This window comes from Mesorhizobium sp. USDA 4132, from assembly GCF_056279545.1.
On record NZ_JBWCCP010000001.1, the window covers coordinates 2,267,091 to 2,489,421 of the forward strand.

Annotated in this window: 215 protein-coding genes, 1 tRNA gene, 1 other RNA gene, 8 pseudogenes and 2 riboswitches (2 of these 227 only partly in view); of the genes and pseudogenes, 105 read left to right on the forward strand and 120 right to left on the reverse strand. The window is 61.4% G+C overall.

Annotated elements, in window-relative coordinates; all coding sequences use genetic code 11:
• From ACZ9IU_RS11700 to ACZ9IU_RS11750, 11 genes are all read left to right on the forward strand, one after another.
• Positions 1 to 623, forward strand: the 3' portion of a protein-coding gene (locus ACZ9IU_RS11700) for a DMT family transporter (RefSeq protein ID WP_038543117.1). 298 nt of this gene lie to the left of the window's left edge; only the last 623 of its 921 coding nucleotides appear in the window; its start codon lies off the left edge, out of view; it ends in the stop codon at positions 621 to 623.
• Positions 624 to 780: 157 nt separating this feature from the next.
• Positions 781 to 1,434, forward strand: a complete 654-nt coding sequence (locus ACZ9IU_RS11705) for a hypothetical protein (RefSeq protein ID WP_157885131.1) — start codon at positions 781 to 783, stop codon at positions 1,432 to 1,434.
• A gap of 678 nt (positions 1,435 to 2,112) precedes the next feature.
• Complete coding sequence (locus ACZ9IU_RS11710) at positions 2,113 to 2,841, forward strand: zinc metalloprotease (RefSeq protein ID WP_498957211.1); 729 nt, start codon at positions 2,113 to 2,115, stop codon at positions 2,839 to 2,841.
• Positions 2,842 to 2,918: 77 nt separating this feature from the next.
• Positions 2,919 to 3,533: a GNAT family N-acetyltransferase gene (locus ACZ9IU_RS11715; RefSeq protein ID WP_038543121.1), complete on the forward strand. Its 615-nt coding sequence runs from the start codon at positions 2,919 to 2,921 to the stop codon at positions 3,531 to 3,533.
• 105 nt (positions 3,534 to 3,638) lie between these two features.
• A complete protein-coding gene (locus tag ACZ9IU_RS11720; protein ID WP_038543123.1) occupies positions 3,639 to 4,766 on the forward strand; it encodes an S-(hydroxymethyl)glutathione dehydrogenase/class III alcohol dehydrogenase in 1,128 nt (375 codons plus the stop codon).
• 86 nt (positions 4,767 to 4,852) lie between these two features.
• Positions 4,853 to 5,041, forward strand: a complete 189-nt coding sequence (locus ACZ9IU_RS11725; RefSeq protein WP_038549224.1) for a YegP family protein — start codon at positions 4,853 to 4,855, stop codon at positions 5,039 to 5,041.
• Between the two features lie 90 nt (positions 5,042 to 5,131).
• On the forward strand, positions 5,132 to 5,578 hold the full coding sequence (locus ACZ9IU_RS11730; protein WP_038543124.1) for a YaiI/YqxD family protein: 447 nt from the start codon (positions 5,132 to 5,134) through the stop codon (positions 5,576 to 5,578).
• Between the two features lie 17 nt (positions 5,579 to 5,595).
• Positions 5,596 to 6,258 carry a DUF1345 domain-containing protein gene (locus ACZ9IU_RS11735; RefSeq protein WP_038543127.1) on the forward strand — a complete coding sequence of 221 codons (663 nt, stop codon included), beginning with the start codon at positions 5,596 to 5,598 and terminating at the stop codon, positions 6,256 to 6,258.
• 17 nt (positions 6,259 to 6,275) lie between these two features.
• Positions 6,276 to 7,109, forward strand: coding sequence for an S-formylglutathione hydrolase (gene fghA / locus ACZ9IU_RS11740; protein WP_038543130.1), 834 nt, complete (start codon positions 6,276 to 6,278; stop codon positions 7,107 to 7,109).
• 41 nt (positions 7,110 to 7,150) lie between these two features.
• A complete protein-coding gene (locus ACZ9IU_RS11745; RefSeq protein WP_038543131.1) occupies positions 7,151 to 7,432 on the forward strand; it encodes a hypothetical protein in 282 nt (93 codons plus the stop codon).
• Positions 7,407 to 7,673, forward strand: coding sequence for a CopG family antitoxin (locus ACZ9IU_RS11750; protein ID WP_038543133.1), 267 nt, complete (start codon positions 7,407 to 7,409; stop codon positions 7,671 to 7,673). The genes ACZ9IU_RS11745 and ACZ9IU_RS11750 overlap by 26 nt, the downstream gene beginning before the upstream one ends.
• Positions 7,674 to 7,676: 3 nt before the next feature.
• Here the strand turns inward: ACZ9IU_RS11750 and ACZ9IU_RS11755 are convergent, their stop codons facing one another.
• The 5 genes from ACZ9IU_RS11755 to crcB form a co-directional block, all read right to left on the reverse strand.
• Positions 7,677 to 8,111 carry a hypothetical protein gene (locus ACZ9IU_RS11755; RefSeq protein ID WP_051899719.1) on the reverse strand — a complete coding sequence of 145 codons (435 nt, stop codon included), beginning with the start codon at positions 8,109 to 8,111 and terminating at the stop codon, positions 7,677 to 7,679.
• A 111-nt stretch (positions 8,112 to 8,222) separates the two neighbouring features.
• Positions 8,223 to 9,014 carry an ATP12 family chaperone protein gene (locus ACZ9IU_RS11760; RefSeq protein ID WP_038543137.1) on the reverse strand — a complete coding sequence of 264 codons (792 nt, stop codon included), beginning with the start codon at positions 9,012 to 9,014 and terminating at the stop codon, positions 8,223 to 8,225.
• A 12-nt stretch (positions 9,015 to 9,026) separates the two neighbouring features.
• Positions 9,027 to 9,680: an HAD family hydrolase gene (locus ACZ9IU_RS11765; protein WP_038543139.1), complete on the reverse strand. Its 654-nt coding sequence runs from the start codon at positions 9,678 to 9,680 to the stop codon at positions 9,027 to 9,029.
• Positions 9,677 to 10,669, reverse strand: coding sequence for an RluA family pseudouridine synthase (locus ACZ9IU_RS11770; RefSeq protein WP_038543142.1), 993 nt, complete (start codon positions 10,667 to 10,669; stop codon positions 9,677 to 9,679). Before ACZ9IU_RS11770 ends, ACZ9IU_RS11765 begins: the two co-directional genes overlap by 4 nt.
• 48 nt (positions 10,670 to 10,717) lie before the next feature.
• On the reverse strand, positions 10,718 to 11,095 hold the full coding sequence (gene crcB, locus ACZ9IU_RS11775; RefSeq protein ID WP_038543145.1) for a fluoride efflux transporter CrcB: 378 nt from the start codon (positions 11,093 to 11,095) through the stop codon (positions 10,718 to 10,720).
• Between the two features lie 124 nt (positions 11,096 to 11,219).
• Here crcB and ACZ9IU_RS11780 point away from each other — a divergent pair, with 124 nt between their 5' ends.
• Complete coding sequence (locus ACZ9IU_RS11780) at positions 11,220 to 11,498, forward strand: hypothetical protein (protein ID WP_038543147.1); 279 nt, start codon at positions 11,220 to 11,222, stop codon at positions 11,496 to 11,498.
• Between the two features lie 31 nt (positions 11,499 to 11,529).
• Here the strand turns inward: ACZ9IU_RS11780 and ACZ9IU_RS11785 are convergent, their stop codons facing one another.
• Positions 11,530 to 13,125, reverse strand: coding sequence for an EAL domain-containing protein (locus ACZ9IU_RS11785; RefSeq protein ID WP_038543149.1), 1,596 nt, complete (start codon positions 13,123 to 13,125; stop codon positions 11,530 to 11,532).
• A gap of 133 nt (positions 13,126 to 13,258) precedes the next feature.
• The gene (locus ACZ9IU_RS11790; RefSeq protein WP_051899720.1) at positions 13,259 to 13,786 is read right to left on the reverse strand and encodes an Lrp/AsnC family transcriptional regulator; all 528 of its coding nucleotides are present in this window, start codon (positions 13,784 to 13,786) and stop codon (positions 13,259 to 13,261) included.
• A gap of 137 nt (positions 13,787 to 13,923) precedes the next feature.
• On the opposite strand from ACZ9IU_RS11790, the gene ACZ9IU_RS11795 reads away from it, so the two are divergent.
• Complete coding sequence (locus ACZ9IU_RS11795) at positions 13,924 to 14,340, forward strand: DUF2000 domain-containing protein (protein ID WP_038543151.1); 417 nt, start codon at positions 13,924 to 13,926, stop codon at positions 14,338 to 14,340.
• 39 nt (positions 14,341 to 14,379) lie between these two features.
• Here ACZ9IU_RS11795 and ACZ9IU_RS11800 read toward each other — a convergent pair whose 3' ends face one another.
• The gene (locus ACZ9IU_RS11800) at positions 14,380 to 14,868 is read right to left on the reverse strand and encodes a copper chaperone PCu(A)C (protein ID WP_038543153.1); all 489 of its coding nucleotides are present in this window, start codon (positions 14,866 to 14,868) and stop codon (positions 14,380 to 14,382) included.
• A gap of 67 nt (positions 14,869 to 14,935) precedes the next feature.
• Entirely contained in the window at positions 14,936 to 15,313 is a 378-nt protein-coding gene (locus ACZ9IU_RS11805; protein ID WP_051899721.1) for a hypothetical protein, read from the reverse strand.
• A 194-nt stretch (positions 15,314 to 15,507) separates the two neighbouring features.
• Positions 15,508 to 15,595: riboswitch (glycine riboswitch) on the forward strand.
• A riboswitch (glycine riboswitch) is annotated at positions 15,596 to 15,675 on the forward strand. It abuts the riboswitch before it with no gap.
• 67 nt (positions 15,676 to 15,742) lie between these two features.
• Here ACZ9IU_RS11805 and gcvT point away from each other — a divergent pair.
• The 3 genes from gcvT to gcvP are packed head-to-tail and all read left to right on the forward strand — an operon-like array spanning position 15,743 to position 20,122.
• Positions 15,743 to 16,879: a glycine cleavage system aminomethyltransferase GcvT gene (gene gcvT / locus ACZ9IU_RS11810; RefSeq protein WP_038543156.1), complete on the forward strand. Its 1,137-nt coding sequence runs from the start codon at positions 15,743 to 15,745 to the stop codon at positions 16,877 to 16,879.
• Positions 16,880 to 16,895: 16 nt separating this feature from the next.
• Positions 16,896 to 17,258, forward strand: coding sequence for a glycine cleavage system protein GcvH (gene gcvH / locus ACZ9IU_RS11815; protein ID WP_038543159.1), 363 nt, complete (start codon positions 16,896 to 16,898; stop codon positions 17,256 to 17,258).
• Complete coding sequence (gene gcvP, locus ACZ9IU_RS11820; RefSeq protein ID WP_038543161.1) at positions 17,255 to 20,122, forward strand: aminomethyl-transferring glycine dehydrogenase; 2,868 nt, start codon at positions 17,255 to 17,257, stop codon at positions 20,120 to 20,122. The genes gcvH and gcvP overlap by 4 nt, the downstream gene beginning before the upstream one ends.
• 223 nt (positions 20,123 to 20,345) lie before the next feature.
• On the opposite strand, the gene ACZ9IU_RS11825 is transcribed toward gcvP, so the two are convergent.
• Positions 20,346 to 20,690 (reverse strand): hypothetical protein, encoded by a 345-nt coding sequence (locus tag ACZ9IU_RS11825; RefSeq protein ID WP_038543164.1) that lies wholly within the window; start codon positions 20,688 to 20,690, stop codon positions 20,346 to 20,348.
• Between the two features lie 231 nt (positions 20,691 to 20,921).
• Between ACZ9IU_RS11825 and ACZ9IU_RS11830 the strand changes: the two genes are divergently transcribed.
• Positions 20,922 to 21,242, forward strand: a complete 321-nt coding sequence (locus ACZ9IU_RS11830; protein ID WP_038543166.1) for a flagellar basal body protein — start codon at positions 20,922 to 20,924, stop codon at positions 21,240 to 21,242.
• Positions 21,243 to 21,316: 74 nt separating this feature from the next.
• Here ACZ9IU_RS11830 and ACZ9IU_RS11835 read toward each other — a convergent pair whose 3' ends face one another.
• The 4 genes from ACZ9IU_RS11835 to ACZ9IU_RS11850 form a co-directional block, all read right to left on the reverse strand.
• On the reverse strand, positions 21,317 to 21,901 hold the full coding sequence (locus tag ACZ9IU_RS11835) for a DUF6680 family protein (RefSeq protein WP_051899722.1): 585 nt from the start codon (positions 21,899 to 21,901) through the stop codon (positions 21,317 to 21,319).
• Positions 21,901 to 22,257 carry a hypothetical protein gene (locus ACZ9IU_RS11840; RefSeq protein ID WP_157885132.1) on the reverse strand — a complete coding sequence of 119 codons (357 nt, stop codon included), beginning with the start codon at positions 22,255 to 22,257 and terminating at the stop codon, positions 21,901 to 21,903. Before ACZ9IU_RS11840 ends, ACZ9IU_RS11835 begins: the two co-directional genes overlap by 1 nt.
• Before the next feature lie 1,084 nt (positions 22,258 to 23,341).
• On the reverse strand, positions 23,342 to 24,406 hold the full coding sequence (gene dusA, locus ACZ9IU_RS11845) for a tRNA dihydrouridine(20/20a) synthase DusA (RefSeq protein WP_498957216.1): 1,065 nt from the start codon (positions 24,404 to 24,406) through the stop codon (positions 23,342 to 23,344).
• A 566-nt stretch (positions 24,407 to 24,972) separates the two neighbouring features.
• A complete protein-coding gene (locus ACZ9IU_RS11850; RefSeq protein WP_038543170.1) occupies positions 24,973 to 25,857 on the reverse strand; it encodes a LysR substrate-binding domain-containing protein in 885 nt (294 codons plus the stop codon).
• Between the two features lie 126 nt (positions 25,858 to 25,983).
• Between ACZ9IU_RS11850 and ACZ9IU_RS11855 the strand changes: the two genes are divergently transcribed.
• From ACZ9IU_RS11855 to ACZ9IU_RS11880, 6 genes are all read left to right on the forward strand, one after another.
• Entirely contained in the window at positions 25,984 to 27,591 is a 1,608-nt protein-coding gene (locus ACZ9IU_RS11855; RefSeq protein ID WP_051899723.1) for an ABC transporter substrate-binding protein, read from the forward strand.
• Between the two features lie 66 nt (positions 27,592 to 27,657).
• The gene (locus ACZ9IU_RS11860; protein WP_157885133.1) at positions 27,658 to 29,061 is read left to right on the forward strand and encodes a class-II fumarase/aspartase family protein; all 1,404 of its coding nucleotides are present in this window, start codon (positions 27,658 to 27,660) and stop codon (positions 29,059 to 29,061) included.
• The gene (locus ACZ9IU_RS11865) at positions 29,061 to 30,044 is read left to right on the forward strand and encodes an ABC transporter permease (protein WP_038543172.1); all 984 of its coding nucleotides are present in this window, start codon (positions 29,061 to 29,063) and stop codon (positions 30,042 to 30,044) included. Before ACZ9IU_RS11860 ends, ACZ9IU_RS11865 begins: the two co-directional genes overlap by 1 nt.
• Positions 30,041 to 31,252, forward strand: coding sequence for an ABC transporter permease (locus ACZ9IU_RS11870; RefSeq protein WP_080719163.1), 1,212 nt, complete (start codon positions 30,041 to 30,043; stop codon positions 31,250 to 31,252). The genes ACZ9IU_RS11865 and ACZ9IU_RS11870 overlap by 4 nt, the downstream gene beginning before the upstream one ends.
• An 11-nt stretch (positions 31,253 to 31,263) precedes the next feature.
• Positions 31,264 to 32,232 (forward strand): ABC transporter ATP-binding protein, encoded by a 969-nt coding sequence (locus ACZ9IU_RS11875; RefSeq protein WP_038543174.1) that lies wholly within the window; start codon positions 31,264 to 31,266, stop codon positions 32,230 to 32,232.
• Positions 32,233 to 32,235: 3 nt separating this feature from the next.
• Positions 32,236 to 33,228: an ABC transporter ATP-binding protein gene (locus tag ACZ9IU_RS11880; protein WP_038543176.1), complete on the forward strand. Its 993-nt coding sequence runs from the start codon at positions 32,236 to 32,238 to the stop codon at positions 33,226 to 33,228.
• A 175-nt stretch (positions 33,229 to 33,403) separates the two neighbouring features.
• Here the strand turns inward: ACZ9IU_RS11880 and ACZ9IU_RS11885 are convergent.
• Together ACZ9IU_RS11885 and ACZ9IU_RS11890 are read right to left on the reverse strand one after the other, a co-directional pair.
• Positions 33,404 to 33,621: pseudogene (locus ACZ9IU_RS11885) on the reverse strand (N-alpha-acetyl diaminobutyric acid deacetylase DoeB); the annotation flags it as partial.
• An 84-nt stretch (positions 33,622 to 33,705) separates the two neighbouring features.
• Positions 33,706 to 34,260, reverse strand: a pseudogene (locus ACZ9IU_RS11890) (c-type cytochrome); the annotation flags it as partial.
• A 157-nt stretch (positions 34,261 to 34,417) separates the two neighbouring features.
• Between ACZ9IU_RS11890 and ACZ9IU_RS11895 the strand changes: the two are divergent.
• Together ACZ9IU_RS11895 and ACZ9IU_RS11900 are read left to right on the forward strand one after the other, a co-directional pair.
• Positions 34,418 to 35,175 (forward strand): annotated as a pseudogene (locus ACZ9IU_RS11895) (IS5 family transposase).
• Between the two features lie 23 nt (positions 35,176 to 35,198).
• Positions 35,199 to 35,588: pseudogene (locus ACZ9IU_RS11900) on the forward strand (HoxN/HupN/NixA family nickel/cobalt transporter); the annotation flags it as partial.
• A 479-nt stretch (positions 35,589 to 36,067) separates the two neighbouring features.
• Here the strand turns inward: ACZ9IU_RS11900 and ACZ9IU_RS11905 are convergent.
• Complete coding sequence (locus ACZ9IU_RS11905; protein ID WP_038543182.1) at positions 36,068 to 36,928, reverse strand: SDR family oxidoreductase; 861 nt, start codon at positions 36,926 to 36,928, stop codon at positions 36,068 to 36,070.
• Between the two features lie 107 nt (positions 36,929 to 37,035).
• Between ACZ9IU_RS11905 and ACZ9IU_RS11910 the strand changes: the two genes are divergently transcribed.
• Positions 37,036 to 37,926 (forward strand): LysR family transcriptional regulator, encoded by an 891-nt coding sequence (locus tag ACZ9IU_RS11910; protein WP_038543184.1) that lies wholly within the window; start codon positions 37,036 to 37,038, stop codon positions 37,924 to 37,926.
• A 97-nt stretch (positions 37,927 to 38,023) separates the two neighbouring features.
• Here ACZ9IU_RS11910 and ACZ9IU_RS11915 read toward each other — a convergent pair whose 3' ends face one another.
• From ACZ9IU_RS11915 to ACZ9IU_RS11935, 5 genes are all read right to left on the reverse strand, one after another.
• Positions 38,024 to 38,449: a CBS domain-containing protein gene (locus tag ACZ9IU_RS11915; protein WP_038543186.1), complete on the reverse strand. Its 426-nt coding sequence runs from the start codon at positions 38,447 to 38,449 to the stop codon at positions 38,024 to 38,026.
• 17 nt (positions 38,450 to 38,466) lie between these two features.
• Positions 38,467 to 38,931, reverse strand: coding sequence for a YbhB/YbcL family Raf kinase inhibitor-like protein (locus tag ACZ9IU_RS11920; protein ID WP_038543188.1), 465 nt, complete (start codon positions 38,929 to 38,931; stop codon positions 38,467 to 38,469).
• Between the two features lie 25 nt (positions 38,932 to 38,956).
• Entirely contained in the window at positions 38,957 to 39,397 is a 441-nt protein-coding gene (locus tag ACZ9IU_RS11925) for a DUF2267 domain-containing protein (RefSeq protein ID WP_038543191.1), read from the reverse strand.
• A gap of 102 nt (positions 39,398 to 39,499) precedes the next feature.
• Positions 39,500 to 40,549 carry an AI-2E family transporter gene (locus tag ACZ9IU_RS11930; protein ID WP_038543193.1) on the reverse strand — a complete coding sequence of 350 codons (1,050 nt, stop codon included), beginning with the start codon at positions 40,547 to 40,549 and terminating at the stop codon, positions 39,500 to 39,502.
• 151 nt (positions 40,550 to 40,700) lie between these two features.
• Entirely contained in the window at positions 40,701 to 41,228 is a 528-nt protein-coding gene (locus tag ACZ9IU_RS11935) for a DUF4142 domain-containing protein (RefSeq protein ID WP_038543195.1), read from the reverse strand.
• Between the two features lie 217 nt (positions 41,229 to 41,445).
• Here ACZ9IU_RS11935 and ACZ9IU_RS11940 point away from each other — a divergent pair, with 217 nt between their 5' ends.
• Together ACZ9IU_RS11940 and ACZ9IU_RS11945 are read left to right on the forward strand one after the other, a co-directional pair.
• A complete protein-coding gene (locus ACZ9IU_RS11940; RefSeq protein WP_498957221.1) occupies positions 41,446 to 41,619 on the forward strand; it encodes a hypothetical protein in 174 nt (57 codons plus the stop codon).
• Between the two features lie 59 nt (positions 41,620 to 41,678).
• Positions 41,679 to 42,611, forward strand: a complete 933-nt coding sequence (locus tag ACZ9IU_RS11945) for a cytochrome c (RefSeq protein ID WP_038543200.1) — start codon at positions 41,679 to 41,681, stop codon at positions 42,609 to 42,611.
• A gap of 3 nt (positions 42,612 to 42,614) precedes the next feature.
• Here ACZ9IU_RS11945 and ACZ9IU_RS11950 read toward each other — a convergent pair whose 3' ends face one another.
• The 11 genes from ACZ9IU_RS11950 to ACZ9IU_RS12000 form a co-directional block, all read right to left on the reverse strand.
• On the reverse strand, positions 42,615 to 42,977 hold the full coding sequence (locus ACZ9IU_RS11950; RefSeq protein ID WP_051900110.1) for a c-type cytochrome: 363 nt from the start codon (positions 42,975 to 42,977) through the stop codon (positions 42,615 to 42,617).
• A 25-nt stretch (positions 42,978 to 43,002) separates the two neighbouring features.
• Entirely contained in the window at positions 43,003 to 43,908 is a 906-nt protein-coding gene (locus ACZ9IU_RS11955) for a cytochrome c oxidase assembly protein (protein ID WP_051899725.1), read from the reverse strand.
• On the reverse strand, positions 43,905 to 44,507 hold the full coding sequence (locus ACZ9IU_RS11960; protein WP_038543204.1) for a cytochrome c oxidase subunit 3: 603 nt from the start codon (positions 44,505 to 44,507) through the stop codon (positions 43,905 to 43,907). The genes ACZ9IU_RS11955 and ACZ9IU_RS11960 overlap by 4 nt, the downstream gene beginning before the upstream one ends.
• Positions 44,504 to 46,393: a cytochrome c oxidase subunit I gene (gene ctaD / locus ACZ9IU_RS11965; protein WP_244447515.1), complete on the reverse strand. Its 1,890-nt coding sequence runs from the start codon at positions 46,391 to 46,393 to the stop codon at positions 44,504 to 44,506. Before ctaD ends, ACZ9IU_RS11960 begins: the two co-directional genes overlap by 4 nt.
• Positions 46,394 to 46,413: 20 nt before the next feature.
• Positions 46,414 to 47,403 carry a cytochrome c oxidase subunit II gene (coxB, locus tag ACZ9IU_RS11970; protein ID WP_038543209.1) on the reverse strand — a complete coding sequence of 330 codons (990 nt, stop codon included), beginning with the start codon at positions 47,401 to 47,403 and terminating at the stop codon, positions 46,414 to 46,416.
• Positions 47,400 to 48,005, reverse strand: a complete 606-nt coding sequence (locus ACZ9IU_RS11975; RefSeq protein ID WP_051899726.1) for a c-type cytochrome — start codon at positions 48,003 to 48,005, stop codon at positions 47,400 to 47,402. The genes coxB and ACZ9IU_RS11975 overlap by 4 nt, the downstream gene beginning before the upstream one ends.
• Positions 48,006 to 48,029: 24 nt before the next feature.
• Positions 48,030 to 50,432, reverse strand: coding sequence for an FdhF/YdeP family oxidoreductase (locus ACZ9IU_RS11980; protein WP_038543211.1), 2,403 nt, complete (start codon positions 50,430 to 50,432; stop codon positions 48,030 to 48,032).
• 166 nt (positions 50,433 to 50,598) lie between these two features.
• Positions 50,599 to 50,931 (reverse strand): hypothetical protein, encoded by a 333-nt coding sequence (locus ACZ9IU_RS11985; RefSeq protein WP_038543213.1) that lies wholly within the window; start codon positions 50,929 to 50,931, stop codon positions 50,599 to 50,601.
• A gap of 173 nt (positions 50,932 to 51,104) precedes the next feature.
• Positions 51,105 to 51,407: a hypothetical protein gene (locus ACZ9IU_RS11990; RefSeq protein WP_038543215.1), complete on the reverse strand. Its 303-nt coding sequence runs from the start codon at positions 51,405 to 51,407 to the stop codon at positions 51,105 to 51,107.
• Positions 51,408 to 51,579: 172 nt separating this feature from the next.
• Positions 51,580 to 52,023 carry an SRPBCC family protein gene (locus ACZ9IU_RS11995; RefSeq protein ID WP_038543217.1) on the reverse strand — a complete coding sequence of 148 codons (444 nt, stop codon included), beginning with the start codon at positions 52,021 to 52,023 and terminating at the stop codon, positions 51,580 to 51,582.
• 167 nt (positions 52,024 to 52,190) lie between these two features.
• Entirely contained in the window at positions 52,191 to 53,081 is an 891-nt protein-coding gene (locus ACZ9IU_RS12000; protein ID WP_038543219.1) for a LysR family transcriptional regulator, read from the reverse strand.
• A gap of 191 nt (positions 53,082 to 53,272) precedes the next feature.
• Between ACZ9IU_RS12000 and ACZ9IU_RS12005 the strand changes: the two genes are divergently transcribed.
• Positions 53,273 to 54,574: an MFS transporter gene (locus ACZ9IU_RS12005; RefSeq protein ID WP_038543221.1), complete on the forward strand. Its 1,302-nt coding sequence runs from the start codon at positions 53,273 to 53,275 to the stop codon at positions 54,572 to 54,574.
• A 256-nt stretch (positions 54,575 to 54,830) separates the two neighbouring features.
• A complete protein-coding gene (locus ACZ9IU_RS12010) occupies positions 54,831 to 56,510 on the forward strand; it encodes a Na/Pi cotransporter family protein (RefSeq protein WP_038543223.1) in 1,680 nt (559 codons plus the stop codon).
• Here the strand turns inward: ACZ9IU_RS12010 and ACZ9IU_RS12015 are convergent.
• On the reverse strand, positions 56,507 to 57,040 hold the full coding sequence (locus tag ACZ9IU_RS12015; RefSeq protein ID WP_038549243.1) for an NUDIX hydrolase: 534 nt from the start codon (positions 57,038 to 57,040) through the stop codon (positions 56,507 to 56,509). The genes ACZ9IU_RS12010 and ACZ9IU_RS12015 overlap by 4 nt on opposite strands.
• A 91-nt stretch (positions 57,041 to 57,131) precedes the next feature.
• On the opposite strand from ACZ9IU_RS12015, the gene ACZ9IU_RS12020 reads away from it, so the two are divergent.
• Positions 57,132 to 57,776, forward strand: a complete 645-nt coding sequence (locus tag ACZ9IU_RS12020; protein ID WP_038543225.1) for a DUF47 domain-containing protein — start codon at positions 57,132 to 57,134, stop codon at positions 57,774 to 57,776.
• On the forward strand, positions 57,776 to 58,780 hold the full coding sequence (locus tag ACZ9IU_RS12025) for an inorganic phosphate transporter (protein ID WP_038543227.1): 1,005 nt from the start codon (positions 57,776 to 57,778) through the stop codon (positions 58,778 to 58,780). Before ACZ9IU_RS12020 ends, ACZ9IU_RS12025 begins: the two co-directional genes overlap by 1 nt.
• 16 nt (positions 58,781 to 58,796) lie before the next feature.
• Here ACZ9IU_RS12025 and ACZ9IU_RS12030 read toward each other — a convergent pair whose 3' ends face one another.
• Positions 58,797 to 62,630 carry an ATP-binding protein gene (locus ACZ9IU_RS12030; protein WP_051899727.1) on the reverse strand — a complete coding sequence of 1,278 codons (3,834 nt, stop codon included), beginning with the start codon at positions 62,628 to 62,630 and terminating at the stop codon, positions 58,797 to 58,799.
• 357 nt (positions 62,631 to 62,987) lie between these two features.
• On the opposite strand from ACZ9IU_RS12030, the gene ACZ9IU_RS12035 reads away from it, so the two are divergent.
• A complete protein-coding gene (locus ACZ9IU_RS12035) occupies positions 62,988 to 63,674 on the forward strand; it encodes a fumarylacetoacetate hydrolase family protein (protein WP_038543229.1) in 687 nt (228 codons plus the stop codon).
• Positions 63,675 to 63,699: 25 nt separating this feature from the next.
• On the forward strand, positions 63,700 to 64,227 hold the full coding sequence (locus ACZ9IU_RS12040) for a gamma carbonic anhydrase family protein (RefSeq protein ID WP_038543231.1): 528 nt from the start codon (positions 63,700 to 63,702) through the stop codon (positions 64,225 to 64,227).
• Here the strand turns inward: ACZ9IU_RS12040 and ACZ9IU_RS12045 are convergent.
• The 3 genes from ACZ9IU_RS12045 to ACZ9IU_RS12055 are packed head-to-tail and all read right to left on the reverse strand — an operon-like array spanning position 64,224 to position 66,389.
• Positions 64,224 to 64,664: a Fur family transcriptional regulator gene (locus ACZ9IU_RS12045; protein WP_038549247.1), complete on the reverse strand. Its 441-nt coding sequence runs from the start codon at positions 64,662 to 64,664 to the stop codon at positions 64,224 to 64,226. The two genes, ACZ9IU_RS12040 and ACZ9IU_RS12045, sit on opposite strands and share 4 nt — an antisense overlap.
• On the reverse strand, positions 64,664 to 65,488 hold the full coding sequence (znuB, locus tag ACZ9IU_RS12050) for a zinc ABC transporter permease subunit ZnuB (protein WP_038549249.1): 825 nt from the start codon (positions 65,486 to 65,488) through the stop codon (positions 64,664 to 64,666). Before znuB ends, ACZ9IU_RS12045 begins: the two co-directional genes overlap by 1 nt.
• Positions 65,481 to 66,389 (reverse strand): ATP-binding cassette domain-containing protein, encoded by a 909-nt coding sequence (locus tag ACZ9IU_RS12055; RefSeq protein ID WP_038543233.1) that lies wholly within the window; start codon positions 66,387 to 66,389, stop codon positions 65,481 to 65,483. The genes znuB and ACZ9IU_RS12055 overlap by 8 nt, the downstream gene beginning before the upstream one ends.
• A gap of 95 nt (positions 66,390 to 66,484) precedes the next feature.
• Between ACZ9IU_RS12055 and ACZ9IU_RS12060 the strand changes: the two genes are divergently transcribed.
• Positions 66,485 to 67,486 carry a zinc ABC transporter substrate-binding protein gene (locus ACZ9IU_RS12060; protein WP_038543235.1) on the forward strand — a complete coding sequence of 334 codons (1,002 nt, stop codon included), beginning with the start codon at positions 66,485 to 66,487 and terminating at the stop codon, positions 67,484 to 67,486.
• A gap of 96 nt (positions 67,487 to 67,582) precedes the next feature.
• On the opposite strand, the gene ACZ9IU_RS12065 is transcribed toward ACZ9IU_RS12060, so the two are convergent.
• The 10 genes from ACZ9IU_RS12065 to ACZ9IU_RS12110 all read right to left on the reverse strand — a co-directional run bounded on the left by ACZ9IU_RS12065 (position 67,583) and on the right by ACZ9IU_RS12110 (position 79,878).
• On the reverse strand, positions 67,583 to 67,915 hold the full coding sequence (locus ACZ9IU_RS12065) for an RcnB family protein (RefSeq protein ID WP_038543237.1): 333 nt from the start codon (positions 67,913 to 67,915) through the stop codon (positions 67,583 to 67,585).
• Positions 67,916 to 68,040: 125 nt separating this feature from the next.
• A complete protein-coding gene (locus tag ACZ9IU_RS12070; RefSeq protein ID WP_038543239.1) occupies positions 68,041 to 69,654 on the reverse strand; it encodes a glycoside hydrolase family 43 protein in 1,614 nt (537 codons plus the stop codon).
• A 181-nt stretch (positions 69,655 to 69,835) separates the two neighbouring features.
• The gene (mgrA, locus tag ACZ9IU_RS12075) at positions 69,836 to 70,879 is read right to left on the reverse strand and encodes an L-glyceraldehyde 3-phosphate reductase (protein WP_038543241.1); all 1,044 of its coding nucleotides are present in this window, start codon (positions 70,877 to 70,879) and stop codon (positions 69,836 to 69,838) included.
• A 68-nt stretch (positions 70,880 to 70,947) separates the two neighbouring features.
• Complete coding sequence (locus ACZ9IU_RS12080) at positions 70,948 to 72,081, reverse strand: Gfo/Idh/MocA family protein (RefSeq protein WP_038549251.1); 1,134 nt, start codon at positions 72,079 to 72,081, stop codon at positions 70,948 to 70,950.
• 23 nt (positions 72,082 to 72,104) lie between these two features.
• Positions 72,105 to 72,866, reverse strand: coding sequence for a sugar phosphate isomerase/epimerase family protein (locus tag ACZ9IU_RS12085; protein WP_038543243.1), 762 nt, complete (start codon positions 72,864 to 72,866; stop codon positions 72,105 to 72,107).
• A gap of 24 nt (positions 72,867 to 72,890) precedes the next feature.
• Entirely contained in the window at positions 72,891 to 75,323 is a 2,433-nt protein-coding gene (locus tag ACZ9IU_RS12090) for a beta-mannosidase (RefSeq protein ID WP_038543245.1), read from the reverse strand.
• A gap of 259 nt (positions 75,324 to 75,582) precedes the next feature.
• A complete protein-coding gene (locus ACZ9IU_RS12095) occupies positions 75,583 to 76,695 on the reverse strand; it encodes an ABC transporter ATP-binding protein (protein WP_038543247.1) in 1,113 nt (370 codons plus the stop codon).
• 5 nt (positions 76,696 to 76,700) lie between these two features.
• Positions 76,701 to 77,630 carry a carbohydrate ABC transporter permease gene (locus ACZ9IU_RS12100; RefSeq protein ID WP_038549253.1) on the reverse strand — a complete coding sequence of 310 codons (930 nt, stop codon included), beginning with the start codon at positions 77,628 to 77,630 and terminating at the stop codon, positions 76,701 to 76,703.
• 10 nt (positions 77,631 to 77,640) lie between these two features.
• Entirely contained in the window at positions 77,641 to 78,543 is a 903-nt protein-coding gene (locus tag ACZ9IU_RS12105; RefSeq protein ID WP_038543249.1) for a carbohydrate ABC transporter permease, read from the reverse strand.
• A gap of 99 nt (positions 78,544 to 78,642) precedes the next feature.
• Positions 78,643 to 79,878 (reverse strand): ABC transporter substrate-binding protein, encoded by a 1,236-nt coding sequence (locus tag ACZ9IU_RS12110; RefSeq protein ID WP_038543251.1) that lies wholly within the window; start codon positions 79,876 to 79,878, stop codon positions 78,643 to 78,645.
• 414 nt (positions 79,879 to 80,292) lie between these two features.
• On the opposite strand from ACZ9IU_RS12110, the gene ACZ9IU_RS12115 reads away from it, so the two are divergent.
• Entirely contained in the window at positions 80,293 to 81,345 is a 1,053-nt protein-coding gene (locus ACZ9IU_RS12115; RefSeq protein WP_038543253.1) for a LacI family transcriptional regulator, read from the forward strand.
• A gap of 52 nt (positions 81,346 to 81,397) precedes the next feature.
• Here the strand turns inward: ACZ9IU_RS12115 and gnd are convergent, their stop codons facing one another.
• Complete coding sequence (gene gnd / locus ACZ9IU_RS12120; protein WP_038543255.1) at positions 81,398 to 82,831, reverse strand: NADP-dependent phosphogluconate dehydrogenase; 1,434 nt, start codon at positions 82,829 to 82,831, stop codon at positions 81,398 to 81,400.
• A gap of 185 nt (positions 82,832 to 83,016) precedes the next feature.
• Between gnd and ACZ9IU_RS12125 the strand changes: the two genes are divergently transcribed.
• From ACZ9IU_RS12125 to ACZ9IU_RS12135, 3 genes are all read left to right on the forward strand, one after another.
• Positions 83,017 to 83,790 (forward strand): helix-turn-helix domain-containing protein, encoded by a 774-nt coding sequence (locus tag ACZ9IU_RS12125; RefSeq protein ID WP_038543257.1) that lies wholly within the window; start codon positions 83,017 to 83,019, stop codon positions 83,788 to 83,790.
• Between the two features lie 67 nt (positions 83,791 to 83,857).
• The gene (locus tag ACZ9IU_RS12130) at positions 83,858 to 84,265 is read left to right on the forward strand and encodes an SRPBCC family protein (protein ID WP_038543259.1); all 408 of its coding nucleotides are present in this window, start codon (positions 83,858 to 83,860) and stop codon (positions 84,263 to 84,265) included.
• Between the two features lie 9 nt (positions 84,266 to 84,274).
• Positions 84,275 to 84,631, forward strand: a complete 357-nt coding sequence (locus tag ACZ9IU_RS12135) for a VOC family protein (protein WP_038543260.1) — start codon at positions 84,275 to 84,277, stop codon at positions 84,629 to 84,631.
• A gap of 3 nt (positions 84,632 to 84,634) precedes the next feature.
• Here ACZ9IU_RS12135 and ACZ9IU_RS12140 read toward each other — a convergent pair whose 3' ends face one another.
• The 8 genes from ACZ9IU_RS12140 to ACZ9IU_RS12175 all read right to left on the reverse strand — a co-directional run bounded on the left by ACZ9IU_RS12140 (position 84,635) and on the right by ACZ9IU_RS12175 (position 91,961).
• Positions 84,635 to 85,348: a PAS domain-containing protein gene (locus ACZ9IU_RS12140; protein WP_038543262.1), complete on the reverse strand. Its 714-nt coding sequence runs from the start codon at positions 85,346 to 85,348 to the stop codon at positions 84,635 to 84,637.
• Positions 85,349 to 85,517: 169 nt separating this feature from the next.
• Entirely contained in the window at positions 85,518 to 86,447 is a 930-nt protein-coding gene (locus ACZ9IU_RS12145) for a lipid A biosynthesis lauroyl acyltransferase (protein ID WP_038543264.1), read from the reverse strand.
• Positions 86,448 to 86,457: 10 nt separating this feature from the next.
• On the reverse strand, positions 86,458 to 87,486 hold the full coding sequence (locus tag ACZ9IU_RS12150; RefSeq protein WP_038543266.1) for a zinc-binding dehydrogenase: 1,029 nt from the start codon (positions 87,484 to 87,486) through the stop codon (positions 86,458 to 86,460).
• A 59-nt stretch (positions 87,487 to 87,545) separates the two neighbouring features.
• Entirely contained in the window at positions 87,546 to 88,832 is a 1,287-nt protein-coding gene (locus ACZ9IU_RS12155; protein ID WP_038543268.1) for a beta-ketoacyl-ACP synthase, read from the reverse strand.
• Between the two features lie 11 nt (positions 88,833 to 88,843).
• Positions 88,844 to 90,043: a beta-ketoacyl-ACP synthase gene (locus tag ACZ9IU_RS12160; RefSeq protein WP_038543270.1), complete on the reverse strand. Its 1,200-nt coding sequence runs from the start codon at positions 90,041 to 90,043 to the stop codon at positions 88,844 to 88,846.
• Positions 90,044 to 90,082: 39 nt separating this feature from the next.
• Positions 90,083 to 90,556 carry a 3-hydroxyacyl-ACP dehydratase FabZ family protein gene (locus ACZ9IU_RS12165; protein ID WP_037082199.1) on the reverse strand — a complete coding sequence of 158 codons (474 nt, stop codon included), beginning with the start codon at positions 90,554 to 90,556 and terminating at the stop codon, positions 90,083 to 90,085.
• Between the two features lie 31 nt (positions 90,557 to 90,587).
• Complete coding sequence (locus ACZ9IU_RS12170) at positions 90,588 to 90,872, reverse strand: acyl carrier protein (protein ID WP_092662234.1); 285 nt, start codon at positions 90,870 to 90,872, stop codon at positions 90,588 to 90,590.
• Between the two features lie 117 nt (positions 90,873 to 90,989).
• On the reverse strand, positions 90,990 to 91,961 hold the full coding sequence (locus tag ACZ9IU_RS12175; protein ID WP_038543272.1) for a nucleoside hydrolase: 972 nt from the start codon (positions 91,959 to 91,961) through the stop codon (positions 90,990 to 90,992).
• 177 nt (positions 91,962 to 92,138) lie between these two features.
• Between ACZ9IU_RS12175 and ACZ9IU_RS12180 the strand changes: the two genes are divergently transcribed.
• Positions 92,139 to 92,924: a TSUP family transporter gene (locus tag ACZ9IU_RS12180; RefSeq protein ID WP_038543274.1), complete on the forward strand. Its 786-nt coding sequence runs from the start codon at positions 92,139 to 92,141 to the stop codon at positions 92,922 to 92,924.
• On the opposite strand, the gene cobU is transcribed toward ACZ9IU_RS12180, so the two are convergent.
• Positions 92,921 to 93,442, reverse strand: a complete 522-nt coding sequence (gene cobU / locus ACZ9IU_RS12185) for a bifunctional adenosylcobinamide kinase/adenosylcobinamide-phosphate guanylyltransferase (protein WP_038543276.1) — start codon at positions 93,440 to 93,442, stop codon at positions 92,921 to 92,923. The genes ACZ9IU_RS12180 and cobU overlap by 4 nt on opposite strands.
• Before the next feature lie 691 nt (positions 93,443 to 94,133).
• Between cobU and ACZ9IU_RS12190 the strand changes: the two genes are divergently transcribed.
• The 3 genes from ACZ9IU_RS12190 to ACZ9IU_RS12200 all read left to right on the forward strand — a co-directional run bounded on the left by ACZ9IU_RS12190 (position 94,134) and on the right by ACZ9IU_RS12200 (position 96,631).
• Complete coding sequence (locus ACZ9IU_RS12190; RefSeq protein WP_038543277.1) at positions 94,134 to 95,129, forward strand: ABC transporter substrate-binding protein; 996 nt, start codon at positions 94,134 to 94,136, stop codon at positions 95,127 to 95,129.
• Between the two features lie 118 nt (positions 95,130 to 95,247).
• Entirely contained in the window at positions 95,248 to 96,261 is a 1,014-nt protein-coding gene (gene bmt, locus ACZ9IU_RS12195) for a betaine--homocysteine S-methyltransferase (RefSeq protein WP_038543279.1), read from the forward strand.
• Between the two features lie 25 nt (positions 96,262 to 96,286).
• On the forward strand, positions 96,287 to 96,631 hold the full coding sequence (locus ACZ9IU_RS12200) for a hypothetical protein (protein ID WP_038543281.1): 345 nt from the start codon (positions 96,287 to 96,289) through the stop codon (positions 96,629 to 96,631).
• Between the two features lie 10 nt (positions 96,632 to 96,641).
• Here ACZ9IU_RS12200 and ACZ9IU_RS12205 read toward each other — a convergent pair whose 3' ends face one another.
• The 4 genes from ACZ9IU_RS12205 to ACZ9IU_RS12220 form a co-directional block, all read right to left on the reverse strand.
• On the reverse strand, positions 96,642 to 98,717 hold the full coding sequence (locus tag ACZ9IU_RS12205; RefSeq protein WP_038543284.1) for a vWA domain-containing protein: 2,076 nt from the start codon (positions 98,715 to 98,717) through the stop codon (positions 96,642 to 96,644).
• The gene (locus ACZ9IU_RS12210) at positions 98,714 to 99,241 is read right to left on the reverse strand and encodes an RNA polymerase sigma factor (RefSeq protein ID WP_038543286.1); all 528 of its coding nucleotides are present in this window, start codon (positions 99,239 to 99,241) and stop codon (positions 98,714 to 98,716) included. Before ACZ9IU_RS12210 ends, ACZ9IU_RS12205 begins: the two co-directional genes overlap by 4 nt.
• An 86-nt stretch (positions 99,242 to 99,327) precedes the next feature.
• Positions 99,328 to 100,005, reverse strand: coding sequence for a 4Fe-4S dicluster domain-containing protein (locus ACZ9IU_RS12215; RefSeq protein ID WP_038543289.1), 678 nt, complete (start codon positions 100,003 to 100,005; stop codon positions 99,328 to 99,330).
• Positions 100,006 to 100,106: 101 nt separating this feature from the next.
• Entirely contained in the window at positions 100,107 to 101,681 is a 1,575-nt protein-coding gene (locus ACZ9IU_RS12220; RefSeq protein WP_038543291.1) for a trimethylamine methyltransferase family protein, read from the reverse strand.
• Positions 101,682 to 101,945: 264 nt separating this feature from the next.
• Between ACZ9IU_RS12220 and ACZ9IU_RS12225 the strand changes: the two genes are divergently transcribed.
• On the forward strand, positions 101,946 to 102,647 hold the full coding sequence (locus ACZ9IU_RS12225; RefSeq protein WP_038543293.1) for a corrinoid protein: 702 nt from the start codon (positions 101,946 to 101,948) through the stop codon (positions 102,645 to 102,647).
• Positions 102,648 to 102,677: 30 nt separating this feature from the next.
• Here the strand turns inward: ACZ9IU_RS12225 and ACZ9IU_RS12230 are convergent, their stop codons facing one another.
• Positions 102,678 to 102,836, reverse strand: a complete 159-nt coding sequence (locus tag ACZ9IU_RS12230) for an entericidin domain-containing protein (protein WP_038543295.1) — start codon at positions 102,834 to 102,836, stop codon at positions 102,678 to 102,680.
• 14 nt (positions 102,837 to 102,850) lie between these two features.
• Here ACZ9IU_RS12230 and ACZ9IU_RS12235 point away from each other — a divergent pair, with 14 nt between their 5' ends.
• From ACZ9IU_RS12235 to ACZ9IU_RS12255, 5 genes are all read left to right on the forward strand, one after another.
• On the forward strand, positions 102,851 to 103,492 hold the full coding sequence (locus ACZ9IU_RS12235; protein ID WP_244447501.1) for a DUF1638 domain-containing protein: 642 nt from the start codon (positions 102,851 to 102,853) through the stop codon (positions 103,490 to 103,492).
• A 58-nt stretch (positions 103,493 to 103,550) separates the two neighbouring features.
• Positions 103,551 to 104,324, forward strand: a complete 774-nt coding sequence (locus tag ACZ9IU_RS12240) for a formyl transferase (protein ID WP_038543298.1) — start codon at positions 103,551 to 103,553, stop codon at positions 104,322 to 104,324.
• Positions 104,325 to 104,453: 129 nt separating this feature from the next.
• Positions 104,454 to 104,756: a virulence factor gene (locus tag ACZ9IU_RS12245; RefSeq protein ID WP_038543300.1), complete on the forward strand. Its 303-nt coding sequence runs from the start codon at positions 104,454 to 104,456 to the stop codon at positions 104,754 to 104,756.
• Between the two features lie 51 nt (positions 104,757 to 104,807).
• Entirely contained in the window at positions 104,808 to 105,770 is a 963-nt protein-coding gene (locus tag ACZ9IU_RS12250) for a methyltetrahydrofolate cobalamin methyltransferase (protein WP_038543303.1), read from the forward strand.
• 11 nt (positions 105,771 to 105,781) lie between these two features.
• Entirely contained in the window at positions 105,782 to 107,818 is a 2,037-nt protein-coding gene (locus ACZ9IU_RS12255; RefSeq protein WP_038543306.1) for an ASKHA domain-containing protein, read from the forward strand.
• A gap of 2 nt (positions 107,819 to 107,820) precedes the next feature.
• On the opposite strand, the gene ACZ9IU_RS12260 is transcribed toward ACZ9IU_RS12255, so the two are convergent.
• Positions 107,821 to 108,759, reverse strand: a complete 939-nt coding sequence (locus ACZ9IU_RS12260; RefSeq protein WP_173426747.1) for a LysR family transcriptional regulator — start codon at positions 108,757 to 108,759, stop codon at positions 107,821 to 107,823.
• 171 nt (positions 108,760 to 108,930) lie between these two features.
• Between ACZ9IU_RS12260 and ACZ9IU_RS12265 the strand changes: the two genes are divergently transcribed.
• Positions 108,931 to 109,137, forward strand: coding sequence for a hypothetical protein (locus ACZ9IU_RS12265; protein ID WP_038543309.1), 207 nt, complete (start codon positions 108,931 to 108,933; stop codon positions 109,135 to 109,137).
• 234 nt (positions 109,138 to 109,371) lie between these two features.
• Entirely contained in the window at positions 109,372 to 110,391 is a 1,020-nt protein-coding gene (locus ACZ9IU_RS12270) for a GlxA family transcriptional regulator (protein WP_038549255.1), read from the forward strand.
• An 18-nt stretch (positions 110,392 to 110,409) separates the two neighbouring features.
• Here ACZ9IU_RS12270 and ACZ9IU_RS12275 read toward each other — a convergent pair whose 3' ends face one another.
• From ACZ9IU_RS12275 to ACZ9IU_RS12290, 4 genes are all read right to left on the reverse strand, one after another.
• A complete protein-coding gene (locus tag ACZ9IU_RS12275; RefSeq protein WP_051899728.1) occupies positions 110,410 to 111,018 on the reverse strand; it encodes a GGDEF domain-containing protein in 609 nt (202 codons plus the stop codon).
• An 18-nt stretch (positions 111,019 to 111,036) separates the two neighbouring features.
• Positions 111,037 to 111,885, reverse strand: a complete 849-nt coding sequence (locus tag ACZ9IU_RS12280; protein ID WP_038543311.1) for a response regulator — start codon at positions 111,883 to 111,885, stop codon at positions 111,037 to 111,039.
• Between the two features lie 157 nt (positions 111,886 to 112,042).
• Entirely contained in the window at positions 112,043 to 114,556 is a 2,514-nt protein-coding gene (locus ACZ9IU_RS12285; protein WP_038543314.1) for a GcvT family protein, read from the reverse strand.
• Between the two features lie 154 nt (positions 114,557 to 114,710).
• A complete protein-coding gene (locus ACZ9IU_RS12290) occupies positions 114,711 to 117,119 on the reverse strand; it encodes a mechanosensitive ion channel family protein (RefSeq protein WP_051899729.1) in 2,409 nt (802 codons plus the stop codon).
• Positions 117,120 to 117,351: 232 nt separating this feature from the next.
• On the opposite strand from ACZ9IU_RS12290, the gene ACZ9IU_RS12295 reads away from it, so the two are divergent.
• Positions 117,352 to 117,606 (forward strand): GlsB/YeaQ/YmgE family stress response membrane protein, encoded by a 255-nt coding sequence (locus tag ACZ9IU_RS12295; RefSeq protein ID WP_038543316.1) that lies wholly within the window; start codon positions 117,352 to 117,354, stop codon positions 117,604 to 117,606.
• Between the two features lie 11 nt (positions 117,607 to 117,617).
• On the opposite strand, the gene ACZ9IU_RS12300 is transcribed toward ACZ9IU_RS12295, so the two are convergent.
• The 6 genes from ACZ9IU_RS12300 to ACZ9IU_RS12325 form a co-directional block, all read right to left on the reverse strand.
• Complete coding sequence (locus ACZ9IU_RS12300; RefSeq protein WP_038543318.1) at positions 117,618 to 118,175, reverse strand: DUF924 family protein; 558 nt, start codon at positions 118,173 to 118,175, stop codon at positions 117,618 to 117,620.
• 11 nt (positions 118,176 to 118,186) lie between these two features.
• Positions 118,187 to 118,678, reverse strand: a complete 492-nt coding sequence (locus ACZ9IU_RS12305; RefSeq protein ID WP_038543321.1) for a heme-degrading domain-containing protein — start codon at positions 118,676 to 118,678, stop codon at positions 118,187 to 118,189.
• 61 nt (positions 118,679 to 118,739) lie between these two features.
• Positions 118,740 to 119,291: an FMN reductase gene (gene msuE, locus ACZ9IU_RS12310; RefSeq protein WP_038543322.1), complete on the reverse strand. Its 552-nt coding sequence runs from the start codon at positions 119,289 to 119,291 to the stop codon at positions 118,740 to 118,742.
• A 117-nt stretch (positions 119,292 to 119,408) separates the two neighbouring features.
• Positions 119,409 to 120,794, reverse strand: coding sequence for an FAD/NAD(P)-binding protein (locus tag ACZ9IU_RS12315; RefSeq protein ID WP_038543324.1), 1,386 nt, complete (start codon positions 120,792 to 120,794; stop codon positions 119,409 to 119,411).
• Between the two features lie 150 nt (positions 120,795 to 120,944).
• Positions 120,945 to 121,244, reverse strand: a complete 300-nt coding sequence (locus tag ACZ9IU_RS12320) for a hypothetical protein (RefSeq protein WP_038543325.1) — start codon at positions 121,242 to 121,244, stop codon at positions 120,945 to 120,947.
• A gap of 87 nt (positions 121,245 to 121,331) precedes the next feature.
• Positions 121,332 to 121,697: a response regulator gene (locus ACZ9IU_RS12325; RefSeq protein WP_038543328.1), complete on the reverse strand. Its 366-nt coding sequence runs from the start codon at positions 121,695 to 121,697 to the stop codon at positions 121,332 to 121,334.
• Positions 121,698 to 122,041: 344 nt separating this feature from the next.
• Between ACZ9IU_RS12325 and ACZ9IU_RS12330 the strand changes: the two genes are divergently transcribed.
• From ACZ9IU_RS12330 to ACZ9IU_RS12350, 5 genes and pseudogenes are all read left to right on the forward strand, one after another.
• On the forward strand, positions 122,042 to 122,662 hold the full coding sequence (locus ACZ9IU_RS12330) for a TerC family protein (protein ID WP_038549261.1): 621 nt from the start codon (positions 122,042 to 122,044) through the stop codon (positions 122,660 to 122,662).
• A 293-nt stretch (positions 122,663 to 122,955) separates the two neighbouring features.
• Positions 122,956 to 123,465 carry a cupin domain-containing protein gene (locus ACZ9IU_RS12335; protein WP_038543330.1) on the forward strand — a complete coding sequence of 170 codons (510 nt, stop codon included), beginning with the start codon at positions 122,956 to 122,958 and terminating at the stop codon, positions 123,463 to 123,465.
• A gap of 199 nt (positions 123,466 to 123,664) precedes the next feature.
• Positions 123,665 to 124,045: a hypothetical protein gene (locus tag ACZ9IU_RS12340; protein ID WP_157885137.1), complete on the forward strand. Its 381-nt coding sequence runs from the start codon at positions 123,665 to 123,667 to the stop codon at positions 124,043 to 124,045.
• Between the two features lie 87 nt (positions 124,046 to 124,132).
• A pseudogene (gene secD, locus ACZ9IU_RS12345) lies at positions 124,133 to 126,653 on the forward strand (protein translocase subunit SecD).
• Positions 126,654 to 126,726: 73 nt separating this feature from the next.
• Entirely contained in the window at positions 126,727 to 127,164 is a 438-nt protein-coding gene (locus tag ACZ9IU_RS12350; protein ID WP_038543336.1) for a YqaA family protein, read from the forward strand.
• Here ACZ9IU_RS12350 and ACZ9IU_RS12355 read toward each other — a convergent pair whose 3' ends face one another.
• Positions 127,165 to 127,791, reverse strand: coding sequence for a TetR family transcriptional regulator (locus tag ACZ9IU_RS12355; protein ID WP_038543338.1), 627 nt, complete (start codon positions 127,789 to 127,791; stop codon positions 127,165 to 127,167).
• A 15-nt stretch (positions 127,792 to 127,806) separates the two neighbouring features.
• Complete coding sequence (locus tag ACZ9IU_RS12360) at positions 127,807 to 128,469, reverse strand: class I SAM-dependent methyltransferase (protein WP_038543340.1); 663 nt, start codon at positions 128,467 to 128,469, stop codon at positions 127,807 to 127,809.
• Positions 128,470 to 128,780: 311 nt separating this feature from the next.
• Between ACZ9IU_RS12360 and ACZ9IU_RS12365 the strand changes: the two genes are divergently transcribed.
• Entirely contained in the window at positions 128,781 to 130,142 is a 1,362-nt protein-coding gene (locus ACZ9IU_RS12365; RefSeq protein ID WP_038543342.1) for an APC family permease, read from the forward strand.
• Between the two features lie 3 nt (positions 130,143 to 130,145).
• Here the strand turns inward: ACZ9IU_RS12365 and ACZ9IU_RS12370 are convergent, their stop codons facing one another.
• Positions 130,146 to 130,826, reverse strand: a complete 681-nt coding sequence (locus ACZ9IU_RS12370; RefSeq protein ID WP_038543345.1) for an HAD family hydrolase — start codon at positions 130,824 to 130,826, stop codon at positions 130,146 to 130,148.
• A 119-nt stretch (positions 130,827 to 130,945) separates the two neighbouring features.
• Positions 130,946 to 131,092 carry a glycine zipper domain-containing protein gene (locus ACZ9IU_RS12375; protein WP_173426748.1) on the reverse strand — a complete coding sequence of 49 codons (147 nt, stop codon included), beginning with the start codon at positions 131,090 to 131,092 and terminating at the stop codon, positions 130,946 to 130,948.
• Positions 131,093 to 131,196: 104 nt separating this feature from the next.
• Between ACZ9IU_RS12375 and ACZ9IU_RS12380 the strand changes: the two genes are divergently transcribed.
• On the forward strand, positions 131,197 to 131,967 hold the full coding sequence (locus tag ACZ9IU_RS12380) for an SDR family NAD(P)-dependent oxidoreductase (RefSeq protein WP_038549263.1): 771 nt from the start codon (positions 131,197 to 131,199) through the stop codon (positions 131,965 to 131,967).
• A 150-nt stretch (positions 131,968 to 132,117) separates the two neighbouring features.
• On the opposite strand, the gene ACZ9IU_RS12385 is transcribed toward ACZ9IU_RS12380, so the two are convergent.
• The 3 genes from ACZ9IU_RS12385 to ACZ9IU_RS12395 form a co-directional block, all read right to left on the reverse strand.
• On the reverse strand, positions 132,118 to 135,297 hold the full coding sequence (locus ACZ9IU_RS12385) for an efflux RND transporter permease subunit (protein ID WP_038543347.1): 3,180 nt from the start codon (positions 135,295 to 135,297) through the stop codon (positions 132,118 to 132,120).
• Between the two features lie 130 nt (positions 135,298 to 135,427).
• Entirely contained in the window at positions 135,428 to 136,609 is a 1,182-nt protein-coding gene (locus ACZ9IU_RS12390) for an efflux RND transporter periplasmic adaptor subunit (RefSeq protein ID WP_038543349.1), read from the reverse strand.
• A gap of 61 nt (positions 136,610 to 136,670) precedes the next feature.
• Positions 136,671 to 137,465 carry an alpha/beta hydrolase fold domain-containing protein gene (locus tag ACZ9IU_RS12395; RefSeq protein WP_038543351.1) on the reverse strand — a complete coding sequence of 265 codons (795 nt, stop codon included), beginning with the start codon at positions 137,463 to 137,465 and terminating at the stop codon, positions 136,671 to 136,673.
• A 157-nt stretch (positions 137,466 to 137,622) separates the two neighbouring features.
• Here ACZ9IU_RS12395 and ACZ9IU_RS12400 point away from each other — a divergent pair.
• The 3 genes and pseudogenes from ACZ9IU_RS12400 (at position 137,623) to ACZ9IU_RS12410 (ending at position 141,057) form a co-directional block, all read left to right on the forward strand.
• Positions 137,623 to 138,559, forward strand: a pseudogene (locus ACZ9IU_RS12400) (LysR family transcriptional regulator).
• A 232-nt stretch (positions 138,560 to 138,791) separates the two neighbouring features.
• The gene (locus ACZ9IU_RS12405; protein WP_051899730.1) at positions 138,792 to 139,997 is read left to right on the forward strand and encodes an MFS transporter; all 1,206 of its coding nucleotides are present in this window, start codon (positions 138,792 to 138,794) and stop codon (positions 139,995 to 139,997) included.
• A gap of 118 nt (positions 139,998 to 140,115) precedes the next feature.
• Complete coding sequence (locus ACZ9IU_RS12410; protein WP_038543356.1) at positions 140,116 to 141,057, forward strand: acetamidase/formamidase family protein; 942 nt, start codon at positions 140,116 to 140,118, stop codon at positions 141,055 to 141,057.
• An 8-nt stretch (positions 141,058 to 141,065) separates the two neighbouring features.
• On the opposite strand, the gene ACZ9IU_RS12415 is transcribed toward ACZ9IU_RS12410, so the two are convergent.
• On the reverse strand, positions 141,066 to 141,839 hold the full coding sequence (locus tag ACZ9IU_RS12415) for a BA14K family protein (protein ID WP_051899731.1): 774 nt from the start codon (positions 141,837 to 141,839) through the stop codon (positions 141,066 to 141,068).
• Positions 141,840 to 142,126: 287 nt separating this feature from the next.
• Here ACZ9IU_RS12415 and ACZ9IU_RS12420 point away from each other — a divergent pair, with 287 nt between their 5' ends.
• Both ACZ9IU_RS12420 and ACZ9IU_RS12425 read left to right on the forward strand, forming a co-directional pair.
• A complete protein-coding gene (locus ACZ9IU_RS12420; RefSeq protein WP_157885138.1) occupies positions 142,127 to 142,978 on the forward strand; it encodes a hypothetical protein in 852 nt (283 codons plus the stop codon).
• 55 nt (positions 142,979 to 143,033) lie between these two features.
• Complete coding sequence (locus ACZ9IU_RS12425) at positions 143,034 to 143,612, forward strand: hypothetical protein (protein ID WP_038543358.1); 579 nt, start codon at positions 143,034 to 143,036, stop codon at positions 143,610 to 143,612.
• A 430-nt stretch (positions 143,613 to 144,042) separates the two neighbouring features.
• Here the strand turns inward: ACZ9IU_RS12425 and ACZ9IU_RS12430 are convergent.
• The 4 genes from ACZ9IU_RS12430 to ACZ9IU_RS12445 form a co-directional block, all read right to left on the reverse strand.
• Positions 144,043 to 144,118, reverse strand: a tRNA-Lys gene (locus tag ACZ9IU_RS12430).
• A gap of 231 nt (positions 144,119 to 144,349) precedes the next feature.
• The gene (locus ACZ9IU_RS12435; RefSeq protein WP_038543361.1) at positions 144,350 to 145,270 is read right to left on the reverse strand and encodes a PhzF family phenazine biosynthesis protein; all 921 of its coding nucleotides are present in this window, start codon (positions 145,268 to 145,270) and stop codon (positions 144,350 to 144,352) included.
• A gap of 64 nt (positions 145,271 to 145,334) precedes the next feature.
• On the reverse strand, positions 145,335 to 146,069 hold the full coding sequence (locus ACZ9IU_RS12440) for an NUDIX hydrolase (protein ID WP_038543364.1): 735 nt from the start codon (positions 146,067 to 146,069) through the stop codon (positions 145,335 to 145,337).
• Positions 146,066 to 147,175 (reverse strand): endonuclease/exonuclease/phosphatase family protein, encoded by a 1,110-nt coding sequence (locus ACZ9IU_RS12445; protein ID WP_038549271.1) that lies wholly within the window; start codon positions 147,173 to 147,175, stop codon positions 146,066 to 146,068. The genes ACZ9IU_RS12440 and ACZ9IU_RS12445 overlap by 4 nt, the downstream gene beginning before the upstream one ends.
• A 189-nt stretch (positions 147,176 to 147,364) precedes the next feature.
• Between ACZ9IU_RS12445 and ACZ9IU_RS12450 the strand changes: the two genes are divergently transcribed.
• Positions 147,365 to 147,727: a DUF4189 domain-containing protein gene (locus ACZ9IU_RS12450; RefSeq protein ID WP_038543367.1), complete on the forward strand. Its 363-nt coding sequence runs from the start codon at positions 147,365 to 147,367 to the stop codon at positions 147,725 to 147,727.
• Between the two features lie 10 nt (positions 147,728 to 147,737).
• Here ACZ9IU_RS12450 and ACZ9IU_RS12455 read toward each other — a convergent pair whose 3' ends face one another.
• From ACZ9IU_RS12455 to ACZ9IU_RS12470, 4 genes are all read right to left on the reverse strand, one after another.
• The gene (locus ACZ9IU_RS12455; RefSeq protein ID WP_038543370.1) at positions 147,738 to 148,766 is read right to left on the reverse strand and encodes an ABC transporter ATP-binding protein; all 1,029 of its coding nucleotides are present in this window, start codon (positions 148,764 to 148,766) and stop codon (positions 147,738 to 147,740) included.
• A complete protein-coding gene (locus ACZ9IU_RS12460) occupies positions 148,754 to 150,613 on the reverse strand; it encodes an ABC transporter permease (RefSeq protein ID WP_437179048.1) in 1,860 nt (619 codons plus the stop codon). The genes ACZ9IU_RS12455 and ACZ9IU_RS12460 overlap by 13 nt, the downstream gene beginning before the upstream one ends.
• Positions 150,532 to 151,902, reverse strand: a complete 1,371-nt coding sequence (locus ACZ9IU_RS12465; RefSeq protein WP_038543373.1) for an IS1182 family transposase — start codon at positions 151,900 to 151,902, stop codon at positions 150,532 to 150,534. The genes ACZ9IU_RS12460 and ACZ9IU_RS12465 overlap by 82 nt, the downstream gene beginning before the upstream one ends.
• A 117-nt stretch (positions 151,903 to 152,019) precedes the next feature.
• A complete protein-coding gene (locus ACZ9IU_RS12470; RefSeq protein ID WP_038549275.1) occupies positions 152,020 to 153,003 on the reverse strand; it encodes an ABC transporter substrate-binding protein in 984 nt (327 codons plus the stop codon).
• Between the two features lie 242 nt (positions 153,004 to 153,245).
• Between ACZ9IU_RS12470 and ACZ9IU_RS12475 the strand changes: the two genes are divergently transcribed.
• Entirely contained in the window at positions 153,246 to 155,147 is a 1,902-nt protein-coding gene (locus tag ACZ9IU_RS12475; RefSeq protein WP_038543375.1) for a CASTOR/POLLUX-related putative ion channel, read from the forward strand.
• An 84-nt stretch (positions 155,148 to 155,231) separates the two neighbouring features.
• Here ACZ9IU_RS12475 and ACZ9IU_RS12480 read toward each other — a convergent pair whose 3' ends face one another.
• The gene (locus ACZ9IU_RS12480; RefSeq protein ID WP_038543376.1) at positions 155,232 to 156,458 is read right to left on the reverse strand and encodes an aminotransferase-like domain-containing protein; all 1,227 of its coding nucleotides are present in this window, start codon (positions 156,456 to 156,458) and stop codon (positions 155,232 to 155,234) included.
• A gap of 164 nt (positions 156,459 to 156,622) precedes the next feature.
• Between ACZ9IU_RS12480 and ACZ9IU_RS12485 the strand changes: the two genes are divergently transcribed.
• Complete coding sequence (locus ACZ9IU_RS12485; protein ID WP_038543378.1) at positions 156,623 to 156,832, forward strand: AbrB/MazE/SpoVT family DNA-binding domain-containing protein; 210 nt, start codon at positions 156,623 to 156,625, stop codon at positions 156,830 to 156,832.
• Positions 156,832 to 157,218 carry a type II toxin-antitoxin system VapC family toxin gene (locus ACZ9IU_RS12490; RefSeq protein WP_038543381.1) on the forward strand — a complete coding sequence of 129 codons (387 nt, stop codon included), beginning with the start codon at positions 156,832 to 156,834 and terminating at the stop codon, positions 157,216 to 157,218. The genes ACZ9IU_RS12485 and ACZ9IU_RS12490 overlap by 1 nt, the downstream gene beginning before the upstream one ends.
• 21 nt (positions 157,219 to 157,239) lie before the next feature.
• Here ACZ9IU_RS12490 and ilvC read toward each other — a convergent pair whose 3' ends face one another.
• The 3 genes from ilvC to ACZ9IU_RS12505 all read right to left on the reverse strand — a co-directional run bounded on the left by ilvC (position 157,240) and on the right by ACZ9IU_RS12505 (position 160,003).
• Positions 157,240 to 158,259, reverse strand: coding sequence for a ketol-acid reductoisomerase (ilvC, locus tag ACZ9IU_RS12495; protein WP_037082110.1), 1,020 nt, complete (start codon positions 158,257 to 158,259; stop codon positions 157,240 to 157,242).
• 40 nt (positions 158,260 to 158,299) lie between these two features.
• Positions 158,300 to 158,938, reverse strand: coding sequence for a TetR/AcrR family transcriptional regulator (locus ACZ9IU_RS12500; RefSeq protein WP_038543383.1), 639 nt, complete (start codon positions 158,936 to 158,938; stop codon positions 158,300 to 158,302).
• 162 nt (positions 158,939 to 159,100) lie between these two features.
• Positions 159,101 to 160,003 (reverse strand): AraC family transcriptional regulator, encoded by a 903-nt coding sequence (locus ACZ9IU_RS12505; RefSeq protein WP_038543385.1) that lies wholly within the window; start codon positions 160,001 to 160,003, stop codon positions 159,101 to 159,103.
• A 186-nt stretch (positions 160,004 to 160,189) separates the two neighbouring features.
• Between ACZ9IU_RS12505 and ACZ9IU_RS12510 the strand changes: the two genes are divergently transcribed.
• Positions 160,190 to 161,236: an NAD(P)-dependent alcohol dehydrogenase gene (locus ACZ9IU_RS12510; RefSeq protein ID WP_038543386.1), complete on the forward strand. Its 1,047-nt coding sequence runs from the start codon at positions 160,190 to 160,192 to the stop codon at positions 161,234 to 161,236.
• A 75-nt stretch (positions 161,237 to 161,311) separates the two neighbouring features.
• Here the strand turns inward: ACZ9IU_RS12510 and ACZ9IU_RS12515 are convergent, their stop codons facing one another.
• Positions 161,312 to 161,917: a hypothetical protein gene (locus tag ACZ9IU_RS12515; RefSeq protein WP_038543389.1), complete on the reverse strand. Its 606-nt coding sequence runs from the start codon at positions 161,915 to 161,917 to the stop codon at positions 161,312 to 161,314.
• Positions 161,918 to 161,928: 11 nt separating this feature from the next.
• Positions 161,929 to 162,312: a winged helix-turn-helix transcriptional regulator gene (locus tag ACZ9IU_RS12520; RefSeq protein ID WP_405029331.1), complete on the reverse strand. Its 384-nt coding sequence runs from the start codon at positions 162,310 to 162,312 to the stop codon at positions 161,929 to 161,931.
• A gap of 173 nt (positions 162,313 to 162,485) precedes the next feature.
• Here ACZ9IU_RS12520 and ACZ9IU_RS12525 point away from each other — a divergent pair, with 173 nt between their 5' ends.
• The 3 genes from ACZ9IU_RS12525 to ACZ9IU_RS12535 all read left to right on the forward strand — a co-directional run bounded on the left by ACZ9IU_RS12525 (position 162,486) and on the right by ACZ9IU_RS12535 (position 165,173).
• Positions 162,486 to 163,370 carry an SDR family oxidoreductase gene (locus ACZ9IU_RS12525; RefSeq protein ID WP_038543394.1) on the forward strand — a complete coding sequence of 295 codons (885 nt, stop codon included), beginning with the start codon at positions 162,486 to 162,488 and terminating at the stop codon, positions 163,368 to 163,370.
• 79 nt (positions 163,371 to 163,449) lie between these two features.
• On the forward strand, positions 163,450 to 164,166 hold the full coding sequence (locus tag ACZ9IU_RS12530) for an aspartate/glutamate racemase family protein (protein ID WP_038543396.1): 717 nt from the start codon (positions 163,450 to 163,452) through the stop codon (positions 164,164 to 164,166).
• A gap of 59 nt (positions 164,167 to 164,225) precedes the next feature.
• Positions 164,226 to 165,173, forward strand: a complete 948-nt coding sequence (locus ACZ9IU_RS12535) for a bifunctional helix-turn-helix transcriptional regulator/GNAT family N-acetyltransferase (RefSeq protein WP_038543399.1) — start codon at positions 164,226 to 164,228, stop codon at positions 165,171 to 165,173.
• On the opposite strand, the gene ACZ9IU_RS12540 is transcribed toward ACZ9IU_RS12535, so the two are convergent.
• Entirely contained in the window at positions 165,170 to 165,922 is a 753-nt protein-coding gene (locus ACZ9IU_RS12540; protein ID WP_038543402.1) for a pyridoxine 5'-phosphate synthase, read from the reverse strand. The genes ACZ9IU_RS12535 and ACZ9IU_RS12540 overlap by 4 nt on opposite strands.
• 340 nt (positions 165,923 to 166,262) lie before the next feature.
• Between ACZ9IU_RS12540 and ACZ9IU_RS12545 the strand changes: the two genes are divergently transcribed.
• On the forward strand, positions 166,263 to 166,952 hold the full coding sequence (locus ACZ9IU_RS12545) for a MerR family transcriptional regulator (RefSeq protein WP_051899733.1): 690 nt from the start codon (positions 166,263 to 166,265) through the stop codon (positions 166,950 to 166,952).
• 13 nt (positions 166,953 to 166,965) lie between these two features.
• On the opposite strand, the gene ACZ9IU_RS12550 is transcribed toward ACZ9IU_RS12545, so the two are convergent.
• Entirely contained in the window at positions 166,966 to 168,090 is a 1,125-nt protein-coding gene (locus ACZ9IU_RS12550) for an ATP-dependent DNA helicase (protein ID WP_038543408.1), read from the reverse strand.
• Positions 168,091 to 168,280: 190 nt separating this feature from the next.
• On the opposite strand from ACZ9IU_RS12550, the gene ACZ9IU_RS12555 reads away from it, so the two are divergent.
• The 3 genes from ACZ9IU_RS12555 to ACZ9IU_RS12565 are packed head-to-tail and all read left to right on the forward strand — an operon-like array spanning position 168,281 to position 169,999.
• Positions 168,281 to 168,667: a COG4315 family predicted lipoprotein gene (locus ACZ9IU_RS12555; protein ID WP_038543410.1), complete on the forward strand. Its 387-nt coding sequence runs from the start codon at positions 168,281 to 168,283 to the stop codon at positions 168,665 to 168,667.
• Positions 168,651 to 169,211, forward strand: coding sequence for an RNA polymerase sigma factor (locus tag ACZ9IU_RS12560; protein ID WP_038543412.1), 561 nt, complete (start codon positions 168,651 to 168,653; stop codon positions 169,209 to 169,211). Before ACZ9IU_RS12555 ends, ACZ9IU_RS12560 begins: the two co-directional genes overlap by 17 nt.
• A complete protein-coding gene (locus ACZ9IU_RS12565; RefSeq protein WP_038543414.1) occupies positions 169,208 to 169,999 on the forward strand; it encodes an anti-sigma factor family protein in 792 nt (263 codons plus the stop codon). The genes ACZ9IU_RS12560 and ACZ9IU_RS12565 overlap by 4 nt, the downstream gene beginning before the upstream one ends.
• A gap of 3 nt (positions 170,000 to 170,002) precedes the next feature.
• On the opposite strand, the gene ACZ9IU_RS12570 is transcribed toward ACZ9IU_RS12565, so the two are convergent.
• The 4 genes from ACZ9IU_RS12570 to ACZ9IU_RS12585 are packed head-to-tail and all read right to left on the reverse strand — an operon-like array spanning position 170,003 to position 172,271.
• The gene (locus tag ACZ9IU_RS12570) at positions 170,003 to 170,374 is read right to left on the reverse strand and encodes a nitrile hydratase accessory protein (protein WP_038543417.1); all 372 of its coding nucleotides are present in this window, start codon (positions 170,372 to 170,374) and stop codon (positions 170,003 to 170,005) included.
• On the reverse strand, positions 170,361 to 171,020 hold the full coding sequence (gene nthB, locus ACZ9IU_RS12575; protein ID WP_038543419.1) for a nitrile hydratase subunit beta: 660 nt from the start codon (positions 171,018 to 171,020) through the stop codon (positions 170,361 to 170,363). Before nthB ends, ACZ9IU_RS12570 begins: the two co-directional genes overlap by 14 nt.
• Positions 171,017 to 171,667: a nitrile hydratase subunit alpha gene (gene nthA / locus ACZ9IU_RS12580; protein ID WP_038543421.1), complete on the reverse strand. Its 651-nt coding sequence runs from the start codon at positions 171,665 to 171,667 to the stop codon at positions 171,017 to 171,019. Before nthA ends, nthB begins: the two co-directional genes overlap by 4 nt.
• Positions 171,668 to 171,677: 10 nt before the next feature.
• Positions 171,678 to 172,271, reverse strand: a complete 594-nt coding sequence (locus tag ACZ9IU_RS12585; RefSeq protein ID WP_038543424.1) for a LysE family translocator — start codon at positions 172,269 to 172,271, stop codon at positions 171,678 to 171,680.
• 174 nt (positions 172,272 to 172,445) lie between these two features.
• Between ACZ9IU_RS12585 and ACZ9IU_RS12590 the strand changes: the two genes are divergently transcribed.
• Positions 172,446 to 173,288 carry an aldo/keto reductase gene (locus ACZ9IU_RS12590; RefSeq protein WP_038543426.1) on the forward strand — a complete coding sequence of 281 codons (843 nt, stop codon included), beginning with the start codon at positions 172,446 to 172,448 and terminating at the stop codon, positions 173,286 to 173,288.
• Positions 173,289 to 173,361: 73 nt separating this feature from the next.
• Here ACZ9IU_RS12590 and ilvN read toward each other — a convergent pair whose 3' ends face one another.
• Both ilvN and ACZ9IU_RS12600 read right to left on the reverse strand, forming a co-directional pair.
• The gene (ilvN, locus tag ACZ9IU_RS12595) at positions 173,362 to 173,934 is read right to left on the reverse strand and encodes an acetolactate synthase small subunit (RefSeq protein WP_038543428.1); all 573 of its coding nucleotides are present in this window, start codon (positions 173,932 to 173,934) and stop codon (positions 173,362 to 173,364) included.
• A 50-nt stretch (positions 173,935 to 173,984) separates the two neighbouring features.
• Positions 173,985 to 175,778 (reverse strand): acetolactate synthase 3 large subunit, encoded by a 1,794-nt coding sequence (locus ACZ9IU_RS12600; protein WP_038549277.1) that lies wholly within the window; start codon positions 175,776 to 175,778, stop codon positions 173,985 to 173,987.
• Positions 175,779 to 176,177: 399 nt separating this feature from the next.
• On the opposite strand from ACZ9IU_RS12600, the gene ACZ9IU_RS12605 reads away from it, so the two are divergent.
• The gene (locus ACZ9IU_RS12605; RefSeq protein WP_038543430.1) at positions 176,178 to 178,295 is read left to right on the forward strand and encodes an ATP-binding protein; all 2,118 of its coding nucleotides are present in this window, start codon (positions 176,178 to 176,180) and stop codon (positions 178,293 to 178,295) included.
• A gap of 7 nt (positions 178,296 to 178,302) precedes the next feature.
• Here the strand turns inward: ACZ9IU_RS12605 and miaA are convergent, their stop codons facing one another.
• Positions 178,303 to 179,193, reverse strand: a complete 891-nt coding sequence (gene miaA / locus ACZ9IU_RS12610) for a tRNA (adenosine(37)-N6)-dimethylallyltransferase MiaA (protein WP_038543432.1) — start codon at positions 179,191 to 179,193, stop codon at positions 178,303 to 178,305.
• Between miaA and serB the strand changes: the two genes are divergently transcribed.
• The 4 genes from serB to ACZ9IU_RS12630 are packed head-to-tail and all read left to right on the forward strand — an operon-like array spanning position 179,194 to position 181,401.
• Positions 179,194 to 180,084 carry a phosphoserine phosphatase SerB gene (gene serB / locus ACZ9IU_RS12615; protein ID WP_038543434.1) on the forward strand — a complete coding sequence of 297 codons (891 nt, stop codon included), beginning with the start codon at positions 179,194 to 179,196 and terminating at the stop codon, positions 180,082 to 180,084. It begins immediately after the preceding gene.
• A 49-nt stretch (positions 180,085 to 180,133) separates the two neighbouring features.
• Positions 180,134 to 180,487 carry a type II toxin-antitoxin system RelE/ParE family toxin gene (locus ACZ9IU_RS12620; RefSeq protein WP_498957254.1) on the forward strand — a complete coding sequence of 118 codons (354 nt, stop codon included), beginning with the start codon at positions 180,134 to 180,136 and terminating at the stop codon, positions 180,485 to 180,487.
• Positions 180,484 to 180,795, forward strand: a complete 312-nt coding sequence (locus ACZ9IU_RS12625) for a helix-turn-helix domain-containing protein (RefSeq protein ID WP_051899734.1) — start codon at positions 180,484 to 180,486, stop codon at positions 180,793 to 180,795. Before ACZ9IU_RS12620 ends, ACZ9IU_RS12625 begins: the two co-directional genes overlap by 4 nt.
• Positions 180,796 to 180,819: 24 nt before the next feature.
• Positions 180,820 to 181,401 (forward strand): GNAT family N-acetyltransferase, encoded by a 582-nt coding sequence (locus tag ACZ9IU_RS12630; protein ID WP_038543436.1) that lies wholly within the window; start codon positions 180,820 to 180,822, stop codon positions 181,399 to 181,401.
• A 17-nt stretch (positions 181,402 to 181,418) separates the two neighbouring features.
• Here ACZ9IU_RS12630 and ACZ9IU_RS12635 read toward each other — a convergent pair whose 3' ends face one another.
• The 6 genes from ACZ9IU_RS12635 to ACZ9IU_RS12660 form a co-directional block, all read right to left on the reverse strand.
• On the reverse strand, positions 181,419 to 183,065 hold the full coding sequence (locus tag ACZ9IU_RS12635; RefSeq protein ID WP_038543438.1) for a Do family serine endopeptidase: 1,647 nt from the start codon (positions 183,063 to 183,065) through the stop codon (positions 181,419 to 181,421).
• A gap of 222 nt (positions 183,066 to 183,287) precedes the next feature.
• Positions 183,288 to 184,238, reverse strand: a complete 951-nt coding sequence (gene hflC / locus ACZ9IU_RS12640) for a protease modulator HflC (protein ID WP_038543440.1) — start codon at positions 184,236 to 184,238, stop codon at positions 183,288 to 183,290.
• Complete coding sequence (hflK, locus tag ACZ9IU_RS12645) at positions 184,235 to 185,332, reverse strand: FtsH protease activity modulator HflK (protein ID WP_038543442.1); 1,098 nt, start codon at positions 185,330 to 185,332, stop codon at positions 184,235 to 184,237. Before hflK ends, hflC begins: the two co-directional genes overlap by 4 nt.
• A 140-nt stretch (positions 185,333 to 185,472) precedes the next feature.
• Positions 185,473 to 186,003 carry a dihydrofolate reductase gene (locus ACZ9IU_RS12650; protein WP_038543444.1) on the reverse strand — a complete coding sequence of 177 codons (531 nt, stop codon included), beginning with the start codon at positions 186,001 to 186,003 and terminating at the stop codon, positions 185,473 to 185,475.
• Complete coding sequence (locus ACZ9IU_RS12655) at positions 186,000 to 186,794, reverse strand: thymidylate synthase (RefSeq protein WP_038543446.1); 795 nt, start codon at positions 186,792 to 186,794, stop codon at positions 186,000 to 186,002. Before ACZ9IU_RS12655 ends, ACZ9IU_RS12650 begins: the two co-directional genes overlap by 4 nt.
• Before the next feature lie 100 nt (positions 186,795 to 186,894).
• Entirely contained in the window at positions 186,895 to 187,788 is an 894-nt protein-coding gene (locus ACZ9IU_RS12660) for an NAD-dependent epimerase/dehydratase family protein (RefSeq protein WP_038543447.1), read from the reverse strand.
• 252 nt (positions 187,789 to 188,040) lie between these two features.
• On the opposite strand from ACZ9IU_RS12660, the pseudogene ACZ9IU_RS12665 reads away from it, so the two are divergent.
• A pseudogene (locus ACZ9IU_RS12665) lies at positions 188,041 to 189,943 on the forward strand (multicopper oxidase domain-containing protein).
• A 55-nt stretch (positions 189,944 to 189,998) separates the two neighbouring features.
• Here the strand turns inward: ACZ9IU_RS12665 and ACZ9IU_RS12670 are convergent.
• Both ACZ9IU_RS12670 and ACZ9IU_RS12675 read right to left on the reverse strand, forming a co-directional pair.
• Entirely contained in the window at positions 189,999 to 191,348 is a 1,350-nt protein-coding gene (locus ACZ9IU_RS12670; protein ID WP_038543451.1) for a sensor histidine kinase, read from the reverse strand.
• Positions 191,335 to 192,012, reverse strand: a complete 678-nt coding sequence (locus tag ACZ9IU_RS12675; protein ID WP_038543453.1) for a winged helix-turn-helix domain-containing protein — start codon at positions 192,010 to 192,012, stop codon at positions 191,335 to 191,337. Before ACZ9IU_RS12675 ends, ACZ9IU_RS12670 begins: the two co-directional genes overlap by 14 nt.
• A 224-nt stretch (positions 192,013 to 192,236) precedes the next feature.
• Here ACZ9IU_RS12675 and ACZ9IU_RS12680 point away from each other — a divergent pair, with 224 nt between their 5' ends.
• From ACZ9IU_RS12680 to ACZ9IU_RS12735, 12 genes and pseudogenes are all read left to right on the forward strand, one after another.
• Positions 192,237 to 192,509, forward strand: coding sequence for a hypothetical protein (locus tag ACZ9IU_RS12680; RefSeq protein ID WP_080719164.1), 273 nt, complete (start codon positions 192,237 to 192,239; stop codon positions 192,507 to 192,509).
• A 141-nt stretch (positions 192,510 to 192,650) separates the two neighbouring features.
• Positions 192,651 to 192,899 carry a hypothetical protein gene (locus ACZ9IU_RS12685; protein ID WP_038543455.1) on the forward strand — a complete coding sequence of 83 codons (249 nt, stop codon included), beginning with the start codon at positions 192,651 to 192,653 and terminating at the stop codon, positions 192,897 to 192,899.
• 117 nt (positions 192,900 to 193,016) lie between these two features.
• On the forward strand, positions 193,017 to 193,448 hold the full coding sequence (locus ACZ9IU_RS12690) for a hypothetical protein (protein WP_498957259.1): 432 nt from the start codon (positions 193,017 to 193,019) through the stop codon (positions 193,446 to 193,448).
• An 88-nt stretch (positions 193,449 to 193,536) separates the two neighbouring features.
• Positions 193,537 to 193,755, forward strand: a complete 219-nt coding sequence (locus tag ACZ9IU_RS12695) for a hypothetical protein (RefSeq protein WP_080719165.1) — start codon at positions 193,537 to 193,539, stop codon at positions 193,753 to 193,755.
• 5 nt (positions 193,756 to 193,760) lie between these two features.
• Positions 193,761 to 195,221, forward strand: a complete 1,461-nt coding sequence (locus ACZ9IU_RS12700; protein WP_038549283.1) for a TolC family protein — start codon at positions 193,761 to 193,763, stop codon at positions 195,219 to 195,221.
• 14 nt (positions 195,222 to 195,235) lie between these two features.
• Positions 195,236 to 196,595, forward strand: a pseudogene (locus tag ACZ9IU_RS12705) (multicopper oxidase family protein).
• A gap of 31 nt (positions 196,596 to 196,626) precedes the next feature.
• Positions 196,627 to 197,103 (forward strand): cupredoxin domain-containing protein, encoded by a 477-nt coding sequence (locus ACZ9IU_RS12710; RefSeq protein ID WP_038549284.1) that lies wholly within the window; start codon positions 196,627 to 196,629, stop codon positions 197,101 to 197,103.
• Between the two features lie 21 nt (positions 197,104 to 197,124).
• The gene (locus ACZ9IU_RS12715) at positions 197,125 to 197,409 is read left to right on the forward strand and encodes a copper-binding protein (RefSeq protein WP_038543460.1); all 285 of its coding nucleotides are present in this window, start codon (positions 197,125 to 197,127) and stop codon (positions 197,407 to 197,409) included.
• Positions 197,410 to 197,609: 200 nt separating this feature from the next.
• Positions 197,610 to 197,990, forward strand: a transfer-messenger RNA (tmRNA) gene (ssrA, locus tag ACZ9IU_RS12720).
• A gap of 120 nt (positions 197,991 to 198,110) precedes the next feature.
• Positions 198,111 to 198,617 (forward strand): SspB family protein, encoded by a 507-nt coding sequence (locus ACZ9IU_RS12725; RefSeq protein WP_038543462.1) that lies wholly within the window; start codon positions 198,111 to 198,113, stop codon positions 198,615 to 198,617.
• A 21-nt stretch (positions 198,618 to 198,638) separates the two neighbouring features.
• On the forward strand, positions 198,639 to 198,833 hold the full coding sequence (locus ACZ9IU_RS12730) for a DUF4169 family protein (RefSeq protein WP_038543464.1): 195 nt from the start codon (positions 198,639 to 198,641) through the stop codon (positions 198,831 to 198,833).
• A gap of 114 nt (positions 198,834 to 198,947) precedes the next feature.
• Complete coding sequence (locus ACZ9IU_RS12735) at positions 198,948 to 199,157, forward strand: ribbon-helix-helix domain-containing protein (protein ID WP_038543466.1); 210 nt, start codon at positions 198,948 to 198,950, stop codon at positions 199,155 to 199,157.
• A gap of 24 nt (positions 199,158 to 199,181) precedes the next feature.
• Here the strand turns inward: ACZ9IU_RS12735 and ACZ9IU_RS12740 are convergent, their stop codons facing one another.
• The 3 genes from ACZ9IU_RS12740 to ACZ9IU_RS12750 form a co-directional block, all read right to left on the reverse strand.
• Positions 199,182 to 202,889 (reverse strand): AsmA family protein, encoded by a 3,708-nt coding sequence (locus ACZ9IU_RS12740; RefSeq protein ID WP_065814774.1) that lies wholly within the window; start codon positions 202,887 to 202,889, stop codon positions 199,182 to 199,184.
• Positions 202,890 to 202,964: 75 nt separating this feature from the next.
• Positions 202,965 to 204,380 carry an FAD-binding oxidoreductase gene (locus ACZ9IU_RS12745; protein WP_038543468.1) on the reverse strand — a complete coding sequence of 472 codons (1,416 nt, stop codon included), beginning with the start codon at positions 204,378 to 204,380 and terminating at the stop codon, positions 202,965 to 202,967.
• A 752-nt stretch (positions 204,381 to 205,132) separates the two neighbouring features.
• Positions 205,133 to 205,336, reverse strand: a complete 204-nt coding sequence (locus ACZ9IU_RS12750) for a hypothetical protein (protein ID WP_038543470.1) — start codon at positions 205,334 to 205,336, stop codon at positions 205,133 to 205,135.
• Positions 205,337 to 205,659: 323 nt separating this feature from the next.
• On the opposite strand from ACZ9IU_RS12750, the gene ACZ9IU_RS12755 reads away from it, so the two are divergent.
• The gene (locus ACZ9IU_RS12755; RefSeq protein WP_038543472.1) at positions 205,660 to 206,496 is read left to right on the forward strand and encodes an NAD(P)-dependent oxidoreductase; all 837 of its coding nucleotides are present in this window, start codon (positions 205,660 to 205,662) and stop codon (positions 206,494 to 206,496) included.
• A gap of 109 nt (positions 206,497 to 206,605) precedes the next feature.
• Here the strand turns inward: ACZ9IU_RS12755 and ACZ9IU_RS12760 are convergent, their stop codons facing one another.
• Both ACZ9IU_RS12760 and ACZ9IU_RS12765 read right to left on the reverse strand, forming a co-directional pair.
• Positions 206,606 to 209,806 carry an efflux RND transporter permease subunit gene (locus ACZ9IU_RS12760; protein ID WP_051900117.1) on the reverse strand — a complete coding sequence of 1,067 codons (3,201 nt, stop codon included), beginning with the start codon at positions 209,804 to 209,806 and terminating at the stop codon, positions 206,606 to 206,608.
• A gap of 2 nt (positions 209,807 to 209,808) precedes the next feature.
• Complete coding sequence (locus ACZ9IU_RS12765) at positions 209,809 to 211,098, reverse strand: efflux RND transporter periplasmic adaptor subunit (protein WP_038543476.1); 1,290 nt, start codon at positions 211,096 to 211,098, stop codon at positions 209,809 to 209,811.
• A gap of 277 nt (positions 211,099 to 211,375) precedes the next feature.
• Between ACZ9IU_RS12765 and ACZ9IU_RS12770 the strand changes: the two genes are divergently transcribed.
• The 5 genes from ACZ9IU_RS12770 to ACZ9IU_RS12790 all read left to right on the forward strand — a co-directional run bounded on the left by ACZ9IU_RS12770 (position 211,376) and on the right by ACZ9IU_RS12790 (position 217,457).
• The gene (locus ACZ9IU_RS12770; RefSeq protein WP_038543478.1) at positions 211,376 to 213,862 is read left to right on the forward strand and encodes an ATP-dependent helicase; all 2,487 of its coding nucleotides are present in this window, start codon (positions 211,376 to 211,378) and stop codon (positions 213,860 to 213,862) included.
• Positions 213,863 to 213,877: 15 nt separating this feature from the next.
• Positions 213,878 to 214,366: a Panacea domain-containing protein gene (locus tag ACZ9IU_RS12775; RefSeq protein ID WP_038543480.1), complete on the forward strand. Its 489-nt coding sequence runs from the start codon at positions 213,878 to 213,880 to the stop codon at positions 214,364 to 214,366.
• 5 nt (positions 214,367 to 214,371) lie between these two features.
• Entirely contained in the window at positions 214,372 to 215,121 is a 750-nt protein-coding gene (locus tag ACZ9IU_RS12780; protein WP_051899737.1) for a hypothetical protein, read from the forward strand.
• A 112-nt stretch (positions 215,122 to 215,233) separates the two neighbouring features.
• On the forward strand, positions 215,234 to 216,235 hold the full coding sequence (locus ACZ9IU_RS12785; RefSeq protein ID WP_038543482.1) for a zinc-dependent alcohol dehydrogenase family protein: 1,002 nt from the start codon (positions 215,234 to 215,236) through the stop codon (positions 216,233 to 216,235).
• A 76-nt stretch (positions 216,236 to 216,311) separates the two neighbouring features.
• Positions 216,312 to 217,457, forward strand: coding sequence for an amidohydrolase (locus ACZ9IU_RS12790; RefSeq protein ID WP_038543484.1), 1,146 nt, complete (start codon positions 216,312 to 216,314; stop codon positions 217,455 to 217,457).
• 27 nt (positions 217,458 to 217,484) lie between these two features.
• Here the strand turns inward: ACZ9IU_RS12790 and ACZ9IU_RS12795 are convergent, their stop codons facing one another.
• Both ACZ9IU_RS12795 and ACZ9IU_RS12800 read right to left on the reverse strand, forming a co-directional pair.
• Entirely contained in the window at positions 217,485 to 218,867 is a 1,383-nt protein-coding gene (locus ACZ9IU_RS12795; RefSeq protein ID WP_051899738.1) for a DUF2778 domain-containing protein, read from the reverse strand.
• Positions 218,868 to 219,189: 322 nt separating this feature from the next.
• A complete protein-coding gene (locus ACZ9IU_RS12800) occupies positions 219,190 to 220,110 on the reverse strand; it encodes a LysR family transcriptional regulator (RefSeq protein WP_051899739.1) in 921 nt (306 codons plus the stop codon).
• Positions 220,111 to 220,298: 188 nt separating this feature from the next.
• On the opposite strand from ACZ9IU_RS12800, the gene ACZ9IU_RS12805 reads away from it, so the two are divergent.
• The 4 genes from ACZ9IU_RS12805 to ACZ9IU_RS12820 all read left to right on the forward strand — a co-directional run.
• Positions 220,299 to 220,502, forward strand: a complete 204-nt coding sequence (locus ACZ9IU_RS12805; protein WP_038543486.1) for a hypothetical protein — start codon at positions 220,299 to 220,301, stop codon at positions 220,500 to 220,502.
• A complete protein-coding gene (locus tag ACZ9IU_RS12810) occupies positions 220,454 to 220,915 on the forward strand; it encodes a cupin domain-containing protein (RefSeq protein ID WP_244447516.1) in 462 nt (153 codons plus the stop codon). The genes ACZ9IU_RS12805 and ACZ9IU_RS12810 overlap by 49 nt, the downstream gene beginning before the upstream one ends.
• An 84-nt stretch (positions 220,916 to 220,999) precedes the next feature.
• Positions 221,000 to 221,626: a bifunctional nicotinamidase/pyrazinamidase gene (gene pncA / locus ACZ9IU_RS12815; protein WP_038543490.1), complete on the forward strand. Its 627-nt coding sequence runs from the start codon at positions 221,000 to 221,002 to the stop codon at positions 221,624 to 221,626.
• 116 nt (positions 221,627 to 221,742) lie between these two features.
• Positions 221,743 to 222,331, forward strand: the 5' portion of a protein-coding gene (locus ACZ9IU_RS12820) for an AzlC family ABC transporter permease (RefSeq protein WP_038543493.1). 131 nt of this gene lie beyond the right edge of the window; 589 of the gene's 720 nt are visible here — the first part of the coding sequence; the start codon lies at positions 221,743 to 221,745; its stop codon lies off the right edge, out of view.

Here is a 222,331-nt window from a genome sequence, read left to right on the forward strand (position 1 = left end):
CCGATGTCTTCGCCATCTATTTCGTCGAACCCTTCATGCTCACCATGATGTCGGCGATCTTCTTGCGGGAAAAGGTCGGCCGGCGGCGGTGGCTGGCGATCGTCGTCGGTTTCAGTGGCGCCATGATCGTCATCCAGCCGAGCTATGCGATCTTCGGCGGGACGGCGCTGCTGCCGGTCGCCTGCGCCTTCCTCTACACGCTCTACCTGTTCCTCAACCGCGCGATCGGCGAGGCCGACTCGCCGCTGGTCATGCAGACCATGGCAGGCGTCGGCGGCACGCTGTTCATGGCGGCGGCGCTAGTGGCCGGAGATAACGCTGGGGCCGCGGATTTCGCGCCGTCGCTCCCCGCCTCTTGGCTCGGTCTCATCCTGCTGATGCTGCTCGGTTCCATTTCAGGCTACATGCATCTGCTCGTGGTGCGGGCCTTCCGGCTGGCGCCGCTTTCACTGCTGGCACCCTTCCAGTATTTCGAGATCATCTCGGCGACCGTGCTCGGTTACGCCCTGTTCGGCGACTTCCCGACCACCTCCAAATGGCTCGGCATCGCCGTCATCGTCGCCTCCGGCCTGTTCATCATCTGGCGGGAACGTTCCAAATCGAAGCAGCTCGAAACTGTTTGACGGCCTTGTTTCCCGCCGGTTAACCGCGCTTCTTTTCTGCCTCTCAACTTCTCTCATTTATCCCCCACATTCAGTTTCATGATGAAACGGAGAAATGAAGATGAGCGGGTTCCGCTTTTCTTTTCCGGCATGTGTCATCGCCGGGAAGGGTCGGATTGTGGCCGACGATATTTTGATGCTGCGCAAATATGCGTTCCCGGACGGCATTTGCTCCTCCGAAGATGCGCTTGTCCTTTTTGCGCTGAATGATTCCTGTCCCGAACAAAGCCCCGAATGGTCGACCTACTTCGTCGAAAGCCTGGCGGCATATCTCGTGTGTGACACCGATCCGATGAGGCGCATTGACGACGCAAAGGCTGGCTGGTTAATGCGCACGATCGCCGTCGACGGAGCCGTTCGTTCCGCGCTGGAGCTCGAATTGCTTCTGCATGCTATGGAAGTGGCGTCCGAGGTACCGGAGAGCCTGTCGGCCTTTGCGCTCGACCAGGTTCGCCTGGCCCTCGATCCTGGGGCACGCGGTGCCTATCATGCCGCCCGCCCCGCCTCTGCCGGCATCACAGCCTTTGATCTCACCTATATCTGGCGGGTGCTGCGCGGCGCGATGGAGCGAGGCCGGCTGCTGCTCTCGCCGGTCGAAGCGCTGGTCCTGCGCGAGATCGATGAACTGACCGATGCTAGAGCCCATCATCCCGCCTGGCGGGAGATGATCGCGGCGGTGGCGACCTATGAAAGGCCGAAGGAAGTGCTGCGCTCCGGTCCCTGGCTGGTGACCGATGCCGGGCATCGGCTGACGCGAGAGGTGGCGGCCTGACAAACAGCCGGTCGCGACGCGTTGCACGGCTGCTCGTTCGCATTTTATCGGTTGGCTAAACCGCCTGGAAAATCAATCGGCCTAATGGTGTCTGTGATGATCGGCCAATCGCGAGCCGACAGGCTCCCGAGGTCGATATGACGCCTATTGTCTCCGCCGTCCTGTTGCTGACGATCAATCTCGGCCTGCTCTGGCTGCTGATGGCAGCACCCGTCGGCCGCCGCACCATCACGCTGCATCGGACGCTCGAAATCGCTCCGGAACGTCTCTGGCGCGCCTTTCACCCCGGCGGCGAAGAGGCGAGCTGGAACCCTTCGATCCTCTCCTCCTGGATGGAAGGGAACCGCGGCGGGATAGAGATCGCTTACAGCCATCCCGACCGGCACGGTGCGCCGATCCGGCGGGTCTTCAAGGTGGACGAAACTGTCGATAGTGCCCAGCTCAGCTTCGAGAGCCGTGCACGCGTGGTGGACGACACCGCGCTCGACATTTCTTTCTGGCGCAACTTCGAGGAATACCGCGCCGTGTCGGCCGCGCCTGGGCGGTTCCACGATCACCCTTGCCCAGACGGACAACTATCGCGGCCTCGGCGTTTACCTGTTTCGTTATTTCATGATCCGCCGCGAGCTCTCGTCGCTGACTGCATGGCTGAAAAACGGCCGGCCGAAAACAGGCGGCATGATCGAACATCCGCTCACCCAGATAGTCCTGGCACTCCTCTCGACGCTGCTGCTCTGGCCCTTTTTCGGGCTGACTGCGGCAGGTCTGACGATCTCCACGATTCTGACGGTGGTCATCGTGCTGCATGAACTGGGGCACATGGCCGCCTATCGCGCCTTCGGGCATGAGAGGGTCAGGATGATCTTCGTTCCGCTTCTTGGAGGCATCGCCATCGGCGGTCGGCCCTACAACAGCCGCTTCGAAGTCGCCACCTGCGCGCTCATGGGCGCAGGTATGTCCGCCTTTCTCGTGCCGGTGGTGATTTCCGTCCACGATCTCTCAGCCACCCACCTGTTTTCTTCGTCGCTGCGGCAACCCGCGCTGGTCTTCCTGCTAATATTAGGTGCCTTCAACCTCCTCAATCTTCTGCCCATGTACCGCTTCGACGGCGGCAGGGTACTGAGGCAGATCTTTCCGACCCGCAGCCTGCTCGTCGCCGGCAGCTTCGGAATTACGCTCTTGATGTTGTGGGTCGGCTACCGGATCGGGCTGTCCTCCACCGCCCTGATCGCGGCACTTGCCGTGTTCACGCTGATGAGCCTGATCGGCTTTTCGTCCGTCAAGCCGCGCGAAACCCTTGAGCAAATGCATCCCGGCGAGCGGTTGATGGCAGGCCTCGGCCTCTATGCCGCGGTCGCCATCCATTCCTACGGTCTTGTCTACGCCTGCGACCGCCTGTTCGGCTGATCACCCGCGCTCCATATCACTCGATATCGCCGTCTCCGCCCATTGACATCAACCCGCCAAGCGGCTCCAAAGGTTACATGAAAAGCGAAAACCCCGCACTATCATCCGGCTATTCCGCCGTACCTCCGGGCAAGATTGCCACCGTCGTGACCTGCCTCGAAATGTTCGAGAAGCCGCGCAGGAAAACCGCGACGGCGCCGGACACGCTTACCCTGGAACGCTGGCAGTCTCCTGCTCCCGACGAATATCGCGCGCTGTTCCGGGCGGTCGGCGAGAACTGGATGTGGGTCTCGCGGCTGGTCATGAGCGACGACGAACTTGCCTCGGTCCTCAACGATCCGCGGGTCGAGATTTACGTGCTTCTCGACGGCGGCCGCCGGATCGGCCTCCTAGAGCTCGATTTCCGTCAACAGGGCGAATGCGAGCTCGTCTATTTCGGCCTCGTCGCCGGTGCGATCGGCAAGGGCGCCGGCCGTTTCATGATGAACTGGGCGATCGAGAGGGCCTGGGCGCATCCGATCCGTCGTTTCTGGGTGCATACCTGTCACTTCGACCACCCGGCCGCAATGCAGTTCTATCAACGGTCCGGCTTCACGCCCTACGCGCTGATGGTCGAAGTGCTGGACGATCCGCGCCTGACCGGTCTGACGCCGCGCACGACGTCTCCGCACGTGCCGCTTATCGGTCCTTGATCCGCTCACCGAAATGCGACCGCGAACGGCTCGTTCCGGCTTGAGCCGGCCCCCTCGCCTGTGCCAAGGTCGCGCCGAATCTATAAAGCCTCAAGGGAGAACATCATGGATGTCCGCGCCGCCGTCGCCGTTCAGGCTGGCAAACCGCTCGAAGTCATGACCGTACAGCTCGAAGGCCCCCGCGCCGGCGAAGTACTGATCGAGGTGAAGGCGACCGGCATCTGCCATACCGACGATTTCACCCTGTCCGGCGCCGATCCGGAAGGCCTCTTCCCGGCGATCCTCGGCCACGAGGGCGCCGGCATCGTCGTCGACGTCGGCCCCGGCGTCACCTCTGTCAAGAAGGGCAATCACGTCATTCCGCTCTATACGCCGGAATGCCGCGAATGCCCCTCCTGCCTGTCGCGCAAGACCAATCTCTGCACCGCCATCCGCTCCACCCAGGGCCAGGGGCTGATGCCAGACGGCACCTCGCGCTTCTCGATCGGCAAGGACAAGATCCATCACTATATGGGCTGCTCGACCTTTGCGAACTATACGGTTCTTCCGGAGATCGCGGTCGCCAGGATCAACCCGGACGCCCCCTTCGACAAGGTCTGCTACATCGGCTGCGGCGTCACCACGGGCATTGGTGCGGTCATCAACACCGCCAAGGTGGAGATCGGTGCGACAGCCATCGTCTTCGGGCTCGGCGGCATCGGTTTGAACGTCATCCAGGGCCTGCGGCTTGCCGGCGCCGACATGATCATCGGCGTCGACCTCAACAACGACAAGAAGGCCTGGGGCGAACGCTTCGGCATGACCCATTTCGTCAACCCGAAGGAAGTCGACGGCGATATCGTTCCCTATCTCGTCAACCTGACGAAGCGCGGCGCCGACCAGATCGGCGGAGCCGACTATACGTTCGACTGCACCGGCAATACCAAGGTCATGCGCCAGGCGCTCGAAGCCTCGCATCGCGGCTGGGGCAAGTCGGTGGTAATAGGCGTTGCCGGCTCCGGTCAGGAAATTTCCACCCGTCCCTTCCAGCTCGTCACCGGCCGCACCTGGATGGGCACGGCCTTTGGCGGCGCTCGCGGCCGCACCGACGTGCCGAAGATCGTCGACTGGTACATGGAGGGCAAGATCGAGATCGACCCCATGATCACCCACACGATGCCGCTCGAGGACATCAACAAGGGTTTCGAGCTGATGCATGGCGGCGAATCGATTCGCAGCGTAGTGATTTACTGAGCGCGGTATCGGGTGCTTTCCGGAACGCGCCTCATTGTTACGAATAAGTCCACGATTTCAACTCCGATGAATGGGAGATGCAGAAGATGTACAAATTCGAGATTTATAAGGACAAGGCCGGGGAATACCGTTTCCGCTTCAAGGCTCCGAACGGTCAGACCATGTTCTCCTCTGAAGGTTATTCGGCCAAGGCTTCTGCCGTGTCGGCCATAGAATCCATCAAGAAGAACGTACCCGGCGCAACGGTCGACGACCAGACGACCGCCGTAGCCTGATACCGCTTCCCGCGCGCGGCCCGCCGGGGCGGGCTGCGTTGCCTCCCCCCATTCGGGGAGCCGACCGGGTTGAGGCCGGAGTATCCATCCATGATCTACGTCGATGCCGATGCCTGTCCGGTCAAGCCGGAGATCCTGAAAGTCGCGGAACGCCATAACTTCGAAGTGACGTTCGTCGCCAATTCCGGCCTTCGCCCGTCCCGCGACCCGATGGTCCATAATGTCATCGTCTCCGCCGGTTTCGACGCCGCCGACAACTGGATCGCCGAACGCGCCGGCCCCGCCGATATCGTCGTCACCGCCGACGTGCCGCTGGCGGTACGCTGCGTTGCCTCAGGCGCGCTGGTGACCGGCCCGACCGGCAGGGTCTTCGATGAAACCAATATCGGCATGGCGAGCGCCATGCGCGATCTCGGAGCACATCTGCGCGAAACAGGCGAAAGCAAGGGCTATAACGCCGCCTTTTCGCCGCGCGACCGCTCGAAATTCCTGGAAACGCTGGACAGGCTCTGCCGCCGCGCCAAATCAGCCACGTGAGCGATCGGAAAACCCGGATGCCGAGCCCCTGGCGCAAACTGACCTATCACCGGCATGGCCCGTTCTTCGCCGGCACCATCGCTTCGCTGGTCTGTCTGCCGTTCCTGTTCCTTTCCGTGCCGCAACTTGCGCCCGGCATCGCGGTCATCGTCTTCTTCCTGATCTATCTCGTCATGATGGCCGCCCGCATCCCGAAGCTCGATGGCGCCACGTTCAGAAAGAAAGGCCAAAACGACGACGAGCCTGCGCCGGTCATCTTAGGGGTAACGTTGCTCGCCGTTGCCGCCGCCGTGGTTTCGCTGTTCGAAGCGCTGAACCGTTCGCAGCCTGCGGGCCTTGCCTCCGTCTCGCTAGCCTTCGCATCCGTCGTGCTCGGCTGGCTGACGATCCATACGATGTTCGCCATGCATTACGCCCATCGCTTCTGGCGGCCGGACGAGCAGGCCGAAGAGAATGAGGCGAAGCGAGGCGGCCTCGATTTTCCCGAAACCGACGAGCCCGGCGCCTACGATTTTCTCTACTTCTCGTTCGTCATCGGAATGACCGCCCAGACATCGGACGTCCAGATCACCACGACCGACATGCGCCGCATCAATCTCGTGCATGCGGTCGTGTCATTCTTTTTCAACACCGTCCTTGTCGCCGCGGCCGTCAACGCCGTCGTGTCGATGGGCAATTGATATTTTCGAGGAGCACGATGAAGGTCCTTTCCCAGAACACCGCCTTCGGCGGCATGCAGGGCGTGTTCATGCACGAATCCGAAGCCTGCAAATGCGAGATGACCTTCGCCGTCTTCGTGCCGCCTCAGGCAATCAGGGAGCCTTGCCCCGTCGTCTGGTATCTATCGGGCCTTACCTGCACCCATGCCAACGTCATGGAAAAGGGCGAATACAGGCGGATGGCCGCGGAACTCGGCCTGATCGTCATCTGCCCGGATACCAGCCCGCGCGGCAATGACGTACCCGACGAACTCACCAACTGGCAGATGGGCAAGGGCGCCGGCTTCTATCTCGATGCAACGGAAAAGCCGTGGGCCGAGCACTACCAGATGTACACCTACATCACCGAGGAACTGCCGAATTTCGTCAGCCAGCATTTTCGCATGGACATGGACCGCCAGAGCATTTTCGGCCATTCCATGGGCGGCCATGGCGCCATGACGATCGCGCTCCGGAACCCCGACCGCTTCAAGAGCTGCTCTGCCTTCGCGCCGATCGTCGAGCCCTCGACCGCCGACTGGTCGGCGCCCGCCTTCGAGAAATATCTGGGCGCCGACCGCTCAGCCTGGCGGCAATACGATGCCTGCGCACTGGTCGAGGACGGTGCGCGTTTTCCGGAATTCCTGATCGACCAGGGCAAGGCCGACGGCTTTCTCGAAAACGGCCTGCGCCCTTGGCTGTTCGAGGAAGCGGCCAAGGGAACGGATATCAGCGTGACGCTGCGGATGCACGAGCGCTACGATCACTCCTATTATTTCATCTCGACCTTCATGGACGACCATCTGCGCTGGCACGCGGAACGGCTGGGCTAGGCGCTTGATCAACAGTAGTCTCGGATATATATTCCATATGCATGGAGATTCACTGGTCGGACGAAAAGAATGATCTTCTCAAACAGAAGTTCGGTTTCGGCTTCGAGAGAATCGTGATCGCCTTGAGTGAGGGCATGCTCCTTGATGACCGCCGCCACGTGAATATCGAGCGGTATGCGCATCAGCGTCAATTAGTCGTGGAAATCGAAGGCTATGCCTTCATAGTGCCATATGTCGAAACGGAGCGAGGGGTTTTTCTGAAAACCTTTTTCCCCAGTCGCAAGGCGGTAAGAAGCCGTGAGCAAGAGCAAACTTGGCAGTGAACTGAGTGAGCAGGAAATCATCGCGCTCTCGGAGACCGATGAATGGGTGCCTGTTGGTGAAATCGAAGAACGCAAACGTCTCTGGCAGGATGCCGCGCGTAACGCGATCGACGGCAAGCGGCAGAGGATTTCCATTTCCATTCCGGAAAGAGATCTCGCGCGCCTGAAAGCCAAGGCGCTGGAACAGGGCATGCCCTATCAGACGCTGATCAATTCGATCCTGCACAAATACGTTTCCTAAGGCTCACGGAAACAAAGCCGTCGCCATTGTCGGGCGGCGCTGGCCGTCGAGGCGGAATTCGCCGGCGATGCGGTCGGCGATCTTTTCGGCGAGGTCACGATCCGCGGTATCCCCGTCCAGCAGGTAGATCGACGTCTTGAATGTTCCCCTGGCGATCGGTTCGCCGGTGTTCACCGATATCGCCTGTACCGTCACCTTCGCCTCATGCCGGCTGCCGATCAGCATCGGCATGTGCGACATCTCGTCTATTCGCACCGAGATGATCGTCCGCGGCAGGGCGATCGACCTGGTGGTGGCGCGGATCGCCTCGTCGACCAGCATGTCGGTGGCGATCACCAATCCCTTCGGCACATCCGGCCGCGCGGTCACGAAGGCGCCGCGCACGTCGTAGAGAAGTTTTTCCTGCGCCGTGTTTGCCTGTTCCAGGCGGAACGACATCAACGGCAAGACCGTCAAAGCAACAAGACAGAAACGAGAGAGACGACGGAGCATGAAGGAACCTGCAAAACGGCACCTTCAGATGTTCCAACGAACACGGTTAGAGAACGATTAAGCAGAGGGCCTCAACGCAAGAAAAGTTTCGGTCGCCGCCCGCATTTCCTCGAGCCGCTTGGCGCGTCGATGCTCGGCTTCCGCATCCGCGCCCCAATGTTCGATCGTCCAGTCCTCGTCGAGATGGGCGAGCGTCCAGGCCTCGTCGGCGGTGAGCCGGCCTTCCGCAAACGCAAGTGCCAGGATCGCCGAACCGGTCAGCGTCGTCACCGTGTGCAGCACGGCGAGTTCGATCGGCGTATCGTATTTCTTCAGCGTCACCGCAAAGGCGGCGGTCGCCTCCTTCGGCTGCTCCTGCGGCATCACGCCCTCGACCAGGATGAAGCGGGCGCCGAGTTCGTTGGCGGCCCAGTCAACGATCGGATCCCATTGTTCGCTCTGGCGAGCGACCAGGTTTTCCGGTGTCTCGGCGCGGTAGCAGAGCAGGTCGCTCGAAGAGAACCTCAGGATATCCTCGAACACCGCTTGGGGGTCGGTGGCGATGCCGTCGATCGCGGTATTGACGAGCCGCGTCACCGGCATGGTGCTCGGGTCGATCACGTCCACCTGATTGGCCCACTCGTCGCGGATCAGTTCGGCAAGCCGGGCCGTCGGAGCCACGAGTGCTTTCTTCGCAGGCGTCCTGACCGGCCGGCCGTCGAGATGGATGGCATGGCCACCCTCGCCCTCGGCGACCGAGACTTGGCTGTAGAAGCGCTTCGGCAGCGGCTTGTGCATCTGGATCTGCGCCCGCCGCGTCGGGTCCGGATGGCTCAGCGCTTCGGATGGATCGGGAAACATGTCACGCATGGCAATAAAACCTCAGCCGATATGGCTCAGCAACTCGCTCGGATGATGGATGATCGCGTCGGCTCCGGCCTTGTTCAGCTCGTCCACCGAGGCATAACCCCAGGCAACGCCGATCGCCGTGGCGCCGGCTGCTTTCGCCATCTGCATATCGTAAATCGCATCGCCTATGACAAGAGTGTCGGAAGGTTTCATACCGGTCTCGTCGCAGCATTCGGTCACCATCGCCGGATGCGGCTTCGATGGGCAGTCGTCGGCGGTGCGCGACACGACGAAATATTTGTCGAAGCCGTGCGTCTCCATCACCAGCTTCAGGCCGCGCCGGGATTTGCCGGTGACCGCGCCGATCAGCAGGTCCTCGCGCGGTCCGATCGCGTCGATCAGCTCGCGAATCCCTTCGAACAACGGTTCCTTGAAATCCAGGTCCTGGCGGACGACGGCAAACAGCGTCTTGTAATAGGCCATCATCTCGACGGCCTCGTCATCCGCGTGCGGCTTGCCCTGCATGCGGGCAATCGCGATATCGAGCGTCAGCCCGATGATCGCCTTGGTGTCTTCCACCTTCGGCTCAGGCTTGCCGAAATGGGCAAAGCTGCGGCGCATGGTTTCATGGATCAGGTTGGCGCTGTCGACCAGCGTGCCGTCGCAATCGAAAAGGACCAGTTTCATTCGTCGTCGTCCCTGCGGCCGTTTTCCATGTCGAAGCCGAGAAGGTTCCAGCTCTGCACCATATGCGGCGGCAAAGGTGCAGTGACCTTCAGCCGTCCGCCGTTCGGGTGCGGAATGTCGATATGGCGCGCGTGCAGATGCAGCTTCTTCTGGATGCCGCCCGGAAAATCCCAGTTGTGATCGTCGTCGAAATATTTCGGGTCGCCGATGATCGGATGGCCAATATGCAGCGCATGGACGCGCAGCTGATGGGTACGGCCGGTATAGGGCTCCATCTCCAGCCAGCAGAGCGTCTGCGCCGCCATTTCCAGCACCCGGTAATAGGACACCGCGTGATCGGCGCCGTCCTCGCCGTGCCTGGCGATCCGCATCCGGTCGCCATCCGGCGTCTGTTCCTTGACCAGCCAGGTGGAGATCTTGTCCTCGTGCTTGCGCGGCACGCCCTTGACCAGTGCCCAGTAGGTCTTCTTGGTATCGCGCTCGCGGAAGGCGGCGGTCAGCTTCTGCGCAGCACCCCGGGTGCGGGCGATCACCAGCACGCCTGACGTGTCGCGGTCGAGCCGGTGGACCAGCCGCGGTTTTTCACCCTTGGGGCTGATCCAGCTGTCGAGCATCTGGTCGATATGGCGTGCGACGCCCGATCCGCCCTGCACGGCAAGGCCAGCCGGCTTGTTGAGCACGATCACCTTCTCGTCCTCGTGCAGCACCATGCGCGACAAGAGTTCGAAATCGCTGGAATGCTTGAGATCCTTGCCGGCGATCGGCCCGGTCTTCTTGGCGTCGACCTCCATCGGCGGAATGCGCACCGTCTGTCCCGGTTGTACGCGGGCGTCGGATTTTACCCGTCCGCCGTCGACGCGCACCTGTCCGGAACGCAGCAGTTTCTGCAGCGGCCCGAAGCCGAGGCCCGGGTAATGGATCTTGAACCAGCGGTCGAGACGCATTCCCGCTTCGTCCGCTTCGACGCGGATATGCTCGATGCCTGCCATCAAAGCTCTTTCATATCTGGATGTGGGCCAACGGCCTTTGCCCGGTCTTTAGAGCATTGCCCGCCCGAGCGCCAGTCCGGCGAAGACGGCACCGAGCGCGATCACCACGCTCGCGACGATATAGGTGACGCCGACCATGGTCGCACCCCGCTCCAGCAGCGACACGACATCCAGCGAAAAGGCTGAGAACGTCGTGAAGCCGCCGAGAAAGCCGGTGATGATCAGCAGCCGCATCTCGGGCGATGCATCGTACCGTCGGACGATGAGTTCGGCGAGAAAGCCGATCGCGAACGAGCCGGCGATGTTGACGGCAAGCGTTCCCCAGGGAAAGGCAGCCCCCCACAGGCGCAGCGCCCAGAACCCGACGATATAGCGGCAGACAGAGCCGATGGCTCCGCCGATGGCGACGAGAAGCATATTGTTCATGGGGGTTTTCTGTAGGCCAAAACCGGAAATCGTCAAATCGATAAAATGCCTGCATTTTATTTAAACGGGAACAAATCAGGGTCGGCGTAATTATCATATTCTGAGAAAAGACGCGACAGGCGCCATGACGCAACTGGTCACCATATCGGCGAACACCGCCGCACTTGCCATCGAGGCGCTGAAGCCCGGACGACGCCTCTCCGTCAAGGATCAGGTCAAGGACATCAAGGCCGACTCCGAGCGCAATGCCCGTCGCGCCGAAAATGCCGGCGACCCCGGCGATATCGAATTTATGATCCCAGCCACGACGGTCTCGATCGATGTGCTGACGACCGACCAGCATCATCATCCGCAGGCGACTTTCTCCCAGGCACAGTCAGCCTATCGCGACCTCGAAGACTGATCTTCTTCCCGCAGTTTTCACGCCGCCACATTCACGCCGCCACCGACCGGATATTCTCCCGCCCGCTCCCCGAGCGGGCTTTTGCGTTTCGGTGGTAGTCGATGAAATCCACGGCCGGAAGCGGTTTCGAAAACAGCCAGCCTTGGCCAAACTGCACATCGTGAGCCTTCAGATAATCCGCCTGCTCCTGCGTCTCCACGCCTTCGGCGACGATCTGCAGATCGAGCGTCTTCGCCATTTCGATGATATGGCCGGTGACCGAACTGGTGGCGCTGTTGCGGCCGATCGTGTCCACAAAGGACTTGTCGATCTTCAATGCATCCATCGGCAATCCCTGCAGATATTGCAGGCTTGAATATCCGGTGCCGAAATCGTCGATCGCCACCAGATGGCCGCGTTCCCGGGCGCGGGCCAGCGTCGCCCGCGCCGCCTCTATATCGATGAAGCCGCGTTCGGTCGCCTCCAGCCAGATCTGCCCCGCCGCGATCTCCGTCTTGGGAAGCTTGTCGCCGAGAACATCGAGAATACGGCCGGACGTGACGTCGTCGGCGCAGAGGTTGATGGCGATATGCAGCGATCGGTCGGCCGCGAGCAGCGCCCCGAGATCGGCGATGACAGCCTCGACGACCTGGTCGGTAATCGGCAGGATGAGTCCGCTCTCCTCGGCAAGCGGGATGAACAGATCCGGGCGCACCAGCGATCCATCCGGCCTGCGCCAGCGCACCAGGGCTTCCGCGCCGACGCAGATGCCAGTCTTCAGTTCGATGATCGGCTGATAGTGGACGATGAATTCGCGCTTGCGCACCGCGATCACCAGTTCACCGAGCGGTGACAGCCGCTTCCTGGAGAGCCAGATCACGACGCCGACGATGAAGATGGCGATGAAGGCGCCGACCGGCAGCAGCAGGAACTGTTCCGCCTGGAGCCTGCCGGCAAGGTTGGAGCGTGGCTCCATGGCGATCGCGATCAATCCCTTGTCGCGCGCGATCGCGTAAAGCACCGAGGACGTCATGCCGTTCTTCGGCTCGTCGATCAGCGCATTGACGAGGGCCGTTTCCGGGGAATTGAGTTCGTTGATCAGCATGCCCTGCCGGTTGGCGAGCGCCAGCGAGATGTCGGCATCTGCCAGGATGTCGACGAAACGGGCAGGATCGACCAGCACGTTATAGGGGCCGTAGTGCAGCGCCATCATCGGATTGCCCATGCTGACCGCCGGCTGCACGCGGGTGGCGACTTCCACGCCGTCAGGCGTCATGTAGTCGATCCACGGCCGGTCGACCTTGCGCTCCTCGATCCCCCAGGAGGTGCATTTCAGCAGGCCGTTTTCGAAATAACCGACTTCCTTGACCGAGGGCGTGTTGAAGGCGATCACCCGCATGCGGGCGATATGCTGGTCCGAACAGGGTACCAGGCGCGGATAGGCGAGCGAATCGAGCGCTGCCCGCGCATCCTCGAACGTCCTGCTCGCACGCGTGATCGTCTGCTGCGCGATCCGCTCGAGATTGTCCTGCTGTTTCTCGACCGTGATGAGCCATGAAATATAGACCATCGCGGCAATCGGAATGATTGCCCCGAGCAGGCCGAGGAAAACGGCCGCCGCAATCACCCGAGAACGTCGCAGTTCCATTGCCGAAACCTTTTATGAGAGGTCTTGGGCGTTATTCATCGCGGACTTCTGTTAAGATTCATTGATGCAACTCGATCAGGTTGTATCGAAGCAATTTCTAAAGCCCTTCCGGTTGTCGTCCGCGCGGCGCCAGTCACTCTGAATGCGCTACCCGGCCGGCAAATCCGTTGGTTTCCTGGGTCCGCTTGTCCGCGAAACGCAATGGAAGGCCATCGAAAGCCTTGATCTCCTTGAGGACGAAGGTCGTCTGCATTTCCTTGATGCGCGGCAATCGCCGCAGCGTCGACATGGCGAAATCCGCATAGGCGTCGAGATCGGGTGAGACGACCTGCAACAGGAAATCCGCGTCTCCCGCGATGCTGTAGCAGGCGACCACCTCGTCGAGGCCGATCACCTCGGCTGCGAAAGCTTCCGCCTCTTCCTCGCTGTGGCTGTCGATCTTGACGCGGATGAAGGCGAGCACGCCGAGGCCAATCGCCTTTCGGTTCAGCACTGCCTTATAGCCGTGGATGACGCCCGTCTCTTCGAGATGCCGCACGCGTCGCCAACTCGGCGAGGTCGAAAGCCCGACCTTGTCGGCCAGCGCCTGATTGGTCAGCCGGCCGTCTTCCTGCAACGCTTCCAGAATTCGTATGTCCGCCGGCTCAATGTCGTTCGCCATAAAATCTACCCATATCTCCAGTCATTCAGGTAGATCCTACCTATAAACGCCGAAAACGGGAAGAGAAAGGCAGGATCGACCGGCCGATCCGGAGTAGGCTGCCGGTCCTCTTCCACTGATGGATACCCTGCCCGCCCATGACCGACGACATCCGCCTCGCAATCATCGTCAACCCCGCCCTGCCGCTCGGCCTCGTCGCCAACACGGTCGGCGCCATCTCGGTCGGCCTCGGTGCGCGCATGCCGGCACTTGCCGCCCGCCGGCTGACCGATCGCGAAAACCGGACGATCGATATCAGTTCCGCCCTGCCGGTGCCGATCCTGCAGGCGCAGGCAGAGACGATCCGCTCTTTGATGCTGAAGGCGCTGTTGCCGCTGCAGGACCACGCGATCGTCCCCTTTCCGGCTTTCGCCAGATCGCTGCACGACTACCGCGACTACGAGGCGGCCTTCCCCGATCGCGATCTTGCGGAGGAAGAGATCGACGGCCTTGGCCTCGCCGGACCTTCGAAATGGATAAAGTCGTTGACCGGTAGCCTCAAACTGCTTCGCTAGGAACGAAGAGCCCGCTCCCAAGAGCGGGCTCCATCGAATTCACTTGTGCTCGTGGCCGGCCGGTCCCGCCGCCTCGACCGGCAGCGTGATATCCACCTTGCCGGTCTTCTCGAAGGTCAGTGTTACCGGCACCTTGCCGCCCTGCTTGAAGGGTTCCTTGACCTTGATGAACATCAGGTGCAGTCCGCCGGGCGTCAGCTCGACGGTCTTGCCCGCGGGGATGGCTATGCCGGTATCGAGCTTGCGCATTTTCATTACCTCGCCCTGCATCGCCATCTCGTGCATCTCCACGGTGCCCGCGACCGGCGACGAGACCGACGTCAGCATGTCGTCGGATTTGCCGTTATTCTTGATGGTGAAATAACCGCCGCCGACCGGCTGGCCGGGCAGCATCGCCTTGGTGAAGGCGCCCGTAACTTCCAGGTCGCCGACCTTGGTGGGCGCGTCCTGAGCGGCCGTAGCTCCCGCAATAATAATGCCGGTCGCCGCGAAAATGCTGACGAAAACGAGTTTGGTGAAAGTCTTCATGGAATATCCCCATACGGTGACGGCATCTGTGCCGGTCGGCCGCGATTGATCTGAGAGCGTTAAAGGATCAGATCGAGATCGGCGGAGCACGGGATTTGGGCCGGGCCACGGCGGTCGTACCGAGCAGTTCGGAAAACTGGCGCAGGGGATTGGCAAGCGACGCGCGCGCTGCCGTAAGTAAGGCTTCATCCTCCGGCGGCGGCAGGATGACCGAGGCGGAGAGCAGGCAGACTTCGCAGAGCGGTTTTGCCGCTGGCATCCGATGGCCGTGGTCGCCATCGGAACAGATATCGGCAAATGTGCCGTCCGGCAGCCGATAGGCTTCGCTGTAGGAATCGAGCGGCGCGGAAGCCTGCACGGGCTGATGGGCAAACCCCAGCAAAAGCAGCAGCATCGCGCAGAAAATGCGCGTTGAGGTCGCCGCCATGTCCAGTCTTGCCGTCATCGTTTCGCCTGTTCGAGTGATGCGGGAATAATCCAAATCACGATAAAGCGCAAAAGCCCTTTTGTCGCGTGATACAGAACCCATTTCACCCCGCATTGCATTAGATCAAATCGCGTTTGCTGCGTTGCGACAAAAATAGTGTTCGGTGCGACATGCAGGGCTTGCCAAATGGCGATCGAGGCCGATAATACCACCCAGACTCGCTGGGAGAAGCCGCTTCAATGCGGTGCCGAAGGAGCAACCGCCCCGGAAACTCTCAGGCAAAAGGACCAGCAGTCGACCGACAGGAACTCTGGAGAGAGGCCCGAAGAGGGCCCGCCGAAGGGATAACAATCTCAGGCGACAAGGACAGAGGGGGCTCATAAACCGGTGCGTCATTGCGCCTGAATCTGAGCCGGCGCTTGAAATGCGCCAACCCTGGAGGCGTCCTTGGACGATCAGACCGTTCTCAAGACAACCCCGCTTCACGCCCTCCATCTGTCGCTCGGCGCCAGGATGGTGCCCTTTGCCGGCTACGACATGCCAGTGCAATATCCGGCCGGCGTGTTGAAGGAACATCTGCAAACGCGCACCGCCGCCGGCCTTTTCGACGTTTCCCACATGGGTCAGGTCGTCATCCGTGCGAAATCCGGCGCTTATGAGGATGCGGCACTTGCGCTCGAAAGCCTGGTGCCGGTCGATATTCTCGGCCTGAAACCCGGTCGCCAGCGCTACGGCTTCTTCACCGACGACAACGGCTGCATCCTTGACGACCTGATGATCACCAATCGCGGCGATCACCTGTTTGTCGTCGTCAACGCCTCCTGCAAGGAGGCTGATCTCGCCCATCTGCGGGCGCATCTTTCCAGTTGCGACGTCGAACTCCTCGAAGACCGCGGGCTCCTTGCCCTCCAGGGACCACGCGCCGAAGCGGTTCTGGCTGCTCTCTGGCCGGATGTCACCTCCATGAAGTTCATGGACGTCCGCGACGCGTCTCTGCACGATGTCGACTGTATCGTCTCCCGCTCAGGTTATTCCGGCGAGGACGGGTTCGAGATTTCGGTTCCGGCAGACCAGGCCGAGCAGATCGCCAAGGCGCTGCTCGAAGACCTGCACTGCCAGCCGATCGGCCTCGGCGCCCGCGATTCGCTGCGGCTTGAAGCCGGCCTCTGCCTCTATGGCAACGACATCGACACGACCACCACCCCGATTGAGGCTGCGCTCGAATGGGCGATCCAGAAGCCCCGCCGGACCGGAGGCGTCCGCGCCGGCGGTTTTCCGGGCGCCGACCGCATCCTCGACGAACTGGCGAACGGCACCTCCCGCCGCCGCGTCGGCCTGAAGCCGGAGGGCAAGGCGCCCATCCGCGCCCATGCAAAACTTTACGCCGACGCCGAGGGCCAGACCGAACTCGGCGAAGTCACCTCCGGCACATTCGGCCCCTCGGTCGAAGGCCCCGTCGCCATGGGCTACGTGCCGACCCGCTTTGCCGAACCCGGCTGCCAGATTTTTGCGGAGGTGCGCGGCAAATATCTGCCCGTCACGGTCGCCGCCCTTCCCTTCGTCACCCCCACCTATAAACGATAATCCTCCGGAGAGAACCATGTTGAAATTCACCGCCGAACACGAATGGCTGAAGCTCGAAGACGGTGTCGCAACCGTCGGCATCACCTCTCACGCTGCCGAACAGCTTGGCGACCTCGTTTTCGTGGAACTGCCGGAAGTCGGCGCCATACTCACCAAGGACGGCAATGCCGCGACCGTCGAGAGCGTCAAGGCCGCCTCCGACGTCTATTGTCCGCTGGATGGCGAAGTCACCGAGGTCAACCACGCGATCGTCGACGATCCCTCGATCGTCAATTCCGATCCTCAAGGAGCAGGCTGGTTCTTCAAGCTGAAGCTCAAGACCGCCTCCGACGCCGACGCGCTGCTCGACGAGGCCGCCTACCAGGAACTGATCGCATGACCACCGACAGCACCGATTTCCATTTCACCGACTACCAGCCCTACGACTTCGCCAACCGCCGCCATATCGGTCCCTCGCCCGCCGAGATGGCCGAGATGTTGAAAATCGTCGGCTACAAAAGCCTTGACGCCCTGATCGACGCCACCGTGCCATCCTCGATCCGCCAGACGACCCCGCTCGCCTGGGGTCCGGCGCTGACCGAACGCGAGGCGCTCGACAAGCTGCGCGATACGGCGAACCGCAACAAGGCGCTCGTCTCCTTGATCGGCCAGGGTTATTACGGCACGATCACTCCGCCGGTCATCCAACGCAACATCCTTGAAAACCCCGCCTGGTACACCGCCTACACGCCCTACCAGCCGGAAATTTCGCAAGGCCGCCTCGAAGCGCTCCTCAATTTCCAGACGATGATCTGCGACCTGACCGGCCTTGACGTCGCCAATGCCTCGCTGCTCGACGAGGCGACCGCCGCCGCCGAAGCCATGGCGCTCTGCCAGCGCCAGGCCAAATCCAAGGCGACGGCCTTCTTCGTCGATGCCGCCTGCCATCCGCAGACGATCGCGCTGATCGAAACCCGCGCCGCCCCGCTCGGCTGGAGCGTTATCATCGGCGACCCGATGACCGATCTCGACCCGGTCGACGTGTTCGGCGCAATCTTCCAGTATCCGGGCACCAACGGCCATGTCCGTGATTTCACCGGCCTGATCTCCCGCCTGCACCAGACCGGCGCCGTCGCCGCCGTCGCCGCCGATCCCTTAGCGCTGACGCTTCTCAAATCCCCCGGCGAAATGGGCGCCGACATCGCCATCGGCTCCTCCCAGCGTTTCGGCGTGCCGGTCGGTTACGGCGGCCCGCACGCGGCCTATATGGCGGTCAAGGATGCCCACAAGCGCGCCATGCCCGGCCGGCTGGTCGGCGTCTCGGTCGATAGCCGCGGCAACCGCGCCTATCGCCTGTCGCTGCAGACCCGCGAGCAGCATATCCGCCGCGAAAAGGCGACCTCGAACATCTGCACCGCCCAGGTCCTGCTCGCCGTCATGGCCTCCATGTACGGGGTCTTCCACGGCCCGGACGGGCTCAAAGCGATCGCCCAGCAGGTCCACCGCAAGGCCGTGCTGATGGCCAAGGGCCTGGAAAAGCTCGGGTATAGGATCGAACCCGACACCTTCTTCGACACGATCACCGTCGAAGTCGGCCACATGCAGGGCCTGATCATGCGCGCCGCGGTCGCGGAAGGCGTCAACCTGCGCAAGGTCGGCGAAACCCGCATCGGCATGTCGCTCGACGAGCGCACTCGTCCCGCAACGCTCGAAGCCGTCTGGCGGGCCTTCGGCGGCAATTTCAAGGTTTCGGATTTCGAGCCCACCTGGCGCCTGCCGACCGCGCTTTTGCGCAAATCCGACTACATGACCCACCCGATCTTCCACATGAACCGCGCCGAGAGCGAGATGACCCGCTATATCCGCCGGCTCTCGGACCGGGATCTGGCGCTCGACCGGGCGATGATCCCGCTCGGCTCCTGCACCATGAAACTCAACGCCACGGCCGAAATGCTGCCTATCACCTGGCCGGAATTTGCCGACATCCACCCCTTCGTGCCCGCGGACCAGGCGCTCGGCTACAGGGAAATGATAGACGACCTGTCGCAGAAGCTCTGCCAGATCACCGGTTACGACGCCTTCTCCCTGCAGCCGAATTCCGGCGCCCAAGGCGAATATGCGGGCCTTCTGACCATCCGCAACTACCACATCGCCAATGGCGACACCCACCGCGACGTCTGCCTCATTCCCACATCCGCGCACGGCACCAACCCGGCCTCCGCCCAGATGGTCGGCATGAAGGTGGTCGTCGTCAAGGTCCGCGACAACGGCGATATCGACCTCGACGACTTTCGCGCCAAGGCCGAGCAGTATTCGGCGAACCTGTCTGCCTGCATGATCACCTACCCCTCGACCCACGGCGTCTTCGAGGAAACGGTGCGCGAGATCTGCGAGATCACCCACGCCCATGGCGGCCAGGTCTATCTCGACGGCGCCAACATGAACGCCATGGTCGGCCTGTCCCGCCCCGGTGACATCGGCTCCGACGTCAGCCACCTCAACCTGCACAAGACGTTCTGCATCCCGCATGGCGGCGGCGGTCCCGGCATGGGTCCGATCGGCGTAAAGTCGCATCTGGCGGCACACCTCCCCGGACACCCGGCAACGGATGGCCGGGAAGGTGCCGTCTCGGCCGCCCCCTTCGGCTCGCCGTCGATCCTGCCGATCTCCTGGTCCTATTGCCTGATGATGGGCGGCGAGGGCCTGACCCAGGCGACCAAGGTGGCGATCCTCAACGCCAACTATATCGCCGCCCGCCTCAAAGGGTCCTACGACGTGCTCTACAAGTCGGAGGCCGGCCGCGTCGCGCATGAATGCATCATCGACACGCGCCCGCTCAATGTCTCGGCCGGTGTCAGCGTCGACGATGTCGCAAAACGCCTGATCGACTGCGGTTTCCATGCCCCTACCATGAGCTGGCCGGTCGCCGGCACGCTGATGATCGAGCCGACCGAGTCGGAAACCAAGGCCGAGATCGACCGGTTCTGCGAAGCGATGCTGGCAATCCGCGAGGAAGCCCGCGCCATCGAGGACGGCCGCATGGACCGGCAGAACAACCCGCTGAAGAACGCCCCGCACACGGTCGAAGACCTGGTCGGCGAATGGGACCGCCCCTACAGCCGCGAACAGGCCTGCTACCCGCCCGGCGCCTTCCGTGTCGACAAATACTGGTCCCCGGTCAACCGCGTCGACAATGTCTATGGCGACCGCAACCTCGTCTGCACCTGCCCCCCGCTGGAGGCCTACGCGGAGGCGGCCGAGTAGCGCGGTTTCCCGTGCAGGGAGGGCTTTTTGCAGGGAAAACCCCTCCCGCCTGCCGGCCACCCTCCCCACAAGGGGGAGGGTTGAAGCTGCCGCACCCGCTCGCGTCCCGATGCCCTCCGCCGGCCGCAAATCGGCAGACGACCGGAGCGACGTACAATTCGATATCAAGGCCCAAGCCGCCGGAAATCCTGGAAAATTGGTAATGTAGGTCGATGCCTGCCCCTCACGGCTTGCCGCCGGCTTCCACCCGCATCAGACAATTCACATAGGCGCTGCGGGCAAACGACATCCTCTGGCTGGCGCAGGCAAGGCGATCCGCCTCCGACGCTTGCTTGCGCACCTGGTCGTCGCGGAAGGCAAAAAACACCTTGCCGACGACGAGAAACACAAGCGCGGCGATCCACAGCCCGTGGCGGATCTGTTTCCACGAAATCCGGAAAGATCGCCCCTCATCGCCAGCCTGTGCGATGCGCTCCGAAACGCGGGCGGAAACCGGCGCCGCCGGCCCGGACGGCTCGCTGCCGGCCGCAGCGATCCCTCGTCGGCCAAATCGACGCCGCGACGCCATCACCCGCATTCTCCGCCGGTTGGAAAGCGGCGATCCTACCCGCTTTTCCTTTCGATCCGGTCAATGCCGCCGGCGGCTTATAACGCCTGGCCACACCCCAAAAAAACCAGCCGCGCCCCGTTCCGGCACATCTGTGCCGCGCCGTCATACGCTTCCCTTACCCTGCCCGTTCAGTCTTCCTTGAAGCTCTTGCCCTAAAACATCCGTCATCGGCTTTTGGGGATGTGCGCAATGGGTCTGTCGGCGGTGATGAACATTGCGGTTTCGGGCATGCAGGCCCAGGCCAGACGCCTCGCGACCGCGGCGAACAACATCGCCAATGCCAGCACGCCCGGCTACAATCGCCTCGATACCCAGGTCTCCTCCCTCCCCAATTCCGGCGGCGTCACCACCACCGTCACCCCCTCCACCTTCCCCGAAAGCTCGAATGTCGACATGGCCAGCGAAATGCTCGACGCCTTCACCTCGGCGCAGGGCTTTGCGGCCAACGCTGCGGCGTTCGAGACGGGCGCGGACATGTGGGCCGTGCTGATGAGCATCAAGCGGGACTGAGTTTGTAAGAAATACTTCTCAAATCCGAAGCATACTTGGTCTCCGAGAGAATTGCGTTGACCGCAGAATTGTCCCTATGGCCGCTCGCCACCATTTGGCGAAATGGGCACTGGTGCAGGGGGAAACGCATTCGCCGCTGGTGGCTGCATCGGTGTAATCGGAAGCGCTCGTTTACCGGCTAAAAGCTCGTTTAAATATCCCATATTCTGGCGCTGAATATCTTGCTCCTGTATCCAGCCTGCCGGACCATACGCAAGTTTAGCGAGATCATGTTTGTCGTACTGAAATCCTAAATCTTTGCCCATCTGATACAGAAGCCGAACTAGGAGATCTTCCCGCTGCTCAAAAAACCTCACGTGACCGTCCGGCCCTGGCATTGGCGCGGATAGATGAGACATGTAGGCCGAAAAAGCATCCATAACTCTCTGATGACCATAGAATTCTAAATCCACCAGATTGAGTGCACCAACATGTTCGGGGTCGAGCAGTAGACGTCGAGTCCTCATAAGCGATCGAAAAACTGCTAACCTGCGGGTATTATCGTCAGACCATCTTTGTCTTAGGCGGTCTACGACTACCGCCAGTATTGGTCCAACAACGATGGCTATAATATTGATGATGTCTATCCACCGCATTCCAAGAAATATGGGCTCTTGCATCAGGCGCCTCTGATCTTCTCAAATTTTGCGTTGATTGGACCAAGAGGCGTCTCTAATCTGTGAACATCATGTCGGTTAAATTCGATGGGTAGTTCAAGCGTCATCGAAACGGACATAGGTTGCGTCTCGGAGGCTACTCCAGTGATCGGAAAGCTCCCAACTGGTAAGATAAAGTTTATATTTGAGATAATCTTCTTACCATCAGGCGATAATGCATAAACGCCATCATAGCGCCCTCCTCCGATGTCCGCCCCTGCCAGAACGCCATCTCGAAAAACAAACATTCCCATCGAATTGCCGGCAATACCCGTAAAATAAGCCGAATAAAATCCGTCTACAAAAGTGGTCTCGGTCATTGATTTCACTCCAACATACTGGGATTTTAAATGACTTTGCTCAAAATTGACACGACATGATTTGAACGATCAACAGCTTTAAATAAATCCATAGTTATCTATATACTTTTGGAAGGAGTAGAACTATGAAATATTTGCTCGAACCCTTGTGCTGTTTTAGGGAAACGACATAAGTCCCGAGGATAGGTGATCGTAAAAAAATCCCTATCCACCGGCCATTCCCCTTGACGCTTATGCCTTTACGGGTATCCGGCAACGCGAATATCCGTCTGGCCGCTCGCGAAAGCATTTCTCGCCATGCAGTGCACAGCAGCTGGATCCTCGGGTTAAACCCGAGGATGACGGAGGAAGGGGCGGATCACACCACCCAGCGGCGTCATCCTCGGGCTCGACCCGAGGATCCACCCTCCAGGCGCCGACCCATCCGGGCATGATCGACACCTCCCCCTCAGCCCCATCAAGCACTTAACCTCCCTCTCATCCCCGCCCTCCCAGCCTGTGCCTACAATCGCCCCGTTCCGTCGCGGATACACCGGCAGGCGTGCCGGCGAGGCGGGACCGGCGCGGACGTCAAGGGCAAGACGCAAAACCTTGGCGTTCGGGTTCGCGGAAAATGGTCTCCCTCCGGCGACGCGGGACGGATGAGAAGCTGTCGGACCGACTTCTCGTTTCGTTTTCCGTCATGGTGCGTCGGGCGTGCCTGTGAGGCACACAGGGTGATCGGGGCCGCGCCGCGCGGCGTCCGAGGGTTTTTCAAAAACCCGGATTGTGCGGCGCAGGTGGAAGACGATGCCGGGCGGCAGTCATGGCCTGCGGCATCCTGGTCTGCGAGCGTGCATGACGCCCTCTTCGGAGGGGCACGCAACCGTTCCCACACCCCCCGTCATCGCAGAGGGACCGAAGTCGCGGATATTAACCGCCGAACGGGGCGCTGAGAGGTGTCACTTATTACTTATCTTACGAGGCAGCTTTCAGCGCCCCGTCCGATCCTCGGGTCTCGCTTTGCTCACCCGGGAATGACGAAAAGAAACTCAAGCTCGCCAAGGGAGGAGTGTGTCCGGTGGGAACTCGAAAATCTCCACCCTCACCCCGCCAGCCTCTTCTCCTCGGGTTGAACCCGAGGGCCGCCGTCGATATCCACCGCCGCAAACGCAGCCGTAATGACCTCCGGTCCGGCACCCGGCCGGGTGGCGTCGGTGGAAAGTATCTGGCGAAACCGCCGCGCGCCGGCAAAACCCTGGAACAGCCCGACCATGTGCCTTGTGACATGATGCAGCCGCCCGCCCCGCTCGATCAGCTCCGCCGCATAGGCCATCATCGTATCGCGGAGCGCCGGCCAGTCGACATCCGGGGTTTGCGCCCCTCCGGCACCGCCACCTGCCAGAAACGCATCCACGCCGGCGAGCATTCCGGTATTGTGATAGGCGGCGCGGCCGAGCATCACCCCGTCCATATGGGTGAGATGCTTTGCCGCCTGTTCGAGGTCGGCGATGCCGCCGTTGATGCCGATGAACACGTCCGGGTTTTCCCGCTTCATGGCATAGACCAGCTCGTAGTCGAGCGGCGGAACTTCGCGGTTTTCCTTCGGCGAAAGCCCCTGAAGCCAGGCCTTGCGGGCATGGATCCAGACGGCATCCGCCCCCGCCCCGATTACCTGGGCGAGAAAATCCGGCAGCACGTCCGTCGGCTCCTGGTTGTCGACGCCGATCCGGCATTTGACGGTGACCGGCACGCTCGACACCCGCTTCATCGCCGAAACGAGGTCGGCCACATGCGCCGGATCCCGCATCAGGCAGGCGCCAAACGTGCCCGACTGCACCCGGTCCGACGGGCAGCCGACATTCAGATTGATCTCGTCATAGCCGTAATCGGCAGCGATCCGCACCGCCTCGGCAAGCTTTACCCGGTCCGAGCCGCCGAGCTGCAGCGCAACCGGATGTTCGGCCGGCGAAAAAGACAAGAGCCTGTCGCGCGGCCCATGAATGATCGCGTCGGCCACCACCATCTCGGTATAGAGCAGCGCATCCTTCGACAATTGCCGATGCAGGAAACGGCAATGCCTATCCGTCCAATCGATCATCGGAGCAACGGCAAAGACGGGAGCCTTTATATATCTATATTTTTCTTGTTTTACAGGCTCTTGGAACACTCTGTTCTCCGTCTTGTTCAAGCTCATCTTCTCCCAAATCCACCCGTCTCGGACATGGGCTTGATACATTGTACCAACTGGAATCGCCATCTACCAAACGAGGATGCGGTCATGGGCGCTACCACCCCCCGCGCGCGAAAAGATGGCAGCGTCAGCTACATGGCACGCGTGCGAGTTATGCGGGATGGCGCAAGTTATCACGAGACGGAGACTTTTGACAGACGGCCTGCAGCCGCTGCGTGGATGAAGAAGCGCGAGCGGGACTTGCAAAGCCGCGCCGCCGCGTTGCGGCGGCTCGGGGATGCTGTCGGCATTGGCAATCTCGCCTCTTCGTCGAGCTATACGATCCGCCTTACGTCCGCGCACTTGCCCTTGGATAGAAGCACCGGACTGCTCTTCAGCCCGGCGCGGTGTTATTGCTTGTGACAGACACCGGCGGACTCGTGTTCACTGAGCCAATCGGCATCACAGCCCGTCGCCGCTAGCGTACCGTTTCCGGCTAGACATCGTGTATGCGGAGACTGGGGCGCTGATGCCAGTTGAGGCGGACCGGATCATCGGCCGCCCTATTCCATCACCGCATCTCTCAGCCAGGTGCGAAAAAACCGGAAACTCTCGGACCGAAGCTTCGGATCGGCGAACATGAATAAATAGTGCTCATGCACCATTTCGTTCTCAAACAGAGTAACGAGCTGACCGTCCGCTAGCTCCTGCTTGACCAGCTTCTGGCGGACAATGGCAATGCCGAGTCCTTCGACGGCGGCCGTCAGTTCGAGGCCAGAGCTTTCGAGATCGATGAAGCGGGTATTTGAGAATATTCTTGGCGCACGCGGTCCGAGCCAGCGCTCCCAGTTGCGGGTGAATTCCGCCGATCGCAACAAGGTATGATGTTCCAGATCGTCGGGCGTCTTGAGAGGGGGTGCGCGGCGCAAATAGGCCGGGCTGCAGACCGGAGTGAGATCCGCGTCGCCCAATATCTCGCATACGAATCCTTTTTTCCCGACCGTCTCGCCCACATGGATCATGCCGTCCAGCCCTTCCACATCATGCCCGCCGGTGACGAATTTCACGACGATGTCGGGACGGCGCGCGTAAAGCGTTCCGAGCACCGGCATGATGCATTTCTGCAGAAAGACGCGCGGACTTCCGATCACCAGCGGCCGGCGATCGACGCTGACCGAGAGATCGCTTGTCACGGCGCGGATATCGCCAAGAGACGCGTGGATTCTCGCCCAATAGACTTCTCCGGCGGGCGTCAAGGCTATTCTTCGGTGCGTTCGTTCGAAGAGGTCGCAGCCCAAAAATGCTTCCAGATTCTGGATCTGCCGGCTGACCGCGCCGGGCGTCAGGCAGAGCTCGTCCGCCGCCTTGGCGATGCTCATGTGCCGCCCCGCCGATTCGAAAACAGGTAGCGAGGTCATCGGCGGCAGGTCCCTGCGCCTTCTTTGCATGATGTTTTCCTCCCTCCGTTTCTCTAGCGTTCAATTGAGAAAAACTCAATCGAATTCAGAAAATTTCGATTTTTCCGCCGGCAATCCGACGATACGGTCCCCGCGGAATGAATGGGAGGGAGGACCATGAAGAACTTATCACTGGCATCTTTCGGCTTGGCGATCGCGGCTGCGACGTCACTTGCCCCTGTCGCGGCTTCGGCCGAACAATTGCGCGTGGGTCTTGCCGCGCTCGCCACGTCGGTTGATCCGCATTTCCACCGTGCCGGCTACAATTTCGATCTCCGCGAAAACATCTCGGACGCGCTCGTCTACGCCAACGGCGTCAACGGCGGCGTCGAGCCGCGCCTTGCGAAATCATGGGAGATCCAGGGCGATACCAAATGGGTCATCACCCTCGAATCGAAGGCGAAGTTCGACGACGGTAACCCGCTCGGCGCTGACGACGTGATCTACTCGATGTGCCGGGTGCGCAATGTGCCAAACAGCCCCGGCCTGTTCAGCAGCTTCATTTCCACCATCAGCGGCATCAAGGATGCCGGCGACGGAAAGATCGAGATCGACACCAAGAAGCCCGACCCGAACCTGCTGCGCAGCTTGAGCAATATCGGCATCGTCGAGAACCCGACCGGCCGCACGCTGACCTATGACGACAAGACCTGCGGCAACGACAACTGGCTGGAAACGGCCGGCTTCAACAACGGCAAGGTTTCCCCCGGCATCGGCCATTACCGCGTCAGGAAATTCACGCCCGACGTCCAGATCGAACTCGAGCGCAACGCACAGTATTACGGCACCCCGGCCGCCTATGATTCCGTGCTGGTCAAATCCCTGCCGGACAACAGCGCCCGCATCGCCGCCCTGCTTGGGGGCGCGGTGGATGTCATCAATGCCGTACCAATCAATGCCATCGACAGCATCCAGTCGTCGGGCAAGCACCACCTGTCGTCCATGCCCTCGACGTTGCTGATCTTCCTGCTGCCCGATCAGGGCCAGGAAAAGACACCGAAGGTTTCCGGTACCAACGGAAAGAACCCCTTCCTTGACGCGCGTGTCCGCAAGGCGCTCAATCTCGCCATCAACCGCGAGCAGATCGCCGAGACCGTGATGGGGGGCATGGCGGGGCCGGCAAGTCAGATCATCGTTGACGGCGTCTTCGGTCACAATCCCGACCTGCAGCCCTCTCCCTTCGATCCGCAGGAGGCCAAGCGCCTGCTGGCCGAGGCGGGGTATCCGAACGGTTTTTCCCTGACGCTGAACGCGCCGAGCGACCGCTATGTTAACGGTGCCCAGGTCGCTCAGGCGGTGACCGCCATGCTCTCGCAGATCGGGCTCAACGTGACGCTGGAGACTTTCCCGTTTAGCATCTACTTCACCAAGGCCAGCGCCTACGAGTTCAGCCTCTATCTCGCCGGTGCTGCGGCCGATACCGGCGAGGGCCTGAGCCAGATGATCAACCTCGCCGGCACCCGCAATCCCGACCGCGGCTGGGGCGGTGCAAACCGCGGACGCTATTCCAGCAAGGTCACCGACAAGGCGCTCGAAGACGCGCAATCGACGCTCGACGACGCCAAGCGGGAAGAGCTGATCCGCTCCGCCGTGGCCCAGGTCTACAAGGACGACGGCTACGTGCCGCTCTACCACGAGTTCGGCGTCTGGGGGGTGCGCAACGGCGTTCACTACGACGCCAACGCCAACCTGACCAATATCTTCTACACCGCACGTCCCGAATGACGCACGGCCGGTGGAGCTGGCATTTCACGCCGGCCCTGCCCTATTTTTATGAAAGTGCAAAGCCAGATGGGTACAGAATTCAACGACGCCCTCACGTCACAATACGACTACCGGGGACTGAGGGAGGTATTCGCACCGCCGGCCATGTACCAGGCCTTCCTGGACGTCGAAAAGGCCGTGGCGCTGGCCCAGGGAGAGCTCGGCATGATCCCGGTCGCTTCAGCGGAGGCGATCGCAGGACATTGTCGTTACGAGCTCCTGGACATGGAACGCCTGGATGCCTCCTATCGGACAACCCGCCATCCGCTGATGCCGCTCATCAATGAACTCGTCCGGCTCTGCGGCTCCGAGCACGGCGGTTATGTCCACTGGGGCATCACCACTCAAAACATCATCCAGACGGGATTGCTGTTGCTCGCCAAGCGCGCCCAGGCGGTGCTGGACGGCTTTCTCGCCAACATCCTTCAACATCTCGGCCACCATGCCCGCACCCATGCCAACACCGTTATGGCCGGACGCACGCATTATCGCCACGCGGTGCCGATCACCTTCGGTTTCAAGGTGGCTGTGTGGATCGAGGAATTCCTCCAGGCCGCGGACCGGCTCAAGGAGGCCGAGAAGCGAGCCTTCGTGGTGATGAGCGGCGGCGCGGTCGGCTGCTTCTCGGCCCTCGGCAGGCAGGGGCCGGCCTTCCAGTCGCGCGTGGCGGCTCTTCTCGGCATGGGCGAGATGGCCATTCCCTCCCGGGCGATCCGCACCCACATGTGCGAATATGTCAATGCGCTGAGCCTGATAGCCTCCATCTGCCACAAGATCGCCGAGGAGATCTACCAGAGTTCCTCCGAGGAATACGGAGAGCTGCACGAAGGTCGCATCGAGGGCACCATCGGCTCCTCTACCATGCCGCAGAAGATCAACCCGATCCTCTGCTACGGCATCATCGCCAACAGCAACAAGCTCTATTCCTGCGCCGGATTGCTGATGGCGGCCGCATACCGCCCGTTCGAATCGGACGGCAGCGCCAACCAGATGTTCGAGGACGGGCTGGCCGAGGTCATCGCCGCCATTTCCGAAATCCTCGTGCGGACCGAACTACTGGTGCGCGACCTGCATGTCGATACGGAGCGGATGCGGGCCAATCTGGACCTGTCGCATGGAGCGATCTTCGGGGAGTTCGCCATGATGCGGCTCGGCCAGACGCTCGGCAAACACAGGGGCCATGAACTGGTCCACGACGCTGCCATGGCCGCGGTCGGCGGCAAGGCCCCCTTCCTGGAGGAGTTGGCGCTGCTGCCGGGCGGCGAGGCAATCAGGGTCGAGATCGAGAAGCGGCTTGAAACCAGCAGCACCAGCGGCATATGCGCCGAATATGCTTTGCATTTCGGTTCGCTGGTCCAGGATATTGTAGCGGGGTCTATGCCGACCGCCGAGCAACGCAATATCAACGCCTATCTAAAGGCCGACCGCTGATGTTCTCCTTCGTGCTGCAGCGTCTGTTGCAAAGCGTGGTCGTGGCGCTCGTGCTGTCGATCGTCCTGTTCGTCGGCGTCTGGCTGATCGGCAACCCGGCAGACATCCTGATCTCGTCTGAAGCATCGGAGGCCGACCGGCTGGCGGCCATCACCGCGCTCGGCCTCGACAAGCCGCTCTGGCAACAGTACTTGACCTTCCTTGGCAATGCCGCGCAGGGGGATTGGGGATATTCCTTCGTCTACAAGGAGCCGGTCGTCAGCATTCTGCTGCAGCGTTTGCCCGCCAGCCTGGAGCTCGGCATCGTGGCCTTTTTTATCGCCATCGCCGTCTCCGTGCCCGCAGGCCTCTATTCGGGCCTCAGGCCGGGTTCGCCGCTCGGCCGGGGCCTGATGGCCTTCTCGCTGATCGGCGTCAGCATACCGACCTTCTGGCAGGGCATGCTGCTGATCGTCGCCTTCGGTATCGCCCTGCCGATCCTGCCGGTCGGCGACCGGGGCCAGGTGGCGACCCATCTCGGCATCACCTCCAGCCTCTGGACGCTTGATGGCTGGTCGCACATCGTCATGCCTGCCTTCAGCCTGGCATTGTTGAAGATGTCGCTGCTGATGCGCGTGACGCGCGCCGCGACGATGGAAATCGTGCGCCTCGACTTCGTCAAGTTCGCCTATGCCAAGGGCGTGCGCAGCCGCAAGGTCGTCGTCGGCCATATCCTGCGCAACGCGCTGGTTCCACTTATCACCGTCACCGGCATCGAACTCGGCAACCTGCTTGCCTACGGGGTGATCACCGAGACGGTCTTCTCCTGGCCAGGATTGGGCAAGCTCCTGATCAACTCGATCAAGGTATTGGATCGGCCGCTGATCGTAGCGCAGCTCACCTATACCGCGCTGCTGTTCATCGGCATCAATTTCATCGTCGATATCCTTCACATGGCGATCGATCCCCGCATCAAATCCGTGATGGGACAGCGCACAGCATGAGCACGGCCGGATTCAAGGATTACGCGCAGCACTTTGCCGAAAGCCGCGCCGCCGTCGTCAGTCTTGCGGTCAGCCTGGCCTTCGTCGCCTGTGCCATCTTCGCACCGCTGCTGTCACCGACGGACCCATACGACCTGACTCAGCTTCAGCTCTCCGATGCGTTGAAGCCGACTGGTTCCACGCGCATGCTGCCGGGAGAAGAAGTCAGGGCCAATATCCGCATCGACGGCAGCGCGACGTCTGTCCAGCCGGCCACACCAGCCAAGACCCACGTGACGCTCGTGGCCGAGCCCTGCGGGCTGAACTGTCTCGGCGTCGGCGTTCAGCCGGAGGGAACCAGGCTCGCAAACTTGCAGATCCGCAACCTTCCGGCCGGCGCAACCGTCGAGGGTGCCAGGAAGCATCCCGTCCAGCCGTGGTGGACCGTAGACAATCCGGAGGGCGGCAAGGTTAGAATCGCGTCCAACGGCCCGCTGCCAGCGACCTTCACCTTTCTCGCCATCGCCAGGTCCATGGATCAGGAAACGGATTTTGTCTTTCGCCTGGGCACCGACAGCTTTGGGCGCGACATGTTCTCGGCAATTCTCTACGGCGTCAGGATCAGCGTCTTCGTCGGGCTCGTGGCGGCCGGCGCCGCGATGGTGATCGGCACCGGGCTCGGGCTCCTTTCAGCCTGGCGCGGCGGCATCACGGACGCGATCATCATGCGCGCCGTCGACTTCATGCTCGGTCTTCCGGCCTTGCTCGTCGGGCTTGCAATCCTCGCCATTCTCGGCAACGGCGTCAGTAAGGTCGTGCTCGCTATCGTCATCGTGCAATGGTCCTATTATGCCCGAACGGCCCGCTCCTTTGCGATGAGCGAGCTCGGCAAGGAATATGTCGAGGCGGCACGGTGCCTGAGGCTTTCGCCCGCGCGCATCATGCTGCGGCATGTACTGCCCAACTGCATGCCGCAGATCATCGTGCTCTTCACGCTCAACATCGCCTCGGCGATCTCGCTCGAATCGTCGCTGAGCTTCCTCGGAGTCGGCCTGCCGCTGACAAGGCCGTCGCTCGGCATGCTGATCGCCAGCGGCTACGAATTCATCTTCTCGCACAAATACTGGATTAGCATCTATCCCGGCATCGTGCTGCTGGTGATGATCGTCGCCATGAACCTGCTCGGCGACCGGCTGCGTGATCTCAACAATCCGCGGCTCGACCGCTAGAGGAACCGCCCATGATGGACCCCTTCTTCCGCGTCGATAACCTCAACACCTGGTTTTTCACGCGCCAGGGCGTGATCAAATCCGTGCGAGACATTTCCTTCGAACTTTCCCGCGGCGAGGTGCTGGGCATCGTCGGCGAATCCGGCTCGGGCAAATCGGTGACGGGCATGTCGATCATGGGCCAGATCGACGAACCCGGCCGCATCGTCTCCGGCTCCATAGCTCTCGATGGAGAAGAGTTGACGACGCTCGGCTTCGAGGAGATGCGCCACTATCGCGGCAAGCGGATCGCCATGGTGTTCCAGAACCCGCTGATGACGCTGAACCCGCTGATGCGCGTGCGCGATCAGATGTACGAGGCGATCGGCGAGCATGAGAACATTTCCCACAAGGACATGCACGACCGCTGCATCGAGGCGCTGAAGGCCGTGGGCATCCCTTCGCCCAACGAGCGGCTGAATGCCTATCCGCATGAAATGTCGGGCGGCATGCGCCAGCGTGTCGTCATTGCCATCGCGCTGCTGCTCGGACCGGACATGATCATCGCCGACGAACCGACGACGGCCCTCGACGTCACGATCCAGGCCCAGATCATCTATCATATCCGACGCCTGATCGACGAGCACGGGCTCGGCATGATCTGGATCACGCACGACCTCTCGACGCTCTCCGAACTCGCCGACCGGATCATGGTCATGTATGCAGGAGCGACGATGGAAATCGGCACGACCGAGGAAATCATTGGCGCCGCACGCCATCCTTATACCCGCAAGCTCCTCGATTCCGTCCCTTCGCGCAACGTGCCGGGACAGAAGCTGAATCAGATTCCCGGTAACATGCCGTCGCTGCTTGCGCTTGGAAAGGGCTGTCCTTTCGCCGGCCGCTGCGACCGGGCAACGGATATCTGCAGCGAGCCGGTGCCAGCCATCCAGCTATCCGCCACGCACCACATCTGGTGCTACCATCCATTCGAGGACTGACGCGTGAACGAGACGATCTTCGAGGCAAAGGACCTGTCACGCAGCTTCAGCGTCGGAAGCAGCCCGCTTCGCGATTTTGCGGACCATTTTTTGCGTGACCGCCCGCCAAAAGTGCTGCGCGCCGTCGACAATGTTTCGCTCTCTCTGCGCGAGGGGGAAACGCTTGGCATCGTCGGCGAGTCCGGATGCGGGAAATCGACGCTGGCGCGGATGATCGCCGGCATCCTGCCGGCCTCTTCGGGCGAGCGGCGTTTCCGCGATGAGCCCTACGAAAGCTTCCTTGCGCGCAACCGCGACGCGCTGAAGGTCCAGATGGTCTTCCAGGATCCGCTCTCCTCCCTCAACCCGCGCCTGCGCGTCGGCGATATAATCGGCGAGGCTGCGGTGTTGCATGGGCTGGTGCGGCGTCCGCAGATCAAGGACTATGTCGTCGACATCCTGTCCCAGGTCGGCCTGCCTGCCGACAGCATGGGTCGCTATCCTCACCAGTTTTCCGGCGGCCAGCGCCAGCGCATCGGCATCGCCAGAGCGCTGGCAGTCAAGCCCGACATGCTCATCTGCGACGAAGCCGTGGCCGCGCTCGATGTTTCGGTACAGGCGCAAATCATCAACCTTTTGATGGATATCAAGAAAGATAGCGGCCTTGCGATGATCTTCATAAGCCACGATCTCGGCGTCATCCGGCACCTGTGCGACCGGGTGGCAGTGATGTATCTCGGCCGCGTCGTGGAACTTACCGAGACGGAACAGCTTTTCGCATCCCCCTTGCATCCTTACACGCGCATGCTGCTGGAGGGCATGCCGAAGATCTCGCTCCAGCGACGCCGGTTCATGCCGATCCAGGGAGAAATCCCCTCTCCTCTCAGCCCGCCCTCCGGCTGCCACTTCCATCCGCGTTGTCCCATGGCGACCGAACATTGCGGCCGGATACGCCCCGAACTGCGCGAAGCCTCGTCGGGGCATGTTCATGCCTGCTTGAATATCGAGCCTTGTTGAGGTGCGTTCGGGAATTCCGTCACGCCGGATGGCCCGCACCAGCGCCCGCCGATGGCAATGCCCTCGGCGATCAGGGCCAGCACGGAAGATGTCATCGATCGGAAAGCAGATTTGCATGGGCTATGGAAAGCCCCGCAAGCAGGAGGTGGTATCGAAAGTATCGCCTCCAATAACCTCAGTTGACGGCGATCGCAATGACCGCAACGCAGTCACCGGCCTTGACCAATCCCGGGAAGTGCCGGGCGCACAGAACACCGCTCATCTTGGCACGGAGTTCATGGGGCGTGACGCCGGTTCGTCCGCTGGGGTAGATGCGGCCACAACGGCGCCCTCGCAAACCTCGTCGCCAAGGTCGAAAACGGGCTCGATCAACCCGCTCTCTTCCCGAGTTGAACTCCGGTGCAATCGTCCGGGCGACTCCGCGTGGGTCGTCATCCGGCAAAGGGATGGGCGTCGCCCTGCAATGCGCCGGCCCGATTGCTTCGCCGGCGCCACGATCTTCATCACGAACGAAGTCGGCGCCTCGCCCGGCCCGAACGGTCCGGGCACCTTGTTGCTCAACGGCGGCAGGCTCTTGAGATAGGCCGCGATCGCCCCGGCGTCAGGGTCGGTGAGCTCCGCCAATGCGGCCCACGGCATAATCGGAGCGAGCATGCGTCCGTCGGGGCGCTTGCCTGTCCGGATCGCCGTGACGATATCACGCTCGCTCCAGCGCCCGAGACCCATCGCCTCGTCGGGCGTCAGGTTGGGGCCGTAGAAGACGCCCAGCCCCGGGATCTCGAAGCCGACCTCGGAGCCGCCAAGGTGACGCGTCATGTCCGGCTTGCCGAGGAAATGTCCCGGCGTGTGGCAATCGGTCCAGTTTCCGATGGTCAGGAGGTATTTTCCCCGTTCGACCAACTCGCCGTCGGCCGCGCCGGCAGGCGACGATCCGATCACAGCCGCCAGCGCAGCGAATGCGGCGGGCAACGCCCGCTTGGCCACCTGCGACGCCACGCGCGTCGCGGCAAATCCGAAGTCGTGAATGCTCATGCTTTCCTCCATCCCGTGGCCCTACAGCGTCCTTTGTGCGTCCTGAAGGACGCACAAAGGACGCTGTAGGTTTTTGAATCTGCGCATCGACATTCAGGATTCCCAAATCACCTGACCGCTGATTCATGGGACACCGTGTTGAACCACGGGGGTCGTTATGGCGGCTAAGCGTTATGAACTGAGTGATGGGCAGTGGACGAAGATTGCGTCCTTGTTGCCGGGCAAGGTGGGCGATCCGGGGCGTACAGGCTCGGATAATCGTTTGTTTATCAATGGTTGCCTCTGGGTTTTGCGCTCCGGCGCACGTTGGCGCGATCTGCCGGAGCGGTATGGCAAGTGGAAGACGGTGCATAAGCGCTTCAGCCGCTGGTGCCATGCTGGCATCTGGGAGCAGGTGTTCGAGACGCTGACGGCCGATCGTGACAACCAATACCTGATGATCGCCAGCACGATCGTCCGTGCCCATCAGCAGGCAGCTTCCGGAAAAGGGGGGCCAAGGATCAGGCGTTGGGGCGCTCCCGAGGCGGACTGACCACCAAGATCCACATGCTGGCCGATGCGCTGGGCAGACCGTTGCGTTTCATCGTGACTGCCGGTCAGGTCGGCGACATCACGCAAGCGCCGGCGCTTCTGGAGGGGCAGATCGGCAATGTCGTGCTGGCCGATAAAGCCTATGACAGCAACGCCTTGCGGGAAACGATTGCCGGCATGGGAGCCGAGGCGGTGATCCCGTCAAACCGCTCGCGCAAGATTATTATTCCGCACGATGAACTCCTCTACAAACAGCGCAACCGCATCGAGCGGTGCTTCAACCGAATGAAGCACTTCCGCCGCTTCGCCACCCGCTACGACCGCAGAACCATTCACTTCGAAGGCTTCCTCTATCTCGTCGCCGCTATGATCTGGCTGCGATGATTGTCGATGCCTCCTAGCGGGACATCTACCTGGCCTTCGCGGACCATATCAAGGCGTTCGCGGCGGGAACTGGCTGGACCGCCTTCCTGGCGTTCCTGCCGATGGGTGTCGTCTTCGGCGCGGTCCATGCGATGACGCCCGGCCATAGCAAGACGGTGCTTGCCACCTATCTCGCCGGGTCTTCGTCCGGGATGTGGCGCGCCCTCCTGGTTTCGCTCGCCCTCTCCTTCACCCACGTGACGATGTCGGTGCTGATCGTTCTTCTCTCGCTACCGTTGGTCTCGGTGATGTTCGGAGGCAGCGGCCCAGGATCGTCGCCGATCCTCGAGATGGCGAGCCGTGTTCTGTTGGGTATTATCGGGGCATGGATGCACTGGCGGGCATTGTTTCGGGGCAACCACGTCCACCACGAAACGCGCGTCCGCGCCTAATCGCCAACGTCTCAAGGGGCGTGGAAGTCACGGCTGGCCTCGTGCTCGTTGCCGTCGCGATCCGGGAAATCGCTTTGCACTGACGTCTTGCAGACGCTCTGCTTATTCACTTTGGCTGTTTGGTACTTGGTACATAGAGATGTCCACAAGTGACTGTTTCTAAAATGACAAATGTTTGCCATCCGTCCAGTCGATCGTGGCGCTATCACCCCGCACGCAAGCGAAAAGATGGCGGCGTCAGCTACATGGCACGCGTGCGAGTTATGCGGGATGGCGTGACTTATCGCGAGACGGAGGCTTTTGACAGATGCCACCCAAGTTGCCGGCAATGATCCGCTGAAGATGACGACGCAAAAGCCCCGATCGGAACGACGGTTATACCGACCCATTTTTACGACGTCGCAAAATTGAGGCTTTTGCGATTTCCGAAATCTTCCCAGAATGGGGAGAGCGCGAGGCTCTCAGCCCATTTCCGAGGCGAAGTCGCGATATCGGCGGAGCGGGCGGCCAAGGAGTGCCGTCAGGCGCTCGACGTCGCCGGCCTCTGGCAGCATGCCGTCGGTCAGGAAACGCTCGCCCATCAGGCGCATGTCGTAGGCCATCCAGGCGGGCACGAACTGCTTGAGGTTCTGCTCAAAGCCCTCGGTATCGTCGCCGCCGTAGCCGATCGGGCGGGCGAGCACGTCTGACCAGATGGCGGCGATGTCCGTTCCGGTGAGCGTCTCGGGACCGACGAGGTTGATCCGGTCGAGCGCCAGCGGCTCGGCAGCCTGTTCGCGGCGCAGCAGTTCAAGAGCGGCAATTTCAGCGATGTCACGGGTGTCGATCATGGCGAGACCCTTAGCACCGACCGGCATTGTGTAGGCGCCGTAGCCGATAATGACGTCTTTGACCATCAGATCGTTCTGCATGAAATAGGCTGGTCGCAAGATCGTCGCCTTGAAACCCATCTGCTCGATCATTCGCTCGACACCGAACTTGCCCGCGAAATGCGGCACGTTCACATAAACGTCGGCGTGGATCACCGACAGATAGACGATGCGTTCGATGCCAGCCGATCGGGCGACGTTGAGCGCGATCAAAGCCTGGGTAAATTCGTCCGGTACCACCGCGTTGAGGAGGAACAGGGTAGACACGCCGGACATAGCGTTGCGCAGTGAATCGACATCGAGGAAGTCGCCCTGCACGACGTTGACGCCCGCCGGGAAAACCGCTTTCGACGGGTCGCGGACAAGAGCACGTACATCGGCGCCGCGCTCGACGAGGTGTTCGACGACTTGGCGGCCGACATTGCCTGTAGCGCCGGTAACAAGAATAGTCATGGGATTTATCTCCGGGTTGGTATTGCTTGACACCCCGAATATGTGTGGTTCATGGATGACCCGATAGACAGGTAATTTGGACACACAGTCTCACAGGTGGAACAGCAATGGATCTCGTCGCGCTTGCCGATTTTAATCTCGTTGCCCGCCATGGCGGCTTCGGCAAAGCGGCAAGGGCCACCGGCCGGCCGAAGGCGACCCTCTCGCGGCGTGTCGCCGAGCTGGAAAGCGGTCTCGATCTGCGGCTGTTTGAACGGGGTGCGCGTAACCTGAAACTCACCGAAGAAGGACGGGCGCTTTTCGAGCGGACGGGGGCGTTGCTCGCAGAACTGGACGAGACGGCTTCGGCGATTGCCTCGGGAGGTCAAAAACCCAAGGGAAGATTGCGGATCAGCGCACCTTTACATTTTTCGCAGACCGCAATGGGAAGGATCGCCGCGGGCTTTGCCCTTAAGTATCCAGAGGTGAGGCTTGAGGTGACGAGTGAGGACCGGCCTGTGGACATGATCGAGGAGGGCTACGATCTGGTCATCCGGGTCAATCCAGATCCGGATGAAAGCCTGGTCGGACGAGCATTTCTCCGCGACCGGCTGGTTGTGGTGGCGAGCCCGGCTCTGCCCCGCCCGAACGGAGACCACCCTGCTCCCGTCGTTGCGCGCGGCCCAAGCGAACCGCAAACATGGCAGGTGAAGACACCCGGTGGCCGCTCGACGATTAGAATTGAGCCGGTGCTCATTTTGTCTACGCTCATCACGATCCGGGACGCGGTGCGAGCCGGCGTCGGTGCAGCACGTCTTCCCATTTCGTTGGTGAGCCACGACCTGGCTGACGGCACGCTGGTACATTGGGGGGATATCGACGGTCCCGAGATCGCTCTATGGACTCTCTACCCGTCTCGGCGCCTGCTCAGCGCACGAGTATCGGCGTTCTTGGACTTTCTAAAGCAGGTCTTTCCAAATGGGACGCCGGACGAACTGGCGGCCTATATCGGCAGGTGACGACAAAACATGCTTTTGAGAGCCGGCAAAGGCGGGCGCGGAGGACCTGCGGCTGCCGGTTTAGTCCCGATGCGCTACGCCGATTCTGCGTTCCTTGTCAGTGCGCGTGAGCGCCGCCCGGACGGGAGACCTTCTTCAATCCAGCTCCCGCGGCGGCGGTGTCCGCCAGGGCAGCATCACCGAGCGAGATGACCCCCGTCAGGCGTTTGTCGCGGTTGACGACGGGAAGACGGCGGACCTGAACCTTGCCCATGTTGCGCGCCACGTCGTCGACATCATCGTCTTCGAAACAGTACTTTACGTCCCGCGTCATCACTTCCCGGATCTTGGCATCGCCTCCAAGCCCGTCGGCAAGCCCGCGGATGACCAGATCCCGGTCCGTGACCGTTCCAACGAGCTTGTCGTTGTCACCGACGGGCAAAAAGCCGATCTGCCTGTCGGCCATGCACCTGGCGATTTCGGCGACGGTCTGGTGGGGACTGGCGATCTCGACATCGCGCGACATGATCTCTGACACTTTCATGGTCTTTCCTCCTTCGTTTAGTGGACGTCGAATGTTCCGGTGAGACTGGTCTCCGAGAGGATGTGGTGGCGCGCCTCGTTCCACATCGCCTCCACCCCAGCGGGATCCGGCACCTTGAGGTTTGGGACGTCGAGGGCCGCGAGACGGAACCGGTAATGGTGCAGGCCGTGGCCTTTCGGCGGCTGCGGGCCGTCGTAACGGGCGTTGCCGAAGTCGTTCTCGGAGAAACGCGGACCGCCGCCGGGCGCCGTATCCGCGCTCTGGCCCAGCCGGTTCCAGTCCTTGGGAATATTGAAGACACCGCAATGGCGGAAGATCCCGCTCGGTGCGTCCGGGTCCTCCACGATCAGCGCGAAGCTTTTAGCTTCCTCGGGCGCACCGCCCCATTTCAAGGGCGGCATCAGGTTTTCCCCAAGGCGGGTATACTTGTCCGGCAAGCGTTCGCCATCGGCGAAAGCTGGGCTGGTGAGGGTCATGCTCATTGTTCGCTCCTTCTGAGCCCATCCGTCAGTGCGGCTTTAGGGGATCCGGCCAGAGTTCCTGGACTTCTGCCGGCAGTCCCTGGCGCACTTTGCGCACCTCGCCTGGGTCGATATAATGGGAAAGCACCCGGAAAACCGATCGCACGGCCTCCTTCGCGTCCACCGGACGCGTCGACGAAAGATCTTCCTTCACCTGCTCCAGAAATTCATCCAGGGTACGAGAATGCGAAGGCTGTCTGGAGGGATCGTAGCGATCGTAGTAGGCGCCGCGCACGAGGAGCGGCAGTTGTGCCGAAAGATGCGCAGCCAGTTCGATCGGCAGCCGATCCCTCAGCGTGTGAAGAACCGCCCCGAGCACATGCCAGGCAAGCTGCCGGTCAAGCCCTTGATCGGCCATCAGATCATCCAGCCATATATGGGTGGTTTGCAACGTCTTGTCGAAAACGGCTATACCCGAAGCACTCATGGTTTCACCTCCATGATGATGGTTCGAATCCCCCAAACCACTCAGGACGACAGATGTTCCGGAGGCTGTCGTTAAATTGCCCGGCGCGGGTCGTTGACCTCATCAGGCATCCGATGTGCCCTCTTCCTCGACGAATATTCCCCATGCGGCAATGAAGAGGGCGGCAACCAGCGGTCCGATGACGAAACCGTTGATGCCCACAAGCGAAATGCCGCCGACGGTGGAAATCAAGACCACATAGTCGGGAAGCTTGGTCTCTCTGCCGACCAGGGGCGGCCTCAAAAGATTGTCCACAAGGCCGATGACCAGGGCGCCGACAGCAACCAGCACGATGGCCCTCAGCCAAAAGCCGGCGAGCGCCAGGTAGATGGCCGCGGGCATCCAGATCAAAGCGGCGCCGACTGCCGGCAGCAGCGACAGGAAACTCATCAGAACGCCCCACAGCAGGGCCGGCTCCACGCCGAGGAACCAGAACGCAACGCCGCCGATCGAGCCCTGGATGATGGCAATGATGATATTGCCCCGCACCGTCGCATGAATGACCGCGGTGAATTTGGAGGCGAAGCGAAGGGTATGCGCGTCGCTGAGGGGGAGCGCTTTTCTGACGGCGCGGGCAAGCAGCTGGCCGTCCCGGAACACGAAGAACAGCAGATAGAGCATCACGCCGAAGGTGACGAAGAACTGTAAGGTGTTCTGGCCAAAGCTCAAGGCGCGTCCCGCAAAGAAACCTCCGCCCTGCATCAGCGCCGGGGAGATACGATCCTGCAATGCACCGAAGCCATCCAACTCGATCCGTTCGAGCCAACTGCGGACGAACAAGGGGAGCGTCTCCTGGAGCTCCTGGAAAAACCTTCGCACATCGATCTCGCCGTTGTCGATACGTTGGTAGAGGAGGTTCCCCTGTTGGACGAGCGAGCTGAGGACGACCAGTCCGGGAATGATGACGACGCAAAGGCAGATCAGCACGGAGAGCGCTGCAGCGGCATTTTTCCGCCCGCCCAGCAGCGCTTCCATACGCAGGTGAAGAGGAAAGAAGATGATGGCGAGGACGACGGCCCATAATATCGCCGAGTAGAACGGCAGGACGACGGCGACGAACGCAATGGTCACAAGGACCAGAAGCACATAAAAACTGATGCGCTGAAGGGGCATGCGACCTTTCCGCTTCGAGACTGCGCCGATGGTAGCACAGATGCAGCCGCAGCGCTCGGCTCCCGGTTCTTACCCTCCTGTCGAATTTGCGTCCACGGTTTCACGACCGCCGCATAAGCGGCAGCCGTCGTCTGAAGCCGTGCAATAGCCGCTACTTGTTCAAGTCCTTGGCCATCTGCAGATGATGTTCGAGCGCAGGCGTGGTCTTTGCAGCCCATGCCTTCAGGTCGGCATTCTCGCCTTCCTTGCCATATCGCTTGAACAGGTCGACGGCATCTTTGTGGGCGTCTTCCTGGTCCGAATGATATTGCTTGGTGAACTTTGCGCCTTGGAGGCCCTTGAGCTTGTTGAGTGATCTCCCTTGCGCCCTGGTCATCGCGGTTGGCAGTTTGGCTTTCACCTTGCCGCCGTCGACGAGCTGTTTCAGTTCCGTCGTCGTCTTCTGGTGGTCCTGAATCATCTGCTGCGCGAACGTCTTCGTGGGCGCATCGGCCCGTTCGGCGGCCAGCTTGCTGGACTCGATCTCGAACATGTCGCTCGTAGCAGCTTCCGTCACGAAATCCTGGGTCTTCGGAGCAACGCCCACGAGCGAATTGACGCCTGATTTTTCTGCCGCCGACTGAGCGAACGCCGATGTCGTTACCATTGCCATGGCAGCCATGAGTGCGATCTTCTTCATGAAACTCTCCTTTCCATCAACAAATTCCGATTTCGCATCAACGCGAACAACCCATTCCCCCTGTTGTTCCAACACCTGCGGAAAATCTCGTTTCGATCCCGGAAAGGCTGAAGCTGAATGCCATGGCACAAAACGGCCTGTTGAGTGTTTAGATGCTCAATGGAGGCTGAAATGAGTACTGAAAAAAACACGACCGGCTTGAACGACAGGCCCAAGAATGCGCCGATCGGCCAGACCGCCGAAGGGTTTGCCCGACGACAGCGGGCGGCCTGTCGAGGTGGACGACGAAACGATCGAAAGGACGCGCCGCAAACTCTCCGACAATCCTCGCGAAAAACTTCTGAAGGAAGTGAGGGAACAGGAGGACGCTTCGCGGCTGGGGTCCGAATGAGCTCATCCCCCGCCGCCCAAATAGGCCGACCCAGGCTTATCGCCGTTATCCGATGGAACATGCGCGGCGGGACAGGCGATATACGGTGGGCCTCGTTAATAGCAGCGGCCGCCGGAGTGGTGATCTCCATATTTTTCGGACTTTGGTGGGTGACGGCCGCAGTACCCCGTTTCAACGCCCATGATCCGGCGTTGAAGAGCGGGGATGCGACGCGCGGGCGGCAGGTATTCGCCGCAGGCAGCTGCGCCGCCTGCCACGCGATGCCGGGCCAGCCGGACCCGCTGAAACTCGGCGGCGGTCTGGCACTCGCCTCCCCCTTCGGAACCTTCAGGGTTCCCAATATTTCCTCCGACCCCACCGACGGAATAGGCTCATGGTCGGTTGGCGATTTGGCGAACGCGCTTGTCGCCGGCGTCTCTCCGGCAGGCCAGCACTATTATCCGGCCTTCCCTTATTCCAGCTATACGGGCATGCGTCTCGAGGATATCGAGGATCTCTATGCCTATCTCAAAACCCTGCCTGCGGTTTCGGGCCGCCCGCCGCCGCACGACCTGCCTCTCCTTTTCCGGTTCCGGCGCGGTCTGGGTCTGTGGAAGCTGTTGTTCTTCGAGGAAGGTCGGAGCAAGGCGGGGCTGAACGGCGATCCGGTCCACGACCGCGGCGCCTATCTGACGGAAACCCTGGGCCATTGCGCCGAATGCCATTCCACCCGCAATGCGCTCGGGGCGATCGAGCCCGAGACGCGGTTCGCCGGAGGTATCGACCCGGAGGGCACCGGTTTCGTTCCGAACATCACGCCAAACCGCATCGGCCAGTGGTCGGAAGCGGAGATCGCCGTGATGTTGCAGACCGGCGAGACGCCCGGACACGGCCGGGTGGGATCGTCGATGTTGGATGTCGTTGCCAATTTTTCCTTGTTGCCGCAAAGCGACCGCGATGCCGTGGCCCGTTACGTCAAGTCTCTCCCGCCTCGCCCAACGCCGCATCCCTAATGGTCACTGTTCGTAAAGATAAGCAGCCAGATGTCGCGCCTCGGCTTCGGAAATGCCGGTCGTCGGCATCGCTGTCCTTGGCGAGAACCGTTGCGGGGACACAATCCACTGGACGAGGTTGTCAGGCGTGTTGTTGATCACGCCGCCGATATAAACACGCTGCCGCAGACCGGTCAGCGGTCCCCCGACCTTGCCGTCGGCGCCGGCTATGCCGGCAATGGCATGGCACCCTGCGCATCCGTATTTGCGGAAGATCGCCGGTGCCTGCGCCGGGTCGCCGCCCGTCATCGCAACAGCCACGGCTCGGCGCTCCTCGCGGTCCTTGGTAAGATAGGTTCCGACGCCAAAGAACAATGCGATCAGCATACCGCCAATCAGCACGAGCCGGAATTCAGGAATGGACACGGCTTGCATCGAGGCCTCCCCTGTTCGAGCCGGCGATCCAGAGCGCCAACATCGCCAGTGCGGCGCCGGCATAGATGATGCCGCCCGGCACCCACATCACCAGGCCGGCCAGTTGTTGATCCTCCAACGGCGTGAGCCCCCACTCCCGCACCATCCTGGTCTGAGAAACGTAGGCAACCTGCGGAGAAAGAGCGATCAGGGCTCCGAGAATGCTCGTATGTAGCATCGTCAGGAACAGATGCCAGGCGGCCATGCCCCGGTCGCTTCGCCAGATCATGGCCCACCAGAACATCACCGCCGTTACGAAAAAACTCAGGTGCTGCAGCCTGTGAAGCAGGATATCGGTGACCGTCGCATCGAACAGGACGGGCGCATGCCAGGCCCATATGGCCAAGCCATGCAGGAGGGTCGCCGGAGTACCGGCGCTCAACGCGTTCCAGGTCCTCCAGACCAGACCCGTCTTCATGACATCCCGGACCAGATGCCGGAGCGGCCGCGGTAAACCCCAGAGGAACATCCCGACCGGACGTGCCAGGACGACCAGCGGTGCGGCGACCGCCATGACGAGTTCATGCTCGATCATGTGGAAGGTGAAAAGATGCTCACCGAGAAAATGGAGGGGCGAAACCAGCGCGGAAACCAGGGACAGCCATCCGGCCCAGTAGAGAATGCCGGAGTTTATAACGGAAAGCGGTCTGTTGGCCCTTTGCTGCAATTTTACCGATCCGAGGGCATAGAGACCGCCAGCAATGGCGATCGGGGTGACGATCCACGGATCGAAGGTCCACGGAAAAGCCGAGGCGTGTGGCTCACCGTCATGTGCCGCTGCCGGGAGCGTGCCGATCGCAAGCAGCGCGGTGGTGAGCGTAAAGTTCCCCAGTTGAGCGTTCATAGCCGTGGAACCCAGTAGATACAGGCATAGAGGGGAAGCCAGGTAACGACGACGAAGTTCCAGTAAAGCGCATTATCCTCAACATCGCCGTAGCGTCGCGTGTTGTCGCCGTGCCACGAGAACATCAGGCAGGTCAGCACCAGCGTGTCGATGAGATCGGTCAGGATATGGATGGTATGGAGGCCGAGAAGGGTCCAGACGATCGAGCCATAAGCATTGTCGTCCCAGCGCACATGCAGTGCGGGGAACTCGAAAACGCGAAACACAAGCGGCGCGATGCCGCACAGCGACATCACGATGAGGCCGATCCGCACCCGTTTCAAGTTTCGCTTCTGTGCCCATCGCGAGACCATTACGTTCGGTAGGACGCTCGCCACAAGCAGCGCCGTCAGCGCCGTTCCCGCCCAGAGGTCTGGCGCGGGCGCATCGACCGGCCACTGCGGCGCCAGAAACATCAGATAGAAATAGACCACGATCGCCAGGCCGAACCCCGACCCCTCGATGAGCATGAAGGCGCAGGTCCCCCACCATGTGGGGCTCGCTATGCCCATGCCATGCAGCGGCAGTCTCGACACATCCAGGACGACGCGTTCCTTCACGATTCATCCTCCGCTTCACCCTTCGGCCAGAACCACCCGATCAGCGTGATTGCGACCGGGATCGAACCCCAGACGACCGCCCAGGGCGAGAATATCGACCAGATCAGCATGACCGAGGTCGCGATCGCGGCCCAGAACGGCCAAACCGAGTCCTGCGGAGACGATTCACGCGCCTCCGGAAGTGCTTCAACGACGCCGCTGATCAGAAGTTCGCGGCGGTCGGTCCTCATTCCGGAGGTCACCGGCAGAACGTCCGGCTGCGACCAGAGCGGATTGCGATCGTCGACCACGGGGATGGACCTGAAATTGTAGGGCGGCGGCGGCGAACTGGTGGCCCATTCGAGCGTCGGCGCATTCCAGGGATTGTCGCCGGCAGGCCTGCCGAACGACCAGCTTCGGATGGCGTCGATGAAAAAGACGAGAAAGCCGAGCGACAGGATGATCGCGCTCAGGCTGACGAACAGGTTCAGGCCCGCCCAGGGCAGGTCCGGCTGGTAGGTATAGATGCGGCGCGGCATGCCCTGCAGGCCGAGAATATGCATCGGGAAAAAGGTCAGGTGGAAGCCGATGAAGATCAGCCAGAATGCCCACTGCCCCAGCCTTTCGCTCATCATCCGGCCGGTCATCTTGGGAAACCAGTAGTAGACGGCCGCGATCAACGGAAAGACCGCGCCGCCGATCAGCACGTAATGGAAATGCGCCACGACGAAATAGGTGTCGTGGACCTGGGCGTCGAACGGCACCGACGCGACCATGACACCCGTCAGCCCGCCGATCACGAAGGTGATGATGAAACCGATCACGAACAGCAGCGGCGTCTTGAAGACCGGCCGCCCGGACCAGAGCGTCGCCAGCCAGCAGAAGATCTGGACGCCAGCGGGGATTGCGATGGTCATGCTCGACGCCGTAAAGAAGCTTTCGCCGAGCCGCGGCAGGCCGACGACGAACATGTGATGCACCCATAATCCAAAGGCGAGGATGCCTGTGGCGATCAGCGCCATCACCAGGGGAAGATAACCGAATACCGGGCGCTGTACGAAGGTCGGAAGGATCGTCGAAACCATGCCGACGGCCGGCAGGAAGATGATGTAGACTTCAGGGTGGCCGAAGAACCAGAACAGGTGCTGCCAGAGCAGCGCGTCGCCGCCTTCGGCGGGATTGTAGAAATGCGTGCCGACGAGGCGGTCCATGATCAGCGTCGAGCTCACGAACATGATTGCCGGCATCGCCATGATGACGAGGAACGCCATGACCAGCATGGACCAGACCAACAGAGGTATCCGGTCCAGCGACATGCCTGGCGCGCGCTGCTTGAAAACAGTGACGACGATTTCGACCGCGATCGCCAGCGCCGACACTTCGGTGAACGTGATCATCTGTGCCCAGATATCGGCACGCTTTCCGGCCCCGTATTCCGGCCCGGAAAGCGGCACATAGGCGAACCAGCCGATATCCGGCGCGGTATCGAGGGCAAACGAGATCCAGAGCAGCAGCCCGCCGGCAAGAAACAACCAGTAGGAAAAGGCGTTCAGCCGCGGAAAAGCGATGTTGCGCGTGCCGACCATCAGGGGCACGAGGTAGACAGCCATGGCTTCCATGACCGGCACGGCGAACAGGAACATCATGTTCGAACCATGCATGGTGAAGATCTGGTTGTAGCGATCTGCGTCGACGAAGCGTGCTTCCGGCTGCGACAGTTGGAGGCGCATCGCCAGTGCCAGAATGCCGCCGAGGATGAGAAACACAAAGGCGGTGACGATATAGCGTCGGGCGACGACCTTGTGATCGACCGACGCGATGGCGCCCCAGAAGCCGGGCTTGGATGTCCATGTTCGGGCAAGTTGCCGCTCGAGTTCAGCCTTGTCCAGATCGGCGTCCGTCACCATCGATGATCTCTGCCCAGCCGTCATTTGAGGCTTTCCATATAGGCGGAAAGCTGGCGCAGCTCGTCACTCGTCAAGGGAACGAGCGGCATGTTGTTTCCGGGTTTGAGGGTCTGGGGATCGGCGATCCAGGCGGCAAGAGAACCGCGGGTGTTGTCCATGAGCCCCGCCGCAATGGTGCGGCGGCGACCGACATGGGTGAGGTCAGGCCCGGTCGTGCCGGCTGCGCCGGTTCCCCGTATCGTGTGGCACGCGGAACATTGCCTTGCCATGAATACAGCCTTTCCGGCGCTCGCCTCGGCCTCGCCAGTCTGTGCGCCGGGCCGTCGCTGCGTGGCCGCCCATTGCCTGTAGCTTTCCTCTTCCTCGGCAATGACGAAAAACGCCATGTGGCTGTGCTGCAGCCCACAGAATTCGGCGCACTGGCCGCGGTAGACGCCTGGCCGCTCTGCCCGAAGGGTAAGGACATTTTCTCGGCCGGGGACGAGGTCCTGCTTGCCGGCAAGACTCGGCACCCAGAAGGAGTGGATGACATCGGTGCTTTCCAGCCGTACCCGCACCTCCTTGCCGACGGGAATATGGATTTCGTTGGCGGTCTGGAAAGATCCCGCATCGGCGTCTTCGTAGATGAACTGCCACCACCACTGCTGGGCGCGGACACGGATCGTCAGGTCCGGGCTTCCCGCCCGGTCGAGACTTCTCGTCGTCTGGAAACTTAAAATCGTCAGCCCACCGATGATCAGGACCGTTGCGGCAACCGCTCCCGACACCCAGATCCCCAGGCGTTGTTCGGAACCTCGGTCTTCTCCGGCCTGCCCGTCACGGCGGCGCGTCAGCGACCAGGCCAGCACGATCATGACCGCTATCCAGACGACCAGGCAAACGCCGACGATGAGAACGATCAGGTCCTTGAGAAGGATGGCCGAGTGGCCCTGCGCATTGAGAGCCGACTGGTTCCCGTCGCATCCCGAAAGAAACACCGAAAGCGGGAGGAGGATGAGCGGTGCTCTCAAGGCGTCGGCCCCTGTTCGGGGTGGACCGGCTTCGGCCCCTCGTTAAAGAGCAGCGCCGCCGGGGCACGGTTCTCCGCCGGTCTGGTCTGCCGGTCGTCGTTTCGGCTGGGCGCAGTCGTCTTTGCGGAATAGGCGCCGATGCTTTTGACATAACCCGACAGCTGCCAAATCTCATCGATCGTCATCCTGTCCCGGAACGGAGGCATGCCATGCGGTCGCCCGTCACGGATGGAGGCCGCGATCGACACGATCGACGGACCGTAGAGCCACCATCCGTCGAGGAAGGATGGCCCTGCCCCGCCTTCCCCCTCGCCGTGACACGATACACAGCCGAACCAGGAATAGAGGCGCTTGCCTTGGCTCATATCGTAGGCCGTGTTTTCATAGGGCTGATTGAGCGCGAAATAGACTTCCGGCGGGGTGCCGCCGATGCCGCTCGGCATCAGCCGGACTCCATCCAATGCCGCGGATACGGGTGGATCGGTGCGATATTGTCGCGGCACCCTCAGCAGTCCGATTGCAACCGCAACGGCAAGCAGGGCCGCAACGCAGCAAACCTCAAAAATCCGGGCCGGGCCTTTGCCTGAGACAGCCGGCGACATCGCTTGACCTCCCACGCGTCGTTCTCAATTAAGCGGGACATGGCTCGACCGGCTGAGACGCACCGGCAGGAGCTTGTAGGATGGCGTCTTCGATTGGGGGCTATGATGGCTGAGCGGAAACAAGGGGTTGGTTTCCGGATAATAGGCGCCGCAGCAGCCCTTGGGGATATCGTAGGCAACGATCCTGAACCCCTCAACCGTCCGCCTTGTTTCCGGGTCGATCGCGGTGATCAGGTCGACGATATCCCCGTCTGCGAAACCCAGCCTTTCGATGTCCTGTGGATTGACGAACAGGACCTGCCGGGTCCCGTCGACGCCGCGGAACCGGTCGCTGTAGCCGTAGATGGTGGTGTTGAACTGATCGTTCGACCGCAGGCTGGCGAGATGAAGGACGTCCTCGCCTATTGCTTCGGTGGGAAGCTCAGGAAACAGGCGATCCGGGGTGATGAAGTTCGCCTTTCCGTTGCTGGTGACCCATTTCCGTTCCCTGGCCGGCAGAGGACGAGGGATCCCGCCGGGCTGGAAAAGGCGCTTGTTGAAATCCTTGAACGTCTCCGGATAAGTTCTTTCGATCGCATTGCGGATTTCCGAATAGTCGTCGACCCAGCGGCCCCAGGGCACGTTGCCTCGCGTCAGCGTCGCTTTGGCAATGCCGGCGATGATGGCAGGTTCAGACAGGAGCTCGGAACTGGCGGGCTTGGCCTTGCCGCGCGAGCCGTGAAAATGCGCCACGGAGCTTTCCATCGAAACGGCCTGCGGGCCGCTTGCCTGCTCGTCGATCTCGATGCGACCGAGACAGGGAAGCAGGTAGGCGACTTCCCCATGGACGACATGACTACGGTTGAGCTTGGTGGCGATCTGCACCGTCAGGCGGAGCTTGCGCCACGCGGCTTCCATGGCAACGGTTTCCGGCGCGGCTCTGAGGAAATTACCGCCGAGGCCGATAAACGCCTTTGTTTCTCCGTCGAGGATCGATTTGCACGATTCCACCGTCGAATGGCCCTGCCATCGCGGAGGATCGAAATGGTAGAGTTCCGAGAGTTTGTCCAGCGGCACGAGGCCCGGCTTTTCGGTGATGCCGACGGTACGCTGGCCCTGCACGTTGGAGTGGCCTCGCACAGCGCAGATATTGGCGCCCGGTTTTCCGATATTGCCGCGCAGGAGGGCGAGGTTGACGACCATATGGACGTTCTGCACGCCCATCATGTGCTGGGTCAGCCCCATGCCATAGACCATCAAAACGGCGTCGGAGCGGGCGTAGATGCGGGCGGCCTCCGTCATCTGCTCGCGGGTGAGCCCTGAAACGCGCTCCAGCTCTTCCCAGGCATAATTTCGGGCCGCCGCCGCAAATTCCTCGAACCCGGACGTGTGCTGCGAGATGAAATCATGATCGAGAATGTGTTTCTTGTCGGCGGCGGCAATCGACGCCGCGAAGGCCACTGCCGCGGCATCGTTCGAATCGTCCGGCGTGCCGTCAGATCCTGAAACCTTGCTGACATGGGCCTCGTGAAGCGCATCGTCCGCCTGTATGAGCGCCTTGCAGATGCCAAACAGGGCGGCGATATCTCCACCCAGCCGGACCTGGTAATAGTTCGAGGAGATCTGTGTCTCCTTGCCCGTCAACATCTGGCCCGGAGCCTGGGGATTGACGAAGCGCTCCAGCCCCGGTTCCCGGAGCGGGTTGAAGGTCACGATCTTGACACCGCGGTCGGCGGCATCCTGAAGGTCGTGCAGCATTCGCGGCGACGAGGTTCCGACATTCTGCGCCATATAGAAGATGCAGTCGCAATTCTGGAAATCCGACAGGATCGCCGTGCCGACCGAAGCTCCGATGCTCTCCGGAAGAGCTATCGACGAACTCTCATGGCACATGTTGGAGGAGTCAGGCAGGTTGTTGCTCCCGAAGATCCGCGCGAAAAGCTGGTACATGTAGGAGGTTTCGAGCGAAGCTCGACCTGATGTGTAGAACTCGACTTTTTCGGGAGCGACGGCCTGCAATTCGCGCCCGATCTCCTCGAACGCAGCTGCCCATGTCACCGGCAGATATTTGTCGCTTGCCGGGTCCCATCGCATCGGATGGGTCAGTCGTCCCTGCTCTTCCAGATCGTGATCACGCCAGGCCTCCAGCTCGCTCAGCGTATGGGCGTCGAAAAAGGCCCTGTCCGCGCGCCGGGTGGTGATTTCCCAAGCGGTCGCCTTGGCCCCGTTCTCGCAGAATTCCAGCGGATGCGTCTTAGCCGGCTTGGCCCATGCGCAACTGACGCACATGTAGCCGTCCGGCTTGTTCTGATGCGCCAGAAGAGAGGGGCCGGACAAAGGAACATGTTCCCGAATGAGCACCTCACCCACCGACTTTGCCGATCCCCACCCACCGGCAGGGCCGCTTGGGAAACCTAAACGAGGCGTCTTGTTCGGTTTTGATGTCATTGTGAAACGCGATGATTGGACTGGGCTAGCTAATAACTTGGCTCCGCCGCCGTAGTTCCACGCCGCGGGAACTTAGTTCGACAACGGCCTCGGCTCCCTATCAGAGCCACTTCCGAGCCTTGCGACTGGGGGCCTAGCTGCGGCGGCCACCAAAGCGGGCTCCACCTCAACCAAACGCGATGTCTTCGGCCGAGCGTTCCATGTCCTGTCGACGATGCTTCCTGGGGCGCCCCTTCCCGGCCAGCATGAAATCAAGCTCGGCTGCGAACGGTCCGAACCGGTCGATGAGCCGCTGGGCTTCCTGGGCGCTCAAGCCATAGTTTGTTACCAGATCCTGCGGCGTATATTTCGCCCTGGCGTCGTTTTCGTGCGGGTGGGGATTTGTCGCCGTCTCCGGCAGGCGATCAGATGGCGCTTCGGAGGTCGGCGGGACAGGATTGGCTGCGGACGGCACTGCAGGATGTGAGGCGAGAACGGGTTCTTTCGGTGGCTGCTGCATGACTTTATTCTCTTTCGAAAGTCAACAAGACAGAGCTGAGATAGTTCCAGACCAATATTCGCCGGGCTCGATCGCAGAGTGGCGTACCCATCGGCATGCGCAATGCCGATGGCGGCCGTAGATTGTCGGTACGTGACGCTGGAAGGCGGCTGAAAAGGCCGCTGTGCCTCGACTTACTTCACGCAGCCGGCGGATGCATTGTTTTGATTTGGCCTGGAATTGTCCTTGGCTGCCTGTGCAGGATCGCACTTGTTCGGCGGCTGGCGTGTGTCGCTCTTGGTGCTGCCCGTTTGAGTCTGGTCGAGAGGTCCGCCCGTGCCGGCGGTCGGTCCGCCAGTGTCTCCCGTATTGCCCGGTCCGTCGATGGCTCCCGTGGCGCCACCTGCGGCATTGCCGGGGCTCGGTGTCGTTTGAGCGGTCGCGCTGCCGGCGGTGAAAAGAGTAACGATGATGGCTGTTGTTATGAGCTTGGTCATGTGAGGTCTCTCGGTTGCTGCTCGAACCGAACCAAGACCGTGGCTTCCGGTTCCAGCAAACAAGAGCCACATTTCCGGAAGCAGGACGGACTTAATCGATAACAAAGCCGAGGCCGGTCGCGAAAAATCGTTGACGCGATCCGGTCACGGCCGATTATTCGATCCTGATACCTTATTCGTTGATCTCGGGCTCGACGACCTTTGCAAGGTTCCGCAGCGACTCCTGCCAACCGAGATAACAAGCCTCGGGCGGGATGACGTCCGGCACCCCTGCCTGGGTAATACTGACCTCGGTCCCGACCGAAACTTTCTTCAGCGTCACCGTGACTTCCATCTCGCCGGGCAGGTTGGGATCGTCGAATTTGTCGACGTAGCGGAGGCGCTCGCCGGGAACGAGTTCTAGATATTCGCCGCCGAAGGCATGGCTGTTGCCCGTCGTAAAGTTCCGGAAGGACATTTTGAACTTTCCGCCGACCGTCGGTTCAAAGTGATGGACGGTGCACAAAAAGCCGTTGGGCGGAAGCCATTTGGCGAGTGCGTCAGCCTCGATGAACGCCCGATAGACCTTCTCCGGGCTGGTGGCCAGAACGCGATGCAGGGTTATGGTATTCGGCATGGTCGTGATCCTTTATGAATTGCCGTGGACGACTCTAAGGACGAACGGAATTTTGCCAATCCGACATCGGATCGATTTTTTTGGCGCAGGAATTATCCGGGTGTTCCGGCTGCAGGGTTGGGCCAAGCTCGCCTGCCAGGGCAGGTCATCGCCGCCACGGCAGGCTGTCACCTGAATGCTTCGAAGATCAATCCTCGCAGCCAGCGGTGAGCAGGGTCCGCGTCCATGCGCGGATGCCAGGTCTGCGCGATCGAAAAGCCAGGCGTCGCCACCGGCAGGTCGAACATCTGGGTCTGGTCTGTACCCCCCGCCCGGCAGTACGAGCGCGGCACCAACCCGACAAGATCGGATGCCGCCGCAACGGCAAGCACTGCCGGATAGCTCGGCACCACGAGGCTGATCTTTCGCGAGAGGCCCAGTTCGGCCAGCGCTTCATCGACCGGCCCGGTAAAATGTCCTCGTCTGGAGGAGATCACATGTCCGCACGCTGCATATCGCTCGGCGGTTATCGGCGTGGTTTTGAAAAGAGGGTGACCTAGCCTCGCCACGCCGACAAAGACGTCCTCAAACAGGGTTTGGCCGCGCAGCTCCGCGCCATCACCGGAAATAACGCCGATGTCCAGATCGATTGCAGCATCTCTCAAAGGCTGAATTTCCTTGTTCGGCTTCGGCACGAAGCGCAGCCGTATGCCCGGCGCGGCATCCGTTACGGCAACGCTGAGGCGAGCGGCGTTCAGGAGCACGAATGCTTCGTTGGCACGGATCGTGAAGTCGCGTTGGAATTCCCGGATGTCGATGTCCTGCTGGGGACTCAACACGGTCTGGACCGCCATCGTCAGCGACCGCACCTGCTCGGCAATCGCTTCGGCATGCGGCGTCGCGACCATTGCCCGCCCCGCCGGGACAAGAATGGGATCACGCAATGCCGTCCTCAACCTCGACAGTGTCCGGCTCATCGCCGACGTGCTCAGCCCCAGCCTGCGTGCTGCACCCGACACGCTCCGCTCGCGAAGCAATGCATCCAGGGCCAATAGCAGGTTGAGGTCGAGATCAGGCATGATGTCGAACCTAGCGAGGCATGGCGTATGGCGCAAGAGTGAGTTGCATGTGTTGCGCCTGGCGCAAATGTAAGCCTGCGGATATCGATGAGGAAAGCTCAACGAACAGGTGCTTCCCCATGTCCGTAACCTCACCCGCAAACCTTGCCCACGACGGCTTGACGTCACCCCGAAGGTACCTGGCGGTCGCAGTGCTTTTGACGACGCTCGTCCTCGTCGTTCTGGACGGAGCGATCGCCAATGTCGCGCTGCCGTCGATCGCGGCCTCGCTCGGGGCCGATGCCAGCGACACTGTCTGGGTCGTATCAAGTTATCAGCTTGCCGTGCTTGTCGCACTTCTGCCCTGCGGCGCGTTGGGCGAAATCCATGGGCCGCGGCGCGTATTCCTGATCGGCGTCGCTCTCTTCACGGTGGCTTCGGCAGCATGTGCCCTCGCCGGAAATCTTCCCGTTCTCGTGGCTTCCCGATTTGCGCAAGGGCTGGGTGCAGGCGCGATCATGGCCCTGGGCATGATGAACCTGCGCTTTGCGGTGCCGCACCGGCTGTTCGGAACCATTATCGGCCTCAATGCGATGATCATCGCGATCTCTTCCGCCGCAGGGCCAGGCGTTGCCGGGGCGATCCTTTCCGTCGCCGATTGGCCCTGGTTATTTGCCGTCAACGTGCCGCTGGGCCTCATCGTCCTTTTGTGCGGCGGTTTTCTGGGTCACCTGCCGGGGATGAAGCGGTACCTGAATGCTGCCGTATTGGTCGCCAACACGCTGATGTTCATATTGTTCTTCTCCGGTGCGGACCGGATAGCCAGCGAACCGATCAGCGGCTCGATCCTGATCGTCGGTTCCATCCTGTGCCTATGGGCGCTGCTGCGCCTTGAACGTAAGAACGAGACGCCGATTGTTCCGACCGATCTTTTGGCCAAGCCAGCCTTCCGGCTTGCGATCATCGCATCGGTATCGTGTTTTACCGGCCAGATGCTCAGCTATGTCGCCCTGCCGTTCTACCTTCAGCACACCCTGCATATGACACCGGTGCTGGCGGGCCTTTATATGATACCTTGGCCCGCCGCGACGATCGTCGCCGCGCCGATTTCAGGGTGGCTGGCCAATCGCGTCAAGACGGCGTGGCTCTGCGCTTCCGGCGGCGGGTTGTTGGCCGCAGGTCTCCTCATCGCGGGCCTCACTCCTCCCGATCCAAGAGGAATTGCCTTTTTGGCCGGGACGGTCCTCGCTGGAATCGGTTTTGGCCTGTTCCAGACGCCGAATAACCGAACCCTGCTTCTGTCCGCACCAAAAGCGCGCAGCGGTGCTGCGGGAGCCATGCAAGGCACGGCACGACTACTCGGCCAAACCTTTGGCGGTATCTCCATGTCGATCATTTTCCAGACCATGCCCCTATCGAGTGCGCCAAATATCGCGCTGGTTCTGGCCGGCATCTGCGCGATTGTCTCCGGCCTGGTCAGCCTGAGCCGCGTCCGCTTCGAGGTGGTTGAATAAGGCACCGAGTGCTTACAAAAGGAGAATGCCGCGTTGAACGGTGAGAGACCGCAATGGGTCGCAGGCAGAAGATCGCCCGCCTTCGGAATGTGCCAGGAACAGGCTTAGTCGGGCAGTCCCGCAGGGGGCGGCCCCGGCCGGTCAAACAGCCAGATCAGAGCCTTGAAAAAGCAATAGAATCCGGCGACTATATTAGCTGGCTAATATCTTGTGCACTTGCCCGGCTTTCCCATCTGATTGTTTTTACGAGAATGCCATGCCCTTCATCATTGCGATCGTTACCCTTGCCGGACACATAGCGCTTCTTCTCTGGGGGACGCGGATGGTGCAGACGGGCATCCAGCGTGCTTTCGGGCCGAGCCTCCGGTCGTTTCTCGGTCGCGCACTGAACAATCGGATGAAAGCCTTTTTGTCCGGAATGGGCGTCACGGCAATTCTCCAGAGCAGCACGGCGACCGGACTGATGGCATCGGGGTTCGCAGCCGAGGGGCTGGTTGCTCTTGTGCCGGCTCTTGCCGTCATGCTCGGCGCCAATGTCGGCAGCACGCTCATCGTCCAGGTTCTGTCCTTTGACGTCGCCGCCGCGTCGCCGGCTCTGATATTGCTGGGCGTCCTGATGTTCCGCCGCACACAAAATCCGCAGGTCCATGATCTCGGCCGTGTGTTTATCGGCCTCGGTTTCATGTTGCTTGCCCTGCATCAACTGCTTGAAGTGCTGACGCAATATGCCGGCACACCGGCCTTCTCTGCGGTTCTTTCAGCCATATCGACCACCCCCCTCCTCAGCCTTCTGCTTGCCGCCGCACTGACCTGGGCAGCCCATTCGAGCGTTGCGGTGGTCCTGCTCGTCATGTCGCTTTCGGCCCAAGGGCTGATCGATCCCTATCAGGCTTTCGCGCTGACCCTCGGCGCCAATCTCGGGACGGCGATCAATCCGGTCGTTGAGGGACAGTCCGGCAACGATCTTTCGGCCAAACGGCTTCCGATCGGCAACCTGATCACCCGGATCATGGGCGTTCTGGCGGCGCTTGCACTCCTCTCCCCGATTACCTCCCTGTTAGTACAGATCGAGAGCGATGGCGCTCGGTTGGTCGCCAATTTCCACACCGCCTTCAATCTCGTGGTCGCGGTCGTCTTCATGCCGCTCCTCACGCCCTTCGCAAATGCGCTCGTCCGGCTGATGCCGCAGCGGATAGACGAGAGCGATCCCGGCCAGCCGCGATATCTCGATCCATCGGCCAAGGAAACGCCGGTCGTGGCGCTGCAGGCGGCGGCGCGGGAAGTCCTGCGTCTGGTCGACGTGCTGGAGGAGATGCTGGCGGGAACGAAGTCCGCGCTGACGAGCACCGATCGCCGCGCCCTGTCGGAATTGCGACAGAAGGACAATGTCCTCGACCGCCTGAACACGGCAGTCAAACGGTATCTCACATCCATCGATCCCGAAGAGTTCAGCGACAGCGACCGGAGACGGCTCGACGAAATTCTGTTGTTTTCGACCGGCCTGGAACACGCGGGCGACGTGCTTGACCAGAACGTGCTTCCCCATCTTGCCAAAAGGTTACGCCGAGGCATGACCTTTTCGAAGGAGGGGCAGCTTGAGCTCAACGGCCTGCTGGACCGTCTCTCCACCAATCTGCGCACCGCCGCCGCCCTTTTCATGTCTCAGGACGAGCGCGTCGCGCGCATGCTCGCCGACGAAAAGATCGTCTTCCGACGGGCGGAACGCGATGGGACCAACGCTCATTTCAAGCGGCTGCGCAATGGCGATGTCGATACGGCGGAGAGCACCTCCCTGCACCTGGACCTGTTGCGGGATTTCAAGCAGATCAATTCGCATCTCGTTGCAGCCACGGCCTATCCGGTCCTGGAACGGCAAGGCGAACTGCTGCAGAGCAGGACCATCCACCAGAGCGCCGCCGACCCGGTTCAAAATTAGCCGCGATTGCGCTTCTTGCGGCCCTGCGGCTTAAATTCCACGAGCAGCGACTTCAATTCGATCTCGCGAACGCGTCGTGCCGCTTCGTCGGGGCTGACCCATTCGAGAACGCGTTGCCCCTGTTCCTTGAAGCCACTTCTGACCTCTGTGACTTCGATCTGGAACACGTCCACAATACACGGAGCCACATTGCCGTCGTCGAGTTCTTTCAGATAGGTATAGTGGCCGACCGGCTTCTTTTTCGCCGCCCCGCTCACGCCTGCTTCTTCCCAGGCTTCGGTCGCCGCCGCTTCGAACGGCTTTTTCCCCTTCATCGGCCATCCTTTGGGGATAACCCAGCGTCCAGCCTCTCGCGACGTGATCACCAGGACTTCGATGCCAGACCCGTCCTTCCGATACCGAAAGCACAAGGCGCCATATTGTTGGCGAAACGCCCCGGCGAACAGCCTGTCGGGAACGACCGCAAGCTGCTTGAGCAGCGTCTGTGACTTGTCCGGCCGAGGCTTCGTGGTCTTCTTTGCAGATTTCATGTCGGTCAAACTGTCGATTTTGCTTGTTGCTTCAATTGCCTGAGCGTGTTTATGACACATTTATGACAGTCAGCCGGGAAGGTCGCATGGCATGATGAGTATTTTTCGTAAGCTGATGCCACGAGAAGACAAATTCTTCGAAATGTTTTCAAAGCATTCGAAGACCGTCGTCGCAGCGGCCCACGCGCTTGATCAACTCCTCAAAGGCAATGAGGTCGAGAAAAACTGCGAGCTGATCGTCACATTGGAGAATGAGGCCGACGATATCACTCGGGACGTTCTTCTTGCCGTCCGGCGGAGCTTCATCACCCCCTTCGATCGCGGCGACATCAAGGATCTGATCCAGTCTATGGATGACGCGATCGACATGATGCACAAGACGGTCAAGACGATCCGGTTGTTCGAGCAGGCCGGCTTCGACCCGCTCATGCAGCAGATGGGTGGTGAAATCGTCAAGGCGGCGAACCTCATTTCGGAAGCGATCCCCCTTCTTAACAAGGTCGGCTCCAACGCCCACCGTCTTGCAGCCATCGCCGAGGAGGTTACCCGCGTTGAAGGCCGGTCGGACGACCTTCATGACCAGGGTTTGAAGGACCTGTACCGACGTCACGGGGCGAGCGGTAACGCGATGGCCTACATGATCGGTAGCGAGATCTACGGCGAACTGGAAAAGGTCGTCGACCGTTTCGAGGATGTCGCCAACGAGATCAGCGGCATTGTCATCGAGAACGTTTGATGGATACCTCTCTCGCCTTGCCACTTCTCTTCGGCCTGATCGCCGTCGCTCTGTTCTTCGATTTTCTCAATGGCCTTCATGACGCGGCCAATTCGATCGCGACGATCGTCTCGACCCGCGTCCTGCGACCGCAATATGCGGTTGCCTGGGCGGCCTTCTTCAATTTCATCGCTTTCCTTTTCTTCGGCCTGCATGTGGCGGAAACGCTCGGCACAGGCATTATCGATCCTGCGATCGTTTCGCCGCAGGTGATCTTTGCCGCCCTCATGGGAGCGATCATCTGGAATATTGTCACCTGGATCTTCGGAATTCCGTCCAGTTCGTCGCATGCGCTTGTCGGCGGTCTGGTGGGAGCCGGCCTGGCAAAAGTTGGTTTCAGCTCGATTGTCTGGAGCGGTCTCGGGAAGACGGTCGGAGCGATTTTCCTATCGCCGGCCATCGGCTTCCTGCTTGCCTTGCTGCTTGTGCTCCTGATTTCCTGGCTTTTCGTCCGGCAAACGCCGTTCGCGGTGGATCGGACATTTCGCACGATGCAGTTCATCTCCGCTTCGCTTTACTCCCTCGGCCACGGCGGCAATGACGCACAGAAAACGATGGGCATCATCGCAGTGCTTCTGTTCAGCCAGGGATATCTCGGTTCCACGTTCTACGTGCCCTTCTGGGTGGTGATCTCCTGCCAGTCGGCAATGGCTCTCGGCACGCTCTTCGGGGGGTGGCGGATCGTCCACACCATGGGCTCGAAGATCACCAGGCTCAACCCGATGCAAGGTTTCTGCGCCGAGACTGGCGGAGCGCTGACACTGTTCGGAGCGACCTGGCTCGGCATTCCCGTCTCGACGACACATACGATCACCGGAGCGATCGTCGGCGTCGGCGCCGCAAGGCGGGTTTCGGCGGTACGCTGGGGTCTCGCCGGCAACATCGTGATCGCCTGGATCGTGACGATGCCGGCAACTGCCGCGATATCGGCGGCGTTCTACAGCCTCGCGAACCTGCTGCAATAATCGCACCTGGCCCGCGTTATTCGCGGGCATCCGGGATCGTTGCCCGAAGAGCCTCCGAAAGCTGCCGCAGACTGTAGGGTTTTGGCAAAATCTCCACGCCTTCCGCGGTCGCAGCGCTCTTGAGCACGTCCGCATAACCCGATGTGAGCAGGATCGGCAGTTTTGGATGCCTTTGCTTGACCTCCTTGGCGAGATCGACACCATTGATGCCGCCAGGCATCATGATGTCGGAAAACATCAAGTCCGGCTCGGCATCGGACGCGAGCACGCTCAACGCGGCGGCGGCCCCATCGACGCGGGTCACGGAATAGCCAAGTTGGTCGAGCATGTCGTTGACCAGCATAGCGACGCTGTCGTCGTCTTCCACGACCAAGATTTTTCCGGCGACGCTCCTGTCGGCGTCCCCCTGGGCTCGGGACGAATGGTTGCCGGTCGCCCCCAATGACGCTTCGATCGACCGGGGAAGCCAGAGGTCTACAGCTGTTCCGACGCCCGGTTCGCTGTTGATCTCGACCGATCCGCCGGAGGCCTCGACGAAACCATAAACTTGCGCAAGACCCAATCCCGATCCCTTGCCGATGTCCTTCGTGGTGAAAAACGGTTCGAACACCCGCTTGAGAACCTCGGGCTGCATTCCCATCCCGCTATCGGCAACGGTGATCTTCACCACGTCGCCCCTTTGACCCGACGCATCGACGACGGAGTTGGACGCGCTGATGATGATCGTCCCGCCATCTGGCATCGCATCGCGCGCATTGACGCAAAGGTTCAGGAGGACGAGTTCGAGTTCGGCCGGATCGGCCTGTACCGGCCACACCCCCATATCGACGTCGACGTCGATACTGATATCTCCGCTGAGGGTCCGGTCGAGAAGTTCGCGCATCTCGGAAATCTGGTGGCGAAGATCGATCGGCTGCGGTTTCAATGGCTGCCGCCGGGCAAAGGTCAGCAATTGCCTGGTGAGCGACGCTCCGCGATTGACCGCCTGTAGCATGCCGCTTTTGATGCGCTCCCGCCGCGCCGGATCGTCGCGTTTGTCGAGGACATCCAATCCACCGGAGATCACCATCAGGAGGTTGTTGAAATCATGCGCGACCCCGCCGGTGAGCTGGCCGATCACTTCCATCTTCTGGGCCTGGCGCAGCGTTTCCTGCGTTTTTCTCAGCTCGTCGTCGCGTCTTCTCTGCTCGGTGACGTCACGGGCGCTGGAATAGAGCTTGTCGTCGACGATGACAGCCACCCAGGAGAGCCAGCGATGGTCACCCTCGCGGGTCCGGCATCGGTTTTCGAAGTGAAGCACGGGCATGCCGCTTTGCGCCGCCTGAAACGCAGTTTCGCTGGCGACGACGTCGTCCGGATGAAGGAGCGCCCGCAACGGCGTGCCCAGGAGCTCCTCCTCTTTCAAACCAAGGGTCTTCTCCCAGGCGGGATTGGTCTTTTCGAATAGGCCGGTCTGAAAATCGATCACCGACAGCAGGTCCGGGCTATATTTCCACGTCCGTCCCCGCTCGCGCGAATGTTCCAGAACGCGGCGCTCCAGATCCGCATTAAGCTCTTCCAGGCGCGCAGCGTTTTCCTTCAGAAGCGCCTCGCGCCGATCGCGCGACAGCCTGATAGACGCCGAAATGCGCCCGACCAGTTCTCGAGCCGAAAAGGGCTTCACAAGATAATCATCGGCACCGGCGCGCATCCCCTCCAGCCTTGCCTCTTCGCCGGCTCGGGCGGAAAGGAGGATGAGGGGCAGATCCCGGAGATCGTCGTCGGCCCGTATCCTCGACAGCAGGCCAAATCCGTCGAGCCCCGGCATCATGACGTCGGAAACGATGAGGTCCGGCCGTCTGAGGCGTGCGGCGTTAAGCGCCGCCTCGCCATCAGCCGCCGTCTCGACCGTAAAGCCGGATGTCGACAGCAGCCGCTCCACATAGGCACGCATATCGGCATTGTCGTCCGCCAGAAGGACATGCCCCGTCGGAGCGAGCGTTTCGGCCATCTCCGTGCTCGCAGCTGGCAATATCGAAGCGGCCCCCGCGGCATCGCCCGCCGCAAGCCATGACATCGCTTCGTCGACGAAAGCCCGAGCTCTGCCGGTATTGTTCTCGACCGGCTGGGGCGTTCGCATTTGCTCCGAAGGGACATGCGCCCTTCCGAACGGTATCGAGATCGAGAAGGACGTGCCTTCGGCAAGCCGGCTTTCGGCTCGGATTTCCCCACCCTGAAGATGCACCAGTTCCTGCACCAGGGCGAGCCCGATGCCGGAGCCCTCGAATGATCTGCCTTTCGCACCCTCGATGCGGTGAAAGCGCTCGAACAGACGCGGCAACTCCTCAGCCGCAATTCCCGTACCGGTGTCGCGGATCGTGATTTCGGCCCGTTCCCCGTCGTCCGACGGCCTCACGCTGATGCGTATCTCGCCCTGAAATGTGAACTTGAACGCGTTGGAAAGCAGGTTCAGGACGATCTTTTCCCAGAGGTCCCGGTCGAGATAGACCGGCTGGGGCAAGTCCGCGATATCGACAACCAGCCTCAGCCCGGCTTGTTCGATCGCGGATCGGAAATTCGATGCCAGCTCCGCGGTCAGGCTGCCGATATCGATCGGCTCGAAGGAGGCCTGCACGCGCTGCGCCTCGATCCTTGAAAAGTCCAACAGCGTGTTGACCAGTTTCAGCAGCCGTTGGCCATTGCGCTGGGCGACAAGAATTCGCTGCCTGTCCTCGAACGAAAGCGCCTCGGGCTGCTGAAGCACGTCGGCGAGCGGCCCGAGCATCAGCGTCAATGGGGTACGGAATTCATGGCTGACGTTCGAAAAGAACATGGTCTTGCTGCGGTCGATTTCCGCCAGCGCTTCGGCCCGCCGCCGCTCGTCGGTACGCGCCCGCACGGCGGCGACGGCGGCGGTGATCGCCGTCGAAAGCAGTTCGTAGAAGCCCATATAGGTGTCGTCGAAAGGCAGGCGTGGCGAGGCGCCGGCCACCACGAAGACCGGAGGCAGATTCAGGCCGGGGACGGCGATGGGAAGAAGGAGCGCCCGATCGGGAGGCTCATCATAAGACCCCGCACCCTCGAAGAATTCGGAAAGACCGTTGACCCCCAGAGGGCCGCCTGTCGCCAGTGCCCTTTCCATCGGCCATGGGGCATTCGAGTGCGCGTCGATTGTGGCCATCGATGCGATACGTCGAGACGGCAGACCATACTGCGCTGCAAGCCCATAACTGCTCCCATCCGAAGACAAATGGTAGAGAAGAACAAGCGGCAGATCGAATTCGAACTGTGCAAGGACTTCAACGACGCGTCGCGACAGGTCGTCCATGTCTTCCGCCAAAGCCAGACTGGCGTTCAAATCCCGGAGTGCGCGGGTTCGCCGTTCCGACAGCATGGTCGCCGTCGTCTCCGTCACCGGATGGAACAAGCCGCCGATCTCGCCGGTCTCGTCCCGGATCGGCGAAAGCGAGAAGGTAAAGAACGTTTCCTCAAGATAGCCGTTGCGGGTCAGAAACATCCGCTGGTTTTCGAGGAATGACGTATCTCCCTGGCGCGCCTGACGAAATGGCTCGCCGATCGCCGGCCAGGCGCTTGACCAAGTGACGCTGTAATCCTCCCCGAGCGCGCGGGGATGAGCCGAGCCGCACACGGTGCGATACCCGTCGTTGTAGATCTGGGTGTTTTCGGCGCCCCAGATCACGTTGATCGGAAAATTCGAGGCGAGACAAAGACTGACGGTTGTCCTGAGGCTTTGAGGCCATCGACCGATCGGCCCCAGCGGTGTGTCGCTCCAGTCCTTTGTTCGGACGAGCTCGGCCATTTCGCCACCGCCCGCCAGGAAGTCGCCGGTGAGTATCTGCTGTGTCGACAACCAGTTAGCCCCATTCTGGCACCGGCTCGGGAACCTGACGCTCGATACAATGAGCCCCGCAGCTCAGCCGTTGTAATATCCAACTGTGTTCGTGAGGCCCGCTTGGATGCCGCGGATCCGGGGCACTATTATTGACGAGTTTGGCCGCCGAAAGACCCGGCCGGTTTATTCAACGAATCACTGAAATAATCTAGCATGAACTATCAAGGGTTGAAATTGCGCTTCACTAAACCTCCCTCCGCCGGGCGCAAGCTTTTCCTGCGGTCTTGAAAAAGTGCTAGGATTAATCGGCGAATTGGGAGACAAAGGGCACCGTCTTTATCGACCCGTGCCCACAGTTTTCTCAGGATGTCTTCCATGCTCGCGACCGTGATCCCCATGCCCGAAACCGTTCTTCTGCCGGTCGAGGGAGTGGCGGAGCGCTTTCCGGTGCGCCGGGTCTATTGCGTCGGACGCAACTATGCCGACCACGCGATCGAGATGGGCGGCGACCCGACCCGCGAGCCGCCGTTCTTTTTCCAGAAGAATGCCGACAACATCTATAACGGCGAGACCTTCCCCTACCCGCCGCTCTCCTCCAGCGTCCACCACGAAGTGGAACTGGTCGTGGCGCTGTCCGGCGGCGGTGCCGATATTTCGGTCGGAGACGCGCTGTCCAACGTCTACGGGTATGCCGTCGGCATCGACTTCACCCGCCGCGACCTGCAGGATGTCGCCAAGAAGATGAGCCGTCCGTGGGAGGCCGCCAAGGCCTTCGAGAAATCGGCCCCCGTCTCCGCCCTCGTCCCGGCCGAAAAGATAGGTCATCCGCAAGCAGGCGCGGTCTGGCTCGACGTCAACGGCGCGCGAAAACAGTCCGGCGACCTCAATCAGCTGATCTGGAAACTGCCGGAGATCATCGCCGAACTGTCGAAACTGTTCGTCCTCGCCCCCGGCGACGTGATCATGACCGGCACGCCGGCGGGCGTCGGCGCCGTGGTGCGCGGCGACAGGGTTACCTGTGGCATCGACGGCGTCGGAACGCTGTCGCTGACAGTTGCCTGACAGAACCGCGACGGAAGGGAAAACCATGCCGATCTATGCACTCGGAGAATTCGAGCCGAAAACGCCCGGCCCCGACCGTTTCTGGCTGGCGCCGGATGCGACCATCATCGGCAAGGTCGAACTCGGCGAGGATGTCGGCATCTGGTTCGGCTCGGTGCTGCGCGGCGACAACGAGCCGATCATCGTCGGCAAAGGCTCGAACATCCAGGAAGGCGTGATGATCCATACCGATCCGCGCTATCCGGCGACGATCGGCGAAAACTGCACGATCGGCCACCATGCAATCATCCATGGCTGCGTGATCGGCGACAATTCATTGGTTGGTATGGGTGCGACGATCCTGAACGGCGCGAAGATCGGCAGGAACTGCCTGGTCGGTGCCAATGCCCTGGTCACCGAGGGCAAGGAGTTTCCCGACAACTCCCTCATCGTCGGGTCGCCTGCGAAAGTCACTCGGACGCTCGACGACGAGGCGGTCGAGAAGCTGAAACAGTCGGCAGTCCGCTACGTCGCCAACTGGAAGCGGTTCGCCCGCGACCTTCGGCTTCTTTAGGCGGCGCAGGCGCCGCACAGCCCGCGGATCTCAATGGTCGTCTTGGCAGGCTTGAAGTTTTTGCTCTTTGCCCAGTCGCTTAAGCGATGATCGACCTCGTGGTCGTGAAATTCCGAGACATGGCCGCAGCTTTCGCAGATCGCAAATGCGACCGTGCCGTGCCCATGGCCATGCCCCTTGCCGCAGCATTCGCTTTCTGGGTGGGCGCAGGCGACGAAGGCGTTGAGGCTTTCGAGCCGATGCACCATGCCGAATTCCAAAAGCTTGTCGAGCGCCCGGTAGACCTGCAGCGGCGCACGAAACCCGTGGTCGCGCAGCCGGTCGAGGATCGTATAGGCGCTCATCGGCGCATCGGCGCGGTCGAGAACATCGAAGACGAGCGACTGGTTTTTGGTCAGCGCCGGAGCGGATGTCGGGGTCGAAACTGGTGCGTTCATCATCGCACTCCTTGGTTGCCGGCCTTTTCGGCCGTGTTTTTACCCGCTGCGGGAAGCAGGCTTACAATGAAAAGTAAGAGCGCCGCGACCACAATGGAAGGGCCGGACGGCGTATCGTAGTGCAGCGAGCCGAACAGGCCGCCGACCACGGCGAGTGCGCCAATCAGCGAGGCGAGCACCGCCATCAGCTCCGGGCTTGCCGAGAACCGCCGCGCCGTCGCCGCAGGGATGATCAAAAGCGCGGTGATCAGCATGATGCCGACGATCTTCATCGCGATGGCGATAACCAGCGCCATCAGAAGCATGAAGAGCAGCCGCGTCTGCGCCGGCTTCATGCCCTCGGCTTCGGCCACATCCTCGCTGACCGTGGATGCGATCAGCGGCCGCCAGAGCCAGACGAGCGCCGCCAGCACCAGCACCCCGCCGCCCCAGATCAGCGCGATATCGGTGCGCGTCACGGCGAGGATATCGCCGAACAGGAAGGCGATGAGGTCGATCCGGACCCAGGTCATGAACGCGACGAGCACGAGGCCGATCGCCAAAGCTGAATGAGAGAGAATGCCAAGCAGTGCATCCGCCGACAGCGACTGCCGTCGCTGCAGCGCCAGAAGCAGCAGCGACACGACGACCGCGACGCCGAAGACCGCGACCAGCAGGTTGATCTGGAAGAACAGCGACAGCGCCACCCCGAGAAGCGCCGAATGCGCCATCGTATCGCCGAAATAGGCCATCCGCCGCCAGACGACGAAACAGCCGAGCGGCCCGGCCGTCAATGCGACGCCGATGCCGGCGACGAGCGCGCGGGTGAAGAAGTCGTCAAACACGGCCCTCTCCCTTCGCCTCGGCATGATCGCCGTGATGGTGGCCGCCATGATGGTCATGGTCGGAATGGTCGTGATCATGCCCATCCTGATCATGATGCCCATCATCGGGATGGCAGTGGTCGGTGACCGAACCGTCGCCATGCATCACCCGGCCGTCCGGCAGATGGGTGTGATCGTGGTGATGGCTGTAGACCGCGAGCGAACGCGAATTGCCAAAGAGTTTCAGGTAATCGGCGCTCTGGCTCACCACTTCCGGTGTGCCGCGGCAGCAGACATGGCCGTTGAGGCAGATGACGGTGTCGGTGCCGGCCATCACCATATGCAGGTCGTGCGAGATCATCAGGATACCACAGCCGGTCGTCGTCCGGATCGAGCGGATCAGGTCGTAAAGCGCGCTCTCGCCGGCAAAATCGACGCCCTGCACCGGCTCGTCGAGCACCATCAGATCCGGCTTACGAGCGATCGCCCGGGCCAGCAGCGCCCGCTGGAATTCGCCGCCGGACAGATGCCGGACCTCGGCGTCGATGAGATGGGAGATGCCGGTTGAGGCCAGCGCCGCCAGAAGATCGGTGTCATCAAGCGGGCCGGTCAGCCGCATCAGCCGACGCACGGAAAGCGGCATCGTCCAGTCGATCGCCAGTTTCTGCGGCACATACCCGACGCGCAGGCCGGGCAATCTCGCGACCGATCCTTCGTCCGGGCGCAGCACCCCGATCGCAAGCTTTGCTGTCGTCGACTTGCCGGCGCCATTCGGACCGATCAGCGTGACCACCTCGCCGCGCCGGATCGAGAAATCGACGCCCCGCACCAGCCAGCGGCCATCGCGGCGAATGCCGGCATTGGCAAGCGATACCAATTGGCTTTCGGTTTTTGGGGCGCGAGGCCGATTGGACATCAGCATGTTTTTCCGGATTCCCTGTTGTCAGTGGCTATGACACACGTTATAGCATAACGCAATTGATGTAATAACATTACTATGGAATACAAGGACGCAGCATGAAACTGGCTTCGATCTTCCTCCTCTCCTCCGCGGCATTTTTCGTGGGTGCAGGCCAAGGCTTGGCGGCGCCGGACGTGGTGGTTTCGATCAAGCCGATCCACTCGCTCGTCGCCTCGATCATGAAGGGTGTCGGCGAGCCGAAACTGATTGTCGATGGCGCCGCCTCGCCCCATACATTCTCGCTGAAACCCTCCAATGCCGCGGCCATCGAAAGCGCCGACGTGATCTTCTGGATCGGCCCCGGTATCGAGGCCTTCCTTGAAAAGCCGCTGGATGCGCTGGCGGCCTCGGCAACGGTGATCGAGCTGGAGGATGCACCCGGATTGCAAAAACTGCCCTTCCGCGAGAGCGGCGCCTTCGAGGCACATGATCACGGACATGAGGCTGAGGACGCACATGAACATGGCGACCATGAGCACGGTGATCACGACCACGCCACCGAAAATCATGCCGAGCACGACCACGACGGGCATGGCGGTTTCGACACGCATCTCTGGCTCGACCCGATGAATGCCAAGGCGATGGCTGCGGAAATCGAAAAGACGCTGGTCGGCGCCGACCCGGCGAATGCCGCCACTTATCAGACGAATGGCGCTGCGCTGATGAAGGATCTCGACACGCTTGATAGCGAGCTCAAGGCCACGATCGCGCCGGTCAAGGACAAGCCCTTCATCGTCTTCCATGATGCCTATCAATATTTCGAGAATCGTTATGGGGTGAGCGTCGCGGGTTCGATCACCGTCAGCCCAGAGACGATGCCCGGCGCCGAACGTGTCGGCCAGATCCAGAAGAAGGTGAAGGAACTGGGTGCCACCTGCGTCTTCGCAGAACCCCAGTTCGAGCCGAAGCTGGTGGCAGTGGTGACGGAAGGCACGCCTGCCCGTTCAGGCACGCTCGACCCCGAAGCCGCGACGCTGAAGCCCGGTCCCGGCCTTTATTTCGAGCTGATGCGTGGGCTCGCGAGCTCCATGAAGAATTGCCTGTCGCAGGGGACGTAAGGTCGGGCAACGAAAAGTGCGACCGCCGATACGCGTAGCGGCGAACGTGCGAGGCCTGCGGGAGGGAAGGCAAATACCCCCGCAGGCCGATCTTTCTCAGCGAGCCACGATGAAACGCGAGATCACGCCGCTCGCGATGCCAACCAGCAGGAAGTCGTTGTCGACCTTGACCCAGTGATAACCGCGCGGCGGAGCCGACAGGCGGTAACGGCGATAATCGCGGATTTCCGCCATGCGGCGACGCTCGGCGGCCGTCATGCGATGGCCCCTGGACCAGCGCGGCTTTACGACCACGACCTTCTTCTGAATCGTCACCGTGCGAGTCACGGTCCTGGTCCGCTCCGGAGGAGAATGACGATCCTGCGCCTGGGCCGCAAGCGGAGCGGCAAGCAAGGTTGCGGAAAGAAGGATTGCAAAGAACTTTTTCATTGGGTGTTTCCTCGTGTTGACCACGCTTGGAAACTAGGACCCAAACGATGAACCGTATCTGAATTGACGCATTACGTTTTCGTAATGAAATTAATGCGTTCCGCTGACTTCCTGATATTTAGAATTTACTGAATTAGCGCCTCATAAACGAAATAGTCGAAATCCGCAGCCTTCGCCCGTCCCGACGTGTCGAAGGCGAAGAGGCCAACAAATGCGCCGGTGAAGGAGCCGTGTTCGCCGCGGCCACCCTCGTCAGAGATGACGCCGGCATCGAGCGCCGGACCAAGTTCCTGCCAATCGTTGGAGCCGCCGGCGCGCCAGAAGAATTGCAGGTCGTTGTCGCGGATCTCCATGGCGAGATGTACCGGGCCGTCGGGTACGGAAACGCCGCTCCCTGCCGGAAAGCTCATGCGCCCATGCGGAAAATCACCCGGGCAGGAAAAGATCGTCACCACGCGGCCAAGCTTTTCGTGCAGGGTCACCACCAGCGAATGGAACTTGTGGCGATTGTAATAGTGCGTCAGACCCGCGACCTGCTGATACGTCTCGGGCGAGAAGTCGACCACCGTCTCGGCGCGGAAGGAATGGTGTTCCTGCCGGCGGGCGACGAGCGATTGTTCGAACCAGGATCCGATGCTTTCGCGGCCGAAAAGACGCAAGTGACCGGGACGCTCGGTCAGGCTGAACAACCGTTCCGGATGAGGCGTACGCAGCCACTGGAATTCCGGCGGTAGGACCTTGTCGTCGAATGAGCGCTCCATGCGGACAGGCTGTTCGATATGCGTGACGTTGCCCGGTGCCGGCACGTCGACATCGGGCACGACGCCGCCCTGGGCGAGATAGAGCCAGTCGTCCTCCCAGATGCATTTCTGGATCGCCGTTTCGCGGCCGAGCGTGCAGCGGCGTTGCGGCGCGAGCGGCCGGCCACAGAGATGGGTATGGTACGCTTCGCCTTCCGGCGTTTCGACGTACTGGCCATGGCCGGCTCGCTGCAGAACGGCTTTCGGATGGTCCTTCGAGGTGATGAGATGGGTCTGCGGATGCATCTCGTACGGCCCGTCGATCGAACGCGCGCGCGCCATGGTGACGGCATGGTCGTAACCGGTGCCGCCCTCGGCAGTCGTCAGGTAATACCAGCCGTTGCGCTTGAACACATGCGGCCCCTCGACCAGGCCGAGCGAACTGCCGGCGAATATGTTCTTGATCGGGCCTTTGAGCGCCCTCGTCTCGAAATCCCACTCCTGCAGCAGGATGCCGTCAAAGGCCGGATGTTTCGGCGCGCCGCCGTAGCTCTCCGTGCGGTGGTTCCATTGCATGTTGAGGAACCACTTGCGGCCGTCGTCGTCATGGAAGAGCGTCGGATCGAACCCGGAGGAGTTCACATAGATCGGATCGGACCATTCGCCCTCGATCGTCGGCGAGGTGACGATGTAGTTGTGGGCGTCCTTGAAATTGCCATCGAAGCGTTTGACGTCCGTATAGACCAGGAAAAACAGCCCGTCGGAATAGGAAAGGCACGGCGCCCAGATGCCGCAACTGTCGGGATTGCCGCGCATATCGAGTTGGCTTGCCCGCTCCAGCGGCCGGCGCTTGAGCGTCCAGTTCACCAGGTCGCGCGAATGATGGATCTGCACGCCCGGATACCATTCGAAGGTGGAGGTGGCGATATAGTAATCCTCGCCGACCCGGCAGATGGACGGATCAGGATTGAAGCCCGGCAGGATGGGGTTGTGGATCATGTTCTCCTCGCAAAATAGAAACTGAGTCCTTGCCCCTCGTCCGGCTGCCGCCACCTTCTCCCCGCTTGCGGGGAGAAGGACTTCGGAGCGCCGGCCGTGCCACATCTCCCTTCTCCCCGTCAGAACGGGGAGAAGGCCCAGGCAGGGGGATGAGGGGCAACTCGAAGCCGCCGCCCTTCCCTTACCGCGCCGGCCCTGCCCGTTCGGCCGATTTGGCCCAGAGGTTGATGTCGGCATCCTTGGCATAGGTGTCGATCTCGGCGAGTTCAGCCGCCGTGAACTCCAGATTGTCGAGCGACCTGACGCAGTCCTCGACCTGTTCCGGACGGCTGGCGCCGATCAGCGCCGTGGTCACGCGGCCTCCGCGCAGCACCCAGGCAAGCGCCATCTGCGCCAGCGTCTGGCCCCGCTTTTCGGCGATTGCGTTGAGCGCCTTGAGGTTGGCGATGTTCCGGTCGTTCAGGAAGGTAGGCCGCAGCGACTTGCCCTGCGCGGCACGGCTGTCTTCCGGAATGCCGCCGAGATATTTCGAGGTCAGCATGCCTTGCGCCAGCGGCGAAAAGACGATCGAGCCGATGCCGAGGTCTTCCAGAGTATCGAGCAGCCCATCTTCCTCGACCCAGCGGTTGATCATCGAATAGCTCGGCTGGTGGATGAGAACAGGCGTGCCGAGTTCCTTCAGGATCGCGGTTGCTTCCTGGGTGCGCTTCGAATTGTAGGACGAGATACCGACATAAAGCGCCCTGCCCGAGCGGACGATGTGATCAAGCGCGCCGCACGTCTCTTCGAGGGGCGTATCCGGGTCGAAGCGATGCGAATAGAAGATGTCGACATAGTCGAGACCCATCCGCTTCAGGCTCTGGTCGCAGGAAGAGATCAGGTATTTGCGGCTGCCCCATTCGCCATAGGGACCCGGCCACATGTTGTAGCCGGCCTTCGACGAGATGATCAGTTCGTCGCGATACCCCTTGAAATCCTCGCGCAGGATCTGGCCGAAGGCGGTCTCGGCGCTGCCGGGCAGCGGGCCATAGTTGTTGGCGAGATCGAAATGGGTGATGCCAAGATCGAAGGCCTTGCGAGTGATCGCGACCTTGCGTTCATGCGGCGTGTCGTCGCCAAAATTGTGCCAGAGGCCGAGCGAGATCGCCGGGAGTTTTAGTCCCGAACGGCCGCAGCGGTTGTATTTCATGGTTTCGTAGCGGTTGGACGCTGGTTGCCAGGTCATGGTCGTTTCCTCCGAATGAAATGCGGCGCGCCCATGTCTCAAGCGGTGCGCGCCGCATTCATAGCCGATCAGCGCAGAAGCGCCAGCGCCTCGTCGATGCCGAGCGCCGCCGGCTGGGTGCAGGTGGTCGAAAGCTCGATGAACCGCCCTTCCTCGCCGGATTTCAGGATCGAGGTCATCACGTCGACGCCGTGGAGCGTGCGCTCCAGCGAGCAGCGCGCATCGCGGCCTTCGATCAGCGCCATCGCCATGTCCGCGAGACCAGCCGTGCGGTAGTTGGCGCGTGGTCCCTGCGGATGTTCCTGGTTGTTGATTCCGAACGGATGATCCCAAGGGTCCAGCGGCTGGATATCCTTGTTGCGTCCGCTCGCCTCGACAGTGCCGCCGAAGAAGTTCGGATCGGGCACGAAGATCGAGCCCTCGGTGCCGTAGAGCTCCATATTGGCGTGGCGATGCGACCAGACATCCCAGCTTGCCAAGAGCGTGATCGTCGCGCCGTTGACGAATTCGAGCAGCGCATGGATGTTGGTCGGCGTCTCGACCGGGATCACCTGGCCCTTCAGCGGTTCGCTAGTGACGAGGCGGGTCGGGTTCGCCATCGATGTCAGTGCCCCGACCCGTTTCACCGGACCGAGGAAGTTGATGAGGTTGGCGATGTAATAGGGTCCGAGATCGAGGATCGGCCCACCGCCTTCGAGGAAGAAGAAGCCGGGATTGGGATGCCACATCTCCATGCCCGGGCTCATCACGTGGCAGGTGCCCGACGTGATGCGCCCGACGCCGCCTTCGTCGATATATTTGCGGGCGAGCTGGTGCGCGCCGCCGAGGAAAGTGTCCGGCGCGCAGCCCACCGACAGACCCTTCTCCCTAGCGAGCGCCTGCAGCGCCTTGCCTTCCTCCAGCGTGATGACCAGCGGCTTTTCCGAGTAGACGTGCTTGCCGGCTTCGAGGATCGCCTTGGAGACGGCGAAATGCGCCGCCGGTATGGTCAGGTTGACGATCACGTCGAGCTCGTCATTGGCAAGCATCTGCTCGATCGACTGCGCCTTGACGCCGTATTCCTCGGCGCGCATTTCGGCCGCGTGCTCGTTGAGATCCGCGCAGGCGAGAACCTTCAGGCCTTTGAAGAGCGGCGACAGTTTGAAGTAAGTGGTAGAAATATTGCCGCATCCCATGATGCCGACGCCAAGTTCCTTGGGCATGGAAAACTCCGGAATTCCTGTGATCAATAGGTCTTGAAGGAAGCGATCGACCGCGTCAGCAACCGATCGAGATCCTTCGGGTTATCGTGTTCGAGGACGTAATGTTTTGCGGACGTCTTTTTGAGCGCCGCCATCAGGTCCTTCCACGGAACGGTGCCGTGGCCGACATCGGCCCAGCCGTCCTCATCCGCGTTTTCGCCGGCCGGCGCGATGTCCTTGACATGGACGGCGGTAATGCGTTTGGCGTAGCTCTCGATCCAGGCGAACGGATCGGCGCCGCCGCGGATCACCCAGGCGATATCCGCTTCCCAGGCAAGGTCAGGACCACCGGCGAGGATCTGCTCCTGCGGGGTCGAGCCGTCCGGCAGCGTCTTGAACTCGAAGTCGTGGTTATGCCAGCCGAACGTATAACCGGCATCCCAATAGCGTTTGCCAACGTTCTGCAAGCGCTGACCGAAGGCGAACCATCCGGCGGCGTCGGTTGGGCGCTGGTCGGCGACGAGATGCGGGCAATAGATCGCCTCGACGCCGAGCGTCCTGGCAATCAGCAGCGCCTGTTCCGGCTCCTTTTCGAGAAGGTCGATACCGAAGTGACCGGTCGGCATGGTCAGGCCGTTGGCATCGAGATCACCCTTGAGCGTCTTCAGGCCTGCTTCGTCAAGCGTCGCATAGATGCCGCCATAACCTTCGACTTCCGTATAGCCGGCCTGCGCAACCTTCTTCAGGACATCCGAGAGCGGCGGAAAGTTGCGTGCGCAATAAAGCTGAAAACCGAGTTTCGTCATGGTGTTCCTCCCTTGATAGAGACCTCAGCCTGCCGCCTGGCAGGAATAGAGGTCGTAGATGCGGAATTGCGGGATCGCGTCCGTCGGGACGGCGGGCGTGAAGCGAATGCTGCGGCTCTCGCCGGCGGCGAGATCGAAAGCGTTATCGGAATAACGGCCGGGCGTGCCGCTCTCGATCAGCACGAAAAGGGCGAGGCTCTCGGCCTTGACGACGAGATCAAAACCTCCGTCTCCGGATGGAGACGCGGCAAGCTCAAGCCCTGCCGGTTCGAGTTCCAGGGCCTTGTAAGTGCCCGGCACATGATGCCCCTCGCCGGCCATGCCGTTCGACGCGGTAAAGCTCCAGGCGAGGATCCCGCCCTCGGGAATATCTGCGGTCGGTAACGTCAGCACGGTCACGGCCGCATCCGGCGTACAGACGGATTCCACACGCCGAAGCGAACTGCGTTCGCCCTTGAGCGTCAGGAGCGAAAGGTTGAGCGTCACCGTCACATCCTCCGCCGTGTCGTTGACGAGCGAGAAGCGGATTTCCCGGACGTCGTCGGACGGGATCGCCGCAACCGTGATCGGCTGGAAGAAGCGCTTTGCCATGTAGTGCAGCACTTTCCAGCTGCCGCCGTAATCGAGGCTGGACCAGGAGGCGACCGGCCAGGTGTCATTGAGCTGCCAGTAAAGCGCACCCATCGTATGCGGCTTCAGCGACCGCCAGAAATCGACGGCGGTCTTGATCGCCAATCCTTGCTGTACCTGGCTGAGATAGACGAAATTGGCAAAATCCGTTGGAAAGCGGAAGTTGCGGAACATCGTGCCAGCGATGCGCTCGTTGCCACCGACATTCTTCTGGTGATGCTCCATGACTGGCGAAGCGATATTCATGTCCTTGGCCGCGGCATAGGTCTCGATGACCGGCAGCGACGTATAGGACTGGAAGCCGAATTCCGAGCAGAAGCGCGGGCGGACAGAGCGGTAATTGTCGAATGGCTTGTTCTCGTGCCAGACGGACCAGTAATGCATGTCGCCCGAACCGTCCGCATGCCAGGCGTCGCCGTAATCGAGATAACCGGAAGCAGGGCTGGACGGCCACCAGATGGCATCGGGCGCGGCCTTGTCGAGCGCCTGTTCGATGACCCGGTTCAACCGGTCGTAGGAGACGAGGTAGCGGTCGCGGTTCTCGCGGGATTCCGGAAACCATGTCAGCGCGCCGACCAGTTCGTTATCGCCACACCAGAGCACGATGGAGGGATGCGAGATCAACCTGCGGGCCTGGTACTCGACTTCCGCCGCAACGTTTTCGAGGAAATCGGGCGTCGATGGATAGAGATTGCAGGCGAACTGAAAGTCCTGCCAAACCATTAGGCCGAAGCGGTCGCAGAGATCGTAGAACCAGTCCGCTTCATAAAAGCCGCCGCCCCAGACACGGATCATGTTCATGTGAGCATCGACCGCGGAGCGCAGCAGGTCCTCGGTCTTCTCCCGGCTCGATAAGGAAAACAGCGCGTCGGCCGGGATCCAGTTGGCGCCGCGGCAGAAGATCTCGCGGCCATTGACGCGGAAGGCGAAACGGCTGCCGGCCTCGTCCGGGTCGGTTAGCAGCTCAACGGTCCTGAGGCCGATCTGGCGGGTGATGGCTTCGGTGGGGGTGCCGACCGTCAATTCGTAGAGCGCCTGTTCTCCGCTGCCGAAGGGCCACCAGAGCTTCGGGTCGTCGATGTGAAAGAGGTGAGTGACCGTCGTTTCGCCAGCACGCACGCCGCAATCGAGCCGGACCCGTTCGTCTCCGAATGAAAAGAACACAGGCAGCACGCCCTGCCCTTCGGCATAAAGCGTGACCGTCACGATGAGATCGACCGCGCCCGCCTCATGTCTCTGGCTGGTGACGATGTTTTCGATACGGGCGGTTTCGAGCCTCTGCAGCGCGATTTCGCCGTAAAGCCCGAGCGGCGCCAGCGCGACATTCCAATCCCAGCCGAAATGGCATTGCGGTTTGCGCAGCATATTGCCGTTCGGGATCGGCGAATTGGTCGTGGAATAGGGAATGTAGAAGGGCTGCCGCGCCTGGCGCTCCGCCCCTTCGGCGATGCTGGAATGGAAAAGGATGCGGACCGTGTTCTCGCCAGCCTTCAGCGCCTTCGACACGTCCGGCCGGTAACGGCGAAAACAGTTGTCTGCCTGAAGCACCGGGACGTCGTTGACGAAGACGGTCGCGACCGTATCGAGGTAGGTGATGTCGAGATACCAGGAACCGGCCGCATCATCGAGCGTGAAGCGCCGCTCGACCGTCCAATCTTCGTTGGCAACCCATTGCACGTCGTTCTCGTTGCGGCCGAAATACGGGTCGGGAATGATGCCGGCTATCTTCAGCGCAGTGTGAACGTCGCCCGGGATCGGCATCTGGGTGCGATGCGTTCCGTCGGCAGAGGCGAGCTGCCAGGAGCCGGAGAGGTCGATCGTGGTCATTGCACCGGTCCGCAAAATTCATGGCGTGCCGTGCCAGCCCCCCTCTGTCCTGCCGGACATCTCCCCCACGGGTGGGGAGATTGGCTGGGGGCCTGTTCACCAGTCCCACTATAAACGCCGGGGATGGCGAGACGTTGCAGCGAGTCGATCTCCCCCCTTGTGGGGAAGATGTCCGGCAGGACAGAGGGGGGTATTACCTGCCGCGACGACAATTGCCCCAAGGGCAATCGGCCCATCTGCAACTGACTGCACGCAAACATCAGATCCGCTCTTCCGTTCCCGCGTCGAACAGTGAAGCCATGCTCATGTCGAAGGCGAGGCGCACCTTGGCGCCGACGGCGTAACGCCGTGCGCCGCCGATGCGAACCGACATCACGTGGCCGGCATGTTTCAGCCATAGCAGGTTGTCGGCGCCCATGGGCTCCTCGATATCGACCACCGCCTCATGGATTTCGCCGCCGTTGATATCGCCATCCACCTTGATATGCTCCGGACGGGCGCCTAGGATGACCTGGCGTCCGGGTTTCAGCGGTTCGGATGCATCATAGCCATCCAAGGAGAAACTGACGCCATTGGTCTTGAAGACGGTATGATCGCCCTCCTCCGCCAGTTCTCCTTTCAGAAAATTCATCGACGGTGAACCGATGAAGCCGGCGACGAAACGGTTCCTGGGCCGGTTGTAGATCGTTACCGGATCGTCGAGCTGCTGAATGACGCCGCTCTTCATGATGGCGATACGGTCGGCAAGCGTCAGCGCCTCGATCTGGTCGTGGGTGACGTAGATCATCGTGTTCTTGAGCGCCTGATGCAGCCGCTTGATCTCGACGCGCAGTTCGGAGCGCAGTTTTGCGTCGAGGTTCGACAATGGCTCGTCGAACAGGAAGACGTCGACATCGCGCACCAGCGCCCGGCCGATCGCGACGCGCTGGCGCTGGCCGCCCGAAAGCTCCGAGGGCTTGCGCTTCAAGAGCGGCTCGATTTGCAGGATGCCGGAGGCGCGTGCGACGCGGCGGTCGATCTCATCCCTCGGAACCTTGGCGACGCGCAGGCCGAACGAGAGGTTCTTCTCAACCGTCATCTGCGGATAGAGCGCGTAGGACTGGAACACCATGCCGATGCCGCGGTCCTTGGGCTCTTCCCAGGTGACGTTCTTGTCCTTGATGAATATCTGGCCCTCGGTCGGCTCCAGAAGTCCGGCGATGCAGTTCAGCAGCGTGGACTTGCCGCAGCCCGACGAGCCGAGCAGGACCAGGAACTCGCCGTCATGGATGTCAAGGTTGAGGTTTTCTAGCACCTTGACCGAGCCGAAGGACAGCGACAGTTCTCGGATGGAAACGCTGCTCTGAGTGCGCGTGGAAACATTGTTGAGCATCAGGCTTATCCTTTGACTGCGCCGGCCGCGATGCCGCGGACGAAAAGCCGGCCGGAAACGAAATAGACGATCAGTGGAACCGCACCCGTCAGCAGCGTCGCCGCCATGTTGACGTTGTATTCCTTCACGCCCTGGACGGAATTGACGATGTTGTTGAGCTGTACGGTCATCGGATAGGTATCCGGGCGGGTGAACACCACGCCGAACAGGAAGTCGTTCCAGATGCCGGTGGTCTGCAGGATCATCGAGACGACGAAGATCGGCAGCGACATGGGCAGCATGATCCGCAAATAGATCTGCCAGAACCCTGCCCCGTCGATGCGCGCCGCCTTGAAAAGTTCTTCCGGCAGCGAGACGAAATAGTTGCGGAACAGCAGCGTCTGGATCGGCATGCCGAAGATCGAATGCACCAGGATGAGGCCGTAGAGCGTGCCGTAGAGGCCCATTTCGCGCAACACGATGACGATCGGATAGATCATCACCTGATAGGGGATGAAGGCGCCGACGATCAGGATCGTGAAAAAGATCTCCGAACCCTTGAACCGCCAGTTGGCAAGCGCGTAGCCGTTCACCGAGGCGATCGCAATCGACACGATCACCGATGGCACGGTGATCCGAACCGAGTTCCAGAAGCCGCGCGAAAGACCGTCGCAGTTCAAGCCCGTGCAGGCCTGCGCCCAGGCCTTCACCCAGGGCTCGAAGGTGATCTCCATCGGCGGCGAAAAGATATTGCCGAGACGGATTTCAGGCATGCCCTTTAGCGACGTGACGACCATCACGTAGAGAGGCAGGAGGTAATAAAGTGCCGCCAGGCCAAGCGCACCATAGACGATGATATTGCGCGAAGAGAGGACCTTGCGGGGGCGTTTTCCCTGCGGACCGGCTTCCAGCCGGGAACCGGTCGACCCGGAGATGGTAGGCCCGGAAATGGGCATCGTGAGCGATTTATCCACGCTTGCGTCCTCCGAATTCGAGATAGGCCCAGGGAACGATGATGATGGCGACGGCGAGCAGCATCATCGTGGATGCGGCAAAGCCCTGGCCGAGGTTCTGGGCGAAGAACATGTAGTCGTAGACGTATTTGGCAGGCACATCGGAGGCGATGCCGGGTCCGCCGCTCGTCTGCGCTACGACAAGGTCGTAGATCCTGACGATGCCGCTGGCGATGATGACCAAGGTAGTGACGAAGACCGGCCGCATCATCGGGATAATGATGAAGAGATAGGTCTTCCACATCGGGATGCCGTCGACCCGAGCCGCCTTCCAGATGTCCTCGTCGATGCCGCGAAGCCCCGCGAGCATCAGGCACATGACGAGCCCCGTTCCTTGCCAGAGTGCAGCGATCAGGATGCCGTAGATGACGATATCGGAATTGTAGAGTGGATCGAACGCGAAGCTCGTCCAGCCAAGCGAGCGTATGACCGATTGGACGCCGAATTCAGGATTGAGGATCCACTGCCAGACAAGGCCGGTGACGATGAAGGACAGCGCGAACGGATAGAGGAAAATCGTCCGGAACGTGTTTTCGAACCGGATCTTCTGGTCCATCAACGCGGCCAGCAGGAAGCCGATGGTCAGGCTGAAAATCAGCGACAGGCACCCGTAGGTCGCCAGATTCTGGATCGAGACGATCCAGCGCGGCGTATCCCAGAGCCGCTCGTACTGTTCCAGGCCGACGAAAGACAGGCGTGGCAGGAGCTTGGAATTTGTGAAGGAATAAACGACGGTCCAGATCGTGCCGCCGAGGAAGATCACCACGGCCGTCAGCATCATCGGGATCGAGGCAATCTTCGAATTGAGATTGCGGAATAACTGATTGGGTCGGCCGGGCTGAATGTGCGCCGCCATGGTCAACTCCTCTGGATGGCAAAGGCTGCTGGAAGCGAGCCACCACCGGCCCCGCCCCTTTCGGACGCGGAGCCGGCTGTTGGATCGCTGTCTGTCGGATCAACCGGCCTTGGAGAAAATAGCCACGAAGCGCTTCTGGGCTTCCTCGGCAGTGATCGAGGTATTGGCGAAGAACTGCGACATCAGGTCTTCCAGCTGCTTCTGCGTATCCTGCGTGATGAGCTGGTCGGTGCTGGTGACGACATTGCCCTTGGCAAGGATCTCGAGGCCCTTCTTCATGCAGTCGTTGGCGGCCGCAAGATCGACGTCGCCACGCACCGGCAGCGAGCCCTTCTTGAGGTTGAAGGCAACCTGCGTCTTGGCATCGAGAAGCGTCGAGGCAAGTACTTCCTGCGCTTTCGTCTTCGCCGCATCCTTGAGGACCGGGAAGTAGAAGGCGTCACCGGCGGTCGAGATGATCTCGTTCACGCCGAGGCCCGGCAGGCAGGTGTAGTCGACACCGGCTTTTTTGCCGGCCAGCTGGAATTCGCCCTGCGCCCAGTCGCCCATGATCTGGCCGCCGGCCTTGCCGGTGATCACCATGTTGGTCGCCTGGTTCCAATCCTGGACGTTGGTGCCCTTCGACATCTTGCGGGCGTCGTCGGCTGCCTTGAAGACCTTGGCCATTTCCGGACCGGCCGCGACCTTTGCGTCCTTGTCGCCATAGACCTTCTGGTAGATCTCCTTGCCGCCGATCGCGACCGTCAGCACGCTGAACAGGCCGGTCGACTGCCAGGCCTGACCGCCGATTGCGAGCGGCACGATGCCTGCCTTTTCAAGCGCCGGGGCTGCTGCGACATATTCGTCCCAGTTCTTCGGAACCGCAACGCCCGCCTTCTTGAAGGCGTCGTTGGAAAGCCACAGCCATTGCCAGGAATGGATGTTGAGCGGCACGCAATAGATCTTGCCTTCGAAAGTGCAGGATTTCAGCAGGCCCGCAGGGCGGACGATCTTGTCCCAACCTTCCTTCTTGGCGAGATCGGTGAAGTCGCGCATCAGGCCAGCCTGGACCAGTTCTTCGGCCTGGCGGCCGTGGTTGAACTGGGTGGCCGCCATCGGATCGCCGCCGGTGATGCGGCTGATCATGATCGGACGGGCGGTACCGCCGGAACCTGCAATCGCGCCGTCAACCCATTTGTTGCCGGTTGCGTTGAAAGCCTTGGCGAGTTCCGCGACAGCGGCAGCCTCGCCCCCGGACGTCCACCAATGGGTGACTTCGAGATCGGTGGCGTGAGCCGCACCAAGCGGCAGCATCACGGTTGCGGCAAGAACAGCCGCCATAGAACGAATATTCATGAGTCTCCTCCCTCACTGAAACGTTGCCGTAAAAACGTAGGGCAATCCCGGATATCGCGCAACCGGTTTTGTCGGAAAAAATTTGTTGGCGCAGAGAATGCAACCTGAAGAAGATGCCACCGTATTTCGACGGTCAGCGAATTTGTTCTTCAAGGGGACGAATAGCCACGTAATAGGCGTCAATTCGCCGATATCAGGCAGCCTACCTTTCGCGCCTGCAAAAATTTCTTTCGCATCTGCATTGTGCAACTCAGAGGAAGGTGGTTCCTGTATTGGGCAAAATTCCTCTCGACATTTTACCTGTATCGTTTCAGTTATAATTTTCGTGTTGGAGGACAGGGAGGTGTCGCGACGTTTCCAGGCAAGCTTGGGCCCTTTATAGTGGCCACCTGACTCGGGCAGCGACGGCAAATCATGGATGACAGCGGAAGATCTAGGACGGGCGGAACGCAGACGGCGGTTCGTGAACGTCCTACCTTGAAAACAATCGCCTATATGACGGGCCTCGGCATCACCACCGTTTCACGTGCGTTGAAAGACGCGCCGGATATCGGCGCCGACACCAAAGAACGCGTCCGCCTTGTTGCCAACCAGCTCGGCTATCAACCGAACCGCGCCGGAGTGCGCCTCAGAACCGGTAAGACCAACGTCATCGCCCTCGTGCTCAGCATCGACGAGGAACTGATGGGCTTTACCAGCCAGATGGTGCACGGCATTTCCGAAGTGCTGGGCGGCACGCAATATCACCTCGTGGTGACGCCGCATTCCTTTCAGAAGGACCCGATGGTGCCGGTACGCTATATCCTCGACACCGGCTCGGCGGACGGGGTGATCATCTCGCGTATCGAGCCCGACGACGCGCGGGTGCGGCTGATGACGGAGCGGAATCTGCCCTTCGTCACCCACGGCCGCACCGACATGGGGATCGTCCATCCCTATCACGACTACGACAACGAGGCTTACGCCTATAAGGCCGTTCAGAAATTGGTAGGGAAAGGCCGTCGGAGGATTGCGTTCCTGTCGCCGGGAAGCCGCTTCTCATTCTACGTCCACAGTCGCGTGGGCTTCGAACGCGGGCTTGCCGATTTCGGTGCCACCGAAGTGCCGATGGGCCGGGTGACCAGCGAGACGCCGCTTGAAGAAACCCGCGCCTATGCGGAACGGATGATGCGCGCAGCCGAGCCGCCGGATGGCATCGTTTCGATCAGCGGATCGGCGACGATCGCACTGGTGGCCGGTCTCGAGGCTGCCGGCAAGAAACTGGGCCACGATGTCGATATGGTATCGAAACAGTCGGCCGACTTTCTCAACTGGATTCGCCCGGAGATCTATACGGTCAGCGAGGATGTCCGCCAAGCCGGGCGCGAGCTTGCCAAGGCCCTGATGGCGCGCATCGACGGCGTCGGCCCGGAACTGCTACAGAGTGTCGCAAAGCCCGTCTGGTCGAAGATGGCGCCGAAGGACTGAAACGAAAACGCCCGCCGGATTGGCGGGCGTTTTGCGTTGCGTGGATTAATGATCAGGCAAATTCGCTAAGGCCGCTGCCCCACGGGCCGTGATGCTTGTCGACGCCGTCGAGGCGGTCGAAGCCATGGGCCCCGAAGAAGTCGCGCTGAGCCTGGATGAGGTTCGCCGTGCCACGGCCGCGACGATAAGCGTCGAAATAGGAGAGCGCCGAGGCGAGCGCCGGAACCGGCAGGCCGGAGAGAGCGGCGTAAGAAACGACGCGACGCAACGGAGCGTCGGTATCCTTGACCATCTGCGCAAAGGCCGGCGTGACGATCAGGTTGGCGACATGCGGATCCTTGGTAAAGGCCGAGGTGATCTCGTCGAGGAAGGCCGAGCGGATGATGCAGCCGGCGCGCCAGATCTTGGCGATCGTCGGCATCGGCAGCTTCCAGTTATATTCGGCGGACGCTGCCGACATCACGGCGAAACCCTGCGCATAGGCGGCGATCTTGGCGGCGAGCAGTGCGCTTTCGAGGTCGGCGATGAAGGCAGCCTTATCCTTCGGCGCTTCCGCGACCTTCGGGAGGCCAAAAATCTTTTCGGCAGCTAGGCGTTCCGTTCTCTGGGACGAGAGGACACGGCCGGCGACGGCAGCCTCGATGGCGGTCGCGGCAACGCCCATGTTCTGGGCTTCGATGACCGACCACTTGCCGGTGCCCTTCTGGCCGGCGGCATCGACGATGATGTCGACCATCGGCTTTCCGGTAATCGGATCGGCTGCCTTCAGCACCGTCTGGCTGATCTCGATCAGGTAGGAGTTCAGGCGGCCCTCGTTCCACTTGCCGAACACGTCGCCGATTTCGGAGGCGCTCATGCCTAGGCCGTCGCGCAGGATGCCGTAGATCTCGGCGATCATCTGCATGTCGGCATATTCGATGCCGTTATGGATGGTCTTGACGAAATGCCCCGCGCCGTTTTCGCCGAGCCAGGCGACGCAGGGCTCATTGTTGAACTTGGCGGAGATCGAGGTCAGCACCTTTTCGACGCGCTTCCAGCTTTCCTCGGTGCCGCCGACCATGATCGACGGCCCGTGGCGCGCACCCTCTTCACCGCCGGAAACGCCCATGCCGATGAAGGTCAGGCCGCTGTCCTTCAGATTGTCGAAGCGACGCATCGTGTCGCGGAAATTCGCATTGCCGGCATCGATCATGATGTCGCCGGCCGAAAGGTAGGGCTTCAGAAGCTCCATCTGCTGATCGACCGGATCGCCGGCCTTGATCATGATAATGATCGGCCGCGGCGGACGGATGGCGGCGACGAATTCTTCGAGTGTCTCGCAGGGGACAAGCTGGCCCTGCAGTTCGCCGGCTTCGACGTAGAACTTGCGGGTCGCTTCCGGAGATCGGTTGAAGACGGCGATCTTATTGCCTTTTTCGGCAATGTTGAGCGAGAGGTTAGAGCCCATGACGCCGAGCCCGATAAGGCCGATTTCTGCCTGTTCCACGGATGTGCCTCCATATTGAGATTCGAGGGTGTTGTCGCATTCATATAGGGAAACGGCAAGGCGATGGCCACGCTAAACGATTAAATTTCCATGACACTCTGTCTTCGTCGCGGCGACGCAGCGACCTGTTTTCTCCGCGGCGGACGGCGTCTTGCGGCTGCCAAATTCGGATGCCACAAGGAGGTATGAATACGGCCAAAGATACGCGCAAAGATACGCCGCTACTGGCTATGCGCGCCGGCACTTACCGAGAGCGACCGGCGCACGGGACGCTTTCGAGGCTGTTTTTCCGTGTCTGGTCGCACCGCCTGCCGCAGGAATTCGAGGGTCAGATTGCCGTCGTGCCGGACGGCTGCTCGGACCTGATCTGGGTTGGCGGTCAATTGATGGTGATTGGCCCTGACCGCACCGCCGCCTTCCCTGCCCTCGCCCCCGGTGAAACCATCCTCGGTCTGCGCTTCAGGGCGGGTGCCGCCCTGCGCTGGCTTGACGTCCCGTTGAGTGAGCTGGTTGGACGCGCCGTCCCACTCCGCGAGCTCCGGGACAACGTTCGGACGGTAGAGGAGCGGCTTGCCGAAGCAAACTGCCCAATTGTAAGGCGGCGGCTGTTCGAGGCTTGGGCGGCAGGAGAGGCATCACTGGCCGCCGAGCCCCAAAACGCGATGGGAATGCTCTTTGATGAGCTCGGCAGCGGCGTGCTGCATGGCACGTCGGCAACGCAGGCACTCGGCGAACGCACCTTGCGCCGCCAGAGCCACGATCACTTCGGATATGGGCCGAAAACTCTCGAGCGCATTCTTCGCCTCCAGCGCTTTCTTCGCATGGTCCAGCCCGCATCCGGAAATCTCGCCATTCTCGCGCTTGAGGCCGGTTACGCTGATCAGGCGCACATGACGCGCGATGTGAAGGAGCTGACGACCTTTACACCTTGGGAAATCCGCAGACAGATCTGCAGCTGATTGTCCGTTTTGTTCAAGAACCGTCGTTTCTCTTCGGATAGACCGAGGGGAAACTGAGGAGGCTACCATGACCACCCTGCCCGCCCGTATAATTCATATCGGCATCGAGAGACCTTGGCAGCACGTCTACGCCTTCGCGAGCCAGCCTGAAAACATGCCGCTCTGGGCATCCGGCCTTGCCGCCGGGCTTACCCGTGACGGTGACCACTGGATCGGCGACGGCGGACCGGTCGGCCTGGTGCGCGTGCGGTTCTCGCCCGACAATCCATTCGGCATCCTCGACCACACGGTGACGATGGAAAACGGTCTCGTGGTCGAGAACCCGTTGCGCGTCGTGGCGAACGGTGATGGAGCGGAAATCATGTTCACGCTGTTGCAGCGCCCGGACCTCGACGACTCGGCTTTCGAGGCCGATGCCGCCCATGTGCGGAAGGATCTCAGGGCGCTGAAAAACCTGCTGGAAGAAAGGAAATAGGAGGGCCCGATGGGAACCAAGGGAGCGGATCGCAAGATCGACTATATCGAGTTCAACGTGAAGGACGTCGAAGCCGCCAAGGCTTTTTACGGCTCGGCCTTCGGCTGGACTTTCACGGACTATGGACCGGACTACTGCGAGTTTCAGGACGGAAGGCTGACGGGCGGTTTTGCGAAGTCGACGGACGTAACAGCCAAAGGCGGCCCACTCGTCATTCTTTTCGCGGACGACCTGGAAAATGCCCTTGAGCGGGTCGGTAAAGCCGGTGGCCGGATCGTCAAGCCGATCTTCTCGTTCCCCGGGGGGCGGCGTTTCCATTTCGCCGATCCGGAGGGCTACGAGCTGGCTATCTGGTCAGACAGATAGAGGTCAGGCCGCGGGACGCCGGCGGCGGTCGGCTGTTTCCTGCATGACCAGGAGCGCGCCGATCAGTTGTGAAGAGCCAGAAACACAGGGAGACATGCGGCAACGGACGACGACCGTCTGGCCGTCGGTCTGATCGGCGTAAGTCAATGATATGCTCTCGCCCGCAAAGCAGCGATCCAGGTTCGGCTTGAAATCGTTCTTGAAACGGTGAAGGCCGACGAATTCAGCAAAATGCCGGCCGATCAGCGCGTCGCGATCGAGATCAAGACGGCGTGCGTTGGTCTCGTTGGAGTAGAAGATCCGATATCCGGGCGCGATCACCACGATACGGTCGGAAATCCGATTGAGCAGAGCGTCGTCGAGAAAACCGTCTGCCGTCGCATCGGCGATCACACCATGATCGAGCGATTCCGGCTCCGGACGGCGATTGGCCGACAGACCGGTCTCCTGAACGACGTAGCGTTCCACCAGCATCTGCAGCAGATGACCGTTGCGACGAACGCAGCCGCGATCGTCGGCCTCTTCGTTCAGGAGGTCGAGTGCGAAGCGGAATTGCGCCTGGATGCTGGCCGGATCCTTGCTCTGGCTCGAAAAGACCGCGAGCAGAAGCGGATCGAGTTCACGATCGAGCGAAGTGGTTGCGTTATCGTCATTGCGCTCGACGGCCTGCCGTAGATCGGCATATTTTGACCAAAACAGATCGATCAACGCTTCCAAAATGCCCTCCCCCTCGTGCCGGAGATTATCGCCGATCGTTCCTCAAGATCGGCGCCTCCAATATCCAATGCGATTCAGATTAATTTATTCCTCAAAAGCAGACCCGATTTATAGCCGGTGACTTAAAGTAAAATTGCAGTAATGCGGTCAGAAAAATCTCAAAATCTGCTTAGAGATAGCGCTTGATATGCCACCGGTCGTGGTACCAGAGCCACTGTTCGGGATATTCGCGAACCCAGCTTTCCACCTTGTCGTTGAGGAGCTGCCCGGTCGCCTGGAGATCGAGTTTGCCGTTGGCGTCCCGCGGCAGTTCTACCTTCGGTTCGATCTCGAGCCGGAAACGATTGCCCGGCAGTCGGATGCAGCGAGCCGGATAGACTTCGGCATCGAACTGCCGAACCAGCTTTGCGAGCAATGGGCTCGTCTGGACGGGCTGCCCGAAAAAGCTGGTCTTGAGGCCCTTGCGGAATTTCTGATCCACCAGAACGCCGACACCGCCGCCCGTTTCGAGCTTACGCGCCAGAGCAAACGAAGAGCCCGCATGCGATGGCACCAGCTGGCCCATGCGGGCGCTACGGAAGGCGAACACCTTGTCGGCGATATAGGGATTGTTCGGCGGCCGGAACAGCACCGTCACTTCCAGGCCGAAGGCATTGCCGGCGACCGGCAGCAGTTCGAAATTGCCTGTATGGGCCGTGAAGACGATGAACGGACGCGGATTGTCACGAAGATCGGCGAAGATCGGAATGCCGGAGACTTCCACCCTGCCCGGCTTCTCCTGTTCCGGATCGAAATCGAACAGCCGGTCGAGGAACACGTATTCGGCGGCGAGCCGGCCCATATGGCCCCAGCTCGCTATGGCGATCTGCTCAAGTTCCTCGTCGGTCTTTTCCGGATAGGCGTTGCGCAGATTGACAAGCATCAGCTTGTGGCGGCCGAGCTTTGGCCCGATGCGCCGCGCCATCCGGTCGGCGAACCGGATGCCCGGATCCGCCGGAAAAATCTTCAGGAAATTCAAGAGCCCGAACGCGCTCTGCGCCACCAGCCATTGCTGGAAGTGGAGTAGCGCCAGAGCGATCCGGGTAAGGAACATCTTCAAAGGAGACGCCTCAGTCCATCCGGAGCACGATTTTGCCGAACACCTGGCGAGTTTCCATCCGCTCCAGCGCCTTGTCGATCTCGGCGAAGGTGACTTCCGTGTCGATCACCGGATGAACAATGCCCTGAGCCATCTTCTGCATGGCATTCGCCATGTTCTCCATGCGGCAGCCGAATGAGCCGAACAGCTTCAGCTGCTGCTGGAACAGCATCATCAGGTTCATGTCGGTCGAGATGCCGGACGTGGAGCCACAGGTGACGAGGCGGCCGCCACGCTTCATGCACAGCATCGAGCCGGCCCAGGTATCCTTGCCGACATGTTCGAAGACGACGTCGACGCCCTTCTTCTTGGTGAGCTTGCGCACGACGCCTTCAAACCGGTCGGTGCGGTAGTTGATGACGTGATCGGCGCCGAGCGCCTTGGCCCGTTCGATCTTGTCGTCCGAACCGACCGTGGTGATCACCGTGCAGCCGATCTTCTTGGCGAGCTGGATCGCCGCCGTGCCGATGCCGGAGCCGCCGGCATGGACCAGAATGGTTTCGCCCGGCTGCAGCTTGGCATTGTCGAACAACATGTGCTCGACGGTCCCGAAGGTGACCGGTGCCAGCGCTGCGGCAATCGCATCGACGCCCGGGGGTGCCGGCACGAGCAGGCGGGCCGGCAAATTGGCCTTTTCCTGCGCGAAACCGTCAAGGTGGAAGCCGTGCACGCCGGACACGTGTTCGCAGAGATTGTCGCGCTTCTCGCGGCAGGGCTTGCAGAGGCCGCAGGTGCGCGCGCCGTAGATCGACACGAGCTGGCCGGGCAGGACGTTCGAAACGCCCGGCCCGATCGCCTCGACGACGCCGGAGGCTTCCGCTCCGATCGTCAGCGGCATCTTGCGCTTGGCGAACGCCATGCCGCGCCAGCCCCAGACGTCGATATGGTTAAGCGCGACGGCCTTGACCCGCAGCGTTACCTCGCCTGGGCCTGGGGCCTCGGGCTCGGGAATGTCCACGGCTTCGAGCTTCCGGTCATCGATCAGTTGCAGAGCGCGCATAATAGGTCTTCCTTCGCCCGGAGGCGTCCCAATTCGTCAAACGTGATTGGCGACGGTCTCTAAGCCGGTTCCAGCGCCATGACAAGGCTGGCGTTCTGTCCGCCGAAGCCGAATGAGTTGGAAAGGACCGCTGTCGGCTGTCCATCCCGCTTTTTGTTCGGCACGACATCGAGCACGATCGTCGGATCGGGGTTGGTATAGTTGATGGTCGGCGGCAGGGTTCCGGTCAGCATCGTCTGGATCGAGAAGACGGCTTCGACGGCGCCGGCCGCAGTCAACGTATGGCCGATCATCGACTTGTTGGAGGAAACCGGGATTTCCTTCAACCGGTCGCCGAAGACGGCGAGCATAGCGCCATATTCCATCTTGTCGTTTTCCGGCGTCGAGGTGCCGTGCGCATTGATATAGCCGATGCTGCCCTCGTCCATGCCGGCGTCTGCCAGCGCCGCGCGGATCGTCGCAATTGCCGGGCCGCCGTCAGGCGAAGAACGGGTGCGGTGGAAATGGTCGGCCTTTTCGCCGCAGCCCTTCATGATGCCGAGCACCTTGGCGCCGCGGGCGATGGCCGATTCGAGCGATTCGAGCACCAGCGTCGCCGCGCCTTCGGCGATGACGAACCCGTCGCGGTCCTTGCTGAACGGCTTTGACGCCTTTTCCGGCGGATCATTCTGAGTGGAGAGTGCGGAGAGGAGCGAGAAGCGGATCAGTGCTTCGGCGCTGACCGAACCGTCGGTCGCAACCACCAGCGAGCGATCGGTGCGGCCCTGACGGATCGCTTCGACGCCGAGCTGGATGGCGGTGACACCGGAGGCACAGGCCGTCGAGAGGGTCACGGGCAGGCCGCGCGTGCCGAACTTGTCGGCGAGGCGTTCGGAGATCGACCCGAATTGCACGGCTTCGAGGAAGACCGGATCGGGACGTTCGCGCATGGCGGCGAGGAAACGGTCATAGGCGTCGCCTTCGGCCTTCGATGGCGGAGCGCGGTCTGCAAGCGCGAAACGATCGCTCCATTCCGGCTCGACCGGCGGCGCGGCAAGAAAGAGCGGCCCGTCGAAATCGCCGGAAAGGCCCGACTGCGCAAGCGCTTCGACCGTCGTCTCGCGGGCAAAAGCGAAGGAACGTTCGACAGAGTTTTCGGCCGGAACGGCAATGAAATCCACCGTGCCTGCGATCCGGGTGGAAAGGCCCGCGGTCGGGAAACGGGTCACCTTGTGGATGCCGGAGGTGCCGGAGGTCAGCGCCGCCCAGTTGTCGGCAAGGCCCTGGCCGAGCGAGGTAATGACGCCCATGCCGGTGATCGCGATGATCGGACGGCCGAGATGATCCTTGAAGCGGTTGTCGCTCATCAAAATCTCCTTTACGCGGCCGAGAGGACTGCAAGGCCCTCGCCGCGCGTATAACCGACCGTCGTCACCACTGCGTGTTTGGCAGGCGCCGTCATCGGCTTTTCGTTCTGGGCATCGAATGTGGGAACTTTTGCCGCGCCATCCAAGGTCAATGCCGCAAGGGCCAGACCCAAGGGGAATTGCGCTTCCATGCCATGGCCGGTGACGCCGCCAAATCCGCGGATCGCAGCGCCCGGGAATTCGGTCTCCAGCAGCGTTTTCTCCCGCGTCGTGAGATCGACGACGCCGCTTGCACCTGAAAACACGACCGTATCGGCCTTGGAACGGCCCGAGGCATGGCCAGCGAGACGGGCGAGACGTTTTTCGAGGCGGCCCTCGTCACGATTGCCGCGATCGCCTTCGATCGCATCGATGACAGCGTAGATATGGGCGCCCCGCGCCTGCGCATGGGCGCGCGATTCGAGCACCAGGAAGGCCCCGACGGTGCCCATGATCATGCCGCCGCCATTGTCGGCCGAGCGCGACCAGAGCGGATGCCAGCCGCCCGTCGCATGCGCACGAATACCCTCGACAAGAAGGATGATGTCGGCGCGTTCGGCGACGAAGGCGCCGCCGACCAGACTGTGGGTAGATTGGCCGGCCTTGATGCGGTGGAAGGCGGTCTCGACGGCGGAAATGCCGGCCGCCTCTTCGCCCATGAAGGTGCGCGACGAACCGGTGACCTTGTGGACGATCGAGATATTGCCGGCGACCAGGTTGGAAAGCTGCGCCAGAAACAGCGTCGGGCGAAGCTCGGTCGTCAGCTTCTCGTTGAGCAGCATTTCGCGGTCGTTGCGCTTCAGCGCTTCGTCGACGATCAGCGAATCGACCTTGATGTCGCGCTCGCCGCCGCCGGCGGCCACGATCATGTCCATGGAAGCGCAGGCTTCCGCATCCGTCTTCAGGCCAGCGTCGTCGAGCGCAAGGCCTGCGGAAAACACGCCGAGCCGCTGCCAGTTCTCCATCTGGCGCTGGTCGCCACGCTTGGCGATCTGCGCCGACCAGTCGATCTCGGGCATCGGATGCACCGGATACGGCGCGAAACGATCTGTCTCGACTTTCGGGGCACCCGCTTCCGGCGCCGACAGGAGCTCGATATGCGGCTCCTTGCCCACGCCCTGGCTGGTGACGATCCCGATACCAGTGATCACGACATCATTGTCAGACTTCATAATGTCCTCTTTGACCCACCGGGTTGAACGGGCAGGCTTTTATGCGCTTGCGGCAATCGCATCCATCAGGCCGACCTCTTCCGCACGCTTGCGGATGACCGGCGCCAGCGGGATTTCGCTGAACGGCATGGTGCGCAGTTTAAGCTGTGCGTCGCAGACCTTCTTGCCGTTACACGTGATCTTTGCTTTGGTCACCGCGTAACCGGACCCCTCATGCTCCAGAAACGCCTCGATGTCGAGAACCGCGTCGGGCTCCACAAAGGCGCGCATCTTGGCGCCGTCGACCGACATCAGGAACGGCATGGCGGCGAAATCGGTGGCGGCAAGCACCAGGAAACCGGAGGCCTGCGCCATGGTCTCGATCAGGAGCACGCCAGGTACCAGCGGCATTCCGGGAAAATGGCCTTCGAAGACAGGGCTTTTGGAAGGCACGACAGACCGCGCCTTCAACACTTTGGCCCCAAGATCGACCGCTTCGACGCGGTCGATCATCTGGAAATATTCGAGCAGCATGAGTTTGCCGGCCCGGGATGATCGGTGACGATCAGCCCTTGGCCGCCTTCAGCTCGTCGATCTTGGCACACAGGTTCTTCAGGACGAAGTACTCTTCGGTCGAAACCTTGCCTTCGTTGACTTCCTGGGTCCACTGTTCCAGCGGAATCTTGATCCCGAATTCCTTGTCGATGGCGAACACGATATCCAGGAAGTCCAGGCTATCGATGCCCAGGTCATCGATCGTGTGGCTTTCCGGCGTGATCGTCTCGCGATCGATTTCGCTGGTCTCAGCGATGATGTCGGCAACTTTATCGAATGTAGCTGTCACGCCCATGTCCTTTGTCGAATATCCAAATCAAGGTTCCACATAGGGAAATCGATCACAAATGCCAATGGCCTCGTGTTCCCGCGTGAAAATTTGCACCGGAACTGTTGCCTAAACAGCAATCGCCTAGGCACCGGAAGCTCGGCTCTCGACCAGCGCGGCGCGGATTACCTCGAGAACTTCGCCTGATCGGACGTCGGTGCACACCCACTGGCTCGGCTGACCGTCCCAGGCGGTGCCGACGAACTTGCGGCCGCTGTCGGGGGCCTGGATCGTTTCGCCGTCGGCAATGCCGCCGCAGACGACCCGCACCGCGCCGCTGCGGAGAATGAAGAGGTCCGGCCGCACCAGATAGACGCAAGCCGTGCTGTCATGTACCGCCATGCCGGAAATGCCGACCCGGCTCTTGTAGAACTCGATGTAATATTGCGACAGGTCGGAGAGCAGCTGCACCGATTTTTCGCCCGACTTGGCCATGTCGGCAAGATACTCCCCCGTCATGATCGTCTTCAGCGTCACATCGAGCCCGACGATGGTGACCTTCCAGGGCGTGGTGAAGATGATGTCGGCGGCTTCCGGATCGCCATGGATATTGGCTTCCGCTGCCGGCGTGACATTGCCGTTCACATCGAAGGCGCCGCCCATGACGATGACTTCCTTGACGAGGCCGGCAAAATCCGGATCGGCCTGCAGCGCCAGCGCCATGTTTGTCATGCGGCCGACGGCGATCAGCGTCACTTCGCCCGGATTGTCGCGGACGGTATCGATGATGAACTGGTAGGCGGGACGCGGGTCGAGCGGCCAGTCTATCGTGTCCGGCAGGCCGATATTGCCGAGACCGTCAAGGCCGTGCACGACGGAAGCGGCGCGATCGTCGCTTCGCAACGGATCGATCGTCCTGTCGGCGCCTCTGGCGATCGGCGCGGAAATTCCCCATTCCTGATGCAGGAACTGCGCATTGCGCGTGGTCAGATCAAGTGACACATTGCCGAAAACGGTCGTGACGCCAATCAGGTCGACTTCAGGATGCCGGTGCAGAAAGAGCAGCGCCATCGCGTCGTCAACGCCGGGGTCCGTATCGAAAATGACCTTGTGCATGTGCTTTCCTCGTTCGGCTCTTCGAAAGCCGCGCACAATAACGCCAAACCAATGATGCGCAATCCCGGAAGCAACATGGCTGGAGTTCCGCTGGAGATGGTTGCGGTCAACGCGGTTCGATGCGAGAAGCACGCCGCACCCGTCCGGATGCGCCTCCCCTGACAGAGTCTCCTCCCCTTGACCGACCTCGCATTCCAATTCCTCTTCCTGCTGTTTCTTGCCGCGATTTTTGCTGGTTTCGTCGATTCGATCGCCGGCGGTGGTGGGCTCATCACCATTCCGGTCATGCTGATCGCAGGCATCCCGCCGCTCGAATCGCTTGCTACGAACAAACTGCAGTCGCAGTTCGGATCGGCATCCGCGACGATTGCCTATGCGCGGCGAGGTCACGTGAACTTAAAAAGTCAGTTGCCGATGGCGACGATGTCGCTGATCGGCGGGGCCGTCGGCGCCACGCTCGCGTCGTTGGTGCCGGCGGGTTGGCTTGCCGCGGCAATCCCGTTCCTGCTGATCGCCATCGCGCTGTTCTTCGCCATCAAGCCCAATCTCAACGATATCGACAGTCACCGCCGGGTGACGCCTTTGGTGTTCGGGGTGACGATCGTCCCGTTGGTCGGCCTGTATGACGGCATCTTCGGGCCTGGTGCCGGCTCTTTCTACATGCTGGGTTTCGTACTGCTCGCCGGCTTTGGCATGCTGAAGGCGACCGCCCACACCAAGCTCATCAATCTCGGCTCGAATTTCGGCTCGTTCCTGGTCTTTGCGGCAACCGGGTCCGTACTCTGGAAGATTGGCCTGATCATGGGCGTCGGCCAGTTCCTCGGCGCCCAGGTCGGCTCGCGGCTGGCCATGAAGAACGGCGCGAAGCTGATCAAGCCGCTGCTTGTCATCTCCTGCCTGGCGCTCGCCCTGAAGCTGCTCGCCGACCCGACCCATCCCGTCCGCGTCTGGCTCGGCTTCTAGCTCTTCATCCTGAGCGGCAGACCGGCGGCGACGAAGAAGACCTCGTCGGCAGATGCCGCGATCCGCTGGTGCAGCCTTCCGGCATGGTCTCTGAACTCCCGCGCCATTCTGTTGTCCGGCACGATGCCGAGGCCGACCTCGTTGGAGACAACGATCAGTTTCGCTGAGAGGCTTTCGAACTGCCGCACGAATGCGGCGGCGGCAGTGTCGATATCGCGCTCGTCCATCATCAGGTTGGTGAGCCAGAGCGTCAGGCAATCGACGAGGATGACCCTCCCCGGCGCATCGATGTCGGTCAGTCGCTCCACCAGATCGAGCGGCACTTCGTGCGTGGTCCAGCCGTCTCCGCGATCGACGCGATGCCGGGCGATGCGCTCGCGCATCTCGTCGTCATAGGCACGACCGGTGGCAACGTAGTGCCGTTCCAGGCCGCTCTCTTGGGCAAGCCTTTCCGAAAACCCGGATTTGCCCGAGCGGGCGCCGCCGAGGACAAGGGTGACGTGACCGTTGCGTGTCATGGAGAAAATGGCCTGAACCAGAGGGGACCGGACGATTCGTAGACAGGAGGCGTCCGGCCCTGTTGGTGATGATGTCTCTGGATTAGCATTACGGTCAAATGGTGCCGTCAGAAAGCACGGGTGTCAACCGATACCCGCTTGCCGTATTCAAGCCTCACCGACGAAAGGCCTCGGCTGACCGGGCTCGGCCAGCCGATTTTGACCGCAAATCCACGCAGGTGCCAAAAGGCCCACGAGCCAACATGACAATCGTGAATTCTACAACAATCGGAAGATGAAGCGTCCGCGGGCCAATAAAGCAGGCCCGCCATCGGACAGCGAGGGCAACCGGTACGCACTACCTGATCCGGCGCCAGGCGCGAGCTAACCGCCCGCATTAAAAGCAATAACGCGACATTCTTACCGGATGGTTAGTGAACTCCGGAAGTCACGCGATTTTCTCATTTTCCTTGCGGTTCCCTAAAAATGGGCCGTGGATAAATGATCCCAGGTCGCGCGTGTTGATTTCTGATCCCGAAACCCTACCGTGATTTGAGTTGACATATAAATGCGCAGTATCTGTGAAAAGCTGCCGCAAATGCGGATGTGGTAGATCCTTCGCAGGGCTGCTTGAAACTGCCTCCATCGGTTGATCACCATCTTGCGCTCTGCTGAAGTCAACACTGAAAGGAAACGGCCGGGAGGTCTCAAAATGAAAAAAATCCTCGCTTCCACGGTCTTCGCCGCCGGTCTTTATGCTTTCGCAGGGTCAGCCTCGGCGGACTGCGGTTCAGTCTCGATCGCCGAAATGAACTGGGCCTCAGCCGGCATCGCCGCCAATCTCGACAAGATCATCCTGGAACAGGGTTTCGGCTGCACCGTCGAACTCGTCGCGGGTGACACGCTTCCGACTTTCACATCCATGAACGAAAGGGGCCAGCCGGACCTCGCACCGGAATTCTGGATCAACTCCGTCCGCACGTCCCTCGACAAGGCCGTTGCCGAAGGCCGCCTGGTGATCGGCGCCGAAATCCTGTCGGATGGAGCCGTCGAGGGCTGGTGGATCCCGAAATTCCTTGCCGACTCGCATCCGGACATCAAGACGGTCGCGCAGGCGCTCGCCCATCCGGATCTCTTTCCGGCTCCGCAGAAGTCGGCCAGAGGCGTCGTCTACAACTGCCCGTCCGGATGGAGTTGTCAGATTTCGACCGCGAATCTTTTCAGGGCTCTCGGCGGCAAAGAGAAGAATTTCGACCTGATCGACACCGGCACGGCAGCAGGCCTCGACCAATCGATCGCCGCCGCCTTCGAGAAGAAGACCGGCTGGCTCGGTTATTACTGGGCGCCAACCGCCTTCCTCGGCAAATACGAGATGGTGAAGCTCTCCTTCGGCGTGCCGCACGACAAGGCCGATTGGGACGCCTGCACCGCTGTCCCCAACTGCCTGAACCCCAAGGTGAACTCTTATCCGACCTCGCAGGCCTTCACCCTGGTGACCAAGCAGTTTGCTCAAAAGGCTGAGGTGGCGATGGACTATATCAAGAGGCGCAAGTGGAGCAATGCGACGGTCAATGGCGTGCTCGCCTGGCAGGAGGCCAACAAGAGCACCAACGAGGCTGCCGCCAAACATTTCCTCGAAACCAGTCCGGACATCTGGACCAAATGGCTGGCCCCCGACATCGCCGATAAGATCAAGGCGTCGCTCTGAGCCGGCCATTCGGGCGGGCGCTGCTGGAGCCGCCGGCGTCGCGAAGAGGCGCGTGGCCGCGGCTTGAAATCATATAAAGATTTCTTTATATGATTGATCGCTATTGCAAGGAGCGCCCATGCCGACCGCCAACGCACTGACCGAACTTCTGGCCGAGAAGGGCGTGCTGCTGGCTGACGGCGCGACCGGCACCAATCTCTTCGCCATGGGCCTGGAAGCCGGCGAAGCGCCGGAACTGTGGAACGAGGCCGCGCCTGAGAAGATCGAGAAGCTGCATCAGGATTTCGTCGACGCAGGCGCCGATATCATCCTCACCAATTCCTTCGGTGGCACGCGCCAGCGGCTGAAGCTGCACAAGGCGGAAGGCCGGGTGCACGAACTCAACAGGCTTGCCGCCGAGATCGCCCGCAAGGTGGCAGACAAAGCGGGCCGCAAGGTGATCGTCGCCGGTTCGGTCGGTCCGACCGGCGAACTGTTCGTACCGCTCGGCGCCATGACCTATGAGGATGCAGTCGCCGCCTTCGCGGAACAGATCGAGGGCCTGAAGACCGGCGGCGCCGATATCGCCTGGATCGAGACCATGTCCGCGCCGGAGGAAATCCGCGCAGCGGCCGAAGCGGCCGTCAGGGCCGGGTTGCCCTATACCTATACCGGCTCTTTCGACACGGCCGGCAGGACGATGATGGGCCTCGATCCCAAGCAGATCCACAGCGTGGCAAAGGATGTCGGCGAAGGTCCGGTCGCGGCTGGCGCCAATTGCGGCGTCGGCGCCTCCGATATCCTGTCCAGCCTGCTCGACATGACAGCCGCCGATCCTGACGCTGTCACTATCGTCAAAGGCAATTGCGGCATTCCGGAATTTCGTGGCTCGGAAATCTTCTATTCCGGCACGCCGCCGCTGATGGCCGAATATGCGCGGCTTGCCCGCGATGCCGGCGCAAGGATCATCGGCGGATGCTGCGGCACGTCCTGCGAACACCTGGTCGCCATGCGCTCGGCGCTCGACGATTACACCCCCCGGCCGCGGCCGACGATCGAGGAAATCGTCGACAAGATCGGCCCGCTGCGCAATAAGACCGCCAGCGAATCGGGCGGAGATTCCGGCCGGGAAAGACGTCGCCGTCGCGGCTGACGCGTGAGGGCTGAAGGATAGAGACATGGCAAACATATCCCCGATCGGCAGCCGGGAAACGGTAGCGGAAAGCCTTGCGAGTTTCTCAACCGAGAACCAATCGTGGCTGGCCCTGCTGATGGACAATCCGACATCCGACGATCTGCTGCTCGATGGCCTGCATCTCTATCTCGACCAGGCTTCGGAAGCAAAATTCCTGAATTCGCTGAAGCTGCAGAAATGCGGCGAATGGATCGGCGGCACCGCCCCTGCCCGGCTGCAGATCCGGCTGATGGAAGCGGCGAAATCGAGCCAGCATCCGGCTTATGCCGCCTTTCGCGACGGGCTGACCCGCTCCGGCGGACTGGAGCGGGCCTATCCCAAGGTTTGATTGAGACGGCCTAGCGGCGGTCGAGGGTCTCGGCGAGCCGCACCAAATCGAGGAACCCGCCGCGATATCCGAACGCATCCTCGCCGCGGGCATTACGCGCCATGTCGAGGATCAAGCGGTAGGGATAGGCGTCGAGCGCATCGGTGCCGCGCAGTTTTTGCCCGAAGGCTGCCACCGCTGTCGAGAACCGGACATCTTGAGGTGCTGACGCGAAGTCGCGCACCGCATTCATCTTGGTGACCGGCGTGGTGATCAGCTTGCTGCTATCGCCATCCGGCTGCTTGTAGCGGATTTTGACGAAGGCCATTTCATCGGAGACAGCAACCGGCGCGGATGGTGCGGCCGGGCCGTAGCGCAGCGGGTCGTTGAGTGCCGAGGCACTGCCCTTCGGCGTCACCTCGTAAATTGCCGTCACCGCATGACCGGAGCCGATATCGCCGGCATCCACCCGGTCATTGCTGAAATCCTCGCGCTTCAGCGCCCGGGTTTCATAGCCGACCAAACGATACTCCGAGATCTGCTGCGGGTTGAACTCCACCTGGATTTTTACATCCTTGGCGATCGGGAAAAGCGTCGAACCAGCCTCTTCGACCAGCGCCTTCTGCGCCTCGGCCAGCGTGTCGATATAGGCGGCGGTGCCGTTGCCGTTCTGGGCGAGCGTCTGCATCAGGCTGTCGTTGAGATTGCCTTCGCCGAAACCCAGAACCGACAGGAAGATACCGTCCTTGCGGCGCTGCTCGATGAGGCGCTTGAGGTCTTCGTCGCTGGAAGCGCCGACATTGAAATCGCCGTCAGTCGCCAGCATCACCCGGTTGACGCCGCCCTGGATAAAAGCCCGGCGCGCCAGCCGATAGGCCGCATCGATGCCTTCAGCCCCGGCCGTCGAACCGCCCGGCCGTAGATTGTCGATCGCGGCGAGGATCTTGTCCCGTTCGCGAGCGGAGGTCGGCTCCAGCACCGTTCCGGCATTGCCGGCATAAGTGACGATCGACACCTTGTCCTCCGGCTTCAATTTGCTCACCAGCAGGCGGAAGGCACTTTTGAGCAAAGGCAGCTTGTCGGGCGCGTTCATCGAGCCGGAGACGTCGATCAGGAAAACGAGATTGGCGGCAGGCTGCGAGGTCGGCGCGGTCTCGAACCCCTTGATCGCCACATGCATCAGCCGCGTTCCCGTATTCCACGGAGTGGGCGTGACGGTAACGGTGGTGCGGAACGGTTCGTCCGCCGTCTGCGGTCGCGGCCAGTCATAGGGGAAATAGTTGATCATCTCCTCGACCCGCACGCTGTCGGGATTGGGCAATCGTCCTTCCATCAGCGAGCGCCGCGCAAACGCATAGGAGGCGGTATCGACGTCGACGGAGAAGGTCGAAACCGGATCGGTTGCGACGTTTTTGACCGGGTTGGTGTCCGCGTTGGCGAAGCGGTCGCGGGTTTCTTCGAGCGGCGGCAGGATTTCACGCTCAGTTGGCGCATAACGGGGAGCAGCGGCCATCGGTGCTGCGCGCTCGGCCATCACCGGGGGCGCCGGCATGGGAGCAACCGATGGGCTGGGCGCAGCGCTCCGCTTGGCCGCACCGCCATTTGCCTCCTGCTTGTTCAGCTGGCGGGCAATATCCGCGGAGCTAAAATCCCTCTGCTTCGAGGATTGAACCGACGGTGCGGCATAGGCCTTCCGATCGGCTTCCTGCTGCGGTTCGGCCGGCTTCGCGACCGATGGTACCGGCACTCTCTCCGCCACGGGCTTCGGTGCGTCTATGACTTGCGGCAGCGCGACCTGCCCTGAGCTCGGCAGGTTGCCGCGCGTCAGTTCGAATGTCAGCAGGGCAGCCGTCGGAATGATCAGCATCGTCGCAAGTGCGGAGCCTGCGAGATAACGGTGTTGGGTAACCATGCGGATGCTCCAGATCCTATTGAGAACAGAGCTTTGACGCTGCCGCCAGGAACTTCCTTTGCTGCGCGCCGCATTTTTTTCCGTCTCGTCGAAGGCCTGCATGGCGGCGGCAAGCGCGCGGGCGCGAGCCGCATCGGAAGCGCGAGGCGCCGGGGCCAAATTGCCGAGCTGGTCGAATTCGTCCGTCATGGTCAAACCGCCTCCTTCTTCAGAAGGTCCTTCAATCGTTTACGTGCCTCGTGCAGATGCCAGGAGACCGTGTTTTCGCTGCAGTCGAGAATGCCCGCCGCAGCCGCATGGGACAGACCCTCGCTATGGACCAGCAGGACCGCATCCCGCTGTTTTTCCGGCAGGCGGCGCACCGCCGCCCATAGCCAGTCGCCGCGATCGTCCTCCTCCGGCTGCAGATGCGAAAAGAAGATCGGATCGTTTGCAAGCCGGTCCTGATCCCGTCTCCGACGGGAGGACTGGCGCTGATGGTCGCGCACCGCGTTCAGCGTCAGCGTGTAGAGCCAGGTGCGGAACGCCGACTGTCCTTTGAAGCTGCGGATCGCCTTGCCCAGCCGGATGCAGACGTCCTGGGCGATGTCTTCCGCATCGCTTTGCGAGCCGCACCAGCGCCAGGCGACGGCATGAATGAAATCGTAATGCGCTTCGACGAGCGCTGAGAACGCATTGCGGTCGCCTTGGCATGCCTTATCGAGGATTTCCGCGCTCACTTGCCCGCCCGCTTTTCCGTCGCTTAAGAGCTTAGACGTTTCGCTCAGGAAATTCCTTGGGGTATCCCAAGAAAAAATTTTTAAGCTCAGCGCACCAGCGCTTCCATATGGAACCGAAGCTGCCCCGGCGGGTAGTGATATTGCAGGCCGACCGGACAGGAGTTGCGGGCCGCACAGGCGGAAATCATGCAGGTCGCCTTGCCAGCGTCACTTGCAAGATAGGCGTGACATCGAGGAATATCGAAGCCCGACAAGCCGACCGCGTTGACGGGACAGGCTGACAGGCAGGGCTTTTCTGCGCAGCTCTCGCAAGGATGCTCGGCCTCATCAGGCGAAATCTCTATCGAATACGGAAAACCCAGAGCGCCTCGATAACCGTGCCAGAGCCCGAACTGCGGATGGATGAGGATGCCGAGCGGGGAAGACCTGAGACCTTCAGCCTTCATCGCCCATTGCTGGAACGGCTGCCAGGGCGGATCGGACGGGAAATAGGCAGCGGCCCGGAGCTGCTCGGCGAGCGGCCGGATCAGGGACTTCGACCACGTGTCGAGCGGATCGGGACCGTCATGGCGTTTTCGCCATTCCGTGAACGACGGCCAGATCGAACCGCCGACATTGCCGAGCAATACGACGGCCTGCGCAAGGGCACCGTCACCCAGCAACGGTCCCTCGCCCGTTCCGAAATTCACTACGCCGCGGATCAGGATGCCGTGGGGTTCGAGCCCCGCGGCAATCTCGTCGAGAACTGGTGAAGGCGGCCTCACCGAGGCCCCTGGTATTTGTAGTGAGGGCGCCAGACCCCTTCCTGGACGAAATCGGCGACCAGCCGGGCACCGCCTTGCTCCCTGGCGGCATCGGGCTCTCTTCAGGTGAAGGCGTCGGGCATCGAATCCTTGCGATCCTTGATGAACGCCAGCAGCGCCTCGTCGATCGCGGGATCGAGCGGCGGTGCTTCGTAGCTGTCGAGCCAGGAGCGGCAGAGCGCGTTGGCGCGCTGCTCGATCCGCTTCTCGCCCTCGATTTCCCACTGTTCGAAGGAATTGTTGTCCATCAGCGCCGAACGATAGAAGGCAGTCTGGAAATGTGCCTGGGTATGGGCGCAGCCGAGATAATGGCTGCCGGGGCCGACTTCGCGGATCGCGTCCAGCGCCTGGCCTTCTTCGGACAGATCGACGCCCTGCGCCATCTTCTGCATCATGCCGAGCTGGTCCTGGTCGATCATGAATTTCTCATAGGACGACACGAGGCCACCCTCCAGCCAGCCGGCGGCATGCAGCACGAAGTTGGTGCCGGCGAGCAGCGTCGTGTTCAGCGTATTGGCCGATTCGTGCGCCGCCTGGGCATCGGGCACCTTCGAGCCACAGAGCGAACCGCCGGTGCGGAACGGCAGGCCGAGGCGGCGGGCGAGCTGCGCCGCACCATAAGAGACCAGCGACGGTTCCGGGGTCCCGAATGTCGGCGCGCCGGACTGCATCGAGATCGACGCCGCGAACGTGCCGAACAGCACCGGCGAGCCCTTGCGGATCAGCTGCGTCAGCGCAGCACCGGCCAGTACTTCGGCAAGGATCTGCGTCAGCGTGCCGGTCACCGTCACCGGGCTCATGGCACCCGAGAGAATGAACGGCGAGACGACCGATGCCTGGTTATGCCGCGCATAAACCTTCAGCGCACCAAGCATGGTCCCGTCGAACACCATTGGAGAATTGGCGTTGATAAGGTTCAGGGTGACGCAATTGTTCTCGACGAACTCGTCGCCGAATACCAGTTTCGCCATGGCAACCGTGTCTTCGGCGCGTTCCGGCGCGGTGACCGATCCCATGAACGGCTTGTCGGAATATTTGATATGGCTGTAGACCATATCGAGATGCCGCTTGTTGACCGGCACATCGACCGGCTCGCAGACCGTGCCGCCCGACGAATGCATCGATGGCGCCATATAGGCGAGCTTCACGAAATTGCGGAAATCCTCGATCGTCGCGTAACGGCGCTTGCCGTCGAGGTCGCGCACGAAGGGAGGTCCGTAGACCGGCGCGAACACGGTCGCCTTGCCGCCAATCTGGACATTGCGCTCCGGATTGCGAGCATGCCAGGTGAATTCGCTCGGTGCTGTCTTCAGCAGTTCGCGGCACAGGCCCTTGGGGAAATGCACCCGGTGGCCCCGAACGTCGGCACCCGCCTTTGCCCAGAGTTCGAGCGCCTCCTCATCCTCGCGAAATTCGATGCCGATCTCTTCGAGGATGAGATCCGCATTGCGCTCGATGAGGGTAAGGCCCTCCTCGTCCAGCACCTCGTAGACGCCGATTTTGCGGGTGATATAGGGCAAGGAAAGACCGGGACCGTTGCCTGCGCGGGCCGCGCGGCGGCCTGCCGCTCCCCGCTCGCCGCGGCCGCGTCTGGCCCCGCTGCCTGCCGGTTCCGTCTCTGGGGTCAAATCGTCCATGATGTTCCTCGCCTCCGCTTTGAAAAGCGCCTCAAGCTTTTTTGATGCGCCATGCTAGGCTCAAGCGCAAGCCGAGCCCCGCCTTTCTGCGTCACGGGTTTGTACAGGACAGACATCACGCCGTGATCTTCCGTCGTTTTTCCGACGCGCCGCTGTCGCATACGAAAGAAATTGCCAAGCAAATTAAAGGTACAGATAGTCGGGACGGTAAACGTCTGATTTGCCGGCCTTCGAACCGGCCCCTCGAACGAAGGGAAACATTGCATGTCCGACGACGAAATCATCCTGGCGGAACTTTCCGACGAGGAACTCGTGCAGCAGATGCACGACGATCTTTACGACGGCTTGAAGGAGGAGATCGAGGAGGCGACCAACATCCTGCTCACGCGCGGCTGGACGCCCTATGACGTCCTCACCAAGGCCTTGGTCGAGGGTATGCGCATCGTCGGCATCGACTTCCGTGACGGCATTCTTTTCGTGCCGGAAGTGCTGCTATCGGCGGGTGCCATGAAGGCGGGCATGTTCATCCTGCGGCCGCTTCTGGTCGAGACCGGCGCTCCCAAACTCGGCAAGATGGTGATCGGCACCGTCAAGGGCGACATCCACGACATCGGCAAGAACCTTGTCGGCATGATGATGGAGGGAGCGGGCTTCGACGTGGTCGATCTTGGCATCAACAACCCGGTCGAGAACTATCTCGATGCGATCGAGCGGGAACAGCCGGATATTCTTGGAATGTCGGCGCTTTTGACCACGACCATGCCTTACATGAAGGTCGTCATCGATACGCTGAAGGAAAAGGGCATGCGCGACGACTATATCGTACTTGTCGGCGGCGCGCCGCTCAACGAGGAATTCGGCAAGGCGGTCGGCGCCGATGCCTATTGCCGCGATGCGGCGGTCGCCGTCGAAACGGCAAAGGAATATATCCGCCGCAAGCACAACAGCCTTGCCGCCGGCGCCTGAGGCGCCGAACGGCTTGCTGACGGCGACGCCTTAACGCGCAGCGCGATCGACCCGGCGTCCCGCATCCTGCGTGGCATTGACGGTGTTGGCCGCATCCTTGCCCATGCCGCGGATGGTATTGCCGCAGGAGGTGAGTGAAACCATCGTCGCGAGAAGAGCGGCGATTACCGTGACTGTCTTGACCGTCATGTTAGAATACTCCGATGGAGAGAAATGAAATCGTGGCGGAAATGGATTTTCCGGCAAAGGAACGTTCAACTTGCGAAAAAGTTCACGTGATCGCGTGCGGAGCGATCGCGCGGGAAATCCTTGCTGTTTCCAGGCAGCAAGGTCTTGGCCATATCGATCTCAACTGCCTGCCGGCGATCTGGCACGCCTATCCGCAGAAGATCGTTCCGGGGCTTGAAAGAGCCGTCGCCGAGGCGCGGGAAGCGGGTTTCGAAAAGATCTTTTTCGCCTATGCGGATTGCGGAACCGGCGGCGACATCGACCGGCTCTGCGAACGCGAGGGCATCGCCCGCATCGAGGGGCCGCACTGTTATTCCTTCTTCGCCGGAAACGACGCTTTTGCCGCAAAGGCGGACGAAGACCTGTTCTCATTCTTCTTGACAGATTTTCTCGCCCGCCAGTTCGAGGCCTTCGTCATCGAACCGCTCGGCCTCGATCGTCATCCGGAGTTGAAGGACATGTATTTCGGCAATTACCGAAAGCTCGTCTATCTGAGCCAGGAGGAAGACGAGGTCCTTCAGGAGAAGGCGCGTGGGGCCGCCGAATATCTCGGCCTGGAATACGAATACCGGTTCACCGGCTACGGCGACCTCACGCAGGCGTTACACTCGGTTTAACCGTTTCTTCGGGCCTTCGGCGGAAGAGTGCGGCCCTGCGCTTTTTGCGGAGGGATCGATGCAGGACCGGAATTCTCGGATCGTGGTGATGACGTCAGGCGGGGTGAACCCGCAGGTGATGATCAACGCGTTGGCAAAACATTTCCCCGACCTGCATGTCGTTGAGGAACAGCCGGAATCGAAGGGCACGCTTTTGAAACGCCGCGCCCGGCGGTTCGGCTGGTTTACCGCGCTTGGCCAACTTGCGACGATGATCGCGTCGCGGCTCACCAAGAGCGTGGCGGCGAGCCGCTCCGCCGAGATCATCCGCGACTACGGCCATTCCACCGAGCCTAACCCGGCGATCCCCGTGACGCACGTGGCCTCCCTCAACGATCCGGCCTGTCACGCAGCGGTGACAGGCCTGAAGCCCGCCGCGATCTTCACCATATCCTGCCGCATCCTGTCGCCGGAGACGCTTGCCGCTGTCCCCTGCCCGGTGATCAACTTCCACGCCGGCATCAATCCGATGTATCGCGGCCAGATGGGCGGCTATTGGTCGCGTGTCGAAGGCGACGAGAAGAACTTTGGCGCCACCGTGCATTTGGTCGACAAGGGCATCGATACCGGCGGAACGCTCTACGAGAAGCGGGTGGAGCCGGCGCGCTCGGATTCGCTCGCCACTTATCCGTTGCTGATGACCGCCTCTTCCGTCGATATCAGCGTCCGCGCGCTTCGCGATGCCATCGCCGGCACACTGAAGCCGTACCAGCCGCAAGGACCCTCCGCACTACGTTTCCCGCCGCCGATCTGGACCTGGGTCTATCACGGGCTGACCCGGAAGATCTGGTAACCGGCACCCGGCCCGACATCCGGCAAGGCAATCCCATCACCGCGTCGTATTTTGCTGGGTGCGACGTCGTCACAAGCGCAGTCTTGTCGCCCGCACCCGTGCATGCTGCACCTCAACACGGAGGAATTCATGGCCGACCGCATCGTCGTCTTCTGGCGGGATATTCCGGCGCAGGTGATCATCAAGAAGGGCCGCCAGACCGCCAAGCGGGAATTGTCGCTGCGCTTTACCGAGGCGATCGACATGTGCGCGATGCGCAGCGGCGCAGCCGGCACCGACGACTATCTCGCCGAATGGCGCAAGGCACAACCGATCGCCGTCTCCGACGATCTTGAGGCCGAAGCCGACAGGGCGGCGGCCGAACTCGAAGCAGCTTATGACCGGGAAAAGCTCGTCGCGCTGGTGAAGACCGGCGGCCGCGAAACCGCCTGACGTTCAGACATTCACATCGTTTAGCGCCGCATCGCGCGCCTGGAGGAAGAAATGACCCGCACCATCGTCGCATCCGCAACCCGGGAGATTGTGATCGGCTTCGACCAGCCCTTCTGCGTGATCGGCGAACGCATCAACCCGACGGGCCGCAAGAAGCTCGCGGCCGAGATGATCGAGGGCAATTTCGACACGGTCATCAGGGATGCGCTGGAACAGGTGGCGGCGGGCGCCACCATGCTCGACGTCAATGCCGGGGTCACCTCGGTCAACCCCAACGAGACCGAACCTGGCCTACTCGTCCGGACGCTGGAGATCGTCCAGGGCCTCGTCGACGTGCCGCTGTCGATCGACAGTTCGGTGACAGCCGCCATCGAGGCGGCGCTGAAAGTGGCCAAGGGCCGGCCACTGGTCAATTCGGTCACCGGCGAGGAGGAAAAGCTCGAGGCGATCCTGCCGCTTTGCAAGAAATACGACGTACCGGTCGTGGCGATCTCCAACGACGAGACCGGCATTTCGATGGATCCGGACGTCCGTTTCGCGGTCGCCAAGAAGATCGTCGAACGCGCCGCCGACTACGGCATCAAGCCGCATGACATCGTCGTCGATCCGCTGGTCATGCCGATCGGCGCGCTCGGCAGCGCCGGCCTCCAGGTCTTTGCGCTGCTGCGGCGCCTGCGCGAGGAGCTGAAGGTCAACACGACCTGCGGGCTCTCCAACATCTCCTTCGGCTTGCCGCACCGCCATGGCATCAATGCCGGCTTCATCCCGATGGTGATCGGCGCCGGCATGACGTCGGCGATCATGAACCCCTGCCGGCCGCAGGAAATGGAAGCGGTGCGCGCCGCCAACGTGCTGAACGGCACGGATCAGAACTGCGGTAACTGGATCATGACCTATCGCGACTACAAGCCAGTCGAAGGCGGCGGAGCCGCTGCGACGGCTGCACCTTCTGCTGCCAGCGGCCGACGCGGCGGCCGGGCCGCACGGGCTGGCGCCGGAGCAAGCATGGAGTAAGTACAGGTATCATGGCGGATATTTCCAAGAGAGATCCCCTCGTCCTCTTCATGCCGTCTGGCAAGCGCGGCCGGTTTCCGGTCGGCACGCCGGTGCTCGATGCCGCGCGTCAGCTTGGCGTCTATGTGGAAAGCGTCTGCGGCGGGCGGGCGACCTGCGGGCGATGCCAAATCTCAGTCCAGCAGGGACATTTCGCCAAGCACGGCATTACCTCGGCGAACGACCATCTGTCACCGCTCGGCCCAAAGGAAGAGCGCTACGACCGCGTGCGCGGGCTTCCCGAAGGTCGCCGCCTCTCCTGCTCGACCCAGATTCTCGGCGATCTCGTCATCGACGTTCCTCAGGATACGGTGATCAATGCTCAGGTAGTCCGCAAGGCCGCCGACGAGCGTGTCTTCGACCGCAATCCGGCGATCCGCATGTGTTATGTCGAGGTAGAAGAGCCCGACATGGAAAAGCCGCTCGGCGATCTCGACCGCCTGAAGGCAGCCCTTGCCGCTGAATGGCATTTTGACGATCTCGATGTCGATTTCCACCTGATTCCCAAGGTCCAGCAGATTCTGCGCAAGGGCGAGTGGAAGGTCACGGCGGCAATCCACAAAGATCGCGACGATGACCGTGCCCGGCTCGTCGCGCTCTATCCCGGCCTGAAGAACGAGGCCTACGGGATTGCCTGCGATATCGGCTCGACGACGATCGCCATGCATCTGTCGTCGCTGCTGTCGGGTCGCACCGTGGCGTCGGCGGGCACGTCGAACCCGCAGATCCGCTTCGGCGAAGATCTGATGAGCCGCGTTTCCTATGTGATGATGAACCCCGATGGCCGCGAGGCGATGACGTTAGCGGTGCGCGAGGCGCTGAACGGGTTGATCGACAAGGTCTGCGCTGACGGCGGCGTGTCTCGCACCGACATTCTCGACAGCGTCTTCGTCGGCAATCCGATCATGCACCATCTGTTCCTCGGGATCGATCCGACGGAGCTTGGCGGAGCCCCCTTCGCGCTTGCCGTTTCCGGAGCGGTAAAGGTCAGATCCTCCGAGATCGGCTTGCCGATGAACGAAGGCACCCGCACTTATCTCCTGCCCTGCATTGCCGGCCATGTCGGTGCCGATGCCGCGGCGGCAACTCTGTCGGAAGGTCCGCACCGGCAGGAGGAGATGATGCTGCTGGTCGATATCGGCACCAATGCGGAAATCGTGCTCGGAAATTCGACTCGCGTCGTCGCTGCCTCCTCGCCGACCGGTCCAGCCTTCGAAGGTGCCGAAATCTCATCGGGCCAGCGGGCAGCACCCGGTGCCATCGAGCGGATCCGTATCGACGCCGAAACCCTCGAGCCGCGCTTCCGGGTGATCGGCATCGAGCCCTGGTCGGACGAACCCGGTTTTGCGGAGGCTGCGGCCACAATCGGCATCACCGGCATCTGCGGCTCGGCGATCATCGAAGTGATTGCCGAAATGTATCTCGCCGGATTGATCTCGGAAGACGGCGTGGTGGACGGCGCAATGGCGGAGCGCAGCACACGCATCCTCCAGAACGGCCGAACCTTCTCCTATCTGGTGCATGACGGCGAGCAGCGCATCACTGTGACCCAGAACGACGTGCGCGCCATCCAGCTCGCCAAGGCCGCACTTTATGCCGGCGTGAAGCTGTTGATGGACAAGCAGGGCGTCGACCATGTCGATCGCATCGGCCTTGCCGGCGCCTTCGGCACGTTCATCGATCCGAAATACGCCATGGTGCTGGGTCTCATCCCGGATTGCGATCTGGCACGCGTCAAATCGGTCGGCAATGCCGCCGGCACGGGCGCGCGGATGTGCCTGCTGAACCGAGGCTACCGCCGGGAGATCGAGGAAACTGTGCGCAGGATCGAGAAGATCGAAACAGCCCTGGAGCCGAAATTCCAGGAGCATTTCGTCTATGCCATGGCCCTACCGAACAAGGTCGATGCCTTCCCGCACCTGGCGGCGGTCATCACCCTGCCGGAGCGTAAGGCGCTGGCCGAGGCTCCGGGAGAAGGCGGCCGCAGACGTCGCCGCGGCCGCGAGTAGGATCAGGCAGCGGCGGCGACGAGGGAGCCGAAAGCTTCGCGGATGCTTTCGGCCACTGCCTTGCCGGGCACGGAAAGCTGCGGAGCCGTCAACAGCCGGATATCGAAGTTGATGAGCTCCGGCAGACCTTCCTTCGCCCCGAGTATCTGCATGTCTTCGGTAACGTAAGAACGCGGGAACGGCGCGATCGCCAGATCGGACAGCACCGCGGCGCGTTGCGCCATCGTATGGGCGCTCGCATAGGCGATGCGATAGCTCCGCTTGTGCTTCTCAAGCTGAGCAATCGCATCCTGACGCCAGACGCAGCCGTCCTCCCAGACCGAAATCGGCAGCGGATCGCGCAGATAGGCGGTGCCGCATTTGGCGCCGGCCCAGACCAGTCGTTCCGTGTGGATCATCTCACCCGCCGTCGCGAAAGGCCGCGTGGCACAGTTGATCAGAGCCAGATCCAGGCGCTGCTCGTCCATGCGTTTCTTGAGCGCAAGGCTCATGTCGACGGTGACATCGACCATGATGCCCGGAAAGCTCTCGCCGAAATCCTTGAGCACCTTCGGCAGAAGGCGTTCGGCGATATCGTCCGGCGCACCGAGGCGCACCACGCCGGCAAGTTCCGGCATGACGAAACGTGACACGGCTTCGTTGGAGAGCGCCAGCATGCGCCGCGCATAGGAGAGCAGCATCTCGCCATGCTGCGTCAGCGACACCGAGCGGGCGTCGCGCAGGAAGAGCGTCGTCTTCAACTGCTCTTCCAGCTTCTTGATCTGCATCGAAACAGCCGACGGCGTGCGCAGAACCGCATCGGCCGCGGTCGAGAAATTGCCGGTTTCGGCAATCGCCACGAAGGTGCGCAATACGTCGTTATCGAGCAGCGGGAGCGGCGGGCGGAATGGAACAGTCATGTCAGCCTCTATCAATAATTCTGAACTTAAACACCATATCATTTCGTTTGATTGAATGTCAAACGAGAGGCATAGTCAAAAGCATCGGAAGCGAGCGTCGATCTGCAACAGAATTTCATGAGACGCATAACTTGCATCCGATTGATTGATGGATTGACGGCGTTCATTGTTCCCATAGAGCGCTGCTCCATGAAACACCCAAGGAGAACTGACATGACCATGATCACCTATCAGGAGAGCGATCGCTCCCGGCGTCAGTCGTCGTTCGTCTCGCTGATCCGCCCTGCCCTTACTGCGGTGTTTGGACTTCGCGACCAATGGCGTCGCCGCCAGACCGAAAGGATGCTGGAAGGTTTGCCGGCAGAAATCCGCAAGGACATCGGATGGCCGACGACCAATGCCGCACCGCATCGCCGATAACCTCCCGACCCATGGCCCGCACACGAACCGGTGAAGCGGGCCATGTAGTCTGAGACACGCTTTGAGCCTGCTGCCTTTGACAATTATGTCTGCGACCCGCTTATGTCGCAAAAATGTTATCAGCCTGTCGCCGAAAGCCCTTCTCCGCCGCCTTTCCCCGTGCCAATGTCGCTTTTGAAGAAAAGCGGGCCGCAATGTACGGCCACGAACAAGGGGAATGACGGCATGAATGTGATGACCAAAAACCCGGCAGCAAAGCGCTCTCTCGTCTTTTTTCTTGTTCCCCATTTCACCATGCTGCCTTTTGCTGCAGCGGTGGAGACGCTCCGAATCGCCAATCGCATGCTCGGATACTCGGCCTATACCTGGCGGCTCTGTTCCGCCGACGGCGAAAAAGTCTATTCCTCGAGCGGCATCGGGATTGAGGTAAATTCGTCGCTGGCCGACGAACGTCGCAGCCTCTCCGGCGAAAACCGCCCGAACATGGTTCTGGTCTGCTCGGGCGTCTACGTTGAGGAGTTCAACAACAAGTCGGTCAACGCCTGGCTGCGCGAAACCTATAACCGCGGCATTGCCGTTGGAAGCCTCTGCACCGGAGCACATGTGCTCGCCCAGGCCGGGCTGCTGAACGGCAAGCGTTGTGCCATACACTGGGAAAACCTTCCCGGATTTGCCGAGGCATTCCCGCAGGCAGAAGTTTATGCGGATCTCTACGAGGTCGATTCGAACCTCTATACCTGCGCCGGCGGTACCGCCTCGCTCGACATGATGCTGAACCTGATCAGCCAGGATTTCGGCGAGAACCTCGTCAATCGCGTCTGCGAGCAGCAGTTGACGGACCGCGTCCGCAACCCGCACGACCGCCAGCGCCTGCCGCTGCGGGCCCGCCTCGGCGTCCAGAACGCCAAGGTTCTGACGATCATCGAGGTCATGGAAAACAACCTCTCCGAACCATTGTCGCTGGTCGAGATCGCCGACGACGCCGGCCTCTCCCGGCGCCAGATCGAACGCCTGTTCCGCCAGGAAATGGGCCGCTCGCCCGCACGCTATTATCTGGAAATCCGGCTCGACCGGGCGCGGCACCTGCTCGTACAGTCCTCGATGCCTGTGGTCGAGGTGGCGGTGGCCTGCGGGTTCGTGTCGGCCTCGCATTTCTCGAAATGTTATCGTGAGGTCTATAATCGTTCGCCGCAGCAGGAGCGCGCCGAGCGCAAGCTCAACATGAACACTTCGCGCGTCGGCGTGGTGGCCTGATCCTGGTGACTGCGGCTGTCAACCTGCCGCTTGCAGCACGATCGTATGATCCGAAAAGACCTGGTTGCGGCCGAAGCTCTTCGCCATGAACAGGAATTGTTCTGCAGCATTGAGGTAATTGTCGAAGGTCTCCGGGCCGTAGACTTCTGCCAGTCCGATCGAGACGGTTATCGAGAAGTCGTTGTCGCCGGAAGCGATCCGCATACCGGCGATCTCAAGCCTCAGCTTTTCGCAGAAATCCGTTGCCGCCGCGCCGTCGAAACCGACCAGCAGCAGGCCGAATTCCTCGTCGTCCAGCCGGGCAAGGAGGTGCCGGCCGCCGATGCACGCGGCATCGAGTTTGGCCGCGATCGCCTTCAGGACTTGAGCGATCGTTTCCTCGCAATGGGTATCGTTCAACCGCCGGAAATGATCGATGTCGACGATTGCGACGGCGCAGGACGTGCCCTCGGAAAGGCAGGTCCCCACCAGCGGTGAACCAAGCCGATAGAACTCCCTCAGATTGGCAAACCCCGTCAACGGATCGGCGGTGAGATTAGCCATCTCCATCTGGACCGGTGATGGCGCAGCCCAGCCGTAGGTCAGACGTTCCGACTTCCGGAAGTGCTGGCTTTGAAGATAGGGCATGCGAAAAACCCTCGCAGATCAGGCGACGTTCTTGACCGTCGAGTCCTGACGTTTTGCCTGCATCGACCAGATCTGGATCAGCGTATCCAGGTTTTGGTTGACGCGGCAGTAAAATTCCTCGTCGATGAAGGGCCGCAGCATGAAATCGTTGCCGCCAGCCTTCAGGAAACGGGCCGAAAGCAGCCGGTTCGAAGAAGACGACACGCCAATGATCCGCAGTTCGTGCGAACCGCGCACAGAGCGGATGCGGCGGGTCAGTTCGAAACCGTCGATATCGGGCATATTGTAGTCGGTGACGACGAGGCCGATATCCGGGTTCTTCTTCAGAATATCCAAGGCCTTGGCACCGTTCTCCGCAACGCTGACCCGGAAATTGTAGCGCTTCAGACGGCTGGACAGCAGCGCCCGCGCCGTCGGGCTGTCGTCGACGATCAGCACGTGGTGGCGATGATTGGTGAGGAACCGGCAGACCGATTCGGCCAGCATCTCGACCGCAAAGACATTGTCCTTGAGGATATAGTCGACGATGTCCTTGGTCAGCAGCTTGTCGCGCGTCTCTTCGTGGAACGTGCCGGTAAAGACGATGGTGGGGATCGAGAGATCGACGAGATATTCCAGCGCCTCGCCGTTTTCCGCACCCGGCAGGTTGATATTGGAAATCGCCAGTGTGACCGGTTCGCTCGAACGGTCATAGGCAACCTGCAATTCCTCGAAATTGCGGCAAATCTCAACCTCGATGCCGAACAGCTCCTTGAGCCGGGTACCGATCATCGAGGTAAAGACGTTGGAATCTTCCGCAAGCAGGATGCGGGAGTTTGCCAGTGATTGGCCGGAATACTGCATCCCGGAAATGCCGAGGAATGTCATGGTGCCCCTGTCGATAAGTAATTATCCCCTCAGCTAACAGCCGTATTACAAACGCTTTGCAGAACCGTTAATCGGAGCGGCTTCCTCGTCCAAAAACGGAACAGGCGGCCCGAAGACCGCCCGTCAATGTCAATGGTTTCTTACTTTTAGCCGGATTTCACGCGCGCAGTGCAACGTTGTCGGTGTCAAACGGGCTCTCGGCGACAACGCTGGCATTGTAGAGATTGCCGAGAATCTTGATCTTGAGCCGCGTGCCAGTCTCCGCATAACCGGGCTTCACCATCGCCAGCGCCAGAGACTTGCCGATCCGCCAGCCGTAGGCGCCGTTGGTGGCGCGGCCGATCAGTTCGCCGGCTTCATTGTAGATCGCCTCAGAACCGCGGGCATCGAGATCGTTGGCGCCTTCGACCACCAGCGTGCAGAAATTCCACTTCAGCCCCTTCTCCCTGTAGGAAAGCAGGCCTTGCTTGCCGAGGAATTCCTTGTCCGTCTTGATGAAACGGTCGAGACCGGACTCGTAGGCATTGTACTCGATCGACATTTCGCGCGGGATGAGCCGATACGACTTCTCGACCGACATGGAGAGCATGGCACGAATGCCGAAGGGTTTGATGCCGAATTCGGCGCCGGCTTCCATCAGCTTGTCGAAGATGTAGTTCTGCATCTCGATCGGGTGATGCAGTTCCCAGCCCAGTTCGCCGACGAAATTAACGCGCAACGCATGGGCGGACGCCATGCCGACGGAAATCTCCTTGCCGGAAAGCCAGGGGAAATCCTTGTTGTCGAGGCTGGTGCGGGTGAGCTTCTTCAAAACCTGGCGAGACTTCGGGCCGGCCAGAACCAGCACGCCGAGCCTCTGGGTAATCTGGGTGAGTTTGACCGACCCATCCGTCGGCGCGAGCTTGCGCAGATAATCCTGGTCATGCGCCTCATAGGCACCAGCCGATACCAGATAGAAGCGATCCGGCGCCCACTCGTAGACGGTGAACTCGGAGCGCACCCCACCCTGTTTGGTAAGCAGGTGGCAGAGCGCGATGCGCCCGCGCTTCTTTGGGATCGCATTGGCGAAGATCGAGTCGAGGAAAGCGCGCGCACCCGGGCCGGACACTTCCATCTTGGCGAAGGCCGACATGTCGAGGACGCCGACATTCTCGTGGACATTCTTGACCTCGTTGCCCACGTGGTCGAAATAGTTCGAGCGGCGGAAGGACCATTTTTCGACGATCCGGCCATCTTCCAGCGCCGGCGCGTGATTGTGACCGGTCAGCACCTCGGCGCCGACGCCGAGGTCTTCCGCAGGCACTTCATAGCCTTCAGGCGCAAACCAGTTGGCGCGTTCCCAGCCGTAGACAGAGCCGAACACGGCACCCATCTTCTTCAGCCGGTCATAGACCGGCGTCGTCTTCAACGGACGCGCGGCAGAACGCTCCTCGTCGGGATAATGCATCGTGAAAACATTGGCATAGGCCTCTTCGTTCTTCTCGATGAGGTAGCCTTCCGTCGCGTAAGGCCCGAAGCGGCGCGGATCGACGCCCATCATGTCGACGGTGGGTTCGCCATCGACGATCCATTCCGCGAGCTGCCAGCCGGCGCCGCCGGCCGCGGTGATGCCGAAGGAATGGCCTTCGTTCAGCCAGAAGTTCTTGAGGCCAGGTGCGGGGCCGACGATCGGCGAGCCGTCCGGCGTATAGGCTATCGCGCCGTTATAGACCTTCTTGATACCCACTTCGCCGAACGCCGGCACGCGCACGATGGCGGTCTCGATATAGGGCATCAGCCGGTCGAGTTCCTCGTTGAAGAGCTCGTATTCGCTCTCGTCGGACGGACCGTCGACGTAACAGACGGGCGCTCCGACCTCGTAAGGCCCAAGCAGCAGGCCGCCATTCTCCTCGCGCATGTACCAGGAGGAGTCCGATTCGCGTAAGACACCCATTTCCGGCAGGCCCTTGGCCTTGCGCTCCTGGATCGCCGGATGCGGCTCGGTGACGATGTACTGGTGCTCGACCGGAATGACCGGAATGTTGATGCCGACCATCTCGCCGGTCTTGCGCGCGAAGTTGCCGGTGCAGGAAATGATGTGCTCGGCGGTGATCTCGCCCTTGTCGGTCGTCACTTTCCAGAGCCCGTCCGGCTGTTGTGCGATGGCGGTGACGGTCGTGTTTCGATAGATCGTGGCGCCGAGGTCGCGCGCACCCTTGGCAAGCGCCTGCGTGAGGTCCGCCGGCTGGATATAGCCGTCGTCAGGATGCTGGATGGCGCCGAGAATCCCATCCATCTCGCAGAGCGGCCAGATCTCCTTCACCTGTTCGGGCGTCAGGACGTTGACCGTGACGCCGATCGTCTCGGCGATCCCGGCATAATACATATACTCTTCCCAGCGGTCCTTGGTGCGGGCGAGACGGATGTTCGAGACTTTCGAGAAACCGACATTCATGCCCGTCTCTTCCTGCAGTTCCTGATAGAAACGCACCGAATATTTATGCAGCTGGCCGACCGAATAGGAGAGGTTGAAGAGCGGCAGAAGGCCCGCCGCATGCCAAGTCGAACCCGAGGTCAATTCCTTGCGTTCGATCAGAACCGCGTCGCTCCAGCCCTTTTTCGCCAGATGATAAAGCGTCGAAACACCGACCACGCCGCCGCCGATCACCACCGCCCGTGCATGTGTCTTCATGGAAAGAACCCCTCTTCGGCCTCGTGCGGCCTTTTCGCAAACTGCAGCGACTATGCAATTCCGGCACGCGGGCCAAACGCCTGTTTACGACATGCCGGGAGCCAGCCCGCGACGATCATCAGAATGGCCGCGCGGGGCTCGGGCAGAGGGTCGGTTAGGCGCCCCCTCTTGCATCGTTCTCCTCCGGCAGGATCGGCCGGCCCCGATGAAAGATGATCTCCTGCTGCGGGAACGGGATCGCGATCCCCTCCTCCTTGAACCGCTTGAGGATGGCGATCCTCAGATTGTTGCGGATCCTCAAACCCTCGCCCATGTCGGCCAAATGGAACCTCAGTTCGAAATTGAGCGAGGACGGACCGAAATTCAGGAACTCCACGTGCGGTTCCGGATTGCGCAGCACTTCCGGAACCTGGTCGACCAGTTCCAAAAGAATATCCATCACCTTCTGCGGATCGGTATGGTGGCTCACCGCGACCGGCACTTCGGAACGCCCGATCTTGTTGCGGTGCGTCCAGTTGCCGACCGGCGAATTGATGAGGTCGGAATTCGGCACGATGATCGACTGCTTGCGAAACGTCTCGATCTCCGTGGCGCGCACCGAAATGCGCTTGACGATACCTTCCGTCGCCCCGGTCACCACATGGTCACCGACCTTGAACGGCCGCTCGACGAGCAGGATCAGGCCGGACACGAAGTTCGAGACGATATTCTGGAGACCGAAACCGATGCCGACCGACAAGGCGGATGCGACCAGCGCGAAGCTCGACAGGTCGATGCCGGCGGCAGAAACGCCGACGAGCACCGCAAGCCCGACGCCGAGATAACCGATACCGGTCTTGACCGAATTACGGACGCCGAGATCCACCTGGCTGCGCGCCAGTACATTGCCGTCGATCCATTTTTGGATCCAGCGCGTGATGACGAAGCCGAGGCCGAAAAGCAGAATGCCGCCGAAAATACCGACGATCGAAATAGAGATGTTACCGATCCGGATCTGCGTGAAAAAGCTGTAGATCCAGGATTCGATATCGGCAATCTGGAAACCCCAGGTCAAGAGGATGAGGGGGATGCCGAGGATCAGCGCAAAGGCATAGATGCCAAGCCCCGCGACAAGCCCCGCCTGGTCGAGCGACACCTCGCCGAAATGAAAGCGTTCGGCGAGCCGGCGGCCGGCGGCCGTATCCGTGAACGATCCCTGTTTCGAGATCGCCCTGCCCGACAGCAGTCCGATATAGATCAGCACGATCACCGCACCGGTCAGCACGATCTGGGTGGAGGCGAACCGAGCAAGCCCGACATATCCCGTCAGCACCGACAGGATGAGGAGCAGGCCCATGACGCGAAGGAACAGAGGAAAGAAGCGCGGCCAGCGATGCCCCGGACTATCGGGATCCTCGCCCTCGGCAAGCCGCGGCTGGATGAAGGAGATGGCGATCAGGATCAGGCCGATGATGACGGAGGCGAGCAGGCTTTTGACGATGGTCAGAACCAACGGGGAATTCAGCGCCTCGCTGATCGCGCCGAGCAGATAGTCGAGCCCGTTGACGATCGCCATGGCAAGCACGGCGAGTGTCAGCAGATGGGCGCCACGGTTAGTGATGCGGACGAGCCGCCATTCCGGTTCGCCGGGCGCCAGCACACCATAGGTGAGCTTCCAGACGAAATTGACGAACCAGACGAATGCGAAAAATGTCACCACGATCGGCGTGATATCCGTGCGCAGGACATTGAAACCGTCGAGGAACAGGAATGAGGCGACCAGAAAGGCCGCCAGCGACACGGTCTGGATCACCGTCGACCAGAAGGCCACCGACAAACGCCTGATATAGGAAGGATGTTCATGGTCGTCGCGCCGGATGAAGCGCCCGAACAGCCGGTATCCTCCAGACAGGAAGAGCATGGCCGCGCCGAGCGACAGCGCCAGAGCGCCCAGCAGCTGCAGCTTCTTGAATTTCCAGACGAAACTGATCCAGCCGCTGAAGGTGGAGCCGAAATTCCTGACTTCCGCGACGAATGCGTTGCCGGCATCGGCGAACAGCTCGCCCGACAGCTCCGTGTGGCGGAAGAGCGTCTGGGTAAACAGCGTGCGGCGCAGATTGGTGATCGTGTTGGCGACCTGCGTCGCGCTGTTGGAAAGCTGGCCGGCGTCGTCGACGATAATGTTGAGCTCCGAGCGCTCGTTCAGCAGCCGGTTGCGCTCCTCGACGACCGCGGGCGCTTCCGGCGGCTGGCCGGCTGCGGGCGGCTCGCCGAGTCCCTTGAGGCGGGCCTGTATCTGTTCGACACGCGTACGCATGGCATCCGATGCGGATCGCATTTCGCCGACGATCGCTTCCGCTCTAACCCTGAGTTCCGCAAGACGTGCATCGTCGTCGGCATCGCTCTGTATCCGGTTGCGAAAGGAATCGAGCTGCTGGCGGATCGCGTCGATCTTGCCCTTCATATCGGTATTGATGGAATCGACGGTGACGTCGGGCGCCACCTGTTCCTGGCGCTGTCCTTGTGCCTGCTGCTGCGCCTGTGCGGCCGCCTGCGAGGGCAAGCCGAGCGGGGCAGCGATCATGAGTGCCGCCAGGAGCGCGCACGCTATCCGTTGAATGGTCGAAGGGCCGGTCGTGAGAAGTTGTGTCAAATGTCTGCTCTTTTGTCTTTCGATCGGATTCGCGCGCGAAAATAGAGTGACTTCTGGGCGAAGAAAAGGAATGCTCTGACGCCCGGCCACGAATTGGAACAATTCGTGGAACCTGGAACATTTCTTCGCGTTTCTCCGTCCCAACAATCATTGAGGGTAAGTCATGGAACAGGCAGGTATCGGCTGGATCGCAGCCATCATCATCGGCGGCATTGCCGGCTGGCTCGCTGAAAAGTTCATGAAAAGCGACATGGGCTTAATCATGAACATCATTCTCGGCATTGTCGGCGCCATCATCGCCAATGCCATTCTCAACTTTTTCCACCTTTCGCTGGGTAGCGGCTGGATCGCTTACCTCATCGCCGGCTTTATCGGCGCGTGCATCCTGATCGCCGTCGCACGCCTGTTCCGCCGCTAGTTACCTCAACGTCAGAAACCGGCGCCGGGCTTGGCCAGATATTCCAGCTCGGCGGCGGTCGATTCCCGGCCAAGCAGCGCATTGCGATGCGGGAAGCGGCCGAACTCGCGGATCACCAGGCGGTGACGCTCCGCATAATCCAGATAATCCGCATCCCCCAGCAAAGCGAAGAGCTCCACCGACCGATCCTGATCGGCAAGGACTTCCGAGTGTTCGAACGGGAGATAGAAGAAGCCGCGCTGTTCGGGCAGGACCGCCATATCCGCACCGGCCTCGATTGCCAACCTGGCCTCCCGCAAAGCCAGCCAGTCCGTTGCGAAGGCAAGCGGGGTGCCGCGATAGAGATTGCGGGAAAGCTGGTCGAGCACGATCACCGCCGCGAGCCGGTTTTCCGGCGAAGTCCGCCACGCGTCGAGCTCCCCCCGGGCAAGCGAGAGATGCGTCGCGGCAAAATGCCGGCGCATCGCCTCGTCGAGCGCCTCGTTCTTCTCGAACCAGTCCTTGCGGGTCAGTTCCCTGAACCAGAAGCTGAAAACCTCTTCGGGGGTCTTTATGTCGGCCTGCGCCATCGAATATCTCCTCAGTCGAGCCGGAGTGTGGAGATATCCTTGCCGATCATCCGCGCAAGGGCTTCGACGACCATGTTATGATCCTCGCGCTGCGGCAGGCCCGAAACGGTCACGGCTCCGATGCAGCCGACGCCGGCGACCTTGATCGGGAAGCTGCCGCCATGCGGCGCGTGGTCTGCCGCCGAAATACCATATCGGTTTTCGACCGTGTCGCCCTGGAGCTCGAGCTTCCGTCCGATTGCATAGCTGGACTGGAAGAAGCGGAGCACAAGATTGCGCTTGCGCCGTACCCAGCTCTGGTTGTCGGCGCTGGTGCCCGGAAGCGCCGTGTAGAAGGCCGACATCGAATGCAATTGCACGTCGATGACGATGCTCAGGCCCCGCTCGACGGCCATATGCCGGAGCAGCGATCCGAGATCCCAGGCTGTCGTCAGGTCGAACCGGTCGAAGACCAGCGCCTTCTCCTGCTCGGCGATCTTCGCCATGTCTTCTTCGATGGCCATGCGTTCTCCTCCGCGTTGCGGTTGCGGGGGATTGATGACGGCAAAGCGAACGAAAGTAAAGTTACTCGGCAGCGGCGAGTTCCCGGACGGGAAAGAAGGCGGCGAGTTCGTCGACGGCAAAGCCGATCCGCTGCTGCAGCGCCTCGGAGACAATGCGGTAGTCGGCGAAATCGCGGTCGGAGGCGTAGACGGCTGTCGGCAAGGTATGGGCCATGAAGAAACCGAAAAGCGGCCGAAGCTGATGTTCGACCATCAGCGCGTGCCGGTCGCCGCCGCCGGTAGCGGTGATCAGGATCGGCTTGGCGCGCAGCTGTTCGGGATCGATCAGATCGATGAAATGCTTGAAGAGCCCGGGATAGCTGCCCTTGTAGGTCGGCGAACCGACAATCAGGAAGTCCGCCTCGACGACATCCGCCAGTACCCTGGCGGCCGCTTCATCCAAATCACCCTGGCGTTGTGCCTGACCAAGAGACGGTCCCACATCGGTGAGATCATGAAGCCGGGTATCGAATCCATAACGCTCGGCTGCGACCGAAGCGATATGTTCGACCAGCGCAAAAGTCTTGGACGGGCGATTATAGCTCCCCGCGAGACCGACGAGTTTCAGGGCCATGGAAATTCCTTCCTGCGCAATGACTTTCTCCAGATTAACGTCGATGGCGCGGCATGAAAGCAAGGAACCTGCCGTTGATGCTCGATCAGGAGAAAATCGTGCTCACGGAATGCTCGACTACGCGATACGGGCTCGCCGTGGTGCCGTCCGGGAAATGTCCGTGGCGATTGTCTCTGCAAGCGCCTTGGCCTGTACGCGGATATCCGGCACCGCCGTGATCTCCCAGAACTGGCCGGCCGTCAGCGCTCCGGCAGCAAACAGGCCGGGCAGTGGCCGGCCATCCGGATCGAGAACGCGAGACCGCCCATCAACAGAGATGCCAAGTCCGAGTTCGTCCATGGCGATCATCCCAAGGTTCCGCATCTCGGTCAGCAGCGGCGAATGGCCGATGCCGGCGCGCTCCATGCCGGTGCAGTTGACGATCCAGTCCGCATGGAAGGAGGCAATGTCCGGCGTGCCGCGTTGCCTGAACCGGACGTTCGCACCCTCGCCGTCTCTCTCGATCGAGCGAAGAAAACCGGCATGCACGGTCACCGTACCGTCCTTCAGGAGCGCGTTGAAGCGCGCGAACACCTCCGGCGCAATGCGGTGGCGGTGGATGTTCCACCAGGCAAGTGCATGGCGCAGGAACCGCGAGCGCTGCTCGGCGGTCAGGCTCTGCCACAAAGCCTGGGTTTGCGGTCTTAGGCCATCGACGACGCCCCGCCAGTCGGCACCGTTCTCCACCTGTCGCCGCAAGGCGCGCAGCAGAGCGCTGATTTCGCGGCTATCGGGCAGATCCGGCGTGACGGGAGCGGCGCGCCGGTTCGGATGCGGGTGCGGCACCAGTCCGCGGCGCGACAGGACATGGATGCGGCCGCGATGGCCTTGGGCGCGCAGCGACAGAACCTGGTCGATCATCGTCAGGCCGGAGCCGAAGATACAGAGTTCGTCGGTGCGGTCGACGCGCGAAAGCCAGCCGAGCCGCCAGGGATTGTCGATGATGCGGGCGCCGACGCCCGGATCGATACGATCCTTCGGCAAAGGCAGATCTGCGTTGCCGACGCCGAGCGCCAGAATGACGGTACGGGCACGCAATTCACCGCCATTATCGAGATGGAAGATGATCCCGTCCTGTTCGCACTCAACGCAAGCCGTCGCCTTGGCTCGGATGAAATCCACATGCGCCCGCCGCTCGCGGGGCCTCAGCAGCGAAGCCAGCGTGTCGCGCAGGTAGAGGCCGTAGTCGCCGCGAGAGGCGAAATCCTCCGGAAAGGCCGCCCTGCCCTGGCTGCGTAGCCATTCGACGAAATCGTCCGGTCGATCCGGGAACACGCTCATCCGCGCCGCCGGGACATTGAGACGGTGCAGATAGAATTCGGTGCGGTAGGCGGTGCCCCGCCCGAAGCCGGGATCGTCGCCGACCACCGCGATCGAAGCGGAGGACGGCAGGAAGCGCAGGAGGTTGATGGTAAGGGCGATTGCGGAAAAACCGGAACCGACGACGGCGACATCATAAGTCATCAAGCACACACTCCTCGTCCTGGGTTGTTTTGGGCGAAAGGTTGTCTTGGAAGCCACAGGAAAGCGGTTTTGCATCTGCTTCCGCTGGCGCTTCAATGTCTACTAACTTAATAGAGATTGACGAAGAGTAAAGGTGTTTTCGCGTCTCTTTCAGTGGCACGCCTGTTCAGGCCGCGGCAGCGTCGGCGCTTCGGCGCTCGGATTGGTATTGTTCGGCGTCCCCGGCGGCTGGCAGCGATCTTCCTGATCGACAGTGCCGGTCGTGCTGTTGGTGGTCGTCGGATCAGTGACGCCGGGAAGCGTGGTGACCGGCGAAGCGCCGGAATTGGCATTGGGCGCGGTCGTTGTCGCCCCGGGCAAAGTGGTGGTGGCGTCGGTGCCTGATGTCTGGGCGAGGACTGGCGCCGAAAGCAGGGAAATGGCGGAAAACGCAATGATCCTCATCAGCATGTGAAGGTTCCTCCGGTTGATCGAAGAAACAACCGGAAGCCATGCCACTTGGTTCCGTTGCGCCGGCCCGTCTTCGGCCAACACTATTCAGCCTGGCATCATGTCGTGGATCGAGGACAGCAGCATGTCGTGCTGATAGGGCTTCGGCAGAAACACCGTGTTGGTCGGCAGGAGCATCGGGTCAAGGCTGACGACACCCGACGTGATGATGATGCCGATGCTCGGGCGGATGGCGCGTATCCGCTGAGCAAGCTGGATGCCATCCATCGACCCCGCCATGTTCACGTCGGTAAAAACGATGTCGATATCGGACCGGTTGCGGAAGAGTACCATCGCCTCGTCGGCACTGCCTGCTTCCAACACCTGGTGCCCGACCTCTTCCAGCGCATCGAGCGTGGTGAATCGGATTAGCGGTTCATCCTCGACGACGAGGACAACAGCTTTCTGCGCCATAAACGTCTCCTTCATCCATCGGATGTTTGTCCCATAGCCTCCACCGGCGAAAATCCGCTCCGCGATGCGGCAGGTCGGGGACGCGCTCCGCCGTGAGGCCATATAGGAGGCAGGTGAGTCGCGACAAGTGGAACTGAATCCGGACGAAAAACGCGGTTACCCGGATCGGTTGCTTTTCCGCACGCGCCAACCGCTTCGATAATGGATAATGACATTTGACAGAATGCAAAATCCGCTTGCCAAGCGCCCTGAAATATCCTGTACCAATCGCCACGAAAATGTGACTAGAAGAACATCCTCACCTTCCACCCTCATCCACTCCCGACTCAGGTTCACGCTTCATGATGGAACTCTTCACCGCAGCCGGCTTTGCGGCCCTTCTCGAGGTCATCGCCATCAACCTCGTTCTTTCCGGCGACAATGCCATCGTCATCGGTCTTGCTGCCGCCGGTCTTCCTGCCGAACTGCGCAAGAAGGCGATCCTCTTCGGCATCTCCGCGGCGACCGTGCTGCGCCTCGTATTTGCGGTCGTCGCAACCTACCTTCTGGCGATCAAGGGGCTCCAGCTTGCCGGCGGCCTGCTGCTGGCCTGGGTCTGTTGGAAGATGTGGAGCGAGCTGCGCGAGGGCCAGGGCGACGATGCCCATCTCGCCGCACAAGCCAAGGAAAACGCCGCTCAGAAGACTTTCTTTCAGGCCGCGACCCAGATCGTCGTCGCCGACGTCTCGATGTCGCTCGACAACGTGCTGGCCGTCGCCGGCGCCGCCAAGGAACATTCGACCGTGCTGATCATCGGCCTGATCGTCTCGATCGCACTGATGGGGATCGCTGCCAACTTCGTCGCCAAACTGCTCTCCCGCTTCCGCTGGATCGCCTATGTGGGCCTGGCGGTCATCGTTTATGTGGCGCTCGATATGATCTATCACGGCTCTCTCGAAGTCCTGCCGCTCATCCAAGGCGCATAAATCTCTTCCCCGCCTCTCGACCAGTCATTTGCCCCGCCGGCGCCGATCGCGTTGGCGGGGTTTTCTGTTTTGTCTCCCCCCGGGGAGAAGTACTAGAATGTGACAGTGCCCTGATTTGAAACAGGAAAATTATTCTCTGCTTACCAAGTTCTTTGACATTTGTGACGTTCCCATTGATCATGTTCGGCAAGCAAAGCTACGTGGCCTCCAGCCGGCATGACGCCGGTTAGGGGCTCGCGGACCCCCTACTCGCAAGAGTTGGTGAGCCCCGTCCTAGTCAACGAGAACCGATCTTGAGCGATAGTCACGACGATCATCATCACACTCATGACAGTGACCATGACGGTCATTCCCACGTCGATTGGCGCGAGCACGGCGTGAAAGTCATCCCGGGCAATTCGCTCGATCCCAACACCGCCCAGACCCCCGGCATGAACCGCGCGACCGCGATCAACAACGCCCGTGCGGGTGCCGAAAAGATCTGGGCGGGCACGGTGACGATCCATGCCAACGCCAAGACCGGCGCCCATCACCATGGCGATCTGGAAAGTATCATCTACGTGCTGAAGGGAAGAGCGCGGATGCGCTGGGGCGACAATCTCGAATTCGTGGCGGAGGCAGGCCCCGGCGATTTCATCTATGTGCCGCCCTACGTGCCGCATCAGGAGATCAACGCCAGCCGCGACGAGACCCTGGAATGTGTCCTCTGCCGCTCCGGCCAGGACCCGGTCGTGGTCAACCTCGATATCGAGCCGATCGAGAAGCCGGAAGAAGTGCTCTGGAAGGACCCGATCCACAAATAACGCGGCAACCGATTTCCCGCATGAAATGCAGGGATTGGCGCAAATGCCGCCGCAATCTGTCCTTACGCTTGCTCCGACTGGAGATTGACCGCCTCGAACCTCTCCTTTAGAAGGCGGCATTCCGTTCCGAAGCAAGGACTTCGGGATTTTTAACGCTCCGGAGCTGATGCGGATGGCGCTGTTTCCGCAGGACAAGCGGATGAGAGACGGACGTGAACAGGAAAGCCTCCTGTCGCGCTGGCCGGTCTTTGCCGCCGCTCTGCTGATTGCCGCCTTGTTCGGCCTGCTGTCCGGCGTCGTCAAGGACGTCCAGTTCCCCCGCGGCGTCCTTTCGGCCGACAAAAGCAACGACACTCCGCACCTGACCAAGCGCGAGCCTTTGCGTGCACTTGCCGCCATGGACCGCAAGGACGGAACGGGCGCCCATTGGCCTACGGGCGGCGGTGCGCTGGAAGCCCGCGCCATCGAGATCAGCTTCCCGATTTTTGTTTCGGCCTTCGCATCGAAGCCATCCTCCGATCCGACGGCTCATCCGTTCTGGCACGGATCGCTGCCGCGTGCGCCGCCGGCCCGCGCCTGAGATATCGCGCCCCGGCGCTTGCACGACATCAGCATTCTCGCCCAACCGCTCGACAGAGCGTGACCAGGGCTCAGCAGGATTAAACACATGAGAAATTCCCCATGGTTGGTGACGACCTATCTCGTCATCATCTTCCTCGGCATTCTGGTGGCGCTGCCGAACGTCATTCCGCAATCGACGCTTGGCCGGCTTCCCGCCTGGCTGCCACATAACCGCGTCTCGCTTGGCCTCGACCTGCGCGGCGGCTCGCACCTCGTGCTGGAAGTCGACCGCGGCGACCTGATCAACGAGCGTGTCCAGAGCCTGCTGCAGGATGCTCGCCGGGTTCTGCGCGACAAGAACATCGCGACCACCGCAATCCGCCGCACGGGTGACACCGTGACGGTCGCGCTGCGTGATGCGGCCCAGCGCGGCGCTGCCGTGACCGAGCTCCAGACGCTTGCCAACCCGGTCAACGCCGGCACAACGATCGGCGGCAGCGATCTTGCGATCACCACGCCCACCGACAATACGATCACGATCGCCCAGACAGAAGCCGGCATCAATTCGCACATCACCGGCGCCGTCGATCAGTCGCTTGAAATCATCCGCCAGCGCGTCGACCAGGTGGGCGTCGCCGAACCGACCATTCAGCGCATCGGCTCCGACCGCGTCCTTGTCCAGCTTCCGGGCGAACAGGATCCGGCCCGCCTTCGCCAGCTTCTCGGCTCGACCGCCAAGATGAGCTTCCATCTGCTCGGCCAGCAGGGCGAACAGGGTGTCACCATGCTCGCCGACGAGCGCGGTAACCAATATCCGGTCCTCGACCGCGTCGAACTTTCCGGCGACCGTCTGACCGATGCCCGCGCCGCCTTCGACCAGCAGACCAACGAACCGGTCGTCAACTTCCGCTTCGATTCGGCAGGCGCCAACCGCTTTGCCCAGATCACCCAGCAGAATGTCGGCCGCCCCTTTGCGATCGTACTCGACAACAAGGTGCTGAGCGCGCCCGTCATCCGCACGCCGATCACCGGCGGTTCGGGCCAGATTTCTGGCGGCTTCTCGGTGTCGGAAGCCAATACGCTCTCTGCACTGCTGCGCGCCGGCGCGCTGCCGGCGAAGCTCACCGTCATCGAAGAACGCACCGTTGGCGCAGACCTGGGTGCCGATGCGATCCAGATGGGCCTCTATTCCGGCCTCGTCGGCTTCGTCCTCGTCGCAGTCTTCATCCTGGTCCTGTATGGCACGTGGGGCCTGCTGGCGAACGTCGCGCTGCTGATCCACACGATCCTGACCTTCTCCGCCCTAACGCTGGTCGGCGCGACGCTGACACTGCCCGGTATCGCCGGTATCGTGCTCGGCATCGGCCTTGCGGTCGACGCGAACGTTCTGATCAACGAGCGCATTCGCGAGGAAACGCGTAAAGGCCGCGGCGCCTTCGCCGCCATCGACGTCGGCTTCAACCGCGCCTATTCGACCATCGTCGACGGCAACATGACCGCGCTGATCGCCGCCGCCATCCTGTTCTACTTCGGCTCCGGTCCGGTGCGTGGTTTTGCCGTCACCATGGGTCTCGGCCTGATCATCTCGATGTTCACGTCGGTCGCCTTCGTCCGCGTGACGATGATCGCCATCGCGCGCCGCTACAAGCTGAAGGTCATCAACATCCAGTCGATGTTCCGGTTCAGCCCTTACGACAAGCATATCCAGTTCATGAAGGCGCGCTTCTTCGGCGTGGCGGTCTCGGCCGTCCTGTCGATCGCCTCGATCGGGCTGTTCTTCTATCCGGGACTGAATTACGGCGTCGACTTCCGCGGCGGCATCCAGATGTCTGTCAAGACGCAAGGCCCCGCCGACCTCGCCAAGTTCCGCGAAGGTCTGAACACGCTCAACCTCGGCGAAATCACGCTGCAGTCCTTCGGCGATCCGAACACCATCCTGGTGCGTGCCCAGCGTCAGGAAGGCGGCGAAGAGGCGCAGACGGCAGCCGTCACCAAGCTGAAGGACGAGGTCACCAAGATCGACTCCACCGCGACCGTCCAGGGCACCGATGTCATCGGCCCGAAGGTTTCGGGCGAACTGGCCGTTGCCGGCTTCCTGTCGGTCTTCATCGCCAGTATCGCGATGCTGATCTATATCTGGGCGCGGTTCGAATGGCCGTTCGCGGTCGGCGCTATCGTCACCCTGGTGCTGGACGTCACCAAGCTGGTGGGTTTCTTCGCCATCACCGGCCTCGATTTCAATCTGACCGCGATTGCCGCGGTGCTGACGATGGTCGGTTATTCGGTCAACGACAAGGTCGTCGTCTACGACCGCATGCGTGAAAACATGCGGCTCTACAAGTCGATGCCGCTGCGCGAACTGATCGACAAGTCGATCAACGAGACGCTGGCTCGAAGCCTCTACACCAACGCCACCGCCTTCCTGTCGCTTCTGCCGATGGCGATCTGGGGGTGGCAGCGCGGTCGAAAGCTTCGCGGTCCCCATGGCATTCGGTATTCTCGTTGCCGGCGCATCGTCTGTCTTCATCGCGGCTCCGATCCTGCTCTTCCTCGGCGACTGGCGCAAACGTCACGCCAAGGCGGTGGAAACGGCTGCGGAAGAGGTCGAAAACGCCAAAAAGGCCTGATTGACAACCCAGCAATACAGGAAGGGCGGGTTTTCATCCGCCCTTCTTCATTTGGCTCCGCTATAGGTCGATCATGCTCGATTTTGCCGCCTATGCGGGACTGTTCTCCGCCGCCTTCATCGCCGCCACGATCTTTCCGATGCAGTCGGAGGCAATCCTTGTCGGCCTCATCCTGACCGATCGGTATTCGCTCATCGCCCTGCTGCTGGTCGCGTCGGTCGGCAACACGGCGGGGGCCGCCGTGAACTGGCTGCTCGGGCGTGGTGTCGAACGTTTTCGCGACAGCCGATGGTTTCCGGTGACCCAGGAAAAACTGGACAAGGCACAGGCTTGGTACCAGAAATACGGAAAATGGTCGCTGCTGCTGAGTTGGCTGCCGATCGGCGGCGACGCAATCACGGTCGCGGCTGGCGTGCTCAAGGAACCTTTACCGACCTTCCTGATCCTGGTTTTTATCGGCAAGGCGGTCCGCTATGTGGTGCTCGCCGCCGCGACACTCAGCGTGGCCTGATCAGAGGTCCTGCCCCTCGTAGCCAAAATCGGCAAGTGTCTTCCAGAAATCGCCGAAGAACCGATGCGCGAAGGTTTCGAGCGAAGTGCCCGGCGGCTGTTCGTTCCACAGTTCTCCGCCTGCCCGCAAGGCGCCTATGACCACGGCGGCCAGCAGGCGCACGCGCAGCCGTTCTTCGTCGCTTCGGCTTCGAGCCTTCAGCGCCTCGGTGAGCTTCAGTTCGAGCTTGGCATATTTGAGCTGGTCTCGGGCTTTCAGCGCCGGCGTACTGCGGATCAGTTCGCCGAGCGCCATCGCTCTTTCGTCGGCTGCCGAGACGATGGCGCTGACGAGGCCGTGTTGCACGGTCTTGACCGCCGGCTCGTCCGCTGGCCTCGACGCGATCGCCGCCATCAGATGATCGGCAAAACCGTCCTGCCAGGCGAACACGACCTCTTCCTTGGACGGAAAATAGTCGAAGAAACTGCGTTTCGAGACCTCGGCGCGTTCGGCAATTTCCTCGACCGTCGTGGCATCGAAGCCGCGCTCGAGGAACAGGCTCATCGCCGCTTCCTCGATGCGTTCGCGGGTCTGCCGACGCTTGAGCTCCCGCCGGCCTGTCGTCGCGCCATCAATCGCCTTGGTCATTTCATCCGATTTTGTTCAGGCGCCCGCGTCGTCGGCTTGGACCGGGCTGCCCTCTGCCTCGGCACGATATCTGGAACGCTCCCGTGTCAGATCCAGCGGCTTGCGGCGGGAAATCCGGTAGACGGCAGCGGGCGGCAGGTTGCGCACGGTGTGGCCGATATGCACGGCCTTCAGACCCAGCCGGTCGAGGATCGGCCGCGGCACGGGACAACGCGGGCCATAGGTGAACTGGTAGAAGGAACCGCCCGGACGGATATAGGTAAAGGCTCCGCCGAGGATCGCGGTAATCTTGCGCGGCGACATGGAGAGCAGCGGCAGGCCGCTGACGACCGCGCCGACCGGTTCGCCCTCGAAAATATCCTCATGGGCGAGCTTTGCCGCATCCATCTGCAGGATCCGCGCGTCTGGAAAACGCCGCTGAAGGCCGGGAACGAATTCCGGACCGTATTCGATCAGGGTGAGGTCGGATTGGGCAACGCCGCGCGCCAAAAGCGCACGGGTGAATACCCCGGTCCCCGGACCGAGTTCGATAACCGGGCCGTCCAGCGGCGCGATCTCCTGGGTCATCAGTCGCGCGAGCGAATCCCCGGAAGGCGCCAACGCCGCAACCCGCAATGGATTGCTGATCCAGGAACGGAAAAAATGCCAAAAATCCGAAAATGCCGCATCTGCTGTCATGGTCAGAGACTCACCGGTTTGAAAATGCGATCGAGTATTCCGCCGACCTTCACAGCCTGCATGGCAATTCCAAGGCATGGGAACCTCCGCTCAAGAAAAATACGCACATCGGCCGCAGAATTGTGCAGTGCGGCGGCTACACCGTCGTATTTAGAGGATTTTTGCATCGAGTGCAAGTTTTTACGATATTTTCGCTATACCCCTTTTCCCAGGCCGGAACGGGCTGAAACCTCCGCGTTTTTTGGGAACAACCGGCGCTTGTTCTCATTGAACACTCTTCCGGAGGGAATCGATAACATCAGGAGGAGTTTATGAAAAAGCCGGTCACTGAATTGGGCGAACAGAAGACGGAACTCCACCGGGTGATGGGACCCGGATTACTGCTGCTGTTTATCGTCGGGGATATTCTCGGGACGGGCATCTATGCCCTGACTGGCCAGGTGGCCAAGCAGGTCGGAGGGGTGGTCTGGCTGCCCTTTCTGATCGCCTTCGTCGTCGCCCTCCTCACCGCCTTCAGCTATCTCGAACTGGTCACCAAATATCCGCGCGCGGCCGGCGCAGCACTCTATACCCACAAGGCCTTCGGCATCCATTTCGTCACCTTCCTCGTGGCCTTTGCGGTGATGTCGTCGGGCATCACCTCGGCGGCGACCGCATCGCGGGCCTTTGCCTCCAACTTCGCGACCTCTCTCAGCCTCGATCTCGGCGCCTGGGGCGTACCGCTGATCGCGGTTGGTTTCATCGCGTTGGTCGCTGCCGTCAATTTCCGAGGGGTCGGCGAGAGCGTCAGGCTGAACGTTCTGTTGACCGTCGTCGAGCTGACCGGCCTGCTGATCATCATCGGCATCGGCTTCTGGGCGATCGCTGGCGGCCAGGGCGACGTTTCCCGCGCCTGGACATTCGCGACCCCGGAGAACAGCGGCGTCTTCTGGCCAGTCGTCGCGGCCACCACCCTCGCCTTTTTCGCCATGGTCGGCTTCGAGGATTCGGTCAACATGGCCGAGGAATGCAAGGAGCCGAGCCGGATGTTCCCGAAGGTGCTGCTAACCGGCCTTGCCCTCACCGGCCTCATCTACGTTCTGGTGGCCATCTCTGCGATCACGCTGGTACCGGCCAATGAACTCGGCCAGGGCGAGACGCCGCTGCTGAAGGTCGTGCAGGCCGGCGCCCCCGGCTTTCCGATCGGCATCTTTGCGATCATCACCATGTTCGCGGTGGCCAATTCCGCGCTGATCAACATGATGATGGCGAGCCGCCTGATCTACGGCATGAGCCGCGAAGGGGTTCTGCCGCAGGTGCTCGGCAAGGTCCATTCGGGCCGTCGCACACCCTATATCGCGATCGGTTTCACGTCGCTGCTGGCGGTCGCGCTGATCCTGTTTGCCGGCGGTGTTCCGGCGCTCGGCGGTACCACGGCGCTGCTGCTTCTCTGCGTCTTTGCGATCGTCAACGTCGCGGTGCTGGTGCTGCGCAAGGATACGGTCGAGAACAAGCATTTCCGCACGCCGACCATCCTGCCGGTACTCGGTGCGATCTCCTGCGCCTTCCTCGCCGGCCCCTGGACCGGCCGGGATCCGGTTCAGTATCTGATTGCCGCCTGCCTGCTCGGCCTCGGCGTCGTGCTTTGGTTCGCAACCGTCAGCATCATGAAGGCGTCGACCCAGCCTGTCTGATATTCACGCCTTGCGGCGGATCGACAGCCGTCCGTCTTCGCCGATATGCGGCACCACATCGAGATAGCCGGGTATTTTCGAATGCCCGGTTTCGATCGGATGGGAATGGGTGGCGGTGATCACCATCACGTCGGCGCCTGCCGCCTCGCCCGCCTGGATGCCGGCCGGCACATCCTCGAACACCAGCACCTCCGAGGGGCTGACGCCGAGCCGTTCCGAGCCAAGGATATAGCCCTGCGGATTGGGCTTGCCGACGGTGACGTCTTCGGCGGTCACCATGTAGCGCGGCTGCGGAATTCCGGCGGCGGCAAGCCGGACCTTGGCGAGTTCGATCGGCGACGACGTGACGATCGCCCAGCGTTCAGGCGGCAGCGCGGAGAGGAATTCCACCGCGCCCGGGATTGGCACCACGCCCTCAACATCCTCGATCTCGCCGCGCAGGATGCCTTCGGCTTCCGCGGCCGGATCGATGCCCGGCAGGTTCAGTGCGCTGATCGTGTCGATCCCACGCTTGCCATGCATGGTCGGCAGGAATGCTTCCACATCGAAACCCATCTTTGCCGCCCAGCGTCCCCAGACGCGTTCGGCGGATGCGATCGAGTTCAGGATCGTGCCGTCCATGTCGAACAGGAAAGCAGCGTAGGTTTTTTCGGGAAGGGAGATGTCGGCGGCGGGAAGAGGCACTGAAAGTTCCTTTAGCGTCGGATTCCGACTCGGGGAGATGGCCGGAAACTGCCCTCTTCCGAGTAAATGCAATGACGCAGGAAGGCAATTCCCGGCAAAGGCATGCGACCGCCTTCGGGCTATTTCGATCGCGAACGCAGGAATTGAGACAGGGCAACGCCGATCGCGATGCCCACGGCAACACCGATACCGATATTGTCAAAAACGACTGTCCCGAGCACCGTGCCCAGCCCGACGCCGACGGCTATTCCTGTCGCAATGGTCATGTCGGGACCATTGCGCGCCTAGATGGCGAGAGTTTGTCGCACATCCTTGTCTTCCCGCATCGAAGCGATAGAACTTGGCGACCAAGCCGGACAAGGAGGGTGTTTTGGCCAATATTTCTGTACGGCATGCGGATCTCGCCGATCGTGGCGTGCTGATCACAGGCGGCGGTTCTGGCATCGGCGCCGCCTTGGTGGAAGGTTTTGCGGCACAGGGTGCCAAGGTCGCGTTCATCGATATTGCCGACGAGCCGAGCCGCGCATTGGTGGAACGTCTTTCCAGGACCGCCCGCCATCCGGTCCTTTACCTGAAAGCCGATCTGCGCAACGTCGCGGAAACGAAAGCCGCCGTCGACAGGGCCGCGCAGCAACTCGGATCGCTCTCGGTGCTGGTCAACAATGCCGGCTGGGACGACCGCCACGAGTTCGAGACGGTGACCGAGGAATACTGGGACAATGCCCAGGCCATCAACATCAAGCAGATGTTCTTCGTCACCCAGGCTGCGGTCCCACACCTGCGCAGGGCCGGCGGTGGCGCGATCGTCAATTTCTCCTCGATCGCCTATCTGCTCAACATGGGCGGACTGCCCGCCTATGCGACCGCCAAGGCCGGGATCATCGGCCTGACCAAGAGCCTCGCCGGAAAGCTTGGAACCGAGAACATCCGCGTCAACGCCATCCTCCCCGGAATGATCGTCACCGAACGGCAGAAGAAACTCTGGCTGAATGACGACAGCATCACGGCGATGGTCGCCCGCCAGTCCCTGAAGCGGGTGCTGGTGGCTGAAGACCTTGTCGGCCCCTGCCTGTTCCTCGCCTCGAATGCATCCGCGGCCATGACCGCCCAGACCCTGATCATCGACGGCGGTGCTCTCTAACGCGTGTCGTACATCTGCAAAACAAAGATCTAAAGACAAAAACCTAAAATGGTCGAGCGCATCCCAAAAGGATGCGTTCGACCATTTTAGACATAAGAATACCGCGCGGGTTCCCGGTGGAAAGAACCCGCGCGGCGCCGGAGGTAGACCTTACTCCGCTGGAGAGAGAGCGGGAGCCGCCTCCTCCGTACCGTGCTGCCGCAGAGGACGGCTGCCGGTTAGCAAACGTGCCAGCAGGTAGAAGACCGGCGTCATGAAGATGCCGAAGAAAGTCACCCCGATCATGCCGGAGAACACGGCGATACCCATGGCGGAGCGCATTTCCGCACCCGCACCGGTAGATACCACCAGCGGCACGACACCCATGATGAAGGCCATGGACGTCATCAGGATCGGACGTAGGCGCAGCCGGCTCGCCTCGACCGCCGCCTGGAACGGTGTCCTCCCCTGGAACTCCAGTTCTCGGGCGAACTCCACGATCAGGATCGCGTTTTTCGCCGAGAGACCCACCAGCACCACCAACCCGATCTGGGTGAAGATGTTGTTGTCTCCACCGGTGAGCCACACGCCCGTCAAGGCGGCAAGCACACCCATCGGCACGATCATGATGATCGCGATCGGCAGCGTCAGGCTCTCATACTGGGCGGCGAGCACGAGGTAGACGAGCAGCAGCGCCAGCGGGAAGACGACGATGCTCGAATTGCCGGCAAGAATCTGCTGATAGGTCAGGTCCGTCCACTCGAACTCGATGCCGGAAGGCAGCGTCTCGTCGAGGATTTTCGTAATCGCAGCCTCTGCCTGGCCGGACGAGAAGCCCGGAGCAGGAGCGCCGTTGATATCGGAGGACAGGAAACCGTTGTAGCGGGTCGCCCGTTCCGGACCGGTCTGAGCATCCACCTTCAGTAGAGCCGAGAGCGGGATCATCTGGCCGGACTGCGAACGGACCTTCAATTGGCCGATGTCTTCCGCCTTGGCGCGGAACTTGGCGTCAGCCTGCACCCGGACGCTGTAGGTGCGGCCGAAGGCGTTGAAGTCGTTCACATAAAGCGAACCGAGATAGATCTGCAGCGTTTCGAAGACGTCCGTCACCGAGACGCCGAGCTGTTCGGCCTTGGCGCGGTCGAGATCGGCATAGAGCTGCGGCACGTTGATCTGGAAACTCGAGAAGATGCCGGCAAGTTCAGGCGTCTGGTAGGCCTTGGCGATCACCGCCTTGGTGGCCTCGTCGAGCGCCTGGTTCCCAAGACCTGCACGGTCCTCGATCTGCAGCTTGAACCCGCCCGTCGTTCCGAGGCCGTTGACCGGCGGCGGCGGGAACATGGCGATATAGGCGTCCTGGATGGCGCCGAACTTCTGGTTCAGCTGCATGGCAATCGCGCCGCCCGAGAGCTCCGGCGTCTTGCGGTTTTCGAAGTCGTCGAGAACTGCGAAGACGATGCCGGCATTCGAGCCGATCGTGAAACCGTTGATCGACAGGCCCGGGAAAGCGATGGCATGTTCGACGCCAGGCTGTGCCAAGGTGATCTCGCTCATCCGCTTGATCACGTCTTCGGTGCGGTCCAACGTGGCGCCGTCCGGAAGCTGGGCAAAGCCGATCAGATACTGCTTGTCCTGTGCCGGCACAAAGCCGCCCGGCACCGCATTGAACATGCTGTAGGTCGCACCGACGAGAGCCAGATAGATGATCATCACCAGGCTCTTGCGCGAGAGCAACCCGCCGACCGTGCGGCCGTAGCCGTTGGAAGCCGCACCGAAGATGCGGTTGAAACCACGGAAGAACCAGCCGAAGATCGCATCCATGAACCGGGTCAGCCAATCCTTCTTGGCGTGATGGTCCTTGAGCAGCAAGGCAGCAAGTGCCGGCGACAGCGTCAGCGAGTTAATCGCCGAGATGACCGTCGAAATTGCGATCGTCAGCGCGAACTGCCGGTAGAACTGCCCGGAAAGCCCGCTGATGAAGGCGAGCGGCACGAAAACCGCGACCAGAACCAGCGCGATCGCGATAATCGGACCGGAGACTTCCTTCATCGCCTTGTAGGTCGCCTCACGCGGACTTAAGCCGCCCTCGATATTGCGCTCGACGTTTTCCACCACGACGATCGCATCGTCGACGACGATACCGATCGCCAGCACGAGGCCGAACAGTGTCAGCGCGTTGATTGAGAAGCCGAAGGCATACATGACCGCAAACGTGCCGATGATCGAGACGGGAACGGCGATCAGCGGAATGATCGAGGCACGCCAGGTCTGCAGGAAGATGATGACCACGAGCACGACGAGCGCGATGGCTTCGAGCAACGTGTCGATGACCTTCTCGATCGATGCGCGCACGAATTTGGTCGTATCGTAGACGATCTCGTATTTCACGCCCTGCGGCATCGCCAACTGCAGCTGGTCCATGGTCGCCTTGACGTTGTCGGCGATCTCGATCGCGTTGGAACCGGGTGCTTGAAGAACGGCAACGGCGACGGCCGGCTGACCATCAAGCAGCGAACGCAGGGTATAGTCTGCTGCGCCGAGCTCGATACGCGCGACATCCCGCAACCGGGTGATTTCACCGTTCTGACCGCTCTTCACGATGATATTGCCGAACTCTTCCGGGGTGCGCAGGCGCCCCTGGGCATTGACGTTGAGCTGCAGGTCGACACCCGGCTGGGTCGGCGAGGCACCGATAATGCCCGCCGCTGCCTGGACGTTCTGGCTACGGATGGCGTTCGAGATGTCGCTTGCGGCCATCGAATGCTCGGCAGCCTTCTGCGGATCGATCCACACGCGCATCGAATAGTCGCCGGCGCCGAACACCTGCACCTGGCCGACGCCCTGGATGCGGTTCAGCCGGTCCTTGACGTTGAGCGTTGCATAGTTGCGCAGGTAGGTGATGTCGTATCGGTCGGAGACGAGATTGACCACCATGATGAAGTCCGGCGAGCTCTTGACGGTCGTCAGACCGATCGAACGCACTTCTGCCGGCAGGCGCGGTTCGGCCTGGCTCACGCGGTTCTGAACGAGCTGCTGCGCTTTGTCCGGATCGGTGCCGAGCTTGAAGGTGACGGTCAGCGTCATCACGCCGTCGGAGGTCGCCTGGCTGGACATGTAGAGCATGTCCTCGACGCCGTTGATCTGCTCTTCGAGCGGCGTCGCGACCGTTTCGGCGATGACCGTCGGGTTGGCGCCAGGATAGACGGCACGCACGACGATCGAAGGCGGGACCACATTGGGATATTCGGAAATCGGCAACGACCGCATGCCGATCAGGCCCGCGACCACGATGAGGATCGACAGCACGGCCGCAAAGACCGGCCTGTCGACGAAAAACCTGGAAATATTCATGTCAAAGCCCTCTCTCCGGGGTTGAACAAGAGGCGAAACGGCCCCGGCTCGCGGCCGACAAGGCCGCAAGCTCCACGAACCGGAACTGGATGAGTGTGGGGAAGCGGCGGGCTAACCGCCGCTCAGAGCGTTACTTGTTGGCGACCTTCGCCTCGTCCTGCGGCTGGACCACAGCACCCGGACGGATGCGCTGCAGGCCGTTGACGACGATCCGGTCGCCCGGATTGAGGCCCTTCTCGACGATCCGCATGCCGTCGACTGCCGTGCCCAGCTCCACCTGCCGGTACGCAACGGTATTGGCCGCATCGACCACGAAGACGAACTTCTTGTCCTGATCGGTGCCGACAGCCTTTTCACTGACCATCAGGTGATCCTGGGCCTTGGGCTGGCCCATGCGAACCCGCACGAACTGGCCCGGGATCAGCTTGCCGCCCGGATTGTCGAAGACGGCGCGCACGCGGATCGTGCCGCTCGAGGCATTCACTTCGTTGTCGATGAGCTGCAGCTTGCCACGGATCGGCGTGCCGTTACCGGCGAGCGTGCTGACCTCGACCGGTACCTGTTCGATCGCCGGCACACCGTCGACGAGCGGAAGGTCGTTGAGCGTACGGGACACCAGTTCTTCGCCGGCGTCGAAGCTCGCATAGATCGGATCGGCCGAAACGAGTGTCGTCAATGGGGCGGAGGCGGAACCTGCCGCTACCAGGTTGCCGACCGTGATTTCCAACTTGCCGGCCCGGCCGGCGATCGGTGCCCGGATCTCGGTATAGTCGAGATTGAGCTGCGCCGTCTTCAGGGCCGCCTTGGCGGACTGGAGGTTGGCCAGCGCCTCACTCTGGGCGCTCTGGCGCTGGGCGAGATCGCTCTGAGAGATGGTGTTCTTGGAAGCGAGGTTCTTGCCGCGATCGAGTTCGGTATTGGCAAGCTCGACCTTCGCCTGTGCCGATGCCACCTGGCCTTCAGCCTGTGCGACCGCCGCCCGGTAGGGCTCCGGATCGATGCTGACGAGCAGGTCGCCCTGCTTCACCAGTCCGCCTTCGCGGAAATGCACCGCCTGGATGGTGCCGGTGACGCGCGGCCGGATCTGGACGCGGTCGACGGCTTCCAACCTTCCGGAAAATTCCTGCCAGGTGGAAACATTGCGTGGTTCGACAGTGGCAACCGTCACGGGAACGGCCGGAGCCGCAGCAGCCGTCGCAGGCGCGGCATGGGCGCCCTGCGGCAGATCGAGATAGACCGAGGCACCCGCAATCAACGCAGCGGTGCCCAATCCAGTGCCCCACAGGGCCCAGCTTTTGATCTTCGAGGTCATTGGTAGTCTCCTTACGGCCTTGGGAATTGGCCGTTATTTGCCTTCAAAATAAATCATGCTATTAAGTTAACTCTCGGACGAAGCTCGTGAATTCGGCACAAAGTGCTGTCATCCACTCGCCGTCGCCCTCTCTGTAAATGCCCGTCCAGCCGCAGCTGGCAGGGAAGATCTTCCGCCTGACCGAAACACCGGCCTCGCTCAGGCGCGTTGCATAACCTACCGTTTCATCGCGCAGCGGATCGTCTTCCGATGTCACGATGAGAGCCGGCGCGACACCCGAAAGCCGCGAACAGAGGCAGGGTGCCGCATAAGGATGCTGGAACCCGCAATGGGAGCCGAGATAATGGCTCCAGCCTTCCGCCCAACGTTCGCCCATGCCGATATCGTCCGCCTTGCGAAACGATCGGGTGGCCATCATCGGGTCGATCATCGGCGACAGCAGGATCTGGCCGTTCAGCTCGCCGGGCATCAGGTCGCGCGCCTTCAGCGCAACGCCGGCCGCAACATTGCCGCCCGCCTCGTCGCCCGCCACGAAAAGCTGGGACTTGGCACTGCCGAACTGTTTGCGCCGGCCGGCAAGGCACTGGAGCGCCGCAAATGCGCATTCCATAGCCTGCGGAAACATGTTTTGCGAAACGCTGCTGTAATCGGCTTCCAGTACCACGGCCCCTGCTTCCGCCAGCGCCTTGGCGACAGGACGTTCGTTTTCGGCCCGCAGCTCATTAAGAAACGCACCGCCCCGCAGGTAAAGCACCAGCGGCGGAACCTTGCCCTTGGCAGCGCCTTCATAGACGCGCATGGGGACAGCCGGCTTGGCCGACTTGTCAAATGCGATATTTTCCCACTGCGCAATCATTGAAAAACCCTCGGGCAAACCCCTAGTAAAAGCGGGGTGCTTGCCGTCAATCTTGAACCTGATATTATTATTCGGGTGAAAACATACAAGTTAACGGCATTCGACAACACTATTCCATATTTCGGAACAATGTTGCGGCGCAGCAGGAATCAAGACAATGGATCAGCTTTCGGCAATGCGCGTATTCGTTCGCGTCGTGGAAACCGGTAATTTCACCCGGGCTGCGGCCACTCTCAATATGCCCAAAACGACGGTGACCAATCTCGTCCAGAGCCTCGAAGGCCATCTGCGCACGACGCTGCTCAACCGCACCACCCGCAAGGTCATGGTGACGACCGACGGCGCGCTCTATTATGAGCGCGCGATGCAGATAATTTCCGAACTCGACGAACTCGACGGCAGCATGTCGAATTCGCAGAGCCAGCCATCCGGCCGGCTGCGCGTGGAGATGGCCGGCGCCTTCGCCGATTTGCTGGTCATTCCGAATTTATGTGATTTCCATAAGCGTTTTTCCGCAGATCAGGCTCGATATCGGCGTCGGCGACCGGCTGGTCGACTATATCGCCGAAAACGTCGACTGCGCTCTGCGCGCCGGCACCCCGACCGACCAGTCGCTGATTGCCCGCAAGGTCGGCGAGATCAGCATGTCGGCCTATGCGGCACCTCTCTACATCCGCAATTTCGGTGTGCCCGAACGCCCGCAGGACCTGCAGGAAGACCATCTGGCCGTCGGTTACCTGAACGCCCAGTCCAGCCGGGTGAGATCCATGGAATTCCGTCGCGACGATGAAAACCTGGAAATCACGCCCCGATACGTCGTCTCCGTCAACGATGCCCGGACCTATGTGAACGCCGCGATTTCCGGCATGGGTATCATCCAGTCGCCGCGCTTCATGGTGAAGGAGACGGTGGAGAAGGGCGAATTGGTCGAAGTTCTCTCCGACTGGCACTGCGCGTCGCTACCTCTCTACATCGTCTATCCGCAGACCCGCCACCTCTCCAACAAGGTGCGGGTCTTCGTCGATTGGCTCGCCAAGCTGGTTCAGAACCTCAAGGTCGAGGAAAGCCGCGAGCAGATGCGCAAGGCAAGCTAGGCCCGTTTTACCAACGAGGCGACGAAAGCCCGAATGTCAGGCGACGTCTTGAGAACTGAGTATCACTGTCCCGGCGAGGCGTCCCCTGAGAAGGCAATGAATGCCACCCTTTCCGTCATCGTCTGCTGCCTAGGCCAAGAAATCATGCCGTCCGCGACGGAATTTATGCCTCGGTTCGTACGGGGGTGATAAAGCGGTCGGATGTTTGTTCGATGATTGGAATAGAGTCAGCATGACGCGTTGGGGACATGTCACAATCGCCGTTCTGGGCGGCATCGCTGCGGCCCTGCACGTCGGCAAGGTACCGCCAGCTATCCCCATGCTGCGCTCCGAACTCGGCATCGATCTCGTGGCTGCCGGCTGGCTAATGGGCTTGGCAAGCGCTCTCGGCGCCGCCTGCGGCATCCTGATCGGCCGGTTCACCGATTACCTGACCCATCGGCGCGCGATGATCCTCGGCCTCGCGTTGCTGATCGCCGGCAGCTTGATCGGCGCCCTCACCCATTCTGAAATGGTGATCTTCGCCAGCCGCGTGCTCGAAAGCGTCGGCCTCATCATGGTCTCGGTCGCGGCCCCGGGCCTGATTGCGGCCTCGGTCGAACCGCGCGACACCGGCCTTGCCTTCGCGCTCTGGGGTATCTGGATGCCGGTCGGCGTTGCGGTGATGATGATGATCTCGCCCTTCCTGCTGCCGAGCTTCGGCTGGCAGGGTTCCTGGATTTTCGCCGCCATGCTCAGCGTCATTCCGATGGTGGCCCTGCTGGCGATGCGCCTTCCAAAACCACAAACCGCCGGACATCCGACAACGTCGCTTCTGACGGCCGTCAAGCTCACCGCGTCCCGGCCGATGTCTTGGATACTCTCCGGTATTTTCGCCGCCTACAGCGCTAGCTTCATGTCCGTCTTCGGTTTCCTGCCGACGCTGCTGATCGAGGAAATGGGAACCGGCCTCGCGGCTGCGTCCATCATGACCGCGCTGGCAGTGCTCGCGAACGGCGTCGGCAACATATTCGGCGGCGTCTTCGCGCGTTGGGGTGCCCCGCGCTGGGTGCTGATTGCCGGTCCCTGCGTGATGCTGACGCTGACCGCCTTCGTCGTCTTCGGCCATAGCTTTCCGCTCTGGATGCGCTACGGTGCCTCGGTGCTTTACGCGGTGTCGGGCGGCGTCCTGCCGGCGACCATCATGGGCTCGTTGCCCGTCTATGCACCGCGCCGAGACCTCGTCGGAACGTTCAGCGGCTTCGTCATGCAGGGCTCCAATATCGGCCAGGTCTTCGGACCGATGCTGCTCGCTTCGATCGTTGCAGCATCCGGCTGGCAGGGCGCACCGTTCTACATCGCCGCCGCAACAGGGCTTGGCCTGGTCCTGGCGCTCTGCCTGCGCCAGACCGAACGCCGCATGGCAACCACGAGACCGGAGGCCGCCGGAACGGCCTAAGACTTGCGGCAACGGCCCAACTAGCAAATCAATCGTCGCGAACTGGGCTGGATTTGCGGACTGGCGTGCAAAGTAAAATCGGCTAGTCTCTCCCCGGATCAGATAAGCGAGCCCGGCCATGCAACATCACGTCTCCGCCTCTTCCAAAACCTGCGCCTGGGGTTATTTCGACGCCGCCCGCGAGCCGGTGCTGACGATCGACAGCGGCGACACGGTGGTGATCGACACGGTCTCCGGCCCTGCGGAAGTTCTGCCGAAGGAAGGGTTCACCATCCTTCCCGAACATCTCGAAATTCACGAAAACTGCCGGCCGATCATGCAGGGCCATATCCTGACCGGCCCGGTCGCCGTGCGCGGCGCCAGGCCCGGCCAGGTGCTGGAGGTGAAGATCCTCGATGTCGAGCTGCGCCAGGACTGGGGCTATAACGTCATCCGCCCGCTTGCCGGCACGCTCCCCTATGATTTCGAAAGGCCGCGGATGATCACCATCCCGCTCGACAAGCAGGGGAATGTCGGCCGCCTGCCCTGGGGTCTCGACCTGCCGCTGGCGCCCTTCTTCGGGGTCATGGGCGTCGCTCCGCCGCCGAACTGGGGCCGCATCACCTCGATCATGCCGCGTTCGCACGCCGGCAATATCGACAACAAGGAACTGGTCGCCGGCACCACGCTTTATCTGCCGATCTTCAACGAGGGCGCGCTGTTTTCCTGCGGAGACGGCCATGGTGCGCAGGGCGACGGCGAGGTCTGCATTACCGCCATCGAGACGGCGCTGCGCGGCACCTTCCGGCTTACCGTGCGCGACGATCTTGATTTCGTCTATCCACGGGCTGAAACGCCGACGCATTACATTACCATGGGCATGGATCCGGATCTCGACCAATGCGCCGTCATGGCGCTGCGTGACATGATCGTGCTGCTCGGCGAAAAAGGCGGCCTGTCGCGGGAAGATGCCTATACGCTCTGCAGCCTTGCCGGCGACCTGCGCATCACCCAGACCGTCAACGGCTGCAAGGGCGTGCATATGATGATGGCGAAGAACCTCGTCCAACGCGCCGCCTGAGCTGGTGATCAGCCGAAAGGCGATTGGCATTGGCGGCGCGGGCCGCCGGCGAAGGGCTGATAGCTGTTGTCCTCGGCCTGGTAGGACCGGTAACGGGCAAAACACCATTCCTCATGGGATCCGGCAGGAGCGTCGGCCTCGATCGCCCGCGACTGTGCGTAGCCTACCGCTCCGTCATTCGCCCGTTGATTGGCGCGGGTAGCCGGTCTTTCTGGAAGCGGCTGCAATTCATCCTGCATCTGCAGAGCTTGCGGCTGATCAGGCATCGGTGCCGCGGCAACGGTCCCGGTCGCGGCAGCGCCCGGTGCCCGGCACTGCCGGCGGGAGCCGCCGCTGAAAGGCTGGTAACTGTTGTCTTCGGCTCGATAGGATTTGTATCGCGCGGAGCACCAGTCGGCCTGGGCGGGATCGAGCATGGCTTTCCTCTCGTCCTGCGACTGCGGCACTGTAGCCGGCTGCTGCGGAGTGGCCGGCTGCTGCGGATTGATGGACCCGGTCACTGTATTGTCGACGGCTACCCCCGTGGCGGTCTGCTGGACAGCGGGCGTTTCCCGCGTATCGGCTGCAACCGAAGCCGGAGGCGTCGCAGCGGGCGGGCGCTGATAATCCTGGCCGGCGGTGTCGACGGCCTTCGGTTTGGAGGTCCACAGGTCCGGCGTATCCATATTGGCGAACTTATGGGGTTCGGGCACGGCGATCACGTTCGCGGTAATGATCACGCCGCTCAGGAACACCAGAACGAGTAGGACAAGGCTGCCCAAAAGCAAGAGGATTGGCTTCATGACCGCGCTCCCATTTCGTCTTGCAGACCAAATGCCGATCAGGCGCCGGAGTTCCCGTCGAGGGAGCAAAAGAAACGGGATTGGGGATGAAAGTAGCCCTGCCGGCGGAGAGCGGCAACAAGTGCGGCCGTTGTTGCGTTTTGGCGGAAACGTAACAACGAGTTCGGAAAGGTTGATGCGCTGATAATCGTCGGCAAAGTTTTCTACGTATACGCGAAATTCTTCCGCAGCTTTTCCGGTCTATGGTCGCCCCATCGACGACCATCTTCAATCCGGAAAACATTGCTATGCCACTTTTGTCCGCAGCCATTTTCTTATCCGCGACCATCCCTTTAATGCCGCCTGCACCGATCGGCGACGAGTACCCTTTGTTTAAGCAGACGACCACTGCGATCATCACCGAGGCCACCGATTACGGCGGGACAAAGTCCACGATGAAGGCGAAGGTCACACCGGAGTCGGCGAAATCGTGGTGTGGGAACTGGTATCCTGGAAAGAAGAACTGCGTATCCGACGCGCTTGAATCGTCCGCTGATCATGTCTACGAAGCCACCGCCAATTGCGAGACGGGCGATCTCTGGACTGATGGCAAGCATTACCTCTTCGACGGCCCCGAGACCAAAAACCAGAACTTTCAGGGGTATGTCGGCGTCAAAGACGCTGCGACAGGCAAGCGTCTCGGTATGTCGGATGCCGATCGAGGCCGTGAGTTCGGTGGCCTGTGGCTTACGCTATGTCCGATGGGATGGCCTTACAAAACCGTTCCGGTCGACCAGACGTTTAAGCTGGGGCCCAACGACGAAAAGTATGGAGAACACATCGGCCACAACAAGTCGGTGATGTTCAATCACCAGCGCCAGCACATCATCGTCTATGCAGAGCCCAAACAGTCTCTGGCCGGAACGGTCACGGAAGACACCGTGCTTGTCCGTGGCTGGGAGGTTCCGAACGAGTGGTTCTCGGGGATCGCCTACACCTATAAGAAAGGCTGCGCTCCGGCGCCGTACCTCGTCAGCGGCCATTACCAAGGCGGAAATCTGACGCTTTTGGGCAGGGCGCCTGTCAGAGAAGGCTGCAACGTCATCGGATATAGCGACAAAGGTCCGAATGCCAGGCTCGTTTTCGATCTGTCCGAGTGACGGATTGCAGTAAATTTCAACATTATACAGCTATCAAATCTGAAGGAATTCTCGGATGAAGAACGTTATCTTCGAGACCGGTGAGATTATTGAAGTCGGTGAAAACCGCTCATATGGAAATAGCCGGTTCTACACACACATCGAATTGCAGCGTGCCGATGGCTCAAAAGTCCGGCTGGACGATGTCGCAGTCTCGTTGATGGTCACTCCGAAGCTCTTGACGAGTGCAGTCGCCCTGAACCTCGCCAAGCCCCCGATCGCTACAATTGCTTTCGTGCATGAAAAGGGGCAGATGCTTGACAAGCCGGTCATCCTCGGCGGCAAGTCTACAGGTCACCACTTCAAGAATCTTGTTCTTGGCTATGCCAGTGAAAACACCTACGGGATTGAGCGCGGAGTTTCCGCGGGTCTGCTGCTGTTCTCGAAGATTGCAACCGTGTTGCTTGCACTCTTATGCGTCTACATTTTCATGGCCGGCTGGTGGTTGATAGTCCTGGTCCTTCCGGCACTTGCGTTGATCGTGTCAGCTTTGTCGTGGCGTCAACTTATCCGCTTCCAGAAGATCTCCGACGTCATTAAATCCAGATTCGTTGAAATGGGGTACATCGACAGCACTACGACCGTATATTCGTAGGACGATCCTGTCGGGGGTTTGCTCCGGACCCAGGAATCGCACTGCCGGCGGTTTGCAGTCGATACACGTTGCCGTAGATGACCGTTGGATCCAAAGCCTTGCCGCTGGAGCTTCCCGGCGACAAGGCACCAACTTCCCTGGGAAACTTCGATCACTGTTCTCCAGCCGCTGACGATGTCGCCTACTGCGAGCATTTCTCGCCAACGTCACCAAGGTCGTCGGCCGCTCTCGACTTTGCACCGAAGACCCTTAGCTTCACCGATGGGGTGTCTCAAAGGTGTTATCCATAGAAATTCGGGAGGCCAAATCTGCGCGTGTAGACGCTTCTGCATGCGATCTCTCAGAGGAGCCTCTGTGATCGCAGCGTCATCCTTAGATTTAAATATGATCTTTAATGTTGGCGCACAACGAATTGATATCGTTGAAAAAGTGGTGGGTGATGTAGGGCTCGAACCTACGACCCGCTGATTAAGAGTCAGCTGCTCTACCAACTGAGCTAATCACCCAAGAACCATCTGTGCGAGGCGTGCTCGCCAGCGGTGTGAGGGCGTATAAAGGGGATCGTTCGGCTTGTCCAGCGGCTCGGTGAAAATTATTCGCCCGACCGGGCAAAAAATCCATGAGGTCGGATTTTGCGCCTGACGGAAACCTCTCCACAGCTCGATAGCGACGCAAAAACGAAAAGTTTCAAAGTCTTACTGCGTCACAATATCGCAATCATCGACAAGCGGCGAAATTCAAAGATAGAGCTTGCCTTCCGCGACCTTGATCGCCTGGCCGCCGATGCGGGCCCTGGCGATCTCCCCCTCCTTCACGTCGATATGCAGATGGATCAGGGACGGACGCCCCATCTCCACCCCCTGCTCTACCAGCACCGGGTGATGGCCGTCCGGCAGCGCATCGAAATGCCGGATCGCGCCGGAGAGTGCAGCGACCGCGGCGCCCGTGGCCGGATCCTCGGAAATCCCCATGTCGGGCGAGAACATCCGGGCATGGAACTTCGCCTGGTGGTTCACGCCGCTACGGCAATAGACGTATGCCGACGCCAGCGCGCCCTCCACGAACGGCGCCGCCTTTTCCCACAAGGCCGTGTCGAATTCGAGATTCTGGACCGTCGCCAGATTGTGCAGCGGGATCATCAGGAAAGGCACGCCGGCGCTCCAGATGGAGGCGACGTGATTCTCGAAACCGATATCCGTCGACTTGACGCTCAGCGCATCGGCGAGCCCCTGACGGTCGAGCGGAAGCTCGATTCGCGCCGGCTTTCGCGGCAGGTCGAATTCGGCAAACCCCGCCTCGCCGGCACGAAACCGCACGGCGCAGCGCACCGGACCGACATTTTCCTCCAGCACGCAGACAAGGTCCATGTCGAGCTGCCCACCAGACCCATGATTGAGTTCGGCGAGCGCCACCGCCGTTCCGACGGTCGGATGCCCGGCGAAAGGCAGTTCGCGGCCCGGGGTAAAGATGCGCAGACGTGCTGCATAAGCGGCATTCGCGGAAGACTGGACGAACACCGTCTCGGAGAGATTCATCTCCCTGGCAATCGCCTGCATTGTCTCGTCGGCAAGGTCGTCTCCGTCGACAATCACCGCCAGCGGATTGCCGGCAAGTCGTCTATCGGTGAAGACATCATAGATGCTGTAGCGACGGGCCAACCACACCTCCTCGTGTTTCGATGGCGCCAAACTGCCCGACCGGTCGGTTCAAAGCAACCCCTGTTCAGCGCATCGAATGGCCGAAAAACAGGTCGAGAATCGGGAACATCAACGGGCTGTAGGGATGAGCGCCGCGATCGGCCGAGCGGATCGCCACCGCGCCGGCAATCTCCTTTTCCTCGTCATGCACCATATGATCGGCGATGCGCGCCAGCATCACCTGCGCCGTAAGATCGAAGCGATAGAAGCGGAAACCGACGACCCGGTGCCCGCTGTAGTTGGCGAAGAGTTGCCGATCCGCCTTCGCCTCGGCGAGATCGAGGCCGGTTTCTTCCCGAACTTCACGGTACATATTGGCCTCGAGATCGAGCTTTCCGTCGACGATGTCCAGGAGATCGAGCGAACCGGCAGCGCAATAGACCTGACCCGGATTGGCGGTCCTTTCGCTCATCCGGACGGCGATGATTGCCCCATCGGACGAGACGGGCACGGCGAAGCCGAAGAGGTGAAAAGCGCCGGCCGGATCGGGCTGTTTCCGCCACCACAAGAGTGTCGAATAGGGGATGACATGCGCCTCGCCGATGATCACGCCGTCCCGGAACGAAAGCCTGTTCTGCAGCACCATCTGGCCGTTGAAGAGATGCGGATTGGCCGCTGATTCCCGCGCCCAGTTCTCCTCGATATCGTCCCGGTGCGCGAGATAGATCGGATGTGCTCCGGGCAGGACCGAAAGATCAAAAGCCTCGACCTCGAAGACGGTATTTTCAGGCGGCCAGCCGCTGATCGCCTGGATGGTCATCGAAGCTCCAGAGACATCACGACGGGGCAATGGTCCGATGCCTTCGGCCGGTCCCAGCCGATGCGCGGAAACCGCTCGACCTCCTGTCCCGGCGGAAAGACGGTGCGATAAGGTTGGCCGCCGCGGATGATTTCCGGCACGCTATCGGCGTTGTGCTCGGCGAGCGCCGGCGACAGCCAGATATAATCGAGCTGGCAGAGATGCTGCTCCTCCGGCCCGCGTGCATGGTAGAGCGTCCAGCGATCCATCACGTCGCGGCGCGCAATCGGGTTCACTAAGAAGCCGTCGTCGGTGAAGACATTCAGCGCACTCACTTCTTCGCGCCGGGGCTCGAATCGGTAGCCTTCGCGGCGGGTGCCGATCACCTGCACCTTTTCCTGATAATCGTTCATGTCGCCGCAGATGGCGAAGTTCTTGTCCGCCGTTCGGCCCTTACCGAAACGGCGCTCGACGATCTGGCGCACCGCTTTCGCCTCAGCGATGCGGATCGCCATCGTGCCCGTGCGGCCGTCCTGGCCGTCGCGGGCATTGCCCATGGATTTGAAATGCACGACGAACAGCGAGAAAGGCTTGCCCCCGATCGTCAGCTCTAATTCCAGGCAGTCGCGCTTGAAGATCTTGTCATGCGCCTGGTTGCTGAGCGCCAGTTCGTCGTTGAAGAGGCCGAGATCCTGATAGGTCAGCATCGCGTGACTGCGCACGTCTTGCACCTCGATTTTCTCGCCGCTGCGGGTCTCCTCGCGCATCAGCACGGCAACGTCGATGCCGCGCGAATCATTGCCCTCGACCAGATATTTCTGGCGATAGCCGTTGCCGACCATGCGGTAGAGATAGCCATATTCGAAGGCCTGCAGGGCCGGCATGCTGTCGACCTCCTGAAGGCAGAGGATGTCGGCATCCGCGTCGGCGATCGCCAGCGCCGAAAGCTGCCGGGTGTCGTCCGTCTCGGCGATCATCCGGGCCTGTTCGAGCTGCTGGTAGACCGCCTTGTCCTGCACATCGTAGAGCCGCAGCACCCGGTCCTGCCGAAGCTGGTTGCGCCAGCCGGAAAAATCGAAACGCGTCATCAGGTTTTCAATGTTGAAGGTGCCGAGACGTAGAGACATCGAATCCATCCTGCTGCAGCCTTCACCTTAACCGCCGGTGCTCGTAATAAAAACGAATGAATCGAGAAATTTAAGTCGTCATTATCGGCAACCCACAAAGTCGGTTGCAGAAATTCGGTACCGATGCGACCTTCAGGCCAGCGGCACTATTGTGATCGGGGTACGATCTGCCGTCGGGGGTTCTTGTACATGAAACGCATAATTCTGGCATCTCTGTCCTTCTGTGCTCTGTTCGCCGGTGCCGGCCAGTCGATGGCGGACGGATTTGGCGCCATCGCCTATTCGCCGCGCACGGGTGCGCTCGGCTGGTCCTACGATCATGCAACCCGCCGAAGCGCCGAACGGACCGCACAGTCCAATTGCGACGCCAGCGACTGCCGGATCGCAATCTGGTTCGATCAGGCTTGCGGCGCCGTCGCCAAGGGTCCTGACGGCTGGGGCTCGGGCTGGGGTTACAACCGCAGGGAGGCCGAAAACCAGGCGATCGGCTCCTGCCGCCAGAACAGCCGCGGCTGCAGGGTCATCCGGTGGCAATGTTCCGGAGCCCGATAAGGCCGGCGGTTTAAAGACGCCAGGCCGAGCGGATGACGACGGCGAGCCTGTCCCCGGACTTTACCGGATGGCGGCTGAAGGCGCGCAGTGTCTGCCCATCCGGCAAGGCAAGGCGCAAGGCATAACGCTCGCCTTCGAACAGAACCGACAGCACCGTCACCGCGGCACCCCCGGCGGCGATCTCGACATCCTGCGGGCGCACGAGAATGTCGGCGCAAGTCCGTTCCGTGCGATCCGCCAGAATGTCCTGCATGGCCGGCCATTCGAGAAGCCGCCCGTCACCGACGGGTGACGGCAATGATAGGATCGATCCCTGCCCCACGAGACCGCCGACCAGCCGGCCCTCAGGCCGCGCATAGATCTCCTCGGGCGTCGCCACCTGCAGCAGCCGGCCCTCGGACATGACCGCGACGTCGGTCGCTAGCGCCATCGCTTCCGCCTGGTCATGGGTGACATAGATCATCGTTGCGCCCGACCGGGCATGAAACTCGCGAAACGTCTCTTCCATTTCCTGGCGCAGGTGCCGGTCGAGATTGGCAAGCGGCTCGTCGAGCAGCACGACATCCGGTTCGGTGACGAGGCAGCGGGCAAGCGCCACGCGCTGCCGCTGTCCGCCGGAAAGATCGGCGGGGCGCCGGTCGGCATAGGTTTCGAGGTGGACGGCGGCAAGCGCCTCCTTGACCTTACGGTCGCGCTTCTCGCCCGAAATGCCCCGGACCTTCAGCGGATAACCGACATTCTCCGCGACGCTCATATGCGGCCAGAGCGCATAGGACTGGAAGACCATCGCCATGTTGCGATGTTCGGGCGGCACCATCTCGCCAGCATCTGCCAAAACTCGCTCGCCGAGCAGGATCGAGCCGTCACTCGGCTGTTCGAAGCCGGCGATCATCCGGAGCACCGTCGTCTTACCGCAGCCGGAAGGCCCCAGCAGGGCCAGGAAGCCCCCTTCCCGCACCGTCAGCGATACGTCGTTGACGGCCGCCCGGCCTCCCAGATCGAATGTCTTGGAGAGACGGTTGAGGATCAGCTTCGCCACGGGACCACACCTTTCGGCAGACGTTTCGCCATCAGTTCCAGCACGATCATCATCGCGATCACCATGACGACGACGAGGACGGAAAGTGCGGCGGCGATGTTGAAACTGCCGCTGTCATCGAGATTGTAGATCAGCACGCCGAGCGTCTGGGTGCCGGCCGACCAGAGGAGCGCCGAGACGGTCAGTTCGTTGCAGGCGATCAGGAACACGAGGATCACCGAAGCGCCCGCGGCTGGTGCTACCAGGGGCACGAGAATATCGGCGAGACGGCGGGCAAAACCTGCTCCAGATAGCCGCGCGGCCTCCTCCAGGGAAGGGTCGAGTTGTCGGAAGGCGCTGACCACCGGTTTCAGGCTGACGGCGAAGAAGCTGGAGAAATAGGCGATCAGGATGATCCAGATCGTCCCGTAGATCGAGATGCCGATCACGGGAATGGGCGCCGCGAACAGCAGGATGAAGGCAACAGCCAGCACGATGCCCGGCAGTGCATAGGGGATTTCCGCCAGCGCCGAAATAAGTCCGGTAAAGCGGCTCTTGCTGCGCACCAGGAAATAGCCGGTCAGCACCGTCACCACCAGGAGACCGAAGGCGGTGGCAAGCGACAGCGAGAGGGAATTGGTGAAGGCCATTCGCGTCGCAGCCTGGCGCACGAGGATTTCCTCATAGGCCTTGACGGTGACCGTCGACGGGCTGAGCGGTACACCGTAGGCCGGAGCCAGCGAACTTGCGACCAGCGCGATCAGCGGCATGGCGAGGATCAGGAAGATCGTCAGCCACAGCAACAGTTCGGCAAGCCAGCGCCAGGCGCCGAGCCGGAACACCGCGACCTGCCCCGACAGGCCGATGACGCGATAGTCGCGGCCGCGCAGCACCCGTGCCTCGACCATCAGCCCAATCACCGACAGGATGGCGATCAAGGCGGACAAGACGGAGATGTCCGCGAACGTGCGGGGACCAAAAGCCGCGAATTTCGAATAGATCAGGGTCGGCAGCGTGTAGATCCCGGCGGGAATGCCGAGGATCGCCGGAATCCCGAAATTGCCGACGCAGGAGACGAAAGCGATCGCCGCTCCCGCTGCAAAACCCGGCAGAGACAGCGGCAGGATGACATCCTTCAGCACCTGAAAGGACGACGCGCCGGAAAGCCTTGCCGCCTCTACACCATCGCGCGGCAGCGCCAGAAGCCCGGCCCGCAGCGACAGGTAGACCAGTGCCGCATTCTGTACGCCGTAGAGCAGCGCGATGCCGCCCACCGAATAGAGCGGCTGCGGCGAGCCGAGCGGCGGCGCCAGCCCCAGCGCCTTCAGGAGCGCACTCGAAGGACCCGTCATGCCGATCCAGGACAGCGCCGTCACCTGCGGCGGGATCATCGTCGGCAGCATGAACAGGAAACCGAGGAGAGCCTTGCCGCGGATGTCGAACAGCGTCAGCAGCAGCGCGAAGCCGCCCCCGAGAATGACGGCTGCGATCATGCCGAAGAAGGAAGTCGACAGGGTGTCGTAGACCGACCGCCAAAGGCCCGGGTCGGACAGGAGCTCGCTCGCCCCGCCCCGAAAGGCGGACATGATTCCGGTTGCGGCAAGCCGGCCGAGCGGCAGCACGCTCAGGCAGAAGATCACCACTATGACAAAGGGAAACAGCCAGCGTGGCTGGCTGTTTCCCCCAGACCGCTGACAAACCCGTCGATATTTTCGGCGGGTTTTGTTTTTGTGGATTTGTTTTCCGCCGGGAGGTCTTGGCGGGAGGGGCAGAAGGATGGGCTGGCTCATGCCGCGGCTGGTTTTGGTGTTTTGATGAGCGCCATTGCGATCTTCTTGATGTTCTGGGCGGCTGCAGCCAGCAGGCATTGGCAGGCGACACGGGTGAGACTTCGGAAGCGGGCATAGCGGTGGCCATGCAGCTGCTTGGCATCGGCAAAGGAGCGCTCGACCGTTTCCTTGCGGCGTTTGTAGATCGCCTTGCCCCAAGCGGTCAGGCGGTTGGCATCGGTGCGCTCGCGGGCATCGGCCCAGACATGGCGGGTGATGGTGCGTGTCGCGGTGGCGTTATGGGTGCAGGAGGCCAGCAACGGGCAGGTGCGGCAGATGGCCGGATCGGATGCGTAATGTTTATAGCCGTTGCGGTCGGTGGTGGCATAGGCGAGCAACTGTCCTTCGGGGCAGCGATAGCCGTCTGTCTGAGGCTCGTGGACGAACTTCGATTTGCGCATCATGCCGGCTTTGGGCGGTGTCGGATTGCGGTAGCCGGTGACACCGAGGATGGTGCGGTCTTCAAGCCCCTTGGCGATGCCGGAGGTCGCATAGCCGGCATCCAGGCCAACCGCGCCGACCTCGAAGCCGAACCGCTCACGCTGACGGTCCAGCCGCTCGAGATAGACGATGCTGTCATGCACATTGGCAGGTGTCACATGGGTGTCGGTGATGATCGCATGGCGGCCGTCCACCGTGCGGTGGTCGAGGTAGAAGAAGCCTTTCGGTTTGCCGTCGCGCACCATATAGCCGCTCTCGGGGTCGGTGCGCGACACCTTGGTTTCCTTCACCTCCGGCTGACGCTCTTTCTCCTTCAACGGCTTCTGGCCATGCAGCGCCCGCTCGACCTCGATTGCCCGGTCGAGGTCGGCCCAATAATCGGCGCGCGACTTCTCGATCATCGCAAGGTCGTATCTGCCCTTGTTGGCGTTCGCCTTCAGATGCGTCGAATCCGTATAGAGCACCGTACCGTCGACCAGGCCATGACCGATCGCCTGCTCAACGATATGATCAAAGATGTCCTGGGAAACCGAGGTGTCGTTGAAGCGCCGGCGGCGGTTCTGCGACAGCGTCGAGGCGTCAAACACCCCATCCGTCAGCTTCATCCGCAGAAACCAGCGATAGGCGACGTTGACCTCGATCTCGCGCACCAATTGGCGCTCCGAGCGGATGCCGAACAGGTAACCGATGAACAGCGCCTTGAACATCAAGGTCGGATCGAGCGGCGGCCGGCCGTTGTCGGCGCAATAAAGCCCGGCAACGCGATCATGGATGAACGAGAAGTCGATCACCGCATCAATCTTGCGAAGCAGGTGATCCTTCGGCACCAGACCCTCGAGCGTCACCATCTCAAGAGCCGTCTGGCAAGAGGCAGGTTTCTTCAACATGTCCCACTGAATCACAAACCCCCGGACCACGCCAGGGGTTTGTCAGCAGTCTGAGGGAAACAGCCAGCGTGGCTGGCCGTTTCCCCGATTTCGAGATTGTCTCATAAGGCGCTTATATCAGCCTTTGATGCCGAAAATATCCGCGAAGGCCTTGACGTCCTTCTCGGAGTTCTTAAGCGCATCGGGGGCATTGATCGGCAGAAGCTTGATCGTATCGCGAGCCGGGAAACCGGGCGGCACGGCCATGCCGTTGCGTGCCGGAATGTAGCCGAGCTTCAGGAAGCCCTCCTGGCCCTTCTGGGAAAGCACGTAGTCGATGAACTTCTTGGCATTGTCAGCATGCTTGGTGGAGGCCAGGATCGCGGCCGGCTCGGTCACCGCAGATACGCCTTCCTTCGGGAACACGAACTCGACGGGAGCGCCCTTCGCCTTTTCGCGGATCGGTAGGTAATCGACCACGAAGCCATAGGCCTTCTCGCCCGAAGCGACGGATTTCAGGATCGCACCGTTGCCGCCCGCGGCAATCGCGCCGTTTGCCTTGAGGTTCTTGTAATAATCCCAGCCGAGGCCGGATACGCCGGCGAGCGTCTGTGCGTGGATGAGGGCTGCACCCGAAGCGAGCGGGCTCGGCATCGTCACGAGGCCCTTGGCCTCCGGCTTGGCAAGGTCCGCCCAGCTGGTCGGCTTCATTGCGGCCTGGGTGTTGTAGATGATGCCGGTGGTGATCAGCTTGGTCGAATAGTAGAAGCCGTCGGCGTCATAAAGCGCCTTGTCGTAATTGGCGGCTTCCGGCGACTTGTAGGCCATCAGCTGGCCGGCCTGCTTCATCCGCTCCAGCGTCACCGTGTCGGCGATCAAGAGGACGTCGGCCGCCGGATTGCCGGCCTGAATCTCGGCATTGAGCTTGGCCATGATCTGCGGCGTCCCGTCGCGCACCCACTGTACGTCGAGGCCCGGATTGGCAGCCTTGAAACCATCGACGGTCGCCTGCGCGTCCTCATTCGGCTGGCTGGTATAAAGCACGAGATCGGCGGCCTCGGCGGCGCCGGCAATCATGCCAAAAGCCACGAGGGCGGTGAAAGCGGAAAGAAGGTTCTTCATCGGAGCGTCCCTGTTCGAACATAAGCTGCGGACGATAAGCATTCCTGCTTGACAGCCATGTGACAGGCTGTGGAGCGACATCGCCTTAGGGCGTGTTTTACCAGCGGCTTACAAGATTCGAAGACTAAATTTACTGTGCTCAGATCATTCCCGCACAACGACGGCGCAAAACGCGGGCCTTCAATTGTTTCGCAACCTAATCCTGCCATCTCGTCCACCAGGGTATATTTCGGGGACACAAGATGAAAAGCCGGGCAAACTGGGGCGCGCAGCTGCGCTATGGGTTCGACAAGAGCATGGCGGGCGGCGCGATCGCGCTGATCGGCTGGCTGGCGCTGATATCGCTGGTGGTGATCATGATCGCCGGCGCTATTCTCGCCGTAACCGGCATTGCGCCGGAAGGTGCCGAGCCGCTGGGCTTCGTCGAAGGCACGTGGGAATCGCTGATGCGCACCTTCGATGCCGGCACCATGGGCGCCGACCAGGGTTGGAGCTTCCGCATCATCATGCTGCTGGTCACGATCGCCGGCATCTTCGTCTTCTCGGCACTCATCGGCGTCATCTCGTCAGGCCTGGAAGACAAGCTCGACGACCTGCGCAAGGGCCGTTCGCGGGTGCTCGAAACCGAGCATACGATCATCCTCAACTGGTCGCCCTCGATCTTCGACGTCATCTCGGAACTCGTCATCGCCAACCAGAGCCGCCGCAACCCTCGCATCGTCATCATGGCGAACAAGGACAAGGTGGAGATGGAAGACGAGATCGCTACCAAAGTCGTCGATCGCAAGAACACCAAGATCATCTGCCGCAGCGGTGATCCGACCGACCTCTACGATCTCGGCATCGTCAACCCGCAGACCTCGCGGTCGATCATCGTTCTCTCTCCCGAAGGCGAGGATGCGGACCCGCAGGTCATCAAGACGGTGCTGGCGCTGGTCAACGATCCGAACCGGCGGACAGAAAAATACATGATTGCCGCCGAAATCCGCGACGCCGACAACGCCGAAGTCGCAAGGATCGTCGGCGGCGGAGAAATGCAGCTGGTGCTCGCCGACGACCTGATCGCCCGCATCGTCGTCCATACCAGCCGCCAGGCGGGCTTGAGCGCCGTCTATTCCGAACTGCTCGATTTCGACGGCTGCGAGATCTACACGCTCGAACAGCCCGACCTCGTCGGAAAATCCTTCGGCAATGCCGTGCTGGCCTACGACAAGAGCACCCTGATCGGTCTCTGCGACAAGGACGGCGCCATTCATCTCAACCCCAATCCCAACCAGGTGATCGCCGCCGGTGATCGCGCGGTCATCATCGCCGAAGATGACGACTCGATCAAAACCTGGTCCGGCGACATGGGCATCGACAAGAATGCCATCAAGGCGATCGTCAAGCGAGCCAAGACCGCGGAGCGCACGCTGATCCTCGGCTGGAATCGCCGCGGCCCGATCATCGCGACCGAACTTGCCCGCTATGTGGCGCCCGGCTCGCGGCTGACGATCGCCGCCGACACGCCGGAATTCGAAGGGGAAGTCGCCTCACTGAACCTCGACAGGTCCGTGCTTGCCGTCGATCACCGGGTGATCGACACCAGCAGCCGCCCGGCGCTCGACGCGCTCGACATTCCGTCCTACGACCACGTTCTGGTTCTCGGTTACAGCGACAGCATGATGGCCCAATCGGCCGATACGCGCACGCTGATCACTCTTTTGCAGCTCCGCAAGATCGGCGAGACGGCCGGCAAGCATGTCAGCGTGGTCAGCGAGATGATCGACGTTCGCAACCGCGAGCTTGCGGAAGTGACCCGCGCCGAGGATTTCGTCGTCAGCAATAAGCTGGTCAGCCTGATGCTCGCTCAAGCCTCCGAAAACGAATCGATGGCGGCGATCTTCGAAGAGCTTCTGGACGAGGCCGGCTCCGAGATCTACATGCGGCCGATGAGCGATTATGTCGATATTTCGAAGCCCGTAAACTTCTTCACTGTAGCGCTGGCAGCCCTTCGCCGCGGCGAAATCGCCATCGGCCACCGCCGCCAGCGGCCGGGCGCCGCCGATGTCAGGAATCTCGGCGGCGTGGTCGTCAATCCGCCCCGCGCCGAAATGACCTCCTATGCGGACAGCGACATGCTCATCGTCCTCGCCGCCGACTAACAGGACAGTCGAAGAAGGTCGACCAACAAAAAAGCCTGCCGTTTATCCGCGGCAGGCTTTTTCATACTCAAATGTTTCCTAGGCTCAGGCGGCCGTCCGGATTGCGTTGGAGACCAGGCGGCCGAGCCGCTTGATACCCTCGTCGATCATCGCCTCGTCGGCGCAGGAGAAACTCATGCGCAGCGTATTGGCATTGCTGCCGTCCGCGTAGAACGCCTTGCCCGGAACGAAGGCGACCTTTTCCGTGGCGATCGATTTTGCCAGCAACTCGGCGCCGTCCATGCCTTCCGGCAAGGTTACCCACACGAACATGCCGCCTTCCGGACGCGTCCAGGTGGCGGTCTTCGGCATGTATTTGTCGAGAGCCGCCAGCATCGCATCGCGCCGCTTGCTGTAAACGGACCTGATCTTGGCGACCTGGGCGTCGAAACCGCGCGAGGCGACGTACTCGATGGCAATCTGGTTGATCGTCGAAGAATGCAGGTCGGCCGCCTGCTTCATCAGCACCAGCTTGCGAATAACCGGCATCGCCGCGACGACGAAACCGACGCGCAGGCCCGGCGCCAGCGTCTTCGAGAAGCTGCCGCTGTAGATGGTGCGGGTGTTTTCGATACCGCCCCGGCGGGCGATGTCGAGCGCCATGATCGGCGGAATGGCCTCGCCATCATACCGCAGGTGCTGATAGGCGGCGTCCTCGAGGATCGCAATATCAAGTTCGTCGGCAAGCGCCAGCAGCCTTTCGCGGGCCGCCAGGTCGATCGTCTCGCCGGTCGGATTGGAAAAATCGGCAGACAGATAGGCGAACTTGACGGCGCCGCCGGTCTTGGCCGCGGTGTCGCGATAGGCTTCCGGCGTGCGGTTGCCGTTCAGCGAGAGCTGGTCGTAATTCGGCTCATAGGCATTGAAGGCCGAAAGTGCGCCGAGATAAGTCGGCCAGGTCACGAGGGCCGTGTCGTTCGGCGACAGGAATAGCTTGCCGAGATAATCGAGCGCCTGCTGCGATCCCGACGTGATGAACACGTTGTCGGGCGTGCAGTCGATACCGATCTTGGCGACGTCGCGGGCGATCCATTCGCGCAACGGCTTATAGCCTTCGCTGACGGAATACTGCAGCGCCGCGTTCACCTGTGCGCCGGAAAAAATGTCCGAATAGGCCTCCTTGAAAGCCACGTCCGGAAACAGCGCCGGATCCGGAATGCCGCCTGCGAAGGAGATGATATCGGGCTGGTCGAGCAGCTTCAGCAGTTCGCGGATTTCAGAGGCGCGCATGCGGCTGGAGCGCGTCGCAAAGATTTGTTCCCAATCAAGCACGGGATGTTTCCTCTTATTTCAATTTTCTTTGGCCAAACATTACACAAAGACCGATAGGTCAGCAAGACTGACCTATCGCGGTTGCTGCGATTTTTTTCGCCTTTGATTTTGCTTGCAACGGCACTATCTTACGCATAGTCTATCGATCCGCAGAAGGTAAGATCATGACGACGGCGACCTTGTCCTCCAAATTCCAGATCTCGATACCCAAAGAGATCCGCGAAAAGCATAATTGGCAAGCTGGGCAGCAATTTGCCTTCATCCCTAAGGGCAAGAGCGTCGTTCTCGTTCCGGTACCGACGCGAGACGAGCTGAGAGGAATAGCAAAAGGCGCCGACACGAGCAATTATCGGGACAGGGACGATCGTTACTGATGCGCGTCATCGACAGTTCGGCATGGATCGAGTGGCTGGTCGACAGTCCCCTGGCTTCACGCCTGGCGGGCGAGATACCTGAACCGCACGAACTGATCGTCCCGACGATCGTTCAAATGGAAATGTGCAAATGGTTGATAAGGGAGAGGGGCGAGGAATCCGCCGAACGCTTCATGTCCTATACGACCGAATGTATCGTCGTTGAATTAGGCACCGAGATAGCCTGGGATGCCGCCGAAGCTTCCCTCCGTTTCAAGCTCTCGACCGCAGACGCCATCATCTACGCGACAGCAAGGCTCCTTGACGCCGATCTGCTGACCTGCGACCGGCATTTCGAAAACCTGCCGCATGTCACTTATATTCCAAAATCCGGGGCGGAAGCCTGATTCCGCCCCGGCTCATTCGTCTTAGTTGACGCTCTTGTCGACCAGCTTGTTCTTGCCGATCCAGGGCATCATGCCGCGCAGCTTGGCGCCGACTTCCTCGATCTGGTGGCTGTCGTTCATGCGGCGGATGCCCTTGAAGCGCGAGCCGCCGGCACGGTATTCCTGCATCCAGTCCGAGGTGAACTTGCCGGTCTGAATGTCCTTGAGGACACGCTTCATCTCGGCCTTGGTTTCTTCGGTGATGATGCGCGGGCCGGTGACGTATTCGCCCCACTCGGCCGTGTTGGAGATCGAGTAGTTCATGTTGGCGATGCCGCCTTCATAGATCAGGTCGACGATCAGCTTCACTTCGTGCAGGCATTCGAAATAGGCCATTTCCGGCGCGTAGCCAGCTTCGGTCAGGGTTTCGAAACCGGCACGGATGAGTTCGACGAGACCGCCGCAGAGAACGACCTGTTCGCCGAAGAGATCGGTTTCGCATTCTTCGCGGAAGTTGGTTTCGATAATGCCCGAACGACCGCCGCCGACGCCGCAGGCGTAGGAGAGAGCGAGCTCAAGCGCGTTGCCCGAAGCGTTCTGGTGAACGGCAACGAGGCAGGGAACGCCGCCGCCCTTCTGGTATTCGCCGCGAACGGTGTGGCCCGGGCCCTTCGGCGCGATCATGACCACGTCGACCGAGGTCTTCGGCTCGATGAGGCCAAAATGGATGTTGAGGCCGTGCGCAAAGGCGATTGCAGCGCCGTCGCGGATGTTGCCGGCAATTTCGGCCTTGTAGATGTCGGCCTGGAGCTCGTCCGGAGTCGCCATCATCATCAGGTCGGCCCACTTGGCGGCCTCGGCGACAGTCATCACCTTGAAGCCGTCGGCTTCGGCCTTCTTGATGGTCCCGGAACCGGCCTTGAGCGCGATCACGACGTTCTTGGCGCCCGAGTCCTTGAGGTTCAGCGCGTGCGCGCGACCCTGGCTACCGTAGCCAATGATGGCAACGTTCTTGGACTTGATGAGGTTGATATCGGCATCCCGATCATAATAAACGCGCATCGTTTTTTCCTTCCCTATGCGTGAGGTCTGTTGATGATTGTTATCGTCCAGCGGAGACGCCGAGCACGTCCGCCGATTGTTTCTGCGTGCCGTGCAGCGTGAGGAACGAAGCGACCGCCCTCTCCGCCTGGCGCGCATTGTCCTTGAGGCCGGGTTCGCCGAGCAGCATGCGCACATGCAGGTCGGAAACGATCAGGCCGTAAAGCGTGTGATAAGCGGCATCCGCATTGTCGAAGCGCAGCAGCCCTGCCCTTTTTCCCTGGTCGATCAGCGCCATGGCACGACGATCGATCTGCCGGCGGCCGTGTTCGAGCAGCAGCTTCCCGAGCTTCGATCCTTCCCGGGTCGCCTGGCCGATCGCCAGCCGATTGAGTGCCAGCGAGACGTCGCCGGCGAGAACTTCCAGAAGATCGCGGGCAAAAAGTTCGAGGTGGTCACGCAGGAGATCAGCGGTCAGCCGTTCGCCCGAACGCTCAAAGGTGCGCACCTTGCTCGCCTGATGGGCGATCATTGCGGCCAGCAGGCCTTCGCGATCGCCAAACCACTTGTAGAGGCTCTCCTTGGAGCAATTGGCGGCGCGGGCAAGACCGGAGGTCGTCAGCGCCTTCTCGCCGCCTTCCACCAGCAGCCGAAGCGCCTGTTCCAGAACGGCGTTCTGGCGCGGCGAAAATTCGGGCATGTCGGTGGCGTCGGCTCTCACGTTCTCAAATCCTTTTGCGTACCGTACGGTACGGTTCTGCTCGTATAAAGCATCCGCCGCAGCCGTCAAGTCCGTTCTTCGAGCTGCCGCAACGACAAGGCGCTGAAGTTTACCGGCTGATCCACGAGGGTTTAAGCCTCGCTATTCCGCGGCAGCCAGGATAGCGCCCACGTCACGCAGCGGCGACACGCCGTAGAGCCGGCTGTATTCGCGGCTGAACTGCGACGGGCTCTGGTAGCCGACCCGGTGGCCGGCGCTGCCGACATCCAGCCCTTCCAACAGCATCAGCCGCCGTGCCTCATGCAGGCGCAGCTTCTTCTGGAACTGCACCGGCGTCATCGCGGTCACCGACTTGAAATGGTGGTGCAGCGAAGACGGACTCATACCCACATGGTCCGCCAGGTCCTCGATCCGCAGCGGCCGGTGGAAATTGGCGCGCAGCCAGGCGACGGCGCGGGCGATCCGGTTGCTGCGGCTTTCGGCGGTGGCGATATGAATGAGCCGTGGGCCATCCGGCCCCGAGAGGACACGATAGAGAATTTCCTGCTCGATCAGCGGCGCCATGGCCGCAATATCCGCAGGCCGATCGAGGAGCCGAAGCAGCCTTGTCGCGGCATCGAGAAGTTCCGGTGGCGCGACATTGGAGACGATGCCGCGCATGGCATCGGTGTCGGAACCAAGCCGGGGAACGTCTACCCGCTCCAGCAGCGCGGACAGGCGGTCCGTATCGATGGCAAGCGCGAAACATAAGTGCGGCACCTCCGGGCTTGCGACCGTGACGCGCGAGGTCACCGGCAATTCGATCGAGGTGAGAAGATAATCGCCGACGCCGTAGGCAATCATCTCGTCCCCCAGCTTGACGCTCTTGGTGCCTTGCAGGACCAAACCGATGCAGGGCCGGTAATCCATATAGAGCGGTGCGGTTGGGACCGTCCGCCGGCTGAGCATCAGATTTCCAACGGCCGTGAACACTTCCCCATCCTTCTGAACGTGCCGCGCGGCAATCGAGGCCGCCTCGTGATAGGGATTGAAGGGCAGTGTCATGGAGCCTCCGGGATGAGCAGATGAGCGCTTTTCCTATGCCGACTTGCCGATGAAACCAACAGGCGGGCAATCACTTTTGCAGGATCGTGCAAAAAGCTCGCAGGATCGCTCTAACGCCGTTGCGAGGTCCGGAGGCATAGTCCGCGCGTCCAATTCCCTCCCAACCAACAGATGAATGGAGCTCCCATGGCTATTGCAAAAGGCTATGCCGCTACCGACGCGTCGAAACCACTGACGCCCTTCACCTTCGAGCGCCGCGAACCCAATGACGACGACGTCGTCATCTCGGTGCAGTATTGCGGCGTTTGCCATTCCGACATCCACCAGGCCCGCAACGAATGGGGCAATTCCCGATTTCCGATGGTGCCGGGCCATGAAGTGGCCGGCGTCGTTTCGGCCGTCGGCGCTGGTGTCACCAAGTTCAAAGTCGGCGACCGTGTCGGTGTCGGCTGCTTCGTGAATTCCTGCATTGGCTGCGCCACCCGTGATCTCGATTACGAACATTTCCTGCCGGGCCTCACCCAGACCTATAACGACGTCGAGGCCGACGGCACGACGCCGACCTATGGCGGTTATTCGGACCAGATCGTCGTGAAGGAAGGTTACGTCCTCTCCTTCCCGGACAATATCCCGCTCGACGCCGGCGCCCCGCTGCTTTGCGCCGGGATCACGCTCTATTCGCCGCTGCGCCACTGGAAGGCCGGTCCCGGCATGAAGGTCGCGATCGTCGGCATGGGCGGCCTCGGCCATATGGGCGTCAAGCTCGGTGCGGCCATGGGCGCCGATATCACCGTGCTCAGCCAGACGCTGTCGAAAAAGGAAGATGGCCTGAGGCTCGGCGCCAAGGACTATTACGCCACCAGCGACGCCGAGACATTCACCAAACTCGCCGGCACGTTTGACCTGATCATCTGCACGGTCGGCACGACGATCGACTGGAATGCCTATCTCGGCCTCCTGAAGTTCGACGGCTCCATGGTGCTGGTAGGCGTCCCGGAACATGCGGTCCCGGTCTATGCCTTCTCGGTTATCGGCGGCCGCAAGAGCCTCTCCGGCTCGATGATCGGCTCTATCAAGGAAACCCAGGAAATGCTGGATTTCTGCGGCGAGCACGGCATCACGTCCGAGATCGAGAAGATCAATATCCAGGATATCAACGAAGCCTATGAGCGCGTCATCAAGAGTGACGTGCGCTACCGCTTCGTCATCGACATCGCCTCGCTGGCGGCTTGACCACCACCGCGCCAACAAACAACAGGGCGGCTTCCGGGCCGCCCTGCCAGCCTACTATGTTACCGACCGCAAAGCCTAACCTCTGGCCGAACTCAAAGACGGCCCGCGCCGCACCAGCTCGTCGAAAAGATTATTCACGGCATGCGGGTCGGCAACATCGACGATCCTCAGCTCATTTTCCCGAGCCGCTTTGTGCATTTCCGCATTGTCGCGAAGGGAACGCTCGATAAACGCGTCGAACATATCCCGGTGGCCCTCCCCGGCCTGCAGATATCCCGCCTCGGCTCGCATTCTCTCCCGTAGGAAATCTGTATCGGCATGGAGACATATCCCGACAAGCGTCTCCGAAACGAGCGGCGCGATGAATTCAGGCCGCAGTGCCGATCCTTCCAGCACAAATGGTTTTCGAGCCTCTATCTCGCCGTCGATCATTCGCTTCAGGCCGGGCCACATGTTTTCGTGATGCACCCTCAGGAACCAGTAGATCGTCTCCGGCGAAAGGCGCCTATAATACTCGACCACAGGTGGACGGACGCTCGGCCACGGCCGCCCCGGATGCCGCCCGAGACTATCGGTCGATACCATGTTCAAGTTGAGCGCCTCAGCCAGACGTTTTGCCAGCGTCGTTTTGCCGACATGCGAGCTTCCAGCGATCAATATGCCTGACAAGCCTTGATCCATAGCGGGCTCGATCAGGCGAGTTCGCTCTCGTCGTATTTCACCCGCGCGGCTTTCACCGACGGATGATTGGCTTCCGCCCATTGCAGCACCTTGGAAAGCGGCTCGAAGAGCGAGCGTCCGAGATCAGTCATCCGGTATTCGACGCTCGGTGGTTTGGTCGGAAACACTTCGCGTTCGATATAACCGTCGCGCTGCAGGTCACGCAGCGTCTGGGTCAGCATCCGCTGGGAAATATCCGGCACCAGCCGGCGAAGCTCGCCGAAGCGATAGGGCTGGCGCGCCAGGGCCCCGAGAAGCAGCGTCGACCATTTGCCGGCAATCCGGTCGATAACGTCCCGGACCGGACAATTATCCATGTTCCATCCGGACGTATCGCATTCCTTGCCATCTAGCATCGGCTTACGGCTTGCATTGAGGGCCATGGAGGTGGTTCCCTTGAAGTAACGATCTCCCTGGAAACTGCCTCCTTTACAGATCGAAGTCAATTCCTATTCTAGTGCTAGTCTCTTTTTGAGACCAACAATAATCGCCGCGCCGACAGGCCGGCCATCGCCAGGAAAGAAACCGCATGACCAAACTTCTCGTCACCGGCGCCGCCGGCCATCTGGGCCGCGCAGTGCTGCATCACCTGCTGGAGACATCCAAGATCGCTGCCGCCGACATCGTCGCTGCCAGCCGTGATCCGAACAAGCTCGCCGACCTTGCCGCCGGCGGCCTGGAAACCCGCGCAGCCGATTTCGACGACGAAGCCGGGCTCGTGAAGGCATTCACCGGCGTCGATCGCGTGCTGATCATTTCCACCGACGAACTGGCAACGCCCGGCAAGCGTATCACGCAGCATAGGAACGCCGTTTCCGCCGCCGCAAAGGCCGGCGTCAAACACATCGTCTATACGTCCATGCCGAACCCGGACAAGTCGCTGGTCACGTTCGCACCGGATCATCTCGGCACGGAAGAGGCCATCAAGGCGAGCGGCGTCGCTTACACGATCCTGCGCAATTCCTGGTATCACGACAATTATCTGATGGGCATGCCGCACAATCTTCAGGTCGGCAAATGGTACACCTCCGTGGGCACCGGCAAGATCACAACGATCAGCCGCGACGACTGCGCCCGTGCCGCAGCCGCAGCCCTAGCCAATCCGCCGGCCGGCAGCCGCATCTTGACCCTCACCGGCTCGGAATCCCTGACAACCGCAGAAATCGCCGCCCGCGCATCCGCCGCTGCCGGCAAACCGCTTGAGGTCGTTGACGTCACCGACGAGCAGCTGACCCAGGGGCTCACCGGCGCCGGCCTGCCCGCCTTCGTCGCGACTATGCTGGTCTCGGCGGATGCCAATATCCGCGCCGGCAATTTCGAACAGGTGACGAGCGACTATGAGACGCTGACCGGCCAGAAGCCGCAGACGCTCGCTGCCTATTTCGAGACCCAAAAGGCGGCCCTCGCCGCTTAGCATCTCGCCGGATTGCGGCTCTCCGAATTTCGCGATAAATGAGATGGAGTTGCCAAATTCCATCTCGTTTGGAGAAAAAATGCGCAAAATCGGCTTGATTGGCGGGATGAGTTTCGAAAGCACTGCGGTGTATTATCGGCTGATCAACGAGATGGTGCGCGACCGCCTCGGTGGTTTTGCGTCGGCCGATCTCCTGCTCCATTCCGTCAACTTTGCGGAAATCGTCGACATGCAGAAGGCCGGCCGCTGGGATCTGGCGGCCGAGCATCTTGCGGGCAGCGCGCGCAGGCTGAAAGCGGCCGGCGCGGAATGCGTGCTGATCTGCACCAACACCATGCATCTCGTCGCCCCGCAGGTACAGGCCGCGATCGACATACCCCTCATCCACATCATCGACGAGACCGCCAAGACGTTGAAATCACAAGGCCTGAAGCGGCCGCTCCTGCTCGCCACACGCTACACGATGGAGCACGGCTTCTATCCCGATCACATGAAGGGGCTCGGTATCGATGTCATGGTGCCGGATGCGGACGATCGTACCGATATCCATAACATCATCTTCAACGAACTCTGCGCCGGGATTGTTCTCGATACCTCCCGCACCCGGGCCATCGCCATGATCGAAAAGGCGAAGGCTGAAGGCGCCGACAGCATCATCCTCGGCTGCACGGAAATCTGCCTCCTGCTCGATCCGGCAGGCCTGCCCCTGCCCGGCGTCGATTCCACCGCCATCCACGCCAAGGCCGCAGTCGATTTCGCACTCGGCCAGCCGGCGGCCAAACAGGCTGCAGCGTAAATTTATTTGACTCAGTCCAATAAATACCTGACAGAGTCTCCCTAAAGGAGAATCTGCCGATGACCGATCCTGCCGTTCTCGATGCCGTCCGGGCCTTCAATCGTTTCTACACCAACAAGCTCGGCATTCTCGCCAAGGGCTATCTCGACACCGATTACACGCTGACCGAAGCGCGTATCCTCTATGAGATGGGCGCCCGCAAACGGGTTTCGGCGACCGAGCTCAACCGCGATCTCGGCCTCGATCCCGCTTATCTCAGCCGCCTCCTCAAAAAATTCCGCGAGGTCGGCTTCATCGACAGCGAGCCGGATCCCGACGACAAGCGCAGCCAGATTCTCATTGTCACCGACAAGGGACAAGCCGAATACGAGACGCTCGGCGAACGTTCCCGCCAGCAGATCGCCAGGGATTTGAGGGAAGTGGACACGTTCGGCCACGAAAGACTGATCGGCTCGATGCAGGTGATCCGCAATATTCTCGACCCGCAGTCGGCCGCGCCAACACCGCCGGTCGTCATCCGTCCGCATCGTGTCGGTGACATGGGTTGGCTGATCGAAGCCCAGGCGGTCGCCTATGCGCGGGAATACGCCTGGAACGACAAGTTCGAGGGGTTGGTTGCCGAGGTCGCCGGCAAGTTCATCGCCAATTTCAACCCCGAGCGGGAGCGCTGCTGGATCGCCGAACGCGACGGCAAACGTGTCGGCTCGGTGGTCGTGGCGGATGGCGGCGGCGACACAGCCAAGCTGCGCCTTCTCTACCTTGATCCCGCCGCCCGCGGCCTTGGCCTCGGCCGGACGCTCGTCGAACAATGCATCAAGTTCTCGACACTCGCCGGTTATAAAAAGCTGTCGCTCTGGACCAATGACTGCCTGAGTGCGGCAATCCGCATCTATCAAACGGCCGGTTTCAAGCTCGTCGCAGAGGAAAAGCACAACCTGTTCGGACCGGAATGCAACGGCCAGACCTGGGAGCTCGAGCTCTGCGAGGCAAAACTGTCGTCGAGTTAGACGACCTGGCCGCAGGCGCGGCGGAAGCGGCGCACGGTTTCCGCCATGCCGTATTCCAGCGCATCCGCCGTCAGGCCATGCCCGATGGAGACTTCCGCCATCTTCGGAATACGCTTCACCAATGCCGGCAGGTTGGCGACCGTCAGGTCGTGACCGCCATTGACGCCGAGCCCTTCAGCAAATGCCGCATCCGCCGTCCGCCCGAGTTTTTCAAGGATTTCGGCCCCAAGCACCGGATTGTCGAAACAGCCGCCATAGGGCCCGGTATAGAGTTCGATACGGTCGGCACCCGTCGCCCTGGCGAGCTTCACCGCTTCGACATCGCCGTCGCCATCGGCAAACAGCGACACCCGCATGCCGCCCTTCTTGAGCCGCGCCACGATCGGCTTCAGCATCTCGCTCGTGGCACGGAAATCGAATCCGTGGTCGGAGGTCGCCTGGGTCGGATCGTCCGGCACCAGGGTTACCTGCTCCGGCTGGGTCGCCTCGCACAGCGCCAGGAAATCCTCGCTCGGATATCCTTCGATATTGAACTCGGCATTCGGGAACTCGTCGTCGATCAGCGCCCGAAGAACCGGCAGATCGGTGAAGCGGATATGGCGCTGGTCGGGGCGCGGATGCACCGTCAGGCCGGCCGCACCCGCCTGCAGCGCGATGCGCCCCAGCGCTTCGACGCTTGGCCATGGAAGATCGCGGCGGTTGCGCAGCATGGCGATGGCATTGAGGTTCACGGAAAGCTTGGTCGGCATGGCAATACCCGGTTTTGAAAGGTCGATCCGCTTTTAGGCCATGCGCCTTCGCAATGCCACCGGGTTTAGAAAAATGCACTTATAAAGAGTTTTGATGGACGAGAATTCACGAGGCAACAGGGGCTACCATTTCTTAAAGTTTTAGCTAATCTATATCTAACAGAGTTCGCCGGGCAGGCCAAAAGGCGGCGGAATACGGTTTGAACAGCGAATTCTGCCACTCATTTCAATCGGGTCCGCATTTTCAGTACCGAGGTTCCATCCGAGAGGTCCGACGCAATGTCGCAACCTTTAGATGCATATTCGACCACACCGCCGACTTCAGGCGCAAGGGGACTCGATGCGGAGCGATACCATGCAGGCCATGACCGAAAATGCGCCGCCGGCGCGAGCAGCCCATTATTTTCCTCCTCTTCCCCAGGTCTCCCTTCCGTTTGAAATGCCGAGCCAGCCCGTGGCGATCGCCGAAATGGCGGATCTCTTCGGCGTCACCCACCGCACCCTTCACTTCTATGAGGAAAAGGGCCTGATCACCGCCCGCCGCTCCGGCAGCATGCGGGTCTATGACAGGGTCCAGATCCATCGCATGGCGGTCATCAATGCCTGCCGCGAAATCGGCATTCCTGTGGCGGTCATCCAGGAACTGATGGAAGAGCTTGCCAGCGCAACGTCGGAGACGGAAGCCAACGAGATGTTCCACAACATGCTGGCCCGGCGCAAGCGGGAGCTCACCTCCGACATTTCCAATATCCGCCGGCAGATGCAGCAGATCGAAAACCTGCTGGTGGCCGAGGAAGAAGAGCAGGCGCTTGCCAGCCCCAAGCCGATGTCCCTGGTTCTGAGCGACATCGAGAAACGGTGCCTGGGGCTGATGGCCGAAGGTTATTCGGCACCACGGCTCGCCCGCGCGCTCAACCTCGAATTCGAGGACCTGCGCCGGATGGAGGATGACATCATCCAGAAATTCCAGGCCACCAACCGCTTTCAGGCGGTCGCCAAGGCAATGCTGCTCGGTTTCGTGCCGAACTGACCCCGGAGCCGCCTCAGCGAACGATGGTCAGCGTCTCGGCTGCGCGGGTGATCGCAGTATAAAGCCAGCGCTCCCGGCTATCCCGGAAAGCCCAGCTTTCATCGAACAGCACGACATTGTTCCATTGCGACCCCTGAGCCTTATGAACGGTTAGCGCATAACCGTAATCGAACTCGTCGTAACGCTTGCGGGTCGTCCAGGGGATTTCCCCTTCCTGCTCTTCGAACGCCTGTTTCAGAAGCTTGATCTTGGCCGCACCGCGATCCATGTCGTCGTCTTCCGGCCGGATCATCAGGTTGATGCCGGGCTTCACCGTCTCGCGCGACGAACTCATCACTTGCCAGAGCGAACCGTTGAGCAGGCCCTTGGCCGGGTCGTTCCTGAGGCAGACCAGCTTGTCGCCGGATTGCGGATAGTCGGCCGTAAAACCTTTCAGTTCCCGGAGCCGCTGATTGTAGCGCTTGCGGGTCTTGTTGGTGCCGACCAGAACCTGGTCCGCCTCCATCACCAGCGGCTGCGTCACCTCATTGCGGGAGATCACCTTGGCGGTACCGTAGTCGCCATACATGATCTCCTTGCCTTCGCGCACGTCCATCGCCAGCTTGATGATCGGGTTGTCGCGCGCCTGGCGGTGGATATCCGTCAGCAGATAGTCCGGATCCTGTTCGGTGAAGAACCCGCCGCCGGAAACCGGCGGCAGCTGGCCGGGATCGCCGAGCACCAGGATCGGCGTCCCGAAACTCATCAGATCCTTGCCGAGCGCCTCGTCCACCATCGAACATTCATCGATGATGATCAGCGCGGCCTTGGCGACCGGGCTCTGGCGGTTGATCGAGAACATCGGCGAGATCGACGTCTTGCCGGCATCGTCCTCGACCGCCTCCTCGCCGCGCGGCCGGTAGATCAGCGAATGGATGGTTTTCGCGTTTCGCGCCCCGCGCGAACGAAGAACCTGCGCCGCCTTACCGGTGAAGGCTGCGAACAGCACCTCGCCATCGACATTTTCGGCGAAATGTTTGGCAAGCGTGGTCTTGCCGGTGCCCGCATAACCGAACAGCCGAAAGACCTGGCTGCGCCCCTCTTTCAGCCATTGTGAAACGGCCTTGAGGGCCTCGTCCTGTTGCGGTGCAAATTGCATGGCGGGACTTGGCAGGATTCTGCGTCCAAGCGCAACCGAAAAAGAACGAAAGATGAATCAAAGGCCGGGATGAGCGGTTCGATCATCTCCGAAAAAATCTTTGGTCCTCGACGGAATAAATCCGCCCCTGCCGGTGTCTTGACTTCGGTGGCCGATGTGAGGCCGCCATTCAAAACCAGGGAGACGATCCATGAAGACCTTCATTCTCGTGCCTTTCGCGCTCGCCGCGCTCGCCGCGCTGACCTCGGTGGCCTTTGCCGCCGGCCCGTTCAAGACCGTCAAGACCTCGACCAAGGGCGAAGTCCTTGCCGGTGAAAAGGGCATGACGCTCTACACCTTCAAGAACGACAAGCCCGGCACCTCCAATTGCTACGACAAGTGCGCCACCAACTGGCCGCCGGTCATGGCCGCTTCCGATGCGAAGGCTGATGGTGCATACTCCATCGTGACCCGCAAGGACGGGGCCAAGCAGTGGGCGAAGGACGGTATGCCGCTTTATTACTGGGTCAAGGATACCAAGGAAGGCGACACCACCGGTGACGGCGTGAACGGCGTTTGGGATGTCGCAAAGCCCTGATCAATCCACTTCCGGAACGGCGCGTGAGGCACAGGCTCCCGCGCCGCTTTCCTTCGAGACGCAGATCCTAGCCCTCCTGCCCTCGCTCAGGCGCTATTCGCGCAGCCTGACGCGCTCGGACACGGAGAGCGAGGACCTGTTGCAGGATTGCGTCGAGAAGGCGCTGGTCAGCCGCGGCCAATGGCGCGGCGCGAATTTCAAATCCTGGACCTACAGGATCATGACCAATCTTCACCTCAACGCGCGCCGCTCGATCGCGCGGCGTCCGTCCGTTGGCATCGAGGAGGCCGAGAGCTTGGCTGCCAGCACGAGCGCTGACGATTCCTTGGAAAAGAACCGCCTCGTTCAGGCACTGGAAACGCTGCCGAAGGATGCGCGCGCGGTGCTGATGCTGGTGGTCGTCGAAGGTTATGCCTATCAGGAAGTCGCCGAAATGCTCGAAATTCCGGTCGGCACCGTCATGTCGCGTCTGTCGCGGGCGCGCCAGGCTTTGCGGGAAAAAATGCGGGAGGAAAACGTCATACCATTGCGGAGACCACGATGACCGAAGCCGGATCCGGATCCGTATCCGAAGCGGAACTGCACGCCTATGCCGACGGCTTCCTCGACGAGGCCAACCGTGCCCGCGTGCAGAGTTTTCTGGCCGAAAACCCGGACGCCGCGCAGATGGTGGCAGACTGGCAGGAGCAGAACGACGAATTGCGCGCCGTCTTCGCCGGTCACGAACGATCGAAACCGACCGATATCCAGCTTCTCACCGGTGGCCTGGCGCGCACCGGTATCTGGCCGTCCCGCCGCTTGGCTCTGGCAGCCGCCGCAGTTCTGATCTTCGCAGCCGGCGCGCTCGGCGGCCATTATGGCCCGCTTCTGTTCGAACGCCCGGATATCCAGCTTGCCGAGGCCGAAATCCTGCCCCGCGAGGCCCGCAACGCCTTCCTCGTTTATGCAAGCGAAGTGCGCCACCCGGTGGAGGTGTTTGCCAACGAGGAGACGCATCTTGCGAACTGGCTCGGCAAGCGGCTGTCGATTGCCAATCTCAAGGTTCCGAACCTTCAACCGATGGGCTTCAAGCTGGTCGGCGGCCGCCTGCTGCCGGTCGGCGGCAAGCCGGGCGCGCTGTTCATGTACGAGGACCAGACGGGCCAGCGCCTGACCGTGCTCGTCGGCCGCAACAAGGAAAACCGCTCCACCAGTTTTCGCTTCGCCTCCGCCAGCACGGTCGAGACCTTCTACTGGATCGACGGCGAGCTCGGATACGCCGTCACCGGCGAAATCTCCCGCGATATGCTGCGCCGGGTCGCCGAGGAATGTTACCGCCAGTTTCCGAGCTGATCTTCAGCGCAGCGGATCGTTGGCAAGCTCGATCGGCCGGCCATGCGGCGTCGCCTCGGCGGCCCGCTGCCAGCTCTGCTGCAGGCTCAGGATCGTTTCGCTGTCCGCGACGCCCTTACCGACCAGCAGCCCGGAGAGTGCCGCCACCCAGCAGTCGAAATAGTCGCTGCCGTCATCGGCCCGACCGGGCTTGTGGACCTCGCCTGAAAGCGCTTCGGCCCATTCGCTCCAGCTGAATAGGCAGCGCTCGTGCAGATGCACCGTCATCGCGAAAGCTTCCGCGGCCCAGGGCTCCGGAAACACCGGATCACCCGCTGGTGACTTCGGCAATCCGGGCGACTGCGCCAACGCCGATCGGATTTCACACGCGCTCAAGATAGCTCTCCCAGGCATCGATCGAGACCGTCAGCGTCGGGTCGGCGCCCTCGCCCCAGATTTCTGGCCCGTCGAACACGACCGTATAGACCCATTGCGGGTTCTCGCCCTTGCCATGCGCATTGTCGTCCGGAAACACAAAGGAGCCCTGGACTGCCTCGACGACACCGGTCTTGGCGCGGGCATAACGCGGCAGCCGTGTATGTGTCTCGGGATTGAAATTGCGGGTCCGCACCCGGTCGCCCGGCTGGAACTGTGGTTCCGTCTCAACCGGGCGGTCGCAAGGTCCGCCCTTGGCAAGCACGCCCGCCACCATATCCGCCGTCAGGATACGCTTCGGCGTCGCCGGCTCTGCCTGCTTGCGACCCGCATCGATTTCCGCTCGCCCCGCAAACCCATGGCGTTCGAGCAACACTTCCAGCGCCCGCATCCAGATCTCGTAATAACTCGCGCCCAGATACTCCGCCGGCGGAATTTTTTCGCGCGCGTGCCGGCTTTCGTCGATGGTCCAGCCGCCGAGAGCACCACCGGACAGCGTCAGCCCCAGCGCCCGCTTCTCCCACTCGGCATGGAAATACGGCTCGTCCTTTTCCGGCGCCACCGGCCCGAAACCCATCTGCCCGCCGAGATCATGTGGCCCGTTCATGACCGCGGCCCCGCAATCGCCGTGCCGATCATCGCATCGCGGCTGACGAGATCGGCAAGCGCCTCCTCGCCGAGACCCTCCGTGCCTTCCGGCCGTTCGGGGATCACCAGATACCGCAGTTCCGCCGTGGAATCCCAGACGCGGATCTTCTTGTCCTCCGGCAGCGTCAGCCCAAATTCCGCAAGCACGCCGCGCGGATCGATGACCGCCCGCGAGCGATAGGCCGGCGCCTTGTACCAGACCGGCGGTAGGCCCAGCACCGCCCACGGGTAACAGGAGCAGAGCGTGCAGACGACGAGGTTGTGCGTCTCCGGCGTATTGAACACCGCCCGCATATGCTCGCCCTGCCGACCGGTGTAACCGAGGCTCGCGATTGCCGAGGTCGCATCCGTTCTCAGCCATTCGGCGAAATCCGGATCGCTCCAGGCCTTGGCGACCACCCTGGCGCCGTTGCGCGGGCCGATCTTCGTCTCATAGGTATCGACGATCACATCGATCGCCTTCGGATCGATCAGCCCCTTTTCGGTCAGCACCGTCTCCAGTGCTTTCACCCGCGCCTGCATGTCGCTGTAGCGGTTGTCGTGCCCATGATGGTGGTCATGCCCATGGTCGTGGTCGTGATCGTGGTCGTGATGATCTGCGGACATGGTTGTCTCCTCACTTCAGCATTGGCCAGAGACTGGCGACAAGCAAGAGTGCCATGGTGATGTTGAACCATTTCAGCCGCGCCGGCACCGACAGCCATTCGCGCAGCGCCGAACCGAAGCCGGCCCAGGTCGAAACGCTCGGCACGTTGACCGCGGCGAACGCCAGCCCGACGAGCATCACGGTCGGCAGGTAATAGTCCGGGTTCGTATAGGTCGCCATGGCGGTGACCGCCATGACCCAGGCCTTCGGATTGACCCATTGGAACGCCGCCGCGCCAATAAACGTCATTGGTGCGGCACCCGTCTTGCCATCCGACAGGCTGCGTGACGTGCCGATCTTCCAGGCGACCCAGAGCAGATAGGCGCCGCCGGCGAATTTCAGGGTCGTATAGACGACCGGCACCGAATGCAGCAGCGCGCCGAGGCCAAGGCCGACCGCGATCAGCAGCAACAGAAAACCGATACCGATGCCGAGCATATGGGGAATTGTCCGCGTAAAGCCGAAATTTACGCCCGATGCGAACAGCATCATGTTGTTCGGCCCCGGCGTGATCGAGGTGGTGAAGGCGAACAGGACGAGGGCCAGAAAGGTCTCCAGCGACATATTTTCTCCTAACGCCAATCCGCCCCGGTTATCTCGACCATCTCGTTTCCCGGATGGCCTGCCTTCCGGTGATAGGATCGTTGGCGGCGATCTTCAAGCGGAACTTGGCAACTTCAATCGACGCCATATTTCGATAAGATACCCATCTCCAGAAGCAACTGACCGAGGCCTTTCATGTCCGACATTCCGACAGTCACCCTGCCCTCCGGCATTTCGGTCCCGGCACTCGGCCTCGGCACATGGCAGATGGGCGAGGACGGCCGTAAGGCCGAGGTAGAGATCGAGAGCCTGAAGCGAGGCCTTGATCTTGGCCTGACGCTGATCGACACGGCAGAAATGTATGGCGAGGGCGGTGCCGAGAAGATCACGGCACAAGCGATCGCCGGCCGGCGGGATCAGGTGTTTCTGGTCAGCAAGGTCTATCCCTGGAACGCCAGCCGCAAAGGCGTCGTCGAGGCCTGCGAACGCAGCCTCGACCGGCTGAAGACCGACCGGCTCGACCTCTATCTCCTGCATTGGCGCGGCGAACATCCGCTGACCGAAACCGTCGCCGGCTTCGAGGAACTGCGCCGGGCCGGCAAGATCGGCGCCTGGGGCGTCTCCAATTTCGATCTCGATGACATGCAGGAACTGATGGAGGTGCCGGATGGCGGAAACTGCGCCGCAAACCAGGTGCTCTACAATCTCTCCCGCCGCGGCATCGAATACGATCTTCTGCCCTGGTGCCAGGAGCGCGGCATTCCGGTCATGGCCTATTCGCCGATCGAACAGGGCCGGCTTGCCAGAAGCGGCGAACTGATCCGCATCGCCAAGGCCTATCAGGCGACGCCGGCACAGGTGGCACTCGCCTTCCTCTTGGAACGCGACGGCGTCATCGCCATCCCGAAATCCGCCAATCCGGACCGCGTCGCGGAAAATGCCGAGGCGGTCGACCTGGATCTCAGCGAGGCGGACTGGACAACCCTCGACGCCACCTTCCCGCCACCGTCGCGCAAGGCGCCGTTGGCGATGATCTAGCGGAGATCGGGCGTTCGACGTTTCGCCATCAGCATGTCGAACGCCCGCAAGACATCGCTCTCCGCCCGACCCGTTACATCCCCTGCGGACCGCGGTTCATCGCCGCGATCCCGGTGCGGCAGACTTCAACCAGGCCAAGCGGCTTCATGATCGCCACGAACTGGTCGATCTTCGAGGATTTGCCGGTGATTTCCAGGATGAAATGCTCGACGGTCGCGTCGACGACCTTGGCGTGAAAGGCATCTGCAAGCCGCAGCGTCTCGGCGCGGTGGTCACCTTGGCCGACAACCTTGACCAGCGCCACCTCGCGCTCGATTGGCCGTTCCTGGCCGAGTGCATAGGCACGAACCGTCAGGTCGACGACCCGGTGCACAGGCACGATGCGTTCGAGCTGCGCCTTGATCTGTTCGAGCACCGTCGGGGTGCCGCGTGTGACGATCGTAATGCGGGATAGATGAGCTTCATGTTCCGTTTCCGAAACCGTCAGGCTCTCGATATTGTAGCCGCGGCCGGAAAACAGGCCGATCACCCGTGCGAGAACACCGGGTTCGTTGGCGACGAGAACCGAAAGCGTGTGGCTCTCGGCCTTCGCGGTCTCGGGGGCGATGAAGTAGGCGGAGCCGGTCGGTTGCTGATGCGCATTCATTATCTTAAGTCCATTTCCTCAGAAATTTGTTGAAGGATGTGCCGCCCGTCTCAGACGAGCTGGCGACCCTTGGCATCGATGGCATTGGCAACCGCTTCGTCGGTGGCTTCGTCCGGCAGCAGCATCTCGTTATGTGCCTTGCCCGAAGGGATCATCGGGAAGCAGTTGGCGAGATTGGCGACGCGGCAATCGAAGATCACCGGCTTCTTGACCGCGATCATCTCTTCGATCTTGTCGTCGAGCTCTCTCGGGTCGTCGCAGTAGATGCCGACGGCGCCATAGGCTTCCGCAAGCTTGACGAAGTCCGGCATCGCTTCCGTATAGGAGTTCGACAAGCGGTTGCCGTGCAGCAGCTGCTGCCACTGACGGACCATGCCCATGTACTGGTTGTTCAGAATAAAGATCTTGACCGGCAGGTTATGCTGGATGGCACAGGACATTTCCTGGATGCACATCTGGATCGACGCGTCGCCGGCAACGTCGATGACGAGGGCGTCCGGATGCGCCACCTGAACGCCTATCGCCGCCGGCAGGCCGTAACCCATGGTGCCGAGGCCGCCCGAGGTCATCCAGCGGTTCGGCTCCTCGAACTCGAGGAACTGTGCCGCCCACATCTGGTGCTGGCCGACTTCCGTGGTGATGTAGGTGTCATGCCCCCTGGTTGCCTCGAAAAGGCGCTGCAGCGCATATTGCGGCATGATGACATCGTTGGAATGCTTGTAGGAAAAGCTCTTGCGAGCCCGCCAGCGGTCGATCTGGCTCCACCATTCCTCGGTCTGCCCCTTGGCCGGCTTCTTCGGCAAGGCGCGCCACAGGCGTATCATGTCTGCGAGAACGCGGCCGACATCGCCGAGGATCGGAATGTCGACATGCACGTTCTTGTTGATCGAGGACGGATCGATATCGATATGGACCTTGCGCGAATTCGGCGAGAACGCGTTGAGGCGGCCGGTAATACGGTCGTCGAAACGGGCGCCGATGCAGACCATGACGTCGCAGTCATGCATCGCCATGTTCGCCTCGTAGGAGCCGTGCATGCCGAGCATGCCGAGCCAGTTCTTTCCGGAAGCCGGATAGGTACCGAGCCCCATCAGCGTCGAAGTGATCGGGAAATCGCTGAGCTCGACCAGCTCGCGCAGCAGCCGCGAGGCCTCCGGGCCGGAATTGACGACGCCGCCGCCGGTATAGAGAATCGGCCGGCGCGCCGAGGCCATCAGCTCGATGGCCGCCTGGATGGCATTGATGTCGCCCTGGGTGCGCGGTTGATAACTGGTGTTCTGGGCGATCTCCGGCTTCGGCGTATAGGTGCCGGTCGCAAACTGGACGTCCTTCGGGATATCGACGACGACCGGGCCCGGCCGGCCGGTCTGGGCGATGCGGAAAGCCTCGTGGATGATGCCGGCCAGGTCGTTGACGTCCTTGACCAGCCAGTTGTGCTTGGTGCAGGGCCGGGTGATGCCGACGGTGTCGCATTCCTGGAAGGCGTCCGAGCCGATCAGCGTCGTCGGGACCTGCCCGGACAGGCAGACCAGCGGAACCGAATCCATCAGGGCATCCTGCAGCGGAGTGACTGCATTGGTGGCGCCTGGACCGGAGGTCACCAGCATGACCCCGACCTTGCCGGTTGAGCGGGCATAACCTTCGGCCGCATGGCCGGCGCCCTGCTCGTGGCGAACGAGAATGTGCTGAATGTCGTCCTGCTGGAAGATCTCGTCATAGATCGGCAGGACGGCGCCGCCCGGATATCCGAAGATATGCTCGACGCCATTGTCCTTCAGAGCCCTCAGGACGATCTCCGCACCAGTCATCCGGTTATCTGGCGTCTGATTATTTGTATCCGTCATTGTCTTGGTCCATTCGCTGCTGGATTTTTTACCGGCGGCTCCTCCGAGCCGGATTGAAGGCATAAAAAAAGGCCCCTTGGAGGAGCCTGTCTTTCCGCGCATGGGTGGCTGTCGCCGGACGGTTACACCGTCCTGCCCATGCGCGTTCCCACCACAATAAGAGCGATCGAGATCTTCATGGCGCGAAGTGTTAGCCAGATAAATGTCGTTCGTCAACGTGGGCATGCGCCAAAAATCGTCATCAGTTTGATTTTGCTGCTCCGTTTCCACGCATTCGGCCGCGCGCTTTCCTATACGAGTTGTTAAGGCCGGCACAATATACTCCTCCTGTTTGGAGGGTGTCGACCCGACGGACGAGCCCTGATCTGATCCGCCACCCCCAATGATAGGGGCCAGAGTTTGTTGAACAACGATCTGCAACGTTCCGCATCTGCAGGAGAGCAGGATCGTCGCGACATCCAGAGACCCGGCAACCGCATGCTTGGCCGCGTCGTCGCCTGCACCGGCTCGCACGCCACCATTTCCGCCGTTGCCGAACACGGCGAGACCGATCTTACCGAACTGTGGTCCGTCGGCCGGCTGATCTCCATCAGCGTCGGCGAAAACCGTGTCGTGGCGCTCGCCTATGCAATGCAGACCGGCGGCAAGGAGTGGAGCGAAAACGGCAACACCAGTTTCCACATCGAGGCCGAGCTGCTCGGCGAGGTGCGCAAGGGACCTGATGGTCGCGACGAGTTCACCGGCGGCATCTCGTGTTATCCCTATCTCGGCGCGGTGGCGCACCGCATTCGTGCCGCCGACCTTTCCCGCATTTATGATACCGGCAAGAACGAAACCTGCGTGGTCGGCAAGCTGACGCAGGACGACACGATCGACGCGACGATCCATATCCCGTCGATGCTGTCGAAACATTTCGCCATCGTCGGCTCGACCGGCGTCGGCAAGTCGACCGCCGTCTCCCTGCTCCTCCACAAGGCGATCGAGACCGACCCGAAGCTGCGCGTCCTCATTCTCGATCCGCACAACGAATTTGCCGCAGCCTTTCCGGATCACGCGGTCGTCATCGATACCGAAACGCTCGACCTGCCCTTCTGGCTGATGCGGCTCGAAGAGTTTTCCGAAGTGGTTTTTCGCGGCCGTCCGGCCGTGGCGGAAGAACTGGACATCCTGCGCGACCTCATCCCCGAGGCGAAACGCGCCTTCCGCGGCAACGAGACGTCGCTGATGCGTCGCTCGACGGAAAAAAGCTCGGTCACTGCCGATACGCCGGTTCCCTACCGTATGGCGGACCTGCTGGCCCTGATCGACGAACGGATCGGCCGCCTCGAAGGCCGCGGCGAAAAGCCCTTCCTGCGGTCGTTGAAGATGCGCATCCTGTCGGCGATCAACGACCCGCGCTATCACTTCATGTTCTCCAACAATACGATCAACGACACGATCATGGAGACGATCGCCTATATCTTCCGCATTCCCGGCGACGACCGGCCGATCTCGACCTTCCAGCTTGCCGGCATTCCCTCTGAAGTCGTCAATTCCATCGCCTCGGTCCTCTGCCGCATGGCGTTCGAACTGGCGCTCTGGAGCAATGGCGCCATCCACATGCTCGTCGTTTGCGAAGAAGCCCACCGTTATGTGCCGGCCGACCGAGAACTCGGTTTCTTCCCGACAAGGCAGGCCATCTCGCGTATCGCCAAGGAAGGCCGCAAATACGGCGTCTCGCTCGGCGTTATCACCCAGCGTCCCGGCGAACTCGACCAGACGATCCTGTCGCAGTGCTCGACCGTATTCGCGATGCGGCTGTCCAACGACCGCGACCAGGAAATCATCAAGTCGGCGATCCCGAATTCGTCGATTTCGACGACCAGTTTTCTGTCGTCGATCGGCAATGGCGAGGCGATCGCTTTCGGCGAGGCGATCTCCGTGCCGATGCGCATGCGGTTTTCCCGCGTCGAAAAGAAATACCTGCCCAAGGCCAATGGCGTCGCCGACAAGGGTACGGAGGACACGCCGGATACGGTCGACCTGCGCACCGTGATCGCCCGCATGCGCGCCGTCAGCGGCCCGGATATTTCCGCCTTCCAGCAAAGCTACGCCACGGCAACGGCGCCCTTCCCGGAAGGCGCTTCCGATACCGAGGAGGACGCCGATGACGATTTCCCGCCGGCAGGCGATGCCGAACTCGATCGCTGGAACCGGGAGATCCGCTCGACCGGCCATGTGACGATCAACCCGACACCGCCCATGGCGACCAACCCGCAGCTGGAACCCTATCGGCCGGAAATGCTGCCGCGTGCGGCGGCACCCGAACAACCCTTAGCGCCCCGACCCGACCGTTTCGCAGACCTGCGCCGCGACCGTCCGCCTGAGCCGCCGCCCTACCAACCCGCACCTCCGACATTCCAACGTCCGCCGGCACCCGAAGGCGCGCCGCGCCCGAACCCGCTGCTCCGGCGCGAAGGATCGCTGCGCGAAAGCCTGCTGAAGAAACCGCTGAGCAGCCTTTACGACAAGGACTGAGCCGGTCTCAGGCCAATCGCTCCCAGCTTTCGTCCATCTGGTTGCGAAACCAGGTCATCTGCCGCTTGGCATATTGACGGGTCAGTGCCGAGCTGCGTTCGATAACCTCTTCCCGGCTCATACGGCCCTCCAGCATCTCGGCGATCTGCGCAACGCCGATCGCCTTCATGACAGGCAGGTCGGGTGTGGGACCGAGTGCCAGCAGCGCCCTCACCTCATCCACGGCCCCGGTCTCCAGCATTGTCTCGAAACGGCGGTTGATCCGTTCGTGCAGCAGCTTTCTGTCTGGCAGGACGACAAGCTTCTTCGCCCTCGAAGGGTCGATCACCATCGGCCCCTGCCTGCCCTGAAACTCGGCGATGGAGCGGCCGGTCTCCGCCAGAACCTCCAGCGCTCTCACGATCCGCTGTCCGTCCTTCGGCTCCAGGCTCGCCGCTACCGTCGCATCGCGTGCCGAAAGCTCCGCATGCAGCGCTTCCGGTCCTTCCTCCTTGAGACGCAGGCGCACTTCACAGCGAACATCCTGCGAGATTTCCGGCATGTCGGACAGGCCGCCGGTGAGCGCCTTGAAATAAAGCCCCGTGCCGCCGACGAAGACCGGCAGCCGGCCCTCGCGCTTCAGTTCCGGTAGAAGCGCTGTCACGTCCCTCAGCCACTCGCCGGTGGAATAGGCCCTCGTCGCCGGCACATGCCCGTAGAGCAGGTGCGGCACGCCCTCCATCTCGCCCTCCGCCGGTCGCGCCGTCAGAATCCGCAGCGTGTCGTAGACCTGCATGCTATCGGCATTGATCACCACGCCGTTTTTCTCGCGCGCCAGGCGCAATGCAAGCGCCGACTTGCCGCTGGCCGTCGGCCCGGTTATCAGGATCGCATCAAAATTGTCGATAAGGTCGCTCATATGGCTTTCGTTGCCACGCTCATTGCCCATCCGTCAAATCCAGTTCTCACGCAAAAGCTCGGAGAACAAGCAGCGGAGGCAGTGAAAGCCTCGGGCCTCTACTGGCTGGCGGATGGTATCGCCTGCGATATCGTGCTGCGCGACGGAACCGACCCGCAGATAGCCGAGGCCGATCTGAGGGCTCTCATTGGCAGCGCACCCATCGATCTCGTTATCCAGGCTGCGGATACGCGTCGCAAGAAATTCCTGATCGCCGACATGGATTCGACCATGATCGGCCAGGAATGCATAGACGAGCTCGCCGATGTCGTGGGGCTGAAGGACAAGGTCGCGACGATCACCGCCCGCGCCATGAACGGCGAGATCGCTTTCGAACCCGCGCTTCGCGAGCGCGTCGCACTTCTGAAGGGCCTGCCGATCACCGTCGTCGACGACGTCATCGCCAAGCGCATTACGCTGACATCAGGCGGGCCGGAACTGATCGCCACCATGAAGGCCAAAGGCAATTACGCCGCCCTCGTGTCGGGCGGCTTTACCGTCTTTACCAGCCGCATCGCCGCGACCCTCGGCTTCGACGAGAACCGCGCCAACATCCTCCTCGAAAACGACGGCATTCTCACCGGTGAGGTTGCCGAACCCATCCTCGGCAAGCAGGCCAAGATCGACGCGCTCCTTGCCATCGCGGAAAAGCTCGGCATCTCGCCGGAAGACACGATCGCCGTCGGCGACGGCGCCAACGATCTCGGCATGCTCGACATCGCCGGTTCCGGCGTCGCGCTGCACGCCAAGCCCACCGTTGCCGCCCAGGCCAAGATGCGCATCGACCACGGCGACTTAACCGCCCTGCTCTACATCCAGGGTTATCGCAGGACGGATTTCATCGTCACCTAGACACAACCTAAGCGATTGACGAAGTGCAGTTCGCATCGCATCATACGCATTGAAAATCATTGCAAAAATGGTATATTCAATGCGTTGGAAAATGGAATTTCTGAACGATCGCATCAGGATCGAGCTAGAGGCGTTTCCCACCGATATTGTTGCCAGTTTTCTCCGCATCGTAAAGCTGATCGAGCTGGAAGGACCCGCCAAGGTGCACGAGCCCTATGTGAAGCACCTTGAAGGGCCGATCTGGGAAATGCGGATGCGCGGCCGAGACGGGATAGCCCGGGCAGCTTATGTAACGGCTTCAGGTCATCGGATCGTGGTCTTGCATGTCTTTCAGAAGAAGACGCAGAAAACGCCCAGACGCGAAATTGAGATCGCGCTCAGACGGGCAAAGGATGTGAGATGAACAAGAAGAGCCTTCTGGTAAGCGAGGCAGCGAAGGAATGGTTCAAGGACCCCGAATTCGTCGCAGCCTATGATGCGCTCGAAGAGGAGTTTGCCCTCGCGGAGGCCTTGATCAAGGCACGCGCCCAGGCCTCCATGACGCAGGAAGACGTCGCCAGGGCCATGGGCACGACTCAGGCCGCCATCGCCCGGCTGGAGAGTGGTCGTTCCATGCCCTCGACCCGCACCCTGCAACGGTTCGCCGATGCGACGGGCACAAAGCTCCGCATCAGTTTCCAGAAGCCAAAATCCTCTTCGAGAGCGTCATAACGCAGGCTGACCGTGCATCGTCCGATGATCATCCTCGAAACCGAACGCCTGCGCCTCAGGAGCTGGATCGACAGCGACCGTGATCTCTTTCGAGAGATCAATTCCGATCCGAAGGTGATGGAGTTTTTTCCGTTCCGCCGCACCCATGAAGAGGCGGATGCATTTCTCGCCAGGCTCAACGACACGATCACCGAGACGGGGCTCGGTTTCTACGCGCTGGAACTGAAGGAAACACAGGAGCCCATGGGTTTCTGCGGCCTGTCCCTTGCCAACATGCCGGATATCTTTCCGCTGGAAACGGTGGAGATCGGCTGGCGGCTGGCGACCCGGTTCTGGGGCAACGGTTATGCCACGGAGGCAGCACGCGCCCTGCTCGACTTCGCTTTCGGGGAAAAGCATCTCAACGCAGTCGTCTCCTTTGCAGTCGGCGAAAACAGGCGATCGACCGCGGTGATGAAACGGCTCGGCCTGCACCGCATCACCGGCATGGATTTCGACCATCCGCGGGTGCCGGATACGCACCCGCATCTGAAACCGCATGTGGTTTATGCGGTCACGCGCGACGAATGGCAACGGCAGAAGGCGGCTGCGGAACGCACCCGCTGACCGCTCTGCTCTTGAGCTTACTCCAGCGGCAGCGCCACGAAGCGCAGGTTGCCGGAAGGATCCGAAACCATCACATGCGCGTTGCGGCGGCCTTCGGACTTCAGCACGGCGATCCGCTTGACGACGTCGGCCGGGCTTTCGACAAAATCCTGCGCCACCTCGACCACGACCTCGCCGACCTTCAGCCCCTTCTGGGCGGCGGGCGAGTTCGGCGCGACGGCCGTGATCACCACGCCCTCGACGCTTTCGACAATGCTGAAGCTCTTGCGGCGATCCTCGTCGAGCACGGCGAGCGTCATGCCGAAGGCTGCGGCAGGGTCCCGGCTGAGCTCGCCCTTCTGGTCGCCGGGCGCATTGTTGTTGGGCGCCTTGTTCTGGCCCTGGCCTTCCGGCAGGGCCGGCTGATCGTCTTCCTCCTGCGGCTCGGCACTGTCTTCGAGGCGCCCGAGCGTCACCTTGACGGTCTGCTGCTTGCCGTCGCGCAGGATCACCACGTCGACTTCCTTGCTGACCGGGCTTTCCGCCACGATGCGCGGCAGGTCGCGCATCTCGTTGACCGCCTGGCCGTCGAAGCTCAGGATCACGTCGCCGGCCTTGATCTCGCCGTTCTTGATCGGCCCGCCGCTGACCACGCCCGACACCAGCGCGCCACGTGCCCGGTCGAGACCAAGGCTTGCCGCAACGTCGTCGGTCACCGGCTGGATGCGCACGCCGAGCCAGCCGCGACGCGTCTCGCCGAATTCGGTCAGCTGGTGCACGACATTTTCGGCGAGTTCCGTCGGCACGGCGAAACCAATGCCGATCGAACCGCCGGAGGGTGAAATGATCGCCGTGTTGATACCGATCACCTCGCCGCGCATGTTGAACAGCGGGCCACCGGAATTGCCCTTGTTGATCGCCGCATCCGTCTGGATGAAGTTGTCATAGGGGCCGGCATTGATGTTGCGCCCACGCGCCGAGATGATGCCCAGTGTCACGGACCCGCCGAGGCCGAACGGGTTGCCGATCGCCATCACCCAGTCGCCGATCCTCATGCGGCGGGAATCGCCGAAACGCACTGCCTTCAGCGGCGCCTTGGGCTCGACCTTCAGCACCGAAAGGTCGGTCTTGGTGTCAGTGCCGACCAGCCTGGCCTTGAGCTTCGTGCCGTTCGGAAAAATCACCTCGATGTCGTCGGCACCTTCGATGACGTGGTTGTTGGTGACCACGTAGCCGGAAGGGTCGATCACGAAGCCGGAGCCGAGGGAAGAAACCTTCTGATTGCCGTTCTGCTTGCCCTGGCCATCGAAGAAGTCCTCGAAGAACTCCTGGAAAGGCGAGCCCTCCTGGATCTGTGGCTGTGGGCCGGCCCCCTGGTCCTTGACGCTCTGCGATGTCGAGATGTTGACGACGGCATCGAGCAGACCTTCGGCGAGATCAGCGATCGAACCCGGGCCGCCGCCTGCCATCGGCGCTGGAGCCGGAGGCGGATTGATGCTCGGCGACGGTGTCGGCGGGGCCGGCAGCATGACGCCGGGAGAACCGGCGGCCGGCGGATTTGCATTCTGCCCCGGAGCGGCAGGGACCGGCGTCTGGGCAATCGCCTGCAAGGGTGCCGCCAGGACGGCAAAAGTTGCCGCAAGCGTGACGGTGCGCTTGAAGGTCGATCGAACCGAATGGGCCATCTGGCGTCCTCGCTGTTGGATTGTCCGCATCACCCCGGAAGAGCGGTCTCGACCCGGGCAGGCTATAGGAACCTTTGAATCGGGCGGAGTTTCGACAGAGCATAAGGCGGAATGGCGACGGTGGAAATTACCTTTTCGTGAGGATTGTGTCCTCTACCCGTCACGCCTGTGGATGGTCCTGTTATGAAAGGGGCGGCATTGCGCCGCCCCAGTCCTATGGGATCAGTTCGCCGGCGCTGCGGGTGCAGCAGGCGGCGCCGGCCGCGCAGGTGCCGGCACCGGCGCGAGTGCCTGACCTGCAGACGAGTTGAAGAACCGGAAGAATTCCGAATCCGGCGACAACACAAGCGTCGTGCCGTTATCGGCAAGTGCGGCCACATAGGCGCGCATCGTGCGGTAGAACTCGAAGAAGGCCGGATCGCGCTGGAAGGCCTCGCCGAAGATCTTGTTGCGCTCGGCATCGCCCTGACCGCGCAGGATTTCCGAATCCCGCTGCGCTTCGGAGACCAGTTCGACGACCTGACGGTCGGCAATGGCACGACGCCGCTGGCCTTGCTCGTTACCACGGGCGCGGATCAGCTCAGCCTCGGCAAGACGCTCGGCCTTCATGCGCTGGAAGGTCTGCTGAGAGACTTCCTGAGTGAGGTCGGTGCGGCGGATACGAACGTCGCGGATCGCAAGCCCCAAGGTTTCCGCCGCAGCAGTGAGGTCGGTGCGAACCTCCTGCATCATCGAAGAGCGTTCGTTGGAGAGCGCCGCATCGAAATTGCGCAGACCGTAGACACGGCGCAACGCTGCATCGAGGCGGGTGCGAAGCCGCGACTCGGCCGAATCGCGATCACCCGAGACCGTTTCCCGGAAGAGGCGCGGATCGGCAATCGAATAGACGACGAAAGCGTCGACTTCATAAAACGCACCACCGCGCACCTGTACGCGGATATTGTCGAGATCGAAGCGCAAAGCCCGGTCCTCGACATACTGGACACGATCGGCATCCATGAAGGCGAATGGCAGCTTGAAATAGATGCCAGGCGCGCGTTTGACGTCCTGGATCTCACCGAAGCGGACGACGACTGCCTGTTCGCGCTCGTTGACCACGAAAACCGACGAATAGATCAGCACGAGGAGAACCGCGAGGCCGATCAGGATTGCGGGGAGTCGATTGGAGTTCATCGTGTGCCCCCCTGGGTCGTCTGCGGCTTGATCATCTCGTTGAGCGGCAGATAGGGAACCACGCCGTCCTTGTTGTCCAGAATGATCTTGCGGGAATTCTTCAGGACCGTTTCCATGGTTTCGAGGAAGATCCGCCGGCGCGTCACTTCAGGCGCGTTCGCATATTCGTTGTAGATCGAAACGAAGCGCTGCGCTTCGCCCTGCGCTTCGTTGACGACCTTGTCCTTGTAGGCGGATGCCTCTTCACGGACCTGAGCTGACTGACCGCGCGCCTGGCCGAGCTTCTGGTTGGAATACTGGTTCGCTTCTTCGACGAAACGATCCTCGTCCTGTTCGGCGCGCTGTACTTCTTCGAACGCGTCGGCCACTTCACGCGGCGGAGCTGCATCCTCGATCGGCACGGCATTGATGGAAAGGCCGGAGCCGTAGGTATCCATCGTGCCCTGGATGATATTACGCACTTCGGTCGAGATGCCTTCGCGGTTGTCGCGGAAAATGTCCTGAGCCGGGCGACGGCCGACGACTTCGCGCATGGCGCTTTCGGAAACCTGCTGCAGCGTCGCGGCCGGGCCTTCGAGGTTGAAGAGATAGGCCTTCGGATCGGTGACGGTGAACAGGACCGAGAACTGCACGTTGACGATGTTCTGGTCGCCGGTCAGCATCCAGCCGGCATTGGAGCTGGAGCCCCGCGTCGCGCCGATATTCTGCTGCTGTTCGGTGACCTTGACAATCTCGACGGTTTCTAGCGGCCAGAAATGGAAATGCAGGCCCGGCATGGAGATTTCATCCTTCGGCCGCCCGAAACGCAGTTCGACGCCACGCTCGTCCGGCTGAACGGTGTAGATGGACTGAAAGGCGAGGAAGGCGAAAATGACGATGATCACGATCGTGAAGGCGCCGCCGTTGAAGCCGCCGGGCATCATGCCGCGCAGCCTGTCCTGACTGCGCCTTATGATGTCTTCGAGGTCCGGCGGCCCGCCGCTTCCCCCGCCGCCGCGCGGGCGGTTCGGTCCCTGTCCCCAGGGGCCCTGATTATTACCGCCACCGCCGCCCCAAGGGCCACCGCCGCCACCATTCTGATTGCTCCAGGGCATCAAAACCTCTTTGTTCGTATTCGCTCCCAAGCCGCGACCCTGCCGTGCGGCATCGATCTGGCTATTGCCCGTTATAGGGATGGGGAGGCCCGCTTTCAACGCAGGTTCAATAACTTCCCGTTCAACGGTAACGAAATGTTTCAGTTTGTCGCGGCTCGACGGACATAAGTGGCGAAACGGGTCGGATAGCTGTCCTTCTCGCCGGCCGGAACAGCTATCTCCTCCACCTTGTCGAAGAGATCCGGATCGATGGCCGGAAAGAGCGTATCGCCGTCGGAAATCCCGGTTTCGACATGGGTAATGCGCAGCATGTCGGCGATCCCGATCGCCTGCGCGTAAATCTCGCCACCGCCCAGCACAAAGATTTCGTCCGAGCCGGTTTCCTGCGCCCTGCGGCCGGCAATCTCGACGGCTTCGTCAAACGATGCAGCCACATCGACGCCGTCATAATGAAAATCCGGGTTGCGGGTAACGATCACATGCGGCCGACCCGGAAGCGGCCGTCCTCCGAAGGAATCAAAGGTTCGGCGCCCGACGATGACCGGCTTGCCCAAGGTCAGCGCCTTGAAGCGCTTGAGATCCGTCGAAAGCCTCCAGGGCATGTCGCCATCGCGGCCGATGACGCCGTCCTGCGAAACCGCGGCGATGATGACGAGGCGAGGCCTGCTCACACCGCCACCGCCGCCTTGATATGCGGATCGGCCTCATACCCTTCGAGCGCAAAATCCTCGAAGCGGAAGGAGAAAATGTCCTTCACGGCGGGATTGATGCGCATCGTCGGCAGCGCCTTCGGAGTGCGGGTCAGCTGCAGCTTCGCCTGCTCGAAATGATCCGAATAGATATGCGTGTCGCCGAGCGTATGGACGAAGTCGCCGGGCTTCAGGCCGGTGACCTGCGCCACCATCATCGTCAGCAGGGCGTAGGACGCGATGTTGAACGGCACGCCGAGGAAGACGTCGGCGGAACGCTGGTAGAGCTGGCAGGAGAGCTTGCCGTCCGCGACATAGAACTGGAACAGGCAGTGGCAGGCCGGCAGCGCCATGTCGTCGAGCTGGCCGACGTTCCAGGCCGATACGATATGCCGGCGCGAATTCGGATTGACCTTGAGGCCCTCGATCAGCTGCGAGATCTGGTCGACATGGCTGCCGTCGGGGGCGGGCCAGGAGCGCCACTGGTAGCCGTAGATGGGCCCGAGCTCACCCTTCTCGTCGGCCCATTCATCCCAGATCGAAACGCCGTTCTCTTTCAGGTAGGCGATATTGGTGTCGCCCTTCAGGAACCACAGGAGCTCGTGGATGATCGATCTCAAATGCAGCTTCTTGGTCGTGAGGACCGGAAAACCTTCCGTGAGGTCGAAGCGCATCTGGTAGCCGAACACCGAGCGGGTGCCCTTGCCGGTCCGGTCGCCCCGGTCGGTGCCGGTTTCCATCACATGCCGGAGAAGATCGAGATATTGTTTCATGGGGTCAGGCCGCCGATTCCATCGTCATGGAATCATATAGTAGCACAGCTCGGCCCGACCAATCTCGTTTGATGGCTTTCCCCCGTTTTAGCGGCGCTAATCAATTGGAGACGTATTTCCGCCAGTTGTGGCTTTCGGCAAAACCCAACACCTCCCGGATCTTGCGGTTGCTGATCGGCGCCTCGAATTCACCGATCTCGCCGGTGATGGGCGTTCCGGGCGCCCAACGCTCCAGGAAGGGTCTGGTCGGCTCGCGCGCCGTGATTGTGTCGTTGACCGCATTGAAGACTTGGAAGCCCAGCCCGTCCTTTTCGACGCACAGATGCACGATCTGGCCGAGATCGCGGGCATCGATATAGCTCCACGCATTGCGCTTGCGCGACGGCGGGTCCGCGAGGAAGCCGGGGAAGCGGCTGTAGTCCTCCGGCGAGATCACGTTGCCGATCCGCAGCGCATAGATGTCTGCGCCGAAACGCATGGCAAAGGCCCGCGCCGTCTTCTCGTTGACGACCTTGGAGAGACCGTAGCTATCCATCGGATCGACATCGTAATCCTCGGTAAGCGGGAACGAATGATAGTCCTTGTCGCCTTCGGCGAAGCAGACGCCATAGGTCGTCTCGCTGGACGCGATGATAACCTTGGAGATGCCGAGCTTCATCGCCGCCTCGATGACATTGTAGGTGGAGATCGTGTTGGCCGAAAACGTCGCGTTGTCGGGCCGCATCAGGATGCGCGGCACGGCGGCGAAATGCACCACCGCATCGACGGGCGCCGGTCCCTTGCCGCTTTCCAGCCCTTTGAAGCCGAAATGCATGGAGAGCGCGTTGAAGGTCTCGCCGCCGTCCCTGAGATCGGTGATCAGCGTATTGACGCCGGGGCAATCGAGCGGCACCAAGTCGAGGTTGAACACCTCATGCCCTTGCCCAAGAAGATACGGCACGACATGCCGTCCGGCCTTGCCGCTGCCGCCGGTGAATACGATCCGCTTACCCATGACCGCGCCTCCTCAAATCCCATCCGGGCTCTGTCGCGACTGTCGATATCGTCCGCCTGCCTTTTGCGAGCCCGGTATCGCCAGCCGAAAACGACCTGTCTGGGTCAATGATGAAGCATGGCACCGCCAGCCCGTCAACGTCGATCACGCAAAAGCAGAACGCATGAAACACGCCTGGAAGCGTTTGACCCTCCAACGCTGGAAACTTGTAGCGTCCGCTCCATCTCGTGACTTCGCGATGTGGAGGAAGCCATGTTCATCCAGCCAATCGATTACCTTCTCTTCGTCTGGTTCATCCTGGCCGGCATCAGCACGCTCTACGTTGCCTGGGACCAGTTCAGGAACAATCCCGAACCGGCGGTGATGAAATGGGGCTTCATCCTTGTCACGCTCTACCTCGGGCCGATCGGCCTGCTCCTCTACATCCTGGCGGACAAGGAACCTGTGCCCGGAACGCATGAGGAATTCATCAAGCCGCTGTGGAAGCAGGGGATCGGCTCCACGATCCACTGCGTTGCCGGTGACGCCACGGGCATCATCATCGCCGCCGCGATCACCGCACTTCTCGGCCTGCCGATGTGGATCGACATCATCATCGAATACATTGCCGGTTTCACGCTCGGCCTGTTCATCTTCCAGGCTCTGTTCATGAAGAACATGATGGGCGGCACTTACTGGCAGAATGTCCGAAACTCCTTCATGCCGGAATTCATCAGCATGAATGCGATGATGGCCGGCATGGCTCCCGTCATGGCGATCCTGATGATGGGCCGCGACATGAGGGCCATGTGGCCGGAAGAAATGCTCTTCTGGGGCGTGATGGCCCTCGGCATCGGGGTCGGTTTTGCGATCGCCTACCCGTTCAATGTCTGGCTGGTCGCCAAGGGGCTGAAGCACGGGCTGATGACGGAGAGAGGCCAAATGGCCGGCGACATGCATGGGCAGCACCGACAGGAGGGCGCACATGCCTACGGAGACGACCACCGACAAGAGGAAGCCAGCAATCATCAGCGTCACGGGTCGGGGCAGGATCGCCCAAGCCGCGCATTCGCCCCTACCCGTCTCCAGATCGCGACGATGGCCGCATTCACCTCGATCATGCTGATCGCCGGCTTCGCCTACCCGTTCACCAGGGTGAATATGCATCTGGGCGCCCACGACGTCGGTGGTGCGATCATGGCCCCCCGGGATGATCATGACGTTCGATACGCCCGGCGACGCCATGCGCGACATGGCGGCGGTCGATCCTCGCCTCGCCGGTTTTCGGGCGCGGGAGACGGCGACCGGCGGCGAAGTCCTTCCGCCGCGCATCGAAGGGGACGTCAAGGTCTTCGACCTGACCGCCTCGGTGATCGGATGGTCGATATTGCCCGGCGAAACGGTGGAGGCCTACGCCTACAACAATCAGGTTCCGGGGCCGACCTTGCGGGTCGTGCAAGGCGACAAGGTCCGGATCAAAGTCACGAACCGGCTGCCCGAAAGCACCACCGTTCATTGGCATGGCCTGATCCTGCCAAACGAGATGGACGGGGCGGCCCAGATCACCCAGAAGCCGATAGAACCGGGGCAGACCTTCACCTACGAATACACGGTCGGGCAGTCGGGCACATATTTCTATCACACGCACGACCATGTGGATCGGCAGCAGTCGCTTGGCCTGTACGGGGCGCTGATCATCGATCCCAAAGATACGGCCGACGAAATTCCCGCCGATCTCGAATATACGATGCAACTTCAGGAATGGGTGAAGCGGGAGTGGCTCACATATCCCGCCATGCCGATGGAAGGCGCCCTGCCCAACTTCTTCACGATCAACGGAAAATCCTATCCCGCGACGGATACGATCAAGATGAAGGTCGGGCAGAAATTGAAGGTGCGCTTCGTCGGCTCCCACACGACGGCCATCCATCCGATGCACATCCACGGAGGCCCGTTCGAGGTCACTGCGCGTGACGGCGAGACGCTACCGCCGCCTGCCCGGTACCTAGCTGACACGGTCAACATTGCTCCCGGACAACGGTATGACGTCATATGGACCGCCCGGCGGCCGGGCAAATGGCTCGTCCACTGCCATATCCCCCACCACACGACCAACAACAATGTCGAGGTCGATGGCGGTGGCGGCTTGATGCTAGTGATCGATGTGCAACCGTGAACGAGTGCGAGGGTGACGGCGCGAAAATCGCACGCGAAGCACTGCCCCCGCAGCCTCAGATGCTGCGAAACAGAATAACCACGGACAGTCCCGGCGCATTGTCCAGCAACTCGACCTTTGCGCCATGAAGCTCTGCAATCGCTTTTACGAGGCTGAGGCCAAGACCCGATCCGACGGTGGTTCTGCTTTTTTCCAGCCGATAGAAGCGATCGAATACCCGCTCCCGCTCTTCCGCAGGAATGCCTGGGCCGTCATCGGATACGCTCAGGCAGATCGCGCCACCACGATGCGTCAAGCCCAATGTGATGGCGGAGCCGGACGGCGTATGACGGAGCGCGTTGGCGAGCAGATTGGCCAACATCTGCCTTATCAGGTCCGGATCGGCGCGAACCTGACATTCCTCTCCGGCTTCTTGTATACGAAGCTCGTAGCCGGCCTCCGCCGCAATCACGTCGTAAATGTCGTAGATGTCGCGGACCAGCGCTACGAGATCAATTGACTTGAAATGGGCAGTCCTGTTGCGGGCCTCAATCTGAGCAATCCTCAGGAGTGCGTCGAACGTGTTCGCTATCGCAGTCAGTTCGGCGAGAGCGGCCTCTACCGCGTTTTTGGCCTCTTCCATTGTTTCTGCTTGCAGAGCGTCGTCCAGGATCAGGAATGTGCGACCGATGGGCGTTTTCAGGTCATGAGCAACGTCCGTCGTCACCTGGTGCAAGGTGGCGACGCTCGCCTCCAGACGCTCCAGCGCAACGTTGACCTCCGACGATAACATGTCGATCTCGTCCATCCTCGAAGAGACCGGCAGTCGCCTCGCAAGTTCGCCGCGTCCGATGGCATGAGCGGTTTGGGACAGCTCGGAAATCCGCCGACGGGTGCGATATCTCAGCACGACGGCTCCGCCTAGCCCGACTGCGAATACGATTGCGGTGGCCCACCCGAAGCTGACCAGCACGATCCGTGCCAGTTCGTCGGTGTCGCCGTAGCTGATGCCAACGGTCAGGTCGTTCCCGTCGAGTTGGCCCCGGAACAGCTTGTAGTTTGCATCGCTTTGATGCTGATCTTTGGGTCTCAGGGTGGAGAAGCCTTTCGCAACGCCTTTCAGTTCAGCGTTTCCAGCAATCAGCGCTCCGGATGAATTCCGGAGGGTGTAGATCGTCTCTTCGCCTCGGATCGCCGGACCATGGCTGTTGATCATGCTGATTGCGCCCGGGAGACCGCGAGCCTCGTAGGCTGAACCGATTTCCCTGTATCGCTCCATAACGTTTGCGTTGAGCCGGTCGTCGAGAAAGTTCAGCACCATCTGGTAGGCGATGACGTTGGCTGCGAGGTAGGAGACGACAAACAGCGATATGTAGAGGAAGGCAAGCCGGACAGCCGTGCTCTTGAAGAAGCTACCGCCGCGCATGCAGGCTGTAGCCGGTGTTGCGGACGGTGTGCAGGAGTGGGAAATCGAACGGTTTATCGATCTTTGACCGCAACCGGCTGATATGGGTTTCGACCACCGAGCTTTGTGGATCGAAATTGAAGTTCCAGATCCTCTCCAGAAGCATCGTTTTGGTGAGCACCCTTCCCTCGTTTCGCATCAGAAGCTCCAGCAGCGTGAATTCTCTCGGCAGCAGTTCAAGAAGCACTCCAGCTCGTTCGGCAGTTCGTTTGACCAGATCGAGTTCAAGATCCCCTACGCGCAACTTCGTCTTCTCCGCAGCCATTGGCGGACGTCTGAGCAACGCGTTGATCCTCGCCGTCAGCTCCGAAAAGGCGAAAGGTTTTACGAGATAATCATCGCCCCCGGCTTCGAGACCCTCGACGCGGTCATCGACACCGCTCATGGCCGTGAGGAAAAGAACCGGGGTTCGGACAGAGGCTGCACGAAGGCTCTTTACGAGCGTCAGTCCGTCTAGTGCTGGAACCATCCGGTCTACGATCATCACGTCATAGGAAGTGTCGAGTCCGGCAGTCAACCCATCCCTGCCATCGACAACCCAATCCACGACATGTCCAGCCGACGTAAAACCTTTGAGGATATAGCTGGCCGTCTTCTCGTCATCTTCTATGAGAAGGATTTTCATAAGGCTTCCGGTTTGTAGAGCAGTGTTTTGGTCGGGCGCTCCGCGTTGCTCCAAGCGGCACGATTCAGGCTTTGTTGCGGCAGGATCTCAGCATGCCTGCCCCGCGATAGCCATGTCGGCGAACTGTTCCACCTTACAAATTTGTAAACTTGGCGAAAGGCGGCCGACAAAGCCGCGATGTAACTTCCTCACGCTGCACTACGCAGTCGAACGAGGAAAAGATCATGAATTCCAAATTCCTAATCCTATCGGTTGCTTTCGCAGCCGTTGCAGTCCCCGCTCTGGCAAACGGCCCCTTGGTCTCCGGAGCCTCCCATGTGGATGCTATTGTTCAAGGACACGGCAAACCCGGAGAAACCGCCGTTGCCAAGTCAAATAGCAGCGTGACATTCCGGGTCCTCGACAATGGCATCGTTGAGCGCACCAACAAGCAGTTCGGGACCGTCTCCGTATCCAATCCGCGTGCTGAACTGCATAAATCCCGCGACAACCGCTGACCTCGGCACCGTCCGATTCGGCGCAGACGGGTTTTCAACTGCCGTCGATCGGCCATTCCCGGCTCAACATTCAAGACATCGGCAACTCGTCGGCCATGGTCGCTAACTCCAGTGGTCGGCAATTCTGAAGGAATATCCACAATGATGAAAGCAGCTTCCGCTGCCGCGCTTCTGGCCGCAATTTTCCTGAGCACCTCCGTCCTGGCCCAGGAAGGTAGTTACTACGAAGGGGCTGACCGCAACCCTCCGCAGGAAGCATCAGCAGCCCGGGACACCAGCTACGGATATACCGGATCGATCAACAATCCGGCGCTTCGTAACGGTTGGGACACGAGCCCGAAGACAACCAACAGCGGCGACTACTACGGTGGTTCGGACCGGCCCAATTAAAGCCACTGCAATCGGTGCCCGCTGGACCTCAGATACAGCGGGTCGCCCTTCCTGCCTTCGTGGCGTTGTTGCAATGCCACACGAACGACATGAAACGGTGGTTGAAAAAGGCGTCGATTGACAAGCTCAAAGGCACTGGCAATCCTCATAGGCATGAGCGGGATGTATCGAATCACATCTAAAGCGATGGCACTGATATTCAGGCTGGTGATGATCTCGTCACTGGCCGGGTACAGCTTTTCTGCTGTCAACGCCGCGATGCATCCTGAGAGTTCCGCCCAGATCTCGCAGATCCAGGATGATCATTCCTCTCGCCATGGCGACGACGCCGTTGCGATGGCGGATGCAGATCATCACGGCGGCCAGCAAGATCACGGCAGCCCGGAGAAGTCCAAGAACTCCTGCTGCAAGGATTATTGCGGTGTTGCAGCCATCACATGCTCCGGCTCCTCGTTAAGCCATCCGCGCGTGGTTTCCATTCGCGAGTTCATTGACGACACGGACACCGTCGGTCAAAAGCCGAGCCTGCATCGCCCACCCAATATCTGAGAACTAGCACCCGCACCGCGGGTCTTGCTGTGCCTGTGCGCAAGTCGGCGCATCGGCGCAATTGCGATCTTATTCTCGGATTTTCACCATGAAACGTTTGTTCCTGGTGGTTGCCTTGCCGCTGTTTGCCAGCGGATGCGCATCCACATTGCCTGAAGTCGTTGCTTCAACAGACTACGCCGACAACCCGTCCGCCGTCAGGCCAGTCCGCTATCAAAGCCCCATCGGCAGCTACACCCATCGCATGCCCGTCGACCCGAAGCCCTGGCGCGGTCTCAACGACGCCCAGGCTCCGAAAAAAGGATGAGCGCGATGATTGCACGTCACATCAAACTCGTGTCCGCCGTCGTGCTCCCTCTCGTCGCCGCTGGTTGCGTGACGACGGACTATTCGGCCAAAGATGCCGGATTCACGAACGCCTCGTCGAAAAGCAGCGAGGCAACCGGCAAGCAAACCGTTTGGGTGCAGAACCGACAGCAGGCTCAGGCAGTCCGCGACCGCGTGAAGGCGCTGATGGCCAGGAAGACCGTCGACGTCGAGACCGCCGTTCAGGTCGCTCTCCTGAACAATAAGGGCCTTCAGGCGTCCTATGCCGATCTTGGAGATAGTGCTGCGGATGCATGGCAGACGCAGCTTTCGGTCTTGCCGACCTTCTCCGTCGGCCTGACCGGTATAGGCACTCCCGGACTTGACGCATATCGTGTTCTTGAAGGGGCTGTCGCCGCCAATATCCTGGCACTGGCAACCTACGACAAGAACATCAAGCTGGCCGATACACGGTTCCGCCAGGCCCAGCTCAACGCAGCCATAGCCACGATTTCTCTGGCTGCCGAAACGCGTCGCGCCTGGATCAATGCCGTGGCGGCATGGGAGAATGTGGCCTACCTCAACCAGGCGAAGGAAGCCGCCGACGCTGCGTCCGAACTCGCCAAGAAGATCGGCGAAGCCGGATCGATGCCGAAGGGGGAACAAGCGCGGGAACACGTATTTTACGCCGAGTTGACGGGAGAGACCGCCAAGGCAAGGCTCGAAGCGAAGCTTGCCAAGGAAGAACTGATCAGGCTGATGGGCCTCTCCGGCTCCGACATCGATTTCCAAATTCCCAACCGTCTTCCAACGCTGCCGAAGACACTGGTCAAACGCGACGACATCGAGGGTGAATCGATCCACAAACGCATGAACCTGCAGGTCGCACGCCTGGAGCTTCAGGCGACCGCTCAGTCCTACAAACTCGAAGACGTCACCCGCTTCGTCACCGACATCGAACTCGTCGGCGCCTACGAAAAGGAACGCGAGCGCGACGAGGGCAAGATCCTTTCGGATGTCGCAAAGACGGCCTCGCTGGAGTTCACGATCCCGATCTTCGATTCCGGCCAGGCTCGCCTGCGAAAGGGTGAGCTCGCCTACATGCGGGCGGCCAATCAGCTGGCAGACCTTGCGGTCAATGCCCGCTCGCAAGCCCGCTCCGCTTACCTGGCCTACAAGTCGAACTACGACATCGCACGCCATTACCGAAATAACGTCCTGCCGCTGCGCAATGCAATCGAGCAGCAGTCCATGCTCACCTACAACGGCATGATCACCAGTACCTTCGAACTGATCGCCGACAGCCGCGACAAGATCGACTCCACCATCCTCGCCGTCAACGCCAAGCGCGACTTCTGGCTCGCCGAAGCAAGCCTTGCCCCCGTCGTCTATGGCGGCGGCACCGGTTCAGGCTCGGCGGAAACCAAGGTCGCTTCGTCTGACGAGACCAAAAGCGGCGGAAACTGAGAAAGGAAACGAGAATGTTCAGTAGAAGACAATTGCTCGGGGCAGGTGCCGCCGGTGCCGCACTCGTCTCCTCACAGGCCTGGGGTCAGACCTCGAACATGGGTCTGCCGGAGGCGGCCATCATGGATTCCGCCGCAACCCAGGCGCCTGTTCGGCCATCCGTCGGTCCGGATTATAACCCGGTCGTGACCCTGAACGGATGGACCCTGCCCTTCCGGATGAACAACGGCGTCAAGGAGTTTCACCTCGTCGCGGAGCCGGTGGAACGCGAGATGGCCGAAGGCATGACCGCCTATCTGTGGGGCTACAACGGCCAGTCGCCGGGACCGACGATCGAGGCCGTCGAAGGCGATCGCGTTCGTATCTTCGTGACCAACAAGTTGCCGGAGCATACGACGGTCCACTGGCACGGCATGATCGTGCCGTCGGGGATGGACGGTGTGGGCGGTCTTTCGCAACCCCACATTCCCGTCGGCAAGACCTTCGTCTACGAGTTCGACCTCGTGAAGTCCGGCACCTTCATGTACCACCCGCATTCGGACGAGATGGTCCAGATGGCGATGGGCATGATGGGCTTCTTCGTCGTTCATCCCAAGGACCCGAAGTTCATGCCGGTGGACCGCGACTTCGTCTTCCTGCTCAGCGCGTACGACATCGATCCCGGCACCTATGTGCCGCGCGTCATGGAGATGACCGACTTCAATCTCTGGACCTGGAACAGCCGCATCTTCCCCGGCATCGATCCGCTGGGTCGTCTCGAAGAACGACAAGGTCCGCGTCCGCGTCGGCAACCTGACGATGACCAACCATCCGATCCACATGCACGGCTACGACTTCGAGGTGACGTGCACGGATGGCGGCTGGGTCCGACCCGAGGCACGCTGGCCGGAGGTCAGCATCGACATTCCGGTGGGCGCCATGCGGGCCTACGAGTTCGATGCGAAACATGTCGGGGATTGGGCGATCCATTGCCACAAGTCGCACCACACGATGAACGCGATGGGACACGAAATCCCGACGTTTATCGGTGTCGACAAAAAGGAAGTCGCAAAGAAAATCCGGCAGTTTCGTCCCGAATACGTCCCCATGGGCACCGCCGGCATGGCGGATATGGGCGAAATGTCGATGGAGATACCGGAGAACACCGTTCCCATGATGACTGGTTGGGGACCTCACGGCCCCATCGAGATGGGCGGCATGTTCTCGGTGGTGAAGGTCCGCGAAGGCATCTCGGCGGGCGATTTCACCGATCCGGGTTGGTACGAAAACCCACCCGGCACACAGGCCTGGGAGTGGACGGGAAACCTCCCCGACGCGCCCAAGGCCAAAGACGCAAAGACGCAGCCGCCTTCGAAACATTCGAGCCACGGCTGATCTAAACACTCCCAAGCAAAAGGACATGACCATGAAAACTGCAATCCTCGGCCTCCTCCTGGCCACACTCGCAACCCCGGTCCTCGCGTCGGGCAGTCATGCGGGCGGCCACGGCGAGATCGCCGCCGGCGAACCTGGAGACAAGTCGAAAGTCAGCCAGACGATCCGGATCAGCATGAAGGAGACGCCCGACGGCAAGATGATCTTCACCCCGAACGACTTCAAGGTCCGCAAAGGCCAGACCGTTCGCTTCACCATCAAGAACGAAGGCGAACTCGATCACGAATTTGTCCTCGACCAGGAAGCCAAGGTGATGGAGCACAAGGCGGTCATGGAAAAGTTCCCGGACATGGAACATGACGATCCGAACGCGATCCGCCTCAAGGCCGGCAAGTCCGGCGACATCGTCTGGAAATTCACCAACGACGGCGTCTTCAAGATCGCCTGCCTCGTTCCCGGCCACTACGACGCCGGAATGCACGGCGACGTCACGGTCGCCGACAAGTAAGCAACAAGGAAGCAAAAGCCTATGAAAACCGCTCTCAAATTTGCTGTCGTCGCAGCACTCACCCTTACATCCCCCGCCGGGGCGTTTGCTCAGGAATTCACCAAGGGCACCGTCAAGAAGCTCGATAACGGAGCCAAGAAGGTCACGCTCATCCACGAGGAGCTGAAGGATCTCGGAATGCCCGCGATGACCATGGTCTTTCAGGTCGGCGACGACGCGTTGCTGACCAAGCTGAAGGAAGGCGCCAAGGTGCAGTTCGTCGCTGAACGCGTCAACGGCAAGCTGACGGTCACGCAGGTAAAGTGACCCCAAGGCCGCGCTTCCTTCCGGCAGCGCGGCCTTACCTTTCGGAAGGCCATCCGAAAACCACGGCGCCACAGTGGCGATCGATTGCGGGGTTCAATTCTGTTTGCATGACCGCAAACCGCCGCGAGGAGGTCAATTCCTCTGGGCCCGTGCGAAAATCATCGTGACGATCGGATTATCGGGGTCTTTCACGCCGGCCACCCCTTTTCACCGAGGGGCGAAGCGCCTATATGACGGTTGCCGGACTTCGGTCCGGCTATGGCAATAAACGGCCGGTGTAATAAACCTATTGGACCCGGGGGCGGTACCCGGCGCCTCCACCAAAAACCGGTCGGTCGCATGGAAAACCTTGCGGACCGGCTTTTGATGGGGGCGAAATAGGATCGACAAGGGCTTAAAGATCGAACTTTTGCTCGGCATGATACCACCGTTATCGGGTCAAAAAGTGTAGTTGCAAACGACAACAACGCTAAGGGTTATGCTCTCGCTGCCTAATGGCGGTGCGGGAAATCCGAACTAAGTCCTTAGAGGTAGCACTTTAAGGCGGGGTCCGAAGGCACCTGGCAACAGAAGCCTTCACCTTCGCTCCCCAGTCGAATACTATGGAACTGACTCGGATGCTCGTCGGGGCTTCCCCGCACCGGGCCGGCATGGCATAACGCGTCTGACTAAAAGACGAGAGAATGGAAAGACAGGACCGTATGGGGCAGGACCACATCCGTTACGATATTCTGGCGCAGGACGCTTTGCGCGGCGTCATCCGTAAGGTTTTGACCGAGGTTGCGGCCACCGGCCGTCTGCCGGGCGAGCATCATTTCTTCATCACCTTCCTGACCGGCGCCCCGGGCGTGCGCATCTCGCAGCACCTCAAAGCGAAATATGCCGAACAGATGACCATTGTCGTCCAGCATCAGTTCTGGGACCTCAAGGTCTCCGAAACCCAGTTCGAAGTGGGCCTTTCCTTCTCCGACACGCCGGAACGCCTGGTCGTTCCCTTCAATGCCATTCGCGGCTTCTACGATCCGTCGGTGAATTTCGAACTTGAGTTCGAAGTGCCGCTCGCCGACGAGGACGAAAACACCACCGCCGAAATCACGGCCATCCCTGTCGAAGCCGTTTCCAAGTCCACCGATACCGAAGCCAAGCCCGGCGAAGAGAAGAAGCCCGGCTCCGTCATCTCGCTCGATTCCTTCCGCAAGAAGCAGTAAGCGCCGGGAGGCGCGTCAGCCATGAGCGCCGAAATCGTCAACCTTCGCCAGTTCCGCAAAGCTAAGGAACGGCGCGAAAAGGAAAAGGAGGCGGAACAGAACCGCCTCACCTTCGGCCGGACCAAGGCCGAAAAGTCGCTGACCAAGGCACGCAACGACAAGGCGGAGAAGGGGCTCGAGCAGGGCCACCTGGAAAAGCCCGGCAAGGACGACTGAGTTTCCGTCCGGTGCATATTAAGGATCTGCTAACCAGGCTTGCGCCGATCGGCTTGACGCCGGAAGTACCACAGTCTGAATAAGCGAGCTTGTTCAGAAGGTCCGGAGAGTTTCGTGATCCGCAAACATTCCGCGACCCTTCACGGTCATCGCACCAGTTTTTCGCTCGAAGACGAATTCTGGCTCGAGCTGAAAGCGATCGCCACAAAACGCGATATCAGCCTGGCAACCCTGATCGCCGAGATCGACGATCAAAGGGGTGCCGGCAGCAATCTCTCCTCGGCGTTGCGCGTCCACGTCCTCACCTGGCTCAAGTCCTCCTAAATAGATCCGAACGCGTTGCGGCAGCTATCGCTGCACCCCCGGCAGGCTCGGTATGTTGGGCGTGCCCGCGGACGGAAGGCTCGGGAAGTTCTGACGGATCGCGTCGTCGGTCGGCGGCACGATGAGTTGCGGCGGCTGGCTGATCTGGCGCTGACGCATTTCTTCCGCCGCTCGGGCCGCCGCCTCCACGCCCTGGCGCTGACGTTCCGCTTCCGCTGCCTGCTGGCGGGCGCGCTCTTCAGCCGCCGCCTTTTCGCGGGCCGCCTGCCGCTCGATTGCCTGGAAATTATAAAGCGCCACCTCGCGGCGAAGGCGCTGCTTTTCCAGAACGCTCGCCTGCAGGGTTTCCACGCGCCGCCGCTGCTGCTCGAAGGCGCGTTGCGACAGGAAATTGGTCATCGCCGCGATATCGATCCTTTCGGTGGGCGCGGCAATATCTCCCGAATAATCGAGCCGGATTGTCGGATCGCCGCCGGCCAGCGCTTCGTCGCCGGCATTGTAGGTGATCGCCAGGTTCGCGCTCAGGCGGTCGTCGAGCAGATCGAAGCGCCCCTCGCCCGACAGTTTTGTCGTGCCGACAGCGGCTGCAATATTCTGCGCCCGCGCTTCGCCCGCCGTGATCGTCACCGGAACGGTGACGTTGCCGATCGCCGCATTTCCCTGATGCAGCAGGCTGGAAACAATCGGCCGGACCCTCGCTTCCGTGATTTCTCCGCCCAGCTTGTCCACCCCGGCCATCAGGGGCTTCAGCGCATCGGGATTGATGCCGGCAATGGTCAGGCCCTTCAGCCGCAACTCGGCCGAGCCGCTCGTGGCGCCAAGGAGCTCGGCCAGGGTCTTGCCGGTCGATTCGGCGGACATGTTGAAATCCAGCTTTCCGTCGGCAACCGGCTTTCCGCCTTTCGTCCAGACGAGCGGCGCAAGATCGGCGTTCTCAGCCGAAAGCCGGGCCTGCAGAAGTCCCGTTCCGTCACCGTTCGACATCAGCAGCCGGCCGGCCAGCCGGCCGCCCTGCCAGTTGCCGGCACCATTCTCGATGGTGATGCCGCCGCTGCGATGCGTGACGCGGGCCGAAAAATCGTCGATATTGCCGAACGCGCCCGTGTGAAACGTCCGCGCCTTGACGTCGAGAGCGACATCCGCGCCGTAAAAGACCGGCGGGGCGAAGGGTTTTGAAGAAAACGCACCGCTCTTCGGATCGCTGACCGGCCCGTAGATCGCCTCGCCGAGCCAGGCGAGGTCGAGGTTGTCGAGGTTGAGCGAGCCTGTCGCCGGCATGCCCGGCGCCTTGCGGTCGACGGCGATATCGCCGCTGATCGCGTTGCCGTCCGCCGCGCCGGTGAGCGCCGCAATCTTGACCGTCTCCGGCGTCATGCTGACATCCGCATCGAGCGTGACCGGCAGACCGGTCCCGAATTGCGGCAGCGCGATACCGTTCATCAGCAGATAGGGTTCCAGATCGGCGCTCCGCAGCGTCACGTGACCGCTACCCTCCCCAAAACCGTCGCTGCCGATCCGCATGTCACCCTTGACGTCCAGCGAGGTCTTTGCGGTCGTAAACGACAACGCGGTCTTTGCCGTGGCACCCGGCCCCTGATGTACGTTGAGCAGCAGTTCGCCGGTGCCGTCTCCTTCGAAAGGCAGGGGATCGAGACCCGCCTGACCGAGAAGAACCATCGGGTCCGGATTGTCGAGCGAGGCGACGAGCGTCATGTCGGGGTCGCTGGTCAGGTCGAACAGGCCGGGAAGCTTAAGGTCGGCATTGACCGCGCTGCCGTTCGTCTTGCCCTTGAGGACGATCTCCACCCCGTTCGAGCTTCCGCCGACCGTAAGGTTTGCGCCGAGATCCGTGTTGGCGAACCAGGCGCCGTTTGCGGCAAGCCGGGCCAGAGCCGGATGCGCAGGCAGCCGGTTGCGCAGCATGGTCAGGAAGGCCGTCGGATCGCGGGAACGAAACGAGAGGTTGCCAGTGCCCGAATAGGCAAGCAGCGAGCCTTCGATGCGGCCTCGTGCCGATATCGTCGCCCCTTCGATATTGCCGACCGTCAGGCGCTCCAGCGAAAGCGCTCCGCCAGCCACGGTGAAAGCGGTATCGACATTGTTGGCGGCAACCCCGAAGGCGGTAAAACGGTCGGCCTTCAGCGTCGCTGCGACGCGGTGGTCCAGCACATCCTGACCGGCATCGTCGCCGGTCAACAGCGAGGCAAGCGCCCGCATGGCGTCGATATCGATCTCGTTGCCGGCAAGGCTCATCGACAGGTTCGGCGTCTGCCCCTGGGTCGACTGCCGTTCCAGACGGCCCTTGAGCGTCGCAGGCCCGATCGCCAGTTCGAGATTGTCGAACCGTTGCAGGTCGGGTGTGAGATTGACCTTCGCCGAAAAGCCGGCTGAGCGCAGCTGGCGCAGTTCGGGGGCCACCCGTCCGGAAAGCCAGTCGGAAAGGCCGGACGGCTGGCTGGAAGCGACCAGCATATCGCCGACGAAGGACGTCCGGTCGCGAAGCACGAGGCTGCCCTTCGCCTCCAGCTGCGTGCGGCCCGGCAGGGTCGCCACCACGTTGTCCACCGTCCAGCCACGGCCCGCCGGTCGTATGTCGAGCCTGATGTCGCGGATGGTCGTATCGTTGGCGACGATCGCCGGCAGCCTCAGGCTGGCGCGGCCCGGCACCTGCGGAATGGGAATAGACGCCGCCAGCCGGATGAAATTGTTGATGCGGCGCTGCGCCGAAGCGGCGGCATCGCGACCGGTCTTGGCCCGCGCGCCGTCGCCCAACCGGTTGACGTCGATCTGCTGGCCATCGGCCGTCAGCAGGAATTCAGGCTTGTTGCCGGTATCGAGCGTCGCCTCACCGGTCACCACGTAAGGATTGTCACTTGCCCCGACTTCAAGCCGGTATTGCGGAATACGGATGCGCTCATTGGTGACCTCGAAACCGCCCTTCAGGCGCGGTCCTGGCGGTGGCGGCGTCACCGGTTCGGTCTCGTCCTCCTCCTGCAGGAAATCAAGGGTGAAGTTGCCGTTATAGGCAGGCCTGTTGTCGGCAACGGTAAGCTCGCCGTCGAGATTGATCTCGACGGGCTGCGCATCCGGCCAGAGCCTGAGACGCAGCGGCATACGCTTGCCCTCGGCATCCGCCGTGCCGCTCGCGAGGTTGAACCGGGTCTCATAACCGTCGAGCGTCGCATTGCCCTCGCCGCGCCAGGGACCGCGCAGCGAACCTGCGGAAAAGTCGCCGGCAAAACCGGTGATCTGCCGCGATTGACCGGATTGTTCGTCGATCAGGTCGATCTCGCCGCCGGTGACATGCACGTCCTCGATGACCACGGTATGAGCCGGGATCGCGGCGCGGCTGCCGCGCATCCAGTCGAGCGTGCCGTCCTTCAGCAGCCGGACCCGCGCCTTCGGCTGCTCGATGCGCATGTCGAAGATCCGCGCCTCGCCGGAGAGGAAGGGCGCAAGCTCCATATCCATCGAGAATTGCGCGATCTGCACCAAAGGCTGGCCATCCGTATCGGCCCCCACCCTTACGTCGTGCAGGGTGACTGAGGGAAACGGCAGTATACGCGCGTCAACATTGCCGTGGACGGTGACCTTCTTGCCGATGATGCGGCTTGCCTGTTCCTCGAAGCTTACCCGCAGGCTCGCCCAGTCGACGAACAACGGAGCGAGCAGCGCCGTGAACAGCGCCACCACCACCAATCCGCCGAATGCCAACAGGATGCGTCCGAGCACGGTATCCGTCTCCCTGATCTTGCTAAGAGACTAGTTCTATTGGGTTCGCAGGCAAGTCAAGCTTGCGGGAGCATCTCATTCGGCATTCCTGAAGATCTTGCCGGGATTGAAGATATTCTTGGGATCGAGCCCCTGTTTGATGGTCCGCATCAGCTGGACTGCACCGCCCAGTTCCTCTTCCAGGAACGACATCTTGCCCTGGCCGATGCCATGCTCGCCGGTGCAGGTTCCGTCCATCGCAAGTGCCCGGTGGTTGAGACGGCCGATGAACGCCTCGACCTTGTCGACCGAAGCCGGATCCTTACCGTCGAAGAGCACCAGGACGTGGAAATTGCCGTCGCCCGCATGGCCGACGATGGGCGCCAGCAACCCCTGTTCCGCAATATCGGCCTGGGTTTCGGCTACGCATTCGGCAAGCCGCGAGATCGGCACGCAGACGTCGGTCGACAGGCCGTCGAGTTCCGGCGCCAGCGCCCGGCTCGCCCAGTAGGCATTGTGCCGCGCGTTCCACAGCTTTGCCCGCTCCTCGGCATTGGCGGTCCACAGGAAGTCGTCGCCGCTGCACTCGGTGGCGATCTCGGCAAACTGCGCCGACTGCAGCGCCACCGTTTCCTCGGTGCCGTGAAATTCCAGGAACAGCGTCGGCTTTTCCGGATAAGAGAGTTTCGAATAGGCATTGCAGGCCCGCATCTGCACGTCGTCCAGCAGTTCGATGCGGGCGACCGGAATGCCCATCTGGATGGTCATGATCACGGCGTCACAGGCGGCCTTGACGCTCGGAAAGGCGCAGACGCCGCCGCCGATCTTTTCCGGAATGCCCTGCAGCCTCAACGTCACCGAGGTGATGACGCCGAGCGTTCCTTCCGAGCCGACGAAGAGACGGGTCAGGTCGTAGCCGGCCGAAGATTTCCGGGCCCGCTGCGCGGTGCGGATTTCCTCGCCGTCGGCGGTGACGACGGTGAGCGACAGGACATTGTCCTTCATCGTGCCGTAGCGCACCGCGTTGGTGCCGGAGGCGCGGGTGGCGGTCATGCCGCCGATCGAGGCATTGGCGCCGGGATCGATCGGGAAGAACAGGCCGGTGTCGCGAAGCTCACGGTTCAGTTCCTCGCGGGTGATGCCGGGCTCGACCGTCACGTCGAGATCCGCCGGGCTGACCCGAAGCACCTTGTTCATGCGGCTGAAATCGATCGAGATGCCGCCCGACGGCGCATTCACCTGGCCTTCGAGCGAGGAACCGATACCGAAGGGCACGACCGGTACCCGATGGTCGGCACAGGCCCTGACAACGGCTTTGACGTCATCGGCGCTTTCAGCGAAGACGACGCCGTCCGGAAGCTGGGCCGGCAGATAGGTCGTCGTATGGGCGTGCTGCTCGCGAAACGACTGGCCGGTCTGAAAACGCTCCCCGAAGGATTGCTTGAGGATGCCGAGGACCGTCGAGATGCCCTCTTCGTTGCGAAGGCCCGCCTTCACGTCCTTGATCGCCATGGCCATTCTCCTCCTTGTCTTTTCAAGGGATTGGTTAGGCGACGGGTCGGGTTTTGTCCAGACGGAACAGCGGTGGGCCGATCGGGCGGAATCCGGCCTTGGCGATTTCGGTTTTTTGAATCGGACGGGGCGCTGAAAGCTGCCTCGTAAGATAAGTAATAAGTGACACCTCTCAGCGCCCCGTTCGGCGGTTAATATCCGCGACTTCGGTCCCTCTGCGATGACGGGGGTTGTGGGAACGGTTGCGTGCCCCTCCGACAGAGGGTGTCATGCACGCTCGCAGACCAGGATGCCGCAGGCCATGACTGCCGCCCGGCATCGTCTTCCACCTGCGCCGCACAATCCGGGTTTCTTGAAAAACCCTCGGACGCCGCGCGGCGCGGCCCCATCGCCCTGTGTGCCTCACAGGCACGCCCGACGCACCATGACGGAAAACGAAACGAGAAGTCGGTCCGACAGCTTCTCATCCGTCCCGCGTCGCCGGAGGGAGACCATTTTCCGCGAACCCCGAATGGAAGGACTTACGTCGTTTCCTCCCACCCGGCGCCGGTCCCGCCTCGCCGGCACGCCTGCCGGTGTATCCGCGACGGAACGGGGGGATTTTAGGCACGGGTTGGGAAGGCGGGGATGAGAGAGGTGGAAAATTAAACTAAGTCGTTGAGCCGACAGGCGGGTGAAGCTTGGGACATCCCCGCGACGGCGCTGCCAACGAACTCGAAATAGGATGCCGGCCGCGAAACCCGATGCCGAACCTAGCCCGCTATGGCTACGCTCAGCCTCTGCTGTACCTGATCGACATTGCCGCGGACATAGACGGCCGTGGGCTTGCCGCCGGTGCTGGCGAGCGCAAGAGCGACGATGGTGACTTCCTCTTCGAAGGTCGTGACGTAAAGCACCTGGGCGGGATTGATGTATACGGACTGGTTATGGGTATTCTTGAAGCCGATCAGCGCCATACGTCTCTCCTTCTGCTGCGTGGCGGGATATGCCATGCCATGCACAAGGTTGCCGCAAGTTTAACAGGCCCGGCTCGTGACCGTTGTGACGATAAGAAGTCTCGAAACCGACCACCGCAGCGAGATGTCGACGATGAGCCTCCCGTGCCGGTAAGTCCTTGCGCCCCGGCAGGGTGAGTTTCCGGGTGCCGGGCGCGAATCGCCGGCAAGGCCTTCGCGTCACGGACAGGTCTTTTTGTCCCGGCGCAAAATAGTTCACCTGCAAGTCGCCGATCGATGCTCTAAATCAGGTTCTGCCTTTATCAAATTTCAGGAGATCAGCGATGGCGACAATTGCAATCATCGGCGCGGGCGCAATGGGGAGCGGGATCGGCCGGCAGTTGGCGGAGGGCGGCGCGAGCGTGCTGACCTATCTGGAAGGCCGCTCACCCGGGACCCGCGAGCGGGCCAGGGCCGCCGGAATGGAACCCGCCTCGCTTGAAGACATTATCGGGGCGGAGATCGTTCTGTCGATCGTTCCGCCCGCCGAGGCGATCGGCGTTGCCGAACGTCTGTCCGCGGCGATCGGAGCGCGGCCAAGCCCGGTGACATTCATCGACTGCAACGCGATCTCGCCAAAGACGATGAATGCGGTCGCAGCCGCTTTCAGGCCCGGCCAGGCGAACGTCCTGGACGGCTCGATCATCGGCCTGCCGCCGCAGCCGGGAAAGGCCGGACCAAAACTCTATATCAGTGGCGACGGGGCGGACAAAAGCGCCGTTCTCGCTGCGCACGGGCTTCACGTCCGCCGGATCGAAGGGGCTGTCGGAGCGGCCTCGGCGCTAAAGATGTGTTATGCCGGCATCAACAAGGGCATGACCGGACTCGGCACCGCCATGCTTCTCGCTGCCATCGGATCGGGTGCCGACCAAAGTCTTAAGCGGGAGATGGCCGAAAGCGCGCCCGATCTCGACCGGAAACTCACAAGCGCCATTCCCGACATGTATGCAAAAGCCTATCGTTGGGTGGCGGAGATGGAGGAGATAGCCGCGTTCCTCGGCGAAGACGATCCGGCCTCGCAGATTTTCAGGGGAATGGCGGGATTGTTCCAGAAGATGGCCGAGGACCGCGCCGGTGACGGCGAGCTTGCCGGTCAGCTCAACGCCTTACTGGGCCGGTAGATCGCAAAAAACCTCGACATTATCTCTTCTGTCCCCGGATCAGGTCCGAGGACAGGCAGGATGGGAGGAAGCCAGAAACCGACGCTCTCGAAGGATCGTCGCTCGACGGTTACTCCGCGGCGAGCAGCCGTTCCTTGCCGTCCTCTTCCTCGTTGTCCTGCTTTTCCGGCTTGCGGCGGGTGGCATGCGCCAGTTCCTGATGGAACCGTGCTTCCTCGTGCACATGCGGCTTGGCGAAGCCTGCGATCAGAAGATAGGCAACCGGGGTGATGAACAGCGTCACGATGACCGCAAAACCGAGGCCGCCGACGATCACCCAGCCAAGAGCGATACGGGCTTCCGCACCGGCGCCTTGAGCCAGCAGCAGCGGCACGCCGCCGATGACGGTGGCGATCATCGTCATCATCACCGGGCGCAGGCGAAGGGCGCAGGCGGTTTCGATCGCCTCGCGCACGCTTGACCCGCGGTCGCGCAGCTGATTGGCGAACTCGACGATCAGGATGCCGTTCTTCGCCATGACGCCGACGAGCAGCACGAGACCGATCTGGCTGTAGACGTTGAGGCTCGATCCGGTCAGCACCAGTGCGATCGCGGCGCAGGCAAGCCCGAGCGGCACGGTCGACATGATGATGATCGACGACAAGACGCTTTCGAACTGCGCCGCCAGAACCAGGAAGATGATTGCGATCGCAAAACCGAAGGTCATCAGCATGGCGTTGGAGTTTTCGCCAAGCGTCTTGGCCTCCGCCATCGGCACCAGGCGGACACCGGCCGGCAGCAGCGGCTGGGCGATCGCCGTGACTTCCTTGACCGCATCGCCGAGCGCCACGCCGTCGCGCAGGTTCGACGAGATGGAGACCGACGCGAGCTGCTGTTCGCGGTTGAGCTGCGGCGCAACCGCGCCTTCCTTCAGGGTCGCGATCGTCGACATCGGCACGATCTTGCCGTCGCCGGTCTTCAGGAAGATGTTTTCAAGATCGGTCGGATCGTCGATCGGCCTTGTGGTCGAGGTGAGCTTGACGGGCAGCGCATCGCCATTGACGAAGACGTCGACGACGGAACGCCCTTCGAGCAGCGACTGCATCGCGGTCGACAGGCCGGTAATGTCGATGCCGAGGTCGGAGGCCCGCTCGCGGTCGATCGCCACCGAAAGCTGCGCCTGGGTCGGCTCGTTGGTGAGGCGCGGCGTATCGAAGAACCGGCCGCCTTCGCTTTCCATATGCGAGACGAGTTTCAGGGCGGTCGAGGTCAGGAGGTCGTAGTCGTTGCCGACCAGCGCCATCTGCAGCCCGTTGCCGGCGCCCCGGATCTTCAGGCTGTTCGCCTGCATGGTGAAGCCGCGCAGCGCCGGAACCCTGAGCGCTGCAGCATTGACGTCGGCAGCGATCTGGTCCTGGCTGCGGGTGCGCTCGTCCCAGGGCGCCAGCGTCAGGACCATGAAGCCGCTATTGGTGTTGCTGCCGAATCCCGAGATCGAGAACACATTAGTGATCTCGCCGGAATCGCGCAGCGACTTCAGGTTCTCCTCGACACGCTGCATCTGATCGCGCGTATAATCGAGGCTGACGCCCTGCGGCGTCGTCAGGCGCAGCATGATCGTGGCGCGGTCTTCCCGCGGCGTCAGCTCGCTCTTGACGAGGCCGAAGACGTTGTAGGCGGCGACCGAGAAGACCACCGAGACGACGATGACGACAAGCGGCGCGTTGAGGCAAAACCGCAGCGAGGACGCATAGACGCTGGCAAACGCGTTGCCGAAGGCGCCGAGCAGGCCGTGGTCTTCCTTCATCGGCTTGGTCAGCATGCGCGACGCAAGCATTGGGCAGAGCGTCAGGGCGGTCACCGACGACAGCGCCACCGAAAAGGCGAGAACGAAGCCGAATTCCTTGAACAGGCCGCCGATCTGGCCGGGCAGGAAGGACAGCGGAATGAAGACGGCCGCGAGCGTCGCGGTCGTCGCGATGACGGCGAAAAACACTTCCTGGGTGCCGAGCACGGAGGCGGCGCGCGGTCCCATGCCTTCCGCCCGTCGTCGGACGATGTTTTCGAGCACGACGATCGCGTCGTCGACGACCAGACCGGTCGCCAGCACGATGGCGAGCAGCGTCAGGATGTTGATCGAGAAGCCGACGAGATAGATCGCCACCAGCGTGCCGATCAGCGCCACCGGCATCGTGATCGCCGGGATCAGCGTGGCGCGCCAGTCGCGCAGGAACAGGAAGATGACCACGACGACGACCGCCGCCGAGAGCATCAATGCGGTCTCGACTTCGTGCAGCGCGCCCTGGATGAAGATCGCGTCGTCGCCGGTAACCGCGATGCGGGTGCCTTCCGGCAAGGTCTTCTGCATCTCCGCGACGGCGGCCTTGACGCCTTCGGAAATGTTAAGCGTGTTGGACTGCGCCTGGCGGATAATGCCGAGGCCGACGCCCTGCACGCCGTTGGCGCGCAACACGGTCGTGCCGTCGTCCGGGCCGAGCGCCACGGTCGCCACATCGCGGATGCGGACGTTCGGCCCGATCAGCACGTTTTCGAAATCCTGCGGCTTGGTGAGGCTGGCGGTGGCGCGAACGACGATGTCCTGCGTCGTGCTCTTCAGCGAACCGGCCGGAACGTCGAGAGCGGCGCTCGACAGCGCCTTGGAAACGTCGGCAACGGTCAAGCCGCGACCGGCCAACGCAGCCTGGTTGATGTCGACGCGGAATACCTTGTCCTGGTCGCCGTAAAGTTCGACGTCCGCCACACCTTCCACGGCGGCGAGGCGGTCGACGACCGCGTTTTTGACCAGCTGGGTCAGGTTTTCCATCGACATCTTCGAGGATGTCACCGCCAGGCGCATGATGGCGTCGGAATCGGCGTCAGCCTTGACGATGCGGGGCTCGTCGGCATCTTCCGGCAATTTGTTGATGACCCGGCCGACGGCATCGCGCACATCGTTGGCGGCTTCCGACAGGTTGATTCTATCGGAAAATTCCATCGTCACGCGGCTGGAACCGAACTGCGATTGCGATGACAGCGCCTTCAGGCCGGACACGCGGGCGACCGCGCCTTCGATGACCTGGGTGACTTCCTGGTCCATCGTCTGCGGCGAGGCGCCGTCGTAATTGGTGCGTACCGTGATGACCGGCTGGTCGACGTCGGGAAGTTCACGCACTTCGACGCCGGCAAGCGCCGCAAGACCCGCGACGACGAGCAGCGTGTTCAGGACGGCGGCAAGAACGGGCCGGCGGACGAAGAGAGCGGTGAAGCTCTGGCTGGATTTCTCCGCATCGCCCTTCCCCTCGTCGTCGTGGCCATGCCCCGGAAGCTCCATCTTCATTGGCGCGCCACCTCAGCGGTTTCCGGCGCGCCGAAAACCCGGACCGACGCCCCCTCCCTCACCCGTTGCAGACCTTCGGTCACTATCCTGTCGCCCTCTTGGAGCTCGGCGCCCACGAGCACCGCATCGGGATTGCGCTGAACGACGCGCACCCGGGTCTTGACCGATTTATTGTCCTTGACCTGCCAGACATAGGAACCCTCGCCGTCCCACTGGACGGCGAGCGGATCGACCGCCGGGTAGCTTTCGCCGGCAAAGCGCATGCCGACATTGAAGGCCATGCCGGCGCGCAGAACATCGCCCGGATTTTCGACACGGGCGCGGATGCGCATCGTGCGGCTTGCCGCGTCGATACGGTTGTCGATCGCCTCGACCTTGCCGGAGAAGACCTGGCCCGGACGGGCGATCGAGCTCGCGTCGACTGCCTGGCCCGGCTCGATGGCGACGGCGAAACGCTCCGGCGCCCAGAAATCGACCAAAATAGCCGTGCGGTCGTCGATCGTCACCACATTGGTCTGGGTGGTGACGTTGTCGCCGATATTGACCGCGACGATGCCCGCGATGCCCTCGATCGGCGCGACGATATCGCGGCGCTTCAAGTTGAGTTCGGCCGTGGCGAGCGCAAGCTTGGCAGCCTGTTCGGCGATCTGGGCATTGAGCACGTCGAGGCGCGAGAACGACTGGAGGTTCTTGTAGGAAGCGGATTTTTCCTGGGCGCTCTGCAGCGCGACCTGCGCCTTTTCGCGCTCGATCGTCTGTTCTTCGTCGTCGAGGCGGGCGAGCACCTGGCCCTTGGTGACCTTCTGGCCGGAAACGACCCTGATCTCGTTGATCGTGCCGGAAGACTGCGGCATGACGACGACGGACTGGATCGCCTCGCCGCTGCCGATCGCCGTGAGGCGGTCGTTGACGGTGCCGATCGCCACCGGCTGGGCGACGACGAGCGTGGCGCGGTTGCCACCCTGTCCGCCCTGGCCGCCCTGTCCGCCGGCACCGCGCTGGCCGTTCTGGCCCGCGTTGTTCTGGGCCGCGTTCGCGGCTCCGTTCTGCGAATTTCCCTGTGCTGCGCCCTGGCCTTGCTGGCGCGCCGCCGCATTGCCGTTGGCACCGCCGGCTGCTGTCGTTGCGGGCTGCGGGGCATGTTTCGGGCTTATGGCGGCAATCACTCCACCGGGAACGCCGATCTTTGCAAGCGTGGCTCCTGCACTCGGCACCAGGTAAACCCACAGAGCCAGCGCTCCCGCCAGGACGGCGAGACAGAGCAGAAGCTGTTTCCAAATCCGCATTCAATTCTCCGAAGGAGGCACGAAAAGGCCATATTGCCCAGGAGTATCCTTTTTTGCGGGTGCTCACGCAATGGGTCTTCGGCAACCTTACAAAAATGTAACCTCGCGAAATCTCACGGGTATGTTAGACGGCAAGCATACTTATACTCCTAAAATTGCCGCTTTCGCAGAGCGCAACCGGCAGCCTCTTCACACTTTAGCCTTGCCTTGTGTGGAGACTGGGAATGAAAGCAGAACATTTTCTGGTCTTTCAGGTCCGAATCACTACATTGGCCGCATGACGAACAGTTTCGACGACATTCCGTTCTTCGATGAAGAACCGCAGCACCCGCAGGCGCCGCGCAACACGGCCCCCGCTCCGGCGCAGGCCGCGGGCAATGGCGGCGGCCTCGGCATCGCCGCGCGGGCCATGGCGGCCCGCGACCAGCATCGTGCGCCCGACTATCTCGCAGGCCTTAACCCCGAGCAGCGGCTGGCGGTCGAGACGCTGAATGGACCGGTTCTCGTGCTCGCGGGCGCGGGCACGGGCAAGACGCGGGTGCTGACCACCCGCATCGCCCATATCCTGGCAACCGGCAGTGCCTACCCATCACAAATTCTTGCGGTGACCTTTACCAACAAGGCTGCCCGCGAGATGAAGGAACGCGTCGGCGTTCTGGTCGGCGGCGCCGTCGAGGGCATGCCGTGGATGGGCACTTTCCACTCGATCGGCGTGAAACTGCTGCGCCGCCATGCGGAACTGGCTGGCCTTCGCTCCGACTTCACCATTCTCGACACCGACGACGTGGTGCGGCTGATCAAGCAGTTGATCCAGGCCGAGGGACTGGACGACAAACGCTGGCCGGCAAAACAGTTCGCCGGCATGATCGACACCTGGAAGAACAAGGGCCTTACCCCGCCGGACATTGCCGAGGGCGACGCCCGTGCATTTGCCAACGGAAAGGGCCGCGAGCTCTATGCCGCCTACCAGGCGCGGCTTCGCACGCTGAACGCCTGCGATTTCGGCGATCTTCTGCTGCACCCGATCGCGATCTTCCGCAAGAACCCGGATCTGCTCAAGGAATATCACGGAAAATTCCGCTATATCCTTGTCGACGAGTACCAGGACACCAACACGGCCCAGTATATGTGGCTGCGGCTGCTTGCACAGCGGCCGAAGGACATTCCCCAGAACGTCTGCTGCGTGGGTGACGACGACCAGTCGATCTATGGCTGGCGCGGCGCGGAAGTCGACAACATCCTGCGCTTCGAGAAGGATTTTCCGGGCGCCAAGGTGATCAAGCTGGAGCGCAACTACCGCTCCACCGAGCACATCCTCGGCGCCGCCGGCCATCTGATCGCCCATAACGAGGGCCGCCTCGGCAAGACCCTGTTCACCGACCGCTCCGACCCCGACGACGAGAAGGTGGTGGTGCATGCCGCCTGGGATTCGGAGGAGGAAGCGCGCGCCGTCGGCGAGGAGATCGAGAACCTCCAGCGCGGCAAGCACAAGCTCAACGACATGGCGATCCTGGTGCGCGCCTCGTTCCAGATGCGCGAATTCGAAGACCGGTTCGTAACGTTAGGCCTCAACTACCGCGTCATCGGCGGCCCGCGCTTCTACGAGCGGCTCGAAATCCGCGATGCCATGGCCTATTTCCGCATGGTCTGCCAGCCCTCCGACGACCTCGCCTTCGAGCGGATCATCAACACCCCGAAGCGCGGCCTCGGCGACACGACCGTGCGTTACCTGCACGACTACGCCCGCGCCCGCGACATTCCCATGCTGCAGGCGGCGGCCGACATCATCGAGACCGACGAACTGAAGCCGAAGGCGCGCAAGGCGCTGTTCGACGTCGTCACCGATTTCCGCCGCTGGCAGGGCCTGCTCGAAAACACGTTGCACACCACGCTTGCCGAGCAGATCCTCGACGAGAGCGGCTATACCGCCATGTGGCAGAACGACAAGTCGGCGGAAGCACCGGGACGGCTGGAAAACCTCAAGGAACTCGTGCGTTCCATGGAGGCTTTCGAGAGCATGCGCGGCTTCCTCGAGCACGTCTCGCTGGTCATGGATGCCGAGAACAACGAAAACCTCGATGCCGTGTCGATCATGACGCTGCATTCGGCCAAGGGCCTGGAATTCGACACTGTCTTCCTGCCCGGCTGGGAGGAAGGCCTGTTTCCGCACCAGCGGGCGCTCGACGAGGGCGGCCGCTCGGGGCTGGAAGAAGAACGCCGTCTCGCCTATGTCGGCCTGACGCGCGCAAAGCACCGCTGCCACATCTGGTTCGTCTCGAACCGCCGCATCCACGGCCTGTGGCAATCAACCATGCCGTCGCGTTTCCTCGAAGAACTGCCGGCCGCCCATGTGGACGTCGCGGCGTCAGACAGCAATTACGGCGGATATGGCGGACGCGGCGGCTACGGCCAGTCACGCTTCGACAAGGCCGATCCCTTCGCCAACAATTATTCCACCCCCGGCTGGAAACGCGCCCAGGCCAACAAGACCGACGCCACCCGCGACAACTGGGGCACCCGCTCCGGCCACGCCGTGGAACGCATCGGCTACGGCGAAAGCGGCCCGCGCACGCGGACGATCGACGGGGAACTGGTGGCCAAATCGGTGGCCGACACGCCTTCGCAATTCTCAGTCGGAGATAGGGTCTTTCACGTCAAGTTCGGGAACGGGAACATTTCGGCGATCGAGGGGAACAAGCTGACGATCGAGTTCGACCGGGCTGGAGAGAAGCGGGTTCTTGAGGGGTTTGTGGAGCGGGTGTGACAGAAAGAAATAAAAATGGCCTATGACCCCAGATCCATAGCCAACATAATATTAGATATCGCCGATACTCGAGGTATCAGCTTGTCAAACCTATCCCTGAATAAAATCGTCTATTTTATACATGCTTGGTATCTTGCCAAAACTGGAGAACCTTTAGTTGATGCCAAGATTGAAGCTTGGGACTATGGCCCGGTAATACGGGAAATCTATTCTGAATTTAAACGCTTTGGAGCCTCTGAGATAAAAGGTCGCGCCTCCCGTTTTGATGTGGATAAACTCCAAAAAGTCCTTTGCGAAGATTCTGTTTCCAACGAAGACCTGATATTTATTGAGGATCAGTTTTCTAAATATGGTCATTTCGGAGTTGGAAAGCTGGTTAGCCTATCCCATGAGAAAGGCGGTCCATGGGATGTGGTATACAATCGCTCGGGGCGAGTTAACCCGGGCATGGAAATTTCAAATGAACTTATCCGAGCGTATTTCGGTCAGCAAACGAGGCATTGACAGGAATGATGCAGTTCGAGAAGAAATTGGAGCGTCCTCCCTACGTACATAATTGGGTGAGAAACATTGGCTCTGATCCAGAAAGTACAATCAAGAGGCTTGTTGCCCTGGCGCTGGGGTTCCCAGTAAAGACTTACGGCGCAGCAAACTACATATTAGTAGATAGAATTGTAAGATCGCTCGACCGAGCGACTGCGATGAAAGCGGCACTCACGACCGGTCGAATCAATAGCCGGGATATTGTTGCGGAATACGTCAGCGCATTCTATGAGTACGATGAAATTCGTGGCTACTCTGGAAAGCCCACTTACGATGAAATGGTCGAACCTTTCCGGATTGGTAAAGGGCTCTTCGTTCCAGTCAAGCCACTCGTAAATATCGTGGAGAACGGCAAACTGGTCCCGATATTCTCGGTAGGCTGGGCTACGTTTCCTCTCACTCAATTCCAGATGCGGCTTTTGGCAACGGTACTTGAAGACGCTGTATTTTCTCTGGCTGACTTCAAAATGTCGCCCGGCGAATTTATTTGCTTCCCGAAAGAAGGCAAAAAGCCAGATGCCATTCGGAAACCGCTCGTGTGGAAGCGGGGAGATGTCACTCTGCTTTCGCAGGGCGAGTTGAGGGATTGCCTCGACATGTACCTCGAAGCACTTGAGGCGGCCAAAGCTATTCTGCGTGATATGCCGCAGAAGACTGAACAACCGTCCAAGCGAAACCCCTCTCCTGATCCGGACCAGCTTGGATGGGATTTGTAAACACACCATCAGCGGAGCGTAGAAGTACATTCCGCTGGAGTTGTCTCGTCAGCCTCCCTGTCTCCCACTACGTCAATCACCGGAAATCTTTCGAATTCCAGGGGAGGACACCATGAAAGCCATCGTCACCGCCCCCGGCGGCCTCGACGCCCTGAAACTCGCCAACCTGCCGGATCCGGGCAAACCAGGCCGGGGCGAAATCCGGGTGGCGCTGCATGCGAGTTCGATCAATTTCCATGACCTGAGCGTCGCAAGCGGCCGGCCGCCGACCGATGGGCGGGTGCTGATGGCGGATGGGGCTGGCGTGGTCGAGGAGGTCGGCGACGGGGTGAGCGAGTTCAAGCCGGGCGACCATGTGGCTTCCTGCTTCTTTCCGGACTGGCAGGACGGTCCGCCGCTGCCCGGCGGTTTTTCGCGCACGCCCGGCGATGGGATCGACGGTTTCGCGACTGAATATGCGGTGCGGCCGGCGGCCGCCTTCACGCTTGCTCCGAAAGGGTTCAGCCATGTGGAAGCGGCAACGATCACCACGGCAGGCCTGACCGCCTGGCGGGCGCTTGTCGAGCTCGGCAGGCTGAAGGCCGGCGAGACGGTGCTGGCGCTCGGCACGGGCGGCGTGTCGATCTATGCGCTGCAGATCGCCAAAGCCATGGGCGCGCGGGTGGCGATCACCTCCTCATCGGACGAAAAGCTGGAGCGCGCCGAAAAGCTCGGGGCCGAGTTCACGGTCAACTACAGGGATCATGCCGACTGGGGCAAACAGGTTTTTGACTGGACCGGCGGCCGCGGCGTCGACCATGTGGTGGAAGTCGGCGGTCCCGTAACGCTCGGACAGTCCATCCAGGCGGTGAAGATGGGCGGCCATATCGCCATGATCGGGGTGCTGACCGGCGCGCGCGGCGAAGTGCCGACGGCGGCGCTGATGGGCAAGCAGGCGGTTCTTTCCGGCATCCTGGTCGGCAGCCGCCGGCAGCAGCAGGATTTCGTGCGTGCACTCGATACGGGTCTCATCCGGCCGGTGATCGACCGGGCGTTCCCGCTCGAAAAGCTCGCCGACGCCTTCCGTTACGAGATGAGCGGCAGCCATTTCGGCAAGATCGGCATCGAGTGGTGATACGCCGAGGGCAGAGGTTCTGCTTGCAGGGAGCCCCTGCCCCGGTTACCTCAAACCCGGCAATCAGGGAGCGCCCATGTTTCTCAGCAATCAGGACGTCATCGAGCTCACCGCATGGCGGCGCAAGCTGCATGCCATGCCGGAAATCTCCGGCGAGGAGATCGCGACAGCGGCGGAGGTGCAAGGGGTCCTCGCCGATACGAAACCGGATCGGATCGTGACCGGCCTCGGCGGCACGGGCGTCGCGGTTATCTATGAGAGTGGCCTTCCCGGCCCGTCCGTTCTGTTCCGCGCCGAGCTGGACGCGCTGCCGATCGAGGAGATCGGCACGCCGGACCATCGCTCGCAAATCCCCGGCAAGGGCCATATGTGCGGCCACGACGGTCACATGACCATGCTTGCGGCGCTGGGGCGCCAGTTCGGCCGAGACAGGCCGAAATGCGGCCGCGTCATTCTGCTCTTCCAGCCGGCAGAGGAGACAGGCGCCGGTGCCGCGGCCGTCATCGCCGACGAAAAATTCCAGGAACTGGCGCCGGATTACAGTTTTTCCCTGCACAACATGCCGGGCCTGCCGCTCGGCCATGCCTGGCTGAAGGACGGCATCGTCAACTGCGCCTCGCGTGGTCTGAAGATCGTCCTGTCCGGCCGCACCGCGCATGCCTCCATGCCGGAGACCGGCATCTCGCCGGTGCCGGCTGTGGCAACGCTGATGCCGGCGCTGACGGCCCTCAGCCGAGGCTCGATCGCAACCGGCGACATGGTGCTGGCAACGGTGACGCATGCCTCGGTCGGCGAACCGGCCTTCGGGATTGCGCCCGGCCATGCCGAGGTCTGGGTAACGTTGCGCACCATGACCGATGGCCAGATGCAGGCGTTGACGACCAGGGCCGAGCACTTGGTCCGCGAGGTCGCAGCCGTCGGCGGTCTCGGATACGCGATGGACTATCACGACATCTTCGGCCATTGCGAAAACCATGCGGAAGCTACCGTCCTGCTGCGTGCGGCGATGGAAGCCGAAGGCATCTCGCACGAGCCGGGAGAAACGATGCGCGGCTCGGAGGATTTCGGCCGGTTCGCGACCGTGTCGAAATCGGCGATGTTCTTCCTGGGTGCCGGCGAAAACATGCCGAACCTGCACAATCCGAACTATGATTTTCCCGACGACCTGATCCCGATCGGCACGAAAATCTTTATGCGCGTGGCGAGGGATATTCTCGGCTGAAGTTGGGCCGGAGGAGACGACGCCCGATCAGGCGTCGTTGTTGCCGAACAGCTTGGCCATGAAGCCGCCATTGGTGCCGCGGCCGGGACGCTTGCCGTCCCATTTGGGCACGATCACCATATGGGTGATGTCGCCGCGCTGGAAGGCTTTCAGGAACGCGTTGTAGTCGGCAAAGGCGACGCAGCCATGCGAGTCGCCGCGCACCCGCAGCAGGAAACTGTGGGCGAGCAGGCCGGTGCGGCCCTGCGGCGCCCTGCCGTCGACCGGCGTCAGGCGGATCGCAGCAACGCCGTGGAACGGCGTTTCACGCATCGACAGCTTATAGGTACCGGGCGGCGTCGGGCCACGCATCGTCACATGCGTAAAATTCGGGTTGTCGCGCATTTTGCCGATGCCGGAATGCGCTTCGAGTTTCGAGCCGTTCGGCATATAGACCATGCCGCCGGCGATATCGTAGACGGCAACTTTCGTGCCGATTCCAGGCCAGGCCGGCGCGGATTGCGAGGGACGGGTCGGCTCCTCGCGCATCGGATTGTCGGGTTTGGCAAAGGCGAGCGCGGTCGGCTTGTCGTCGCCGTCAGCCGCCCTGGAGGGCTTTTGCGGCGCGACCGCGGCGATGGCGGCAAGCGCTGCCGGCTTGGCGGGCTTGTCGGCGGTAGATCCCGGGCGGATCACGGGCAGCGGGCCGGCCTTCGGCAGGGCATAGGCAGGCGCCGCCGGGGCGGCCTGTTCGACCACCGCGACTTCGCTTTCGTCGTCGCCGTCCTCGTCTTCCTTCAGAGCGGTTTCTTCAAGCGCCGCCATCTCGACGGGCTTCATGTCCCTGAGCCCGGCAACGGTGGTGACCGTCTCGGCATCCTGGATCATGTCCGGCAAGGTTGATCCGGCACGCGGCGCCACGACGACGAGGTTTTCCATCGCAGGCGCAAGCACGGCGCGGATGGCGTTGGCATCCGGGCGGATCTTTTCGAGAGCGGCAAACTGCTGTTCATGTTCCTGATGCCGTACGGCCTTCGCCATCGCGACATTGAGCGTCTGCTTGATGGCCGAAATATCCGGCTTGCGGGCCTCGAGGGCTGCCACATCGGCGCCAGCCAGACGCTTGCCTTTCGGATCGGCGGGTGCGCTACCGGGCAGGCGGGAGAATTTCGAGACGTCGATTTCGCGCTCGCGCGAAACAGCGGCGGGAGCTGCAAGGGCGATCGGTCTTGTCAGTGCCGTTTCGAACTTGACGTCGGAAGCCGACTTCACCGCGGTCGCCATGGTAACCATCGACGCACCCATCAGGGCTGCGACCGTCAGGCCGAAACCGACCGTGACATTGACCAAGAGAGAGCGGGATTTCTTGCGGCGTTGCGGAACTTTGCCTGCCTGCCTGCCATTCACCGACGTCTGGACCGAACGCGCCATCACTCGTTACCCGAACCGTTACTCACACGGGCAGGCATCGCTTCCGCGAGACTGCCAAAACAACCCCGACGAGCATTGAGCAAGAAGAGAACCTGCTCACCGCCGCCAATCGACTGCATGTGAGGATGAACGATTATGGTAACCAATGTCTTTACGTCGCCCCGATTTGGTTTCGGTGGTGCACATAAAAGCGCATGCCGTCGGAAGTTTAACCGAAATGCGGCAACAGGGTGTCCCCCTCGGCGCGCTTTAAGGCAGGTCAAGCCAACGACCGTTGCTGTTTAGCCACAAAATCTCATTCTTTCAAGGCTTATCACAATTTTTATACCATTTCTCTTTCTGCCCTCCGCCGGCCCTCGGACACATATTCGAGCAACAGGGCCTTGGCGGCGTCCATGACCGCGCGGACGCGAGGTGTATACCGAAGCCTTTCATGGGTGATCAGCCAGATCTCCGCGGCAGGCGGCATCTCGGGTCGGAAACAGTAGATCAGGTCGTCGTCACCGGCCGCCACGAACTCCGAAAACAGCCCAATCCCGAGCCCGCTGCGAATACTCGACAGCGTTGCAGAGACGGTGTTCTGCCGCACCACGATCGCGTTTTCGGGGAAGTTTTTCCGCACCCACAAAACGGCCGGATGATCCTTGATATGCGGGTCGATGGAGATCAGCGAATGCCGGTGAAGTTCGCCGACTTCACGAGGCACGCCGTGGCGGTCGGCATAGGCGCGGCTGCAGTAGAGGCTCCAGATGTCGTCGGTGATCCGCACGCCGACGAGTCCGCCCTCGACCGGACGGGCGGCAGCGCGCAGCGCGATATCGGCGTCCCCTCTTGAAAGATCGAGCCGGCTGTCGGTCGTCACCACGTGCAGGCTGATATTGGGATGCGTCGCCTTGAGCCGGCTGATCAGCAAGGGCAGGAATCGAGCCGCCAATACGTCGTTGGTGGTAAAACGGACGCTCCCGGTAATGTCGCAGGAAACCGCGTCCATTGCATTGGAGAACGCCGTCATGGCATCGCGCACCACCGTCGCCGGGCCGATCAGCGATCGGCCGACATCAGTCAACTCGTAGCCGGTGCGCCTTTTGTCGAAGAGTTCGACGCCGAGATCCTGCTCCAGGCCGGCGATCCGCCGCGACACCGTGCTCTGGCTGACCTTCAACAGGCGCGCAGCCGAAAGCGTCGAGCCGGTCTCGGCTACGGCGAGCAGAAAGCGCAGATCGTCGTAGTTCAATTGGCCCATGGATTGGTTATGCAAAAACGGTGAATGGACGGGCAAAAAAGGTGTTTGCGGTAGTTTCGCCGGCAACCTACACGCCTTTTATCGCCGGCGGAACTGGCCTTGCTGGCCATTCTCCCGGCACTTCCCCGTTCGACGGGTTGCCCCGATCAAAAGATTGCCCTGATCAAAGATTGCCAAGGAGAGAACCCATGCCGAGAGCACTCGTGCCCGCCCATACCAGGATCGTCAACCACTTCAACAAGGAGACCTTCGTCTTCACCGATCCGGTGGAAAGCGAGGCTCTGTCCAAGTTCGACGTCATCCTCGAAAAGGGTGGTTCGGGGGCGGCAATGCGATCGCCCATATCCATCCCAAGGCGGACGAATATTTCCACGTCCACAAGGGCCGGCTGATGATCATGATCGACGGCGTCGAACATTTCGCCGATGTCGGCGAAACCGTCATGGTCCCGCGCGGCAAGGCGCATTTCTTCCGCAATGCCAGCGACGACGAAACCCATGCCACGGTGTCGTTCACGCCCGGCCAGAAGCATCTGCGTTTCTTCATCAACCTCGCTGCGTCGACGGTGCTGACGCCGGAGAATTTCTCGCCGCAGGGGGACGCGAAGCTGCTCGCCATCGCTCTGAAGCTCCACGCCTATCGCGACCATCTCTACCTCGCGGGCCCGCCGATCTGGGTGCAGAAGCTGATGTTCGCCACCCTTGCCCCGATTTCCAGGCTGATGGGCTACCGGCTGATCGTCGCTCCCGACGACGCGCCGCTTGGCCAGGATACGGTGCTCAAGCTCGCGACGGAACTGCGCTGACTGCTGCGCTGCAAAACATATCGGCCTTGATCCTGCCCTTCACCCTTGGCATCCTTCGGCAATCCAGGATTCGGAGGATGACCGATGAAAGCGCTGCTCCTGATCGACATCCAGAACGGTTTTTGCCCGGGCGGCAATCTGCCCGTGGCGCACGGTGACGAGATCGTGCCGGTCGCAAATCAGCTGATAGAAGGCGGCGGTTACGACGTCATCGTCGCCTCGCAGGATTGGCACCCGGAAAACCATGGCAGCTTTGCCTCGCGACATGCGGGTAAGAAGCCGTTCGACATGGGCGAACTGTCCGGCCAGCCGCAGGTCATGTGGCCCGACCATTGCGTGCAGGGCACGCCGGATGCGGAATTCCATCCCGACCTCAACATCGATGCCGTCGACTATATCCAGCAGAAGGGCGAGAACCCTGCCGTCGACAGCTATTCCGCCTTCCGCGACAACGACCAGGCCGCAACAACGGGCCTTGCCGGCTATCTGAGAGCCCAGCAGGTGACCGAACTCGATCTTTGCGGGCTTGCAACCGACTACTGCGTGAAATTTTCCGCTCTTGACGCCGCGGAAATGCTGCCGGGTGTAAAAGTGCGCTTCATCGAGGATGCCAGCCGTGGCATCGATCCGGAAGGAGTAAAGAGCGCCATCGCCGAGATGAGAGCCAAAGGAATCGGCATCGTTTCGAGCAAGGACATCCTTGCGGACTGATCAGCGGCACCGGAGCCGGTGCTCGATAGTTCAGCGGAATCGATCGTTCCATCAGCCCAATTGAATTGCGCGAGGTCCCGCAGGGCTCTAAAGCCGGTGCCAAAAGGATTTATCCAATGAATCGCAGCGAATTCAACCAGGGTGTGAAGGGTGGGCTTATTATCGCCCTCTCCTCGGCGCCCTTCGCGGTGCTGTTCGGCGCCGTGGCCAGCGACAACGGCCTGTCCGTGGTGGAAGCCGGGCTGATGAGCGCGACCGTCTATGCCGGCGCCAGCCAGCTCGTCGGCATCGAGCTTTTCGGCCACCATGTCGCGCCGTGGCTGATCGTGCTCTCCGTCTTCGCCGTCAATTTCCGACATATCCTCTATTCGGCGGCGCTGACCCGATACATTACCCATTTCACGCCGGTCCAGAAATTCTTGACCTTCTTCGTGCTGACCGACCCGCAATTCGCGGAAGCCGTGAAACGCGGCGAAAGCGGCCAGGGCGTCAGCTTCCGATGGTATATCGGCTTCGGCGCTGCGATTTATTTCCCCTGGCTGTTCTTCAGCGTCATCGGCGCGTTTTTCGGGCGGATGATGGGCGATCCGCGTTCGCTTGCGATCGATGTGCTGCTGCCGGTCTATTTCCTTGGGCTGGTCATCGGCTTTCGCAGCAAGCCGGGCTTTTATCCGGTGGTAGTGGCGAGCGCACTCGGTTCCGTGC

What these genes read in the sequence shown, in the direction of transcription:
- ACZ9IU_RS11710 (WP_498957211.1), top strand. Translation starts at nt 2,113, where the DNA reads ATGATCGAACATCCGCTCACCCAGATAGTCCTGGCACTCCTCTCGACG.
- ACZ9IU_RS11715 (WP_038543121.1), top strand. Translation starts at nt 2,919, where the DNA reads ATGAAAAGCGAAAACCCCGCACTATCATCCGGCTATTCCGCCGTACCT.
- ACZ9IU_RS11720 (WP_038543123.1), top strand. Translation starts at nt 3,639, where the DNA reads ATGGATGTCCGCGCCGCCGTCGCCGTTCAGGCTGGCAAACCGCTCGAA.
- ACZ9IU_RS11725 (WP_038549224.1), top strand. Translation starts at nt 4,853, where the DNA reads ATGTACAAATTCGAGATTTATAAGGACAAGGCCGGGGAATACCGTTTC.
- ACZ9IU_RS11730 (WP_038543124.1), top strand. Translation starts at nt 5,132, where the DNA reads ATGATCTACGTCGATGCCGATGCCTGTCCGGTCAAGCCGGAGATCCTG.
- ACZ9IU_RS11735 (WP_038543127.1), top strand. Translation starts at nt 5,596, where the DNA reads ATGCCGAGCCCCTGGCGCAAACTGACCTATCACCGGCATGGCCCGTTC.
- fghA (WP_038543130.1), top strand. Translation starts at nt 6,276, where the DNA reads ATGAAGGTCCTTTCCCAGAACACCGCCTTCGGCGGCATGCAGGGCGTG.
- ACZ9IU_RS11745 (WP_038543131.1), top strand. Translation starts at nt 7,151, where the DNA reads ATGGAGATTCACTGGTCGGACGAAAAGAATGATCTTCTCAAACAGAAG.
- ACZ9IU_RS11755 (WP_051899719.1), bottom strand. Translation starts at nt 8,111, where the DNA reads ATGTCGTTCCGCCTGGAACAGGCAAACACGGCGCAGGAAAAACTTCTC.
- ACZ9IU_RS11760 (WP_038543137.1), bottom strand. Translation starts at nt 9,014, where the DNA reads ATGCGTGACATGTTTCCCGATCCATCCGAAGCGCTGAGCCATCCGGAC.
- ACZ9IU_RS11765 (WP_038543139.1), bottom strand. Translation starts at nt 9,680, where the DNA reads ATGAAACTGGTCCTTTTCGATTGCGACGGCACGCTGGTCGACAGCGCC.
- ACZ9IU_RS11770 (WP_038543142.1), bottom strand. Translation starts at nt 10,669, where the DNA reads ATGGCAGGCATCGAGCATATCCGCGTCGAAGCGGACGAAGCGGGAATG.
- crcB (WP_038543145.1), bottom strand. Translation starts at nt 11,095, where the DNA reads ATGAACAATATGCTTCTCGTCGCCATCGGCGGAGCCATCGGCTCTGTC.
- ACZ9IU_RS11780 (WP_038543147.1), top strand. Translation starts at nt 11,220, where the DNA reads ATGACGCAACTGGTCACCATATCGGCGAACACCGCCGCACTTGCCATC.
- ACZ9IU_RS11785 (WP_038543149.1), bottom strand. Translation starts at nt 13,125, where the DNA reads ATGGAACTGCGACGTTCTCGGGTGATTGCGGCGGCCGTTTTCCTCGGC.
- ACZ9IU_RS11790 (WP_051899720.1), bottom strand. Translation starts at nt 13,786, where the DNA reads ATGGCGAACGACATTGAGCCGGCGGACATACGAATTCTGGAAGCGTTG.
- ACZ9IU_RS11795 (WP_038543151.1), top strand. Translation starts at nt 13,924, where the DNA reads ATGACCGACGACATCCGCCTCGCAATCATCGTCAACCCCGCCCTGCCG.
- ACZ9IU_RS11800 (WP_038543153.1), bottom strand. Translation starts at nt 14,868, where the DNA reads ATGAAGACTTTCACCAAACTCGTTTTCGTCAGCATTTTCGCGGCGACC.
- ACZ9IU_RS11805 (WP_051899721.1), bottom strand. Translation starts at nt 15,313, where the DNA reads ATGACGGCAAGACTGGACATGGCGGCGACCTCAACGCGCATTTTCTGC.
- gcvH (WP_038543159.1), top strand. Translation starts at nt 16,896, where the DNA reads ATGTTGAAATTCACCGCCGAACACGAATGGCTGAAGCTCGAAGACGGT.
- gcvP (WP_038543161.1), top strand. Translation starts at nt 17,255, where the DNA reads ATGACCACCGACAGCACCGATTTCCATTTCACCGACTACCAGCCCTAC.
- ACZ9IU_RS11825 (WP_038543164.1), bottom strand. Translation starts at nt 20,690, where the DNA reads ATGGCGTCGCGGCGTCGATTTGGCCGACGAGGGATCGCTGCGGCCGGC.
- ACZ9IU_RS11830 (WP_038543166.1), top strand. Translation starts at nt 20,922, where the DNA reads ATGGGTCTGTCGGCGGTGATGAACATTGCGGTTTCGGGCATGCAGGCC.
- ACZ9IU_RS11835 (WP_051899722.1), bottom strand. Translation starts at nt 21,901, where the DNA reads ATGCAAGAGCCCATATTTCTTGGAATGCGGTGGATAGACATCATCAAT.
- ACZ9IU_RS11840 (WP_157885132.1), bottom strand. Translation starts at nt 22,257, where the DNA reads ATGACCGAGACCACTTTTGTAGACGGATTTTATTCGGCTTATTTTACG.
- ACZ9IU_RS11850 (WP_038543170.1), bottom strand. Translation starts at nt 25,857, where the DNA reads ATGCAAAGAAGGCGCAGGGACCTGCCGCCGATGACCTCGCTACCTGTT.
- ACZ9IU_RS11855 (WP_051899723.1), top strand. Translation starts at nt 25,984, where the DNA reads ATGAAGAACTTATCACTGGCATCTTTCGGCTTGGCGATCGCGGCTGCG.
- ACZ9IU_RS11860 (WP_157885133.1), top strand. Translation starts at nt 27,658, where the DNA reads ATGGGTACAGAATTCAACGACGCCCTCACGTCACAATACGACTACCGG.
- ACZ9IU_RS11865 (WP_038543172.1), top strand. Translation starts at nt 29,061, where the DNA reads ATGTTCTCCTTCGTGCTGCAGCGTCTGTTGCAAAGCGTGGTCGTGGCG.
- ACZ9IU_RS11870 (WP_080719163.1), top strand. Translation starts at nt 30,041, where the DNA reads ATGAGCACGGCCGGATTCAAGGATTACGCGCAGCACTTTGCCGAAAGC.
- ACZ9IU_RS11875 (WP_038543174.1), top strand. Translation starts at nt 31,264, where the DNA reads ATGATGGACCCCTTCTTCCGCGTCGATAACCTCAACACCTGGTTTTTC.
- ACZ9IU_RS11905 (WP_038543182.1), bottom strand. Translation starts at nt 36,928, where the DNA reads ATGACTATTCTTGTTACCGGCGCTACAGGCAATGTCGGCCGCCAAGTC.
- ACZ9IU_RS11910 (WP_038543184.1), top strand. Translation starts at nt 37,036, where the DNA reads ATGGATCTCGTCGCGCTTGCCGATTTTAATCTCGTTGCCCGCCATGGC.
- ACZ9IU_RS11915 (WP_038543186.1), bottom strand. Translation starts at nt 38,449, where the DNA reads ATGAAAGTGTCAGAGATCATGTCGCGCGATGTCGAGATCGCCAGTCCC.
- ACZ9IU_RS11920 (WP_038543188.1), bottom strand. Translation starts at nt 38,931, where the DNA reads ATGAGCATGACCCTCACCAGCCCAGCTTTCGCCGATGGCGAACGCTTG.
- ACZ9IU_RS11925 (WP_038543191.1), bottom strand. Translation starts at nt 39,397, where the DNA reads ATGAGTGCTTCGGGTATAGCCGTTTTCGACAAGACGTTGCAAACCACC.
- ACZ9IU_RS11930 (WP_038543193.1), bottom strand. Translation starts at nt 40,549, where the DNA reads ATGCCCCTTCAGCGCATCAGTTTTTATGTGCTTCTGGTCCTTGTGACC.
- ACZ9IU_RS11935 (WP_038543195.1), bottom strand. Translation starts at nt 41,228, where the DNA reads ATGAAGAAGATCGCACTCATGGCTGCCATGGCAATGGTAACGACATCG.
- ACZ9IU_RS11940 (WP_498957221.1), top strand. Translation starts at nt 41,446, where the DNA reads ATGCGCCGATCGGCCAGACCGCCGAAGGGTTTGCCCGACGACAGCGGG.
- ACZ9IU_RS11945 (WP_038543200.1), top strand. Translation starts at nt 41,679, where the DNA reads ATGCGCGGCGGGACAGGCGATATACGGTGGGCCTCGTTAATAGCAGCG.
- ACZ9IU_RS11950 (WP_051900110.1), bottom strand. Translation starts at nt 42,977, where the DNA reads ATGCTGATCGCATTGTTCTTTGGCGTCGGAACCTATCTTACCAAGGAC.
- ACZ9IU_RS11955 (WP_051899725.1), bottom strand. Translation starts at nt 43,908, where the DNA reads ATGAACGCTCAACTGGGGAACTTTACGCTCACCACCGCGCTGCTTGCG.
- ctaD (WP_244447515.1), bottom strand. Translation starts at nt 46,393, where the DNA reads ATGGTGACGGACGCCGATCTGGACAAGGCTGAACTCGAGCGGCAACTT.
- ACZ9IU_RS11975 (WP_051899726.1), bottom strand. Translation starts at nt 48,005, where the DNA reads ATGTCGCCGGCTGTCTCAGGCAAAGGCCCGGCCCGGATTTTTGAGGTT.
- ACZ9IU_RS11980 (WP_038543211.1), bottom strand. Translation starts at nt 50,432, where the DNA reads ATGACATCAAAACCGAACAAGACGCCTCGTTTAGGTTTCCCAAGCGGC.
- ACZ9IU_RS11985 (WP_038543213.1), bottom strand. Translation starts at nt 50,931, where the DNA reads ATGCAGCAGCCACCGAAAGAACCCGTTCTCGCCTCACATCCTGCAGTG.
- ACZ9IU_RS11990 (WP_038543215.1), bottom strand. Translation starts at nt 51,407, where the DNA reads ATGACCAAGCTCATAACAACAGCCATCATCGTTACTCTTTTCACCGCC.
- ACZ9IU_RS11995 (WP_038543217.1), bottom strand. Translation starts at nt 52,023, where the DNA reads ATGCCGAATACCATAACCCTGCATCGCGTTCTGGCCACCAGCCCGGAG.
- ACZ9IU_RS12000 (WP_038543219.1), bottom strand. Translation starts at nt 53,081, where the DNA reads ATGCCTGATCTCGACCTCAACCTGCTATTGGCCCTGGATGCATTGCTT.
- ACZ9IU_RS12010 (WP_038543223.1), top strand. Translation starts at nt 54,831, where the DNA reads ATGCCCTTCATCATTGCGATCGTTACCCTTGCCGGACACATAGCGCTT.
- ACZ9IU_RS12015 (WP_038549243.1), bottom strand. Translation starts at nt 57,040, where the DNA reads ATGAAATCTGCAAAGAAGACCACGAAGCCTCGGCCGGACAAGTCACAG.
- ACZ9IU_RS12020 (WP_038543225.1), top strand. Translation starts at nt 57,132, where the DNA reads ATGATGAGTATTTTTCGTAAGCTGATGCCACGAGAAGACAAATTCTTC.
- ACZ9IU_RS12025 (WP_038543227.1), top strand. Translation starts at nt 57,776, where the DNA reads ATGGATACCTCTCTCGCCTTGCCACTTCTCTTCGGCCTGATCGCCGTC.
- ACZ9IU_RS12035 (WP_038543229.1), top strand. Translation starts at nt 62,988, where the DNA reads ATGCTCGCGACCGTGATCCCCATGCCCGAAACCGTTCTTCTGCCGGTC.
- ACZ9IU_RS12040 (WP_038543231.1), top strand. Translation starts at nt 63,700, where the DNA reads ATGCCGATCTATGCACTCGGAGAATTCGAGCCGAAAACGCCCGGCCCC.
- ACZ9IU_RS12045 (WP_038549247.1), bottom strand. Translation starts at nt 64,664, where the DNA reads ATGAACGCACCAGTTTCGACCCCGACATCCGCTCCGGCGCTGACCAAA.
- ACZ9IU_RS12055 (WP_038543233.1), bottom strand. Translation starts at nt 66,389, where the DNA reads ATGCTGATGTCCAATCGGCCTCGCGCCCCAAAAACCGAAAGCCAATTG.
- ACZ9IU_RS12060 (WP_038543235.1), top strand. Translation starts at nt 66,485, where the DNA reads ATGAAACTGGCTTCGATCTTCCTCCTCTCCTCCGCGGCATTTTTCGTG.
- ACZ9IU_RS12065 (WP_038543237.1), bottom strand. Translation starts at nt 67,915, where the DNA reads ATGAAAAAGTTCTTTGCAATCCTTCTTTCCGCAACCTTGCTTGCCGCT.
- ACZ9IU_RS12070 (WP_038543239.1), bottom strand. Translation starts at nt 69,654, where the DNA reads ATGATCCACAACCCCATCCTGCCGGGCTTCAATCCTGATCCGTCCATC.
- mgrA (WP_038543241.1), bottom strand. Translation starts at nt 70,879, where the DNA reads ATGACCTGGCAACCAGCGTCCAACCGCTACGAAACCATGAAATACAAC.
- ACZ9IU_RS12080 (WP_038549251.1), bottom strand. Translation starts at nt 72,081, where the DNA reads ATGCCCAAGGAACTTGGCGTCGGCATCATGGGATGCGGCAATATTTCT.
- ACZ9IU_RS12085 (WP_038543243.1), bottom strand. Translation starts at nt 72,866, where the DNA reads ATGACGAAACTCGGTTTTCAGCTTTATTGCGCACGCAACTTTCCGCCG.
- ACZ9IU_RS12090 (WP_038543245.1), bottom strand. Translation starts at nt 75,323, where the DNA reads ATGACCACGATCGACCTCTCCGGCTCCTGGCAGCTCGCCTCTGCCGAC.
- ACZ9IU_RS12095 (WP_038543247.1), bottom strand. Translation starts at nt 76,695, where the DNA reads ATGCTCAACAATGTTTCCACGCGCACTCAGAGCAGCGTTTCCATCCGA.
- ACZ9IU_RS12100 (WP_038549253.1), bottom strand. Translation starts at nt 77,630, where the DNA reads ATGCCCATTTCCGGGCCTACCATCTCCGGGTCGACCGGTTCCCGGCTG.
- ACZ9IU_RS12105 (WP_038543249.1), bottom strand. Translation starts at nt 78,543, where the DNA reads ATGGCGGCGCACATTCAGCCCGGCCGACCCAATCAGTTATTCCGCAAT.
- ACZ9IU_RS12110 (WP_038543251.1), bottom strand. Translation starts at nt 79,878, where the DNA reads ATGAATATTCGTTCTATGGCGGCTGTTCTTGCCGCAACCGTGATGCTG.
- ACZ9IU_RS12115 (WP_038543253.1), top strand. Translation starts at nt 80,293, where the DNA reads ATGGATGACAGCGGAAGATCTAGGACGGGCGGAACGCAGACGGCGGTT.
- ACZ9IU_RS12125 (WP_038543257.1), top strand. Translation starts at nt 83,017, where the DNA reads ATGAATACGGCCAAAGATACGCGCAAAGATACGCCGCTACTGGCTATG.
- ACZ9IU_RS12130 (WP_038543259.1), top strand. Translation starts at nt 83,858, where the DNA reads ATGACCACCCTGCCCGCCCGTATAATTCATATCGGCATCGAGAGACCT.
- ACZ9IU_RS12135 (WP_038543260.1), top strand. Translation starts at nt 84,275, where the DNA reads ATGGGAACCAAGGGAGCGGATCGCAAGATCGACTATATCGAGTTCAAC.
- ACZ9IU_RS12150 (WP_038543266.1), bottom strand. Translation starts at nt 87,486, where the DNA reads ATGCGCGCTCTGCAACTGATCGATGACCGGAAGCTCGAAGCCGTGGAC.
- ACZ9IU_RS12155 (WP_038543268.1), bottom strand. Translation starts at nt 88,832, where the DNA reads ATGAGCGACAACCGCTTCAAGGATCATCTCGGCCGTCCGATCATCGCG.
- ACZ9IU_RS12160 (WP_038543270.1), bottom strand. Translation starts at nt 90,043, where the DNA reads ATGAAGTCTGACAATGATGTCGTGATCACTGGTATCGGGATCGTCACC.
- ACZ9IU_RS12165 (WP_037082199.1), bottom strand. Translation starts at nt 90,556, where the DNA reads ATGCTGCTCGAATATTTCCAGATGATCGACCGCGTCGAAGCGGTCGAT.
- ACZ9IU_RS12170 (WP_092662234.1), bottom strand. Translation starts at nt 90,872, where the DNA reads ATGGGCGTGACAGCTACATTCGATAAAGTTGCCGACATCATCGCTGAG.
- ACZ9IU_RS12175 (WP_038543272.1), bottom strand. Translation starts at nt 91,961, where the DNA reads ATGCACAAGGTCATTTTCGATACGGACCCCGGCGTTGACGACGCGATG.
- cobU (WP_038543276.1), bottom strand. Translation starts at nt 93,442, where the DNA reads ATGACACGCAACGGTCACGTCACCCTTGTCCTCGGCGGCGCCCGCTCG.
- ACZ9IU_RS12190 (WP_038543277.1), top strand. Translation starts at nt 94,134, where the DNA reads ATGAAAAAAATCCTCGCTTCCACGGTCTTCGCCGCCGGTCTTTATGCT.
- bmt (WP_038543279.1), top strand. Translation starts at nt 95,248, where the DNA reads ATGCCGACCGCCAACGCACTGACCGAACTTCTGGCCGAGAAGGGCGTG.
- ACZ9IU_RS12200 (WP_038543281.1), top strand. Translation starts at nt 96,287, where the DNA reads ATGGCAAACATATCCCCGATCGGCAGCCGGGAAACGGTAGCGGAAAGC.
- ACZ9IU_RS12220 (WP_038543291.1), bottom strand. Translation starts at nt 101,681, where the DNA reads ATGGACGATTTGACCCCAGAGACGGAACCGGCAGGCAGCGGGGCCAGA.
- ACZ9IU_RS12225 (WP_038543293.1), top strand. Translation starts at nt 101,946, where the DNA reads ATGTCCGACGACGAAATCATCCTGGCGGAACTTTCCGACGAGGAACTC.
- ACZ9IU_RS12230 (WP_038543295.1), bottom strand. Translation starts at nt 102,836, where the DNA reads ATGACGGTCAAGACAGTCACGGTAATCGCCGCTCTTCTCGCGACGATG.
- ACZ9IU_RS12235 (WP_244447501.1), top strand. Translation starts at nt 102,851, where the DNA reads ATGGAGAGAAATGAAATCGTGGCGGAAATGGATTTTCCGGCAAAGGAA.
- ACZ9IU_RS12240 (WP_038543298.1), top strand. Translation starts at nt 103,551, where the DNA reads ATGCAGGACCGGAATTCTCGGATCGTGGTGATGACGTCAGGCGGGGTG.
- ACZ9IU_RS12245 (WP_038543300.1), top strand. Translation starts at nt 104,454, where the DNA reads ATGGCCGACCGCATCGTCGTCTTCTGGCGGGATATTCCGGCGCAGGTG.
- ACZ9IU_RS12250 (WP_038543303.1), top strand. Translation starts at nt 104,808, where the DNA reads ATGACCCGCACCATCGTCGCATCCGCAACCCGGGAGATTGTGATCGGC.
- ACZ9IU_RS12255 (WP_038543306.1), top strand. Translation starts at nt 105,782, where the DNA reads ATGGCGGATATTTCCAAGAGAGATCCCCTCGTCCTCTTCATGCCGTCT.
- ACZ9IU_RS12260 (WP_173426747.1), bottom strand. Translation starts at nt 108,759, where the DNA reads ATGATATGGTGTTTAAGTTCAGAATTATTGATAGAGGCTGACATGACT.
- ACZ9IU_RS12265 (WP_038543309.1), top strand. Translation starts at nt 108,931, where the DNA reads ATGACCATGATCACCTATCAGGAGAGCGATCGCTCCCGGCGTCAGTCG.
- ACZ9IU_RS12270 (WP_038549255.1), top strand. Translation starts at nt 109,372, where the DNA reads ATGACCAAAAACCCGGCAGCAAAGCGCTCTCTCGTCTTTTTTCTTGTT.
- ACZ9IU_RS12275 (WP_051899728.1), bottom strand. Translation starts at nt 111,018, where the DNA reads ATGCCCTATCTTCAAAGCCAGCACTTCCGGAAGTCGGAACGTCTGACC.
- ACZ9IU_RS12280 (WP_038543311.1), bottom strand. Translation starts at nt 111,885, where the DNA reads ATGACATTCCTCGGCATTTCCGGGATGCAGTATTCCGGCCAATCACTG.
- ACZ9IU_RS12285 (WP_038543314.1), bottom strand. Translation starts at nt 114,556, where the DNA reads ATGAAGACACATGCACGGGCGGTGGTGATCGGCGGCGGCGTGGTCGGT.
- ACZ9IU_RS12290 (WP_051899729.1), bottom strand. Translation starts at nt 117,119, where the DNA reads ATGATCGCTGCCCCGCTCGGCTTGCCCTCGCAGGCGGCCGCACAGGCG.
- ACZ9IU_RS12295 (WP_038543316.1), top strand. Translation starts at nt 117,352, where the DNA reads ATGGAACAGGCAGGTATCGGCTGGATCGCAGCCATCATCATCGGCGGC.
- ACZ9IU_RS12300 (WP_038543318.1), bottom strand. Translation starts at nt 118,175, where the DNA reads ATGGCGCAGGCCGACATAAAGACCCCCGAAGAGGTTTTCAGCTTCTGG.
- ACZ9IU_RS12305 (WP_038543321.1), bottom strand. Translation starts at nt 118,678, where the DNA reads ATGGCCATCGAAGAAGACATGGCGAAGATCGCCGAGCAGGAGAAGGCG.
- msuE (WP_038543322.1), bottom strand. Translation starts at nt 119,291, where the DNA reads ATGGCCCTGAAACTCGTCGGTCTCGCGGGGAGCTATAATCGCCCGTCC.
- ACZ9IU_RS12315 (WP_038543324.1), bottom strand. Translation starts at nt 120,794, where the DNA reads ATGACTTATGATGTCGCCGTCGTCGGTTCCGGTTTTTCCGCAATCGCC.
- ACZ9IU_RS12320 (WP_038543325.1), bottom strand. Translation starts at nt 121,244, where the DNA reads ATGCTGATGAGGATCATTGCGTTTTCCGCCATTTCCCTGCTTTCGGCG.
- ACZ9IU_RS12325 (WP_038543328.1), bottom strand. Translation starts at nt 121,697, where the DNA reads ATGGCGCAGAAAGCTGTTGTCCTCGTCGTCGAGGATGAACCGCTAATC.
- ACZ9IU_RS12330 (WP_038549261.1), top strand. Translation starts at nt 122,042, where the DNA reads ATGGAACTCTTCACCGCAGCCGGCTTTGCGGCCCTTCTCGAGGTCATC.
- ACZ9IU_RS12340 (WP_157885137.1), top strand. Translation starts at nt 123,665, where the DNA reads ATGAGAGACGGACGTGAACAGGAAAGCCTCCTGTCGCGCTGGCCGGTC.
- ACZ9IU_RS12350 (WP_038543336.1), top strand. Translation starts at nt 126,727, where the DNA reads ATGCTCGATTTTGCCGCCTATGCGGGACTGTTCTCCGCCGCCTTCATC.
- ACZ9IU_RS12355 (WP_038543338.1), bottom strand. Translation starts at nt 127,791, where the DNA reads ATGACCAAGGCGATTGATGGCGCGACGACAGGCCGGCGGGAGCTCAAG.
- ACZ9IU_RS12360 (WP_038543340.1), bottom strand. Translation starts at nt 128,469, where the DNA reads ATGACAGCAGATGCGGCATTTTCGGATTTTTGGCATTTTTTCCGTTCC.
- ACZ9IU_RS12365 (WP_038543342.1), top strand. Translation starts at nt 128,781, where the DNA reads ATGAAAAAGCCGGTCACTGAATTGGGCGAACAGAAGACGGAACTCCAC.
- ACZ9IU_RS12375 (WP_173426748.1), bottom strand. Translation starts at nt 131,092, where the DNA reads ATGACCATTGCGACAGGAATAGCCGTCGGCGTCGGGCTGGGCACGGTG.
- ACZ9IU_RS12385 (WP_038543347.1), bottom strand. Translation starts at nt 135,297, where the DNA reads ATGAATATTTCCAGGTTTTTCGTCGACAGGCCGGTCTTTGCGGCCGTG.
- ACZ9IU_RS12390 (WP_038543349.1), bottom strand. Translation starts at nt 136,609, where the DNA reads ATGACCTCGAAGATCAAAAGCTGGGCCCTGTGGGGCACTGGATTGGGC.
- ACZ9IU_RS12395 (WP_038543351.1), bottom strand. Translation starts at nt 137,465, where the DNA reads ATGATTGCGCAGTGGGAAAATATCGCATTTGACAAGTCGGCCAAGCCG.
- ACZ9IU_RS12405 (WP_051899730.1), top strand. Translation starts at nt 138,792, where the DNA reads ATGACGCGTTGGGGACATGTCACAATCGCCGTTCTGGGCGGCATCGCT.
- ACZ9IU_RS12410 (WP_038543356.1), top strand. Translation starts at nt 140,116, where the DNA reads ATGCAACATCACGTCTCCGCCTCTTCCAAAACCTGCGCCTGGGGTTAT.
- ACZ9IU_RS12415 (WP_051899731.1), bottom strand. Translation starts at nt 141,839, where the DNA reads ATGAAGCCAATCCTCTTGCTTTTGGGCAGCCTTGTCCTACTCGTTCTG.
- ACZ9IU_RS12420 (WP_157885138.1), top strand. Translation starts at nt 142,127, where the DNA reads ATGCCACTTTTGTCCGCAGCCATTTTCTTATCCGCGACCATCCCTTTA.
- ACZ9IU_RS12425 (WP_038543358.1), top strand. Translation starts at nt 143,034, where the DNA reads ATGAAGAACGTTATCTTCGAGACCGGTGAGATTATTGAAGTCGGTGAA.
- ACZ9IU_RS12440 (WP_038543364.1), bottom strand. Translation starts at nt 146,069, where the DNA reads ATGACCATCCAGGCGATCAGCGGCTGGCCGCCTGAAAATACCGTCTTC.
- ACZ9IU_RS12445 (WP_038549271.1), bottom strand. Translation starts at nt 147,175, where the DNA reads ATGTCTCTACGTCTCGGCACCTTCAACATTGAAAACCTGATGACGCGT.
- ACZ9IU_RS12450 (WP_038543367.1), top strand. Translation starts at nt 147,365, where the DNA reads ATGAAACGCATAATTCTGGCATCTCTGTCCTTCTGTGCTCTGTTCGCC.
- ACZ9IU_RS12460 (WP_437179048.1), bottom strand. Translation starts at nt 150,613, where the DNA reads ATGCCTGCTGGCTGCAGCCGCCCAGAACATCAAGAAGATCGCAATGGC.
- ACZ9IU_RS12465 (WP_038543373.1), bottom strand. Translation starts at nt 151,902, where the DNA reads ATGTTGAAGAAACCTGCCTCTTGCCAGACGGCTCTTGAGATGGTGACG.
- ACZ9IU_RS12470 (WP_038549275.1), bottom strand. Translation starts at nt 153,003, where the DNA reads ATGAAGAACCTTCTTTCCGCTTTCACCGCCCTCGTGGCTTTTGGCATG.
- ACZ9IU_RS12475 (WP_038543375.1), top strand. Translation starts at nt 153,246, where the DNA reads ATGAAAAGCCGGGCAAACTGGGGCGCGCAGCTGCGCTATGGGTTCGAC.
- ACZ9IU_RS12485 (WP_038543378.1), top strand. Translation starts at nt 156,623, where the DNA reads ATGACGACGGCGACCTTGTCCTCCAAATTCCAGATCTCGATACCCAAA.
- ACZ9IU_RS12490 (WP_038543381.1), top strand. Translation starts at nt 156,832, where the DNA reads ATGCGCGTCATCGACAGTTCGGCATGGATCGAGTGGCTGGTCGACAGT.
- ilvC (WP_037082110.1), bottom strand. Translation starts at nt 158,259, where the DNA reads ATGCGCGTTTATTATGATCGGGATGCCGATATCAACCTCATCAAGTCC.
- ACZ9IU_RS12500 (WP_038543383.1), bottom strand. Translation starts at nt 158,938, where the DNA reads ATGCCCGAATTTTCGCCGCGCCAGAACGCCGTTCTGGAACAGGCGCTT.
- ACZ9IU_RS12505 (WP_038543385.1), bottom strand. Translation starts at nt 160,003, where the DNA reads ATGACACTGCCCTTCAATCCCTATCACGAGGCGGCCTCGATTGCCGCG.
- ACZ9IU_RS12510 (WP_038543386.1), top strand. Translation starts at nt 160,190, where the DNA reads ATGGCTATTGCAAAAGGCTATGCCGCTACCGACGCGTCGAAACCACTG.
- ACZ9IU_RS12515 (WP_038543389.1), bottom strand. Translation starts at nt 161,917, where the DNA reads ATGGATCAAGGCTTGTCAGGCATATTGATCGCTGGAAGCTCGCATGTC.
- ACZ9IU_RS12520 (WP_405029331.1), bottom strand. Translation starts at nt 162,312, where the DNA reads ATGCTAGATGGCAAGGAATGCGATACGTCCGGATGGAACATGGATAAT.
- ACZ9IU_RS12525 (WP_038543394.1), top strand. Translation starts at nt 162,486, where the DNA reads ATGACCAAACTTCTCGTCACCGGCGCCGCCGGCCATCTGGGCCGCGCA.
- ACZ9IU_RS12530 (WP_038543396.1), top strand. Translation starts at nt 163,450, where the DNA reads ATGCGCAAAATCGGCTTGATTGGCGGGATGAGTTTCGAAAGCACTGCG.
- ACZ9IU_RS12535 (WP_038543399.1), top strand. Translation starts at nt 164,226, where the DNA reads ATGACCGATCCTGCCGTTCTCGATGCCGTCCGGGCCTTCAATCGTTTC.
- ACZ9IU_RS12540 (WP_038543402.1), bottom strand. Translation starts at nt 165,922, where the DNA reads ATGCCGACCAAGCTTTCCGTGAACCTCAATGCCATCGCCATGCTGCGC.
- ACZ9IU_RS12545 (WP_051899733.1), top strand. Translation starts at nt 166,263, where the DNA reads ATGCGGAGCGATACCATGCAGGCCATGACCGAAAATGCGCCGCCGGCG.
- ACZ9IU_RS12550 (WP_038543408.1), bottom strand. Translation starts at nt 168,090, where the DNA reads ATGCAATTTGCACCGCAACAGGACGAGGCCCTCAAGGCCGTTTCACAA.
- ACZ9IU_RS12555 (WP_038543410.1), top strand. Translation starts at nt 168,281, where the DNA reads ATGAAGACCTTCATTCTCGTGCCTTTCGCGCTCGCCGCGCTCGCCGCG.
- ACZ9IU_RS12560 (WP_038543412.1), top strand. Translation starts at nt 168,651, where the DNA reads ATGTCGCAAAGCCCTGATCAATCCACTTCCGGAACGGCGCGTGAGGCA.
- ACZ9IU_RS12565 (WP_038543414.1), top strand. Translation starts at nt 169,208, where the DNA reads ATGACCGAAGCCGGATCCGGATCCGTATCCGAAGCGGAACTGCACGCC.
- nthB (WP_038543419.1), bottom strand. Translation starts at nt 171,020, where the DNA reads ATGAACGGGCCACATGATCTCGGCGGGCAGATGGGTTTCGGGCCGGTG.
- nthA (WP_038543421.1), bottom strand. Translation starts at nt 171,667, where the DNA reads ATGTCCGCAGATCATCACGACCACGATCACGACCACGACCATGGGCAT.
- ACZ9IU_RS12585 (WP_038543424.1), bottom strand. Translation starts at nt 172,271, where the DNA reads ATGTCGCTGGAGACCTTTCTGGCCCTCGTCCTGTTCGCCTTCACCACC.
- ACZ9IU_RS12590 (WP_038543426.1), top strand. Translation starts at nt 172,446, where the DNA reads ATGTCCGACATTCCGACAGTCACCCTGCCCTCCGGCATTTCGGTCCCG.
- ilvN (WP_038543428.1), bottom strand. Translation starts at nt 173,934, where the DNA reads ATGAATGCGCATCAGCAACCGACCGGCTCCGCCTACTTCATCGCCCCC.
- ACZ9IU_RS12600 (WP_038549277.1), bottom strand. Translation starts at nt 175,778, where the DNA reads ATGACGGATACAAATAATCAGACGCCAGATAACCGGATGACTGGTGCG.
- miaA (WP_038543432.1), bottom strand. Translation starts at nt 179,193, where the DNA reads ATGAGCGACCTTATCGACAATTTTGATGCGATCCTGATAACCGGGCCG.
- serB (WP_038543434.1), top strand. Translation starts at nt 179,194, where the DNA reads ATGGCTTTCGTTGCCACGCTCATTGCCCATCCGTCAAATCCAGTTCTC.
- ACZ9IU_RS12625 (WP_051899734.1), top strand. Translation starts at nt 180,484, where the DNA reads ATGAACAAGAAGAGCCTTCTGGTAAGCGAGGCAGCGAAGGAATGGTTC.
- ACZ9IU_RS12630 (WP_038543436.1), top strand. Translation starts at nt 180,820, where the DNA reads ATGATCATCCTCGAAACCGAACGCCTGCGCCTCAGGAGCTGGATCGAC.
- ACZ9IU_RS12635 (WP_038543438.1), bottom strand. Translation starts at nt 183,065, where the DNA reads ATGGCCCATTCGGTTCGATCGACCTTCAAGCGCACCGTCACGCTTGCG.
- hflC (WP_038543440.1), bottom strand. Translation starts at nt 184,238, where the DNA reads ATGAACTCCAATCGACTCCCCGCAATCCTGATCGGCCTCGCGGTTCTC.
- hflK (WP_038543442.1), bottom strand. Translation starts at nt 185,332, where the DNA reads ATGCCCTGGAGCAATCAGAATGGTGGCGGCGGTGGCCCTTGGGGCGGC.
- ACZ9IU_RS12655 (WP_038543446.1), bottom strand. Translation starts at nt 186,794, where the DNA reads ATGAAACAATATCTCGATCTTCTCCGGCATGTGATGGAAACCGGCACC.
- ACZ9IU_RS12660 (WP_038543447.1), bottom strand. Translation starts at nt 187,788, where the DNA reads ATGGGTAAGCGGATCGTATTCACCGGCGGCAGCGGCAAGGCCGGACGG.
- ACZ9IU_RS12670 (WP_038543451.1), bottom strand. Translation starts at nt 191,348, where the DNA reads ATGCGCGGCGGTAGCTTCTTCAAGAGCACGGCTGTCCGGCTTGCCTTC.
- ACZ9IU_RS12675 (WP_038543453.1), bottom strand. Translation starts at nt 192,012, where the DNA reads ATGAAAATCCTTCTCATAGAAGATGACGAGAAGACGGCCAGCTATATC.
- ACZ9IU_RS12680 (WP_080719164.1), top strand. Translation starts at nt 192,237, where the DNA reads ATGAATTCCAAATTCCTAATCCTATCGGTTGCTTTCGCAGCCGTTGCA.
- ACZ9IU_RS12685 (WP_038543455.1), top strand. Translation starts at nt 192,651, where the DNA reads ATGATGAAAGCAGCTTCCGCTGCCGCGCTTCTGGCCGCAATTTTCCTG.
- ACZ9IU_RS12695 (WP_080719165.1), top strand. Translation starts at nt 193,537, where the DNA reads ATGAAACGTTTGTTCCTGGTGGTTGCCTTGCCGCTGTTTGCCAGCGGA.
- ACZ9IU_RS12700 (WP_038549283.1), top strand. Translation starts at nt 193,761, where the DNA reads ATGATTGCACGTCACATCAAACTCGTGTCCGCCGTCGTGCTCCCTCTC.
- ACZ9IU_RS12710 (WP_038549284.1), top strand. Translation starts at nt 196,627, where the DNA reads ATGAAAACTGCAATCCTCGGCCTCCTCCTGGCCACACTCGCAACCCCG.
- ACZ9IU_RS12715 (WP_038543460.1), top strand. Translation starts at nt 197,125, where the DNA reads ATGAAAACCGCTCTCAAATTTGCTGTCGTCGCAGCACTCACCCTTACA.
- ACZ9IU_RS12725 (WP_038543462.1), top strand. Translation starts at nt 198,111, where the DNA reads ATGGGGCAGGACCACATCCGTTACGATATTCTGGCGCAGGACGCTTTG.
- ACZ9IU_RS12730 (WP_038543464.1), top strand. Translation starts at nt 198,639, where the DNA reads ATGAGCGCCGAAATCGTCAACCTTCGCCAGTTCCGCAAAGCTAAGGAA.
- ACZ9IU_RS12745 (WP_038543468.1), bottom strand. Translation starts at nt 204,380, where the DNA reads ATGGCGATCAAGGACGTGAAGGCGGGCCTTCGCAACGAAGAGGGCATC.
- ACZ9IU_RS12750 (WP_038543470.1), bottom strand. Translation starts at nt 205,336, where the DNA reads ATGGCGCTGATCGGCTTCAAGAATACCCATAACCAGTCCGTATACATC.
- ACZ9IU_RS12755 (WP_038543472.1), top strand. Translation starts at nt 205,660, where the DNA reads ATGGCGACAATTGCAATCATCGGCGCGGGCGCAATGGGGAGCGGGATC.
- ACZ9IU_RS12760 (WP_051900117.1), bottom strand. Translation starts at nt 209,806, where the DNA reads ATGGAGCTTCCGGGGCATGGCCACGACGACGAGGGGAAGGGCGATGCG.
- ACZ9IU_RS12765 (WP_038543476.1), bottom strand. Translation starts at nt 211,098, where the DNA reads ATGCGGATTTGGAAACAGCTTCTGCTCTGTCTCGCCGTCCTGGCGGGA.
- ACZ9IU_RS12770 (WP_038543478.1), top strand. Translation starts at nt 211,376, where the DNA reads ATGACGAACAGTTTCGACGACATTCCGTTCTTCGATGAAGAACCGCAG.
- ACZ9IU_RS12775 (WP_038543480.1), top strand. Translation starts at nt 213,878, where the DNA reads ATGGCCTATGACCCCAGATCCATAGCCAACATAATATTAGATATCGCC.
- ACZ9IU_RS12780 (WP_051899737.1), top strand. Translation starts at nt 214,372, where the DNA reads ATGATGCAGTTCGAGAAGAAATTGGAGCGTCCTCCCTACGTACATAAT.
- ACZ9IU_RS12785 (WP_038543482.1), top strand. Translation starts at nt 215,234, where the DNA reads ATGAAAGCCATCGTCACCGCCCCCGGCGGCCTCGACGCCCTGAAACTC.
- ACZ9IU_RS12790 (WP_038543484.1), top strand. Translation starts at nt 216,312, where the DNA reads ATGTTTCTCAGCAATCAGGACGTCATCGAGCTCACCGCATGGCGGCGC.
- ACZ9IU_RS12795 (WP_051899738.1), bottom strand. Translation starts at nt 218,867, where the DNA reads ATGGCGCGTTCGGTCCAGACGTCGGTGAATGGCAGGCAGGCAGGCAAA.
- ACZ9IU_RS12800 (WP_051899739.1), bottom strand. Translation starts at nt 220,110, where the DNA reads ATGGGCCAATTGAACTACGACGATCTGCGCTTTCTGCTCGCCGTAGCC.
- ACZ9IU_RS12805 (WP_038543486.1), top strand. Translation starts at nt 220,299, where the DNA reads ATGCCGAGAGCACTCGTGCCCGCCCATACCAGGATCGTCAACCACTTC.
- pncA (WP_038543490.1), top strand. Translation starts at nt 221,000, where the DNA reads ATGAAAGCGCTGCTCCTGATCGACATCCAGAACGGTTTTTGCCCGGGC.